This window comes from Variovorax paradoxus, assembly GCF_029919115.1.
GTDB lineage: Bacteria > Pseudomonadota > Gammaproteobacteria > Burkholderiales > Burkholderiaceae_C > Variovorax > Variovorax paradoxus_O.
Genome location: NZ_CP123990.1, coordinates 5643547 through 5810675, shown reverse-complemented (window position 1 = coordinate 5810675; position 167129 = coordinate 5643547). Strand labels below are relative to the sequence as shown.

Here is a 167129-nt window from a genome sequence, read left to right as displayed (position 1 = left end):
CGAACTCGCATGGTGCCGGCACTTTGGCTGCGTGGTCTGCAGACATGCCAGGGTGGGTAATAGACGGTTCGGACCGGAATGAACAGGATGGGTGGGTAAAAGACGGCGTCCATAGACCTGAAAAGACCCACGCCTTAACTTCGAAAAGGGCTAAGGGACTGAAAAGACGTCAATTCGGCCCTCCCCTGCCAGTCCAACCCGTCTATTACCCACCCTTGACCGGCTCTCACGAGAAAAGGATGGTCAGATTCCGTCGAATACCCACCGCTGTCGTGAACGTGCCTGACTCGGTACCACCATTTCCTTCGATTACCCACCCAACAGCTGCTCCTAATCTTCCGGCATGGGCATGGCGATCCGCGGTTTCAGCTGCACTAGAGATCTTCCGTCTGATCTGCGCAGGGCTGCTGCTGATCCGTCAGGACGGCCCTGCCGGCGAGCTTCTTGTTTTCTCTCGCGGTCACCTGCGAGGTATAGACCGCACTGCGAATTGTCTGATACAGATGTCGATGAATGCGGCGGTCGCCTCCCGCACCTGGTCAAGCCCTTCGATCCGATGGAGCTTTTGAACGTTCTCGAACCACGAACGACGAGCGGCGATCGCCGCGGCCGGTCGCCCCTGACGTCTCACCACCATGCTGCAGCCGCCCCCGCGAGGACGTCAAGGAACGGTGTGACCTCGAGCTACATGGATGATTGACTTACGTGTTCCGTTGTCCAACACCCGTCCGCGTAGCAGATCTCAAGCCGTTCGACATTGAGGATCGGGTACTTGCCGTTGAACGGCCAGAAGTGGGCCATTCGCTGCCGTGAGCTCCATCCCGGGTGCAACAACGAAATACGGACAGCCTGCATGAACTGACCGTGGCTGAAGGCATAGACAAGCGACTGCGGTGGCAGCTTCTGCAGCCACCCCAAGGTCGACTCGACGCGGCCAAGCAATGTGTCGAAACTTTCTGCGGTTGGACCGTCACGGTACGCCGGATCAGCCGTCTGCCAGTAAGCCTCGATGTGCGGTAGCCGCTCCGCGCGCAAGGTGCCGTTCCAGCGGCTCGGCTCCAGGTAAGTGAACTCCGCCATGGGAAGGATCTCGACAGGCACCTGCGGGAAGCGGTCGATGGTGGGCTGCGCCGTCAAGCGCGTGCGCAAGTATGGAGACAATGCGATCAACGTAGGAGTTTGCACCCAAGCGGTGGCCATCCGTGCGGCCTGGTCATGGCCCGTCGGGGTCAATTCGAGTTTAGAAAGGTCGAAACTCGGCTGGCCGGCATTGCCGGTACTTTCGCCATGACGGATGAAGATCACTTGCATGCGCCATTGTCTCTTGGCACGGCGCAGACCCCGTGCGCGCAGCGATCCGGTTAATTCAAAGACATGCGTCCGACGCATTCGCGCGCGAAGACGAACGGCAGTGTTCCAGTCCAAACTACACCCGAGTGATCGTGATGGATGCATACGCATGTAGTGGCGCACGGACTCAGTTCCCGAGGCCTGTGCCATCACAAGGGGGTGCATTCCCTTGTCCCGTGCCAAACGCTGGAGGGCCGCTCCACGGACGAACCGAAGTCAGCCCCTGAGCAAAAAGCGACCTGAAGAGCCAGATGATGCTTAGCGCGCAGCGGTGCCGATCTTGTTGCGCCCGTCAGGCATGCCGGTGGACTCGAGGGGTTCTGCCTCCAGTCTTTGGGCTTGCCTGAGCGCCAGCGTTCGGTTCGAAAATATCGACTGCAGCGTGGCCGGCTCGAACCGGGTTCGCGTCAGCCGGCTGACGAGTTCTGAATTCACTTCCACCCGGAAGTCGAAAAAGTACCCGAGCAGCACTTCGACGGGGATCGACGCCTCCCCTGCCTCACCCTTGCCGTCCAGAATCCTGTAGATCAGCGCGAGCGGTGCGGCGGCACTGATGGCCGCAACCGAGGGGGCGTCTGTGTCAACCGAATCGGCCAGCTCGAGATCCCGGGCGATCAGCCTGAGCCAGCGGTCTGGCAAGTTCGCGGGAAGTGCAGCCTCGGGCGGTTGGCTGAGGATTTCTTGCTCGAGAAGGCCAAGATCCGTCATCGGAAGCGGCGTATCGTTCATTCCTATGCCCCCAGGTCTATGCGGTGAACAGAGGCGGTCGCTTGGCCCGTTGAAAAATGATGGGATTCCAAGCAGCCTAACGGCATATATGCTGTGGTCAGAAAGATAGCATATTCGGCACCCTCACCGGGTGTCTTCGCTCCCCAAGAAAAAGCTTGCCCCGGCGCCGCGCTCAACCTCGTTCGAGCCGGCGGTGGCCACTGCTTTCGGGGACGTGATCCGGGCCGAGCGCCTCAGGCAGGGAATTGCGCAGGACCAGTTCGCCGTCCTGGCCAACGTCGATCGGTCCTATTACGGCAAGCTCGAGCGCGGCGAACGACAGCCTTCCCTCGGCTTGATCCTACGGGTCGCGAAAGGCTTCGGCGTGCCGGCCAGCGATCTTGTCTTGCGCGTGGAAAGGTCGATCACCCGGGAATAACCACGGCTGGCGTCTCGGTGGCGACCAAGCGGCACGTGCTCGCCGGTCATTCGGGATCTGCCCCCTGCAGCACCGCGCGCAGGAAGGCGAAATGACCGCGGTGCAGCGGTCTGGATTTCATTTCGCTGAGACTGCTCACCGGGTAACTCGCTTTCCTGTCACCTCTTGCCCGCCCGAGGGACCGCCCTCTTCTTTCCACTGTGCCAGCGCCACGCGCAGGCCATGGATCGCGCCGGCGGACGAGTTCGCAATGGCTGCCACGGGATGCGACAGGCTTTGCGCGGCGAACCGCGCACCATCCGCGCACGGCAACCGGGCAATCACGAAGAAGCAGCGCGTCTCGCCAAGGAGCCGCCGCTTCCGTGCGTCACCTCCCGCTGTGATATCGATCCCTGGTCCAGCTGTCCAGGTCGTCGCGCCATGGTCGTACAAGTTGCAGTCCGACGCGCACTGCGACGCGAGACGGTCGCGCCGCTCGCCGGCCTGTTCCTGTGCCCGTCGCACCCTCGCTGCCTTGTCCGTGCTTGCACGTGCGCCGCAGCAGCGCACATGCGGGGTATCCATGCAAAGCGCCAGCGTGCCGGTGCGGGTGATCGCTGCACTCCAAGCCGGGACCACCAGTTCGCCGACCACGCCGTGCCCCCAAATGACCGCGGCATCCGCCACCGCAGCCGCCGCGGCCTTGCGCGCTGCGGCCCAGAGCATCAGCAAGCTGCCGGCGGCCGTCCATTGCAGAAGCCATCGGCGGCTGCCCCCGCGGAAGACCATCTCCAACAGATGCAGCGGCCTTTCGGCGGCAAAGGCAGCGTAATGGTCCGCCATCCATGAGGACGGCATCTGGTACGACCGGCGCAGGAACCAGTCGCGCAGGCCAACGCTCCAGACGCACGACTGCCACCACAGCAGGAAGCACCACGCATCTTGCGCTGCCGGAATCGTTGGCAGATAGCGCAGGATCCAGGCCTCATCCGACGACCGGACGAAGGCGTCGATCCATCGCCGTGTATGCCTCTGGAGCACGTGGCGCAGCAAATGGCGCTTGACCGCTTTGAAGATCGCGCTCGCAGCTTCGAAATCCGACGTCTCTGACGGGTCATGCCGGACGCGCACGGCTTCACCACCGAACTCATGGGACGAACAAGCCCAGCGCTTGCAGCAGCGCTCTGATGCGTCCGCACTTGTCCAGCAGGTCGGAGGTTCGGGTGTCCGGAGCACCTGGGCCCAATGCCGGGCGTGCGCCATGTAGCGCTCGATGCCTGGGTAGCTCGCCCAGGAGTCGCGCACATCGAACCAGAACCGGCTGGCCGAGCCGACCAGCCAATTGGCGAGTTCCTCCAGCACGGCGTCGCGGGCCGGGTCGGACTTCGGTGCCCTCGCGGCCGCGGGTTCGAGGAACACGCGGCCACATCGGCAGCAACCCGGCGCATGAAATGGGCTGCCGAGCTTCCCGTGGGGAATGGTCATCCCGCAGCGACACCGATATTCCAGCGGCAGGTTGTGCACGGGGCATTGCTGAAGCCCGCACAGCGAGAACAGTACGCTGTGGAACCCTTCGGCCAGGCACGCAGGACACCAGACCACGAACCGGCCGAACAGTGGCCAGAGGCTTGTCGGGTAGTGCCCCACCTGCGACCCCTTCAAGGATCCGGCGTCTTCGCCGGTCACACGGCAGAACCGCGACAACCGCAGCGATCGCTCCGGGCGCACGGCACAGTCCAGGGACATCGCCATGCCGCTGGCATCGTTGCGAATGAAATCAGCCTCGAACGACTGCGGACTTGGCCGGTTCAGAACGAGGAACCGTTGGACGACGATCCACGTCGAGGTGTACGGCGCGATGCTGCCGCGCGTCCAGGCCACGCGGCGAAACCGCCGGTCACGACTGAGCCGGCCGTCGCCGGCGATGGGCCCGACAGCCCCCACTGTTGCAATCGTGGTCATGGACTAAGCGGCCTTGCGGCGCCGCGGGAGCTCCGCCGAAATCAGGCGCATGTGATCGGTGAATGCGTTGTCGACGAACGCTTCCAGCCAGGCCTCCTCGCCTGTCACGTCTTCCCAGTCTTCACCGTGAGCGAGGTTGAGCAGGATCGTCTCCACCGACAACGCCAGGTGCTGCATGGGGAAGTTGGGATCGCCGCCGTAGTCTTGCGGCAGCAGCGCGTTCATCACGCGCCAGACGGTGGGCGCGCAGCGGGCCAGACGTTCGCCGCGCGCATACGCCTCGGGCGCGAAGTGCGCCAGATAGGAGACCCCCGAGCGTTTGGGCCATTCGCTCGCGAAGTCGTAGCCCTCCAGAACGAACTTGATTTCCTCTTCGCAGGTCAGGCCCGAAAACGGCGCATGAGCGACCATGAACCGGGCGGCGACGTGCGCGTGGTCCGAGTGGGACATCAGCTCGTAGTGGTAGCCCATCTGATGCGATGAGACCGTGTACACGCTAAGACGATGTTGCTGAAAATCCAGCAGGTTCTGCATCCCGAGAATCCAGTTCCACTCCTTGAGCGTCATCGATTGCGCCTCATCGATTAGAAGCGCCACGAAATTGCTGCCGCAGGCCTTCGCAGTCGACATGAGATGCTCCGCGAACATGGTGTGGCGCGCTGCACAGGTATGCCGGTCGTTGGCATACCGGTGGCCGGTCGCCACCAACAAGGCTTTCCAGAACTCGGTCTGGCTGTTTTGGATTTCCGGAATGCGGGACCACATGTGCAGGGGAATGGCTCTGCCGAATCGCTGCTGCAGGAGAGCAAGCAGATGCCACTGCATGCCCTTGCTCTTGCCGAAGCGGGACGGTCCGTGAATGCTGCCGCCCGTCTTTTTGCGGGCGATCCAGTCGCCCAGCGTCTGAGCCATGTCTTCGATCGGCGGGGTATGGACGGCATACTGCTGCTGCAGAAGCGGGTGGTTGCTGTCGACGTGCCGGGGCAACGGGCTGTCGAGGTGTTTGTCAAGCAGACCGGTCATGGCGTGCCTACTTGCTTGCGGCCATGCGGTGCATGGGCAGGCTCTTTGGGACTGAGGGCCGGGTTGCAGGGGGGCGCTGGCGACGCCCTGCAGCCGTTGCAGGCGGTGCAACGCCCGGTCCCCCGTCGTTTGCTTCCGCGCGAGACTCACGCTCTTCGTCAAGCCGATCCCGGGCCAGTGCAGCGTGGATCGCAGGGTTGGCATCTTCACCGCGACGCACCAGCGCGGTCCTGATCCGACGCATGGCCAGGTAGGCCGGATGAGGCGGCAGCTTGCGCCCCGGTGCGGATTCTGCGTAGTTGATGAACGCCGAGATGGGATCCTCGCCGGCCGCGACGCGGAACCTGTGTTCGTAGATCAAAGCCTGCACGGCTTTTCGGATCGCGAGCGAATGCGGCAGGCCGTTCCAAGGCGCTGCCGCGCGCAGCAGACCCAACGAATGGCCATTGGCCGTTGCCGCCTTGACGAACCGTGCGTCATCTTCCAGGTGGTTCGTCACGGCGATCTTCGTGCCCACGAGGTCGTGGCGTCCGATCAGGATTTCCCCGCTGTAGCTCGCGCCACCGAAGTTGACGAAGGGCCGTCGCCCTTGGCGGTGGCCGCCTTTGACCACGCACATCTTGGTCACGCTCAACAGGCCGCTTACCAGGAGCGGGTCAGCGCGGCGGATCTGTGGCGCGTCCTCGCGGGTGGTCGCGAAATCCAGCGCCTGCAGCGGCGAGCGGTAGCCCAGCCCGGCGTGCGCCGTCGCGTTGTAGTTCGCGATCAGCACATCCAGCAGGTCCTCCAGGTACTCGAGCTGGAACTCGCTGGCGATCGCGATCTGCGCAGGATCGCGCCCCTTCTTGTCGGACGGCTTGCTGCCGGTCGAATTCGACATGCGATTGAGCGAGCGCACACCCAAGGTACGGAAGAAGCTTTCGATGAAGGGCCTGTCATCCTTCAGCCGCCGTGATGCAAAGCCGCGCGAAGGATCCACCAGCGTGGAGCCCACGACATTGCGCAGCGCGTCCCGGACTGTTTTGCACGTCTCCGCCAGCGCCCCGTCCACGCTCATCTCGTCCCAGTAAAGGCCGATGTACCGCTCGTCATGCCCCGAAGGCAGCGCTGCGTCCTCTGCATAGCGGACGTTGCCCATCGACAGTTCCCTGGATTCCCAGAAGGTCAAGGCGGATCTGATCGCGCGGAGCACGTCCTGTTTGTCGACTTCCGGGTTCATGCTCAGGTAGTAGCCGAGCACTGCACGGCTGTAGATCTCGAGGATGACGATCACCCAGAGGCGCCGAACGATCTTCGGGGTATGGCCGCCCAGCGGATGCGGAACCAGGATGCAGAAAATCCCGTTCAGCCGATGAGCGTCCATCTCGACGCGCTGGTACGGCCGAAACTTCGGACGGTCCACACCGTCGCCCGCCTTGAGTTTGTCGGCCAGGGATTTGCCGCCGATCAGGTGCGCGGCTTTCGCGGGATTGGCCCGCATCAACTGCTCCAGATACCGCGCCACTGCCGAGTAGCCCATCGACCGCGTCGAAAACGGCCACTCGTTGCGAACCTCATACCCGAGTTTGCGCAATTCATCCAGAAACCATTGCCAAATTACGTTGAGGGGTTTGTTGATTTGCTTGAGCTTGCCCGGCGATGCGGGCTGAAAAATATATTTGCGGAACCGCCGCTCGAAATCCGGCTCGCGAAGTAACAAGGATTGCAGGCTTCCGGCGCAACCCCGGCCAAACGGGTCCGGCTGGACCTTCTTTTTACGTACGTAGGGTTCGATCCGGTGGTACCGAACCAAGGCCCTCCAGCCATAAATTCTTCCGTCCGAGTGGATTTTCATGCACCGATGAATCAACCGTTGGATCCAGCGGATGCCGACACCGGACGCAGCCCGAATTGCTTCGGGGTCGGCACCCTCGACATACGGGCAGATGCCTTTTTTTCTTTTCAGATAGGTGTCGAGCCTTTCCTGGCTCAGCCCGCTCACTTCAAGATCAGGCCAATCGCCCAGATTGAAGTCATGCTGGTCCGTAATTCCGATCAAGTGGGGCCCGGCATGGAACAGGACGGGCCGCGCGTCGTCAACTTCCCCTGCGAGGGAAAGATGATCATCCGCCCCGGTCGGAGATCGCGGATGCAGGTCCTCAGTGGGAGGTGAGTCTCGCGTGACGTCTGAAGCGTCGGGCGGCTCCTGATCCTTGCTGAATTGGTGCGCAGAGTTTGCAGGCGGCATGGTGCATTCCAGCCTCTCACGAACTGCAAAAACTCCGGAAAAGCATCTCCCCCGCCTTGACGACACGCTTTTTGAGGCGTATTGTTCAAAGCAACACTTGTCGAAGTGGATTGCTAACCGGATGCTCCCGCGCTGCGCAAACAGCGCGGGAGTTTCTTTGCGATTTACATGATTGAGCTCGGTCCGTTGTTGAAGATTCGGTCATTCAAGCTCAAAAACCCCCTCAATGCAACTGCCCGTGCGATTTGCACGTGGTCGCCTCACGCGTGATCAACGGCAAGAGTCAGGCGCGCACACCAATCGAGTTGTCGAATAGGTTTAATTCAGGGTTTCCGAATAAATTTATATTAAGGCTGTCGATTAGGTTGAGCGGAAATCGGCAAAACGCGCCGTGCGGCGCTATTTCAAATCAGCAATTTGCCTGCTTAATCAAATCGCCCGAAGTGAGGACGTGCGGTAAAAGCAGCACGGCGTTCGTCAGCCGAGTCGGGCACGCCGATGATCTAGCGCCGCGACGGCTGGCGTGTCGCTTCCTCAGGGCGCCTGCCTGCAAGGCGAGAGATTTCGAACTAGGTGCAGACCGAGATTCAGCGGCGTCTCACGACCAGACCATAGATGACCAACACCACGATTGCGCCAAGAACAGAGGCGACGAACCCTGCTCCCGCGCCTGCGGTGTACCACCCCATTGCCTGTCCGACGTAGGTGGCAAGCAGCGCGCCAATGATGCCGAGCGCTGCCGTCAGGATGAAGCCCATGGCCTGTTTACCGGGTAACAATGCACGAGCAACGAGGCCGGCGATGAAGCCAATCAGCATGGTCCAGATGATTCCCATGTGATTTCTCTGAGTGACGAGTGAGTAGTGAACCGGCTCAGGCAACAGCCAGTTCGCTCATCAGCTCTTCCTCGCGCGCAGTGAGGGCGTCGCGCATGCCAACCAGATTCAGCTTCCGTGCAGGCCCGGGCCTTCACGAAAAACTCGTTGCGTTCTTCCTTGACATGGTGATCGATGTACTCGCCGAGGACGGTGACCTTGGCGTCGAACATGTCGTCCACTTCCGCCGCCTGAATCTGTGCGATCAGATCCTTCGCGCCGGCGTGCGCTTTGGTCAATGCTTCGTAGTCCTTGAACATTGCTTTGAGCTTCCAATGATCGGCGTTAAGCACAGTGCGTTGCATCTGCGGGGTACGGGTCGGGGGCATGTTGGCCCCTATATGTGGTGTGCCCCGACGTCGCTTTACGCTGATCGCAAGCAGGTAGGGCGCAGCCGCCGGTTCCGTGCGGCACCGCTCTTCGTTCTCCTTCGGGTCAAACAAGGAGCGTCCATGGATGAATGGCTTGCGAGCAAGTTCGACTACGACGGCACGGCGATGCGCGAACGAGGGCGCGAACTCTGGTCGCTCGGATGGATAGCCGCGATCTTTGGAGTGGTCCCACTGATCGTCATATGGAGCATCGCGCGAGTGCCGCACGAATCGATGCTTGCCGGCCTGTCGTCATCGATTTCGGGCTGGGCGCTTGCGGCCGCTTTTGCGCTTCTGTACGTCGGCCTGATGCTGGCAGGGTCGGGCTGGTACATCCGCGGCATCGGCGCACGCATCCCGAGCGGGAACTAGCGCCCGGTGGTTCAGCAATCTGCTCACGGGAAAGAACGAGCAGGTCAAAACGACAGCACGCGCAAAGCGTCTGGCTCTCCAGATGCGGGCGGGAGTCGGGCAGTGAGGTGCTACTTAGCGGCGTCGCCGATTAGGATGCGGAGCATAAGGTCGGACAAATCCTCGGCGTTCATTTTCTTGCAGTCACCCGCACTGTCTGGGTCAAAGCGACCGACATAAGTTTTCGTGGTGTCGTCTTTCACCAGGAACACCATGTGTTCATCTCCATTGTTGAAGAAGTGGACGGTATACGCCTCTCCCCTAATGGTCAGTGGCTCGGTGCGATAGTGGTGAAAGGCGATAAGGGGCACCGATGAACCAATCAAAGTTTGTCTTTTTTTGTCGGTGGCGCAGGAGGCATCGGAGGCTTCGAGTAGCTCGCCGGTGGATTCACATTCGCCTGATCCTTTCCCATCCCTGGAACTGTTCGGGGACGGGGTGGCGGAACCGGGGGGCGGGGCGTCGGCGCTTTGACATGGTTTGGCTCCTGTGGTGGTTTAACAAATTCAACTGAAACAACATCCTTGGCGTCGATCAGTACACCTTCAAGCTCAGGAAGAGCCTGAGTGTTGAATTTCGCCGATCTCTGCCCCGAGATTTCCATCGGGTACTGACCCTGTGTGAATCTGCCGCAGATTGCGCCGCTGTTTCCGCGATTTGGTGGCCTCGATCGCGAGCCAAGTCGCGAGCTTGTCGGCATAGGGGTCGAGCTTGCTTGAGCTCGCTCGCTTGGCGTAGCGCGGCGCTTCTTCGCCGGCTCGCAGGTACTTCTTTACGGTGTTGCGAGACAGGGTAAGCGTGGCCTCAAGGCCCTCTGGCGAGACGACGCGGGCATGAGCAGGATCGCCTGATCGTGCTCACACTTGGATGTGTGCATTTAACCGGTACGTGCACACATGAACAAGCGAGTCATTTCGGGCAAGGACACCCGACGCAGGCACAGCGAAGAGCTGAAGCAGGAATTGGTCGAGCGCAGCCTGGAACCTGGCGCGTCAGTCGCTGCCATCGCGCAGGAGCATGGTATCAATGCGAACCTCTTGTTCAACTGGCGTCGGCTTCGCTTGCGCGCGCAAGCTCCAGTAGTCAAGGGCACTGCGCCGGCCACGCTCTTGCCGGTTACGGTGCAGATGGAGCCTGCAGCCCAGACCAACAAGGCCGTTGCGCCGCGCCCTTCGAGCGGCGTGATCGAGATCGACGTGGGTGCCACACGTGTTCGTCTGCGCGGAGCCGTCGACGAGACCAGCGTGCGTTGCGTGCTGCGCCTGCTCGGTGCTATCGCGTGATTGGTCTTCCCTCGAACACACGCGTGTGGATCGTGGCCGGCCACACCGACATGAGGAAGGGCTTCGATGGTCTGGCCGCCATGGTGCAGACGGCGCTCGCGGCCAATCCGTTCTGCGGCCACGTCTTTGTCTTCCGCGGCAAGCGCGGCGACATCCTGAAGGTCCTGTGGTTCGACGGCCAGGGACTGATGCTCCTGGCCAAGCGTCTCGAGCGCGGCCGCTTCGTCTGGCCGCAGGCCACGTCCGGCAGCGTCTCGCTCACGCCGGCGCAACTCTCGATGCTGCTGGAAGGCATCGACTGGCGCATGCCGGTGCGCACGCATGAGCCGTTGCTTGCAGCCTGATCAACTGCGCCACCACTGTATGAAGAATCCTCCGGTGTAGCACCGATGTTCGACGTGCCGAGGGCCGGGCACAGTAGTGGGCGTGACGACGCCGAGCAACGACCCCACCACACCTCACACCGTTGAAGGTTTGCTGCGAGTGGTCGAGGAGAGAGACGCCGAAGTGGTGCTCCTCAAGCTGATGGTCGACAAGCTCAAGCTGCAGTTGCTGCGCAGCCTTCGCGCCCGCTTCGGATCGTCCAGCGAGCAGCTCGATGACCCGCAAATCGCTCTTCTGGAAGACGAACCACTGTATGAACGCCCGGCGCCGATCGAGTCGGCCGCGCCCGATGCAGCCAACGCACCGCAGATCGATCGCAAGCTCCCCGCCCACCTGCCGCGCGAGAGCCAGGTCTATCGACCGGAGGCAACCTCCGCGCACCACGACGCAGGTGGTCAGCCTTGCGGCTGCGCCGCTTGCGGCGGTCGCCTACGTCTGATCGGGCACGACGTCTCCGAGCAGCTGGAGTACGTGCCCTCGCGCTTCAAGGTGATCCGGCACGTGCGGCCCAAGATGGCCTGCGTCGCTTGCGAAGCGATCTTCCAGGCGCTGGCGCCCAGCCGGCCGATCGCCCGCGGCGTGGCCGGCCCAGGGCTGCTGGCCAACGTGCTGGTGTCCAAGTACTGCGACCACATCCCTTTGCATCGCCTGAGCCGCATCTATGGCCGCGACGGCGTCGTCATCGATCCTTCGACCATGTCGGGCTGGGTGGGCCAGAGCGAGAAGCTGTTCGACCCGCTGGTTGCCGCGCTCGGTCGCTACGTGCTGGCCGGCGAGAAGGTGCACGCCGATGACACACCGGTGGCCGTGCTCGATCCTGGTCGCGGCCGCACCAAGACCGGCCGGCTGTGGGTGTACGTGCGCGACGACCGGCCGGCCGCAAACGCAGAACCTCCTGCGGCTTGGTATCGCTACTCGCCCAACCGCAAGGGCGAACACCCGCAGGCACACCTTGCGAACTACAGCGGCATCCTCCAAGCCGATGCCTATGGCGGGTACGGCAAGATTTACGCGGGCGGGCGCGTCGTCGAAGCATCGTGCTGGGCTCATGCGCGTCGACCGTTCTGGGACCTGCATGAGAGCCAGGGCTTCGTGCCGGGCTCGATTGCCGAGCAGGCGCTGCAGCGCATTGCGGCGCTGTACGCAATCGAAGCCCAGATCCGAGGGCAGCCGCCCGATGTGAGACGCCAGGTGCGGCAAGCCTGCGCCGGGCCGTTGCTGGAAGACCTGCGTGCCTGGCTCACGAGCATGCTGGGCAAGGTGTCGACGAAGTCGGAGCTCGCCAAGGCGATCGGCTATTCGCTCTCGCGCTGGACATCGCTGACCCGCTACCGTGACGATGGCCGCATCGAGATCGACAACAACGCGGCGGAGCGTGCCCTGCGTGGCGTGGCCCTGGGAAGATCGAACTATCTCTTCATGGGCTCGGACGCAGGCGGCGAGCGGGCCGCGGCGATCTACAGTCTGGTGGAGTCGGCCAAGCTGAACGGGCTCGATCCGCAGGCGTACCTGCGCGACGTGCTCGACCGAATTGCCGACCATCCCATCAACCGCATCGACGAGTTGCTGCCGTGGAACATTGGCGGGCAACACGTTGAGCAACGACTGGCGGCCTGAGCCACACAAGCAGGCTGAGACGAAGGAAGAGGCAGTGAACTCGCAAGGCACCGACCCGCGGATGATGGAAGCCCTCGAGCGCGCGAGCAGCCTGCAGCTCTACCAACTCAAGGCGTTGATCGAGGGCATGCTGGCCGACCCACGCCGTGGCATTGCCGCTCGTGCGAACCTCCATCTGGGCCAGCCTGTGCAGTTCGTCGACTTCCGCGATGGCCAGATGCGCCGCGGCAAGATCATCGCCATGAGGGACACGCAGGCGACGGTGCTGGAGGAAGGCACCAAGCGAACTTGGAAGATCCCGTGCCTGGCGATGCAGGGCTATCACGGTGCAGAACGTCGCGATGAGCAAGCTCCCTATGAGCCGCCCCCGGAACCGGTCAGCGCGCCAGCCCCAGCTCGCGAGTTCCAACGAGGCGACACCGTCTCCTTCGATGACCGAGACGGTCGAAACATCACCGGCGTGATCGTGCGCATCAACCAGCGCACCGCCACCCTGGGAACCAGCAATGGTGGGACGTGGCGGGTGCCGTTCCACATTCTGCGACGCGTGCTCGACGTCTGAGCATCGTCGGGCGCTTCAAGTAGCCGGCGTCAAGAGGGCCTTGAGGCCGCGCTTACGAGACAGGCTTGTACGCCTGGCTATCTCGCGAATGGACATCTGCTCGCGGAGGGGCCAGCGTCTGATGACACTCAATGTCGCCACGTCTATCACTCCTAGGATCCCCTGCCTCAAAAAATGAGCAGGGTAGAGTTTTACGTGGGTCAGTCTTAGACGGAAATTAGTGCGTTAGCCGGGTCAAATTTCGGTGGCAATCAACACCGACCAGTGATTTATGATTTTTTCCCGAAGCATTGACGGCTTCGCGACCGCCTAGCCCGCAAGGCGCCACATTCAACGTGGCCTAAAAGGCCGGTGGAATTCGACAAAGAGCGTCAATCATCGTCGATCGTGCGTTTTTCAGTGTCGCAGCAGAGTTGCGCTCCGCGACAGCGCGCGCGCTTTGCGCGAGCAAGGCGTCATTCAAGAGCCTGTCGACCAATCCTTCCAGTCTCTGGCCATTGGTCTGCCAAACGACACCTGCGCCCTGACTCTCCACACGGCGGGCGAACATCAACTTCTCCACGTCCATGGGAACCATCAGTTGAGGCTTGCCTGCCAGTAGCACTGAGCACAGCACGGACGATGAACCATAGTTCACCACCGCGTCCGCGCCATGCAGGCTAGCGCTTAAATCGACGGGCTGACGCGTGAGATGGACCTTTGTGCCTTTGTAATTTTGCAGCAGCCCATCGGATGCCTCGGGCCAGACGCAGCATACGGCGGCTCCAGCAGACGAAAGTGCCTTGAGTAGAACATCCACCAGTCGCTCGTCTCCGCGCAGATAAGCAAATACCCTCTTCGGGCTCGCCTCCCCCGATGCAGGCCATTGAGGCAAGTGCACGTTATCGCTTCCTATGAAAGGACCGACGTAAGTTCCCACAGCATCAATCGGCCCATAGGGATTCACTTCGGGAATGATGTCCAGCATTCGCCGTGGCCACGACATGAACCTCCCGAGATCAAGGCCGGGCATTTTGTGGATGTGGCCGATGCGCTGAATAGTTTCAGAAAACTGCTCGATGCTCTTCGCTCGCGCACGTTCGATGTAGGGTCCCCGAATGGACGACTCAAACAATGGAAAATCCGCGGGCGGCGCATCGAATCCGTTCGTGATCTGCATCGCAGGGAGCTCAGCCAAGCATGCGGCGATCTGCGCCGCCGGGGCGTAGTCACACAGCAATGCGTGAGGTCTTACTGCCTCGAACAACTTCAGCCATCTCGATACCCTGTGCTCGACGAGAGAGACGTCTGAAAATCCCAGGGAGAGGAGAACATCCGCGAACGAATGGAGGCGCGCCTGATTCGGCCTGATGTCCAGCGCCCCCCCCTCCCGAGCGAGGGGCATTGCGTAACGCAGCCCACCCACTCGCTTCACGAGTGGGTGATCTAGTTCTGGTGGGGGTAAAGCCCAGACCACCTCCGTATCCCTCGCCTTGATCTGCATCGCGATCTCGGAGAGTCGAACCAGATGGCCCAAATTCCGACCGTGCTCCCACGCCAAGAGAATGCGGCGCGGGTTCATCGGTCGTGCTTTGTTGCAGAGCTACGCTTCCATAGAGCGACGCGCTGCCATCCACGTGAATTCATGGCAGTGAACGCGTCGGGAGTCTTACTGCCAATTGGCAGCGATAACTGTTGCCAGGCTGCTCTGATAGTCCGGCGGCGGCGTCGTCTGGCCTGCTGGTGGTGGCGTGAAGCTCGCCATCGCCTGTACCAGGTTCTGCACTTGACTGTCCAGCAGCACTTTGCCGTCGCTAGTTTTGAACTGCTCGATGTGATTGGCTGAACCATCAACATACCAACCTTGGATGATCAACTTGTCGTCCGTTCCGACGATGCTCACCTCCAAGTCAGTGGCCGTCTGCCGGAACCACAACTGCTCTCGCGTTACATCGCTTCGGAACATCGCCACATCCGCATTGGCACTCTGGACGTCGAAGTCCCATATCGAATCCTGACCTCCACCGCGTGCAAGCAAGTAGGCATCGTTACCCGCTCCGCCATTCAGGTTGTCGTCGTTCGTGCCGTCATCTAACGTGTCGCTGCCATTGGCTCCAAATAAGTCGTCACTTCCTGCACTACCATCCAATGCGTCGTCCCCCTCGCCACCGTGCAGCGTGTCGTCTCCACTCAGCCCCAGAAGCGTCCTGGCAGAGGCAGTTGTAAAGAGTTCATCGTCGCCGATGGTACCGGTGATGGTTTCGCTCACCGATAGCGCAGCAACGCTGAGTTCGAAATCCTGGCTGGCGGTGGCACCCGCGGTATCCGTTGCGGTGATACGCAACCCCAGGTTGCCGACATCACTGGTCGCTGGAATTCCACTGAAAGTACGTGTTTCCGCGTCAAAGCTCAGCCAGGAAGGCAGCGGATCCCCATTCGCCAGAGCTGCAGTCAGCTCCAAAGTGTCGCTTGGGTCTGCATCCTGGAATGCTTCTTCGGGGACTACAAATGTCCACGCATCCCCCTCGGTTGCATCCTGATCGAAAATCTGATCAGCGACGACGGGTGGGCTGTTATCGATCTCAAGCGCTATTGCGCCCAGAAGCCCGTCGACTGTGAAGATCTGGCCACCCGAAAAATGGAACCGCTCGACTCCCGCGAGGGAGACCTCCCGCCCCGGAGGGACAGGCGCAGTGCTGTAGTCGATTGCCAGGAACAACCGCCCTTCGTGGAACAGCTCGAGCGTCTTATAGCCCGTACTGGCTTGCTCCGTGTTCCAGCGATAACTTAGATCTTCAAGTTGGATATCCGTGTCGAACTCGACGATGTCACGGTTCGGGTTGTTGAGATCACCACCGTACATTTGGAACAGGAAGCCTCTCCAGTCGTTGTAGTCACCCCAATCGAACATTGCCACGTCGCGTATGCGATCGACATCGTTGCCGCCGCTTGAAATTAAATATGTATCAGCGCCTGCCTGGCCGTCCATTACGTCACTTCCCGCCCCGCCGATGATCACATCGTTTGCATCCGATCCGACGACTTCATCATCGCCCTCGCCGGCATCGATCCAAGCGCCGAGACCGCGCGGCCGAAAGCTTGCAGCCATGTAATCAATAGCGACACCGGGGAGGACGCTGCCCCAATCCTTGGTGCGATCAAGATCAGCGCTCTCGGCATCTGTGTTCCCTGTCGCAAGCAGGATGCGGTCATTGCCAGCTCCAGTTTCGATCACTCCTCTGAAGAGGGTATCAAGCGTCCAAGCTCCGGGCTCCGGACGGACTTCATCTGCGCCTGCAGTACCCTTAATGAGCAGTTGAGTCGCCGTGCCCGCAGAGACAGTGATCGTCTGTTCCGAATAGGTAGTCTGCCAACCAACAAGCCTTGAACTTGGAGCCGCGACCGGCGCTTCGTTAGCGACGTACCACCCCAGCTGAGTTTGCTGTCCGTTGCCGTCAGTTCCATAGACCGGCACGTAGGAAGCTGGCAATTCGTAATAGCCACCTGTGGGCGAATAGTACTGCGCGAGTGTCGGGAGATTGCCCCAAGTAATGATCTTGCCACTCGTGGGTTGAATTGGATCGGCTTCTGCGTAGACCGGATTGGTTGTTGTGGTGCCGATCGTGTATGTGTACGGCGTCAGGGACAGATAGCTGGAATGACGGTATGTCTCATTAGCCACCAATTGCCGGCTCACCTGCCTCACTGCGGCTGGTACTCCTGCACCGCCGAGGGGCGATCCCCATTCCTGATACTGATAAAACTGCGCTGTGGTTTGCAGCTGGACGAGTTGATCATCGACGAACCTCTGCTTGCGATCTGTCAATGATTGCGAGAGTTCGACGGGCGCGGCGGCGGCTACCAGTGCTTGGAGAGAAAGACTCTGGCCGCCCGCTTCCACGGTCCACGTCGTTCCAATTGCCGCAGTGGCATAGCCTTCAATGCGCACCAGATCACCGGAACCGGCCTGGATCACAAGATCGTTGCCAATCAGAGAGGTGCGAAGGCCCGATACTTGGACGCCATCGAATCGCAGTATCGCTTGTTCGGTCTCGGTCGGACGAAGAAGATCCGAGCCGCTGCCGGGAGCAAACACGTAAGTGTTGTTGCCCTTGCCACCAATCAATACGTCGCGTCCGCCACCACCGGTGAGCTGGTCATCGCCGCTAAAGCCCTGCAACTGGTCGGCGCCATCACCTCCGTCTAACACATCCACATAGCCTGTGCCGTTGACAATATCGTCGCCGCTTGTCCCGGAGGCAACCGTCATGTTCAACAGTGCTTCCATGCTCAATGATGTCCCGTTTGCGAAGGCGAGGCCCTCGAGGCCCGCGGCTGCACCTGACTGAATTTCGATCTGATCACCGTCACCGAAATCCAGCACGAGATATGCATCGCTCAATGTGCTGCCGCTTGGCCGATAGACCTTTAAACTAGTAAGAGTCAGCCCAGGCCCCAGATTAATAGTGCTCGCTGGAGTGCCGACACCATCCGGCCCCGGTTGGATCACGTCATGACCGTCGCCTCTACCAAACAATATGCTGTCGTCACCGACCGCCCCCCCATCCAGCTTGATGGTATCGGCACCCGCTCCACCCGAAATTAGGTCACGCCCTGTTCCACCCTGCAGAACGTCGGCGCCAGAGCCACCATACAGCTGGTCGTTGCCACCGCCTCCGTAGAGATCGTCGTTCCCTTCTTGGCCGTCAAGAAAGTCGTTGCCCTGAAACTCAATTGCAAGTGCGCCCGGTGACTTCGCGTCGCCCCATAGCTTGTCGTTGTCGGCTCCACCGTATAGAACGTCGTCCTTGCCTCCGCCGACAAGCTCGTCGTCCCCAGCTTCGCCGTCGAGCCGGTCATCACCGTGAGCGGCGCCGACCAGCTTGACGTCGGTTTCGTCATCGCCCCACAGTTTGTCGTTTTCGGTGCCACCGAACAGGGTGTCGTCTTCACCTCCACCCCATAACTGGTCGATGCCAGCGCCGCCGTCGAGATAGTCCTTGCCATGAATCGCGATTGGCGTGTCATCGGTGTTGCGATCATCGCCGTACACCTTGTCGTCATCATTGCCGCCGTAGAGCGTGTCGTCACCTCCTTGGCCGATGAGGATATCGTTGCCGCCACCACCAACGATCAGGTCGGCTCCGTGGAGAGTGGCATCGGTTCTGATAAGTTCTTGATCAGAGACTACCGATCCGTCACCGAAGATGCGATCGGCTCCGGCATCGCCGTATAGCTTGTCCCTTCCGGCGAGCCCATAGATGTCGTCGGCATCGTCTCCGCCATGCACCACATCCGACCCCGTGCCCGCCAGAACCCAATCCAGCCCGCCTCCGGCGTCGATAAAGTTACCCTCATCCTCGATTTCGGCATCTCGCTGAACAGTGGAAGTAAGGTAGCGAAGCCAGAATCCATCTTCGTCGACGCCGGGCGACTGCTGCTGCCATGAGAAGCCTTGCCCGAAGCCATAGGTCATAGTCGGGCTGGGCGGGGTATAGTAGGTCGATACGGGGTAGTACAGCGCACCGCTGCTGGATCCGTAAATCATGTCGTGGCCGCTGCCACCGATAAGCGTATCGGCGCCGAGTCCACCCATGAGCACGTCGGCACCTTCACCTCCGTCGATGTAATCGTCGCCTCCACGTCCCAGCAATGCGTCGTTGCCAAGAAGTCCAAAGATGCGGTCTCTTCCAGACGTACCGGTGATTTGATCGGCTGCGCCTACCTCCTCACCGTCTGCAACATAGTTTCCATCGGCACCGATCACATATTGGGCCTTTGAGGTGTCCTCTGCCTTCTTGAAGTCACCGTTGAACAGAGTTGTGTTCGGGGGCGAATCGACCTCACCTTCGAGGCTGATACCAAACTTGCCTTCACTCCAGCTCTGGATGGTGATGCTTCCCTCGTTTTCTCCGTCCTTCACATCTATGACGAGATCCCGCCGGGAGTCATTCACTTGCACGACACTGTAGGTCACCTGGCCGTCTTCGCTCTGCCAGGTTGTGCTGGAGATCCTCTTGGTGCCGCCACCCGTCAGACGGCCCCTGCCGACAACTTCGATCACCCCGTCGGCATCGATGACCGTATCTGAATCCCAGACGCCAGAGAATTTGTATGTGTCGGTGTCCTTGCCTCCGCTCAAGATGTCGTTGCCGGAGCCCCCTTCGAGAATGTCGTCACCTGCATCACCTTGAAGGTAGTCGTCTCCGCCAAGTCCCTTCAATGTGTCGTTTCCGGCATCCCCGTACAAATGGTCCTCGAGACCTTGGCCGCTAAACTCATCCGCGGCTTGCCCACCGAAAAGATAGTGCTTGCGCTGGAAACTCCCTGCGCCCACGAGCACATCGGTGTTGCTTGCAGCGTCGAAGAAGCGCAGGTTCTCGCTTCCGTTGACGATCCCGCCTAGTCCGTTGAGCTTTGTATAGAGATTCGCCGTAAAGGCAGCACGATCATTGATCCAGTTCTGAGTGATGCCCAGGCCTGTTGCCGGATCGTATAAATTGAATTGACTTGCGACGGCACTGCTGACTTGCACGCTGATGATGCTCAGCGCCCCTAGCGCAGCGCGGGCATTGACGTCAGTCCGAGCTTTGCCGGCTAGCGCAGAAGCGCTGGTTGGAAGGAGTTCTGCGCTGATGACCTTCAGCATCTCGGCGCCATACGCGCCAAAGAATGTATTTGCTCTGCCGGAGAAGCTAGCGTCATTGGTGCTCCCAATCAGACTCTTGCCTGCAACAGCACCCATCAGCATGTCGAGGAAGGCGTTGGGCCCTACATCGCCGATGACCTTCAAAACTTTTCCGACAGCGCCTGTCGCGCCGAGAGTGATCATGTCCCACAAGTCACCTGCCGGGCCCCCTCCGCTGATATAAGCGAAGATAGTCCCTGTCATTGTCGCGGTGTCACGTCCCCGCTGATCTGGACCTTGGACCGGCCACAAAATCTTGGCGGCCTGGAGACCAGCTGCGTAGGAGACGGCAGCGTACAGGACATCGCGCAAGTCATTGAGACTATCGACTCCGCTGGTACTGCTTCCCGTGCTCGTCAGCCGGCCCGTCTGATCATTGCCCAAAGGACCAAACAGCAAAGCACCGGCCCACGCAGAATTCTGCTGCCCTTCGGCCGCAGTATCCAGGGGGTCGGCGTTAAACAGCACTCTTCCTACAGCGGTGGCGTCGGCTTGGCCGATCCGATCGATATCGGGAACTTGACCAATTGGCCAAGGTGGATTTCTTCCGAGCAGGTCATCCAGCAAGTTCTGAGCGACTGCGTCAGAGGCCTCTTGCATCTTTCCACTCGGAACAGCGGCGCCATAACGCAGTTGATATTGCGTCTCCGTATAGGTACGAATTAATTCAGCCATCGTACCGCGGCCTGCATTGGCTTCAGTTGCGCCGCGCAGCCAGATCAATGTTGGGTCAGAGCCCGGAATACCTTTGGTCACCAACAAATCTGCCAGCCATTCGTAGATTTGCCAAAACCCGATCTGTCCGGCCTGCGCCTGCACCTCTTTGGATGCCAGTGTTTGGAGTTCGAGTGCACTCAGTACGGTCATTTTTATGCCCTTTTCATTAGCTGAAGAATGCGGAATATTTCTTTGTAGATCTCGGGCCAGTCAGATCCGTGCTTTCCACGAAAACGAATGTCAGCATAGATGTCTTTTTGCCACATAAAACCCATTGTGCAACGATCGAATTTAGGGTTGCTGTCTCGGCAATACACCACTGGTGGCAAGCCATTGTCGTCCTTTACCTGCGTTGCGACGTACCAAAGACCCGGCGCGACTCCATTGATCTGATCTTGAACTCGCCAGACCTCAAGACCAGAACGAAGTGTTGTTTTGCTAAGCACTCGGCTTTCTTTTTCGGCGTCAATCAGCAAGTCGTACATGCCATGGCTGCTGGGTGGTTTTCTATTTGAGCGCAGAAATATCTCAACAGAAAGATCGTATCCTTTTCCATCGAGCGCAAGGAGCTGCGCGTCTGATGGGCGTTTTTCGGAAGGGTCGAGCGCCTTGTGGTCCCACCACTCGAACGAGGCAGCACTGCGGACTGAACTGAAATATTTCCTTGGGCCAATGAACCAATGCCCGTTCAATTTGAGGGCAACCTCTGAAGGACCGGTCTTTGGAGTAATTTCTCTTGGGCACAATTTATCTAGGCAATCAGTGTGCTTTTGCGTTTCCGGTCGGGCGTTGAACTGGCTGCCGGCTGCGCTTGCGTCAAGGAATAAAAAACAAGCAAGCAGCACAATAAATTTTGAGATGAACATATAACTCGACTATCGGTGGTTTTTCATGGGTACGCGCTCGCTGTATGGCGATCAGCACCGTGGTCTCCAGCTTGGCGTGCACCTCGCGCACCGCGGCGATTTCGGCTTGGCGGCGACTGATTTCCGACGGCGCCTTGGCGCGCTTGGCGTGATGTCGCTCCATTCGTCGCTCAGCGGCGAGCCAAGAGAATTTCTGATGGACGACGAGCACTCGCATGGCCCCCTGGTTTCGCGCGATGGCTTCATTGCCAGTTAGCGGCAATGACCGAGCTCAGGCTGCTCTGGTAGTTCGCTGGCAGCGTGGTCTGCCCCGCCGCTGGCGGCGAGAAGCTCGCCATCGCCTGCACCAGGTTCTGCACGTTGCTGTCGCTCAGCAACTGCCCGTCGCTCGTCCTGAACTGTTCCACGTGGTACTGGTTGCCCAAGTACCAGTTGGTCAAGGTGAACTTGTCGCTCGTGCCGATGACGCTCACCTCCAGGTTGTTGCCGGACTGTCTGAACCACAGCTGGTCCGTCGCGATGTCCGAGCCGAACAGCGCCACGTCCGTGTTGCCGGCCGTGGCATCGTTCTCGGCGATGGTGTCGCTGCCTTGTCCCCGGCCCATGCGGTAGGTGTCGTTGCCGGCGCCCCCCGTCAGCGCGTCGTTGCCGGCGCCGCCGTCGAGCACATTGGCCACAGCGCTGCCGGTGAGGGTGTCGTTGAAGCCGCTGCCGGTGAGGTTCTCGATGTTCTGCAGCGTGTCGCTGCCGGAGCCCCCCGTGGCCTGTGCGCTGGTGGAGGCCAGGCTCACGGTCACGGCCGAACCCGCATAGAGGTAGGAGGCGGTGTCCAGGCCGCCCAGGCCGTTGAGGATGTTGTTGCCGGCGCCCGCGTACAGGATGTTGTCCAGCGTGTTGCCGGTGGCGTTGATGGCCCCCGTGGCGTTGAGGCGCAGGTTCTCGACGTTGGCCGCCAGGGTGTGCGTCAGCGTCGACAGGACCGTGTCGCTGCCCTCGCCGGCCACTTCCGTCACCACGTCCGAGGCGTTGTCCACGTAATAGGTGTCGTCGCCAGTCCCGCCCTTCATCGTGTCGGCACCGGCAAGACCATCGAGCACGTCATGGCCGGCATTGCCTGTCAGGGTATTGGCGGCGCTGTTGCCGGTCAGCACGTTGTCTAGTGCATTGCCGGTGCCGTTGATGGCGGCCGTGCCCGTCAGCGTCAGCTTCTCGACGTTCGTTCCCAGGACCCATGTCACGCTCGACTCAACAGCGTCGGTGCCCTCCCCCGCATTCTCGTTCACGAGATCGGTGGCCGAATCCACGACGTAGGTGTCGTCCCCTGCGCCGCCGCTCATCGTGTCGTTGCCGATTCCGCCGATCAGCCGATCGTTGCCTCCGTTGCCGATCAGCACGTCGTTGCCGCTCTTGCCATCGATGACATCGTTCCCGGACCGGCCCGTCAGGGTTTCGGCCGAGGTGGTGCCGTTCAGCGTGAGGTTCTGCACCGTCACCGCAATGCTGAACACGTCCTGGATAGACAAGCCGCCCTGGTCGGTCGCGGTCACTCGCACGCTCAAGGGCTCAAGCGCGCCAATGGGGACCGTGCCCGTGAATCTGCGCGTGCTGGCATTGAAGCTGAGCCAGGACGGCAGCGGCGAGCCATCCGAGAGCGTGGCCGCATAGCTGAGGCTGTCGCCCGCGTCCGGATCAGTGAAGGCGCCCGATGGCACGGTGTAGTTAACCGCCGTGCCTTCGGCCACACTCTGGTCGGCCAGCGGCGCGGCAATGACTGGCCCCTGATTGGGCGGCGTGACGCTCAGATTGACATAGATGCCGGTACCGGCGCCATAGTTGTCGGTACCCCAGAGCACGAATTGCAGGCTTCCGATATCGCCAGCACCCGGCGTGCCCGAGAAGATGCGCGTCTGCGCGTCGAAGGACAACCACGATGGCAGCGGATCGCCGTTGGGAAGCGTCGCACTGTAGATGACCGAGTCCCACACGTCGGGATCGGTGATGGTGCTGACCGGTACCACGTAGCTGAAGGCGTTGCCCTGGCTGGCCTTCAGCGTCGGCAGGAAGCTGTTGACGGAGGGCGCGTGATTGTTGTTGGCCCGATCGACCACGGTCTGGATCATGGCCTGGTCCCAAACCGTGCCATTGGCGAACTCGACGTGATCGATCTTGTGGTCCTGAGTGACTCCGCCGCTCTGCGAATTTGCGCCGTAGTAGTCCAGGAACGCGATCTGGTCGGATGTGCCCTTGATCTTGAAGAAGATGTGGCTGCCCGACTGGAAGGCCAGCAGGTCGTTCTCGCCAATGCCTGCGCCGAAACGCAGCGTATCGAGCGATTCCAGCGCGTCGGTGTTGTCGATGGTGTCCTGTCCGTCGCCCGCGTTGAACACATAGATGTCGTCACCCGCTCCGCCTGACAGGAAGTCGCTGCCCTGTCCGCCCGTGAGAATGTTGCTGCCGTCGTTGCCCCAGAGGCCGTTGGCGAGGCTGTTGCCCGTGGCGTAGAGATCGTCCGCGCCGTCCAGCGCGAGTCTTTCGACGTTCGCGCCCAAGGCCCAGCTGATCGAGGAGCGCACGAAGTCGTCGCCCTCGCCGGCGTTCTCGACGATGGCGTCGCCGGCATCGTCAATCTCGTAGTAGTCGTCGCCAGTGCCGCCGATCAGCATGTCCTGACCTTCCGAACCGAACAGCGCGTCTGCGCCCGCGCCACCGATCAACGTGTCGTTGCCGCCAAGGCCCAGGAGATTGTTGTCGGCATCGTTGCCGGTGATGACGTTGTCGAGGTTGTTGCCGTTGCCCCGGTAGACAGTGCCCGCAAGTGTCAGGTTCTCGACGTTGTTATCGAGGATGTAAGTGGTGTCGTAGTTGCGAACGATCGTGTCGACGCCTTCGTCCTGGTACTCCGTCACCCAGTTGTCGTTTTCATCGACAAAGTAGGTGTCGTCGCCCGCGCCGCCCTCCATGATGTCGTCGCCGAGGCCGCCATCGAGCACATTGTTGCCAGCGTTGCCGATCAGCACGTTGTTGCCATCGTCGCCCGTGGCATCGATGTCGAGCGTGCCGGTCAAGGTCACGTTCTCGATGTTCGCGATCTCCGAGACGGAGAAGCTTCTGCCGATCTCCACCGTATCGAATCCTTCGTCCTCGAGCTCCATCACCACATCGCCTGCACTGTCGACCACGTAGGTGTCGTTGTTCAGGCCACCTTCGAGCCGGTCTTCGCCTCCACCCCCGTCCAGGCGGTTTTCGTTTTCGTTGCCCACGATGACGTTGTCGCCGGCATTGCCGACGCCGTTGCGCGCATCCTGACCGACCAGCGTGAGATTTTCCAGATCGGCACCCAGCACGTAGCTGATCGCGCTCACCACCGTATCGGTTCCGCCACCGGCTCCCTCGAGGATCACGTCCTGCGCGTTGTCGACCATGTACACGTCGTCACCGTCGCCGCCGTCCAGCACGTCTGCGCCGCTGCCGCCATCGAGCGCATCGTTGCCCGCGCCGCCGGTGAGACTGTCGTCTCCACCCTCACCATGGAGTGCATTGTCCAGCGCGTTGCCAGTGATGACGTTGGCCAGCGCATTGCCGGTGCCGTCCAGAGCCTTGGGACCTGTAAGCGTGAGGTTCTCCACATTGCTCGACAACGCGTAGCTCACGGTGGAGATCACGGCATCGATCCCGCTCGAGAAACCCTCGTTGACCTGATCGGCAGCGTTGTCCACACGATACTCGTCGTCGCCGGTGAAGCCTGCGAGCACATCGGTGCCTTCGCCCCCGTCCAGCAGGTCGTTGCCGGCGCCGCCGTCGATGATGTCGTTGCCTGCCATACCGAGCAGCGTGCTGCCAAGGATGTTGTTGCCCACGATTGCGTTGTCCGCCCCATTGCCAGTCGCATGGGTGGCCTGCGAGCCTTGCAGGATGCGCAAGTCTTCGAGGTCTTCGCCCAGCACGTAGTTGATGCCGGTAAAGACGCCATCGCGGCCTTCGTCCTGTGCCTCGCTGACGACGTCGCCAACGTTGTCGACATGGTATTCATCATCGCCGGCGCCGCCGGACAATTCGTCGGCACCGAGGTTGCCGTCAAGACGGTCGTTTCCGGCGCCGCCCACCAGAACGTCGTTGCCTGCACCGCCGTCCAACTGGTCGTTGCCGGCATTACCCGCCAGCTGATCGTCGTCGCCACCTCCAAGAAGGATATCGTTGTCCTCGCCACCTGCGAGCACGTCCGCGCCGAGGCCGCCTTCGAGGGTATCCGCACCCGCATCGCCCGCGATCACGTCGTTTCCGTCGCCGCCCGTCATCGCATCGCCGCCCTCGCCGCCGACCAGCACGTCGGCCCCGGAAGCGCCAGCGATCACGTCGTTGCCCGAGCCGCCGGCGATCCGGTCATCGCCGTTGCCTCCGTCGAGTTCGTCTGCCCCGCCATCGCCGAAGATGAGGTCATCGCCCTCCCCACCCGTGACGGTATCGCTGCCCTCGCCCCCATAGGCGATGTCGTTGCCTGCGCCGAGATCGAGCAGGTCGTTGCCGGCCCGCCCGTCCAACATGTCGTCGCCAGCCAGGGCGTTGATGACTTCGCGGCCTGAAGTTCCCTGCACGAAGTCAGCTTGCTCGGTGACGGGAAGATCGATCGGCACCGCCTCGATCAGCTGTGCGATCGTCATCCGGCTGCCATCGGAAAATTGCACTTCGTCGATTGGCGAGGTACCTGCCAGGTCGTCGTAGTCCACGCCGTCCAAGTGAATCTGCGTGCTGCCGGAGGCGTCGCCGATCACCAGCGACCCCAGCGACAGACGCACCGCGCCGAGATTGAAGCCGCCCTCGAGCACCAGGACATTCGAACTGCCGTCCTCCACGTCCTCGATGTGCTTGGTGCCGCTGCCAAGCGCGACGTAATAGAAGTCGCTGCCAGCGCCGCCGTTCATCATGTCGTTTCCGGAACCGGAGCGGATGAAATCGTTGCCGTCGCCGCCGAGCAGCACATCGTCTCCGCTGCCCCCCCAGAGCGTGTCGTTGCCGTCGTCGCCGGAGAGATAGTTGTCGCCGTCACCGGCCATCAGGGTGTCGTCGCCTTCGCCACCGTAGAGCGTGTCGTTGCCGTTGAACTCGAGCGCCACGTCCACGAGATTGCCGTCGCCGCTCAGATAGTCGTTGCCGTCGCCGCCTAAAAGCACGTCGTCGCCACCCATGCCGAACAGCCGGTCGTCGCCCGCGCCGCCATCGAGCGAGTCGTTGCCATGGAACTGGCCGGCCAAGTAGGCGGCTCCAGCATCGCCTTGCAGCTCATCCGCGCCCTCCCCGCCCGTCAGGGCGTCGTCGCCGCCTCCGCCCACAAGGATGTCGTCCCCGTCTCCGCCATCGAGATAGTCGCTGCCGTGGGAGGCGCCCGCCAGCTTCTGCTCCTCGTTGTCGCCCCAGAGGATGTCGTTGCCGGCACCGCCGTACAACATGTCGTCTCCGCCTCCGCCCAGCAACTGGTCCTTGCCTTCGCCGCCATCAAGCTGGTCGTTGCCGTGGTACTCGCTGGCGAGACTGCTCTCGTCTTGATCATCCCCGACCAGCACGTCGTCGTCCGCCCCGCCGTACAGCGTGTCGTCACCGCCACCGCCGATCAGGCGGTCGTTGCCGGCTTCGCCATCGAGCCAGTCGGCGCCGTGGAAGCTGCCTGCCAGTTGCGATTCGCTATCGTCGCCCAGCAAGAAATCTGCGCCGTCGCCGCCGAAGAGCGTGTCGTCCTTGCCTCCGCCGATGAGCTGGTCATCCCCTTCTTCCCCGTCCAGATAGTCGATGCCGTGGAAGGCGCCAGCGAGGTTGCCCTCGCTGTCGTCGTCGCCCCATATGTTGTCATTGCCCGCGCCGCCGTACAGCGTGTCGTCGCGTCCGCCGCCCACGAGCTGATCGTCGCCGTCTTCGCCATCGAGGTAGTCCTCGCCATGAAAGCCGCCTTCAAGCTTCTGCTCGGAGGCGTCGTCACCCCACAGAAGGTCGGCGCCCATGCCGCCGTAGAGCGTGTCGTCGGCACCGCCGCCCTTGAGCGTGTCGTCGCCTTCTCCGCCATCAAGAAAATCGTTCCCATGCAGCGTGCCGTCGAGCGTCTCGTAGAAGCCGAGATCCTTGATGCCGTCGCCCATCAGGAAGTCGGCTCCGGCGCCACCCACGATGATGTCGTTGCCACCATGTCCCCACAGTTGATCGTCGCCCTCGCCTCCGTCCAGATAGTCGCCCCCCAGTCCGCCGTTCACGCTGTCGTCGCCGGCTTCGCCGAACATGACGTCCCCGTCGGAATCCATCGCGAGGGAGCCGCCACCTACCACGGTGTTGTTGGTCCCGTTGTTGTAGACCCCCCAGTTGCTGCCCTGCGTGACGAGCGTCGTGCCGGGCGGCGGGACCCATTGATCATCGGGGCTGACGCGCTGGAACACATTGAGGCCGGTCGCGCCGAAGATGTGGTCGTTGCCGGCGCCGCCATGAATGACGTCACTGCCGCTGCCGCCACCGATCAGGTCCGAGCCCTCCCCCCCGTTGATCTCGTCGTTGCCTGCCAGCCCGTCAAGCGCGTCGTTGCCGCCAAGCCCGTTGATCTTGTCGACGCCGCTGCTGCCGTCGATTACGTCGTTGAAGTCGGCCTCCGCGGTTCCTCCGTTGAGGGTGCCATCCGTGCCCCAGCTCGCAGCCACCCACTTGTAGGTGTTGTAGCGTGGATCTCCGGGCTGGATTTCGAAGTCGACCTCGACCCCGCGGATGAGCGCGCGCTGATCGCCGTTATACGTCCGTGCCGCCTCGCCGGCGTCGTGAAGGGCGATCTCCCATGCGTTCGAGTTGACGCTACCATCGGCATCCTGGAATGATGCGCTGAGTTGCGCGCTGCCGTCCTCCTCCACATCGCCCACCTGGATCAGCGACACGAGGACGCGGTCCTGGCCGGGGACCAAGGTGATCACCGCACCGTTGGCGGGCACGGTGCTGTCGCCAAGGATGACTTGGAACTTGTCGGCCAGGTCGGACAGCGCCAGCGTCAAGGTTTCGCCAGCCTTGGCAGGGCGGTTGAGATAGAAAACGAAGGTCTTGCCATTTCCTTCGCTGATATTGACCGTGCCGCTGGCCGTGGCGGGGTCGAAGGCGCTGTCCGCGAACGGATTGGGCCCGAGGTCCTGCTGCAGCACCACCTTCGATGTCGTGCTCAGTCGGATGCCGAGGTAGCCGACGGCGCGCGATGGATCGAAATTGTTCACGGTGATCTGACTGCCGGCGCCAAGCAGCGCCCCGGTGATCACCAGTGTCCTGCCGCCGGCATCCAGGGTGTAGATGACCTCCGTCGCGCCGCTGCCGACAGTCCACACCTGCTTGTTGCCGACGAGCTTGTACTCCGCGGCACCGCCGCCGACCAGGGTCGTGCCGCCGACCACGATCTCGCCCAGACCGTCGCTGTCGAGCACAATGTCCTTTCCGTCGCCCGGCTGAAAAACGTAAGTGTCGTTGCCAATCCCTCCGCTCAGGCGGTCGTCGTTAACGCCGCCGGCAAGGTAGTCATTCCTCGAACCTCCCGTCAACTGGTCGTTGCCTGCTCCGCCAAAAAGCGCAATGCCTTTCTCGTTGAGCGCCGTGCGCAATGGTGCGTACAGTCCAGACGGGAATTTGGAAGGGCCCAGGCTGTCGCCACCGGCGGTGCCGTGAAAGATCACCCTGCCTTGTGAGTCGAGCAGCCGCGTGATGCCCTGGGTCCAGAGGTCTTCCACCAAACCCGGCATCTCGGCGGCCGCATGCGCCAAACCCGTGGCTGGGTGGTACGTCTGGATCTCGCGTTGCTTGTCAGCCGCAAAGTCGGCGGCCGTGTAGTTCACGCGCGGCACGGCCGACTTGCTCGCCGGATCGAAACTGATCACGACTTTCCGGCCTAAGCCCGTCGGATCGATGCGGGGTTCGAGGTATCCATTGCCGATCTTGGAGGACGTCGAATCCGATTCGAAGTCAAAATCGTCATTGAACGGAAGGATGGCAAGGTCTTCGATGTGGCGCGTGCCATCCGCTTCAATGACGAACGTGGCACCCTGCGCCAGCGTGAAGCCGGATGACTGATAGACGTATGTACGGAATGCGTGGTCGTTGATCCCGTCTTCATAGCTGGACTGGCGGATATCTACGTTGGCACTCTTGGCTCCGGCCAGTGCAACCGCGCTGGCCAGCGTGAACGTCTGCCTCTGGCCGTTGGCCTGAAAGAGTCCCCCATCCATGAACGCCTTGACGACCTGGATCGAGGATGCATTGGCGAACCGGCCGGGCCCCCCAGCCATGAAGGACACCGCCCGCGCCTCGGTTGAAACACTGCTGGGCCTGTGCGTGAAGGGCCGCATGCTCTCGCTCACGCCGCGCGTGCCCGCACACTGGCCGGGCTTCGAGATCGCGCTGCGACTTGGCGAGCAGCGGCTGGTTTTGCAGTGGGCGCCCGGCGAAGAGGACGCCGCGCCAACGCACCGCCTGTTGGCGGGTGAATGGCTGGATTGGCGCTCGCTGCCGCTCGATGCGGTCGTGCGGGTCGTGGTCGGCCACTGAACGAATCCTCACGGCAGTGCCGGCCGAACGATGAGGACCAAGGCCCTCCTCGCTCGCAATCCACGCGCGCGACATTCTGCCGGACCTGCACAGACCAGCCGGCAGAGGAAAACCGCTCCCAGGGAAATGTCGGCCGAGTCGCTCGTCTCGCCGGTATAGGCGGGGCCCTGGGCATCCGCGTCTGCAACTGCAGAACCCGGTCGGAACTGACCGTTCGGGTGGCAAGCCAAGGATATTCAGGAAGAGGTCACATCAACCGGAACCCGCGGGTGAACTGCATCGAAGTCCTCACGAGCTCTGGGACATCGCCCATTTTGGCGATCTCGGCGAGCCCGTTCTCCGTGATGCGAAGCACCGTCGCTAAACGGGAAGAAACGTAGCGCGCGGTCGGCCTGCGAGATGCGAACTCGGCCTCGATCAGGCCCGTGGCCTTGAGCACCGAAACGTGGTGCAGCTCCTCCGGGCACGCGACGCGGACGGGAAGCTGCACATGCTGCAGCCTCATCAAGAACAAGAGTGACATTCGGGTCTCCGAGTGCCGGCACTTGCTCTGCCAAAAAATACCCGCCGGCTTGGTGGCTCGAATGTAACCAGCAGTGCAGCCAAGATGCAATGACTTGCTTATCAAGCAGAACCAATTCCGTGCACTACATCACACGTCACCGCCGATTTGCAGGCCGCCCAAACCGCTGTTCGGTGTTGGTACGCCAACAACCCTTGGCGCCGCTCGCCACCTGAAGCGTACCCCTCCATGGCGCAAACTTTGGCCCCTGGCGCTGCGGCTCATGTCCCATCTGGAAGAGGTCACTGTCGAGCCGCCCTGGACGTTCGGTGGCGGCACGGTGCTGATGCTCGGCTTCGACCATCGATTCAGCAAGGACATCGATCTGTTTGTGCCGGACCCGCAACATCTAGGTTATGTGACCCCCGCCTCGGCGGTCCCGCTGAGGATCTCACCAGCGAGTACGAAGAGAACGCGCAGTTCATCAAGCTGCAACTCGACGCTTACGAAATCGATATTGTGGTCGGCCCGCCGCTGACAGAGCCGAACTTCGAGGTCGTCGACTGCCAAGGGCGACCAATCCGCGTCGAAACGTCCGCAGAGGTCATTGCTAAGAAGATGTGGCATCGTGGCAGTGAAGCAAAGGCACGTGACCTGTTCGACCTTTGTGCCGTGGCCACCTTCGAGCCGGAGGCGATTGACATTGCGCTTCCGCATAGGGAGCGACACGCAGCGGCGTTCCTGAGGCGACTCGAAGACCGAGCGGAAGCCACGGAACTCGAGTTCGACATGATCCAATCTCGTTCTTTTCAGATGTCATTCTGGGAAGGCTTGACACTCGCTCACACGATATTGGCTCCGATACTCCCGCCCAAAGAAGCCGGGAAGCATAGAGAGGACCGGTCGAAGTAGATTTCGCATCGCGTCTAACTTGCTGCCTCAGCTATTTACATAAGATTTAACATAATCTTAATTGCCTTGCCTGGGAATGTAGCGGCTGATTAGTAATGTCGTGTTTTGACCGAATAGAAATGTCGCATTGTTGCCCCGGTCCAGCTTCTGGATCCGAGGCACAGCAATGGCAACACCGACGGCAACTATCACCATGTCGATGCGCGAAGCCGATCGCCTCAAGACCATTCAGGCCGTTGTCGACCGGATGGCGCGCGCGGGCCAGGCCGCGCAGCGGCTGGGTCTGAGTCGACGGCAACTCGAGCGTCTGGTCCAGCGGTACAAGAACGAAGGTGTTGCCGGGCTGGTCTCGCGCAAGCGAGGTCGGCCCAGCAACCGTCAACTGGCGCCAGGCGTCGCCGAACGTGCCACTGCGCTGATCCGGGATCGGTATGCTGATTTCGGACCAACACTTGCATGCGAGAAGCTCCGTGAGTGCCACGGGCTTGCGTTGGCCAAGGAGACCGTCAGGGTGCTGATGATGGCGGCGGGCCTGTGGACGCCCCGCAAACAACGCGCCCCCAAGATCCACCAGCCGCGCAACCGTCGATCCTGCCGAGGCGAACTGATCCAGATCGACGGCAGCGACCACGCGTGGTTCGAAGACCGCGCGCCATCGTGCACGCTGCTGGTATTTATCGACGACGCCACCAGCCAGCTGATGCAGCTGCACTTCGTGCCGACCGAGTCGGCCTTCGCGTACTTCGAAGCCACGCGGGCCTACCTCGAGCAGCATGGCAAGCCGGTGGCGTTTTACAGCGACAAGGCCAGCATCTTCCGCTCAGTGCGCGATTCGACCGATTTCGGCCGCGGCACGACGCAATTCGGACGCGTTCTCTTCGAACTGAACATCGACATCATGTGTGCCAACACCAGCCAGGCCAAGGGCCGGGTCGAGCGCGCCAACCTGACTCTGCAGGATCGCCTGGTGAAGGAACTTCGCTTGCGGGAGATCAACACGCGCGAGGCGGCCAACGCGTTTGCACCGCACTTCATCGCGGACTTCAACGCCCGCTTCGCCAAGGCGCCGCTGCGCGAGTTCGATGCGCACAGACCGGTGCGCGCCGATGAGGATCTGGATCTGCTGTTCACCTGGCGGCTGCAGCGCAAGGTGTCGCTGTCGCTCACGCTGCAGCACGACCGGGTGATCTACCTGCTCAAGGACACGCCGGCCAACCGCAAGCTGATCCATCGCTACATCGATGTCTTCGAGTACCCGGATGGACGCATCGAGCTGCGGGCCGACGGTGCAAATCTGGTCTACGAGCGCTACGACCGATTGCCACAGGTCGACACCGCCGCCATCGTCGAGAACAAGCGCCTGAGCCACGCCCTGCAGGCTGCGCTGGTGATCCAGGCGCAGCGTGACGACAGAAGGAAGTCCAGTACGCCCTCGCGAACGAATCGGGGGCAAGCGCCCTACTCCACCAAGGCTTTGCCAGGGACCAAACGGTCTAGGCAGTTCACGTCACAGGACCTCGACGAAGCGGTCAGAGCGGTCTGCCGAGCGCCCAAGAAAACAACCGTGTTGGCCTCCGGCTGAAAGGTCTGTGCAGGCTCAAAGGCAAGGCAGTCACGGCGTTCGCCGGGTCCACCCAAAAAGAGGAAATGCGACATTTCTATTTGGCTGGCAGTGCGACATTTGAACTTGGCCTTGACAGGGAATTCGAGTTGAGGAATGACCCGGCGTCAGGTTCTGCGCATCCTCAACGCGTCGGGGCGCCAGCAGGTTAGCAACCGATCACGAGCCAACAGGTCTGGCGTTGGCTTTCCGCGCCTTCATCACCAAGACCCACGGTCGATGACTGTTAAGGTCGTACGCCACTCGCCCTTGTTCATCCAGTTCGACGATGCTCTTGGCTACGCTCTGCTGGACGTTGCCGCCTATGGCTTCCACGTACCTGTCACTAGCCGCAACGACAACGTCACAATGCATCTTGGTCGGTTCGCCACCACCGACGATGAGATTGAGCGTCTTCGGAAAAATGGATTCCGTCGCCTCTTGTCTCGGGGCGCATATCAAATCGCCGACGCTTGCCACAGCAGGGGTTGGGACAACTTCATAGGCGGAAGTAAAGCTGTCTCGCGCAGCTGCGATATAGGACGCGTGGCTTGATGCGCGTCGAAACTCGGTCTTTTCGAACTCCGATTTTGCAAACATTGCGCTCACGAAAGCTGCAGACCAAGCCGGTGTTTTAGGCGGCCTGCCAGCGTCAGGCGGCCAAGTTGTCTTGCATAGGTCGAGCTTGTGGCAGGTGTGTACGGGTGTCCCCCTCGGAAGGGCGAGCCAGTATTCGTCAACAACGGGGCAAAGTTTTGCCGTTTGTTCTTGGCCGCACCCGTCATCGACGGCGGAGCAGCTTCCGTCTTCGAATCTCATGCAAAACTCTGACGACTTGGGGAGATCCGCAGCTTCACTTTTCAAGGACGGGACCAGTACGACTGTACTGCCCCACCTCACCCACTCTGTCGCGAGAGTGGCGCGCAGCTTCTCAATTCTTTCATCCGAAACATAGGTCGGCGCAAGGGGAGTCTTTCGCGGCGCACCGCATGAAGCAAGCAGAAGCGCTACCACGCCTAAAGTGCTCAAGCGCCACGCAATTGTTCCGAGTTTTGCTTTCATGGACTTCTACTTCTTGTCCAAGCGATAAATCGAATCAAGTTAACGCGCCGCGCGGTTGGACTTGCGATCGTTTTCATTGCATTTCTCCAGCTCCCGGCGCGCGTTGCGCGGGCGTCTCAGGGCGCCAGTGTAGGTACGCGTGACCGGAAATCCATCCCATATTCGTGGGGCTGCGATTTGAGAGGCGGCTCGGCTTGGCCGAAGGCGAATCGAAGTCCCACGCTCTGGAGAGCCTGCTCGCCAAAGCGCCGATCATCACCGTTCCCACGATTACTTCCGAAGGCGATGCCAACGGTGCACCGCATCCTGAGGCGCGCGCATATGTTGGAAAGTTCTCGGGCAGGTACGAGCATCGCGTGGTTAAGAGAGGGATCGGGCACAACCTGCCCCAGGAGGCGCCCCATGCTTTCGCCGCGGCTGTGGCGGAACTCACTCACCTCGGAATTGTTTCCGCGGAGAAGGACCAACTTCGCGCGCGCCAAGGTCCCTCACTGGCGCAAGGTCTTCGAGTTGCGAGGTCCGCGGACGTGTCTTGCCCTGTTCCCAGTGACGCGTCCGAGCGCGCAGAGGTTCGACGCTGCATTCCAGCGCCATGCGGGCTGGTAAGGTTGACGTGGGCCCCGTTGGACTGAGATGGCGCGCGGCTTGAGTGAATGCGGCGCAGTCCGAGGCTTGGTGTCTATTTGAGACTACAGGTCGCACGCGTCGCCAACCGTAGGGTCCGGCAGACCTCACTCCGTGCCGCGCGCTCCAATGATGATTTCTTCCCGTCGAATCTTGTTCCGCAATGCCGCCTGTCTTGCTGTCAGCGCCACAGCCGCCACGTCGTGGTTTGCCCACGCGGGAGCGAAAAACGACCCCAAGGATCGATCCGGCGTATCAGGCCCCGCTGCGCTCGACAGGCTCAATGCAGCCGAGGAAGCACCGGCGCTCGCGCAAGGCTCACGCGGCGCCGCGGTCATGCGAGCGCAGATCCTGCTCGATCGCGCCTGGTTCTCGCCGGGTGAAATCGACGGCGGTTTCGGCGCCAACATGCGCCGCGTGGTGAAGGCCTACCAGCAGGCAAACGGTCTTGAGCAGAGCGGCAAGGTCGATGCCGCGACGTGGACCTCGCTGAAGCGCGACAGTGCGCCATTGTTCGCCATCTATGCAATCACCGAGAAGGACGCGGCGGGTCCCTTTGCGGCGACGCCGCGGGCGATGGCCGAGCGAGCCAAGATGAAGACGTCCGGCTATGAGAACCTGAAGGAAGCCCTTTCCGAGAAGCACCACATGTCTCCCAAGGCCTTGCTCGCCCTGAATGCCGGAGCCAAATTCGAGGCGCGCGAGGAAATCGTGGTTGTCAACATCACGAGCACGGCAGATGCCAGCGTCGTCAAGGCCGCTGCGTCAATCGAGATCGACAAGAGTGATCGCATGCTGTTCGTGCTCGACAGGTCGGGCACGCCGCTCGCCGGCTTTCCTATCAGCATTGGCGGCCCGCTGGACCCGCTGCCCTTGGGCAAGATGAAAATCATCAACGAAGTGAAGGACCCCACCTTCACGTACGATCCGGCGATCCTGAAGAAGGCTCCGGCCGGCGCGGCGAAGGTCGATATCGCAGCAGGTCCCAACAACCCTATCGGCAACGTCTGGATGGGGCTGTCAAAGCCGCACTGGGGCATCCACGGCACTCCGGCGCCAGAACGCGTGGGTACTGCGACAACCAATGGCTGCATCCACCTGACCAACTGGGATGCGGCACGCCTGTCGCTGCTGGCAAAAGCGGGCTTCGCGGTCGACGTGAAGGCCTGAAAAGACTGCCGATGCACGTGTCTCGGACGCAAATGGCGGTGGCTGTGGCTTGCCTCGCCGTGCCAGCCTGGGCGATTGCAGAGGCTTGTGACGACAGTGCCTGGCCAGCGACACTCGCCGCCCGCGCGCTGCAGTTTCCTGTCGATGGCATCCGGCCCGAAACCGTCCGCGACACGTTCCTGGACGGACGCCTCGGCCGCCGCCATGAGGCGCTCGACATCATGGCCCCGCGCGGGACCGCTGTGCGCGCCGTCGAAGACGGCAAGCTGGTCAAACTGTTCGAAAGCAAGCCGGGCGGACTCACCGTCTATCAATTCGACCCGGCAGGCCAACTTGCCTACTACTACGCGCACCTGGATCGTTATGCGGAAGGCCTGCATGAAGGCATGCAGCTTCGGCGTGGCGACCTGATCGGATATGTCGGAACGACTGGCAACGCCGCGCCCGACGCACCACACTTGCATTTCGCGGTATTTGTGCTCGGTCCGGAAAGGCAATGGTGGAAGGGCGAAGCGCTGAACCCGTATTGCGCATGGCACGCCGCGCGATGACCAGGCATCGCGTGGACGCGGTCGCCTGTCCGCCACATGGCCGGAGACCGCCTGTGCGCTTCCGACAAGGACCATCAATCGGCCAAGCAGCGCATCAAGATGAAGCTCAGGCTCGAGCCTACTGTGTAGACCTTCGTCCTGACGTGTGACGCTTCCATTGCGTTCGCACCCCCTATGGCGGAACATCAATTGAGGGCAATTCGTACCGGAAGGGCGAAGGCGATGGCTTTGAGCGCGATGTCCATTCGCTACGCGTGCGGTTTTTCAGCAAGCACGATCTTCAATATGGAGGAGGCTTTTCCCGTGGCCACACCGCACATCTGCAGCCACGGCCTCAAAGCAATCTCGAGAGCGGAGAATCCGGGTGGCGAGGGATCGACATCAGGAACGTGGCGCCGTGACCGTCGTTGGGTTCGGCCCACAGCCGGCCGTTGTGTCGCTCGATGATCGAACGGCTGACCGACAGCCCCACGCCCATGCCGGTGCGCTTGGTGGAATAGAAAGCCTCGAAGGGCTTGTGCAAGTTCTGGCTGCCCAGGCCCACGCCCGAATCCGCCACGCGCACACGCACGCGATCGCCCTCCTCGGCCCCGGTCTCGATAACGAGCTGGCGCGGCCGGTCATGAACTTCGGCCATGGCCTCCGAGGCATTGCGAATCAGGTTGAGCATGACCTGCTGAAGCTGGATGCGTACGCCCGCGATGGACGGCAGCGCTTCATCCAGGCGGAGCTCGAGGATCACCTCGTTGCGTTCGAGGTCGCTGGCCAGCAGCCCCAGCACCTCGCGCGTCGTCTCGTTGAGGTCGAGCGGTTCCAGGGCGAGATCGCCCTGACCGAACAGTGCACGCAATCGCGTGATCACCTCGGCAGCCCGGTTGCCGTCTCGAAGCGTGCGCTTGAGGGTCTCGCGGGCGCCATCGAGATGCGGCGGATCCGCCTCCAGCATCCGCAGCCCCGTGCTGGCGTTGGTGACGATCCCAGCGAGCCGCTGATTGATCTCGTGCGCGATCGACGCAGAGAGTTGCCCGATGCTCGCGATGCGGTTGGCGTCCGACAGGCGCAGTTCAAGCTCGTGATAGCGTCGCTCGCCGTCGCGCACCGCATCCTCGGCCTTCTTGCGGTCCGTCAGGTCCAGCACGAAGGACACTCCCTCGCCGGACGCCGCATCGAAGAGCGCGGCACCGATCAGCACGGGAACCGTGCCGCCATCCTTCCTCACGTACTCGCCCTCGAACGGCGCCACTACGCGCGCGGCCAGGAGCCTCTCCATGATCCGGTCGTCACCTTCGTCCCAGGTCGGAGGCATCAGGTCCTTCCACCGGATCTGTCCCGACGCCAAGTCTTCGCTGGTGTAGCCGATGATCTGTGCGAACGCCCGGTTGGCATCGATGATGCGGCCGTCGAGATTCCACGTGAAGATGCCGATGATGTTCGCGTTGAAGAGGCGCCGCACCCGCGCCTCGCGTTCCTGGAGCTCGAGTTAGAGCCGCGCGTTCTCGAGTGAGATTGCGGCTTCGGAAGCCAGCAGTTCGGTCAGTGCCAGGCGGCTCGCCGTGAAGGCCCCGGCCGTCAGGTTGTTCTCCCAGGTAGAGGACACCCAGCAGGCGGGTCTGCTTGAGCAGCGGTAGGCAGAGAATTGACCGGGCCTGCCGGTTCGCGATGTACGCGTCGGCAGCGTACGGCTGCACGTTCGCCGCGTCCTCGAGCAGCAATCTCTCCCTGGTGCGCAGCACGTATTGCAGGACCGAGCCCGGCAGGTTCGTCGCCCTCAGGCGTTCTTTCCTCGTGTCCACGCTCACGCCGTCGGGTCCGGTGTTGGCCCACGCCTCGATACGGAAATCATCGGCATGGGGCGGCACCAGCACGCCCAGTTCCGCGGATAGGACAACTCGTTCTTCAGCCGACCGAAGAAGCTTTCGCAAGCTGCGTTATCAGGTGAGCATGCCTTGCGGGACATTGAGCGGGTGAAGTTCGCGTCGCTCATTCTTGATAGCCAACCTGGCGAGCGGTAGTGGCCGCTCCGATCGGAGTGAACCACAGGCCGGTCAGTCGTTTGGGCCACTGTCTCGATGGCTGCATCCAGCATCGTGTTGACCAACTCAGCGTCCGGACTGGCACGCACTCCCAGGGGCCAGAGATCCTTGTCAGATGGGCTGCCGCGGGCCACCAATCCGTACGCCTATGTGGTCCCGATCTGAGATATACCATCCACATGGATGGTGATAGGATGGCGCATGCCATCCCAGCCTTTATCAAAGCCTCCTGCCGCCAAAGCGCCGGACTCCGAGAAGATCACGATCAACATGGGCTTCGTCGATCTGGGCCATGTCGACCTGCTCGTGGCGGACGGCTTTTATTCGAATCGCACGGACTTCATCCGTACTGCCATCCGATCGCATCTGGCGTCGCATGCTGACGTGCTGCGCCAAGCGGTGAGCCGAAAGATGCTGGTGCTGGGATTGCAGACCTTTTCGGTCGCCGACCTCGAAGCCGCGCGCGTCGCCGGCGAGAAACTCCAGATTCGGGTACTCGGCTTGGCCGTCATTGAGCCGGATGTCAGTCCCGAGCTCGCCAGTGCAGCCATCGACTCGTTGACAGTGCTCGGTGCACTTCATGCTTCCCCCGCTGTCAAGGCGGCGCTGGCAGGACGCATCCGCTAGTTTCATATCCAACTTTTCGGACCAATCAATGAATCCACTTTTCGCGGGCCTGATGGACAAGGCCGCCCTCCTTACGCGCCAAGGGCGCTTGGGCGAAGCCACCGAGGCCATTCAGCGCGCACTGCGAAGCGAGGCCGAGCCACGGCCGGCAGCGTCCGGCGGATCGAACGCACCCACGGTCGACCCAGAGATCATCGAGGTCGAGGCCCGGGTGATCGACCGGGAGCCACGGGCGCCCTCCCCCGGGTCGGCGGAGGGCACCGAACAATGGGTGAAGGGCACGTTTGCACACCAGGGCCGCAGCATCGACTACATGCTTTTCGTCCCGGCGCCCACCCCAGAGCGGCGGGAGGCGCCGCAGCCGCTGGTCGTGATGCTTCACGGGTGCACCCAGAACGCTGCCGACTTCGCTGCCGGCACGCGCATGAACGAGCACGCACGCGCCTGCGGCGCGACGGTGCTCTATCCCGAACAGACGCAAAGGGCCAATGGCCAGAAATGCTGGAACTGGTTCAAGTCGCAGCATCAGCAACGCGGCCGGGGTGAGCCGGCGCTTCTGGCCGCCCTCACCCAACATGTCACCCAGCAGCAGCACGCTGACCCTTGCAGGATCTACGTGGCAGGCCTGTCTGCGGGGGGCGCGATGGCGGATGTCCTGGGTCATTGCTATCCCGACGTCTACGCTGCGGTGGGCGTGCATTCCGGTCTTCCGCACGGCGCCGCGCATGACGTGGCGTCGGCCTTAAGCGCAATGCAAAGAGGCGCGGCGCCGTCTTTCGGTCATGGGACTGCACCGCGGCCGCCGACCATTGTTTTTCATGGCGATGCAGACAAGACGGTGCATGCCAGCAACGGGCTGGCCGTCTTCGCGGGGGCGACGCCGGTGGAGGTCAAGGAAGGCCAATCCCCGTCGGGGCGGCGCTTCACGCGGACACTCTACGCTGCCCCCAGCGGCTATGGCGATTCCGAGCATTGGCGCCTTCATGGAGCGGGCCACGCATGGTCCGGCGGAAGCCCGCAAGGCAGCTACACCCAGCCCGAAGGTGTCGACGCCAGCCGCGAGATCCTTCGATTCTTCCTTGGGCATCGATTGGACGACAGCCGCCAAGGCGGACAACCCTCCTAACCAATCCTTTGGAAGCGGCGAATGTGTGCACTGCGGCGCTAGCAGGCGGTGCGGTGCCTGTCCGCGGCTTGGCAGTAGTCGAAGAACTCATCGAGTTGGGTCGACTTGTCAAACACCGCATCCGCGCCGGATTCGAGGCAACTCTCGCGCGTCGTGGGAGTGGCATAGTTGGAGAGCACCACAACCCGTTGCTTCGGGCGGCGTCGTGGGTGCACCCAGCGCAAGACGCCGAGGCCGGATCCTTTCTTCAGGAAAAGGTCGACGACCGCGATATCCCACGCATGCTCATGCCGAGCCAGCCACTCGGTTGCTTCCGGTTCCGATTCCGCGACGCCGACCACCTGCGCGAGCCCAAGATCGGCCAGGGCGGGAATCAGATTGTCTCGAATCTGCGGACTGTCCTCGACAAGAAAGATGCACAGTTCCATTCGCTTGCTCCTACACAGCCAAGCTAAACGCATGAAATCGCTCGGTCGTACGCACGGCCAGACGGATCATGTAGGAACCTCCCCACGACCGCGCCATGCTCGAGTCGCGGCCGAGGGCGCCGTGGCCCTGTGGTTCGGAAAAGGTCTTCACGTGCGCACTCAAGCTCGGTGGGCCATCCAGGTGACCCGGGAAGCATTGAGGAGAACCGCCGCCAATGCCGATACGCAGAATTGCCTCGGCAGCAGAATTCAGCGCGTCCACACCTTGGCGCACGGCCAGGTGCGCAGGCGATCCTCGTCGGACCTCGATCGAATCGCTGATGCGGTCGACTTCGACAGGCTGCGAGCGCACCCACCACTTCCGAAGCGCGATGCGCAGACCGGCGTGGGCTCTGCGCAAGCCCGAGCTCAAGCAGCGAAACATGAGTCCTATCTAGTTAAGGTCCGTTATGAGGGGTTAGCACTAGAACTTCTCATGTAGGTCTTCGAGGAGCGCCGCAAGCTCGCAGTCCGAGACAGGCATGTCTCGCATGGAATCAGGCAACCGCGCTGCATCCATCAAGCGCCTAATGGCTCCAACGTAAGGATTCGACATGGTGCATATGGATTGCGTACGCAAGGCCCACTCTTGCACGACAGACCCTCGCAAGGCCGCGCAGGAGTTCCATGCCATGGTGTCGCAGCCGGGCATGTCGCTGGTGATCTTCTTCTGCTCCAGCGAATACCACCTGGATGCGCTTGCCGAGGAGATGAAGCATCTGTTCGGCGAAGTCCTGGTGGTGGGCTGCACCACCGCCGGAGAGATCGGACCCGCCGGCTTCCGGGACCACAGTCTCGCGGGGGCGAGCTTTGCCGGCAGCCACTTCAGGGTGGTAGCAGGCCAGGTCGACCATTTGCAGCAATTCGAGGTGGATGCGGGTCAAGCCTTCGCCCAGTCGCTGCTGCACAAGCTGATGGCGGAAGGCGCGCCTGCGGACGTGGACAACAGCTTCGCATTGCTGTTGATCGATGGGCTGTCGCTGCGCGAAGAGCCCGTGACACGAGCATTCCAGACGGCATTGGGCAGGCTTGCGTTGCTCGGTGGATCGGCGGGTGACGGCATGAAGTTCGACAAGACCCAGGTTTATTGGGATGGCCAGTTCTGCTCCGACTGTGCAGTGCTGGTGTTGGTGGTGTCCCGAATGCCGTTTCGGATTTTCAAGACGCAACACATCGTTGCCACTGAAGACAGGCTGGTGGTGACCGAGGCGGACGCCTCTTGCCGCGTCGTCAAGGAAATCAACGGCCTGCCGGCAAGCCAGGAGTACGCGCGGATGCTCGGCATCGACGCGTCCGACCTGAACCCCGCGCGATTCGCGGCCTGGCCGGTGGTGCTGACGATCGGCGGGACCACCTATGTGCGTTCGATCCAGAAAGCGAACGCCGATGGCAGCCTGACTTTTTTCTGCGCCATCGAAAACGGGCTGGTCCTGCGGGTGGCCAAGGGCGTGGATCTGCTGCAGAACCTGGAGCAGGCGTTTGCCGAGATACGGGCCGAGATCGGTCCGCCACAGCTCGTTCTGGGTTACGACTGCATCCTGCGCAAGCTGGAGATCACGCAGAGCGCCGCGAGGGAGCGCATCGGCGAAGTCCTGCAGGAGAACAACACGGTCGGCTTTCACACCTACGGCGAGCAGTTCCGCGGCGTGCACGTCAATCAGACGCTGGTCGGCATTGCGTTCGGCGCGAACGCTGTGGAGACAAGCCATGTCTGATGCGACGACGCTGCAGCGCTCCAGCTCGCCAGCCCCCTCCTCGAAAGACGAGGCTGCCCGGCTCAACAAGATCATCCGGGCACTGATGGACCGTGCCGAACGCAGCGCGAACGCGCAGGGCTCCGACTTCAATCTCTTCCAGACCACGATCATGCTGGAGGAGCAGGTGCACAGCCGAACCGCGGAACTGGAAGCGGCGCTGCGCGAGAACGAGCAGGTCAACCGGGTGCTGCGCAAGACACAGGCCGACCTGGTGGCGGCGGCACGCTCGGCCGGGATGGCCGAGATCGCCACCAACGTTCTGCACAACGTGGGCAATGTGCTCAACAGCGTCAACGTTTCGGCGGGCCTGATCCTTTCCGGGGTTCGCGCATCCAAGATGGAAGGGCTTGCGCGTGCGGCGCGCCTGATGAACGAGCATGCAGACGACCTGGGCACGTACCTGGCGACCGATGCCAAGGGAAAGATGCTTCCGGGATATCTGATGCAGTTGACGCCGCTGCTGGTGGCGGAGCAGCGCACTGCCGTTGACGAACTCGTGATGCTGGCCAAGAGCGTCGACCACATCAAGGAGATCATCGCCGCCCAGCAGGCCCATGCCGGGGCCTCCCAACTGATCGAGCCGATACGGATCCATGAGCTTGTCGAGGATGCACTGCGCATGAATGCCGCAGGCCCGTCGCGCCATCAGGTGGTGATGGAGAACGAGTTGGCACAGATTCCCGAATTGCCGCTGGACAGGGGGCGGGTCCTGCAAGTGCTGACGAACCTGTTGCGCAACGCCGAACAAGCCATGGAGGGAGCGCCCGACGACAGCGCTCGGCTCATGCTGCATGCAGAGCTCCTCGGAGATCAGACACTGCGCATCCGCGTCTCGGACACGGGAGTGGGCATCGCTCCCGAAAACCTGGCGCGGGTCTTCGTGCATGGTTTCACCACCAAGAAGGACGGCCACGGCTTCGGGCTGCACAGCGCGGCCATCGCGGCGCGGGAGATGGGCGGCACGCTGGCGGCCCGTAGCGACGGACCCGGCATGGGTGCGACGTTCACGCTGGAACTGCCGATCGGCAAGCCGAGAGAAATGTCATGAGCAAGCCGCAGAACCGCCGCATCCTTCTCGCGGACGACACGCCTGCCATTCACGAGGACTTCCGGAAAATTCTCCTGACGGAGGCCGCCGCACCGGAGCTGGACGACATGGAGGCCGCGCTGTTTGGCACCGCCGTCAGGAAGAGCGAGGTGGAGTTCGTCCTGCACAGCGCCTACCAGGGGCAAGAAGCGGTTGCCAAGGTGCGCGAGGCACTGGACGCGGACCAGCCCTACGCCATGGCCTTCATCGACATGCGCATGCCCCCGGGCTGGGACGGCGTGGAGACGATCGAGCAGCTGTGGCTGGTGGACCCGCGCCTGCAGATCGTCATTTGCACCGCTTATGCGGACCAGTCGTGGGTGGAAGTGTTCGAGCGCCTGGACGCGCGCGACCGCCTGCTGGTGCTCAAGAAGCCGTTCGACCCGATCGAGGCGCGCCAGCTCGCCAGCGCGCTCACCATGAAGTGGCAGATGACGGAAGACGCCGCGTTCAAGCTCAACCAGCTCGAGCAGGCTGTCGAAGAGCGCACCCGCGAGCTGTCGGATGCCAACATCATCGTGCAGAACAGCCCGACCATCCTGTATCGGCTGCGCGGCGAGCCGACCTTTCCGCTGATCTACATCTCGCACAACATCACCAAGTTCGGCCACGATCCGGCCAGCCTCATGGCCAACCCGGACTGGGCAGATGTTCTGATCGACCCGGCCGACCGCGCGGGGGTTGCCGATGCAATGGCTCGCGTGCTCGAGAAGGACGCGGAAGGCGCCTCCATCGAATACCGGCTGTGCACAGGCGACGGCACGCGGCGGTGGGTGGAGAACCGCTATGTTCCGGTTCGCGACAAGGAAGGCCGGCTCATCGAGGTCGAGGGCATCGTCATCGACATTACCGAACGCAAGGCGGCGGAAGAGCAGCTGGCGCGGCTCGCGCGCACCGACGGGCTCACCGGCCTTGCAAACCGCGCCACGCTGACCGAACGCCTTCACCAGGCCCATGCGGCTGCACGCAGGGGCTCCATGCCTTTTGCGTTGCACTGCCTTGACCTGGACCACTTCAAACCGGTCAATGACACCTTCGGCCATCCGGCCGGCGACTTGCTGCTGCGCGAGGTGGCCCAGCGCCTGAAGAGCTGCACGCGCGAAACCGACCTGGTGGCCCGCCTGGGCGGCGACGAGTTTGCGGTGCTGCAAAGCGAAATGGGTGAGCCGGCCACCGCGGGCGCACTGGCCGCAAAAATACAGGCGGAGCTTGCGCGCCCCTACATGCTCAACGGCAACGAAGTGCACGTGTCCGCCAGCATCGGTATCTGCCCCTTCATTCAAGGCAGCGAGAGCCCTGACGAAATGCTGGCGCAGGCCGACGCAGCCCTCTACCGGTCGAAGGAAGAGGGACGCAATCAATACCGCTTCCACTCGGAAGAACTCGACCTGGAGGTTCGTGCGCGGGTTGCGCTCGGCGAAGACCTGAAGAAGGCGATTGAGCGCGAAGAGCTGGAGCTCTACTACCAGCCGCAGGTCGAGCTGTCTTCGGGAAAGATCGTGGGAGTGGAAGCGCTGCTGCGCTGGCACCATCCGCAGCAGGGGCTGCTCGACGCCGCGGCCTTCGTGCCGATCGCCGAACGCACGGGCGGCATCGTCCTGCTGGGCCGCTGGGTGTTGGATCAGGCGTGCAGGCAGATGAGCCTGTGGCGCGAACAGGGCGTGGCGCCGCCGCTGGTGGCGATCAACCTGTCGCTCGGACAGCTCAGAAAGGGCGCCGAGCTGGTCCGAGACGTGGTGGACTGCCTTGCGAAGTGGCAACTCGACGCATCCGTTCTGGAGTTCGACGTGACGGAGTCGACGCTGGCCCAGATGACATGGACCCACAACGACGTGCTGCCGCAGTTGCGCGCGCTCGGGGCCCGGATCGCCATCGACGACTTCGGCACCGAATACTCGTCGTTCGAATACCTGCGGACCTACCGCGTCAACCACCTGAAGATTGCGCAGTCGATGCTCAAGAGAGCCATCGACGACCCCGACAGCGCAGCCACGGTGCGCGCCATCATGAACCTGGCGCGGGAGGCGCGGATCGGCATCATCGTCGAGGGCCTGGAGACGGAAGCGCAGCGGGCCTTCCTCGGATCGGCCGGCGCCACGACCCTTGCGCAGGGCTACTACTTCAGCGGCGCCGTGGTCGCCAACGAGGCCGGCGACTTTCTGCGCTCGGGCACCATGGCGCAGAGCGAAAGCAGCAAGGCCGAGAACCTGGAACCTCCGCTTGAAGAGGCTCGCGCATGAAAAAGTCATTCCCGGAGCGTCTTGCGACGTGGCGCTTCGCAGCGCGCAGCGGTACTGTTGGACTGTCGCCGGTTGTTGCCGCGCTGCTCACGCAACCGCCCCTTCTGGGGGGACCTTTCGTCGCAATCGGCAAACATCCCTCCAGTGAGCGCCGGCGGGGCTGCTGCGATTGAGAAAATTCTTGGCCGACTCTCCATCGTCGAGAAGATCGCCCAGCCTGCGGGCGGAGATCGCACTCGGCTTCGGCGTCGTCATCGCGCTGATGCTCGCGTTGGGCATCGCTTTCCATCTCGGCGAACAGCGCTCCGCAACTGCCATCGAGAAGCTGCTGGACCGTGACAACCGGATGGTGGAGTTGAGCCTGCGCAGTTCGCTTGCGATGTACAAGGCGCGCGACGCGGAGAGGGACCTCCTGCTGTCGATGGAGCAGCTTGGGATGGCGCAGGCGAGCGCGCAGTTGCTGCCGGCCTTGAGGAATCATCTGCGGGACATGAGGGCAGATCTCGCCAGTCTTCGTGACCTCTCGAGCGACCCGCTGCTAAAAAGTGAGGTCGACCAGATCGAGACCCAGATCCAGCAATACGAGAGCGGATTTCTCGCGTTCCTCGCGCAGGATCGCAAGGAGGGGTCGCCAGGTTCGACACAGGGGTTCCGCCAAGCCCATGCCGCCGCGGCTGCTGGCATCGAGTCCTCGGTCGAGACCTTGCATGCCGCTGCGACCCGGCAGGCCTTTCAAACGCGCCGCGACGTCGAACGCGCAGCCGCATTCTCGCGATGGGCCGCCGTTGCGTTGGTCGCCCTGGCTGCCCTTCTGGGCATGGTGGCCGCGCGGGTCATCTCTCATCGCATCATGGGTTCCATCGAGCAGCTCATCGATTTTTCCCGGCGCGTCGGCGCGGGAGACTTCAATGCGAGAGTGCCGCAAGGCCGCACGGATGAATTCGGCGTCCTCGCGAGCGCGATGAACCAGATGGCCGAGGCGATCGAGAATTCCGAGGTGCTCCTGCAGGGCAGCGCCGACCACCTGAAGCACCAGGCCACGCACGATGAATTGACGGGGCTTCCGAACCGGGTGCTGCTGGAAGACCGTCTCAGGCAGGCCATTTCGTATGCCGACAGATATGGACGGCTGATGACCGTGGTGTTTATCAACCTCGACGGCTTCAAGCTGGTCAACGACAGCTTGAGCCATAGGGCGGGGGACGAATTGCTGAAGATCATGGCAGGGCGGATGAGCGAGTGCCTGCGCAGCGTGGACACGGTCGTGCGGACGAGCGGCGACGAATTCGTGATCATTTTGTACGACCAGCCCGGCAACGGGACGCAAGTCGCGCAGGCCTTGCAGCGGTTGCTCGACGACATTGCCCGCCCGGTCCAGGTCGATGGCCACGAGGTCCAGGTCACCGGCAGCCTCGGGGTGGCCACCTATCCTGCAGACGGGGCCGACGCCGACGCGTTGCTCATGAACGCCGAAGCTGCCATGTACCGCGCCAAGTCGTCAGGCCGGAACAATTTCCAGTTCTATGCGGAGGAGATGAACCGCGCGACGCGCGACAAGCTCTCGATGCGGGAGGGTTTGCGCCATGCCGTTGCGCGCGGCGAGCTCTACCTCGTGTATCAGCCTCAGGTGGAGATGGGATCGGGCCGAGTGACAGGTGTCGAGGCATTGGTCCGATGGCAGCATCCTGAGCAGGGCCTGGTCTCTCCGGTGCAATTCATTCCGCTGGCAGAAGAGACCGGCCTCATCGTTCCCATCGGCGAATGGGTGCTGCGCACCGCCTGCTTCCAGAACAAGGCCTGGCAGGAGGCCGGGTTGCCCGCCTTCAGCGTCTCTGTCAATGTGTCCGCCCGGCAGTTCAAGGAGCGGACCTTGATCGAACAGATCGCGCGGGCGCTCAAGGACAGCGGGCTCGAGGCCCGTTTTCTTGAACTGGAGCTGACCGAAAGCATGGTCATGGAAGACCTGGAGAAGGCCCTGGAGTCGATGCAGGCCCTGCGCGCGACGGGCGTGCAGTTCTCGATCGACGATTTCGGAACCGGCTACTCAAGCCTGAGTGCGCTCAAGCGCTTTCCGATTGCCAGGCTGAAGATCGACCGCGCCTTCGTGCGCGACATTCCCGGCGACGAAGAGGACAAAGCCATCGCCAAGGCCATCATTTCACTGGGGCATGAGCTCAATCTCAAGGTCATCGCCGAAGGCGTCGAAACCGAGGAACAGCTGGAATTCCTGCGCGCCCATGGCTGCGACGAAATGCAGGGCTACCTGTTCAGCCCGCCGGTGCCGCCCACCGAACTGCCCGCGTTGATCGAACATGCCAGTTTCCGAGGAACCCCGATGTCCGTGGAGAGTTGAACAGCGCCCATTCCGAGTGGGTCGACATACATGAGGTACGGCCGCGGATTCTTTGAAAACCCCGGCGAGTGCGGCCTTGCGCTTGCAGTGGCTGCTGCGTGAGATCGACGCCGCGGTGTATCCGCAGATGGAAGGCACTGTAGACGACGTTCGGGCCGCCGGGGATAGCTACCGCGGATGCCGCGATCCCGCAACTGGTCGATCCCGCTGCGACCCACCTCGTCGAACACGTACGCCTCGCCGTCCACCACGCACTGACCGCTTCTGTGCTTGCCCAGGCTGTGCGTGATCTCCGGAAACCAGGTGGTGGCATCGGTGCCAAGGCGCGTGCGCAGCTGCATGGCGCCATCGAACTCGGCCAGGATGCGGTAGCCGTCCATCTTCAACGCATAGACCGCTCCCGGCTCCGCGAGGTCGAGCAGGCGCTCGTCGAGGCGCATGGGCCGACAGCGGTCCCCCATTGGCCATGGCGCCACTCTGGACCCGACAGCAGCGCCCGGGTCAGTCGATCTGGCCATCTGAAGCAGATGCCAGCGATGCACTCGGGACGGTCGCCCTGTTGCATTTCCAGCATCTTTTTTCCCTACGGAAGAGCGCGCCTGGCTACCCCACCGCGCTTGCGCACGCAGGCGCCTTCCACAAAGATCACGTCACCGGTCTCAACAGGACCGGCAGCGTTTCCTCGGCGGCGGCGCATGCGAGTGCGCACCGGACACTCCCTGTCGAGAAGACCCTTCAAGGCCTGCAGTGCCCAAAGCCTGGAGGCTTTGTTGTTTGGCAGAGCTCCTGCGCCTAGGCGGCCGGTTTGCGGGCCGTAGCCACAGGGCGCCGGCGCTGGCGACGGGTGGCCTTGTCCACTGCGGCCTGCAGCAACTTCAGGCGATAAACCACACGGTCGATGTCCGCGGCCAATCCGAACTCTTTCGGGAAACTGCGGTTGCGCCACGAAACAGCGGGCAGCCTCAGCGCCGTCGCTCCGGGGCTCGACGATTCCGCAAATTCGGCAATGCTCAAGGCGATGCCCTGTGCGGCAGCTTCGAGCGATTCCATCGCCAGCGCAATATCGGCATCCCACTTCGTCATCTGTTCCTTGACCGATGTGGGCGAAGTCGCTTTCGCGAAGTCGCTCCTGTGGCGGATGCTGCGCTCATAGGTGCCTTTGCCCATTGCTATTTTTGGTGGAGAGAAGTCGACGCCGCCAGCAACCGCCTCGGGGACGTGGTTCGATGCGGACAACCCTAGATCGTTCGGCGCTCACTTCCTGTCGGCAAAGGTCCTGAATCCGGCAAGGACGACGAGACGCCTCTGTTGACCATTGAGGCGCCCCCGGATGCGGAGCTGCCCTGATGTGCGTAACAATGGGTCCACCGGTGGCGGCATGCGCTCACCGGACAAAACGACATGGAGCGAGGACAGCAATGAATCTCTATCCGCCGGACGAAAAGGTCGGGGGCCCGCTCGCGCCTGCGGACTGGACCATGGCCGTGGGTCTGGAAGGCCAAGGAGACAGCGCCTTCTACTTCGCCGACATCCAATGCGCGCGTAAAAATGTCTGCCGCCTTGTCGTCGCTGGCGTGCAATCGGAGGATGAGGCACGCCGCCTGCTGGCCGTCAAGGCACGGCATTGGATCGACGAGTACCTGTCGCGGCCGCATACGGGCACCACCGTGTTCGCCCCCCTGGATCCTTAGCAGGGAAGCCTCTGCCAGCGCTCGGTGAGGTGCGGCACGGCGCCAAGTCTGGCTTCACCGCGATGACCTTTTGCTGCTGCCGGGCCAGACCGGCAACGGTGCATGGGCCGGCGGCCGCGACTGTCGCGCTGCACACCCATCCGTCGTTGGCAGGCACGGCGCATTGCCCGGCCAGGTGCCTTACAAAGAAGCCGCGCCCTGACATTGAATCCTGCAGCCGGCGCAACCATTCAGACTGTGCCCGGCCCGAACAACCCGAGCGCGGGACCGCCGCATGGTCCGATGCCGCTCTCGTTCCTGATGCGCCTGCAGCACGAGGCCCTCCTCGTTCGCGTCGCGGAGCCCAAAGACATCCCGGGGGGAGAAGTCGAAACCGGTGGGCAGGCGCTTGCTGTGGATCTTTGCGTGCACTTGACGCACACGTCATCGACTGCGAGCACCGCGCGGTGGGATGGCCGCCGCTGCTGCGCGAGGCCGGCGCGTGGAGGGCGACGGGGCGCCCCAAGCGAAAAAGAGCGGCCCGCTGGACTTAGGAATGGACGGGCGCCAGCTGAGGGCGCACATTCTTTGCGGCGGCGCGCGCGTAGGTTCCCGCGAGAAGCAGCGCAGCCAAAGCAACGTGAATGCAAACAACGGTGGTGGTCATGCAGGCAGTGTAGGCCGCGCGCCGCCGTCGCGGTGGCTGCAAAGGCAATGGCCTCACATCTTCAGCCAGATTGGGCCGCCACCGACGCAGACGGCGGCTTTCTCCGCGCGATCGAGAGACCCGTCGCAAAGCGGGTATGCCGCACTTTGGATGGTCGAGACGCTACAGTGGGGCATGGACCATGAGCAGCGCGCCAGGAACCCAGAGTTCTTCGGTGACGACCAGCAGAATTGATCAGAATTACCGCCCCTGATGCAACAACAAGTTCTCTCCGCACATGACATCTTCCCGCACATACGCGTGGTCATGGGCATGGTCATCGGTCTCGGCCTGACCCGTCTGCTGTCGGGGGTCGCACGCATCGTGCAGCACCCGACCCACTTCCGGCTGTACGCCGTCCACCTCGCCTGGGTCGGTTCCGTGCTGTTGGCGCTGGTGCATTTCTGGTGGTGGGAGTTCGGCCTCTTCCAGATCCAGACCTGGACTTTCGGGACCTATGCGTTCATCGTCAGCTATGCCGTTGTGCTGTTCCTGCTGTGCGCCTTGCTCTTTCCCGACAGCATGCGGGACTATGAGAGCTATGAAGACTATTTCTATGCCCGCCGCGCATGGTTCTTCGGTCTGCTCGCCGCGACCTTTATGCTGGATGTGGTCGACACCCTGATCAAGGGAGAGGCGCACTTCGCGCGCTTTGCACCGGAATACCTGATCCGCACCCCGTTCTTGTGGTGCTCTGCGTGGTCGCGGCAGCCACGGTCAACCGGCACTTCCACAGGTTGTTTGTCTGCGCCATGCTGGTCTACCAGCTATCGTGGATTTTCCGTCTCTTCGACACGCTGGACTGATGCGGTCTCGGTCAGGACAGTCGTGGATTCAGTACGGCCTCCGCGTGGCATTGCCTTGATCGACGTTTCAGCGCGTCAGCCGTCGATTTGCTCGCATGGGACGCGGCGTCCGCTCGTCGCGCTCACCCTTCGCCCGCCCTTCCGGATGCCGCGCACCGGAGTGCATCAGCGCTGGCGATGATTGGGTGGCGAACCGGCAACGGAGTGCGTGCTCCAGCGACCTTGGGAAATGCCGGCTTGTGAAGCATCCCGCGCACTAGAGATTCGAGGCGCGATGCCATCAAACGCTGATGTGTCATCGCTGGTCCGAGCCGAAAAGGAAATGCGGAGCGAGCGCTGCTTGCAATGCGCGAAGTGAAGGCGGCTGTTGCGGCGCTCGTTGATCGGCATCCCGTCTCGGACCCGCTGCCCTCCAAGCTCGCGGCGCAGATCTCGCCTCTGGCGTTCAAGCGCCCCTCCTGGTTGAACCGAGGGAACGCGCATCGTCACGCGGCGTTCGCTTGCCCCGAGACACACGCTTACGCGCATGCGGAGCCGGCCGGCGCAAAACCTAGGGGCGGGCTGCGTCGCCTGGATCGGCCGGCGGCTTGGTTTCACCGCCGTCTCTTTTGAAGACGCTGAGCTGCCCGTCGGGCTCCAGCCTCGCGATCCTCACCGCATCGATCGATTCGACGCCTTGTTCCCGCAGCTTGCTGAGCAGTTCGTCTGTGGAGATCATCTCGCGCCGCAGGGCGCGCCTGTTCACTCGGCCATGGCGAATCAAGACCTCGGGCACAGGCTCCAGTAAGCGAGAGACGGGCTCGAACCGGTAGCTCAGCCAGTCGAGCGCGAAGTTCCAGAAGATCAAGGTCGACAGCAGCACCAGGCCATCGTTGATGGACTTGTACTCGCCCTGCATGGCGTTGCTCGAGGCATCCGCGACCAGCACGACGAACAGCAGGTCTGCGACGCCCATGGAGCCGATGTCGCGCCGAAGAATGAAACGAAACACCAACAGCAGGAACCAGTAGACAACGGTCCCGCGCAGGACCATGTGCCACACCGGATACTCGCGCGCGAAAAGATGGAGGATGTCATTCATCGCATGCCTTTCAGATCAGGGCCGATGCAGGGCCCTCATGACAACAAGTCGGAGCGGGCTTCGCGAGATCGCGAACGCCGCCTCGCCGCGCGCAACGCAGTCTCGGAAGGTCATTCGGCGAGCAGGTCCACTGCGACGGCAGGCAGGATGCGCAAGGATATGGAGCCCCGCATCCGGGCCGCACTTCAAGAAGACGACCGCTGCCCTCACGTTGCCACGCGGGAACCATCGGCGAGACCGCGTCGGCCGTCGGGTTGCTCCCCGCGCCGCGGCCCCGAGCCTGTCGCAGGCCCGGGTGGAGGGACTTTGCGAAAGCACGGCGAGCGGAGTGCCCCGTATGCGGCGGACGCGGGGCAAACCGATAGCCGCCACCGCCATGCGTTGGCGACTGACCTTCCCGACGCTGCGCCACGGCTGCAGGAAGAGGCCACGTCGAAGCTGGACTCAGCGCGATGTCGAATGGGGCGCAGCCGGGGCGTCGGCCTCCTCGCCTCGCTCGCCGGGATCGCCCGACGGCTTGTTGGCCTCACGTCCCATTCGGCTTCCCTTGGCTGGCGAGTCGATACCGACCTGGCGGTTCTGTTCGATGTTCACGGGCGAAAGCTGAGGCTTGTCGTGGGTGGAGGTGGCCCGCCCCCCCGAGGTGGGCGTTGAAGATGGGTCAGGTTGCGCAGGTTGTTTCATCAGGGTTCCTCGGTGTTGCCTTGGAAGATGGTCCGCGCAGGCCGCCGATTCTGTAGGTCAGGACGCCGCCCCCGCGTCCTGGGACGCACTCGACTTCCTTCACCGCGTCCTCAAGGCGCCGGTGGCGATCGGACTCGACGGCGCACCGACCGTCGGGATCATCCTGTACGCCGAGACGGACGATACGGAAGTGGCGCTCGCATTGAACAGCAAGTCGAATCCCATCGGCGTGACCGAGCACGGCCTGCAGGGCGCGCTGCCCGCGGACATGAAGGGCAACGGGTCCTCTGCGCGCGAGTCGTGATGGCGGGGCCACGAGCGTGCGATGGACCACGTACCCTGCGCACATGATCGATGCCCTTCAGACGAAGTCTCACGGCAGTTCCAGGCCCGACGACGAGTACCAGGGCTCGTCGTCACTCGCGATCCACGGGAGCGGCACTCTGCCTGGCCTGCTTTCGTAACTCGCGATCCAGATCACTGCCCGCGCGCCAAGCGCGGCATGCGCCTGGACGACGGTCCGGGTCGGACCTGCGTCGACCAGTCGGCACAGAAAAGCTGCTCCCCAATAAATGTCGGCGGAGTAGCTCATGCCGTCGGCGTACGTGGGACCCGAGAGCATTCGCGTCTGCCACTGGTTGCGCACTGGCGCGATGCCAATTTCCGCCACCCCTAGGCCCGTCCGGGTTGTCATCGTTGCCACCTTTTTGACGATCGCGAGCTGCCGGAACTCGCTTCGGAGCCGCTCTCGCTTCACATGGTGGGGCATTCGGGCCGGCGAAGGAACTTTTATTTCATTCCGAAGCACAAGCGGCAAACCGTGCAGCGCCCACCTTCTCCTGCAAAGCGCATAGCCCTGCGACGCGCCCGAGCGGATTCATCAGCAACAACGTCGAGCTGATCCTCGTCGAGTGGGCATTCGCGCGCGCCATGATTCCTCGGCAGAGACGATGTCGGTCCGTCCTTGAGGAAGCGATCCGGTTCAATGCAGGCATTGACGCAAGCCTTGCAGACGCGATGCGCTCGATTCGGAACACAGGGCCAACTCGAGCAACACCTTTCTGGCGATGCGCGGTCTCGAGCGCAGCCCGCTCGGCGCGCTCAGCGCCTGTGTGCATCTTCTGAGCCATGGGATCGGCGGCAAGCCCAACGATCGCGCGTTGCGAAATGCAAGGCAAAGCACCACGTCGATCAGCGGAATCCTCACCGACCTCTCGAGTACACGCGCACTCGGCTCGATCCGCGCTGCCTACCCGTGCAAGCTGGAAGCGGACATCGCCTCGGCCGTGACGATGGATCTCGACGCGCCGCTGCGCCAGGTGCCCTGCACCCGTTGCGCGAGATTGCACGGCGCACAGGCCCGCCTCGATGTTGCATCCGGAAGTACCTGCAGGGCAGCGAAGAAATGCGCGATTGACAAGGGGTGCTGGAGCTTCTAGGATTTGAACACTCGTTTAAACCAGGTGGTGAAACATGAGTGCTGAGCCCGAGGTCCGTCGGCGCCGATCCGCAGCCTCACAGCTGCACGACGGTGATGCGACCCAGACGCGTGAACGCATCCTGGATGCCGCTTTCCGGCGCCTGGTGGCCGAAGGCTACGCCGCGCTGAGCGTGCGAGAAATCGCCCGCGACGCCGGCGTCAACCATGCGCTGATCAACTACCACTTCCGCAGCAAGGACCAGCTGGTGATCGAGGTGCTCGACGCGGTCAACCAGCGGCTGCTGGCGCGCCAGGCGTCGATGTACGCCGGCGCGGGAGGCTTTGCGCAGAAGTGGGCCAGCGCGCGGCGCTTCTACGAGGAAGACCTCAGATCGGGTTTCGTGCGCCTGCAGGCCGAGCTGTGGGCGGCGAGCCTCTCCAACCTGGAGCTGCGAGAGAAGTTCCTGCCGCGCCTGCTGGCCTGGAAGAAGCTGGTGCTGGGCGCGGTGCGCGAAGCCGTGGAGGCGCTGGAGGCCGACGGCGGCTCGCTGCCGGCGCCGTTCACGCCCGAGGTCATCGCATGCTGGATCTCGGAGTTCTGGCTCGGCATGGAGTTCGCCGATCTGCTCGGCGTGAAGGAAGAGCAGGCCCAGCATCGCGCGGCGCTCGATGCCGTGCAGTGGTTGCTGGAGTCGCTCGATGCGCGAGCCGTCGCCAAGGCGCAGCCCCCGTCCCGGGCGCGGAGCCGGCGATGAGCAAGCCGGATCGCCCCCTGCCCGAGCGCCTGGCGCGCAACGCCGGCCCGCTGCCCGCGCCTGGCGCCGTGCCGGCGGGGCACGCATCGCCCTACGAGACCGTCGAGCCGGTGCAGCAGGGCTTCATCGATCGCGATGGTGTGCCGATCTGGTATGCGACCTGGGGCAACAGCGGCCCCTGGATCGCCTTCGCGCCGCCTTTCCAGATCGTGCACAGTCAAATGCTCAAGGGTGTGGTGCCCTACCTGTCGCAGCACTTCCGCATCATCACGACGGACGGACGCGGCAACGGACGCTCGGGCCGCCCTGCGCAGCAGGATGGCTATAGCTTCGACCATTTCTACGGCGACTTCGTCGCGGTGCTGGACGCGGTCGGTGTGCAGCGCGTCGCGCTGGTCGGCATTTCGGCCGCCGCGCTCACGGTGCTGCGGCTGGCGGCCGAGCAACCGCAGCGCATCACGCACCTGGTCACCGCCGGAGGCTTTGCCGAATCGCTGGCGGGCGAACCCGAACTTGCACGCCGCCTGGAGATGGAGGACGCGCTGCTGCGCAGCGACTGGCCCGGCTATGTCGACTGGTTCATGGCCACCATCTTCAGCGAACCCCATTCGACCAAGCCGTACGAAGACGGCGCGCACTACGCCTGGGCCACCCGCGCAGACTGGCTGGGCTGGTGCCGCCGCGCTTGGCTTGGCAACGACGTGCGCGCGCTGGCGCGGCAGGTGGCCTGCCCGACACTGGTGATCCACGGGGACGAGGACCGGCGCGTCGGCTACGCCAGGGGATGCGAGATCCACGCGCTGGTCGAGGGCTCGAAGATGCTGACCGTCGCCGCCGGCGGCCACGTCACGGCGGCGCGCGACCCGGTGCTGTTCAACCGCACGCTGCGCGAATTCATCGGCGCCTTGCCGCGCGAGCGGACGTGGACGCGCGCCATGAGCCGCCCGCGCCGCGCGCTGTTCATCTCGAGCCCCATCGGCCTGGGCCATGTGCAGCGCGACCTGGCCATCGCGCGCGAGCTGCGCAAGCTTCAGCCGGATCTGGCGATCGAATGGTTCACCACCGACCCTGCCGCGGCCTACCTCGAGCGCGAAGGCGAACGGCTGCACCCGATCACCCGGCGACTGGCGAACGAGAGCCGCCACTTCGAGGCGCTGGCAGGCGAGCATGACCTGTCGGCATTCTTCGCGCTGCGCACGATGGACGAGGTCATGAGCCGCAACTTCATGACCTTCGTCGACCTCGTCGAAGCCGAGCACTACGACATCGTGGTCGGCGACGAAGCCTGGGAGGTGGACTACCACTACCACGAGAACCCGGAACTCAAGCGCCAACCCTACGTGTTTCTCACCGACTTCGTCGGCTGTCTGCCGATGGAGGAAGGCAACGCGCGCGAGGCGGCCTTGTGCGCTGATCGCAACGCCGACGAGCTGGAGCACGTGGCGCGCTACCCCTACCTGCGCGACGCGGCGATCTTCGTGGGCAACCGCGAGGACGTGACCGAACAGACCTTCGGTCCCGGCTTGCCGGGCATCCGCGACTGGACGGACCGCAACTTCTGCTACTGCGGCTACTGCCTGCCCTTCGACCCGTCCGCGCTGGCGGATACCGAACGCCTGCGCGCGCGGCTGGGCTACCGCAGCGACGAGAAGATCGCGATCGCCGCGGTCGGCGGTACTGCCACCGGCATTCATCTGCTCAAGCGCATTGCGGCGGCGTTCCCGCGCATGAAGCGCGAGTTGCCGCAGCTGCGGCTGATCCTGGTCACCGGCCCGCGGCTGTCCGCCGACGCATTCGCACCGCAACCCGGGCTTGAACTGCGGCCCTACGTGCACAACCTCTTCGAGCATCTCGCCTGCTGCGACCTCGCCCTGGTGCAGGGCGGCCTGTCGACCACGATGGAACTGGTGGCCACGCGACGGCCTTTCCTGAGCTTCCCGCTGCAGCGGCATTTCGAGCAGTGCGTGCATGTGCGCCAGCGCCTGGCCAACTACGCTGCGGACCGCTCGGTGGACTATGCGGCGACCTTGGACCCGGACGCCCTCGCGTTGCGAGCCCTGGGCGCCATGCATGAACCGGTGCGCTACCGCCCGGTCGAAACCGATGGCGCCGCACGCGCGGCGCGGCGCATTGCGCAGGTGCTGGACAACCGCGGAGGGTCACGATGAAACCGCCTGCGTCCATCGGCGCGCCCGACGGCACCTGCCGCCCGCCGCCCCGGCCCTCCGGCTGCGAAGTGCCGTAGCTCCGGGCTCCCGCACTCGGGCGCCCCCGACCCTGCCGCTACCGCACCCGGGCCCCCGGAGGCTCGGGCGGATGACCTCGGCCTGCCCGCTGCGGGGGTGAAGGCGTGGCCGCTTCTCGAGCTTCCCCGCGCAAGGAGTACGTTCATGGCTTTCGTCGCTGCACTCTATGGGCTGGTGGTCTACCTCTTCTTTCTCGCCACCTTCGTCTACGCCATCGGCTTCGTCGGCAACCTGCCGCTGCTGCCCAAGACCATCGACAGCGGCAGCCCCGTGCCACTGGCCGAGGCGGTCGTCGTCAACCTCTTGCTGCTGGGCCTCTTCGCGGTGCAACACAGCGTGATGGCCCGGCGCGGCTTCAAGCGCTGGTGGACGCGGCTGGTACCCGAGGCGGTCGAGCGCAGCACCTTCGTGCTTGCGGCGAGCGCGGCACTGGCGCTGCTGCTGTGGCAATGGCGCCCCATGGCCGAACCCGTCGTCTGGTCGGTCCATGACCCGGTTGCGCGCTGGGCGCTGCTCGGCGTCTTCTGGCTGGGTTGGGGCGTGCTGCTCGTCAGCACCTTCCTGATCAACCACTTCGAACTGTTCGGCCTGCGCCAGGTGTGGGCCAACCTGCGCGGCCAGGAACTGCCGGCGCCGGCCTTCCACACGCCGCTGTTCTACCGCCACGTGCGCCATCCGATCTACCTGGGATTCGTGCTGGCCTTCTGGGCCACGCCCACCATGACGGCGGGCCACCTGCTCTTCGCGGCGGCCTGCACCGGCTACATCCTGATCGGCATCTGGTTCGAGGAGCGCGACCTGGTCGCGCAGTTCGGCCAGCGCTATCTCGTCTACCGCGACCAGGTCGGGATGCTGTTGCCCAAGCGCAGCCGGCGTGAGCGCAAGACGCCCACGGGACCCTGAGCGAACGCAGGTGGCGAGGCCGCGGCGGCAATCAGGCGCCCAGGCTCACCGCACCGATCGCTGCTGTGACCACGAAGTGGCATGGACATGGCCGCCACCGAAGATGGCCGTCGCGCTGTTCCAGGGCGCCGGCCGCTCAAAGACGCTGCCGGCGCCATGCGACGGCACCACCGCCCGACTGCGGCCTGACAGCGCGCGAGAGTGGGGGGCATTCAAACTCACCGCCAGCGGCGCACGTTCCGGCTTTCCGGCATGAGGCCACGCAGGACGACGTGCGACGCCCTGCGGCTGAGCCGTCACAGGAGCACCCCTGCGAAACCCGGCCGTTCAGCTGCAGGGTTGGCTGCGCTGCTTGCACGGCTTGGCGCGATCATTTCGATCGTTCGATCGAAAGGCAGTCAACGGCCTTCACTGGGTTCAACGGCTCGACGTGGGCACCGGCGACCCGGGCGAACGTCCGTCTATAAATAGACTAACGGGATCCGACTGGTCACAGCCACCGCCAATGAGCGCCGACGCCCTTATGCACTTCGACGCCCATCCAAGGCCTTGCAAAATCAAACGTTTCCCGTTAGTCTATTTTTATGGTTCATCCCCACAGGCCGCTTTCCCTCTTCGACGAGTTCAAGCCCGAGGCGCATGCGCTGGTCTTCGAGCAGGCGTTTGACGCCTGGCTGACATCCCAGCGTGACGGCGGTTTGCTGCGCCAGGAGCGTTCGATGGAGGTCTACCAGCACATGTGGAACGCCTTCTCGGCCTGGTGCCTGGCGCAGTCCCCCGTCGTGAGCCTGTCCTCCCTGAGGCCGGCAGACCTGCAGGCATTCCAGGCGGCGCGATTCGGCAGGAAGGCGTCCGACCTCTCGCTGTCACCGCGTTATGCGCTGCGCCTGATGCGGCTGATCGAACGCGTGCTGCGCCATCACGCAGCGCAAGATGAGTCCCCGGCCAGCAATGCCGCCGCGGATTGGATCAGGGGCAAGCCGCAGGTGCGGTTCGCCGACTCGCCGAACGCCGACCCGCTGCCCGAATACCTGCCAGTCCTCGAGGCCAAGCAGCTCATCGCCTTTGTCTCCGCGGCCCGGCCCCGGCCGGGAAGTTCGCGGGCTGCAGGCGCCTCCATGACCTGGCAAGATGTGCGCAACCGGGCGTCGATCGGTTTGCAGCTCGGCGCCGGACTCACGCCTGGAGACGTGCGTGTCCTGACATTGACCTCCCCTGTTGCGCACGGTGGCCGCATCCTTGATCGGCCCTGGAAAATCCAAGTCCCTGCGTATGGCGACAGCCCGGCGCGGGAGACACCCCTGGCGCCCTGGGCTGCCGAGCTGCTGCGGTACTGGCTGACCGTGCGCGCGGAGGCGGGCATCGCAGGGCCCTATCTTTTTCCCTCCACGCGCAGCGGCAAGCAATGGCAAAGGGCATCCCAGTACGCATGCGCCACCCGCGTGCTCGAGGACGCCGGCGTCGACTCGCGCGAGGGCGGATCATTCCGGCTGCGGCATACGTTTGCACTCAGGCAGCTGCGCCGAGGAACGTCGCCCGAGCAGGTGGCCCGATGGCTGGGTATCGAGCCCAAGAAGATGAAGCGCTATGAGCGGGTGCTGCCGGGCGGGCCGGAGGTCGTCTGACGGGCGAGCACCACCCTGCGACAGGACGCAACCATGCTCCCGGGGCCCATCAAGCCCGATTCGAAAGGAACGAGGCGGCCCTTGCCCTCTCGTTCGACCGGCCCACGAGCTCGCGTCTGCGCGCACGCGGCTCACTGCGACACGAGCGCAATCCCCTTGAACTGCCCCGCCTTCGCATCCTTGCGGGGCTGCGGATAACGCTGCGGCGAGAAGCGGTGCAGGAGCTCCGCCTCGCGCTCGACAGCGAGCGCCAGGTTGGCCAGCTTCACATGCCCGAACCCGCGGATCGAGAGCGGCAGCGCCGCGATCTGTGCGGCGAGAGGCTGGTTGGCGCAGGAGAGCGCCGCAGCCAATTCATCGAGCCGCTGCTCGAAATGGGCGATGAGTGCACGCTCGGTCCGGCGCTCCTGCGTGTAGCCGAACAGGTCGAAGCCCGTGCCTCGCAGCCGCTTGCCGTGCGCCAGCCACTTCATCACCGGCAGCATCCACGCGCCCAGGCGGATCTTGGCGGGCGCCTGACCGTGGGCGGGGCGTGACAGCAGCGGCGGCGCCATGTGGAATTCGAGCTTGAGGTCGCCTTCGAACTGGTCCTTGAGTTTTCGCAGGAACGCGCCGTCGGTGTAGAGGCGCGCGACCTCGTACTCGTCCTTGTAGCTCATGAGCTTGAGCAGACTGCGCGCCGCGTTGCGCGTGAAGGGCAGCCGCGGGTCGCCGCCCGGCAGCGCGGACTCGGCCGCCTGCAGTGCACGAACGCGCCTTTCGAAGCGCTGCGCCCATGCGGCGTTCTGGTAGCCGGTGAGATGGCGGCGCGCATCGGCCACGAGCGCGTCCAGCGGGCGCTCGTCGGCTTGCTGCGCCTGCTCTTGCACGGGCGCGGCACGCAGCTTGTCCAGCGCCGCGGGATCGCCCGCCGCGAGCCGGCCCAGCGAAAACGCCGACTGGTTGGCCGCCACGGCCACGCCGTTGAGCTCGATCGCATGCATCAGCGCCTCCAGGCTCAGCGGCACCAGGCCGCGCTGCCACGCATAACCGGTCGCGACGATGTTCGCGGCCAGCGTGTCGCCGAGGAACTCCTCGGCCAGGCTCTGCGCGTCGAAGGTCTCGACCTGTGCCTCGCCCGCGACGAAGCGCATCTTTTCGAGCAGCAGATCCACATGCAGCTCGGCATCGGGGTTGCGCAGCGACTCGGCGACCGGAATCTCGTGGATGTTCGCGAGCACCCGCGTGCGCCCGTGCCGCACGGTCTGCAGCGCGTCGGCGGAGGCGCCCACCACCACGTCGCAAGCCAGGAGGGCGTCGGCCTGCTGCGTGTCGATGCGCACCTGGTTCAGCCGCTCGGGCGTGTCGGCCAGCCGCACGAAACTCAGCACCGCGCCGCCCTTCTGCGCGAAGCCCATGAAGTCGAGCACGCTGGCCGATTTGCCTTCGAGGTGCGCGGCCATCGCGACGACGGCGCCGACAGTCACCACGCCGGTGCCGCCCACGCCGGTCACCAGCAGGTCGTAGGGACCGCTCCACGCGTGCGGCGCCGGATGCGCCAGCGCGGCCACGCGCTGCAGGAAGGCATCGCGCCCCGATGCGAGCGCTCCGCTTTTGCGGCGCAGCTTGCCGCCGGTGACGCCCACGAAGCTCGGGCAGAAGCCCTTGGCGCAGGAATAATCCTTGTTGCAGCTGGTCTGGTCGATCTTGCGCTTGCGGCCCATCGGCGTCTCGTGCGGGAGCACCGCCACGCAGTTGCTCTGCACGGTGCAGTCGCCGCAGCCTTCGCACACGGCCTCGTTGATGAAGAGCCGACGGGGCGGATCGGCCAGCTCGCCCTTCTTGCGGCGGCGGCGTTTCTCGGCGGCGCAGGTCTGCTCGTAGATGAGCACGGTCACGCCGGGCATCTCGCGCAGGCGCCGCTGCACCTCGTCGAGCGCGGCGCGGTTGTGGAACTCGGTGCCGCGCGGAAAGCGGTTCCTGATGGCGCCGTACTTTTCGATCGCATCGCTCACGACCACCACCTTGGTGACGCCTTCCGATTCCACCTGCCGCGCGATCGCATCCACGCTGATGACCCCGTCGACCGGCTGGCCGCCGGTCATCGCAACCGCGTCGTTGAACAGGATCTTGTAGGTGAGCGTCGCCTGGGCCGCGACGGCCTGGCGGATGGCGAGATAGCCCGAGTGGTAGTAGGTGCCGTCGCCGAGGTTCTGGAACACATGCGGCGTCTTCGTGAACATCGCATGCGAGATCCAGTCGACGCCCTCGCCGCCCATCTGGATGAGGCCCGCCGTGCTGCGGTCCATCCAGTTGGCCATGAAGTGGCAACCGATGCCCGCGCGCGCCGTCGATCCCTCGGGCACCTTGGTGCTGGTGTTGTGCGGGCAGCCGGCGCAGAAGTACGGCAGACGCTTGACGGCATCGCTCGCATTGCCCAGCAGCTCGGGCGGCGTGAAGTCGCGCACATGCTGCAGATGGTCGCCCAGATCGCGGTTGTCGGGAAAATGCGCCGCAAGCCAGTGCGCGACCAGCTCGATCAGCCGCGACGGGCGCAGTTCGCCGAGCGCGGACACGAGGGGCCGGCCTTCGCGGTCGTGCTTGCCCACGAGCACCGGGCGCGCGCCGGCGGGGGCGTTGTAGAAGATGTCGCGCAGCTGCGTCTCGACCACCGCGCCCTTTTCTTCCACCACGAGGATTTCCTCGAGCCCGCGCGCGAAGTCCTGGATGCGCGTCTGCTCGAGCGGAAAGCTCAGTCCCACCTTGTAGAGCCGCACACCGACTCGCGCGAGCTGCTCGGGCGAGAGTTCCAGGCGCCGCAGCACCTCCATCAGGTCATGGTGCGCCTTGCCGCAGGTGACGATGCCCACCCTCGCATGCGGGCTCACGATGACGTGGCGGTCGATGCTGTTGCGCCGCGCGAACGCGGCCACGGCCGCGAGCTTGTCCTCCAGCCGCGACTCGATGCGCAGCGACGGCAGGTCGGGCCAACGGTAGTGCAGCCCGTCCGGCGGCGGGCGGTGGCCGGTGGCGGTGCGCACCGCGTCGGCGTCTTCCCAGGCGGCCACGCGCGCGTTCACCGCGTCGAGGTCCACGGTGCCCGCACTCTCGACGATCTCGGACAGCGCCGCCATGCCGACCCACGCGCCCGAATAGCGCGACAGCTCGTAGCCGTACAGTCCGAACTCCAGGTACTCGGCCACGCTCGCAGGCTGCATCACGGGCATGCGCCATGCCATGAAGGCGTGGTCGCTCTGGTGCGGCATCGACGACGACACGCAGCCGTGGTCGTCGCCCGCCACCACCAGCACGCCGCCGTGCGGCGACGAGCCGTAGGCATTGCCGTGCTTGAGCGCGTCACCCGCGCGGTCCACGCCCGGCCCCTTGCCGTACCACATGGCGTACACGCCGTCGACGGTGCGCTCGGGGTCGGACTCCACGCGCTGGGTGCCGAGCACCTGCGTGGCCGCGAGTTCCTCGTTCACCGCGGGCACGAAGCGGATACCGGTCTCCTTGAAGCGGTCGCCGGCCTTCCAGATCGCCTGGTCGACCATGCCCAGCGGCGAGCCGCGGTAGCCGCTGACGAAGCCCTGCGTGTGCAGGCCGCGCGCCGCGTCGCGCTGCTTCTGCATCGCCAGGATGCGGACCAGCGCCTGCGTGCCGGTGATGTAGACCGCGCCGGCATCGGCCCAGAGGTTGTCGGAAAGCTGGTAGTCGGGCCGCTGGAGCGCGGTTGGCTTGTGGGGGGCGTTCATGCCCGGAATTGTTCTGCCGCACCCCGAGTAAGTGTTTCTTCAATACACTGGCGCAGACCCTTGTTTGAAGAAGAATCCTCTCGGAAATTGCGATGAACGTTGATTCTGTTTCTCTTGACGACCATTGCCTCAAGATCCTTTCTGCACTGCAGCACGACGGGCGGCAAACGGTGCAACAGATTTCGGAGGCGGTGGGACTCTCGCCAACGCCCTGCTGGAAGCGCATCAAGGACATGGAAGCCGCCGGCGTGATCCGCGGCTACACCACACGGGTCGACCCCGAACTCGTGGGCCTGCACGTTTCGGCCGTGGCCGAGGTGAACCTGGACCGCCACAGCGAAGCGATGGTGCAGCGCTTCGAGGACGTGGTGGCCGCGTGCCCGCAGATCATCCGCTGCGTCTCCGCCACGGGACCCGCGGACTACATCCTCCACGTGACGGTGCCCGACATGAAGCACTACGAGCGTTTCCTGCACGAGGTGCTCTTCAGCCTCCCGGGCGTCACGCACGTGCGCTCGAGCATCGTGCTGCGCGAGATCAAGTCGGAGGTCGCGCTGCCGCTCGGCCACCTGCTCGGAGCAAAGGCGAGCGTGGCGCCCACGCGGCGCTAGACGCGTGTCCACCCAGCAAGCCGCCGCTGGTGTGGTGCTGGGGCGGCTGGTGGCCGTCCAGGCGGCGCTCACCGTGGCCGTGGACTGCGTGCATCCTGTGGGGATCACGGTCCCCGTCTGTCAGACCCTGCCGCTCCCCCGCCCCTTTCACAAGGCCGAGGGCAGGAATGGAAGACCGCGGAAGAGCGAACGGCCCGGACATGCGGGCGGCAAGCGCGCTGCGTGCTTTGGCTTTATCGGCCCGCACAACTAGCACATTGCGCAGTAGCGACTTCCACCAGATTCTTCAACGATGCACAGCCCGCCTTCGGCCAAGGAGCCTTTCATGCGCACGCTGCTGATCGACAACCACGACTCGTTCACCTACAACCTCTACCAGTACCTGGCGGCCTGCAACGGCGAGCCTCCGATCGTGCTGCGCAACAACGAGAGGCACTGGGACGAGGTCGAGCGCATGCACTTCGACAACATCGTCATCTCGCCGGGCCCCGGACGTCCGCAGCGGCGCGCCGACCTCGGCATCTCGGCGGACGCGCTGCAGCGCTCTCGCAAGCCCGTGCTCGGCGTCTGCCTGGGCCACCAGGCCATCGCCCACCACTGCGGTGCCCGGGTCGACCTGGCGGTGCGCCCGATGCACGGCCGCCTGGACCGCGTCTCGCACGCGCAGCGCGACCTCTTCGCCGGCATTCCGGATCGCTTCGAGGCGGTGCGCTACCACTCCCTCGCGGTCACGCAGTTGCCCTCATCCTTGGAACCCCTCGCCTGGACATCCGATGGCACATTGATGGGCCTGCGTCACGTCTCCCTGCCCTGGTGGGGGGTGCAGTTCCATCCGGAGTCGATCTGCACCGAATTCGGCGCGCGGCTGCTGCGCAACTTCAGGGACCTGACGCAGGCGTGGCTCGCACAGGCGCCCCAACGAAACGCACACGATCGCTTCGGCCCCGTGCTGCGCTTCGAAGGCCCGCAGGCGCTGTCGCTGCACGCGGAGTGCATCGACACCGCGGCCGATCCGGAGGCCGTGTTCATGGGCACGTTCGCACAGCGCGACTGCGCTTTCTGGCTGGACAGCAGCCTGGCCGAGCCCGGGCGGGCGCGCTTCTCCTTCATGGGCGACGCCACCGGGCCGCGCACCCAGGTGCTGAACTACCGCACCGCACCGCGTGAACTGATGGTGCGCCGGGGCGACGTCGTCCAGGTGCGTGACGAGAGCATCTTCGACTACCTTCGCGATCACCTGCCCGGCGAGCCGCCTGCAGGCCCTGCACTCCCCTTCGACTTCGCGTGCGGCTTCGTGGGCTACTTCGGCTATGAGCTCAAACGGGAGCTGGACGGTGCGCGTGCCCACGACGCGGACACGCCGGACGCGATGTGGATCCTCGCCGACCGCTACCTCGCCTTCGACCACGTCGAGCAGCAGGTCTGGATCGTGTGCCTGGATGAGGCCGCACCGTGCAACGAGAATCGCCGCTGGATGCAGACCATGCGCGCGCGGCTCGAAGGCGCACAGGCGAGCGTGCCGGAGGACAGCGCGGACGCTGCCTGCGACCTGCATTCACTGGCCTGGCAGAAGGACCTGGCGATCTACCGGGAGCTCATCCTGCGCTGCCAGCACGAGATCCTGCAGGGCGAGACCTACGAGGTCTGCCTCACGAACCAGCTGGTCGGCGAAGGGCGCATCCGCCCGCTGGAGATCTACCGGGTCCTGCGCAGGCACAACCCCGCACCCTACGCGGCCTACCTGCGCGTCGGCGGCTATGCCGTGCTGTGCGCCTCGCCCGAACTCTTCCTGCGCATTTCCAGCGAAGGAGATGTGGAATCAAAGCCCATCAAGGGAACGGCCGCACGCGGCGCGACGCCGGCCGAGGACGAGGCGATCGCGGACGCCATGGTCGCCGACGAGAAGACTCGCGCCGAGAACCTGATGATCGTCGACCTGCTGCGCAACGATCTCAACCGCGTCTGCGAGATCGACAGCGTTCACGTGCCGAGCCTGTTCGCGGTCGAGACCTATGCCACTGTGCACCAGCTCGTCAGCACCATCCGGGGCCGGCTGCGTGCGGAGCTGGGTGCGGTCGACTGCATCCGCGCCGCGTTCCCCGGCGGCTCCATGACCGGTGCACCCAAGGTTCGCACGATGAAGATCCTGGACGAGCTCGAGGAAGCGGCCCGAGGGATCTACTCGGGCAGCATCGGCTATCTGTCGCTCAACGGCGCGGCGCAGCTCAACATCGTGATTCGCACCCTGGTGTCGGCCAACGGCCGCGTCTCCATCGGCGCCGGCGGCGCCATCGTCGCCATGTCCGATCCGGACGCCGAGGTCGAGGAGATTGTCCTGAAGGCGCAGGCGCTGTGGGACGTGCTCAGGCGTTGCGGTGCACCGCTCGGCCCGCGGCCAGGGATGGTGGGGGATGCCAGTGCCGCGGGCGATCCCGGGATCCCGCAGACCAACCCCACGCGGCCACCACCTGCGCCCGGTCATGGCTAGCGCACGGGCCAATCGCCACGGGATCCTGCTCATGCTGATGGCCATGGGCTGCTACGTACTCAACGATGTGTTCGTGAAGTTGGCGGCGCAGAGTCTGCCGCCCGGACAGGTCCTCGCCGTGCGCGGCGCCTTCGCCACCCTCTTTGTCCTGGCCCTCGCCCGGGGCGCGCGCGCCGGCTGGCGAACGGCGCTGCGTCCACTCGTCGCGGGCCGCTGTGGACTCGAGATCACGACCGCCCTCACTTCCGTCGTCGCCCTGTCGCTCGCGCCCCTCGCCACGGTCAGCACGCTCATGATGACCGCGCCGCTGATGATTGGCGCGACCGCGATGGCGCTGCGCTGGGAGCCCTGGCGCGTGAGCCGGTTGCTGGCAACGTTGGCAGGATTCGCCGGCGTTCTGCTGGTGATCCAGCCCTCGGCTCGCTCCGAGATCCCTGCCGCCGGCCTCGCCTGCGCACTGTTGTGCGCCGCCTCTCTCGCCGCACGTGACCTGGTGACCCGGCGCATTCCCGCCACGGTGCCGTCGTCGACCATCGCCGTGGCGACCACGCTCGCCGTGTGCCTGGGGGGCCTGCTGCTGGGTCTCGTGGAGCACTGGGCGCCGCTTACGCGCCACGAGCTCGGGATGCTCGCGGCGGCCGCGGGTTGCGCGGCCCTGGGCAACTACGCGCTCATCGTGGCCTGCCGAGGCGTCGATCTCTCCGTCGTCACGCCTTTTCGCTACAGCCTGATTGTCTGGGCCTTGCTGCTGGGGTACGCCATCTGGGGCGACATGCCCCGCCCCGAGGCCGCTGCCGGCGTGGTCCTGATCGTCGCAGCCGGTGCCTTCACCGTCTGGGCGGCACGCCGCCCTTGAGCGAACAATGGCGAAGACCAAAGTCGAGAAGACAGCAGAGGCGGCCGCGGTCGAGCGCCGTGACCATGCGTCTCGTTCGTGGAGGCGATCACACAGAGCACGCGGGCAACTGCATCGCAGCAACGAAGGGTTCGGATGCCGCCAACCCTATCAACTCTGACAGTGTCCCCGGTGTCCGTCATCAGGCTGTAATGCGGCCTCATTCAGCGAGGTGACCTGATGGAGATCATTGCGGGAACGATCGACTCTTTCTCGGCCGATGTGCTGTTCGACATGGCGCGCTACCGGCACGAGGTTTTTGTCGAGAAGCTGGGCTGGAAACTCCATACGCGCGGCCGGCTGGAACTCGACGAATTCGACCGCAAGGACACCATTTATCTGATCGCCCGCAGTCCCGAGGGCGAGATCGTCGGGACGAGCCGCCTGTTGCCCACGCACCGCCCCTATCTGCTGGCCAGCGTCTTCCCGGCGTTGCTCGGCGACACGCCGGCACCGTGCTCCCCAGACATCTGGGAACTGTCGCGATTCGCCGCTGCCGACGGGAAGCGGCTGGGGACAGGCGAGGATCCGCATGGATGGTCGCTCGCGCTGGACATGCTGAGCGTCGCGATGCAGACCGTCGCCAGGAAGGGCGGACGACGGATCATCAGCGCCTCGCCGCTGGGCATCGAGCGCATCCTGCGTCGCGCAGGCCTGTCCGCATACCGCGCGGCGCCGCCGGTGCGGGTCGATGGCCAGCTTCTGTTCGCCTGCCTCATCAACGTGGACAAGCACTGGTGTCCGCGTCGGGACCGCGACACTGACGCGATCGGCTGATTGCGAAGGATGCAGCGGCTTCCGGCATTTGTCAGTTCAGGAGCCCAAGACGCGAAGCGAACGCCGCGGCCGAGCTCTTGGTGGCAGCTCCCAGCTTGGCCATTGCATTCCTCAAATGGAAATCGACCGTCGGTTTCGAGATGCAGAGGATGGCCGCGATTTCGTCGCTCGTCTTCCCGTCGCCCGTCCAGCGCAGCACCTCCACCTGCCGCATTGTCAGAGGTTCGATCCCCGCGAGCGGACTGCCGCCCAGCAGGCGGCAGAACGCGCGATGAGCACGGATCACAAGCCACTGGAGCAGGAGGTCCTTCGCGCGCATCTCCGAAGCCGTCAACGGTTCGCCCGACCGGGCCAGCGACAGCATGCCGACCCGCGCGTCGGGCTCGGTGACCGATTGCGCCCAGCCGACGCGCAAGCCGAACGAGCGCGCCTCGTCCCACATCTGCGGCGCATCGCGGAAGACTTCGTTGCTCCAGACCACCGGGGTCCCGCTGTGCACGCCGTGGACGACCGTCGGATCCACGTGAAGATATCCCGCATGGATGTAGCGGTGGCTCCACCGCTCATCGTAGGTGCTGAACATCAAAGTCTTCTGTCGGGTGAAGGGCACAAGGGTGCGCAGCCCGTAGGCGCAGTGCTCGAAGCCGAGCTGCCTGGCAGCCGCGCTGACCTGCGCGAGCACCTGGGATGGTTCGCTTGCCTCGTTCAACCGAACGAGAACATCTTGGGTCCACTCGTTCATAGGTGCACTTCCTGCATCGTCGGACCCCTGCCTCTGTCGTACGCGCCGGTGGCACTCCCACCGGCGGCGCCCCGCAGGCGCCAGGGCCTGCGGCCTCACTCTCTGAACCAGGGCCCGCACTGCGCCTGCCTGCGGCATGCGCGTCGCGCCGGCCCGGGCGGGTGAAGGAGGCAAGGGTGCGACAGTCTAGAAGCCCCCCGAGGAACCCGGAGGCAAAATTCACCACCAATTCTGCCAATCTCGCGGGCCTGCGCATCGCGCACTGGCGCGGAGCCCAGGCCCGGGGGATTGCGGTCTGAACCCTCCCCACGTTGGCTCCTCACGATGATGCACAAGGTCTGGTTCCTGCTGCTCCCCGGCTTTCTTCTTCTCGACATCGTCCGCATGCTCGCGGTCTTCAAGGCCGCCAATGCTTCCCTGCGCAGGACAGGCCACAGGCTCGCCGCCTACGACGTTCGGCTGGTTTCTCCCGGCAGCGGCCAGGCCCTGAGTTCAAGCGGTGTGGCACTGTCGACGAGCGCATTGCCGCGCCGGCTCGCCGGTCGGGCGAGCTCGCTGTTCATCAGTGGCGAACCCGATCCGGGCTCGGCGGGACCAGCGAGCGTGCAGCGCCTGCGCGAATGGCTTTCCAGCAACCGGCGGCGCGTGGGCCGCCGCGCCGCGCTGGGCGCTCAGCCATTGCTGCCGCCCGTGCCGCATGTCGGCGCCGTGCGACGGCAGGAGCGCGCAGCGCCGCCGGCGCTGCGCTGTCGCGGGCAGGGACCGGACCGGTTCACGGCCTGCAACAAAACGCCCAGCTGGCGCGTCATCGAGCCCGGCCAGGGCGCCGACCTGGCGCTGTCCTGGATCGAGGAAGATCGGGGCGCTGCCTTTGCGGAGACGCTTGCCTCGCGCATGCCGGGACCGCGCAGCCGCCGCTGCGGCTTGCCGCGCCGTCGCCGCATGCCGTTCGAGCCCGCCGCCCCCGACGCGCGGATCAGCGCGCTGCATCGGTGGATCGCAGCACATCTGCAGGAGAAGCTCAGCGTCGCCCGATTGGCGCGTGAGGTCCACATGTCCACGCGCTCCTTCGCACGCTTCTACGAACGCGCGACCGGTCTCTCGCCCGGGCGTGGCGTGCAGCAGATCCGCCTCGACACTGCCCGTCGCCTGCTCGAAACGAGCACGCGTCCCCTAAAGGCCATCGCCGCGCAGTGCGGCTACGGGTCCCAGGAAGTGATGCGAAGGGCCTTCGTACGCGAGCTGCGGATGACGCCGCGCGACTACCGGCGTCGCCACGCGACGATGAAAGCTGCGGGCGCGGCCTAGCAGACCCCGGCGCACCGGTGCAGGCAGCGAGACCCTTGCCGCGCTTCGCCGGCCAGCCCGCAAGGCTAGTCCTCCGTCGCCCAGCATACGAGCCGCAAGTCGGCCAGCGGCACCAAGGCATGCGTGCCGTCGCCGAAGCGGACCTCGCCGACGTTGCCGTCCTTTGCCTTGAATCGCAATGATCCGCGCCGCCCACCATGCTCCACCACCAGCACGGTGCGGCCGCCGCTGTGGGCCCTGGGGATCCCGCCCCCGGGCAACGCCCCGGCCGACCCGGAAACCGGCTCGGGCGCTTCGCGGCGATGGCTTGTCCGGACACGTCCGATGGGCCCGCCCTGCGCGAGCAGTTCCTGGAGCTCTTGCGGGCGGTCTCGCGCGATGGCCATCAACTGGTAGAGCGCCCGCACATCCGCGCCGAGCCGGCCTGCCTCCACCGCTTCCCGCAACTGCACCGGCGCGTCGCTGAGCCGCGCAGCCTCGGTGATGAAAGATCGCGGCTTGGCCAGCCGGCGCGCGATCTCGGCGCGCGAATGGCCCTCCCCTTCCCGCTCGGCGATGAAGGCGGCCAGATCGAATGGCGACATGTCCTCGCGGTGCAGGTTCTCCGCCGCCTGTGCGAAGGGGTCGACCCGAGGGTCCACGAACGCCGGCACGCAGGACAAGCCGGCCAGGCGCGCCGCGCGCACCCTGCGCTCGCCGCGATTGACGATGTACCGTTCCGGATGCTCGGGATGGCATCGCAGGGACACCGGCTCCAGCACGCCATGCTCGCGGATCGATTCGGCCAGTTCCTCGATGCGTTCGACCCGTATGCGGCGGCGCGGCTGGCCGGGGTCGAAGTCGATGCGTTCGAGCGCCACCTGCATCGGTGTACCAGGGCTCGCGGGCGCGGCTTCGCCCGTGAGCAGATCGGCCGCCCTGAACTGCGACAGCGCACTCAGGTCCAGGCCGCCGGGTGCCTTCATGCCTGCGTGCCCGCCGACAGGGAAGCGTTCGATGCGTCGATGCGTTGCTGCAGCAGTTCGAACACCCGCATCACCTCGAGACTCGCCTCGCGTGCCGCGCTCTTGGGCAGCCGCCACACCGGAACGCCCGCGGCCAGCGCCTCGGGAATGGACGAGCGGATCGAGATCCGCGCCGGTATCACGAACTCCCGGAAGTTCAAGGCCAGGTCCTGCATCGCGGCCTTCTGCCGCAGCGAGTGCGGGTTGAACCGGTTCAGCAGAATGGCCGCCAGCCGCAATTGCGGGTTGTAGCGCCGCCTGACGCCGAAGACGGTCCTGAGCATGTCGGCCACGCCATCGATGCTGTACTCCTCCAGCTCGATCGGACAGGCGACCGCATCGCCGGCGATCAGCGCCGCGCTCATGCGCAAGCCCAGCGCCGGCGGCGTGTCGATCACGACGGAATCGAAATCCTGCGCGAGGCGCATCACGTTGCTGCGGAACAAAGGGATCACGAGATCCGCCTTCGCGAGCTCGACATCGGCCAGCTTCCTGCTGCCCGGCACCAGCGCAATGGTCTGAGCGACCGGCGAGGCGATCGCGCCGAGGTCCCGGCCGAACAGTTCCACCGCCTGGGCAATCGCCGAGCACCGGCTCAACGATTTCGAGCTGTTCGCCTGTGCGTCCAGATCGATCACGCACACCGAGTGACGTTGCACATCGGCCAGCCAGCATGCATACAGCACCGCCAGCGTGGACTTGCCGACGCCGCCCTTCTGGTTGCCGAAGATGACCACGTTGCCCATGACTTGCTCCTCAGGCCTCGACGCGAGATGCAGCGCTGTCGCACTGCAGTGGCACGCCTCACCGTGTGCTGCTGAACATGCGGCAGGGACTGGCCCGGCGCCCGGCGCCCGGCGCAGCAGCCTCGCCGCACCGTGATCGGACCGCCCGCTGCCACATCGCGCAAGAAATATCGCCGCGCCGCTCTTTGCGACACCACTGTCAAAAAACATAGTCGACACACGCATGGGCAGAGACGGACATTGCGCCCCATGCAAGCAATCGATGTTCAACGCAGGCATGCAACCGACGAAGGCCGACGCTCGGCCTGGCTTTCCATGCTGGTCCTCACCGGCTTGCTGGCACATGCGGAGCCCGGCGCATCGCAGAGCGTCGGCCCACAGCAGCAGGCGGCGCGCGACCACGACCGCATCGAGATCCTTCGCGAAGAGCTCAAAAAGTCGGAAGCGCAATTGGAAGGTCTCGAGCGCCGCAAGGCCGAGCGCCTCGCCGCGTCCGACCCGAAGGCGGCGGACGAGCTCGAGGAACAGCGCGTGCGCACGCTCGGAGACATCGCGGCCATCCGGCGAGAGATTGCTTCGTCTCATCCCGCCCACCGGGCGGCGGCCGCCAGACCCATGGCCGCACAACCTGCCAGGCGTGCATCCGATGCCGGCAAGCGCGAGGCGACGGGACCCTGGTGGGACGTCTATGGCAGCCGGCGAACCGCGCCGTCTGCTGCGCTTTCCCATGTGCCCGCGCCTGCGCAACTGCCCGCGGGATCTTCCACTCGACCGACCGGAGTCAAGCCATGACCGCATGCCCGATCCACCTGCAACGCCCCGCCGGAGAACGCATCCGCGCCCGATGGACCGGATGGCTGCTCCTCGCCTCGCTCATTGCCGCCGTGCCTGCCGAGGTCGCCTGGGCGGGCAGCCCGTTCGCGACCGGTGCCAACGCCACCCAGCAGCAACTCGTCGCGATCCTGACACCGCTGGCGGCGGTCGCCGTGATGGTCTCCGGCGCCATGGCCTGGTTCGGACGCCTGAGCTGGTGGTGGATGGTCGCCGTCGTGATAGGCACTGTGCTGGTCTTCGGTGGCCCTCAGATCGTGTCCTGGATCCGGGGCCTGTTCGGCGTCTGAAAGGACCGGTCCATGAGTCGCAACCAGGGCATCGTCGCAGATCCATTGTTCATCGGCATGACGCGTCCTTCGATGGTCTGGGGCGTCACCTACTCGGCCATGATGTTCAATATCCTCGTCACGACCGAATCGTTCATCGTGACCAAAAACCTCGCGTGGCTGCTGGCCTTCGTGCCGATCCACGGGATGCTCTACCTGGTCTGTCTGTACGAGCCTCGCTTCTTCGATCTCCTGCAGCTCTGGGGCCGCACGCGCCTGCCGGCCCTGCTTGCCGGCAACCTGCAGCTCTGGCGCGCGAACTCGTACAGTCCCCTCGCGCTGGACATGCCCGACTGGCGCGGGCATCGCCCCACGCGAATACCGCCGGTGAGCATTGCCTGACGCGCATCGAGCCATGAAGCTGCTGTCACGCTCCGAACACACGCTGCGCCGCGAAGCCGCCGCCGCGTCCATGATTCCGCTTTCGGCGCATGTGGACGAACATGTGGCGCTGACACGTGCCGGCGACTACGTGCAGACGCTCCGCCTGGGCGGCACGAGCTTCGAAAGCGCCGACGACGCGGACATCAACAGCTGGCACGAGCGGCTCAATGTCCTTTGGCGCAACATCGCCTCGCCCAACCTGGCCCTCTGGGCCCACGTGATCCGCCGCCGCGAGACAGGCTACCCGGCCGGACGCACAGTGCCGGGATTCGCCGACGAGGTCGAGCAGCGCTATCGCCGCAAGATCGCCGGCGAGCGGCTGATGGTCAACGAACTGTACCTGTCGGTCGTCCTCCGGCCGCAGCCGACCCGCATCGCCAACGCCGCATGGCGGCTGTTCAAGCGCGCAGACCCGCAGGGTACGCAGGCGGAACTGCGCGATGCCCTGGACGCATGCACCAAGCTGCGCCAGGAACTGCTCGCAGCGCTCGAACGCTACGACCCTGAAGCACTGGGCACCTACCGGCTGCAGGGACAGAAGATGCTGTTCTCCTCCCTCGTTGAATTTCACGGCCTGCTGGTCAACGGGGAATGGCAGCGCATGCCGCTGCCGCGCGCGCCACTCAACGAGGTCCTGGCGACCACTCGGCCTTTCTTCGGCAACGAGGCCATGGAATACCGCACTGGCACCCAGACCCGCATCGGGGCCTTCCTCGGCATCAAGGAATACCCGACGCCGACCGCGCCGGGCATGTTCAGCGCCCTGCTGACAGCGCCCTTCCCCTTCGTGCTCACGCAGAGCTTCACCTTCCTGGCCAAGGGCACGGCCACCGACATGATGAGCCGCCAGCATCACCGGATGGCCGCTGCCGGCGACTTGGCGGTCTCGCAGGCCGAGGAGCTCCAGGAGGCGCTGGACGACCTCATGAGCAATCGCTTCGTGGTCGGCGACCACCACCTCAGCCTGCATGTGCTGGACGACACCTGCTACAGCGCCGGCGAGGCCGGTGGACGGGCCCGTCTGAAGCAGCTCAACGACAACGTCGCGCGCGCCCGCTACCTGCTCGCCGACGCGGGAATGGTGGTGGCGCGCGAGGATCTCGCGCTGGAGGCGGCCTTCTGGGCGCAGCTGCCGGGAAACTTCGGCTACCGCAGCCGCAAGGCGCCCGTGACCAGCCGCAACTTCGCCGCGATGTCACCCTTCCACAATTTCCCGACCGGCAGGGCAAGCGGCAACTTCTGGGGCGATGCACTGACCATGTTCACGACGCGCGCGGGCTCGCCCTACTACTTCTCGCTGCATGCGAGCGACCCGCGCAGCCCGGACGGCGGCAGCCGCCGCGACGTCGGACACATCACGGGCGTGGGGCCGGTCGGTACTGGCAAGACCACGCTGCTGGGTTTCTGCATGGTGGCGATCCGCAATCGGCTCGATGCCACCCAGATCATCTTCGACAAGGACGAAGGGCTGCACATCCTGGTGCGGGCCCTGGGCGGCCAGTACCTCCCGCTCAAGAACGGAACACCGACCGGCTGCAATCCGCTGCAGCTCGACGATTCGATCGCGGACAACGTGGAGTTCATGCGGCACTGGCTCCGGCGCCTTGTGATGCGCACGCCGGGCGACACGCTCACGGTCCGTCAGGAAGACGACCTCGATCAGGCGCTGCGCGGCACCCTGGAGCTCGATCCCCCGTTCAGGCGCCTGTCCCGGCTCGCCGCCTTCCTCGACATCACCGATCCGGAGGGAGTGCACGCGCGCCTTCGCAGATGGTGTGCCTCCGAGCGCGGCGACTATGCCTGGGTCTTCGACAACGATCGCGACGACGTGGCCCCGCTGCTTGCCCGCCACGCGCTGGTGGGCTTCGACGTGACCGACTTCCTAGACAACGAGATCGTCCGGGCGCCGCTGACCCTGTACCTCTTTCATCTCGTCAACCGCATGGTCGACGGGCGCCCGCTGGTCTGCTGGATGGACGAATTCGCGAAGCTGCTGAGCGATCCGGCCTTTGCGAAGTTTGCCAAGAACGGCCTCGAGACCTGGCGCAAGAAGAACGCGAACATCGCCACGTTCACCCAGAGCACAAGCCATGTGCTCGATTCCGGCATCGCCCGTGCGATCGTCGAGCAGACGCCAACGAAGATCCTGTTTCCCAATCCGGAAGCGGACTACGACGAGTACACCCGCGGCTTCAACCTGACGGACCGAGAGTTCGCGCTCATCAAGCACGAACTCGAGCCGGGCTCCCGCCAGTTCCTCATCAAGCAGAACCATGTCAGCGTGGTCGCACAGCTCGATCTCCGTGGGTTCGACGACGCCTTGCACGTCATCTCCGGGCGCACAGGCAACGTCCGTCTCATGCGCGAGCTCATCGCCCACTGCGGGCCGGACCCAGGTCAATGGCTGCCGCCCTTCAGGAGGGCGCTTGCCGATGGCCTTTCCCGTTCATCCCTACACCAGGAGATCTCCCATGCGTAGATTCTTTACTTCCCTCTTCCTTGCAGCCACGGCTTTGCTCGCACCGCTGCACGCGAACGCCGGAATCCCGGTCATTGACATGGCGGCCGTCGCCAACCTGATCCAGCAGATCATGTACTGGCAGCAGCAAATCTCCGCGATGCAGAAGCAGTACGACCAGCTGAAGGAGTCGAAGGACCAGCTGACCCGGACCCACAACGCCATGACCGGAAGCCGAGGCATGGAGCAGCTGCTGCCGACCTCGGACCTCGCGCGCAACTACCTGCCTCCGAGCTACGGCGAACTGATGCACACGCTCAACGGCTCATCGGCGAGCTATGCCGGGCTGGCCAGCCAGGTGCAGTCGATCATGAAAGCCAACAGCATCCTCTCCGGAACACAGATGCAGGCGCTCAGTCCCGAGTTGCGCCAGATCGTCGAGCAGGGGAGACAGTCAGCGGCGCTGCTCAACGGAATGACGCAGAACGCATACCAGAGCACCAGCCAGCGCTTCTCGGCCCTGCAGGTGCTGATCGATCGCATCGCCTCCGCGCAGGACCCCAAGGCGATCCAGGACCTGCAGGCGAGGATCCAGGCCGAGCAGAACATGCTCACGAACGAACAGACAAAGCTGCAGAGCCTCTACCAGATTGCAAGAGCCGAGGAAGCCGCGCAGCAGCAGCGCCTCCGAGAGCGCGCGATCACGGACGTAGGCTCTGTGAGAGCCATGTCGGCAGTGAGCTACTAAGTCGGCAGAAGAGGGCGAGATGCTTAAAAGCGCATCGATCTATGTGGCGCTCAGTGTCATCGTTGCCATCGCCGTTGCCGGCGCCGCGACGTACTACTACATCACTCACGCGCTAAACGAGCGATCAGTTCCGCTCAGGGCGGCCGCTCCTCCGGCCGAACCGCCATCGGTGCCTCAGGATGTAGAGCGCGAGATTTTGAATGGCATCGGCAGCATCAAGGATCTGAAGCCGGTTTTGCCGCAGTCTCCCGTGCGGCGGTAGGCGATAGTGGAGGTCATATGGGCTTCTTCGAGCAGTTCTTCACTTGGCTCAACGGGCAGTTAGCCGTCTATGTGAGCGCGAACGCCGCCCGGGTTGCATCTGCAATCGAGCCCGCAGCGGTAACGCTTGCGACCATATACATAATGATGTGGGGCTATCTTTCGCTCACCGGACGGATCCAAGAACCGATCTGGGAAGGTGTGAGGCGGATTCTGGTCATCGGCATCGTTCTCGGCGTCGGACTGCGACTCTGGGCTTACAACGATGTGGCCGTCGATACTTTCACCCTCGGGCCTGACCAGCTAGCTGCTGCGGTTCTGGGATCTTCCTCAACCGTTTCTGTGATTGACCAAATCTGGATCGACGGGAACTTAACGGCAGAGCAGTTGCTTAGCAAGGGAAGCGTCCTCAACGCGAACTTTGCGTACTATGTCGCTGGTTTCCTCGTCTATCTTCTCGTTGGCTTAACTGTCGTCGCGACCGCGTTCCTATTAGCCCTGTCGAAAATCGCCCTCGCGTTGATCCTCGCTTTGGGACCGATTTTTATCGTGCTTCTGTTATTTGATGCTACGAAGCGTTTCTTCGAAGCCTGGGTAGCACAACTCGCCAACTACGCCCTCGTAACTATTCTTGCAACGCTGGCCGCAGCCCTTTTGCTAAGCGTTCTTCGGTCGTACACCAAGAGCACGGTTTCGCTTGGCGGCTCGATCACCATTGCTGAGGGCGCAAGAGTGTGCATTGCCTCAGCATTGGTTTTTTTGATAATGCGGCAGGTGATGTCAATCGCTGCTGGACTCGCGAGCGGTGTGGCGCTGAGCACCTATGGTGCCGTCAGCGGCGCGCTCCGTTGGGGACTTGGAAGCGCCAAGCGCACCAGCTACGAGTTCGGCCGCGGCGCACTGGACGGCCTGCGGCGAGAGCCAGGCAGTCGGTGGGACTCGTTCCGCCGGCTCGCGGGCCATCGCATCGGCGCGGGTGTGGCCTCAATTGCAAGTGTCGGCGCTGCGCGCCGCGGCGGCACTGTGCTTTCCAGAGAGCAGGTCATGCCGAGCTTCTCGCGCAATCGGTAGCGCTGGAGTGTGCAGATGAAGCCTTCGATCATCCTTTCTCTGCTTGCCCTTCTTCTTGTTGCATGCGGCACTCGCCCGCCCATGCCGCCGGACTGCGAAGGGCCCCTCACACCGATCAACATCTCGAGCGATGTTTCCTCACCGGGAGCGGTCGATGCGCCAGAACGCCACCCCTGAAAACTACCTGCTGGAGGCACGGAGCTGGGAACTGGACCGCGCGCGCCGGGCGGAGCGATCAACCAGGATCGCTTGGACCGTGGCCGTGGCCGCGACACTGATCGCAGTGCTTGCCGTCGCTGCCGTCAGTGGGCTCACTCCACTGAAACAGCCGGTACCCGTTCTCATCCGGGTCGACGGCAGCAGCGGAATCGTCGACATCGTTCCCACATACGAAGGCACGACCGACATCGAGCAGGTCGTGACACGCAACCTGCTCCAGAACTACGTGATCGCGCGCGAGCGCTATTTCTACGGCACCGCGGAAGCGGACTACGAGCTGGTTGCCTCGCAGAACTCGCCTCGTCTCAACCAGGAGTGGGCAGCCCTGTGGGCCACGGACAACCCGGCCTCCCCTCTGAATGTCTACAAGGACGGCACTTCCATCCGCGCGCAGGTGCGGTCGGTCACCTTCCTCAAGCTGGAGAGCGGGAAGGACAAGCTGGCCCAAGTCCGCTTCACCCGCGCGACGCGTGCAGGCGGCACCGGGGTGGAGCAGACCAGCCACTGGGTTTCCACAATCGAGTTCGCCTATGTTCCGCCATCCACGGACCACAAAACTCGTTCGCTCAACCCCCTGGGCTTTCGCGTCGTCGAATATCGCCGCGAGCCCGAGGTCGCCCCCGCTGGCGCTGCACCCGGCAGCCAGGATGTGCGATGACCTCCCGCCGCGTGCTCGGTCAATCTCTATTGGCAATCGGCCTGGCAGCGAGTCTCGCGCTCGCTGCACCGTACGGCCGAAGCGCCACCGTGCCTGCTGTCGGCAAGGTCGATGCCCGGGTCCGGGTGGTTGCCTACCACCCGGAGGACGTCATCAGCTTGCAAGGATTCGTGGGCTACCAGATCCATCTGCAATTTGCCGAAGGCGAGGAGTTCGTGAACCTCGGCGCCGGCGACAACGGCGCCTTCGACATCGGGGCCGAGCGCAACCACTTCTTCATCAAGCCCAAGGAAGCGCGCGCCGCGACCAACTTCACGGTCCTCACGAACCGGCGTGCCTACCATTTCGACTACACCGTCTCCTCCGTCGCGCCGGTAGGCGCTGCCACCAGACGCATGGTGTATTCGATACGGTTCAGGTACCCGGAGGATGAGGCACGGGAGGCGGCCGCGACTGAGGAACAACGCCGCGCCCATGCGCGCATGAGCCAAGGGGCGGCCGATCGGCCACGCAATTCCAACTACTGGTTCTGCGGGAGCGATTCGCTCAGGCCCGTGAGTGCCCATGACGACGGTGTGCAAACGCGCCTGCGTTTTCATGCGCGCTCCGAGTTTCCGGCGATGTTCGTCCAGAACGACGACGGGTCTGAATCGCTGTTGAACTTCAACGTCGAAGCGGACGAGGTGGTGATCCACCGCGTGGCGCACCGCTTCGTGCTTCGGCGCGGTGGTCTGGTCGGCTGCGTGGTCAACCGGTCCTTCGTCGGCGGCGGCGCGCGAACCTCCACCAACACCAGCGCAACGGGCGTGCGGCGCATCACTGCGGGGGATGGACCATGAGCTGGATAGGCGAGACCCACCGCCCGTCCCGGACTGGTGCCCAGGAACGCGTCGAAGCGACGGAGATCGATCCGGGCACCGGAGAGATCCTGTCGGCGCGGCGACCCGCAGCTTCGGAGGACAAGGCGTCCATGGCAGCCGACGCGCGCCCGACGATCGAGGGCGAGCGCGGCATCCCATCGGTCAACCGTGAGCGATCCGTCCAGTCGCGCATCAGCGGGTTTCTGGCGCTGGCCGCAATCATCTTGCTGGGCGCGGGATTCCTGTTCTGGTACTACAACACCCAATATGCCAAGACCCGGGAGGCCGAAGAGAACGCGAGAAAGGCGGCGGCTGCACGCGCCGGCGGCGAGATGAAGGTTCCGCCGCTCGGCCGCATCGATCCGCCGAGGGCAGCAGCGCCGGAAGCGGCAGCAGGCGCCGTCCCGCCCTCCCCGCCGCCACCGGCGAATGGCCCCAACGGTGCCCCGGCACAGAAGACACCGGAGCAGATCGCACTGGAACGGCAGCTGGGCACCCCCGTGCTTCGGCGCGCCCAGGCCACTCAGCCCGGCGGCCCCGCCTCGCCGCATGCCTTCGCGGATCCAGCAATCCCTCGCGCCGGGAGCGTGCCAAGCATGGCCCAGCTGATGGATGCGCTGCAATCGCCCCCTGCCATTCCGACGACACTCGGCGGCAGCCCGCTTTCCGCCAGCCTCCGCCCGACGCCAACTCCAGCGGTCGTCGCCCAGATCCTGCCGACACAGCGCATGCTTTTGCCGAAGGGCGCGTTCATCGATTGCACGCTGGAAACCGCTGTTGATTCCACCTACGAAGGCATGACCACCTGCATCGGCGCCAGCGACGTCTATGGGGCAGACGGCAAGGTTGTGCTGCTGGAGCGCGGTACCAAGTACGTCGGCGAGCAGCGTGGAACGCCGCGACAGGGACAGGGCCGTGTCTTCATCGTCTGGAACGAAGCACGCACGCCCACGGGCGTCGTGGTCCAGCTGGCCTCCCCGGGCACCGACGAGTTGGGGCGCAGCGGCCTCCCCGGCTTTGTCGACACCCATTTCTGGGATCGCTTCGGTGCCGCGGTCCTGATTTCCGTGATCGACGGCACGATGCAGACGATCGCCGCCCGTCAGCAAAGCGGCACCGCTGTCGGCAGCGGTGGTGGCGTGGTGCTAGGCCCGCAGGGTAGCCGCGACGTCATCACGGAGGTCCTGCGCAGCACCGTTTCGATTCCGCCGACCGTCATCAAGAACCAGGGTGAGCGGATCCAGATCCTGGTCGCCCGCGACGTGGATTTCAGGAGCGTCTATGCGCTTCGAACCGAACCGGCCAACCCTTGAGTGCGAGGCCGGCGCCAACGCCGGCGGCCAACAGCCGGTGCGAGCGCACGCGCCCGAGGCGCCCCCCGCCGAGCCACCATCGTCGCTTGCTCTCTTTCTGGGCCCGCTGGGCCGCCTGCTGGACGACCCAGCGGTGACCGAGATCTGCATCAACGAACCGGGTGCAGCCTTCGTGGAACGGCAGTCTGGCTGGGCGCACGAGGCATTGCCGTTTGCGAGCTTCGACTGGTGCATGTCCATCGCCAAGCTCGTGGCCAACTTCACGCGGCAGCGAATCTCGGCCAACGAGCCGCTCCTGTCCGCCACTCTTCCGGGCGGTGAAAGAATCCAGATCGTGCTACCGCCCGCGACGCTGGACCGGACCGTCTCGATCACGATCCGGCGTCCCTCGAACATGCTCTGGACGCTCGAAGAGCTGGAGAGTTTGCAGATCTTCGAGACGACGCGCAGTGCGCCGGCGGGGCAAGCTGAACAGGCCACCTTGGCGCCCGAAGACCGTGAACTGGCGGGCCTTCTCGCGCGCCGACGGTTCGTGCCCTTCCTTCGGCGCGCCGTCCAGCTTCGCAAGAACATCCTTCTGTCCGGCGCCACCGGCTCGGGAAAGACCACGGTCGCCAAGGCGTTGATCCTCGAGGTGCCATCCGAGGACCGCCTGATCACGATCGAGGATGTGAAGGAGCTGTCGCTGCGCAACCAGCCCAACCACGTGAGGCTCTTCTATTCGCAAGGCGCCCAGGGGCAGGCCGAGGTCACGCCCGGCCAGCTGCTGGCCGGTGCCAAGCGTCAACGCCCCGACCGGGTGTTCGTGTCCGAGCTTCGCACCGGTGAAGAGGTCTACGACTATCTGGTGTCCGTCAACACCGGCCACCCCGGCTCAATCACCAGTGTGCACGCGGACAGCGCGGAAATGGCCTTCGTGGCCCTGGCGCAGCTGATGAAGCGCAGTCAGGCGGGCCATGGCATGACCACGCGCGATGGCGTGGAGCTAGCCCAGATGAGCGTGGACATCGTTGTGCAGTGCGCGCGAGAGCGCAGGGACGGCGTGCTGCGGCGCATTGTGCGGGAGATCTGGTATGACCCTGGCGCCAGGATCTGACGGCCTGCCTAGCCCCTTCAGGATCGCGGTCGCGCTGCTGGTGGCGGCGCTGGTCGGCATGTACGTCGCCGGCCAGGCGTTCCTGATCGCGATGAACCTGCCGCACCAGCGCGCCACGCTGCTGACCCTTCACGAGTATTGGCAAGCCCATGGTGAGCGCCCGGAGGTGCGTCGTGTCCTCATTGCGTCGCTGGCCGGATCCCAAGGCCTGATGCTCGGCCTGGTCGGCTTCGCCATGCTGCCGCGTCGCCGGCCGCTGCATGGCGAGGCCCGATTCGCGAGGCGCCGCGAGATCGCGCGAGCGGGCCTCCTGAATGAGCACGGCATCATCCTCGGGCGCCTGGGCAATCGCTACCTGGTGCTTCCCGGCCAGCAGGGCGTGGCGCTCGAGGCGCCGCCGCGCAGCGGCAAGGGCATCGGTGTGGTCATCCCCAACCTGCTGAACTGGCCCGGCTCGGCCGTCATCAGCGACATCAAGGGCGAGAACTTCACGCGCACAGCCGGCTTCCGAGCGGCCCACGGGCAGGAGGTGCACCTGTTCGATCCCTTGTCTGAGCGCGAGCGCTCGGCACGCTGGAATCCGCTCGGCTATGTCTCCGAGACGCCGTACCGCTGCATCGACGATCTGCAGCGCATCGGCACGATGCTCTTTCCCGATCCGCAGGCCGGCGACCCCTTCTGGACCTCCTCGGCCCGATCCCTGTTCCTGGGCATCGCCCTCTATCTCTTCGAAACCAAGGGCGCCACGCGCACCCTGGGCGAGGTCCTGCGCCAGGGCATGGCCAGTGATGCCGAGGGCTTCCAGAAGCATTGGAAGCGTGTGATCGACGCCTGCGAGCGCGCAGGCTATCCCCTGTCGCAGGAAGCAGTGCAGAGCCTCTACGACGTGATCGACCTGGCGCCAACCACCGCCTCCAGCATCCGCAAGACCTTCACCAGCCGCCTGGATCTGTGGCTCAACCCGATGATCGATGCGGCCACCTCGGCCAACGATTTCGACCTGAGGGAACTGCGCAAGCGGCCGATGTCGATCTATGTGCAGATCAATCCCGACAACATCGCCCGGCTGCAGCCGCTCCTGAACCTGTTCTTCCAGCAGGCGATCGGCCTGCAGACGCGCGAACTGCCCGAAAGCAATCCGCAGCTTCGCCACCAGGTGCTCCTGATGCTCGACGAATTTCCGGCGCTCGGGCGCATTCCGGTGATCGCCGACTCCACGGCCTTCCTTCCCGGCTACAACGTGCGCACCGTGGTCATCGTCCAGTCCCATTCGCAGCTGGTCGAGACATACGGGGTCGAGGGCGCGAAGTCGCTTCGCAAGATGCTGGCCGCGCGCATCGTGTTCCCGCCCAAGGAGTACGAAGACGCCGAGGCCATCTCGCGCGAGCTCGGCACCTGCACGGTCCGCCAGAAGAACGTCAGCCGTCCGATGTGGGGCGGCGCGGGCAGGGAGCCGACCGTGAGCATCAGCGAACAGCCGCGCCGCCTGCTGCTGCCCCAGGAGGTCAAGGAGCTCGGGCCGGAGCGGATGATCCTGTTCTACGAAGGCCTGCGGCCGGTGCTGGCGCATCGCATCCTCTACTTTCGCGACAGGTTCTTCGCCCGACGCGAGCTACCGCCGCCGCCGGTGCCGAAGCTGCGCGTGGCCAAGTCCGGCCGCCCTGTCGCCACCGCGCCCGCCGCGGCGCCCGATGACAGGGAGGGCGCAACCGAAACGGAGCCCGGATCGGTCGCGAACGCCACGCCGGAGGACGCCGGCTCCGCGCGGACCACCAGGCGGGCCGCGACCAATGCCGCTGATGTACTGAATGGCGACCTGAGGCTGGACGACTTTTCGTTCGACTTCGACGACGTCGAGATTCCGACCGAGAAGCTCAGCGACGAGGACATGAAGCGCCACGTCGACGAGTTCATGGCGCGAATCCTCGACTGATGGCAAACGAGCAACCCGGATAGCCCACGTCAAAGGAGCCGCCAATGTCCGCAGACCATCTTCCCGAAGACCAAGCGCCGAACGCCACCGTGACCGCCGCCGCGCGGAAGGATGTCGGCTCTGTGCGGGGAGATGCGCCCCGTGCGGGACACGACCACGCCCGGGTGCCCAGTGCCATCGAACGCCACTACCTGCGCATCGGCAATCGCTACTTCTTCCCCGACCGCACGCCCGCTTTCATCGACGACGGTGACCGGCTTCGCGTGAAGACCGAAAATCGCGAGGTGCTGCACAGCGTCGTAGCGATCGCCGAATCGCGCCGCTGGCGGGTGGTCGAACTCAGGGGCACCAACTCCTTTCGCAAGGGCATGTGGCGCGAAGCCGCGCTGCGAGGCATCGAGTCACAAGGCTACGAGCCGACTGCGGCTGAAATTCGCGAGGTGCAGCGTGCACTGAGAAAAAGCTGGCTGCCGTCGCACGAAACCGTACAGGGTCCGACACAGACATTGCGGGACCGCGACGCGGCGCCCGTCCACGAAGGCACGGCGCTTGCCGAAGCCAACCCAGATGCTGGCCAACGTCCGCTCGGCGCAGGACCGCAAGCCCGCCAGCGCACAGGGGCGAGACCGCCTGTCCGCGGGATTCTCTTGGCCGCCGCCGCCGCACCGTATCGATTCGACCCGGCCCAGCGCATGTCGTTCTACGTGACGGTTCGCACAGAGATCGGGGATCGCACCATCTGGGGTGCGGACCTCGAGCGGGCGCTCGCAGAGTCGGCATCGCAACCTCGCATCGGCGACCCGGTGGTTCTCGCGCCGCTCGGCACCCGTCCGGTCAACGTCCGCGTGGCGGCACGCAATGCGGATGGTGAACTGGTCGGCGAAAAGAAAATTCTCGCGCAGCGTGCCCGGTGGAGCATTGAGACGTCCGACCACCTTCGCATGATGGAACAGATCGCCATCCACATTCGCGGGGGGAAATCGCTGTCCGATGCACCTCGGCAACAGCACCCGGAACTGACCACGGCCGCGGCGACTCTCAAGCTGGCTGAGCAGTACGCAGAGCGCGTGACCAGCGATCGAGCGTCCCAGCAGCGCCTCATGCAGCTGATTCGCGATCGGATGGCCGAGGCCCTGGCCCAAGGCCGCTCGATCCACCTTCCGGATCGCGGCCCGCACCCCGCGCGGACGCACGCACGCCAACGCACGGCACGGAGCCGCGAGAGCTTGAGCCATGAGCGTGTATAGACATCATCGGAAACCAGGTTCAAGGATTGCAGCACTTGCGCTGTGCGCTCCTCTCTGCGGTTCTGCGCTGTCGCGCGACATCATTCGAGGCGCCCTCCCGAACAATCCGCGCGGCGCGGCGTGACGCGAGCAGTGATTCGACAGCATGAACTCCCCCGGAGCGTGTGATGCGCGAAGGGTTCAACAAGCCGCACCGCCATGTCCCGAAAGCTCAAATGCTCGACCGAGTGAAGGCTCAGACACCAGAGGGCACCTGGCCGATCTCGAATGGCTCGCTCGAAGCCCTCAAATGGGTCGGTCTGTTGCTCATGACGGGAGATCACGTCAACAAGTACCTGCTGGCCGAAGCAAGCCAGACGCTCTACGCACTGGGCCGCATGGTGATGCCGCTGTTCGGCTTCGTGCTCATGGCAAACCTGGCATGCGCCGGTGCGCTTGAGAGCGGCATGCACCTGCGCGTCGTGAAGAGACTGGCAGTCTTTGCACTGCTAGCTACACCGGCTTTCGTTCGTTTGGTCGGCTGGTGGCCTTTGAACATCCTTGCCACCCTCTTGCTGGCAACGCTGATCGTCTGGCTGCTCGAGCGGGACAGTTGGATCGCGCGCTGCAGTGCCTTGGTCGCCTTTATCGTCGGCGGCGCGGTAGTGGAGTTCTGGTGGCCTGCGCTGCTTTACTGCATCGGCTCCTGGGCGTTCATTCGCCGGCCCAGCGGGCTGCGGATGCTGTGGTGGGCTTTGGCGACGGGGTCCCTCGCGGCGGTCAACGGCAACTTCGCGGCGATGGCCGCCCTGCTCTTGATCTGGGGCGCGCGGCAGGTAGAGATTCCGTTGCCACGCAGTCGGTGGGTCTTCTACGCTTTCTATCCACTCCATCTCTCTCTGATCGCCTTGGTGCTGATTGCCGGGAAGAATTGACCAGCGGCCCAATGGGACGACCAGGATAGTCGCGTTGTCTCACGCCGGCCGCGTTCTCCTCGCTCAAGGCGACTCCACGATCTCAAGCCGTCTCCGAACCAATCGGCTGGCCGTTTCAATTCGGGCGCTTTGCGACATCGAGCGTGACGTCTCGGGCCGTGAATTACAGCAGCGCCACGAAGTGCGACGACGACAATCACGACCAGTGGCCAACGCGTTGCGCGAGCGGCTGATCGCGCAACCGTCCTTGACCACGGTGGTGCCCATCAACGGACGAACCAATCGTGGAATTGCGGTCTGTCGGTCACCGAACATCATCGTGGCGCCAAGACGGCAGCTGGCTCGATCGGCCAGCTCTTAACCGGCCCCGGTGGCGGCCTTTCGCACAGGCAAATCATCTCCGTTGAACGCCGATCGACTCTGGCATAACAATGTGGTCTTGGCGGTCGCGCCCGCCACCCCTTCAACTTGCAACGATCTTTCGAGGAATGATGTCGATGATTTACGAACTACGCGTCTATACCGCAATGCCTGGCCGGCTACCCGATGTTCTTGCCAGATTTCGCGATCACACGGTGGGCATCTGGAACCGGCTGGGAATCCGTCAGCTCGGATATTGGACGACCGCCGTCGGGCCCGACAGCAACGCACTTACCTACATGCTTGTATGGGAAAGCCTGGCCGATCGTGAGATCAAGTGGGGCAAGTTTGTCGTCGATCCCGAATGGATCGAGATCCGAAAGGTGAGCGAGGCAGCCGGACCCATTGTTGCGAAGATGGACAACTCGTTCTTGGCGCCAACCTCTTTCTCGCCTGCGAAATAGCCTCTTTTCGCGGCAGACGACGCTGATAGCTGCGATGTGATGCGAGCTATCGCAATCTAACCGTGCTCACTCATGAGCGTGCTCTGGAGCGCGCGTGCCGCGTCGGTGGAAGCATGTCGTGATAGTCCATAGTAAGCGGTGCCGTTCCACCGCACCGGACACGTTGCCGCCAGTCCGAGGGAGGGATCTCGATCGTGTTGGGCCCTCGGAACGTGAAGGGGCGCAGCGACGACGCGCGACAGGTTCATCGAACTTTCGACTCGAAGAACTTGGCATCCGCGCGCTCCAGCATCCGATTTTTTTCTGCGTCTCTCCAGCGTTCCCCCAACCGCTGATTGTCGGTCTGCACTTGCGGCATGCCCGCAGTAAAGCGATCCACCTGCGCAGCCAGCTCAGCGTCGCCTTGTCGCCTCAGCTTCTCGGCCGTTGCATGCCAATCCGCCAACACCTCTTGCCGCGTATCCAGCATCTTTGCCTGACCTGCATCCGAAGCGACCCGGCCGGCCTTGAGGTTCTGCAGCACCTTTCCCAACTTCGTGCGCATCGCCGTCGAAGGCTTCGGCGCCCGACGCTCTTCGCGCTGGACGATGGGCAACTGTGCGAAGGCCCGGAGTGCTCGCAGCCGATGATGGATCGCATCCTTGTATGGCTTGCGGATCTGTCCCCGCACCTGACGCGGCGTGGCGTTGGCCGCCACGCCCTGCTCCCGCATCAGCGAAGCGAATTGCTCGCGCCATTGCCGCAGCGTCTCCTTGCGGATGTACAGGCGCTTGCCGGGCTCGAACTCGTGCTCGCACTTGACCACCAGATGCACATGCGGGTGCGGCTGGTCGGTGTGCAGCACCATGGCGTAGCGATATTGGAACGCGAAGTTCTCGCGCGCAAAGACACGCGCCGCGGCCAGGACCTTGTCCGGCGGCGTGCCGGCGGGCATGGACAGCACGAGGTTGTGAACGAGCTTCGCGCGCGTGTCTTTCTGCCCCTGAGCGGGTTTCGGCTTGTACTGGCTTCTGCAAAGTTCCAGCTGCCAGTCGGCCGTGATCTCCTTCGCTGCACCCCGGCCGTGCGGCGTCAGCCCCTCATCGGTTTCGATCGGCAGCTTGCCGTGGCGGCCGATGTAGCGCAGATGGGCTTCGACGCCGCCGACGTCCCGTCCGCCGCCGGAGACCTTCACCATCACCTCGGGCGTACGCCCCACCGTGCGTTGGATCTGCGCGATCTGATCGGCGCCGAAGCGCAGCTGGCCGCCCGGTCCCCGCCGGCCGTAGCTCACGATGTCCAGCGTCATGTCGCGCGGCGCACCGGTGGCGCCGTGGCTGTTTCGGCCCAAGCGCACCGTCTGTTCAGGCATCGGCACTCCTGCCGCTGGTCTCCCAGCTGATGAGGTTGCGGCGCACGAGGGCGGCCGTGGCCTCGCGTGCCGCCTCGACTTCCTGCCGGACCCGCGCGATCGTTTCGCTGAGGTCCGAGACCGGCTGAGACAGAGTGTTCGGCATGCCGAACATTCGGAGCTGCCGTTGCAACGCGCCCAGCTGGGCGGCGGTCGCTTTGATCTGGTCGAGTTCGTTCGGCGGCAGCACGGCCGCGTCACGGACATGGTTGTGGATCAGGAGGGTCAGGTAGCTGCCTGTCTTCATGCCACGGGCACGCGCTCGCCTTGCTGCCAGCGCGCGATCGCCTTGGCGAAGCCGCAGCGTGATGCGGTCCGTCACGCCAGCGCCGCTTTCCGGTTCGTTGGGGGACCGCTGTCCGGCCGAGCCCGGCGAAATCTGGCCGTTGGTCTTGAGCACTTCGTCGACCATCTTTGCGAGCAGGCCCGCCGCACTGAGGTGATGCCGCGCGGCCAGCGCGGCGAAGCGTGCCTTCTTATCGGGCGACACCCGGGTACCTATCACGCGGCTGGGTCGAGAGGTCTTGGTCATTGCAACGCCGTTGCCGTAAACAATGTCTGACGTCAGTCTATCCTGCCCTCATAGCCGCACAAGGACTTTGCCCTCGGAATTCCGGCGTCGAACTCCCCTCGCCGTTTCACCGCTCCCGCAGCGTTGCGGTCGATCGGCAGTTCGGAGTCCTCCATCGATGTTCGGCATGCCGAACATCGATGGAGCGAACCAGCACGGTCGAGCGGCAGCGAATTCCCGAGCAAACATTCAACTCAGCCAGCCTTCATCGTCGGACAAGGACCTTGCCCTTGCAGCTTCGACATCGTCCACAGGCATGACGCGATCCCCGGGGTCGGCCTTTAGTATCCAGCCATGACGATCGTCGAACGCCTCGCAGCGCTGGCCCTCGCGCTGGCATCAGTGGCCGCACAAGCCGCGGGAGAAGGAACCTCTTTCTCCCGCTGGGAGGTGCCTGCGCGCGACTTTGAGCATGACGCCACGCGGCGTGTGGGCGCGGAAACGCTAAGGGCAGAATACGGCAACACCAGCCCGTCATTCCCCTTTGACATTCGGCTTTCCACGGGATCACTCGCTGTGGATATCCCGTTCGTTCGCCTCTTCTCTGCCGCAGAACAATGAATAGACGTTCCGGATCCCGCTTAAAGACTGCTGTCTGGACTTTCCTGCTAACCGTGGCTGCCACGTTGGTGGCGCTCAATTTCACGGCAGGAGAAAAGAAGCTCAACGAGCAGATCAAGCGCGAGTACAGCCTGGACGATGCGCAGTATCAGCGCGCGCTCGGAGTGCTGCTCGGTCCGGCCATTCTGGAGGGCAACCGCTTTGAGGCGCTCTACAACGGTGACCGCATTTTTCCACCGATGCTCGAGGCCATCAGGGGCGCGAAGCAGAGCATCACATTCGAGACCTATATCTACTGGTCGGGCGACATCGGAAAGGCCTTCGCCGACGCGCTCGCCGAGCGCGCGAAGGCCGGCGTCAGAGTGCATCTGCTGCTCGACTGGGTGGGCAGCGGCAAGATCGACGAGAAGTTCCTTCAAGAAATGGAAGCCTCTGGGGTCCAGATCCGAAAGTTTCACAAGCCGGCCTGGTACGACATTGCGCGCGTAAACAACCGGACCCATCGCAAGCTGCTTGTGATCGACGGCCACACCGGCTTCACAGGGGGAGTGGGTATTGCGCCTAAGTGGACAGGCGACGCGCAAGACGCGGAACACTGGCGCGACTCGCACTTCAAAGTCCAAGGGCCGGTGGTCGCTCAGATGCAGGCGGTCTTCATGGACAACTGGGTCAAGGCGTCGGGCGATGTGCTTCACGGAGAAGCATATTTCCCCGCACTCGCGACCGCCGGCAATGGGCGCGCACAGGTGTTCAGCAGTTCGCCTTCCGGTGGCAGCGAAGGCGTGCATCTGATGTACCTACTGTCGATCACAGCGGCGGCCAAGAACATTGACCTCGCGAGTGCCTATTTTGTGCCCGACGATCTCACCGTTGGAGCGCTGGTCGCTGCTATGAAGCGCGGCGTGCGCGTTCGCATTATCGTGCCGGGGCCGATCATCGATTCGCAGACCGTACGCGGCGCCTCGCGCGCGAGCTGGGAACCGCTTCTCGAAGCCGGTGCTGAAATCCACGAGTACCAGCCGACGATGTTCCATGTCAAGGTGTTCACCGTAGACGGTTTGCTTACCTCTGTCGGCTCGACGAACTTCGACAATCGCTCATTTCGGCTCAACGACGAAGCTAACCTCAATATTTACGATGCGGAGTTCACCGCCGCGCAGACGAGGCAGTTTGAAGCCGACCTGCAGCAGTCGAAACGCGTCACCCTCGAAAGTTGGCGCGTCCGGCCACTTTCTGAAAAGATCATGGAGTTTTTCGCTTCCCTGCTAGCGGCTCAGCTGTAGCGAACGTCGGTCTGGAGGCTCGTTTCAAGAGTCCAACGTCGAGGCTTGAGCCAGTCGGCCGTGCAGCCATCCCGCACGGCTTTCTCCGCATGGGAGGCATACGAGCTCGGGTGGCATCCCCAGAACAACCTGCCCATGATGAAGAGGGAGTCGGCACGTAGCAGGCGCGCGTGGCCGCGCGCCACCGTTGTAGATGCAGGCCCGAAGACAAAAGCCAAAACATGCACTCCTGTCCGCACGCCCCCGTAAACCTCTATGCGTCCGTTTGAGCTTGTCTCATATCGCCCGACTCGCCACCCATTCTCGGAGAGCCAGGGCGTCGCGCCTAACGCAGCTGCGGCGAAGCACGCCTTCTTCGGGCTTCCTTATGCATGTTCACCGGCGTCGCGCCAAGGACGCGCGTGACCATGGCCGCAAGGAAGCGGCCGGGCGCGAGTTCCTCTGGAACCTCCTGCCGGAGGATCGTCACCTTCGGAAGCTTCGCAATGTCTTGGTCGACCACGGCATCGAGGGCGGGCGCGGGCGCACCGTCGTCTGCCAGTTCGCGCCCCGGCTCCGGCAGCGCCGTCACAGGAGGTTCTTCACCCGTCTCGGGGATCGCGCCGTCGTTGGCATACTCCATCAAGACGAGGCAGGTCGCATGGTAGGCATCGTCCTCGCGGCCGAGCTTGGCCAGCAGATCGAACAGCCACTCGGCGGTTGCGGGCTCCTTCTGGAGGATGTCCGAGCGAAGGCCGAACACGAAGCCCAGCGCAGCGAGCGGATGCCTCAGCCGCAGGTTCTTCGCGTCCCCGTAGGATTCCTCGATCCGGTTTGGCGCATTCTTCCCATAGGAAGAGTCCATGCGCTTGGTCGAGATCAGCAGCTCGGGCCCGGTGACCCAGTCCGAGATGACCACGTCGACCTGCTTGAGGTAATTCTTGCCGAGGATGATGCCGCTCGATGAGGTCGCGCCGGTGATCGCGCCGTCCTTCTCGATGCGGTCCGCCACGGCTTTCCGGAGCCCGATGGGCAGCGCCTTCAGCAGGTTGGCGATCGGCGCCGGCAGGATGCGCGGATGGACCGGCCGCGGCCACGCCTGGTCGGCGTTGAAGCCCGCGCGCCGCAGCTCGTAGCTCAGCCAGACATCGAGGGCCAGCGCCGGCACGCCGGACTGCGTTCCGGCCCTCAGGTGAAGCGGCACCCCGAGCAGCCGGGCGAGGGTGTCGAAATCGGGCTCGAACCGCAGCTGTCCGTCCGTCCCCTTGACCCAGGGATTGCTGTGCACCCCTTCCGGAGCGGCACATGCGACGATGCGATCGAAGAGGACCCAGGCTCGCGCCTTCGCGCTTGGCTCAGCGGCCACTGGCGCCTCTCACGGTGCGGCGCTTGAAGAACTCCTCACGCGCTTGCCGGATCTGTGCGATCTGGTCGACCGACAATGCGTCGCCCTCCACGAGAACAACCTCGTCCACCACCTTGACCGCGTCCAGCAGCCGGCCGTCGGCCAGCAGTTCGGCGACCTGCGATTTGACCGCGCGAAGCGCGTCCGCGCGTGCCAGGACCAGTGCGGGCGACGGCATGGCCCAGACATCGGCCTCCTTCGGCTCGATCTTCAGGATGCCTCCTCCATACGCACGTCCCACCATCTCCGCGTGGAACAGCGTGACCGAGTTCAGGCTCGCCAGCGGCAAAAGCTCACGGCCCAATTCGGCGTGTTCGTCATGAAGGTAGACGCCGTGGACCGAGTTGAGATGTCGCGCTCCGGCTTCGTTGGCGGTGAGCCGGGGGGTGTCCGCGTTCATGCAGGTCAACAACAGATCGGCCGGCGGAACGAGCGGTACCTGATACCAGGTTTTTCGCACGCGGCATTTGTAGGCCGTGTCGACACCAGTCCGATGGCCGTCGGCGATGTACGCCGCCGCCTCGGCCGAGGGCGGCGCGCTCGGGTAGAAGAGGTAGGTGGCGCTCCCCTCCTTGCCCAGCCTGGTGAGCATGGTGCTGGTCAGCGCCAGGCCACGCAGGTGGGCGCTTCCGGGCGGCGAGAGGCGCAGCAGCTCCTTGGGACGCAGCCCCAGTTCCTTCGCACGCTCAGGCGAGAGCGTGAAGTACTTGTTGTTCCCGGTAACGATGCCGAGGGTGGTGTCCCCCCACGTCTCGAGGTGGGTGAACAGACCTTGCTGCAGCAGACCGTGCACCGGCTTGACGGCTTCGGGAGCGACCAGGCTGCTGGTCCACTTGCCCGCCGGGTCCGTCGGCGTCCAGGTCAGGCCAGCGCCGAGCGACCCGAGGTCGGCAGCGTTCTTCGCCTGCCGGATGACCGCATGCTGCGCCGGACCTTCCAGATAACCGTCGGCCAGGAGCAGCACGACGTCGGCCTCGGCTTCGGGGAACACCTGTTCGTCGAAGAGCACGAGCTCCACGTCGCGGAAACGGTCGAAGAGGAAACGGCGCACCGGCGCCGCATAGTTCACCGAGAGCAGCTCGGCCGGCAGGACAAGGCCGAGCCGCCCCCCCTGCCTCAGGAAAAGCGCCGAGTGGATCGTGAACGCGGCCCAACTGGAGGCCAGGCCCGTGAGCGAGACGCCGCCGCGCAGGGCAGCCTCCCGGGCGCGGAGGCGGGACTCGCCCGAGAAGTCCTGGTAACGGATGTAGGGCGGGTTGCCGATCACCGTGTCGTAGACCGGCTCAGGCTCGATCAGGAAGAAGTCGCTGTTTCGGATCTGGGCGGTACCACCTGCCTCCACAACGCGCTGGGCCGCCACGCGCGCGCTATGCGCATGGATTTCGACACCGTCGACAATCGGCCGCGCATCCGGCTCGGCAGCGAGTTCGCGCAGGCGGGCCACAGCCGCGACGAGGAAGGCGGCGTCGCCCGCGGAGGGCTCCATCACCAGGTCCTCCGCGCCGCGAATCGCCCATTGGCTGACGAACCGGGTGATTTCGTCAGGCGTGAAGAAAGCGCCGCGCTCCTTGCGAAGCGCGGGCGTGTCGTTCGGATGAATGGAGCGCAGGACAATCACGCCCACATTCTATGTAGCCCGGGCCATCTCCGATGTCGAACCGGACCAGCGGCCCAGCGGCCCAGCGTCCCAATTCAACCTCGTTGGACCAGCGCGTCGCGTCCCCTTACTCGCGCAACGTGAACACCACCGACAGGTAGGAAATCGGCCCGTTCCGAATCTCCTCGATCCCATGGAGCGCGGTTGCCTCGAACAGCAGCGAGTCCCCTGCCCCTACCCCAACCGACTTGGCGCCGTAGCGGTAGCTGACCTCCCCGGACAGGAAGTACAGGAACTTGAGGCCCGGATGCTGGAAGGTCACGTAAGGATCGGCACCGGGTAGCAACGTGACCAGGTAGGGCTCGACGAACAGGTTGCCCGACAAGAGGTGCCCCAGCAGTTCGTAGCGGTAGTCGGAAACCGCGCCGACACGATCGACAACAACGCCCTGCCCCGCACGCACATGGCAGAAGTCCGTGCGCCGCGCTTGATCGCTGAAGAAGCGCGAGACAGGCACATGCAGACCCTGCGCCAACCGTTCCAAAGTCTCCACCGACGGTGAGACCAGCCCGCGCTCGATGCGCGAGAGCATCGAAGCAGAAATCCCCGAGGCCTTCGCCAGCGCTCCACCGGATACATCAGCCGCCACGCGCAGCGCTCTCACCTGCGTGCCGATGCGCGCCGCGGACAGGCTGCGTGCCACTGGCGTTGGCCGGCGTGCTTGTGCCGGCAATGCGGAAGCAGGGACTCGTACTGGTCGCGCGCTCGGTAACGGCGAAGCTTGATAGATGCCCATGACAGGTCTTCTATGCAGTGTATACACCGTCGATTCTAGCACTGCAAAGAAGGATCGTCTGCGGGTATGCCCACTCCCGCCAAGAGATCGAAACAGCAGGCTCTGACGCGCAGAGAGCCCGTGTCGATCGCACTCGGCAAGCGCCTCAAAGAACTCCGGATAAAAGCTGATAGATCTCAGGCCGAGCTCGCCTTTGACTGCGAACTTGATCGCACTTACATATCGCTCATCGAGCGAGGATTGGCCAACCCATCACTGTGGACTCTCGGCACACTTGCGTTCGCGCTAAAAACAACGGTTCCGGATTTATTGCAAGGTAATACATACGTCGTCGAGCCATCCATGGGTGAGCAAAGCAGAAAGCGTCGAGCTAATCAGGCCTCCCACGAGGCGAAACTTGCAGTTGGCAGCAGGCGGTCGCAACTGCGTTAAGGTTTCGGTGTTGAATTCCGCAGATCTCTGACCCGAGGGGGTGCGGACAAAAACTTGGACTACCAGGAGGTAGTTCATGTATTCCTACGAAGATCGGATTCGAGCCGTTGAGCTCTACATCAAGCTTGGGAAACGCGTCAGACCCACTATCCGTCAGCTGGGTTATCCAACAAAGAATTCATTGAAGGGCTGGTACAACGAATACCGGCAGAAGCTCGACTTGCCAGCGGGCTATGCGGGCCGGAGACCCAAGTTCTCGCAGGAGCAAAAAAGCGGCAGCTATCCGACCTTCGTGGAATGCCTCTTGATCGATGCGATGGGTCAGAAGCACCGCTTCGTGGAGAAGGAGCCCGTCGTGAGCGCGACCGAGATCGACATCGAGTCGCTTCCCGCGCCTGGCGTTATCGCTTGCGAGGTTGAGTTGGAATGGCTTGATTCGGAAGGTCGCCTGGTGGTCCGTGCTGCGACGACGCGGCCCTGGGGAATCGAGTCCACCGCAGGTTGCAGCAGTTTTATTGTGTTTGCTGAGCAGCTACAAGAGATTTGAGCGTCGGACAGAATCCGGTCACAACCAGCCGTTCATCGGGCCGGCAAAACTCGTTCAAAAAGCAAACCTTCACATTTCCGAAAATGCCAACCGATCTGAAATGTCCGAGCTGCGACCTAAGGGTCTCCATCGGTGGCTATTTCACCAGTCCAAAAGACGGTTTCAGCGGTAGAAGCCTCGTTCCCTGTGGAGCGTGTGGGACGCAACATGCGATCAAGCATGGGATACGTGGCTCCGGTCCAGAGTACATTGACATCCAGAAGGTCGTTGTTGATTCTTGCCCGCTAGGCGCACTTGATCGAGTCGTGGTGCGAATTCAGAAGTTTCGCAAACCAAAGGCGACGCTACCGGAAGCGCTAGCGATTGCGAGGAATGCGCCGTTCACGCTGGTCGAATCCACCTCTGCTGGGCAAGCCCTCCAGATCGTAGAAGATCTTGAAAAGATCGAAATCCAGTCTCATCAGGAGACCATTGGCCGTGAGCGAAACCCACTCTTCGGTCCGCCACAATCTGACCGTATCGCCTATCACGCTCGACCTCAACATGGTGATGTGGTGCTCCCATGGCTAGAGACGGACGAGCCGGTGCCGGCCGACGTCTCTGCGATGCGCTGTATGGCGTGCGGTAGCCTCGGAACGTTGCTGCGCACTGCCCCTTCGGCCCTATGCTGCCCGGCGTGCAGAAAGGCGAATTTGGCCGAAGCAGGCTTTTGGCTCACCTAGTAGCAACCGGCTAGGTTCGGCCGCAAGCAGACGATCGGTTAAGCAGTAGAGTTCGCGTGCAAAGGGATTTGGATTCATGAAAATTGCTTGCCACTGCGGCTCGACAATCTACGACGGGACCGACGACATTCCGAACAAGGCTCGCTTTACGAGTGATCAAGGTTGGTGTGCGAAGTGGGATGCGCTCGACGACCATGTCATTGGTGCAGCGGCCGCAGGCCAGCTGACAGGTGATGCTGCTTCAATGAAGGCGCGAGACATTTTTTGGGGGGACGGTCTGCGGTCAATGTGGCAGTGCGAAGCTTGCGGAAGGCTGTATCTGGACGGGCGGGACGGAAAGCTGCAGTGCTTCGTACCATCGACGCCGGAGACAGACAGGGCGCTGCTTCGTAAGAACCCCGCCGGCTAACGGCCAAAAGCGGCCGGTCGGCCACTCCGCAGAATTCGCGGCTTAGCAGCCGCTCGAGGCCGCGCACAACGATTCCGTTCGGAGTCGAGGTGGCTTGACCTGAAGCGCGCGCACACAAACCGGCGGCTATGGTCAATCGGGCACAGATGGGCGTTGGGCGCATGACAGAGAATCGACCGTCATGAGCGATGGTTTCCTTGCAACACTGTCCTGGCCTTCGGCGCTTGCCTTCGTGTTCGCGCTGCTGATCGTCGTGCTGGGCCTCGTCATCTGGTCGATCCGCCGCCATCGCGACCCGCGGCTCGTCATCGACTGCGAAGCGCCGATCACCGAGCTGCTGCCCTCGCTCTCGGGCCTGACGCAGGGCACCATCTACGAAGGCAACGCCGTCGAGCTGCTTGAGAACGGCGCCTTCTTCGATGCCATGTTCGAGGAGATCCGTGCGGCCGCCTGCTCGGTGCACTTCGAGACCTTTCTGTGGAAGGACGGCGTGCTCGGCACGCACCTGGTCGATGCGCTCGTGGAACGCCGGCGCGCCGGCGTGCCGGTGCGCGTGCTGGTCGACGCCGACGGCGGCAAGAAGATGGGCGAGGCCGCGTCGCGCCGACTGCGGGAGGCCGGCTGCCTGCTCGAGATGCATCACCCGCGCCACGTGCGCAACATCGGTGTCTTCAACGACCGCGACCACCGCAAACTGGTGGTGGTCGACGGCAAAGTCGCCCTGGTCGGCGGCCACTGCATCGTCGACGGCTGGCTCGGTGAAGGGCGGGAATGCGACAACGTGCGCGACCTCGGCGTGCGCCTGCGGGGGCCGATCGTGCATGCGGTGCAGGCCGCCTTCAGCGAGAACTGGGTGGAAGACACTGGCGAGCTATTTGTCGGCGACGCGGTGTTCCCGCCGCTCAACCGCATGGGCGACGTGGCCGTGCACGTCGCGAGCATCAAGCCGGAAGGTTCGCCGCCGGCGGTGAAGATCTTGCACCACTTGGTGGTGTGCATCGCACGCCAGCGCATCCGCATCCAGAACCCATACTTTCTGCCCGACAGCGAGGCGATTGATGCGCTGTGCAAGGCGGCGAAGCGCGGCGTCGACGTGCGTGTGATGGTGCCGTCGGCCGAAGCTTCCGACATGCCCATGGTGCAGCACGCCGCGCACCGCAACTTCCACCTGCTGCTCGCCGGCGGCGTGCGCATCTTCGAGTACCAGAAGTGCCTGCTGCACCAGAAGGTGATGACGGTGGACGGCGCGTGGTGCGCCATCGGTTCGAGCAATTTCGACGACCGCTCTTTCGAAACCAACGACGAAATCACGCTCGGCCTGCGCGACGACGCGCTGGCCGCGCAACTGGACGCCATCTTCGAGCGCGACACGCGCGACTGCATCGAGCTGCAGGCCGACGCGTGGGCGCACCGCGGCCTATGGCATCGCTGCAAGGACAACGTGTTCTACGCGTTCAACGAGCTGCTATGACAGGAAGCCGCGCGATCACAGATTTCCGGGCCGACAGGCGGTTGACGGCCAGAACCGGTCTGATCTTGCCCCCGTATTTCAGGACACGGGCTATTCGCAATGTAGCGCCCGCTCGATGTGAGCCAGACGCTGTTGGGCAGCGCGATGCTGCCTGAACTCCCTGGGTGATTTCATCTTCAATGCCGAGTGCAGATGCACCTCATTGAAGTGCTCGAAGGCTGCGGCCATCTGCGCCATTACCGTTCTCGCATCGGTAAGGTCCATGCGGCTGACGTAGTCGCGCTTGAACGTGTTCACGAAGCTCTCGGCCATGCCGTTGCTCTGGGGGCTACACACGGGCGTGTTGACCGGGCTCAGGCCCAGTTGTCGAGCGATCTGCCGGGTCTCGGCCGCGATGTAGGCGCCCCCGTTGTCCGAGAGAAACTCCAAGGTGTGGGTACTGGGAACACCCTCGACGCCGCCGAAGCGCTTCTCCACGGCCTCGATGAGCATTTCGCGCACCGGCTCGCCCGGCAGCCCTTTGCCCTCCCATGCCCGATAGGCCAGGATCTCGCGATCACAGCAATCCTTCGTGAAGGTCGCCGTCACGGTCTGCCCCGAATCACACTTGATCTCGAAGCCGTCCGAGCACCAGCGCATGTCGCTGTGCGCGACGGCCACCTTGCCCTCATGGGGCCGGCTGGACTGGCGCCGTCTCGGCGCCTTCGGTAACAGCAATGCATGAGCCGCCTGTTAGTGCCGATGCAATCTTGACCAGCTAAACCGCAAAGTGCCAATCCAATATTGACCAGGGTGTTCCACTGACCTGCTGAGAATTTCAGCAGGGGATTCAAGGTGATCACCATGGACATGATTGGCAAGGTCAGGCGCATGAGGCTGCGCGACCAACTCTCTCTCAGCGAGATCGCAAAGCGCACAGGCCTGTCGCGCAACACGGTCAAGAAGTGGCTCAAGGCGCCCAGCGATGTTGTGCCGAAGTACGAGCGGGTGAAGCTCGACGGCAAGCTCACGGCGTTCGAGCCGGCCCTGCATCAAGCGCTCACAACCGACAGCCATCGCCCCAAGCAGGGACGGCGCAGTGGCCGTGCCCTGTTTGCCCAGATACAGGCCCAGGGCTACCGCGGCGGCTACAGCGCCGTCACCGACTACATCCGGCGCTGGCGGGTGGAGTCCGCAGCCAGTCCGGCCAAGGCGTTCGTTCCGATGAGCTTCGAGTTGGGCGAGGCCTTCCAGTTCGACTGGAGCGTCGAAGCCATGGTCGTGGGCGCCCATTTCTTTTGGGGGCCGGTTATCTTCGTGCCAATTCCTGAAAGCTGCCAATGCCCGCCATTCCCGTCGCCCGCAAATTTTTCAGCACCAAAACACTGACCGTCTTCCTCTCGGTTTCATCGGCCGCAGCCATCGTCTTGGCATTGCTCGGCTACGGTGTCGCGCTCTCGGTCGAGACCAAGTTCAGCATTCCGCACGCGGCCGTCTTTAACTCCACATCGGACCTTCTCACGCTCGGCAGTTGGGCGGTGATTCGGATGCTGCAATACCTGAGCCAATTGTCGGAATGGGGGTTCTACGCGAGGATCTGGGAAATGAGCTGGCCGGCCACGAAGCTCGGCCTCGCCATTGCAGCATTGGCCGTGGTGGTCGGTGGACTGGCCCTCGCTGCGCCGCCTCTTCTGCGCCGTTGGAGAGGGCTGAGCAATGCAGCGGAACAGGTACGAGGGTTTGCATTGGCGCACAAGCGCGTCGCTGTCATCGTCGGCATCCCTTTGTTCATCTTGGGTATGCCATTCGTCGCTGTGCCTTTGACGTTGTTCGCGCTCCTTGTCGGACTCGTGCTGCTTTCCTGTTTTCTAAGCATCATTCCCATCGCCGGCCATGAAGCCGGGACTGCACACATCGATGACTGGGTGGTCGGTCCAGCGATCTGCACGCCCTTGAGATCACGCGACGCGCGCCTGCAAGCGCAACCGGCGACGCAGAAAGTAGAGGGCGTAAAGATCCGAGCCACCACATGCGTCACCGTAAAGAAGACTGGCGGCAGCGAGTACCGCGGGCGAGTGGTTTTTGCCACCTTCAACGCCGTTGTGCTCTATGACCCCGAGTTGGGCTCGGTCCGACGAGTCTCTACCGAGGACGCGAGCATTGAGGTCATTGACAAGCTCTGAACTGCCGACTTGGGCGCGTGACGTCACGCGTGGTGCCCACGGGAACGGCAAATACATCCAAATCACGTCGCATTTCGACGCGGGCTGAGCCCCTAGTGGATCCTGCTCGCGCGTGCTGAGCACGCATGCAGGCCGCCCTCGACAGAGCCGTCGAAATCGAGACATCTAGTGCTGGGGCGGGGCGGGGTCTCGACCGCGCGCCGAGGGATAGCCAGCGGCTGACCGACGCTTCTGCAACAGCCAGCAATTGCGACACCTACGGGGGTCTATGTTCTCTCTGCGGCCTTGAGCCATTCATTCATTCCGTTGACGCCCAAAGCAAGCAGCGCATCCTGGACAACAACCACGCGCTGGAGCATTGCGCCATCGTCAGATTCTTCTTGCTCTTCTGCTTGCGCAAAAAGCCGCGTCATAAGCTGCGTCAGGTCGTTGTTGAGGTCGTACAGACTCGTCTTAGTCCGTCGCACAAAATTCAAATAGCCTTCGGTCGCAGCCAGCGCATTCAGCGGATCGATGATCGAAGTCGCGTTCAGCCAGGCATCAAATCCATAAACACCCCCTCGTGCAACCTCTTCGTCGGTCTCAAGAACGGCGAAGTAGCGCTCTATCAATGCCGCAGGCAAGCAAACCGGGGGCGAGGTATCTCGAAAAAGGTTTGCAAATTTTCGCGCGACGGCTGAAGCACATTCCCTTTTCTGATCCAGTCCAAATTCAAGCCCTGTTAAGCATTGTTCGCGATGCTGCTGCACATTTTCGGGATGCGTCCAGACGCTTGCTGCACCACTCCAGCCGTCGACGTCTTCCCTCGATGTTAGGTGGGCAAGAAATACCGAAAAATCAACCTTCATCGAGAAGGCTGCCAGTGCAGAGATCCGCCCCCAGGTCTTAAGGTCCTTGCCACTGCCATCGCGGTAGATGCACTCCAACCGAGGAGCGACGACGTCAAACCGTTGGTGATAGTTGTAGTACAGACACGGCTCAGCGTGTGTCCAAAGGCCAGTTGGGTCTCCCTGCATAGCCAAGTCAAATAATGTCCAACCCAGCTCGGGCTGCGAGCTCTGCAAAAATGGAAGTCGTCTCAGCAGCAGAGCCCGGATCGCAGGATGATCATCCGCTGCAAATCGGCATAGCGTGGGCGCCAGAAGTTCAGGCCAGGCGATGGCTTCCTTTTCGAGCTCATTGGCCATGATCATCACAGCCTCTACAACATGCCCCTTCGCCATGTTGATGCCGGTTGTGATTAGATCAACTGAATCTCCACTGATGGAGCTTTCTTCTCGCAGAATCGAGAATCCGATTGCCAAACGCACCAACCGCCTAATTTCATGCTGATCCCGCAAAACCGGCGCGCAACCTTGTAGCGCGCTTGACGCAGCGCGATTGCCGCCCCAGTGACTCGGGTGCCTTTCTAGCTCATCCAGAACTTGATGCGCCAAGGCCGCAGCATCTGGCTCCTCAATCGGCGCCCATCCTGCGTTGGTTTGCAGATTACCGTAGCGATGAGCCAAATATGCGGAAACACCTTCCATGATGTCATCGCAAAATCGATCCGCGATCAGAGACCAATATGCAGGCAGAAACCTCAAAAAGCGGGTGGGCTCACGTGACGCGGCTTCGCGCAGTTGCGATCCAACCTCTCGCTCGCCACCTATCAGAAAGTCCCTAAAGGAGTCTCGCGAGTACCCGCTGTAGTGAGCAAGTAAGCGCAATACGCCGATGTCACTGGCGGCAAGAAAAATCTCAAATGGGAACGGTGCGCGCACCATACCGCCGCGCATGCCAATGTGTGCCTGACGGACCAACGGCCATACATCCTTTTCGCATTCGTTCAATATCGCTCGCGCGGAAGGAAACCTCAGATGGCAGGGTATGGTGAGAATGAGTTGGGCTTGGGCGTGCAGCACTGACGCGCGAACCGTTGAGTCATCCAATTTTTCTTGATGAAGAGCAAGAACCGTGGTTTGCACCGTGTCCTGCGCAGCGCAATCAAGCTGCAAAAACGCGCAATGCATCAGAGCGCCGACTTCATGCGACAGATCGGATTCGAGGAATACTCTATCGGTCAACATGCGGGCAATCACGTCGAGATTGGAGGCTACCGCTGCGGAACACGACAGGATCGCGAAATACCGCAGCGATCCTTCCATACTGAAGCACAGGCGCTCACGGTTGCTTTGCCACCACTCAGATCTACTGGTTGCGTGATGCACGACCGCCGCCTCGACCGCGTCGAACAGGATTCGCTCGCTGGTCAGGTAACGATTGCCAGTATCACTGTGTACGTCGTTGTGTGAGGTGTGAAGAAGATATCCTGACGAATAGCTGTTGAGTGAAACCCCAAAGTGCATCTTTCTGACTGCACCCCAATGCTCTATCGATGCGACTGCCAACTCTAGCAAGTCGACCGATTGCTGCATCCGATCGGGGAAAAAGGTGCTCGTGCTAGAGCCAAAATCATGCGGCATACAGCGCAATTTTTTCCCGAACTGATAGGCGTGTATGTCCTCTTCATTGATTGCGCCTACAACATAGCGCCATAGAGCCGCATCGTCTAACCCACCTGCTTGGACGCTTCGCGCTAGTGCGCGGCCGAGCGAACCGTGCTCCTGGCGTGGAAGGTCCAGCAAAGCTAGGAGCACAGGGGCGAGTAATGCTGAATGCTTCTGATCGACACCTGAAAGTGCGGCCTCCAGCTGCCACGCTATTTGTACTTTATCCACCCACGCTAGCCCCAGCACCTCGGTCCAAAATGTGAGCACCCCTGCAGCGTCATCGTTTTTCCATAGCGCCACTCGATGTACGTGCATGGTCAAACCTTCTGCATCGCGCGAATCTTTCAGCACCGGAACTAGATTTCGCAACCAGAAGGAATGCCATTCAGCCTTTACAGCTTGCTGATAGATCACTTGGAACACGTCGCGGTGATGGTTCCGTAAGTCGCGTATCAGGGGCCAGTCCTCATCTTGCGGCAAGTGTTCGGCGTAGGTCTCTGCGACTAAACGTCGAATATGGAAAGCGCTGCTTCCCGAAAGTACGGTCCGCAACTGCCCCCTGAGTTCCTTTCTATCTCCGATCGCCAACTGTGCGATGAAGCTTCGAATGCTCGGGCGTACAAACGGCACAGAGGGCAAGCCGCGAATGAAATCACTAAGAGTCATGCCCGCGCGCATTGCACCGCTGACTACAAGCACATCGAGTAAAGTTTGGTGCCCGAACGCAAGCTTCCCGTCCGTTGTTTCGTGCAGCACGTTATGACTAAGTAGCGCTCGACGAATTCCCTGTGGCGCGGCGAATCGCTCGCTCGGTATCGACAAGCTTCGTAGATCCAGCATTTCTGCAGCGATTGATTCAATCGCTCGCATGGCTATGTCGCCCAACGAGCTGTTGCCTTGAACGATTGAAACCAAGTATCGCTTTGCTAACGCTTGGCTGGTCACGACATTGAAGCTGCCATCTCGCTTCGCCAGTTCTACGAACAACGCCAACTCACGGGGATTGCAGATCAGCTCACGAGTGGACTTATCCGTGATAGATGCATCGATGTCGTGCTTCGCGAGCAGCGGTGCGATCTCGTTGTTCCAATCCAATGGCCGGCACTTGATTTCTGCGTCCCATTCCCGCAGCGCTATCCTGCGATCATAGTGGCGATCAAAGTCTCGGCACGCAGTAACGACCGTGACGTTGCGTACTAGCAGCAGGCGATCTATCTGTGCGAGAAAATATGTCAGGATCGAATGCTCTCGCGCAATCGAAAGTACATCCAACGAGTCAATCACCACCACCACGTGCGCGTCCTCCGCCATTCGCGCGGCCTCTTCAACCCAATGCTCTGATAAGCCCTGAGCTTGACGGTCTTGCGCAGTGGCCATGTCTGCGAATTCACGCGATTGGACGAACAAAGGCATCAGGTCGATCCGAGTCTGGGCCCGCCGCTCCAACTCCTCTTGCAGGTCAAGCATCGCGCATGTTTTTCCAGATCCGGGCAAACCTGTGAGCAGTACGGAACGCGCTCTTTTATCGATAGCTTGGAGTAACTCGCCCACTGCTGGACTCGGTATGCGCTCGTTCCCGATGTCTCTACGCCATGCACGTCCAATAGCGGAAGTGCTCTTGAATGAGGCACGAGCCTTCGCTATATCGAGCGGGGGCGACAGCATCGATCCGGCTTCAGCAAGTACGGCTCGGAGATCCTCCTTGGTGAGCCGGTGTTGCGCGGCCTTGCTATGGACGTCGCCCTCAAGCCGCATTCCGAGGTGATCAAGACGCGACCATAGAGCATCGTAGGCTGCCGAAGGATTGGTGGCCAAATGGCTCAAACGCTCGCGCAGCAATGCCTGCATACGACTTAGATCTTCGCTTGTGACGAAGGTTATGCGGCGTAAAAATTCATATGCAGAAAGACCTCCCGTTTGTTCAGCAAGCAGATCGTTCAACTTCTCATCCGTCGCCCTGTGTGCGGCGCCTAGATTGGCTTGGTAAGCAGATTCATCGAAAAAACTTGCGCTGTACTCCGCTAGCGCAGCAAGTTCGCCGAATGGACTGCGCGAGTAAAAGCGGACCACGGCTTTGGGGTCCGTGACCAACAACTTGCTTGCCTTTTTCAGCTCATCGGCGAGATCGGTGACTGCCCAGGATTTGAAATTCTTTTGATTCTTCTTGCACTGACAGCAAATCTTCGTTCCGTCAGCTTTTCCGACGACGACGTCGTCGACCAAGCACGTTACCGAGTCGATTTCGAGCCATTCATGATCGGGATCTGATAGGACCGTTAGTGCCAGCCCAAACGCCACAAGTGTCTGATAGCCATCGCCGCGGTTGGACTGAATTCCTGACGTGCTCATTTGTTGATCTCTCGGATGCTTCGACGAGCTTATGATCTATTCGGACCAAGGCATGTGTCGCCTTTGCGTGCGTCGCTTCGCGGTCAGGGATGCTGCCAAAGCGGCATCTCTGATCTCGTTACGTCGAATTTAAGGCCGTACGCCCGGAGAACGGCCAGCGCTTGCTCGATATCGTAGAGCTCATGCTCCTGTTCTGCCTCGCTGACCCGCATCGATAGACCATGCAGAGCAAGCCACCTCTCGACCTCTGTCAACACCTTAGAGCCAAACTTGCGCAGCACCACACTGGCAAACTCCTTGGAAATGTTTTCCGGGGTTAGTTGACGAATGGTGTAGCCAGATGGTCCGAGCAATCTGCGCAAGATGGGCTCGGGCAACGAGATTGTGGGCGTGCGCATCCGCTCACGCAGTGCTTTCATCGCTGCCGCAGGATTGGCCCGCAGCAGGCCTACGTCCTTAGAAATGCCCAGCTCGTCGCACGCCTTGTAGAAATTCTGCGCGGTTCGTGCCCCGAGAGCCCAACAATCTTGCCGGCAGACCGGAATGTCTCGCCAGCGAGAACAGCCTCCACGATCCGCATCCTCTGTACTTCCGAAGCCAAATCTTCCCCTCTCTTTTGGCCATCACGTTTTTGGGTTTACGCGGAGCTGGTCGAGATAGTCGGCCCACGCCTGCATCATCAACACCCGCTCAGCCTGAAACTCTGTCCGGTTGTATGCCCGCCCCAAACTGTCTTTGACCGAGTGCGCGAGCTGCGCCTCTATGACCGGCTCTGCAACACCCAAGCGCTCGGCGAGCATCGTGCGCGCGGTCGCCCGAAAGCCGTGCCCGGTGACCTCATCGGCATTGAATCCCATTGCCCGCAGCGCCGCGTTTACGGCAGCATCACTCATCGGCCTATCGTGGTGCCGTTCGCCCCTGAACGTGAACGGGCTCCCGCCGGTCAGCTCCTGAAGGTCACGGAGCACCGCGACGGCCTGATGCGAGAGAGGAACGATGTGCGGCTTGCCGTACAGCTTGCCCGCCTTCTCGCGTTTCATGCGCGCCGCAGGGATCGACCAAACAGCTGCATCGAGATCAAACTCATCCCATCGGGCATGCCGAAGCTCACCAGGGCGCAAGAGCACCATGGGCATCAAGCGAAGGGCTGCACGCACCACGTGCGTTCCCTTGTAGCCATCGCAAGCTCGCAATAGTTCGCCCAATCGTGCGGGGTCGGTGATGGCCGGAAAGTGTTTCACCATGGGCTTGCGAAGAGCATCCTTGAGGTCGCGGGCCGGGTTGCTTTCCACCTTGCCCAAGGCAACTGCATAGCGGAAGACCTGGCTGCAGTTCTCGAGCGCCCTGTGAGCCGTCTCGACCACGCCACGAGACTCAACGCGGCGCAATACAGTCAGGAGCCGCGGCGCGGTGATAGACGCGATGGGCTCGCGCCCAATCCAAGGGAAGACATCCGCCTCAAGGCGTCGAATGATCTTTTCGCCGTAGCTCGGCGCCCATTCTTCTCGGCGTGTGGCAAACCACTCGCGGGCGACCTGTTCGAAGCTGTCGGAGGGAGGCAAACCTGCGTCTACGCGCGCGGCCTCCGCTCCCTCTACTGCCATACGCGCCTTCTCGTTCTTGCGCGCTTCGCTTGGGTCCATGCCGCTGGCCAGCAACTCTCGGGCACTCTCAGCCTTCTCACGTGCTCGCCGCAAGGACGTTTCCGGATAGGTGCCGAGGGAGATGCGTTTTTCCTTGCCGGCGATACGGTACTTGAGCCGCCACCACCTGCCGTCCGCTGGCGAGACTTCGAGGTAGAGGCCCTTGCCATCCGCCAACTTGCGTGGCTTGGGACCGGGCTGAGATCGTCTTATTGCTGTATCGGTGAGGGGCATATCCGGGGGGCAACTTGGGGGCAACTTTTCTTGCCAGTTGCTCCAAATTTATCAGTTGCCCCCAGACTTGCCCCCACGAGTGCCCGGCTTCGCGCGGAAAACTACGGACTGCTCTGGAATGAAAAAAGCCCTAACTCGTTGATTTACTTAGGGATTTTTGACTTTGATGGACGTCTACGGACGACCTCAAAATGATGAATGGTGGCCTGGGGCGGAATCGAACCACTGACACGCGAACTTTCGTTCCGTTTTTCGCTGCCATTAACTCGGTGGGCAGCGAAACGGACCTTTGCGTCGAAGTGTTGCGCGCCGTCGATGTCGGTGATGATCACGAACGATCAACCGCTCTTATTGGGCGTCTAAAGGTAGGGAACTCCGACAAAGCATATGCCCCGCGGAGGCCTCCGTTACCACTTCACCCGCACGCCGATCGACCCGTTGACCGAGCTCTTCACCTTGGCATTCCCACCCGAGGCCCAGAGCTTGCCAATCTCGCTGTAGAGCGTGGTCGACGAGCCCAGCGCCAGCGTGAAGCCGCCTGCAAGCTCGGTGCTGGTGCCGCCCGTCGGTGCCGCGATATCGGTCCGGCTCGCACCATTGACGAAGCGCGCCACATCCGCGCCGCTGGACGCCTTGTAGACGTTGAACCGGCCGTAAGGCTGCAAGGTGCCGAGGCCGGTGCCAATCTCGCCCTTCACCCGCACGCCCGCTCGCGCCAGCCATCCGCTGTCGGCCTGCGGCTGCACCACGGCGCCGATGATGGCCGCGTTGCTCAGGTCCATGTGCTGATGAACGAGCTGCAGTTGCGGCTCGATGTGCCAGCCGCTGCCGCCCAGCGGAAAGGAGCGCCCCACTTCGATCGATCCCACCAGGCTGTTGCCTTTGCCGGCGGCCCCGCCGCCCGGCAGCGGCTCGACCGTGTAGCGGTGCCGGCCCGACTGCACCACCGCATCGGCGTAGAAGCCGCTCTCGTTTGTGTAGGTGCCATAGGCGCCCACGTACTGGCTGCGCAGGTCGTTGCGGCCCACGGCAAGGCCTTGGATGCCGCTTGCAAAGCCGTTCACGCGCGCATCGCCGTCCAGCTGGCCGACGTAGATCCCGGCGCGCCAGTGGCGCATCGACAGCAGGTCCGTGCCGGCCTGAAAGCCGGTGAGGCGCCCCTTGCTGGTGGGCGACACGACGCCGCCCTGCCGGATGTCGATGTCGGTGGAAAGCACGCGGGCCCAGGCGCGGCGGCCCGGAGGATGGTCCGGCGTGGCCGCGGCGACCGCTGCGCCATCGTCGTCGCCCACGCGCTTGCGCAGGTCGCCGAGCATGGCGAGATTGCCTTGGCGCAGCTGACCCGCAAGGGCGGCGTAGAGCGACGCCTCCGTACGGTAGGTGGTCACGGCCGCTGGCACGCCCGGCACGCCGGGCGCCGCCGGGGAAGCGACGCTCGAACGCAGGAACCAGTTTTCGCCGGCGCCATTGGCATCGGCCGCGTACAAGCGGTATTCATAGGCGCCCGCATCGACGTGGCCGCCAGCCAGCGAGAACGCATCCTTGGTGGTCTGGGCCGTCGTGGTGGCGCCATTGCGGGCGCTGATCACCTCGATGCCATTGCCGCTCGTGAGCGCGCCGAGCCCGCCCACGTTGACGACCTGCATCTGCGTACGGCCAGTGGCCGCGCCGCCATCGAGCACCAGCCGGTCGGCGGGGCCGTTGCCACCCAGTGCGGTGCCCACTCGCAGCACGCCGTTGTGGCCCACGTAGCCGCCGGTGACCGTCAGCGTGGCGCCCGGGGCCGCGCCGGCCAGCGATACCGTGCCGCTGTTGGCGAGCGACACCACCGCCTGATCGAAGCCGGCGAGATCCAGCGTGGCGCCGGCCGCGACACTGTGCGCCGACGCCGCGCTCAGCGTGTTCGGTGCGCCTGCCCTCAACGTGCCCTGGGCCACCTGGGTCGCGCCCGTGTAGGTGTTGGCGCCAGACAGCGTCAGCGTGCCGGTGCCCTCCTTGGTGATGAAGCCGCCGCCCGTGATGGCACCCGCCAGGGTGCCGGAGAAAGCGCCGGTGTCGATGACCGGGTCGTTGTGGCCGGTCAGCAGGATCGGGTTGGCAATGGAGAGGCCCTCGGCCGCAAAGCCGAGCGTGGTGTCGTCGTCCATCGCGAGCACGCCGGTGCCCAGCGCCTGGTTGTGGCCCACGTTCAGGCGGCCCTGGCGCAGCGCCGTGCCGCCCGTGTAGGTGTTGGCGCCCGACAGCGTGAGCGTGCCGCGGCCCGTTTTCACGAGCGAACCGCCAAGGCCGGAGACCACGCCCGAGATCTCGGTGTCGGTGTCGAGTGTTCCGGTGGTCAGTGCCTTCGCGCCCAGCAGCACCTGTCCCGAACCCGAGATGGCGCCGATCGACGTTCCGTCCGCCGTGAGCTGGCTCAGCCGGACGGTGCCGCCCGCGTTGTTGACGATGGTGGCGTTCGGCGCCGTCACGCTGTCGGTGAAATCGATCATGCCGCCGGCCCGCGTGGCGAGCGTGACACTGCCCATGTCGGCCGCGCCGCGAAAGCGCAGCGCCGCGCCGCCTGCCACCGACACCGGCCCGCTGCCCAGCGCCCCGGTCACGCTCGCGGAGAGCGTGCCTGCGTCGATCCGCGTGCCGCCGCTGTAGGTGTTGACGGTCGTGAGCTCAAGTTCACCTTCGCCGATCTTGCGCAGGCTGCCGGTACCCGTCATGGTGCCGGCGTAGGTGCCCTTGCTGCCCGCCGCGGCTTGGTCGAAAGTGACTGTCGCGTCGTTGGCGATGTCGCCCTGAAGGCTCGCGGTCGTGCCCTGCAGCACGCCCGACTTCACCACCGTGCCGCCGCTGTAGCTGTTGGTGCCGGTGAGCACCAGGGTGCCGGTGCCCTGCTGCACCACGGCGCCCTTGCCGTCGATCGCGCCCGCAAAGCTCAGGACGTCGGAGCGGTTGAACGCGAGCGTGCCCTCGTTGTGGACATTGCCCGTCAGCACACCCGTGGCAGCGCCATCGCCGACCTGCAGGCGGGTACCGCCCGCGAGGGAGATCGACGCACCCTTGCCCGTCGCGCCCAGCGAACCGGTGACCACCACGCCTTGCGCCACGTCGAGCGCCACGCTTCCGGCCGCGACATTGCCCGTGACCGCCAGGCCCTGCTGGTTGCGCAGGCTCAGCGCCCCGCCGACGCTGAAGTCGCCCACGGCGCCGATCCGGTTGAACCCGCCCAGCGCCACATCGCCGTCCACGCGGCCGGTCAGCGTCCCGGCCGTCACGACGCCCGATGTCTGCAACACGCTGGCCTTGCTCGACACCTTCAGGACATTCGCCGCGCTCACATCGGCCGCCAGGGAGATGCCGTCGCGCCCGGCCAGCGAAACCTCGCCGCCCCGGAGGCTGCCGGAGACATCGAGCGCGCCGCCGTTCGACGCCAGCGCGAGCCCCGCCGAGCCGGTGTCGATCGCCGTTCCGGAAAGACTCAGCACGCCGCCGGCCACGAGGCTGACCGCCCCGTTCACGCCATTGACCAGTGTGGACACGGAGAGATCGCCGCCCGCGGCAGCGGAGATGTTCGCACCGCGCAGCGACAGGGCGCCCCGGAAGTCGTTGTCCGCCCGGTCGAGCACGACATCGCCCGCCCCGGCATCCACCGACAGCGCGCCGAGCACCGAAAGCGCACCCGACTGCGCGACCTGGCCGCCGTTGCTGCGCGCATCGATGGACGATGCGGAACCCTGTCCGAGGTTGAGGTTGCCGTGGCTCGTGACGGTGAGGTCACCGGTGGCCAGCGTGCCCAGCGTGAGCGCGTTGCGGTCGTTGATCTGCGTGGTGCCGCCGGCCAGGCTCACGACACCGCCGAAATCATTGGCCGCGTTGGTGAGCGTGATGGCGGCCGCACCCGCCTGCACGTCGAGCGAACCGCTGCCGGTGAAGATGCCGTTCATGGTCAGGTCACCCGCGCTGGCGATGGTCCCGGCGCCGACGAGCGTCACGTCGCGCGCGCTCGTGAAGGCGCCCGTGCTTTGGAGCCTGCCGCCGCCATCAAGGCTCAGCGTGCCGTTCGCCATGCCCAGCGCGCCGTCGCCGGCCACGCGCAGTGTGCCGCCGCTGATCGCGGTGCCGCCTGCGTAGGTGTTGATGCCCGTGAGTTCGAGTGTGCCGCTGCCGGCCTGGCGCAGGCTGCCGCTACCGCTGATGGCGCCGCCGAAACTTGATGCATCGGAGCGGTTGAACACCAGCGCGCCGTCGTTGACGACGTTGCCCACGATGCGGCCGCTGGTGCCACCCGCGCCGATCTGGAGCGTCCCGGCGCTGATGGTCGTGCCGCCGGTGTAAGTGTTGTCGCCGGTCATCACGGTCGTCCCGCCGCCCGACTGCACGACACGGCCTTCGCCCGAGATCGCGAAGCCGGCCGAAAGCTGCTGGCCCGCCGCCGGCTGGAAATCGACGAGCCCGCTGCCGCGCACCGTGACGCCGCCGGCCACGCTCAGGCCGCCGGCGCTGATCGTCAGCGTGCCTGCGCCGGCCTGTCCGCCCGGCGCGGCCCCGGCCGAGCCGCTGCCGCCGACACTGCCACCCACGACGAGGCTGCCCGCCACCAGGTTGCCGCCGTTCAGGGTCAGGCGGCCCTCGCCGCCTGAGCCGCCTGTGCCACCCGCGGCATTGCCGCTGCCGCCGCCTGCGCCGCCGCCCGATCCGCCCACCAGGACGGCACCGGTCACGGTGGTGGTCCCCGCCGTGATCGTGAGTTCGCCCGCGCCGCCGCTGGTGCCGGCGCCGCCGGCCGCCGTGCCGCTCGCCCCGCCGCCGCCACCGCCACTGCCGCCGATGCCGAGCGCACCGTTCACGGTGGCGTCGGCCGTGAAGCTGGCACGGCTCACGCCGCCGTCCAGGACGCCCGCAGCCACGCCGCTGGCCGCGCTTCCGCCGACCTTCGCGTCGAACGGACCGGTCGGACCCTGCACGCCGTTCGCGCCCGCGCTGCCGCCGTTGTTACCCGCGCCGCCGAGCCCGGCCGAGTCGGACCCGGCATTGGCGCCGGCACCGTCTGCGGCCGCGCCACCGGCCCCGCCGCTGTTGGAGCCGTACACGAAGCCCGCGGCACCGCCGCCGGCGCCGTACCCGCCCCCTCCCCCGCCAGCGCCGCCTCCGCCGCTACCCCCGCCCCCGCCGCCGCCGATGCCACCGGCGCCTCCGCTGCCCCCGATCCCCAGCGCCGCCCCCGCCTCGCCCGCGGTGCCGATCAGCAGGTTTTGTGCCGCGGCGGGGGCGGCGCCCAGCGCGACCACCACGCTCATCACGGCGCTCCAGCGAAACCGCCGGCGTGCCGGGGTTGGAGCAGCGGCAAGGGGCTGGCCCGGCGCCACGCTTCTCGCCTTGCTATGGACACGGGAAATTTCAGGCACGGCCACCCACGCCTGCAGCGCTTCATTCCAGCGGCTGAGAAAAGAACGGTTCATTGCGGCTTTCACTGATCAAAATCGCCGCGAAGGATACAAGAAGCAACACATTCTGTTAACGAATACAGACAATGTCGTTTGTAAAGAAGGCTCGACTGGGTCGTTCCTGTGGAACGCCGCATTCGCCCACCGCGAGCGCCAGCACGAAGCTCGCCCGACGGCAACGAAGCCCCGCGCCGATCGCGCCTGGGAGGCCAGATCGCCCTTCGACCTCGCCGCCACGGCGGCACCCGCTGTTTGCGAACCGCTCTTGGAATGGCGGTCTTTTCGCCAAAAGCGGGGTGGGCCACTATTGATGGAGAGCGGGCCGGAGTTCGACGGGATCCGGCGGCGCAATGGTTCAGCGAGCCGGCTCGCCGAAAAGATTGGGCCGCCTGATTGGGCGCAACCACTCCGCGGCCGCCTGATCCGGTGGCATCGCTCGCAGCCTGTCGTCACGCCATAGATCGCGTGCGACATCCTCCAGCTCGAGCGGATCGACGGTATGCCACTGCTGCTGCAGCCGGTGCGCGCAGGCGGCAATCCAAAGGGTCGCGGGCACGTTTTCCATGCGCCAATACTACTGTATATTCATACAGGTGTACTGCGAAGTGTTTAGATACCGGTTCGAGGGCCAGGCGCTGTCCACCAAGGCGGCGGTGAAGCACACGCGCCGCATCGGAGAGCTGCTCTACGTGCCCCGCATCCATGACCCGCGCCCGGGCCGCAGCCTGATGATCGATGCTGCTGGCCGACGACCAGGAGAGCTACGTGATCCCGCTGCTCAACCGAGCGTCCATGCTCGAGGTGCGGGGCGGTTTCTTCATCGAAGGCACCGAGATCAATCCGCGCGGACGGGCGCTCAAGAACATCAAGGCGGATACCTACCCGCAACGCTGGTTCTGCCGGCCGGTGCCGCGGCCTGCCCCGCCCGATGCGAAGGCGGCCCGCCTGGAGGCGCAGCGCCACGGCGAAATGATCGCCAAGGCGCTGCAACGCTGGCCATCGCGCCGCGGCGTTTCCCGCCTCGGCGGAAGTGCGTAGCGCATTGCAGAACTTGCTCAAGGAGATGACCATGGACCAAGCTGAACTGTTCTTTCCGCAGCCGGTAGCCGCGGCACCGGTCGCCGTCGCGCCGCAGGAGGACCGCGATGACGATGTGCCGTTCCGATTCGAAGAGGTGGAACCGGAACCGCGCGTGGCCTACCTGGTGCGGCTCGCGGACTATCCGCATCCGGTGGCCGATGCGGTGAAGGTGGCGGAGCAGCGCTTCCGGCGCGAGCTCGACCGGCAACTGGGCCATGACGTGGTGCCGGCGCTGCGCGCCTTCCAGAACGCGAGCGAGTCGGGCGAAAGCGAGCTCACCAAAGACGAGGTGATGCTGGCCAAGCGCTGGATCAAGGCCTTCGACGCGGCGCGGACGGCGGGCTTCCGCGATCTGGGGGATACCGACGAAGCATATTTCGCAGTTCGTGTTGTGTGAGATGGCAGCAGCTACGATTTGGTCATGACGAAAGAGATTGCCCGCCTCTCTCCGGCGAGTTGTGTTCAGCTGCTCGACGCTCTGCAAGCATTGGGGTGGAGGTTCGAGCATCCCCGCAGCGCCGAGATCACGGGCTGGAGCAATCTAGGCGAGGAGATCGGCCTCATCTCTCCTGAGGAGGCCTTCGTTTTTCTGACAGCGGCGGTTGGACACGGTGTCCAGCTTTGGGCGGCTCCGGGGAAAGATCTGTTTCTTAGCTGCGGCAAGACGCTGCAGATTTACTTCGATGGATTTTCTCCCGAGGAAAGCGCATCGCTGCAAGCCGCCTTAAGAGCCTGTGGATTGAACTTCGACGTGAGCGATGGCAACGCCTAAATGAGGGGTATGCAGGTGCACAAATACGGGATCGCAACTTTTCCCGGGCTGGGCTAGTCCCCTGCGCCGTTATGCACGAGAACCTCAGCTCCACCCTTGGGTGGCCCGATTTACTCACCGATGACTTCAAGCATCTGTCGAGGTTGCGCGCACCAAACCCATCAGTTGCTCGAGCACCTCCCCATGGTTGCGCTCCAGGTACCGGAACACCGCTTTGTTGTCGACCAGCTTGGCGACGTAGCCTCTGGCCAGCACAAGGTTGAGCATGTCCTCGCCAAAACCCCGCTCGATCATCCTGTACTGGTCCTGCAGACCAGACATCTCCCGCTCCATGCGATCAACCTGTTCCTGACTGACGCCTCGATCCTTGACTGACGCGCACAGTCGAGCCGCTTGTGGCGATGTTGAAGACCTGGACAGACGCCCGCCCTTGACCGGCCCCGGAGTTCATTCGTCACTGGAGCATCGCACGAAGCTCGGCAGCCGCTTCGGTGATTTGCTTCTGGAAATCAACCACTTCCACGATGCGGTCTGGCGTGATACCGACCTTTTCGAGTTTCTCCTGGGAGGGGGGCGTATGGATCTGCCGCAGATTGCGCCGCTGCTTCCGCGATCTGGTGGCCTCGATCGCGAGTCGGGTCGCGAGCTTATCGGCATGGGTATCGAGCTCGCTTGAGCTCGCCCGCTTGGCTTGCGCAGCGCTTGGTCGCCGGCTCGCAGGTACTTCTTCACGGTGCTGCGAGACAGGCCTGTACGCCTTGCAATCTCGCGGATGGACTTGGCAATCAACAACCTGCCCACGCAGCCGAGGAGAAGCGATCACTGCGCGCTGCTACGCCGGGGCAGTTTGGCGTTGGCCAGATCGTGTGCGTTTTTTAGTCGTTTATTGACAAAAGACTAGTAATCGCAACATAATTGGTGATGGGCTCAGATTCCGCGCTCGAACAAGCCGTGCTCGCACTCGCGGAGCGCCGACCACTGCTGCGCGCGCGCGAACTGGCCGAGCAGGGCCTGCCCACGGTAGTGCTCAGCCGACTGGTTTCCGCCGGCAAGCTTGATCGCGTCGCCCGCGGCGTCTACACCTTGCCGGACCGCGCGCTGAGTGAGCACCGGTCTCTGGCCGAAGTAGCCTTGCGCGTGCCGCGGGGCGTGGTATGCCTGCTATCGGCGCTGCGCGTCCATGGCATCGGCACGCAGGCGCCGTTCGAAGTCTGGATCGCGATTCCTCGTCACTCGCCTAGACCCCGGCTCGACCGCCCTGCCCTGCGCGTCGTGCGCATGTCGGGGACGGCTCTGACCGAAGGCATCGAACCGATGGAGATCGATGGCGTGAAGGTCCCGGTTTTCAATGCGGCCAAGACGGTGGCCGACTGCTTCAAGTATCGCAACAAGATCGGTCTGGACGTGGCTCTCGAAGCGCTGCGCGATGGTTGGTCTCAACGCAAGCTGACGATCGATGCGCTCTGGCACTACGCCACCGTGGATCGCGTCGCGAATGTCATGCGGCCCTATCTGGAAAGCGTCACAGCATGAGCGGCAATCTCGCGGCCTCGGTAAGAGCCCGCTTGAAACAGCATGCCGATGCCACAAAGCAGGATTTCAACCTCATCCTGACCTACTATGGATTGGAGCGGTTGCTGTATCGGCTGTCGATCTCACCGCATGCCACCAACTACCTGCTCAAGGGCGCGCTGCTGTTTTCGCTGTGGTATGACCACCCCCATCGGCCGACGCGGGATGCGGACCTGTTGGGCTTCGGCCCGGACGATACCGTCACCGCGGTGGCAGCGTTCCGCGAGGTCTGCCAGATCGAGGTGGAGGATGGCGTCGCTTTCGACCCTGCATCTGTCAAGGGTTCGGTGATCCGCAAAGAGGCAGGCTATGGCGGCGTCCGGGTCGAACTGCAGGCGAAGTTGGATGGCGCACGCATCGCGCTGCAAGTCGACATCGGTTTTGGCGATGCGGTCACCCCAGCGCCCGAATCGGTGAGCTACCCGGTGCTGCTCGCAGACCTGCCCGCCCCGCAACTGCGCTGCTATCCGAAATACACCGTGATCGCCGAGAAGTTGCACGCAGTGTGCCTTCTGGGCATGGCGAATACCCGCCTGAAGGACTACTTCGATCTCTGGGTTCTGCTGGCCGACCATGCCCTGGAAACCGCAGAACTGCGCCGCGCCGTCAAGGCCACATTTGAACGAAGGAAACTCGCGTTCCCCGCCACCATCCCTTCTGGGTTGAGCGATGCATTCGTGCAGGATGCTGCAAAGCAAAGTCAATGGACCGCCTTCCTGAAAAAGAACCGTCTCGATGCGCTGGACCTCGCCGAAGTCGTGGCGCGGTTGCGCGGCGAGTTCGAGAAACTTCTGGTGTCGCACTCCACGGACGCCTGACCCGAAATCGGAATGAACCTCTTCGACGGGGCCAGCGGAGTCGCCAGAACAAAACCGCCGGCTGAGCGAGTCGGAACTCGAATTCGCCGGGCGGACGGTGGCCGCGCGCGGACGCAGCCGTTCGGCGTTGTGGACTCCCTCGATCACGCGGAAGCCGCCTCTCGGCAGTAGCGAATGTCCTGCTGCCTGCCAGGCGCACCGCGACGTTGAGCATCCTCGCGCAGATCGATGCGCCTACGTGCGCTGCCGCAGTCATTTGCCTGGAGGTGAGGCGGCGTATCCAGGCACCATCCAGCCTGCCAAGGCCGGACCGACAAGAGAGCTGCAGACCCAGTGTGCTACAAGTGTGCTACAGTTGTATCCCCCATCAAGGTCATGAGGTCCATCGACATGCCGACAACGACCATCCGTCTTGAAGATGAGCTCAAGGCCCGCATCGCGGCTGCGGCTGCGAGGTCGGGCAGGTCGTCGCACGCGTTCATTCTGGACGCGCTGTCCGACATGGTCGAGCGCAGCGAATTGGACGAGGAGCTGCATCGGATCGCAGACAAGCGGTGGGCGGCGCTGCAGCGCACCGGCGAATCGGTCGCCTGGGAGGACGCTGCGGCTTACTTGAAGGCACGCGCGGCCGGCCAGAAACCTCGTCGGCCTGTGGCGCGCAGGCCGGCGCCCTGACCGGACCATGGTCCGCATCGAGCTAGCGCCGGAAGTCCTGGACGACATCGACCGTGTCATCGACCATCTGAAACAGCACCAGGTCGCCGACGTGGCGAACCGAGTCGGGGAGATCCTCGATGCCATTCAGATCCTTTCGCGCAGCCCGTTGATCGGCCGCCCCGTCGCAGGCGGAAAGCGTGAGCTGATCATCGGCAAGGACAACCGCGGCTATGTGGCGCTGTACCGCTACCTGGCCGGGATCGAAACCGTCTTCATCCTGGCACTGCGAGCCCAGCGCGAGTCCGGATTCAAGCACTGAAGGACCACCCGCCGGCGCCTTCAGCCTCGCGCACCAAACGCCGCCCACCCCCCTCGCTCTGATCTCGACCCAGGCGGCACAGCAGGTGCCGCAGGACCGGCAGCAGCCTGGCGCGGGCCGCGTCGAATCCCTCCGGCCTGTCCGCGCTGAGCATGCCGAGGACGAAGCGCTCGATCTGGACTTTTCGCTCGGAAGGTTCCGCCTGGCAGTAGTCCCGGTACAGGCTGTCGAGGTAGATGACGCCGCCGTCGGCACGCCGGATCAGGCACTGCTCGGCATCGAGAGAAAACGGCTCGCCGGGCGAATGCTTCTGCAGCGCCCGAAGAACGATGGACGCGACCCGCGCACTGTCGGGCCGCCTCTCGAAGACGCGGCGGATGAATGACAGCATGTTCCCTCCTGCGCCTCAGTATAGAAGCGCAGCGGTGGGTCTATCACCGGCATGAAGGCCGGCCAGAGCAGTCCGCTGGCGGCTCTTCCCGACTGACCCAGCTGCGGCGAGCGCGACGGCGCGCTCCGTTTCGGCTCCGGCGATGTTCGAGCGAGCAATCACGGCGCCGCCCCCTTCAGGCCGGCTCGAGCCGCTCGCACCACGACGGGCGACGGCAGTGTCAGCTGCCGCCGGGCGCCAGGCACCGCTCGATCCGTGCATGGAACTGCCGCGCGAGCGGACTGTCCTTCCAGACCACGGCCGCGCCCTGATCGACGGCCTGGCGTCCGTAGACGATCCATGCATCGCAGACGGTGCCGATGGGCTCGATCACTTCGAAGCGTCCCGGGTGCGCCATCGCGAAGGACGAGAAGACGATGCCCGCGCTGTAGCGTCCTTGCACCAGGCCTTCCTGGACCGCAAGCACCGTGGGCTCGTGGACGATGATCGGCCAGGCGGAAAGATCGGCATAGCTCTGCGTGGCCGGCTGCACGCCCACCTTGCCGGCGCCGTCCCCGCTCGCCGTGGATTGCACGAGCGCCATCGGCTGACTCGGCGAAATGAAGGCGTCGACGACCACCATGGCACTGCGATAGGTGCCCGTGATCTCGGCCGCGGTCGGATGCACGGCGCACTGGAGCAGGTAGTCCGCCTCGCCGGCGATCAGCGCACGCGCGCCGCTGTGGAAGTCGCCGAACAGCACGACGCGCGAGGCCTGTGCGATGCCATGGGCGGCAAGGTACTGCTGGAGCACGAAGTGATGGTTGCTGCCCTCATGGCCCAAAGTGGAAAAGATCAGCATGTGTTCGCCCTGGAAATGGAGCATGACCCGTGACAGCGCATCGAGCGCCGCTCTCGCGATGTCCCCGCACGCAAGTGCACCGGCTGGGCTTCGTGCAAGCGCTCGCCCGCGTACGCACCCCTGCGTCGTCACGCGGGCGACGAGGGCACGCCGATGATCTCATCCTCCAGCCGGCAGGTCTCCGTGATGATCAGTTCATACAGTGAACGCAGGAAATCCGGGTTCATGCCGTGCGCGGCAGCAAAGGCCGCCGCGCGCGCCTGCACGACCCCGATGCGATGGGGTTGCATCATCGGAATCGCATGCTCCCGTTTGTGCAGACCGATCCGGCAGCAGCAGTCCAGCCGGCGCCTCAAGGTCTCGAGCAGGGTTCTGTCCAGGTCGTCGAGCTCGCCGCGCAGCAATGCCAGGATTCGCTGGGCCTCCTCGGCGCCGTCGGCGGATGCCGAGCCAGCAGTGCGCTCGGCAGCAGCGGGTGCCTCGCCGCCCTTGGGGCGTTGTTGTCCTGAATTCATGGGAGTCTCCTTACTCAAGCTTGATGCCCTGGCTCGCGATGATTCCGCTGAGCGCGGCCGTGTCCGCCTTCACCCGGCGCAGCAGCGCGTCGCCCGAAATGTCGGCCGCCTCGTAGCCATGCTGGAAGAGTTTCTGCCGCACCTCCGGCAGGCGGATCACTTCCGCAAGAACCTGGCTCAGGCGCTGCGCGACGGGGGGCGGCAGGCTCGCAGGCGCGGCCGCGGCGGTCCAGATCTCGAGTTCGAAATCCTTGAGCCCCGCTTCCAACAGGGTCGGGTAGTCCGGCACCAGCTCGGATCGCCGTGCCGACGTGATGCCGATCGCGCGCAGCTTTCCGGCCCTGACCTGCTCCTGTGCGAGGCCCGGCGGAAGGAGCGCCAACTGCAGTTGCGCGCTGATCAGACCGGTGACGACCTGCGGATTGCCCTGGTACGGCACATGCACGGCGCCGATGCCGGTGCGGGCCTTGAGAAGCTCCATGCCGAGATGGCCGATCGTGCCGATGCCGGGCGTGCCATAGCTCCAGTTGCCCCCAGCGACGCGCGCGGCTTCGAGAAAGCCGCGAGGCGTCGCCTTCGAGACCTGCGGCGTCGTGGCAAGCACCAGGGGTGCCGTGCAGATGATGCTCAGCGGCATCAAGTCCTTCTGCGGATCGTAGGAAGTCGCCGGATTCAGTATCTTGGCGATCGTCATGTTGCCGTTGATCAGGATGCCGACCGTATGGCGGTCGGTGGACTTCGCAACGATGTCCGCGGCGATGTTGCCGCTCGCGCCGGGATGGTTCTCGACGATCACCGGCTGGCCGAGCGCCTTCGCCATGGGAGCAGCCAGCACGCGTGCCACGAAATCCGGCGAGGAGCCGCCGCCGAAGCCGACGACCAGCCGCAGCGGGCGCGTCGGCCAGTTCAGATCCGCCGGCGGCTCGCTCCTGGCGCTGGCGGGGCCGGGATCGGGGCGGCTCGCGCCGGACGATTGCGCGCAGGCAATGCCGGCGCAGGCGAATGCGCCGACAAGACACAGCAGACGAGCGGCGCGTGTTCGGAAAGAGAGGAGGTGGGGCATGGCTGGACCTATCGAAATCGGAAGCCGAGTCTTGCTTCGGCAGCGAGCTGGATCAACTCCTGCCTGCTGCGCAATATCTCCGCACGGGCCTCGAAGCCGCGCGGGTCCGACTTGCCAGCGAGCGAGCGAAGCCCCGAGACGCCGCACTTGCTTGCGACGCAAGATCGAGGACAACCGCGGCGCCGAAGTCCTCTGGCAGTCATCCTCGTCAAGGACGCCGCAGCCTTGCCTTGTAACTCGCCGAGTTGTCATGTCCCCCGAATCGGCCGGTGGAAAAACAGTCCGCGGGGACAGGCGGGTCCCACGCAAGGACGCGGCCTGGCGAGACCGCCGCGATGCCGGTTCAGCGTTTCAGAGGGGAGTCCTCGCTGCGTGCGGCTTCCGAGCAGATCTGCAATGGCCCCCGACGGGAGCTCGGGTCCGGCTGCGATCGTCGAAGGTCGCCGCCGCTGGTCAGGGCCCTGCAGCAAATCCTAGGGAGTGTCCGCTTACATTCCGCTGCAGCGTGCCGTCACATGCCGGCGACGCCTTGCGACAGCGCGAAATCGAGCAGCACCCGGTCAGAGGGTTCCTCGGGCCAGGTGATCTGCGCCAGCCAGCGATGGAACGTGGTGGCGGCGATGCGGCTGGCGGGCCCGTCGCGGCGCCAGGCCCGCGCGATGGGTGCCGCAACGGTCGCGAGTCGCTCCGTCTCGAAGCGCGCGCGCATCTCCGACTGCATGGGCTCGGGCATTTCCTGGTAGAGCGCCTTCGCCTTCTGCATGCGGTCGTTGTCCCAGAGCTCGCGGATCCGGTGCATCCGGTCCTGGCTGTCAAGCACGGGGGCGGTCCGGCTGGCGGCCGAGGATGTCAGTGCGCCGCCGGTGGCCGCCGGCTCGGCCAGCCCTCTGACGCCCGCATAGCCTTTCTTGAGTGCATCCTTGAAGTAAGCGGCGGGCGACTTGAGCGATGGCAGGGCCTGGCTGCGCAGGCGCTGTTCCACATGCTCGAGCGTGGCGCGCAACTGCCCTTCGTCGGTGGATGCATAGAGATCCTGTGCCTCGTCCTGCTTGAGGCCAAGTCCCACCAGCTTGGCGACGAGTTCCAGGTCGAACACATTGCGACTCGGATCGTCTGCTGCGCCGAGGCGCTGCTGCATCTTTGGCACCACACGGAACTGGATCTCCTCGATGCGCCGGCCGCGCTTGTGCTCGATGAGCTCGAGGCTGAAGTCCTCGCACAGCGCTTCGATCTCGGCCAGCGCCTTGCTGATCACGTCCCGCTTGAGGAAGCGGTAGTCGACTTCGGTGATGTCGCTGCGTCCGGTCAGCACGGCCGCCCACCACAGCACATCCTCGCGCATCGACAGCCGGCTCGGAGAGGTGAGATAGCGTGCACCGATTTCGTAGAGCACGGCTGCGGGGTAGCTGCGCATCTGCGCGCTGATTTCCAGCAGAACGCGCGTGTACTGGTGCGGCTTCACGAGGCGCTCGCGGATTTCTTCGGGATAGCGCCAGGTGATCGTGCAGGGCCGCCCCCTGCCCTGCTCCTCGATCGACACGGTGCCCAGCAGCTGGGATGACACCCAGCGCTTCAAGCCGGCGCCGCTGGTCGACCATTCGATGGTCGTGGCCTGCATGTCGCGCAGGTGCGACTTCAGCAGCTCCGTGTTGTTCGAGTTGAAGCGGGCATCCCCGATCAGTTCGCTCAGCGCCAGTTTGTAGACTGGTTCGTCGACGCCCTGCTTCTGGGAATGGTAGAGCAGCGCGTTGTAGATCCGCCGCGACAGCAATGTCAGCCGGCCACGTTTGGGGCGAATGGCAATGGCCTCGTTGGCCTTGGCCACGGTCTGTTCGTCCGTGACGGCGGGCGGCTTGGGCGGCGGTCGCGGAGCTTCGCCCTCTTCCATGGGGTCCTTCGGGAGAATAGTGGGTTCACATGATGCCGGTCTTTTGTGAATCGGTCAATTCACAGATCGGACAGCGGCTCTTGAGTCATTGATAAGAAAACACTTGGGAGATTGAAGAGTTGATGATCCGAATTCCCCAGCACTGACAGCAACTTAGCGCCGGATCTGTGAGAAGGACTGGGAATGAATGTGAGATCGGCTGGGATTTGATGTGAGATCGGGAGGGATTCCGGGCGCCCTGGTGTGTGGATGGATGGGATTTGATGTGAGTGGACAAGGGAAGCGGCGGCGCTGGAGCGCGTCTGGCCAGCCCGAAAGTGGCATAGCGGACCTCGCAGCGGCCCAGCCGGCCGCCTTCCGGCCGGATGAAGGACATCCGCGCACCGCAAATCCCAATCAACCTCACCTTGGTCCCCAAGAAGTCTCACACAAGAACGCGGCAGAAGGCGCAGCTACTTCGCGCTTCTTGTTCATTCGACGGATTCTCATAGAATGGTCGTATTCCGTCTAATAAGGCTCTTCTCTATGGCGTCGCCCCTCCCGGTTGCTGGTGGAAACCAGGTTTCCACAGCCCCCCTCCCCGTCCCGCTGGCCGCACCGAGTTCCGCGCGCACTCGCATCGACATGCCCCGCATCGCCGCGCTCGCGACGCGCGCGGGGTCGATGGTCGAGCAGATCCGGGGCCGGCTACTCGCGCCCGAGGCGAGAAAGCTCTCGCCGGTCTACTCTACCGCGCAACTCGCGGCGCTGTGCGGCGTCGACAAGGCCCATGTGGCGTATCGCATCACCAAGGACGACCTTCCGAGCGGCCGTCTGACGCCGGCCGGTGGAAAGCGCAATTTCGAACTGGCTGAACTGCGCGCCTGGACCCGCACCTACCGTGCCGACAAGATGCGGCCGGCCGGGAAGAAGGCGTTCACGATCGCCGTGGGCAATTTCAAGGGCGGAGTCGCCAAGACCACGACCGCCATGGTGCTGGCGCAGGGACTGAGCCTGCGCGGCCACCGCGTACTGGCGATCGACACGGACCCGCAGGGCTCGCTGACCACCTTGCACGGCCTGTTGCCGGAGGCGGAAATCAGCGAGGACATGACCATCGCGCCCTTGTGCGACGGCAGCCAGAGCGACATCCGCTACGCGATCCGCTCCACCTACTGGGACGGACTGGACCTCGTGGCGGCCGCGCCCTTCCTGTTTTCGGCCGAGTTCGCGCTGCCTGCGCGCCAGATGCAGGAGCCGGGCGCCCGTTTCTGGGATGTGCTCAACGCCGGACTCGAGAGCGTGCGCGACCTCTACGACGTGATCGTCATCGACACTCCGCCTTCCCTGTCCTACGTGACCATCAACGGGCTGTGGGCCGCGAATGGCATCGTCGTTCCGGTGCCGCCTTCCGGACTGGACTTTGCCTCGTCCGCGCAATTCTGGTCGCTGCTGGCCGACCTTGGCGCCAACCTCGATGCGCAGAGCGGCGAACGCGCGGGCAAGGCCTTCGACTTCCTGCATGTGCTGCTCAGCCGGGTCGATCCGAGCGATCCGGCGACGCCTGCGGTCCGTCAGTGGATCCAAGCCACCTACGGCGAATACACGCTGCCGGTGGAAATTCCCAAGACCAGCGTGACCAGCAACAAGGCGGCCGAGTTCGCCACGGTCTACGATGTGCAGAAGTACGAGGGCGCAGCCAAGACGTACAAGCGCGCTGCCGATGCGTACGATGCGTTCGTTGACCTCGTCGAGCAGTCGGTGGTGAGCAGCTGGTCGGACGCAGGGGAGGCGCCATGAGCCGCTTTGCACACCCTTCTGCCAGCGACGCGACCCCTGGCAGTGCCAGGGTTCCTACCGGCGGACCGCAGTCCCGGCCGGCGCGCGCGACACACGGATCGAGCGCGGCCGGAGAAGGGCGCTGCGACTCCCGGGATCTCGGCCGAGGTACGTGGAAACCAGGTTTCCGCCCATCGGGCCCAGCTCTCGTGGAAACCAGGTTTCCACATTGCCGACGGCGCTCATCCGACCCGCGTTGGTCACAGACCCGCACCAAGCCAACCGCGTGGAAACCAGGTTTCCACGCGCCGGGCATAGCGCTTGTGGAAACCAGGTTTCCACACCGCCAACGGCGCCCATTCGACCCGCCCCGGTCACAGATCCGCACCACGCCAGCCGCGTGGAAACCAGGTTTCCACCGCCATGGAGGTTTCAATGGCTAGTACCCGTAAACGTCTCGAAGCCTTGACGGCCGGCCTGTCGTTGCCCGAGCCCGCCGCGCCCCCGGCACAGGCTTCAACACCTGCCGCCCCCGCATCGCCTGCGCTGCCCGGCGCCGCGCCCGCCGTGGAAACCAGGTTTCCACCGGCGCAGACCGGGCAGTTCGCCCCGCGCACCGGCCCCGGGCAGATGCTGGCCTTCCGCGGCCAGATGCAGGCAGTGGAGGGCGAACTCGCGACGCTGCGCGAGCGGCTTCGCCATTACGACGGCTCGACGCCAACGCGCAAGCTGGACCCCTCGGCCATCCGCGCTTCCCGCTGGGCGAACCGCCACCCGGCGTCGTTCGAGAATGCGGAGTTCGCCGGGCTCAAGGCGGACATCGAACAGGCGGGCGGCAACGTTCAGCCGATCCTCGTGCGGGCGCTGCCGGATCAGCCGGACCGCTACGAACTGGTGTTCGGCCACCGGCGCCACCGCGCGTGCCTGGAACTGGGCATCCCGGTGCTCGCGGCCATCTGGGTCGACGAGCTGGGGGACGCTGAGTTGTTCGCGGCCATGGACCGCGAGAACCGCGAGCGCGCCGATCTCTCGCCCTATGAGCAAGGCGTGATGTACCAGCGCGCGCTCGAGGAGCAGCTGTTCCCGACCCAGCGCCAGATGGCCGAGAAGCTCGGCGTCAGCCACACCTGGGTCCGCAAGGCCCTGATCGTGGCCCAGCTGCCGTCGGCGGTGGTCGAGTGCTTCCGCAGTCCGCTCGAGATCCAGTACCGGCACGCGGAGCAACTCAACACGGCGCTCGACAAGGACCGGCGCGCGGTCCTCAAACGCGCCGAAAAGGTGCGCGGCCAGAAGCTGCTGCCGGCAATGGTGGTCGCGCGCCTGCTGGGCAGCGAAGCCATGGCCAAACCCCAGAAGATCGCGATCCAGAACGAGGGCAAGGCCGTGGGTTCGTGCGTGCGGGCGGTGGACGGCACCGTCACGCTCACGCTGCAGCCCAGCGCGATGGAGGGGCCGCCGTCGGACTCGCTGGTGAAGGCCATCGCCGACGTTCTGCACAAGGTGCAGCTGCTCAATTGACTGGAACCGGCCCTTATGTGAGCGTGTTTGGGATTTGCTCCGCGCATCGCAGACGCCGGCTGCTCTGCCTATGGATCGTTGCGCCAGATCGGCACAGATTCAAGCGGAGCTGAAGGCGGTGGCGCGATCCATCGGGCGCAAGCACATCGGGTAGGAGCAAGTGCTCACTCCATCTTTGTCAATGGTCGCGTGCCGTGATGTCAGCTACCGGTCTGGACGATCGGCAGGCACGCCGCATTGATCCGCCCGGGTGTTTCCGGAAAGGGCGCGGATGGGGATTCTCATCAGCCGACGAGGGCTGCCGCCACCTCGAAGGCGGGTCCGAACCGCATGTCGATGCATCCGCAAGCTGTCCATCCGTTTCGCGCATCGAGATGCCGTCGGAGGAAAACCCCCTTGCATATCAACAACTTGCTGCGTTCCTTGCACATGACTTCGTGGAATGTCGCCTCAAATCATCTAGAATCGACATTGATGATTATGCATTGCAACGCGGATCTGACCCGGTGCTGTGACGGGCGCGCCGGACGTTCTTCCCTGCGCGATCCGGCTGCGTGGCGAGCGGCCGCGTTGCGCGTGCAACGAGCGCGTCGATGAGCCGCACGGCCGGGCCAAGTCGTGGGGAGCTGGAGAGCCTCGAGGAAGCGGAACTCGAACAACTGGCTGTCGAATGGCGCGCGCGGGCGTCGCGCGGCGCTCGCGAGGCCTTCGGCGTGGCGCATGCGCTCGAGGCCGAACGGCGACGTCGTCAGAGCGCCAGCAGGTTTGCCCCGTTGCCGCCGGTGCCGTCGGCGCTGCCGCGCCCAGCGCATTGCTGGTGGAAATTCTGGCAGGGCTTGGGCGGCGGCTCCAGGTCCTCCACGCCGAGTGAGCCAAAGCCATGAAAAAGCCCAAGCCGCCGCCGCGCAAGCTGCATCGTGGCCATTTCGCGTTCATGCGGGCGCTGGCCCAGGGGGTCGATGAACGGGCAAGCTGGGAACGCTACCTGCGGCTGGAGGGGGAGCATGTCGACTTGCGGACCGTGCGGCGAACCATCGCATGGATCCGCGATGCTTTCGCCGCCGCGGCGCGGCGTGAGCGTAAGCCCGGCACCGCCCGGCTCATCCTGCTCGATCCGAGGCGTGTCGCCGCGTCCCCAGCGCTCCCGAACCTGGCGGAATTCGCCGCGTCGCGGGGAATGGAGGAGTTCTCTGAAGCCGAGCAGATCGAAGCCTACGAAGCCGCCCACCCGCGGGCGCGCGGCAGGGCAGGGCAGGGCGGCGGCGCGGGCAGTGCCCCGGCGTCGCGGCGCGCACGGGTCATCGCACGGCAGCTCGAGGCGCTGCGATGGCTCGAAAGCCTGGTGGCGCAGGACCCGCGGCCCGGCGACGGGGTGGCCGCCTGGCTTCATCCGGCGTTGGCCGAGCGGCTCGAGCGCGCAGGCCTGCCGACGCTTGAAGCACTGGTCGGACGCATCAACGCCGCGGGCGCGCGGTGGTGGGTCCAGGTACCCGGCGTCGGCGAGCGCAAGGCCGCGCGGATTCTCGAGTGGCTGCATGCGAACGAAGGGGTGCCCGGCCTTCGCGTCGCCGTGCATGCCACGCAGCCGCGCGCCCGGTTGAGCCCGGTCACGCTGGCGGCGATCGTGCCGCCGGCCACGGGTTTGGTGCCCTACGAGAAGTTCGTGGTGCCGGCCGCACTCGACGGACGTGCTGGGTGCTTCCGCGCGCCGCCCGGGTCCTGCCGGCTGGAGGCCGCCGATGACCACGCGGCCATCGGCGTCTGGCTGGCGGCCAAGGGAGAGCAGGGCGCCGCGGAGGGCAAGTTGTCCGCCACGCAGCGCTCGTACCGCAAGGAAGCCGAGCGGCTCCTGCTCTGGGCGGTGCTCGAGCGCGGCAAGGCGCTGTCGTCGCTGTCCGGCGAGGACGCGCACGCCTACCGTGCCTTCCTCGCCGCGCCTCCGCCGGATTGGTGCGGGCCCCGCCATCACCAGCGCTGGTCTCCGCAATGGCGGCCGCTGGAGGGCGCGCTCACGCCGGCGGCGCTGCGCCAGGCGTTGATCATCCTGCGCAGTCTGTTCGCCTTCCTCGTGGGACAGGGCTACGCGCTGGCCAATCCGTTCGCGGACGTGGCGCTGCCGCCCGATCGGCATTTGCCGCTCGGCACGCACCGCATGCTGAGTTTTGCGCAATGGGACCATGTCGACGTGCTGCTGCGCCGGCATGCCGACACGCCGCCGGGGCGCCGCCTGCGCCGCGCGATGCGCTGGCTTTATGCCACCGGGCTTCGGCTCGCCGAGGTCACGGCCCTGCGATGCGAGGACCTGGCGCCGGTGAGCACCACATCCGCTGAGGGTGCGGTTGTCGTCCAGTGGGTTCTGTCGGTGACCGGTCGCGGCGCGCGTCGCCGTCAGGTGCCGCTGCCCGCCGAGCTGGTCGACGAGCTCGGCGAGGAGCTCGCGCGGCACGGCCTCGAGCGAAAGGTGGATGCCCCTTGCAACCGCGGGATTCCGGTGCTCGCGCGCTTCGACGCCCAGCTGCGGCCCGTGCCCTGGTCGGCGTCTGGGCTCTACCAGGCGATCAAGGCCTTCCTCGCACGCGCCGCCGAACGTCTCGACGGTGCCGAGGCGCAGCAGTTGAGGAAAGCCAGCACGCACTGGCTGCGCCATTCCCATGGTGCGCATGCCCTCCGAGGGCGCGAAGGACAGCCGCCGCTCGCGCTGGAGGTGGTGCAAAACAACCTCGGCCATGCGCTCGCGGGAACGACGTCGATGTACCTGCGGACCGCCGAGGCCCGCGAGCGCGCGGCCGCTGCGACGACCTGAAGCGCTGCCGGGTTGCGCCCCGAGCCGCTGCGACCGTTGCGGACGGAGGTCTGGTTCCGCGGCCCGGTGCCCATCGTCTGCCGGTCATGCCGGCTTGCCGTCGTCCGTCCCCCCTTGCTGCTGTGCGGGGCAGGGCGTGAAGCAACGGGGCCGTGCGCGGCCGTCAAAGCGCCTTGGGCAGGTCTGGGTGTCCAAAGTAGTCGGAGGCAATGAAGCACGCCGGGAACATCCGACTTTGCAGTCGACACGAAGGCTCGCAGGCGGTGACCAAAAACCCGGGGCCTCGATCGCGAGCTTGTCGACATCGACATCGAGCTTGCTTGCGCTCGCCCGCTTTGCGTGGTGCGGCTCTTCGCCGCTGGCCCGCAGGTATTTCTACGGCCTGGCGAGACATGCTGTGCGCCTTGCCATCTCGCGGATGAAACACTCATCCGGACAGATGGCCGCCCGACGCGGCCGCGCGAAAATCGGCTCCGCCTTCATCCGCCCGACCGCACTCACGCACCCGCTGCAGCTCTCGTGACATCCACCGTACTCAAGGGTTTCATCCTCACGCGCCACTGGCGCGATGCGCCCGCCGGCACGGAGATCGAGTATTGGCTCGCAACCGATGCCGGGCCGAGGAAAGTATTGCTGACCTCGCGCCGCAGCGTGGCATTCGTCGCCGCCCGGCATCGGACCGCGGTCGAGGCCCACCTCGCAGATCTCTCGGGCATTCAGCTGCGCGAGCTCGAACTCAGGACCTTCCAGCAGGACCCCGTCGTCGGTGTCTATGCGACGCACTTTCGCCAGCTCGGCCGGCTGGCACGCGCGCTCCAGGCGCAGGGCATTCCCTTGCTTGAAGCCGACGTGCGCCCGCACGACCGCTACCTGATGGAACGCTTCATCACCGCCGGCGTGAGCGTGGAAGGAGGACGGGAAGAGCGCGCTGCCATCGTCGACTGCAAACTCAAGCCCGCACCCGACTATCGCCCCGTGCTGAAGGTCGTGTCGCTGGACATCGAAACGAGCCAGGACGAAGCGCTCTATTCCGTCGCGCTGGACGGCACGCCGGAGCGTGTCGTCTTCATGCTGGGCGAACCGCCTCCAGGGCACCCACAAGCGCCGCCGCCAGACGCGGCGTCCGGGGCGGATCGGCCCATGGCGTTTTCGCTGATCTATTGCGCCTCCCGCAAGGCCATGATCGAGGAGCTCAACAATTGGTTCGAGCGGAACGACCCCGACGTCGTCATCGGCTGGAACGTCATCCAGTTCGACCTGCGCGTGCTGCAGAAGACGGCCGATGACTGCGGCGTGCAGCTCCTCCTCGGACGGGAGCGCCGCCCTATCGAATGGCGCACCCATCCGGGCAAGCAGGGCTACCTGTTCGCGCCCACGCCAGGCCGGGTGGTCATTGACGGCATCGACGCACTCAAGGCCGCGGTGTGGAGCTTCCCGTCCTTCAGCCTCGAGAACATCTCGCAGGCGCTGCTCGGCGAAGGCAAGGCCATCGGCGACGAATACGACAAGATGGCGGAGATCGAGCGGCGCTACCAGGAAGACAAGCCCGCGCTCGCGATTTACAACATCCGGGACTGCGAGCTGGTCCTGCGCATCTTCGAGAGGACGAAGCTGCCGCAGTTCGTGATGGAGCGAGCCCAGACCACCGGCCTACAGGCCGACCACTTCGGCGGCTCCATCGCCGCGTTCAGCCACCACTACATGCCGCGCATGCACCGCCTGGGCTACGTGGCGCCGAACGTGGGCGAGATTGCGAGCAAGGCCTATCCGGGCGGATACGTGATGGACTCGAAACCGGGGTTCTACGACTCGGTCGTGGTGCTGGACTACAAGAGCCTCTATCCCTCGATCATCCGGACCTTCCTGGTCGATCCGGTGGGCCTCGTCGAGGGCTCGAATGTCGGCGACCCGGCCCAGGCGGTCAAGGGACCACAAGGGACGGTCTTTTCGCGCGAGAAGCACTGCCTGCCCGAGATCGTGGCCACGCTCTGGCGCGCCCGGGACGAGGCCAAGCGCGCGAAGAACGAGCCGCTGTCGCAAGCGCTGAAGCTGCTCATGAATTCTTTCGCCGGCGTGCTCGGCGCGGCCGAGTGCCGGTTCTTCAACCCTGAGCTGGTGTCTGCCGTCACGCTCCGCGGGCACGAGATGATGAAGCGCACGCGCGAGTTCGTGGAGAGGCGCGGCTACGAGGCCATCTATGGCGACACCGACTCCATCTTCATCTGGCTCAAGCGTACTCACACCAACGCGCAGGCGCACGCCGTCGCAGCCAGCCTGGCGGCCGACATCAACGACTGGTGGACACGCACCCTGCGCGAGGAGCAGGGCCTGGCCAGCTTTCTCGAGATCGAGGTCGATACGCACTACAGGAAGTTCTTCATGCCCACCATTCGCGGTTCGGAGGTGGGCAGCAAGAAGCGCTACGCGGGCCTGAGCGTCGATGCCGCAGGCAAGGAAGAGATGGTGTATCGCGGCCTGGAGATGGCACGCAGCGACTGGACCCCGCTCGCGCGCCAGTTCCAGGAGGGCCTGCTTTCACGGATCTTCCAGGGCAAGCCCTACAAGGCGTTCGTGACCGACTACGCGAGGTCGACATTGGCGGGCGGCAAGGACGACCTGCTCATCTACCGCAAGCGCCTTCGCCACCGGCTCGATGCCTACCTGGTCAACGTACCGCCGCAGGTGCGGGCCGCTCGCATCGCCGACCAGCACAATGATCGGGTCGGTCGGCCCAGGCAGTATCAGAAGGGCGGCTGGATCCAGTACGTCATGACCCAGAGCGGCCCGGAGCCGCTGGAGGCCCGCCGTTCGCGCATCGACTACGAACACTACCTGACCCGGCAGCTCCAGCCGATTGCCGATGCCATTCTTCAGCCCATCGGAGAGAGCTTCGCGGCCTTGACGACGCCGCAGCGCGGGCTCTTCTAGGCGGGATCGAACGGGCACGCCGAGGGCGCTCGCTCGAGCGACTGGAAGCGATGCAGTGAGGCTGCGTGTGATGCGACGGTGAGGCCGCGCACGGCGTGCAGCGCAGCCTCACCAGCCGATACTCATACCTCAAGGCGCAGGGCAGCGTCCACCCGTAACGGGCGTTGAGCGACTGCTGCGAATGGATGCCGTCCAGGCCATGGCGCCTTCACCTTCAATGCTTGCTTCTTGCTGCACACGCATTGCGCCTGCGCGGGTCCCAAGGCTTCCGAATCGTCCCATGGAAGCGCCAGCAATGCAGGCGCGCGCGCCGCCTAATGAAGAGAGTGCAGTGGAAGGCTGATGGTGAACACGCAACCCGAGCCCGGCACGTCCCGCACCGTCAGCGTGCCAAAGTCCGCCTCGATGGTTTGTCGGGCAATGGACAGCCCCAATCCCAAGCCCGCCCTGCGGTCGTCGTTCGGCCTGAAAGGGATGAACATCTTGGCGGCGCCGCCTGCGGGCAATCCCCCGCAGTGGTCCTCGACATCGATGAACACCTGCTCGCCCGAGGCGTAGGCGCTCAGGGTCACCATCGAGTTCTGCTGCGTGTACTTGAAGGCGTTCTGCAGCAGGTTGGCCAGCGCCGCATGAAGCAGGTCCCGGTTGGCCAGGATCGCCAGCGAAGGATCCACGTTCCGCACTTCGAAGACGGCGTTCTTGCGCGCCACGTCGAGCCGCGCCACCAGGTCGACATCGGCGATGAAGGAGGGCGAATGTCCCCCGCCTTCGGCTCCTCCTTTATTTCGCTGCGGGGAGCACCCGATGCCCTGTGCACCGGGGCACGCTGCTGGTGTTCCGGGCATCGGGTACTCCCCGCAGCGAAATAAAGGAGGAGGGGCGCAGCCCCGGGGGACATTCGCGGAGCAAGGTACCCCGTCGGCGGGTGCGCGCCCCGAACGCACGACGCGACGAACAGAAATCAGCCCCATCTTCAATCGCGCGCAATCTCAAGCCGCACTTGCGCCGCATGCAGCAAGTCAGCAAAAGGCGGCGGCGGTTCCGCGTCGGTAAACAACCGGTCGATCTGCGAAAGCGTACCCAACTGGATCATCGCCGGCCGGTTGAACTTGCTCGCGTCCGCCGCAAGCCACACCTCGCGCGCCTGCGCGATGATGGTTTGCGCCACCTTCACTTCACGCAAGTCGAAGTCGCGCAGCGAACCGTCGGCCTCGATGCTCGACACGCCGATCAGCGCGATGTCGACCTTGAACTGGCGTATGAAATCGATGGTGGCCTCGCCCACGATGGCGCGGTCGCGCGGCCGCACCGAACCGCCGGCGACGATCACCTCGCACGAGGTATTGCCGCTCAATATGGTCGCCACGTTCAGGTTGTTGGTGATCACGCGCAGGCCCGTGTGCCGCAGCAGGGCCTTGGCAATGGCTTCGGTGGTGGTGCCGATGTTGAGGATCAGCGAACAGTCGTTGGGCACCAGCTCGGCCACGCGTCGCGCGATGCGCGCCTTGCCTTCGGCATGCAGCGTTTCGCGCTGCTGGTAGCCGATGTTCTCGGTGGTGGAACTTGGCACCCGCACGCCGCCATGAAAACGCGTGAGCAGGCCTTCGTCGGCCAGCCGCTGCACGTCGCGCCGCACCGTTTGCAGGGTAACGCCGAGCATGTCGGCCAACTGTTCCACGGTGACGGAGCCGCGCGTGCGCACGGTATCGAGGAGGTTGATCTGGCGCGGATTGGAGTTCACAAAAGCGTCGTGGAGAACGGGAAGACTCTCAGGAGAGTACAGGCCGCGTCACTTTAAAACGAAAGAAAACGAACCGTACTAAGGGAAAACTCGGGGGAAAATCGCGTCAAAAGGAATCCAAATGAAAAGACGCGAAAATACAATGACTCCCTTTAGTGACCTAAGTCACGAAACAACGGGCCCATCTTCTGTGAGCGATTTCTCCTCCAATTCGCCCCTGCCGGCAACCGATTGCGATGTGCTGATCGTCGGCGGCGGCATCAACGGCTGCGGCATTGCGCGCGACTTGGCGGGCCGGGGCTGGCGGGTGGTGCTGTGCGAGAAGGACGATCTCGCCTCGCACACGTCTTCCTCGTCGACCAAGCTCATCCACGGTGGGCTGCGCTACCTGGAGTATTACGAGTTTTCGCTGGTGCGCAAGGCGCTGCAGGAGCGCGAAGTGCTGCTCAAGAGCGCACCGCACATCATGTGGCCGCTGCGCTTCGTCATGCCGCATGACCCGTCGATGCGACCGGGCTGGATGATCCGCATCGGCCTCTTCATGTATGACCATCTTGCCAAGCGCGAAGTGCTGCCCGGCTCCCGCAGCATCGACCTGCGCAGCCACGCGGCCGGTGCGCCGCTCAAGCCGCAGTTCAAGCGCGGCTTCGTCTATTCGGACGGCTGGGTCGACGACGCGCGGCTGGTGGTGCTCAACGCCATCGATGCCAGGGCGCGCGGCGCCGAAGTGCTGACGCGCACGCGTTGCGTCCATGCGCAGCGCGACGCAGAAGGCTGGACGGCCACGCTCGAAGCCGCGGACGGCGGCATTCGCGTGGTGCGCGCCCGTGCCGTGGTCAATGCCGCGGGCCCATGGGCGGAATCGTTCTTGCGCGGCGTGGCGCAGTCGGCCAAGGGCGAGGCGCTGGCCACCCGGCACCTGCGGCTGGTCAAGGGCAGCCATATCGTGGTGCGGCGCCTCTTCGAGCACGACCATGCCTACATCTTCCAGAACCCCGACAAGCGGATCATCTTTGCGATCCCGTACCAGGACGAGTTCACGCTGATCGGCACCACCGACATCGAGCTGAACGCCGACGATCCCGGCGCGGCGCGCATTGCCGACGAAGAAATCTCCTATCTCTGCACCCAGGCCAGCCGCTATTTCGAAAAGCCGATCGTGCCGGCCGACGTGGTCTGGACCTACTCGGGAGTGCGTCCGCTGCTGGACGATGCCTCCGGCGACCCCTCGGCCGTGACGCGCGACTACATGCTCGAGTCCAACACCACCGCAGCGCCGCTGCTGTCAGTGTGGGGCGGCAAGATCACCACCTTTCGCAAGCTGGCCGAAGACGCGGCCGACGAGGTCGGCAAGATGCTCGGCCAGCCGAACGCGCAACGCCCGGCCTGGACCGACGGCGCTTTTCTTGCGGGCGGCGATCTTTCCGGATGGATCGGTGCGCCCAAGCGACCGGACGACGACTTCGAACGCTTCGTGGCCGCCGTGCAGGCCCGCTACCCCTGGCTCGACGCCAAGCTTGCGCGGCGCCTCGCACGCGCCTATGGTGCGCGCGTGGCCGAGCTGCTTGGCGAAGCGCAGTCCATGGCCGACATGGGCGACGCCGTTGCACCGGGGCTTCATGAGCGCGAGCTGCGGTTTCTGCAGGAAAGCGAATGGGCCATGAGCGCGGACGACGTTCTCTGGCGCAGGTCGAAGCTCGGCCTGCGCTACACGGCCGAAGAACGCGCGCAGGTGGCCGCCTGGCTGCAGGCGCATGCAAAGAACAACAGCAACACGATCAACCGGGAGCGCTGATGCAATTGACTCTGGAGCGCGTCACCAAGAAGGTCGGCGCGCAAACATGGCTCTACGAGCAGAGCATCGCCCCGAGAAGCGGCGCGGTCACCGTGCTGCTCGGCGCCACGCAGGCCGGCAAGACCAGCCTGATGCGCCTCATGGCGGGGCTCGACACGCCGACCACCGGCAAGGTGCTGGTCGACGGCAAGGACGTGACCGGCATGCCGGTGCGCGAGCGCAACGTGGCCATGGTGTACCAGCAGTTCATCAACTACCCGTCGCTCAAGGTGGCCGACAACATCGCCTCGCCGCTCAAGCTGCGCGGCGAGAAGAACGTCGATGCCCGGGTGCGCGAGCTGGCCGACAAGCTGCACATCGGCATGTTCCTCGACCGCTATCCGGCCGAGCTTTCGGGCGGGCAGCAGCAGCGCGTGGCACTGGCGCGCGCGCTGGCCAAGAACGCGCCGCTCATGCTGCTCGACGAGCCGCTGGTCAACCTCGACTACAAGCTGCGCGAAGGCCTGCGTGAGGAGCTGACGCAGCTGTTCGCAAGCGGCGATTCCACCGTGATCTATGCCACCACCGAGCCCGGCGAGGCGCTGCTGCTCGGCGGCTACACGGCCGTGATGGACGCGGGCGAGCTGTTGCAATACGGGCCGACGGCCGAGGTGTTTCACGCGCCGCAGTCGCTGCGCGTGGCGCGCGCCTTCAGCGATCCGCCTATGAACCTGCTGTCCGGCACCGCAACGACCGGCCGTGTGCAGCTCGCGGGCGGCCCGGCGCTGGCGCTGGCCGTGCCTGAGAACGTCTCGGGCGCGGTCACCGTCGGCCTGCGCGCAAGCGCATTGAATGTCGGCGCGGGGGAGGGCGACATCGCCTTGCCCGGGAAGGTGGAGCTGGCCGAAATCTCCGGCTCCGACACCTTCGTTCACGTCGATACCGCGGTCGGGGAACTGGTGGCGCAGCTCACCGGCGTGCACCGCTTCGAATTGGGCGCGTCGATCACGCTGTACTTCAGTCCCTCGCAAGCCTATGTGTTCGATGCCGGCGAAAAGCTGGCGCTCGCGCCGGCATGGCGCAAAGGAAACTAGTCATGGCACGCATCGACCTGGACCTGGCCCACGCCTACCGCCCCAACCCCACGCAGGACAGCGACTACGCGTTGCTGCCGCTGCAGATGAGCTTTCGCGACGGCGGCGCCTATGCCTTGCTCGGCCCCTCGGGCTGCGGCAAGACGACCATGCTGAACATCATCTCGGGACTGCTGGTGCCTTCGCAGGGCACAGTGAAGTTCGACGGCCGCGACATGACACGCGCCACGCCGCAGGAACGCAACATCGCGCAGGTGTTCCAGTTTCCGGTGATCTACGACACCATGACGGTGGCCGAGAACCTCGCGTTTCCGCTGCGCAACCGCAAGGTGCCTGAAGACCAGATCAAGAAGCGCGTGGGCGAGATTGCCGAAATGCTCGACATGAGCGGCCAGCTCAACCAGCGCGCGGCGGGCCTCGCCGCCGATGCCAAGCAGAAGATCTCGCTCGGCCGCGGGCTGGTGCGCAGCGACGTGTCGGCCGTGCTGTTCGACGAGCCGCTCACGGTGATCGACCCGCACCTGAAGTGGCAGCTGCGCCGCAAGCTCAAGCAGATTCACCGCGAGCTCAAGCTCACGCTGATCTACGTGACGCACGACCAGGTCGAGGCGCTCACCTTTGCCGAAGAGGTGGTGGTCATGACGCGCGGCAAGGCGGTGCAGGTGGGCAGCGCCGAGGCGCTGTTCGAGCGGCCGGCCCACACCTTCGTCGGCCATTTCATCGGTTCGCCCGGCATGAATTTCCTGGCGGCAAACAACACGAACGGCGCGCTCGAAGTGGCAGGCACGCCGCTCGTGCCGACACGCCAGCTGCCCGAAGGCTCGATCAAGCTGGGCATTCGGCCCGAATACCTGCGGGTGGTCGAAGCGCGCGCGCAGGGCGCCGTGCCTGCCACCGTCACGCAGGTGCAGGACGTGGGCACCCACGCGATGCTGAGCGCCGACGCTGGCGGCACTGCGCTCAAGGCGCGCCTGCATGCCGATGCGCCGCTGCCCGCCGTAGGCGAGACCGTGTGGCTGCGCGTGCTGGACACCCACACCTGCTATTACCGCGACGAGGAGCTGGTTGCATGAAGAACAACGTATCGCAACAAGGCCGCGCCAATCCCGTACAGAAGATGGAAGCCCCATGGACGCCGTGAACAAACCCATCAACCAGAAGGCCTGGTGGCTGGTGCTGCCGGTGCTGATCTGTGTGGCCTTCTCGGCCATCGTGCCGCTGATGACCGTCGTCAACTACTCGGTGCAAGACATCATCTCGCCCGAGCGCCGCGTTTTCGTCGGCACCGAGTGGTTTGCTGCCGTCATGCGCGACGGCGAGCTGCACGCCGCCCTGTGGCGACAGCTCGGCTTCTCGCTGTCGGTGCTGGCGGTCGAGATTCCGCTGGGCATTGCGCTCGCGCTCTCGATGCCGGCCACCGGATGGAAGTCGTCGGCGGTGCTGGTGGTGGTGGCGCTTTCGCTGCTCATTCCATGGAACGTGGTCGGAACCATCTGGCAGATCTACGGCCGCGCCGACATCGGCCTCCTGGGCCATGCGCTGCAGAAGATGGGCGTCAACTACAGCTACACCGGCGACGCCACCGACGCATGGCTCACCGTGCTGATGATGGACGTGTGGCACTGGACGCCGCTGGTGGCGCTGCTGTGCTTTGCGGGCCTGCGCTCGATTCCCGATGCCTACTACCAGGCCGCTCGCATCGACGGCGCCAGCAAGTTCGCGGTGTTCCGCTATATCCAGCTGCCCAAGATGCGCGGCGTGCTGATGATCGCGGTGCTGCTGCGCTTCATGGACAGCTTCATGATCTACACCGAGCCCTTCGTGCTGACCGGCGGCGGGCCGGGCAATGCGACGACGTTCCTGAGCCAATATCTCACGCAGAAGGCGGTCGGCCAGTTCGACCTGGGCCCGGCAGCGGCGTTTTCGCTGATCTATTTCCTGATCATCCTCTTGCTCTGCTTCATCCTCTACAACTGGATGCAGCGCGTCGGTACCCAGAAGGCGGAGGTGGAGCAATGAACGAGCGCAGGTTCCGCAAGCGCAGCATCTTCCTGCTGCTCTACATTCTTTTTGCGCTGTTGCCCATCTACTGGATGGTCAACATGAGCTTCAAGACGAACGGCGAAATCCTTTCGAGCTTCTCGTTCTTTCCGCAGCAGTTCACCTGGGCCAACTACACGCGCATCTTCACCGACGCCTCGTGGTACTCGGGCTACATCAACAGCCTGATCTACGTGGGCATCAACACGGTGATTTCGCTCACGGTGGCGCTGCCGGCGGCTTACGCGTTTTCGCGCTATTCGTTCCTGGGCGACAAGCACGTTTTCTTCTGGCTGTTGACCAACCGCATGACGCCGCCCGCGGTGTTCTTGCTGCCGTTCTTCCAGCTGTACAGCACCGTGGGCCTAATGGACACGCACCTGGGCGTGGCGCTCGCTCACTTGCTGTTCAACGTGCCGCTGGCCGTGTGGATTCTCGAAGGCTTCATGAGCGGCATTCCGCGCGAGATCGATGAAACCGCCTACATCGACGGCTACAGCTTTCCGAAGTTCTTCATCCGGATCTTCCTGCCGCTGATCAAGGCCGGCGTGGGCGTGGCGGCTTTCTTCTGCTTCATGTTCAGCTGGGTCGAGCTGCTGCTGGCGCGCACGCTCACCAGCGTCAACGCCAAGCCGATCGTCGCGACCATGACGCGCACGGTGAGCGCATCGGGCATGGACTGGGCTACGCTTGCGGCCGCCGGCGTGCTCACCATCGTGCCGGGGGCCATCGTGATCTGGTTCGTGCGGCACTACATCGCCAAGGGTTTTGCGATGGGGAGAGTCTGAAATGTTTGCCTGGATGTCCTGGACCACTCCGGTGGCCGTGTTCTTCGTCTGCATCGCGCTCATGCTGGTCGGCATGACGGTGTGGGAGATCAAGTCGCCCACCACGCTGCGGCGCGGCTGGCTGCCGATCGAAACCACGCGCGGCGACCGGCTGTTCATCGGCTTGCTCTCGGCGGCCTATATCAACCTGATCTACATCGGCCTTGCGGAATGGGCCAAGTCCGCAATGACGCTGCAGGCCGAGCCTTCGATCTGGATCGGCTTTGTGTTTTCGATGCTGGTGCTCGCGCTGATCATGCGCAAGGGCTAGCTCGCGTACTCCGGCAATTCGGCCCGGTGCTTCCCCGGGGCCGAGGTGAAATCAGCCGCACACGGGGAAGCGAAGGAACGAGGAGATAAACCATGAAGTTGCGCTACACCGCGCTGGCGGCCGCTATGGTGCTGGCACTGTCGGCCTGCGGAAAGAAGGACGAGCCTGCGGCCCAGGCTCCGGCAAGTACCCCTGCACCGGCTCCGGCAGCGGCGCCCGCCGCGGCCACTCCGGTAGCGGCACCGGCTGCGCCCGATGCGGCGGCCAAGTGGATCGACAGCGAATTCCAGCCGTCGACGCTCAGCAAGACGCAGCAGGCCGAAGAATTGAAATGGTTCGTCGATGCCGCGGCAAAGCTCAAGGCCAAGGGGGTGAGCGAGATCTCCGTGGTCTCCGAAACCATCACCACGCATGAATACGAGTCGAAAACGCTGGCCCGCGCCTTCGAGGAAATCACCGGCATCAAGGTGAAGCACGACCTGATCCAGGAAGGCGACGTGGTCGAGAAGCTGCAGACCTCCATGCAGTCGGGCAAGTCGATCTACGACGGCTGGATTTCGGACTCGGACCTGATCGGTACCCACTACCGCTACGGCAAGATGATGAACCTGACCGACTACATGGCCGGTCCGGGCAAGGAGTTCACCAACCCCGGCCTCGATGTGGCCGACTTCATCGGCACCAAGTTCACCACCGCTCCGGACGGCAAGCTGTATCAGCTGCCCGACCAGCAGTTTGCCAACCTTTACTGGTTCCGCGCCGACCTGTTCGACCGCCCCGACCTGAAGGAAAAGTTCAAGGCCAAGTACGGCTACGACCTGGGCGTGCCGCTCAACTGGAGCGCCTACGAGGACATCGCCGAGTTCTTCAGCGTCGATGTGAAGAACATCGACGGCAAGCCGATCTACGGCCACATGGACTACGGCAAGAAGGACCCGTCGCTCGGCTGGCGCTTCACCGATGCATGGCTCTCGATGGCCGGTACCGCGGACATCGGCATTCCCAACGGCCTGCCGATCGACGAGTGGGGCATTCGCGTGGCCGACGACAAGTGCACGCCGGTGGGCGCGGCCGTGTCGCGCGGCGGCGCCACCAACTCGCCGGCGGCCGTGTATGCGCTGACCAAATACGTGGACTGGATGAAGAAGTACGCGCCGCGCGAAGCCACCGGCATGACCTTCGGCGAAGCCGGCCCGGTGCCCGCCCAGGGCCAGATCGCGCAGCAGATCTTCTGGTACACGGCCTTCACGGCGGACATGGTCAAGCCGGGCCTGCCGGTGGTCAACGCCGACGGCACGCCCAAGTGGCGCATGGCCCCGGGACCGAACGGCCCCTACTGGAAGCAGGGCATGCAGAACGGCTACCAGGACGTGGGTTCGTGGTCGTTCTTCAAGGGCCATGACGAGAACAAGACCGCGGCAGCCTGGCTGTATGCGCAGTTCGTCACTTCCAAGACGGTGTCGCTCAAGAAGACCGTGGTGGGCCTGACGCCCATCCGCGAATCGGACATCAAGTCGCAGGCGATGACCGACATGGCGCCCAAGCTGGGCGGCCTGGTCGAGTTCTACCGCAGCCCGGCGCGCGTGGCATGGTCGCCGACCGGCACCAACGTGCCCGACTATCCGAAGCTGGCCCAGCTCTGGTGGAAGAACGTGGCCGAGGCCGTCACCGGCGAGAAGACGCCGCAGAAGGCAATGGACACGCTGGCCGACGAGATGGACGACGTGATGGGCCGCCTGGAGCGCGCCGGCATGGACAAGTGCGCGCCCAAGCTCAACCCGAAGGGCGATCCCGCCAAGTGGCTGAGCGACCAGCACGCTCCCTGGAAGAAGCTGGCCAACGAAAAGCCGAAGGGTGAAACCATCGAGTACAACAAGCTGCTCACCGCCTGGAAGGAAGGCAAGGTGCGCTGACCCGTCGGCGTTCCCTTTGGTCTCTCTAGAGCCGCGCCCCAAAGGCGCGGCTTTTTTTCGTCCATTCGTGGGGCCGGCGCGACGGCATGACCAATGGCAGATGCGCCAGGCGTACGGTTGGCTTACATTCGACGGCCCTCGTTCCGCCCCAGCAAGTGACTTCAAGCATTTCCAGCCCCGCCGCGCGCCCCAAACGTGTCCTGGTGATTCACTATTCGCAGACCGGCCAGCTCGGCAGCGTCGCCGAGCAGATCGTCGCGCCGCTCAAGGCCGATCCGGCAATCTCCGTGCATGTCGAAACGCTGCGCCCGCTGGCGGACTTTCCGTTTCCCTGGCCGTTCCTGACCTTCTTCGACGCCTTTCCCGAATCGGCGCACCTGAAGCCGCCGCCGCTGGCGCCGCTTTCGCTCACTGGGGACGAGCAGTTCGACTTGGTCATCCTGCCGTACCAGGTGTGGTTCCTGGCGCCGTCGCAGCCGATCGTCGCCTTCCTGAAGCACCCGCTGGCAGCGCAACTGCTGCAGGGCAAGCCCGTCGTCACAGTGATCGCCTGCCGCAACATGTGGCTGCTGGCGCACGAAAAGCTCAAGGGCCTGCTCGACGCCGTGGGCGCCCGCCTGATCGACAACGTGGTGCTGACCGATCCCGGGCCGACGCTGGCCACCTTCTTCACCACGCCGGCCTGGCTGATCTGGGGCCGCAAACGCGGCTTCTGGGGCATGCCCGACGCCGGCCTCAGCGAAGGGCAGATCCGAGGTACCGGCCGTTTTGGCCGTGCGCTGCGCGAGGCGCTGCACAGCGATCTCGAACGCGGAACACAGCCGCTGCTCTCCGGCATGGGGGCCGTTCAGGCCAATGCAAAGCTCCTGATCAGCGAAAAGGCCGGCACCCGCAGCTTTTTTCTCTGGGGCAAGCTGATCATGGCCGCGGGGCGGCCGGGCGCGTGGCAGCGCAAGCCCTTGCTGCTGCTGTACGTGGCCTTCCTCCTCGTGCTCATTGTCACGGTCGTGCCTGTGAGCTTGACGCTCCAGGCGCTGCTGCGGCCGCTGTTCAAGGGGTGGCTGACTAAAATGACGGCTCTTTTCGAGCGCCCGTCGGGCTCGGCCACGGACCGTTTTCCCCGCTATGACGACTGATGTCTTCCTGACCCGCACCGCCGCCTTTCTGCCCTTTTCCCCGGTCAGCAATGAAGACATCGAAGACGTTCTCGGTCGCGTCGGCGGCAAGGCTTCGCGCGCGCGGCGGCTGATTCTTCGCAGCAACGGCATCCAGTCGCGCCACTACGCCATCGACCGGGCCACCGGCCAACTCGCCATGAGCAACGCGCAGCTCACGGCCTCGGCCATCCGGGCGCTGGGCGATGACATCGGTCCGGTCGATTGCCTGGTTACCGGCACGTCGCTTCCCGACCAGCTGATGCCCAACCATGCGGTGATGGTGCACGGCGAGCTTGGCTGGCCACGGCTCGAAGTGGTGGCCTGCGCGGGCATCTGCCTGGCGGGCACCACGGCGCTCAAGCACGCATGGCTCTCTGTGCGCTCAGGCGATGCGCGGCGTGCGGTGGCCACGGGGTCCGAACTCGCCTCGGCCGTGATGCGCGGCTCCCGCTTCGAAGCTGAGCTGGAGCACAAGCTGCAGGCGCTCGAGGAGCGGCCCGAAATCGCATTCGAAAAAGACTTTCTGCGCTGGATGCTCTCCGACGGTGCAGGCGCCGTGCTGCTCGAGCGAGAGCCGCGCGGCCCGCTGTCGCTGCGCGTGGAGTGGATCGACCTGTCTTCCGCCGCCCACGAACTGCCGGTGTGCATGTATGCAGGCGCCGACAAGAACAACGAAGGCGGCCTGGAGGGATGGGCGCGCACCGCGCCCGAAGACTGGCAGCGCGAGTCGACCTTTGCCGTGAAGCAGGACGTGCGCCTGCTCAACGAGAACATCGTTCGTGCCACGCTGGGCGAGCCGCTGGCGGCCATCATCGAGAAGCGCGGCCTGAAGGCTTCAGATGTCGACTGGTTCCTGCCGCATCTCTCGTCCGGCTACTTCATCGAGCCTGTGAGCCAGTGCCTGGAGGCCATGGGTTTTGCCATTCCGCGCGAGCGCTGGTTCAGCAATCTCGCGACCAAGGGCAACACCGGCTCGGCATCGCCCTACATCATGCTCGACGAGCTGTTCCGTTCGGGCCGCATCAAGCCCGGCCACAAGCTGCTGATGTTCGTGCCCGAAAGCGGCCGCTTCTCCAGCGGTTTCATCTACCTGGAAGCCATCTAGCCATGGACCTCGACGCCGTTCCGCAAGAAGGCAATGCCACCCTCGACGGCCACGCCAAGCTCATGTACGCGCGCGATGCGCAGGGCCGCGTCGTCACCACGCGCTCGCGCGGCTGGGAGGCGGAAGAAATCGTCACCAGCCACGCGGTCGACGTGCTCGTCGAGCAGGCGCAGGCCGCAAAGGAGCGCGTGGCCCAAGGGCTCGCGTCGCCGCTCGAATACTGGATGTACGAGCGCCGCATGGACGTGGCACTGCTCTCGCAGACCAGCGGCTTCTGGCAATGGCGCGTGCGGCGTCACCTGAAGCCCAAGCATTTCGCGGCGCTGCCCGCGAAGCACCTGGCGCGCTACTCCGAGGCGCTGGGCCTGCCCGTTTCCACCTTGCAAGGCCTGCCGTGAAATTCGAACACCAACAAGCGGCACACTGCGAAAGCGGCGTCATCTCGAACCTGATGCGCCACCACGGCGTGCCGATGACCGAAAGCATGGCCCTCGGCCTTTCGTCGGCCCTGTCGTTCGCCTACCTGCCGTTCATCAAGCTGTCGGGCTTGCCGCTCATCTCGTACCGCATGCCGCCCAAGGCCATCATCAAGGGCCTGCTGGCACCGATGGCCGCACGATTCCGCTTCGAGACCTTTCGCAGCCCGGAAGCCGGCGCACAGCGCCTGGACGCACTCCTGGCCGACGGGCAGCTCGTGGGCTTGCAGACCTCGGTCTATTGGCTGCCGTACTTTCCGCCCAACATGCGCTTTCACTTCAACGCGCACAACCTGCTGGTGTACGGGAAAGACGGCGACGACTACCTGATCAGCGACCCGGTGTTCGAAGAGCCGGTGCGCTGCGCCAGTGCAGACCTCTCACGGGCTCGCTTCGCCAAGGGTGTGCTCGCGCCCAAGGGCCTCATGTACTACCCGCAAGCCATCGAGCGCAAGACTGTCGATGCAGCCTCGGTCACAAAGGCCATCCGCAAGACCGTGCGCAACATGCTCGCCCCCATTCCCATCGTCGGCGTGCGCGGCATGCGCACGCTGGCCAACCGCATGCAGAAGCTTTCGCCGGCCGATCCGCGCAGCGTCGACTTCATCGGCCACGTGGTGCGCATGCAGGAAGAGATCGGCACCGGTGGGGCAGGCTTCCGCTTTATCTACGCCGGCTTTCTGCAAGAGGCCGCGGTACTGCTCGACAAGCCGCAACTGCAACAGATGTCCGAACGGCTCATCGCCATCGGCGACGGCTGGCGCGCTTTCGCACTCAAGGCGGCGCGCATGGTGAAGGGGCGCGAGCCGGTCGATCCTGCCGCGCTGGCCGGCAAGCTGCGGGAGCAGGCGCAGCAGGAGGAGACCTTCTTTCGCGACCTGAAGGCTGTTGTTGCTTGAGATGACGCATTGGCTTTCTGATTGCCGTGATGAGTTTCATCTGGGGCGTTCGGGGCGCGCCCCCGCCGACGGGGTACCTTTCTCCGCGAATGTCCCGGCCTGCGGCCTCCTCCTTTATTTCGCTGCGCAAGGCACCCCGCCAGCGGGTGCGTTGCACAGAGCACTGGTTGATCGAAATAAAGGAGGAGGGCGAAGCCCGGGGGACATTCGCGGAGGGGAGTACCCGGTGGCCTTTGCACAAGCCGTGGAACAGCAGCGCCCCAAACAACAGCGCCCCCAACGAGCAACAACCACATGCTCGAACTGAAGAACCTCAGCTACCGCTACCCGCATGCAGACGCATCCGCGTTGGCCGAAGTCTCGCTCGCGGTTCCCAGGGGTTCGGTGATGGGCTTGCTCGGCCCCAACGGCGCAGGCAAGACCACGTTGATCTCGCACTTGTCGGGTGCGCTGGCAGTGCAGTCGGGCGAAATCCACATCGACGGCCAGCCGCTTCAACAGGTCAGGGCAAAGACGCCAACCCGCATCGCCGTCGCCCCGCAGGACCAGGCCTTCTACCCCATGCTCACCGTGGCCGAGAACCTCGCATGCTTTGCCGCGGCAGGTGGACTTTCTGGCGAGCGCAAGAAGACGCGCATCGAAGCCTGCACGCGCTTTTCGCAGCTTGAGCAGTTCGCGGGTGTGCGGGCCGAGCGGCTCTCGGGTGGCCTGAAACGCCGATTGAACCTTGCGATTGCGCTGTTGCCGGAGCCTGAGTTGATGCTGTTCGACGAGCCCACCGTGGGCGTCGATCCGCAATCGCGCGCCTTCATTCTCGATGCCATCAAGAGCCTGGCGCAGCAGGGCGCCGCAGTGATCTATGCCTCGCACTACATGGAAGAGATCGAGGCCATCGCCGACCGGGTTGCCATTCTTGACCATGGCCGAGTGCTGCGTGAAGGCTCGCTTGAAGAGTTGTTGTCGAAGAGCGCAATGCTTCTGACGCTCGCGGCCGACGGGCTCGACGAGGCCATGCTCTCGCGCTTTGGAACGGTGGAGCTTGGGGGCGTGCATTGGCGCGTGCACCTGCACGAAGGAACCGGTCCCGGCCCTGTGCTCGCGGCGCTGGAAGCCGAAGGCATCGAGGTGCGCCACGCGGAATTCGGCCGCCACGACCTGGAGCAGCTCTTCATGGCGCTCACCCACCGCTCCCTGCGCGACTGAACACACATGCTCTTCGCGCTCATCAAGAAGGAACTGCTGGCACTCGTGCGGGATATGCATGGGCTGGCGGCGCTGTTCCTCATGCCGATGGTCTTCATCGTGCTGATGTCGCTCACGCTCAAGGACATCTATCGCCCACCGTTGGCCGAACTGAGTTATGCCGTGGACATGCGCGACACCGAAACGCCAGCGCAGTGGCTGCAGCAGATCTGGCAGCGCAGCCACGGTACGCCTCAGGCGCTCGGTGCCGACTGGGAGGCGCGGTTGCGCAGTGGCGCGCTCAAGTACGTCATCGTGCTGGAGCCGGGCCTCTCGGCGGAGCTCGAATCGGCCGCGCTCTCGACCAAGGCTCACGTCCGTTTGCTGACCGAGCCGGGCATCGACGCCAACCTGTTTAATGCCTTGCGCGCCGAACTCGTCGGCGCGTCCGGCGAGCTGAAGGCGCGCCTGGCACTCGCGGTGCCCGGCACCTCCGGTCCGCCGCCCGGCGCCTCGATCCAGGCGCTGGTGAATGCCGAGCGCTATTCCGCCGCCGGACCGCGGCCCACATCGGTGCAGCAGAACGTGCCCGCATGGCTGGTGTTCGGCATGTTCTTCGTGGTGGCGTCGCTCTCCAGCCTTTTCGTTCAAGAGCGCGGCTCGGGCGCGCTGGGCCGGCTGCGCAGCCTGGGCGTGTCGCGCTCCATGCTGCTGATGTCCAAAGCCTTGCCTTACCTTGGTGTGAACGCGCTGCAGGCCGTGTTGATGCTCGCTGCCGGCATCTGGCTGATGCCCTTGATCGGCGGCGATGCGCTTTCGCTCGCCGGGATCGATTGGAGCGCGCTGGTGGTTGCGCTCGCGGCCGTGAGCCTGGCCGCGGTGAGCCTGTCGCTCGCGCTGGCCTGCGCCGTGCGCAGCCATGCACAGGCCACGACCATCGGGCCGATGGTCAACGTGCTGATGGCGGCTGCCGGCGGCATCATGGTGCCTAAGTTCGTCATGCCGGGCTTCATGCAGCGGCTGGTCGAAATTTCTCCGATGAACTGGGGGTTGGAGGCTCTGCTTACCGTGCTGCTGCGCGGCGGCGGCGTGGCCGACACCCTGCCGCAGGTCGGCCGGCTCGTGCTGTTTGCGGCCGCCATGTTCTTGCTCGCCGTTTTCTTGTTTCGCAGGCCCGCATCGTGACCGACTCCGTTTCCGCCGAATTCATTGCCAGCCTGAAGGCCATGGTGCTCGAGGCCGTTGAAAAGGACGCGCCTCCAGGTGGCCTTGGCGATGACGAACCGCTGTTCGGGCCCGAGTCCCGGCTCGACCTCGACTCGCTCGACGCGCTGCAGGTTTCCATGACGATCCAGCAGCGCTTCGGCGTGCGCATGCCCGACAGCAAGGAAACGCGCCGCGCTCTCACTTCCATCGCACACCTGGCGAATCACCTGGCGCAAGCGGGCAAGGCATGAGCGCCGCGCCGGGCCGCCCCAAGCAAGCTCGCGCCGCAGTGCGAAGCACGAAGGCTGTCTGATGACCGCCGAGAGCGTGTATCTCGCCGGCACGGGCCTGGCCTGCGCGCTCGGCAGCGATCTCTCGTCCTCCGTGGCCGCAGTTGCGCGCGGCGGTGTGCAGCCCACAAGCGTGGCCGTCTCTGAAAGCGTGCAATGGCCCGTCTACACGCTGCCGCCGCAGCGGGGCAGCTGGATAGAACGGCTGCAGCGCACCGTGCGCAGCGTGGCCACACAGGCTGGCGAAGGAGCGGGGCCCGCGTGCCCGCTCTTCGTTGCATCGTCGTCGCTGGACATCGGCTACATGGAAGAAGAGGTGCAAGACCTGCGCCTGGGCGGCGATCTCCAGGACTTTGCCGGGCTCGTGGCCGGCGCACTCGACTGGCAGGGGCCGGTGTTCACCATTTCGACGGCCTGCACCTCGGCGCTCAATGCCGTGTTCGCAGGCTGCGACCTGATTCGAAGCGGAGAGGCCGATGAGGTGCTGGTGATCGGCGCCGAACTCGGCAACCGCTTCACCGTGGCTGGCTTCGGCGCGATGCAACTGCTCTCACCCGCTAGGGCGCAGCCCTTCGGTGCCGGGCGCAACGGGCTGGTGCTCGGTGAGGCAGTGGCCGCATTGCGCCTCAGCGCGCGTGCTGGGCGCTGGCGGATCGCTGGTGGTTCCAATGTGGTCGATGGGCGCAATCCTTCGGGCACCGAGGCCAGCGCGGTAGTTGCGATGTGCCACGAAGCATTGGCCCAGAGCGGCCTTGGCGCGCAGGACATCGACCTGATCAAGGTGCAGGCCGCGGGGAGCCCGGTCAACGATGCGATCGAGGCCGGGGCACTGAAGCAGGTCTTCGACGCGCTGCCGCCGCTGGTGTCGCTCAAGTCGCTGATCGGGCACACGCTGGGCGCCTCGGGCGCGGCCGAGCTCGCCTTGCTGGTTGGCTGCATCGAAGCCGGCGCCTGGCCTGCCGTCGGCTATGCCGTCGACGATGAGCTCGGCATCGCATTGAGCACACAAGCGCCGCCCAGGCTGCGCAACATGCTGCTCAACGTGGTGGGATTCGGCGGCGGGCATGCGTCGCTGGTGCTGCAGGATTGCACGGCATGAGCGCCCATCCCGCGGAGGCATGGCGCGTCGCCGCGCACTTCACCGCCGATCCGCTGCCGGCGGATTGGCGGGACCAGCTGGCGCACCGGCTCGGCCGCCGGCCGCGGCGCGTCGGGTTGTGGACCGAGCTTGCAATGTACGGTGCGCGCCGCTGCCTCGACGAGGCGGGCGAGGCGGCTTTGCCGGCCGGTGCGCGGCTGCGCGTGTCGAGCATGCGCGGCGCCTGGGGAGCGACGCATGCGGCGCTGGCCCAGCTCGATGCGGGCATGCTGATGCCGTTCACCTTCATGCAGAGCCAGCCCGCGCTGATGCTGGCGGAGGTGGGGCGTTGCCTTGAATGGCAGGGCGACGCGCGCTTTGCACTGTGCCGCGATCCGGAGGAGCTGCTGCGGCTTTCGCGAGCAGGCGCGGGAAGTGCCGGCTTCCTGGTCGGTATCGTGGAAGAAGAGCGCAACGGAGAAAAGCCGCGCTCCGAATGGTGGCGGCTGGTGCCGGCCTGAAGCACCGCGGTCCGGCCGCAGCCGGGCAGGTCAATCCACTGCTGCGATCGACCGTGCGAGGTTGGCACGCGCCCGTGCTTCGAGCAGCGCATGCATCGGCGGCGTGGTGTAGATCGCCTCTCGCTCGAGGAAGCGCTGCAGGATCGCGCGGCGGCGCGGCCGGCGAATTTCGTCGGGCACGAAGGCGTATTCGGCATGTACCTGCCGTTCGTATTCGTCGAACCGCGCGCGCTCGGCTCCGAGAATCGACAGGTCGATGTCGATCAGCAGTTCGGCGTCGCGGCCCTCCGGCACGGCGTCGTGCCGCGTGGCCATGACCAGTGCGTGCACGCGCTCAGCCGCTTCCTGGGGCGCTCCACGCTCGAGCATCGCACTGCGTGCCCAATCGGCGCTGCGAGCCTCGTTGTCGTGCGCATGCACGTCGTAGATGGCGTCGTGGAACCACAGCGCGAGCGCCACTTCGCCGGGGCGCTCGGCCAGTTCTTTCTGTTGCTCGAACCATGCGAGGCATTCGCCCAGGTGCTGCATGGTGTGATAGTGGCGCTGCGGCTCGCTGTAGCGGCGCTGCAATTCAATGCACAGCGCTTCGTCGTCGATTGCCACGCCAAGTGCCCGCCACGCGGCGCTCCAGTTGTTCAGCAGCGCCTCGGGCGTCATGGAGTCATTGCTCCATGGCGGCCTTGACCTCCTGGCCAAGGTCGAGCACCGACATTGCGTAGTAGCTGCTCCAGTTATAGCGGGTGATCACGTAGAAGTTGCGCGTGCCGGCGACATAGCTGGGCGGCGCGTCTGCCCCGTTTTGCAGTTCAATCAGTGCGAGAAGGCCTTTGTGGCGAAGGCCTTCGCCTTCAGGCACCGCGCCGGCGGCCACGAAGCTGTCGATGCTGAAGGTGGGCAGGATGTCCGGTGCGAGGAGCAGCGGCTTCTTGAGGCGCTCTTCTTCAAAATGCACCGGGTAGACGGCCGGCATGCCGGGCTGCCAGCCAAAGGCCTTGAAGTAGCTGGCGACGGAGCCGATCACGTCGGCGGTGTTGTCGACCAGGTCGATGCGGTTGTCGCCGTCGAAATCGACCGCGTACTTGGCGATGCTGCTCGGCATGAACTGCGGCATGCCCATGGCGCCCGCGTAGCTGCCCACGGGCACCAGCGGGTTTTCGGAGGTGCGGCTTTCGGTGCTCAAGAAGCTCTCGAGCTCGCCGCGGAAGAAGGCTTCGCGTTCGGCCGCGCGCGGGTGCGCCTGCGGAAAGTCGAACGACAGCGTGGCCAGCGCATCGATCACTCGGAAGTTGCCCATATTGCGGCCGTAGATGGTTTCCACGCCCACGATGCCCACGATGATTTCGGGCGGCACGCCGTACACCTGCTCGGCCCGTGCGAGCGTGTCGGCGTTGTTGCGCCAGAAGCGCACGCCCGCCGCGATCCGCGTTGCATCGATGAAGCGGCTGCGATAGGCCTGCCAATTTTTTACAGAGCCCACGGGGCCGGGCAGCATCAGGCGCGGCACGTTCGGCAGGAAACGGGCTTTGCCGATGGTGGCGCGCACCCATTCACGGTCAAGGCCCCTGCGCTCGGCCACCTCGTCGGCAAAGCGCATGGCATCCTCGCGCGTGGCATAGGGCGTGCTGCCGGTCACCGTCTTCACGCTGCGGGCGCCCGACGCTTTCTGGGCTTGCGCCCCCGTGGACCACGCGCAGCAGGCGGCCAGCAGGGCAATGGAGGCGGCGCGCAAGGGCGCAGGAAAAAAAGATCGCATGGGGCGATTGTGCCGCCCCGTCCGGGAGGCCTCCGGCACCGGTGCTCCGCGGGGATTCAGCGCCGGGGATTCAACGCGGGCCAGTTCAGCCGGCGGAACTCGCTGCGAAGTGCCGCCAGCGAAGCAGGGGAGGCCTTGGCATAGCGCTGGGCTTCCAGCTTCAGCAGCCAGTCGCGCACCGCGCCGGCTGCCGGGCCGAAGCGCGCCTCGGCCTGTGCAGCGATCTGGCGCGGTGGCGCCGTTTCCGGTACCTTGAGCCCGGCTTTCGCAAGGCGCGTGCGCGCCTGGCCCAACAGCCGCAGCCAGGGGTCGTGCTGGCTGCGCTCCCACAGCGTCCAGGCGGCACCGGCAAGGCTCGCGCCCACCAGCAGGTACAGCAGCACATAGGCCAAGTCTTCGAGGCTGGGGGCTTCGAAGCCGATGCTTTTCAGCAAGTTGAGCTGGCGGCTCTGGGTGTAGTTGAGCACCCACTGGTTCCAGCTGTTGTTCACGGCCTCCCAGGCGGCACGCACGTTCTGCGCGAGCGTGGGGCTCATCGCGCCGATGGCGCCGGCAAACAGGCCCGGCTGCGGCGCGAGCCGCTGGAACTGGCCGACCCGGCCCGGTGACACTGCAGAGGTCGGGTCTACGCGCACCCAGCCCATGCCTTCCTGCCAGACCTCGGTCCATGCGTGCGCATCGCTCTGGCGCAGCACCCAGTAGTTGTCGACGCTGTTGAGTTCGCCGCCCTGGTAGCCGGTCACGATGCGCGCCGGAATGCCCAGCCCGCGCATCAGCACCACGAAGGCCGAGGCGATGTGCTCGCAGAAACCTTCCTTGCGGTCGAACCAGAACTCGTCGGCCGTGTTGGCGCCGTAGACGCCAGGCTCCAGCGTGTAGGTGTAGCCGCCGGTGCGCAGGCGTTGCATCGCGGCGCGCACAAAGGCGGCCGTGTCGGCGTTGGCGAGCTCGGGCTGGGCGCGCATTTCTGCTGCGAGCGCGGCGGTGCGCGGGTTCAGGCCGGGCGGCAGGGCCAGGTAGGCCCGCAGCGCGCCGGTTTGCCGAGTCGGGCCGCTCAGGAACTGGGTGTAGCTTTCGGCGCGATAGCGCACAAGGTCGGAAACCGGCCGGTTCGCGATCCATTGCAGGTCTGGCGTGCCCGTCACTTCAAAACCTGGCGCCTCGGGGGCGCTTTGCGCGGCATCGAGCGTGAGCAGCCAGGGACGGTGGTTGGGCTCGAGCGTGATCTCGTAGCGCACCGGCGCGCCGCTGGTGCGCAGGTTGGCCGATGACTGCGCACCACGCGCCCACGGCGGCAGCGCGGTCCACTCGCGCCCGTCGAACTGCGTCAGCACCGGTCCGCGAAAGTACATTTGGCTTTGCGGCGGCGCGCGGTCATTTTCAAACTTGATGCGTGCCGCGATGCCGTCGTCCATGGCCAATTCGGCGATGGTGCCCACGCGCATGGTGTTCGACAGGCCCGTGCGGCCCGCCATGGCGTCGCTGGGCGTGCCCCACAACGGCGCAAAGCGCGGAAACAGCAGGAACAGCGCGAGCATGATCGGCGCGCCCAGCAGCGCCATCCAGCTGGCGGTGCGCGCGGCCTGCATGAGCGGCGGCTTGCCAACCGGCATGTGCGCGTTGACCAGTGCGGTCAACAGGCCCAGCAGCGCGAGCAGCATGGTGAACGCGGTCATCAGCGACTGCGAGTAGAAGAAGTTCGTCAGCATCGCGAAGAAGCCGAGGAAGAACAGCACGAAGGCGTCTCTTCGCGCGCGCAGCTCCAGCGTCTTGAGCGCCAGCAAGACCACGACCAAGGTCACGCCCGGGTCGCGCCCGAGCAGCGTGCGATGGGTGGCAAACGTCGCAGCTATCGCAAGTGCCAGCAAGCCGGCGCGCCACCATTTGCTTGGAAGGGGACGGGCCTCGATTGCCAGCGTGCCGCGCCACACCAGCACCATCGCTGTAATGGCGGTGCACCACCACGGCAGGTTCTCGGCCTGCGGCAGCACGATCAGCGCAATGACCGCGAGCAGGAACAGGGTGTCCCTGGCGTCCCTTGGCAGCGCCGCGATCTCGCGCCTGAACTTGTTCATGCGCGGCGCTCCTTGCGGGAGGAAAGGGCGGCGTTCAACATAGTGCCAACGCTTCCAGGCAGGCCCTGCGGTGGGCTTCGCCCTGCGAGGGCTGCACCACCCGACCGGCGATGCGGATGCCGTAGTCCACGCCCAGGCGGTCCGCCATCAGCACCCATGCGCAAAGCCGCGAAGCGCGGGCCTCGGTGTCGGCGAGATTTGTGGCTTGCGCATCGAGCCACAGCTCCTCGCGCTGGGTCTGCTGCATGTCGCGGCTCACGAGTTCTTCGGAGCCTGTGGCTTGCGCCCGGGCCGCTTTTTTCCAGACCACCAGCTTGAGCGGATCGCCGCGCCGGTAGGCCCGCAGCCCGTCGTACTCGCCAGCCGATTGGGAGCGCAGGGCGGCCGATGTGGCGGCAGGTCCGGAGAGGGGCTCGCCAGGCGGCAGGGGCGGCGGATGCGCTTCGGGCGTGGGGTACACCAGCATCTGCGCGGCCGGCCGCCACACCGTCCAGACGCGGAATGTTCCGAGCGGAAAACGGGTTTCGGCGGTGAGCGGCGGCACCGGGTGGAGCCCGCGCCTTTCGGGCTTGAACGCGATCTCGACGGTGGAGGTGCCTTCGGCCGGCACGTCCGTCCAGGCCCACTGGCCGCTGCCGCGTACGGCCATGCCGATGCCGTAGCGCACGCTGCGCCGCGTGTTGTGCAGCACCACCCGGAAAACCGCGGCGGCGCCTGCGTAGTGCGCATCGGGCGGCGTCAGGTGCATGGCCAGGCCGCGCAGCGTGGCGTGGCAGACGTGCATGCCCACGGCCACGCTCCCCGCGAGCAAAAAGGTCAGCAGGTAGCCCAGGTTGAGCTGGTAGTTGATCGACGCAATCAGCAGCACCAGCAGCGTGGCGCCCAGCGTCCAGCCCGCCCGCGTGGGCACGATGTAGACGTTGCGCTGCGTGAGCTCCAGCGTGTCCGAAGGCGGCCGGCGCGACAGGAACCAGCCGTCGATGCGCGAGCGTAGCGATGCCATCATCGGTGGCAGACGAGACGGTTCATTCTTACGGGAGCGGCACGTCCGCGATCATCGCGCGCACCTGTTCCACGGCCCCGCGGCCGGCGTCGCCCACGGGGGTGAGGCGGTGCGCAATCGTCTGCGGCAGTATCGATTGCACGTCGTCCGGTGCAACGTAGCTGCGGTTGGCCAGCAGCGCCTGCGCCTTGGCGGCGCGCAGCACCGCAATGCCGGCGCGCGGCGAAAGGCCCTGCAAAAACCACCGGCCGGAGCGCGTGGCGGCAATCAGGTCTTGCACGTAGTTCAAAAGCGGCTCGGCCGCATGCACCTGCTGCACGCGCTGCTGCAGGGCCGTCAGCTCGCCGGCGGTGAGCAGCGCGGGCAGGGTGGCGAGCATTTCGCGGCGGTCGGCCCCCGCGAGCAATTCGCGTTCGGCTGCGCGGTCCGGGTAGCCGAGTGAAATCCGCATGAGAAACCGGTCGAGCTGCGATTCGGGCAAGGCGAAGGTGCCGAGCTGGTCCTGCGGGTTCTGGGTGGCAATCACGAAGAAGGGCGTGGGCAGCGGCCGGGTCTCGCCTTCGATGGTGACCTGCTTTTCTTCCATGGCCTCGAGCAGGGCGCTCTGGGTCTTGGGACTGGCACGGTTGATTTCGTCCGCCAGAAGCACCTGCGCGAAGATCGGGCCGGGATGGAACACGAAGGCCTGCTGGCCCCGGTCGTAGATGGCCACGCCCGACAGGTCGCCCGGCATCAGGTCGGCCGTGAACTGCACGCGCGAGAACTGCAGGCCGAAGGTGTGCGAGAGCGCATGGGCGAGGGTGGTCTTGCCGACCCCTGGTACATCCTCGATGAGCAGGTGTCCGCCCGCCAGCAGGCAGGCCACGCAGTCGCGCACTTGCGCCTCTTTGCCGACGATCACCGTGTTAAGCTGATTCAGCAAAGTGGCAAGCTTCGCAGCAACGTCCATATTTGTATCCATATGCAAACGATACCGTAAGACCGCGCGGCCCCATGCTGTGTGAGGTCTAGATACGACAGAGACACGGCAAAGAGATGGGCAAGACCGGCTACTTCACACATCGCGATTGCTGGAAGCACGACATGGGACGGGGCCACCCCGAATGTCCCGAGCGGCTGGATGCCATCGAAGACAGGCTGCTGCTGACCGGCGTGGGCGATGCCCTCGAACACCGGGACGTGCCTTTGGCGACCCTTGCGCAGATCACGCGGGCGCACAGCGAAGCACACCTGGAATACCTCGAAGAGCTCCATCAGCGCCTGGTGGCCGACGAGCCGGCCGGCGGGCCCGCCCATGCGATGCTCGACCCAGACACCATCCTGAACCGCTACACGCTGCTGGCCGCGCGCCGGGCCGCCGGAGCCGCCATTGCTGCCACCGACGCGGTGATTGCGGGCGAAGTCGACAACGCCTTCTGCTCGGTGCGCCCGCCCGGACACCACGCCTGCCGCGAGCAGGCCATGGGCTTTTGCTTTCTCAACAACGTGGCCATTGCGGCGCGGCATGCGCTCGAGGTACATGGCATGGAGCGCGTGGCGGTGGTCGACTTCGACGTGCACCACGGCAACGGCACCGAGAACATCCTTTCGAACGATCCGCGCGTGCTGATGGTGGGCTTCTTCCAGCATCCGTTCTACCCGTACAGCGGCACCGACCACCCGGCCTCGAACATGCTGAACCTGCCGATTCCGGCCTATACCAAGGGCATGGACGTGCGCGAGCTGATCGAGGCGGCCTGGATGCCCCGGCTCGAAGAGTTCGGGCCGGAAATGATCTTTGTCAGCGCGGGCTTCGACGCCCACCGCGAGGACGACCTGGGCCAGCTCGGGCTCACCGAAAACGACTTTGCCTGGATCACGGGCCGCATCCAGGACGTGGCCAAGCGCCATTCGCGCGGACGCATCGTCTCGATGCTCGAGGGCGGCTACAACCTCGATGCGCTGGCGCGCAGCGTGGAAGCGCACATCCGCGTCCTGGCCGATCTGTAACGCCGCGGGCGCGAGCACGGCGCCATGTTTTCCCAAGAGATGAATTTCAACGATTTCACACAACGATTGGCGCAGGTCGACGCGCGCGGCCTGGGCATTGAACTGGCAGCACTGGTGGCTTGCGTGGCCCTGGCCTGGATGGCAAGCCGCTGGTTCGGGCGCGACCAGCCCAAGGATTCGATCTGGTTCGGCGAGCGCACCTTCGACGGCGTTCTGTTCCCTCTGCTGGCGCTGGTTTTCACCGAACTCGCCCGCCGCCTGGTGACCGGCTTCCAGCCGGTGCTGGTGCTGCGCATCGCGGTTTCGGTATTCCTTTCGCTCTTGGTCATTCGCCTGTTCGCCCGGGTGATGAGGGCGGTTTTTCCCGCCTCCAACCTGGTGCGGCTGCTGGAGCGCACGATCTCCTGGCTGGCCTGGATTGCCGCTATTCTCTGGATCGTCGGGCTCTTGCCGCCCGTGCTGGCCGAGCTCGACAACATCACCCTGTCGTTCGGCAAGACCCGCGTCAGCCTGCAGACCATCGTGCAGGGCGCGCTCTCGGCCGGGTTGGTGCTGGTGATTGCGCTGTGGATTGCCGCCACCATCGAGAAGCGCATCCTGCTCGAGGCGGTGACCGACCTCTCGATGCGCAAGGTGGCGTCGAATGCGATCCGCGCCATCCTGCTGCTGGTGGGCCTGCTGTTTGCGCTTTCGGCGGTGGGGGTCGACCTCACGGCGCTCTCGGTGCTGGGCGGTGCGCTGGGCGTGGGCCTGGGTTTCGGCCTGCAGAAGCTGGCGGCCAACTACGTGAGCGGCTTCGTCATCCTGCTGGAGCGCTCCATCCGCATCGGCGACAACGTCAAGGTCGACACCTTCGAAGGCCGTATCACCGACATCAAGACCCGCTACACGCTCATCCGTGCCGGCAACGGGCGCGAAGCCATCGTGCCGAACGAGTCGCTCATCACCAGCCGGGTCGAGAACCTTTCGATGGCGGACCGCAAGTTCAACATCACGACGAGCATCGTGGTGGGCTACGACAGCAACGTGGCCCAGGTCCAGTCCATTCTGTGCGGGGCCGCAAAGGCGCAGCCGCGCGTCATGACCGACCCCGAGCCGGTGACCTTTCTTTCCAGCTTTGCGCCCGACGGGCTCGAGTTTGTCCTGAACTTCTGGGTGGCGGATCCGGACAAGGGCAAGGACAACGTTCGCTCGGCCATCAACATCGCCATTCTGGAAGGCCTGCGCGGCGCGGGCATCGACATTCCCTACCCACAGCGCGTGGTGCGGGTCGAATCGTTGCCGCCGGGCGTTTCGGGTACCCCGGACGCTGCCGTATAATCACGAAAAAGCACGACCGTTCTTTTTTGTAACCCGCAGTGCCAATCGCCATGAAAGCAGAGGCGGCAAAGGTCGGACTCTAGAATGACCGGTTGCCCTCGAAGCCCCCTTTTTGCAATCCAATGGAGTCAAGTCAATGAAGGTTCTAGTGCCTGTCAAACGGGTCGTCGATTACAACGTCAAGGTGCGCGTGAAGAGCGACGGCACCGGGGTGGACATTGCCAACGTCAAGATGAGCATGAACCCCTTCGACGAGATCGCCGTTGAAGAAGCCGTTCGCCTGAAAGAGAAGGGCGTTGTGACCGAAGTCATCGCTGTCTCTTGCGGCGATGCCAAGTGCCAGGAAACCCTGCGCACCGCCATGGCCATCGGCGCCGACCGCGGCATCCTGGTCGAGACCACCGAAGAGCTCCAGCCCCTGGCCGTTGCCAAGCTGCTCAAGGCGCTGGTCGAGAAGGAACAGCCCCAACTCATCATTCTGGGCAAGCAGGCCATCGACGACGACGCCAACCAGACGGGCCAGATGCTCGCCGCCCTGACCGACCTGCCGCAAGCCACCTTCGCCTCCAAGGTCGAAGTGGCCGATGGCAAGGCCACCGTGACGCGCGAAGTCGACGGCGGCCTGGAAACCATCCAGCTCAGCCTGCCGGCCGTGATCACGACCGACCTGCGCCTGAACGAGCCGCGCTACGTGACCTTGCCCAACATCATGAAGGCCAAGAAGAAGCAGCTTGACACCTTCAAGCCCGAAGACCTGGGCGTGGACGTGAAGCCCCGCCTGAAGACCCTCAAGGTCAGCGAGCCGCCCAAGCGCGGCGCCGGCATCAAGGTGCCCGATGTTGCAACGCTGGTGGACAAACTGAAGAACGAAGCGAAGGTGATCTGAACATGACCGCACTTGTTATTGCCGAACACGACCACGCGACCGTCAAGCCCGCGACTCTCAACACCGTGACCGCGGCGCTCGCCTGCGGCGGCGACGTGCACGTGCTCGTGGCCGGAGCCAATGCCGCCGAAGCCGGCAAGGCCGCCGCGCAGATCGCCGGCGTGGCCAAGGTCATCGTGGCCGACAGCCCCTCGCTGGCCGAGAACCTGGCCGAGAACGTCGCTGCCCAGGTGCTGGCCATTGCCGGCAACTACAGCCACATCCTGTTCCCCTCGACCGCCAACGGCAAGAACGTCGCCCCGCGCGTGGCTGCCAAGCTCGACGTGGCGCAGATCTCCGACATCACTTTGGTCGTGAGCCCCGACACCTTCGAGCGCCCGATCTACGCCGGCAACGCCATTGCCACCGTGCAGAGCAGCGACGCCACCAAGGTGATCACGGTTCGTACCACCGGCTTCGACGCCGCAGCCGCCACGGGTGGCAGCGCAGCCGTCGAAACCGCTGAAGGCGTGGCCGACAGCGGCAAGTCGAGCTTTGTGGGCCGCGAAGTCACCAAGAGCGACCGCCCCGAACTCACCGCCGCCAAGATCATCGTCTCGGGCGGCCGGGCCCTCGGCAGCGCCGAGAAGTTCACCGAAGTGATGACGCCCCTGGCGGACAAGCTCAACGCCGGCCTCGGCGCCAGCCGCGCCGCGGTGGACGCAGGCTACGCACCGAACGACTGGCAAGTGGGCCAGACCGGCAAGATCGTCGCGCCGCAGTTGTACATCGCGGCCGGCATCTCGGGCGCCATCCAGCACTTGGCCGGCATGAAGGACTCCAAGGTGATCGTCGCGATCAACAAGGACGAGGAAGCACCGATCTTCTCGGTGGCCGACTACGGCCTTGTGGCCGACCTGTTCACGGCCGTGCCGGAACTGGTCAAGGCGCTCTGACGCGATTGCCGCACTGAGCCGGAGGGCATCGTTCGCGATGCCCTTTTCGTATCCGCCGTATCTGGAGACAAGAGATGAGCTACACCGCCCCCCTCAAGGACATGCTGTTCGACATCGAGCACCTGGCCAACATCGGCGAGATCGCCAAGCTGCCCGGCTTTGAAGACGCGGGCCTCGAAACCGCGCAAGCGGTGCTAGAGGAATGCGCGCGTTTCAACCAGGACGTGGTCGCGCCGCTGAACGTGGAGGGCGACCGCAATCCTTCGTCCTTCAAGGGCGGTGAAGTCACGACCACCGCGGGCTTCAAGGAAGCCTTTGCGCAGTACGTGTCGGGCGGCTGGCAGGGCCTGCAGCATCCGGCGGACTTCGGCGGCCAGGGCCTGCCCAAGACCATTGGCGCAGCCTGCGGCGAAATGCTCAACTCGGCCAACATGAGCTTTGCGCTGTGCCCGTTGCTGAGCGACGGCGCCATCGAGGCGCTGCTCACGGCCGGCTCCGACGAGCTCAAGGCGGTGTACCTCGAAAAGCTGGTGAGCGGCCAATGGACCGGCACCATGAACCTTACCGAGCCGCAGGCCGGCAGCGATCTTGCGCTGGTGCGCAGCCGCGCCGAGCCGCAGCCCGACGGTACCTACAAGATCTTCGGCACCAAGATCTTCATTACCTACGGCGAGCACGACATGGCCGAGAACATCGTCCACCTCGTGCTTGCACGCGTCACCGGCGCGCCCGAGGGCGTGAAGGGCATCAGCCTGTTCGTGGTGCCCAAGTTCATCGTCGGCAAGGATGGTTCGCTGGGCGAGCGCAACGACGTGCACTGCGTGAGCATCGAGCACAAGATGGGCATCAAGGCCAGCCCTACCGCCGTGCTGCAGTACGGCGACCATGGCGGTGCCGTGGGCTACATCGTCGGCCAGGAAAACCGCGGCCTCGAGTACATGTTCATCATGATGAACTCGGCCCGCTACGCCGTGGGCATGCAGGGCATTGCCATTGCCGAGCGCGCCTACCAGCACGCCGTGGCCTACGCGAAGGACCGCGTGCAGAGCCGCCCGGTCGATGGCTCGATGAACGCCAGCGCGCCGATCATTCACCACCCCGACGTCAAGCGCATGCTGATGACGATGCGCGCCTACACCGAAGGTTGCCGCGCCATGGCCAGCGTGGCCGCAGCCGCCTACGACGCGGCGCACCACCACCCCGACGCGGAAGCCCGCAAGCAGAACCAGGCGTTCTACGAATTCATGGTGCCGCTGGTCAAGGGCTACAGCACCGAGATGAGCCTGGAAGTGACCTCGCTCGGCGTGCAGGTGCACGGCGGCATGGGTTTCATCGAGGAGACAGGGGCGGCGCAGTATTACCGCGACGCCAAGATCCTCACGATCTACGAAGGCACCACGGCCATCCAGGCCAACGACCTCGTGGGCCGCAAGACGGCGCGCGACGGCGGGCAGACGGCCAAGGCCATTGCGGCGCAGATCGAGAAGACCGAAGCCGAGCTCGCGAAGAGCGAGAGCGCGGCCGCCGCGGCGGTTCTCAAGCGCCTGAAGGCCGCACGCGAAGCTTTTGTCGAAGTGGTCGATTTTGTCGCAGGCCAGACCAAGGCATCGCCCAACGCGGTGTTCGCGGGCAGCGTGCCTTACCTGATGCTTGCGGGCAATCTGGTGGCCGGCTGGCAATTGGCGCGCTCGCTCATCATTGCGCAAGACCTTGCCTCGCGCAGCGTCGACACCGATTTCATGCAAGCCAAGATCGTCACTGCGCGCTTCTACGCAGAGCACATTCTCAACAAGGTGCCGGGCATCCGAGACAGCATCGTCGATGGCGCGGAAAGCGTGACGGCACTCGCACTCGACGCGTTCTGAAGCCCGGGCTCCGTGTCGCCCACCTGACGGGCGGCGCGGACTTCCTCTTATATAAAACCGAAACCTTATCCCGGAGACGACATGTCCAAGCTGCCCCCCGTGCTCGCCAATCTGCCGCTGCCGATCATCGGCTCGCCGCTGTTCATCATCAGCAACCCGAAGCTCGTGATCGCGCAATGCAAGGCCGGCGTGGTCGGCGCGATGCCGGCGCTGAATGCCCGCCCCGCGGCACAGCTCGAAGAGTGGCTGATCGAAATCACCGAAGAGCTCGCGGCCTACAACAAGGCCAACCCGGACAAGCCCGCCGCGCCGTTCGCCATCAACCAGATCGTGCACAAGAGCAACGACCGGCTCGAGCACGACATGGAAATGGTCGTGAAGTACAAGGTGCCGATCGTCATTACCTCGCTGGGCGCGCGCACCGATGTGAACGATGCGGTGCACAGCTACGGCGGCGTCACGCTGCACGACATCATCAACAACAAGTTTGCGCAGAAGGCCATCGAGAAGGGCGCCGACGGCATCATTGCCGTGGCGGCCGGCGCCGGCGGCCATGCGGGCGTGAAGAGCCCATTTGCGCTGGTGCAGGAAATCCGCCGGTGGTTCGACGGCCCCATTGCGCTGTCGGGCTCCATTGCCACGGGCGGGGCGGTGCTCGCGGCGCAGGCCATGGGCGCCGACTTTGCGTACATCGGCACTGCATTCATCGCCACCGAAGAAGCGCGGGCCAGCGATGAATACAAGCAGGCCATTGTCGAAGGCACCTCCGACGACATCGTGTATTCAAACCTCTTTACCGGCGTGCACGGCAACTACCTGGCACCCAGCATCGTCAAGGCCGGCATGGACCCGGCCAACCTGCCCGAAGGCGACGTGAAGACCATGAACTTCGCCGCCGGAGAAGGCAGCAAGGCCAAGGCCTGGAAGGACATCTGGGGCTCGGGCCAGGGCATCGGCGCCGTCACCGAAGTGGCCAGTGCCGCGGCCTTCATCGAAAAGCTCAAGCGCGAATACCAAGAGGCAAGGCAGCGACTCGCACTTTGAACGGCGCGGACAAACCGGCACTTGCCGCAGCGCCTGCGCAGCGCGGGCGAATGCCGTTGCTCGACATTGCCAAGGGCATGGCTTGCGCGGTGATCGTGGGGCACCACCTCTCGCGCTATGGCGCGATGCCGGTGGGGGCCTTTGCGCTTGCGCCCGCCTTCCTGGGCTGGCTGGCCGATGATGGACGTCTTGCGGTGCAGGTGTTCCTGGTGATTGCGGGGTTCCTGGCAGCCGCCAGCCTGGCGCCCGATGGCGTGCTGCGGGTCGACAGGCCCGTTGCACGCATCTTGCAGCGCTATGGCCGGCTGGTCATGCCCTACCTGGCCGCGCTCACCGTGTGCGTGCTGGTGGCCGCAATCGTCCGCCCGTGGATGAGCGGTGACGACGTGCCGGCTTCGCCGAGCATCGGCCAGTTGCTGGCGCACGGGTTGCTGATGCAAGACCTGCTGGGCTACGACTCGCTTTCTACCGGCGTCTGGTATGTGGCCATCGATTTTCAGCTCTTCGTGCTCGCGCTCACGCTCGTGGGAATGCCGGCCATGCTGCGGCGGGGCGGAGCGGCCCCGGCGGCTGCGGCCTCGCGCGAACGCTGGATTCCCGTGGCGCTTGTGCTGGGGCTGGCGGCAGCCTCGCTGGTGCTCTTCAACCGCAACGCCGAGCTCGACGACACGGCTTTCTATTTTTTCGGCGCCTACGGCCTCGGCATGCTGGCTTTCTGGATCGGACGCGCCACCCGCGCCAGCACCTGGCAAAGCGCCATCGCGCTGCTGGCGCTGACCGGCGCGGGCGCGCTTGCCATCGATTGGCGCAGCCGTATTGCCATTGCGCTGGTGAGCGCATTGCTGATTGCTGTTGCGCAGCGCAAGGGCTGGCTCTCGCTGGCTGGCCGGCCAGATGTCGCCATGCCGCTGCAGCGCCTCGGCCGCATCTCGTATTCGTTGTTTCTCATTCACTTTCCGGTGCTGCTGGCCACCAACGCAGCGGTTGAGCAGCTTGGGCCGCATGCCGCATGGATCGATGCGCTCGGCATGGCGGTCACCTTCGGTCTTTCGATCGCGGCCGCGCTTGTGCTTTACCGCTGGGTGGAAGTGCGGCCGGCTTCATGGCGCGCGGTAACCGGCTTGTTTGCCGCGCTGGTGGTCAGTGGAATGCTCGTTTCGCACTGATCGCAGGCACTGTGCGCGCTCTTCATGGCCAGGGTGTAGGTGGCGGAATCTCGCAGACCGGCTCGACGTCGACACTCTTGAAGTCAGCCGGCGAGACGATTTCCAGGTATTCCATGTCGGGCGAGTAATCGAACAAGAAGTGCCGGATACCGGGGCGCTGGTGCACCACGTCGCCGGCTTCGACCAGGGTTTCCTTGTCTTCGTACATGAAGCGGGCCCAGCCCTTCATCATGATCACGATCTGGAAGTCCGCCTCGTGGCGGTGCCAGCCGGTGCCCGCTTCCGGTGCCATGTTGGCCTTGACGAGGTGCGCAACGACCTTGCCGTTGGTGGCCTCCGCAATGCCGAGGTCTCGATAGAGAAAGAAATCGCGCAGGCCGCCCGAGACGAACTCCGTGTCGCCGGGCTTGACGTGGGAGAACTGGGTGGCGGTTCGGTCCAGCATGGGGCGCTCCTTTGCAGGTGATGCCGGTGGTGGTCGTGCCGCGTTGCCCCACGCATAAAGCGTTCCCAAAGACATCTGCGGCAAAGGGCTGATTCCGGCGATGGCTTGACGCGCCCGGAACGCGACGGGATACTAAACCACATGGTTCACTCAGATTCCGGTTCGCTGGACGCCGTCTTTGCCGCTCTTTCAGATCCGACGCGCCGCGCCGTGCTCGAAACCCTGGGCGAGCGCAGCCTCAGCGTGACCGAGCTTGCCGAGCCGCATGGCATGTCTCTTACCGGCTTCATGAAGCACCTGCGGGTGCTCGAAGACGCCGGCCTTATCTCGCGCACGAAAGAGGGCCGGGTCGTGCAGTGCGAACTCTCGCCGCGGCCCATGCAGGAGGCTGCCGTGTGGCTATCCCGTTACGAGAAATTCTGGACCGGGCGCCTCGATGCACTGGCGCGCTATCTCTATCATCAAGAGGAGACCGAATGGCAAAACCTGCCGCCCCCGCCAAAGAGCGACCCTCGCTCACCCTCCGCAGGCACTACCCCGTCGCCGCCGAAAAAATCTGGCGCGCGTGGACCGACCCGCAAGCGCTGAAAGCCTGGTTCGGCCCGGAAGAAATCGTTTCCGTTCCGCTGGCCGAGGTCGACCTGCGCGTGGGCGGCCGCTTTCGCGTGACCATGCTCGCCGCCGAGGGCGAGACGCACGACGTGAGCGGTGTCTACCAGGAACTCGTGCCTAACCGAAAACTGGTTTTCAGCTGGGCCTGGCGCAGCACGCCGGAGCGCGAGTCGCGCGTTACGGTGCGCATAGAGCCCGATGGCAACGGCTGCGAGCTGGTCTTGATGCATGAGCAGTTCTTCGACGAGGCGGCGCGCGACGGACATGAGCACGGCTGGACCGGCGCCATGGTCAAGCTCGAGCAATGGCTGGTGCAGCCGGCCACATGACCGCTTTCACGCATTGCCTGGCCGCTGGCGAAGACCCATACTGGTGGCTCCACGACCGGACGATGAACGGAGCCTTCCATGAGCAACGAACTTCGCAAGAAGCTGCATGACCTGGCGGAACTGGCCGACAACACCACCGACCCGCAGACCAGGGCCATCGTCGAGGCCATACGGCTGCAGACGGCTGTGCTGAACGAGCGGCTCTTTTCCATCGAGCTGCAGCTGGGCACGCTCACCAAGCGCATGGAAAGCACGACTGACTGAGTGGCCGCCGCTTTGTGGGGATAATCCCGTCATGAGCGGCAACACATTCGGAACTCTCTTCGCGGTCACCAATTTCGGCGAGTCGCACGGCCCGGCCATCGGCTGCGTGATCGACGGCTGCCCGCCCGGCATGGAACTGAGCGAAGCCGACATCCAGGGCGATCTCGACCGCCGGCGCCCCGGCACCAGCCGCCACGTTACCCAGCGCAATGAGCCCGATGCGGTGCAGATTCTTTCGGGCGTGTACGAAGGCAAGACCACCGGCACCCCCATTGCATTGCTGATCCAGAACACCGACCAGCGCAGCAAGGACTACGGCCAGATTGCCCAGCAGTTCCGCCCGGGCCATGCCGACTTCACGTACTGGAAGAAATACGGCATCCGCGATCCGCGAGGCGGTGGGCGTTCTTCGGCACGGCTCACGGCACCCATGGTGGCTGCCGGCGCGGTTGCCAAGAAATGGCTGGCCGAAAAGCACGGCATGGTGTTTCGCGGCTGCATGACGCAGATCGGCGAAATTGCCATTCCGTTCGAGAACTGGGACCATGTACCCAACAACCCCTTCTTCGCGCCCATTGCCGACGTGAGCGAGCTCGAGTCGTACATGGACCGCCTGCGCAAGGCCGGCGATTCGTGCGGTGCACGCATCCGCGTGACGGCCACCAACGTGCCCGTCGGCCTTGGCGAGCCGCTGTTCGACAAGCTCGATGCCGAGATTGCCTACGCAATGATGGGCATCAACGCAGTGAAGGCGGTCGAGATTGGCGCCGGGTTCGACAGCATCACGCAGCGCGGCACCACGCATGGCGACTCGATCACGCCGACCGGCTTCGTCACCAACAACGCGGGCGGCATCCTGGGCGGCATCAGCTCGGGGCAAGACCTGGAAGTGAGCATCGCAATCAAGCCCACGAGCTCGATCATCAGCCCGCGCCAGTCCATCGACATCCACAACAATCCGGTCGAGGTGGTTACCAAGGGCCGCCATGATCCGTGCGTCGGCATCCGTGCCACGCCCATTGCCGAAGCCATGCTCGCGCTGGTAGTCATGGAGCACGTGCTGCGCAACCGTGCGCAGTGCGGCGATGTGCAGCATGACGCAAAGGTGCAGGCCGACAAGACCGAAGCTGCCTCGCCGCAGTCGTCTTTCCTCTAGTGTCCGCCCCGCCACCAGTGGCCGCCGGACGCGGCCACCTGTTGGCGTTTGCTGGTCTGTCGGCCAGCTATTTTGCGCACATCGGTTTCTTCAACCCCTACCTGCCGCTGTGGCTCAAGGACCTGGGGCTGCCGATCTTCACGATCAGCCTGCTGGCTTCGGTGCAGTCGATCACCCGGGTGTTCGCACCCTATGCCTGGGGCGCGCTCAGCGACCACACGGGCCACCGCGTACTGCTGCTGCGCTTCAGCGCCGCGGTGGCGCTGGCCAGCTCGTTCGGGCTGTGGTGGCATGGCGGTGCGTGGTGGCTGGCGCTGGTGCTGCTGGTGATGTTTACCCACACCAGCTCGATGATGTCGCTCACCGAGGCGGCCATGGCGCAGCTCGTGGCCGGCGACTGGGGACGCTACGGGCGCATTCGCCTTTGCGGCTCTGCCGGCTTTCTTGTGACGGTGTTCTTCGCCGGCGAATGGTTCGAGCGCTTCGGCATGAAGCACTTTCCGGCCTGGGCGGCCGGTACGCTGGCCGTGGTGCTCATTGCGACCATGAAGCTCCCCGACATTCGCGAGCCCGTGGCCGCCCATGACGCGGCAAAGGAGCCCATTGGTCCGGTGCTGCGCATTCCGGCCGTGCGGTGGTTCTTTGCGGCGCTGTTCTTCCAGGTGATGTCGCACTTCTCGGTGTACGCATTCTTCTCGCTGTACCTCGATTCGCTGGGCTACGGCAAGAGCGTCATCGGCCTGCTGTGGGCGCTGTCGGTGGTGGCCGAGATCGTCTGGTTCTTTCTGCAGGGGCGGCTCATCGGCCTCTTGCCCATGCCGCGTTGGATGCTGGTGTGCGGCATTGCCGCCGTGGCGAGGTTGGGCCTG

The 167129-nt window shown here is 64.5% G+C and carries 143 protein-coding genes and 10 pseudogenes (1 of these 153 running past the window's edge); 96 read left to right on the top strand and 57 right to left on the bottom strand.

Annotation, left to right across the window (positions count from 1 at the left end; all coding sequences use genetic code 11):
• Nucleotides 1-684: 684 nt before the first annotated feature.
• Nucleotides 685-1311: a histidine phosphatase family protein gene (locus QHG62_RS27675; RefSeq protein WP_281148775.1), complete on the bottom strand. Its 627-nt coding sequence runs from the start codon at nt 1309-1311 to the stop codon at nt 685-687.
• A 297-nt stretch (nt 1312-1608) separates the two neighbouring features.
• Nucleotides 1609-2079, bottom strand: coding sequence for a hypothetical protein (locus QHG62_RS27670; protein ID WP_258506219.1), 471 nt, complete (start codon nt 2077-2079; stop codon nt 1609-1611).
• A 130-nt stretch (nt 2080-2209) separates the two neighbouring features.
• Here QHG62_RS27670 and QHG62_RS27665 point away from each other — a divergent pair, with 130 nt between their 5' ends.
• On the top strand, nt 2210-2497 hold the full coding sequence (locus QHG62_RS27665; RefSeq protein ID WP_281148774.1) for a helix-turn-helix domain-containing protein: 288 nt from the start codon (nt 2210-2212) through the stop codon (nt 2495-2497).
• A gap of 135 nt (nt 2498-2632) precedes the next feature.
• Here the strand turns inward: QHG62_RS27665 and QHG62_RS27660 are convergent, their stop codons facing one another.
• The 5 genes from QHG62_RS27660 to QHG62_RS27640 form a co-directional block, all read right to left on the bottom strand.
• Entirely contained in the window at nt 2633-4438 is a 1806-nt protein-coding gene (locus tag QHG62_RS27660; RefSeq protein ID WP_281148773.1) for a hypothetical protein, read from the bottom strand.
• A 3-nt stretch (nt 4439-4441) separates the two neighbouring features.
• A complete protein-coding gene (locus QHG62_RS27655; protein WP_281148772.1) occupies nt 4442-5461 on the bottom strand; it encodes an ATP-binding protein in 1020 nt (339 codons plus the stop codon).
• A gap of 7 nt (nt 5462-5468) precedes the next feature.
• Complete coding sequence (locus QHG62_RS27650; protein ID WP_281148771.1) at nt 5469-7688, bottom strand: hypothetical protein; 2220 nt, start codon at nt 7686-7688, stop codon at nt 5469-5471.
• A gap of 587 nt (nt 7689-8275) precedes the next feature.
• Nucleotides 8276-8524 carry a GlsB/YeaQ/YmgE family stress response membrane protein gene (locus QHG62_RS27645; protein WP_281148770.1) on the bottom strand — a complete coding sequence of 83 codons (249 nt, stop codon included), beginning with the start codon at nt 8522-8524 and terminating at the stop codon, nt 8276-8278.
• A complete protein-coding gene (locus QHG62_RS27640; RefSeq protein ID WP_348638677.1) occupies nt 8500-8823 on the bottom strand; it encodes a hypothetical protein in 324 nt (107 codons plus the stop codon). The genes QHG62_RS27645 and QHG62_RS27640 overlap by 25 nt, the downstream gene beginning before the upstream one ends.
• Before the next feature lie 192 nt (nt 8824-9015).
• On the opposite strand from QHG62_RS27640, the gene QHG62_RS27635 reads away from it, so the two are divergent.
• On the top strand, nt 9016-9306 hold the full coding sequence (locus tag QHG62_RS27635; RefSeq protein ID WP_281148769.1) for a hypothetical protein: 291 nt from the start codon (nt 9016-9018) through the stop codon (nt 9304-9306).
• Between the two features lie 110 nt (nt 9307-9416).
• Here the strand turns inward: QHG62_RS27635 and QHG62_RS27630 are convergent, their stop codons facing one another.
• Together QHG62_RS27630 and QHG62_RS27625 are read right to left on the bottom strand one after the other, a co-directional pair.
• Nucleotides 9417-9656: a hypothetical protein gene (locus QHG62_RS27630; RefSeq protein WP_281148768.1), complete on the bottom strand. Its 240-nt coding sequence runs from the start codon at nt 9654-9656 to the stop codon at nt 9417-9419.
• Between the two features lie 309 nt (nt 9657-9965).
• A pseudogene (locus QHG62_RS27625) lies at nt 9966-10136 on the bottom strand (IS21 family transposase); the annotation flags it as partial.
• 105 nt (nt 10137-10241) lie between these two features.
• Between QHG62_RS27625 and tnpA the strand changes: the two are divergent.
• From tnpA to QHG62_RS27605, 4 genes are all read left to right on the top strand, one after another.
• Nucleotides 10242-10628 (top strand): IS66-like element accessory protein TnpA, encoded by a 387-nt coding sequence (gene tnpA / locus QHG62_RS27620; RefSeq protein WP_281148767.1) that lies wholly within the window; start codon nt 10242-10244, stop codon nt 10626-10628.
• The gene (gene tnpB / locus QHG62_RS27615) at nt 10625-10972 is read left to right on the top strand and encodes an IS66 family insertion sequence element accessory protein TnpB (protein ID WP_012745822.1); all 348 of its coding nucleotides are present in this window, start codon (nt 10625-10627) and stop codon (nt 10970-10972) included. Before tnpA ends, tnpB begins: the two co-directional genes overlap by 4 nt.
• Before the next feature lie 82 nt (nt 10973-11054).
• Nucleotides 11055-12629, top strand: coding sequence for an IS66 family transposase (gene tnpC / locus QHG62_RS27610; protein ID WP_281148765.1), 1575 nt, complete (start codon nt 11055-11057; stop codon nt 12627-12629).
• Complete coding sequence (locus tag QHG62_RS27605; protein ID WP_281148764.1) at nt 12607-13191, top strand: hypothetical protein; 585 nt, start codon at nt 12607-12609, stop codon at nt 13189-13191. Before tnpC ends, QHG62_RS27605 begins: the two co-directional genes overlap by 23 nt.
• 54 nt (nt 13192-13245) lie before the next feature.
• Here the strand turns inward: QHG62_RS27605 and QHG62_RS27600 are convergent.
• From QHG62_RS27600 to QHG62_RS27575, 6 genes and pseudogenes are all read right to left on the bottom strand, one after another.
• Nucleotides 13246-13341: pseudogene (locus QHG62_RS27600) on the bottom strand (XRE family transcriptional regulator); the annotation flags it as partial.
• A gap of 190 nt (nt 13342-13531) precedes the next feature.
• Complete coding sequence (locus tag QHG62_RS27595) at nt 13532-14752, bottom strand: glycosyltransferase (RefSeq protein ID WP_281148763.1); 1221 nt, start codon at nt 14750-14752, stop codon at nt 13532-13534.
• 87 nt (nt 14753-14839) lie between these two features.
• Nucleotides 14840-20725, bottom strand: coding sequence for a putative Ig domain-containing protein (locus tag QHG62_RS27590; RefSeq protein WP_281148762.1), 5886 nt, complete (start codon nt 20723-20725; stop codon nt 14840-14842).
• A gap of 2 nt (nt 20726-20727) precedes the next feature.
• Nucleotides 20728-21441: a hypothetical protein gene (locus QHG62_RS27585; RefSeq protein WP_281148761.1), complete on the bottom strand. Its 714-nt coding sequence runs from the start codon at nt 21439-21441 to the stop codon at nt 20728-20730.
• Nucleotides 21392-21658, bottom strand: coding sequence for a hypothetical protein (locus tag QHG62_RS27580; protein WP_281148760.1), 267 nt, complete (start codon nt 21656-21658; stop codon nt 21392-21394). Before QHG62_RS27580 ends, QHG62_RS27585 begins: the two co-directional genes overlap by 50 nt.
• Before the next feature lie 25 nt (nt 21659-21683).
• The gene (locus tag QHG62_RS27575) at nt 21684-29726 is read right to left on the bottom strand and encodes a putative Ig domain-containing protein (protein WP_281151836.1); all 8043 of its coding nucleotides are present in this window, start codon (nt 29724-29726) and stop codon (nt 21684-21686) included.
• Between QHG62_RS27575 and QHG62_RS27570 the strand changes: the two genes are divergently transcribed.
• Nucleotides 29725-29985: a hypothetical protein gene (locus QHG62_RS27570; RefSeq protein WP_281148759.1), complete on the top strand. Its 261-nt coding sequence runs from the start codon at nt 29725-29727 to the stop codon at nt 29983-29985. The two genes, QHG62_RS27575 and QHG62_RS27570, sit on opposite strands and share 2 nt — an antisense overlap.
• A gap of 247 nt (nt 29986-30232) precedes the next feature.
• Here QHG62_RS27570 and QHG62_RS27565 read toward each other — a convergent pair whose 3' ends face one another.
• Complete coding sequence (locus QHG62_RS27565; protein ID WP_281148758.1) at nt 30233-30508, bottom strand: hypothetical protein; 276 nt, start codon at nt 30506-30508, stop codon at nt 30233-30235.
• Nucleotides 30509-30770: 262 nt separating this feature from the next.
• Here QHG62_RS27565 and QHG62_RS27860 point away from each other — a divergent pair, with 262 nt between their 5' ends.
• The 3 genes from QHG62_RS27860 to QHG62_RS27550 all read left to right on the top strand — a co-directional run bounded on the left by QHG62_RS27860 (nt 30771) and on the right by QHG62_RS27550 (nt 32981).
• A complete protein-coding gene (locus QHG62_RS27860) occupies nt 30771-31025 on the top strand; it encodes a nucleotidyl transferase AbiEii/AbiGii toxin family protein (protein WP_281148757.1) in 255 nt (84 codons plus the stop codon).
• Entirely contained in the window at nt 31007-31399 is a 393-nt protein-coding gene (locus tag QHG62_RS27855; RefSeq protein ID WP_281148756.1) for a nucleotidyl transferase AbiEii/AbiGii toxin family protein, read from the top strand. Before QHG62_RS27860 ends, QHG62_RS27855 begins: the two co-directional genes overlap by 19 nt.
• A gap of 166 nt (nt 31400-31565) precedes the next feature.
• Nucleotides 31566-32981, top strand: coding sequence for an ISNCY family transposase (locus QHG62_RS27550; protein ID WP_281148755.1), 1416 nt, complete (start codon nt 31566-31568; stop codon nt 32979-32981).
• Nucleotides 32982-33179: 198 nt separating this feature from the next.
• Here QHG62_RS27550 and QHG62_RS27545 read toward each other — a convergent pair whose 3' ends face one another.
• Nucleotides 33180-33818, bottom strand: coding sequence for a DUF2272 domain-containing protein (locus QHG62_RS27545; protein WP_281151835.1), 639 nt, complete (start codon nt 33816-33818; stop codon nt 33180-33182).
• Nucleotides 33819-34243: 425 nt separating this feature from the next.
• On the opposite strand from QHG62_RS27545, the pseudogene QHG62_RS27540 reads away from it, so the two are divergent.
• The 3 genes and pseudogenes from QHG62_RS27540 to QHG62_RS27530 all read left to right on the top strand — a co-directional run.
• Nucleotides 34244-34492, top strand: a pseudogene (locus QHG62_RS27540) (alpha/beta hydrolase); the annotation flags it as partial.
• A 322-nt stretch (nt 34493-34814) separates the two neighbouring features.
• The gene (locus tag QHG62_RS27535; RefSeq protein ID WP_281148754.1) at nt 34815-35855 is read left to right on the top strand and encodes a L,D-transpeptidase family protein; all 1041 of its coding nucleotides are present in this window, start codon (nt 34815-34817) and stop codon (nt 35853-35855) included.
• A 32-nt stretch (nt 35856-35887) separates the two neighbouring features.
• The gene (locus QHG62_RS27530) at nt 35888-36406 is read left to right on the top strand and encodes a M23 family metallopeptidase (protein ID WP_281148753.1); all 519 of its coding nucleotides are present in this window, start codon (nt 35888-35890) and stop codon (nt 36404-36406) included.
• Between the two features lie 334 nt (nt 36407-36740).
• Here the strand turns inward: QHG62_RS27530 and QHG62_RS27525 are convergent, their stop codons facing one another.
• The 4 genes and pseudogenes from QHG62_RS27525 to QHG62_RS27515 all read right to left on the bottom strand — a co-directional run.
• A complete protein-coding gene (locus QHG62_RS27525; RefSeq protein WP_281151833.1) occupies nt 36741-37352 on the bottom strand; it encodes a sensor histidine kinase in 612 nt (203 codons plus the stop codon).
• Between the two features lie 165 nt (nt 37353-37517).
• Nucleotides 37518-37865 (bottom strand): annotated as a pseudogene (locus tag QHG62_RS27520) (PAS domain-containing protein); the annotation flags it as partial.
• Nucleotides 37866-38037: 172 nt separating this feature from the next.
• A pseudogene (locus QHG62_RS27850) lies at nt 38038-38271 on the bottom strand (hypothetical protein); the annotation flags it as partial.
• Between the two features lie 2 nt (nt 38272-38273).
• Nucleotides 38274-38522: pseudogene (locus tag QHG62_RS27515) on the bottom strand (IS3 family transposase); the annotation flags it as partial.
• A 118-nt stretch (nt 38523-38640) separates the two neighbouring features.
• Here QHG62_RS27515 and QHG62_RS27510 point away from each other — a divergent pair.
• Nucleotides 38641-39066, top strand: a complete 426-nt coding sequence (locus QHG62_RS27510) for a CopG family transcriptional regulator (protein ID WP_281148751.1) — start codon at nt 38641-38643, stop codon at nt 39064-39066.
• Nucleotides 39067-39094: 28 nt separating this feature from the next.
• A complete protein-coding gene (locus tag QHG62_RS27505; RefSeq protein WP_281148750.1) occupies nt 39095-40192 on the top strand; it encodes an extracellular catalytic domain type 1 short-chain-length polyhydroxyalkanoate depolymerase in 1098 nt (365 codons plus the stop codon).
• Between the two features lie 38 nt (nt 40193-40230).
• On the opposite strand, the gene QHG62_RS27500 is transcribed toward QHG62_RS27505, so the two are convergent.
• The gene (locus QHG62_RS27500; RefSeq protein ID WP_281148749.1) at nt 40231-40620 is read right to left on the bottom strand and encodes a response regulator; all 390 of its coding nucleotides are present in this window, start codon (nt 40618-40620) and stop codon (nt 40231-40233) included.
• A gap of 593 nt (nt 40621-41213) precedes the next feature.
• On the opposite strand from QHG62_RS27500, the gene nosP reads away from it, so the two are divergent.
• From nosP to QHG62_RS27480, 4 genes are all read left to right on the top strand, one after another.
• Nucleotides 41214-42374 (top strand): nitric oxide-sensing protein NosP, encoded by a 1161-nt coding sequence (nosP, locus tag QHG62_RS27495; protein ID WP_432445564.1) that lies wholly within the window; start codon nt 41214-41216, stop codon nt 42372-42374.
• Nucleotides 42367-43464, top strand: a complete 1098-nt coding sequence (locus tag QHG62_RS27490; RefSeq protein WP_281148747.1) for a sensor histidine kinase — start codon at nt 42367-42369, stop codon at nt 43462-43464. Before nosP ends, QHG62_RS27490 begins: the two co-directional genes overlap by 8 nt.
• Nucleotides 43461-45743: a putative bifunctional diguanylate cyclase/phosphodiesterase gene (locus tag QHG62_RS27485; protein WP_281148746.1), complete on the top strand. Its 2283-nt coding sequence runs from the start codon at nt 43461-43463 to the stop codon at nt 45741-45743. Before QHG62_RS27490 ends, QHG62_RS27485 begins: the two co-directional genes overlap by 4 nt.
• A 181-nt stretch (nt 45744-45924) precedes the next feature.
• On the top strand, nt 45925-48096 hold the full coding sequence (locus QHG62_RS27480; protein WP_281148745.1) for a putative bifunctional diguanylate cyclase/phosphodiesterase: 2172 nt from the start codon (nt 45925-45927) through the stop codon (nt 48094-48096).
• Here QHG62_RS27480 and QHG62_RS27475 read toward each other — a convergent pair.
• Together QHG62_RS27475 and QHG62_RS27470 are read right to left on the bottom strand one after the other, a co-directional pair.
• On the bottom strand, nt 48003-48536 hold the full coding sequence (locus QHG62_RS27475) for a hypothetical protein (RefSeq protein WP_281148744.1): 534 nt from the start codon (nt 48534-48536) through the stop codon (nt 48003-48005). The two genes, QHG62_RS27480 and QHG62_RS27475, sit on opposite strands and share 94 nt — an antisense overlap.
• Nucleotides 48537-48888: 352 nt before the next feature.
• The gene (locus tag QHG62_RS27470; protein WP_281148743.1) at nt 48889-49332 is read right to left on the bottom strand and encodes a hypothetical protein; all 444 of its coding nucleotides are present in this window, start codon (nt 49330-49332) and stop codon (nt 48889-48891) included.
• Between the two features lie 182 nt (nt 49333-49514).
• Here QHG62_RS27470 and QHG62_RS27465 point away from each other — a divergent pair, with 182 nt between their 5' ends.
• The gene (locus QHG62_RS27465) at nt 49515-49787 is read left to right on the top strand and encodes a hypothetical protein (RefSeq protein ID WP_281148742.1); all 273 of its coding nucleotides are present in this window, start codon (nt 49515-49517) and stop codon (nt 49785-49787) included.
• Between the two features lie 898 nt (nt 49788-50685).
• On the top strand, nt 50686-51459 hold the full coding sequence (locus QHG62_RS27460) for a hypothetical protein (protein ID WP_281148741.1): 774 nt from the start codon (nt 50686-50688) through the stop codon (nt 51457-51459).
• Nucleotides 51460-51828: 369 nt separating this feature from the next.
• Here QHG62_RS27460 and QHG62_RS27455 read toward each other — a convergent pair whose 3' ends face one another.
• Together QHG62_RS27455 and QHG62_RS27450 are read right to left on the bottom strand one after the other, a co-directional pair.
• Entirely contained in the window at nt 51829-52359 is a 531-nt protein-coding gene (locus QHG62_RS27455; protein WP_281148740.1) for a DUF421 domain-containing protein, read from the bottom strand.
• A gap of 444 nt (nt 52360-52803) precedes the next feature.
• Nucleotides 52804-53043, bottom strand: a complete 240-nt coding sequence (locus QHG62_RS27450; RefSeq protein ID WP_281148738.1) for a hypothetical protein — start codon at nt 53041-53043, stop codon at nt 52804-52806.
• Between the two features lie 121 nt (nt 53044-53164).
• On the opposite strand from QHG62_RS27450, the gene QHG62_RS27445 reads away from it, so the two are divergent.
• Nucleotides 53165-53347, top strand: a complete 183-nt coding sequence (locus tag QHG62_RS27445) for a hypothetical protein (protein ID WP_281148737.1) — start codon at nt 53165-53167, stop codon at nt 53345-53347.
• 69 nt (nt 53348-53416) lie between these two features.
• Here QHG62_RS27445 and QHG62_RS27440 read toward each other — a convergent pair whose 3' ends face one another.
• Nucleotides 53417-53737: a hypothetical protein gene (locus QHG62_RS27440; protein WP_281148736.1), complete on the bottom strand. Its 321-nt coding sequence runs from the start codon at nt 53735-53737 to the stop codon at nt 53417-53419.
• 373 nt (nt 53738-54110) lie between these two features.
• Here QHG62_RS27440 and QHG62_RS27435 point away from each other — a divergent pair, with 373 nt between their 5' ends.
• The 5 genes from QHG62_RS27435 to QHG62_RS27415 all read left to right on the top strand — a co-directional run bounded on the left by QHG62_RS27435 (nt 54111) and on the right by QHG62_RS27415 (nt 59992).
• Entirely contained in the window at nt 54111-54482 is a 372-nt protein-coding gene (locus QHG62_RS27435; protein WP_281148735.1) for a hypothetical protein, read from the top strand.
• 34 nt (nt 54483-54516) lie between these two features.
• Nucleotides 54517-55218 (top strand): TetR/AcrR family transcriptional regulator, encoded by a 702-nt coding sequence (locus QHG62_RS27430; protein ID WP_281148734.1) that lies wholly within the window; start codon nt 54517-54519, stop codon nt 55216-55218.
• Entirely contained in the window at nt 55215-57386 is a 2172-nt protein-coding gene (locus QHG62_RS27425) for an alpha/beta hydrolase (RefSeq protein WP_281148732.1), read from the top strand. Before QHG62_RS27430 ends, QHG62_RS27425 begins: the two co-directional genes overlap by 4 nt.
• 222 nt (nt 57387-57608) lie before the next feature.
• A complete protein-coding gene (gene mddA, locus QHG62_RS27420; protein WP_281148731.1) occupies nt 57609-58367 on the top strand; it encodes a methanethiol S-methyltransferase in 759 nt (252 codons plus the stop codon).
• Between the two features lie 584 nt (nt 58368-58951).
• The gene (locus QHG62_RS27415; protein ID WP_281148730.1) at nt 58952-59992 is read left to right on the top strand and encodes a tyrosine-type recombinase/integrase; all 1041 of its coding nucleotides are present in this window, start codon (nt 58952-58954) and stop codon (nt 59990-59992) included.
• A gap of 131 nt (nt 59993-60123) precedes the next feature.
• Here the strand turns inward: QHG62_RS27415 and QHG62_RS27410 are convergent, their stop codons facing one another.
• Complete coding sequence (locus tag QHG62_RS27410; RefSeq protein WP_281148729.1) at nt 60124-63726, bottom strand: indolepyruvate ferredoxin oxidoreductase family protein; 3603 nt, start codon at nt 63724-63726, stop codon at nt 60124-60126.
• Between the two features lie 92 nt (nt 63727-63818).
• Between QHG62_RS27410 and QHG62_RS27405 the strand changes: the two genes are divergently transcribed.
• The 4 genes from QHG62_RS27405 (at nt 63819) to QHG62_RS27390 (ending at nt 68497) form a co-directional block, all read left to right on the top strand.
• Nucleotides 63819-64337: an Lrp/AsnC family transcriptional regulator gene (locus QHG62_RS27405; RefSeq protein ID WP_281148728.1), complete on the top strand. Its 519-nt coding sequence runs from the start codon at nt 63819-63821 to the stop codon at nt 64335-64337.
• A 325-nt stretch (nt 64338-64662) separates the two neighbouring features.
• Entirely contained in the window at nt 64663-66825 is a 2163-nt protein-coding gene (gene pabB, locus QHG62_RS27400; protein ID WP_281148727.1) for an aminodeoxychorismate synthase component I, read from the top strand.
• A gap of 31 nt (nt 66826-66856) precedes the next feature.
• Complete coding sequence (locus tag QHG62_RS27395; RefSeq protein WP_281148725.1) at nt 66857-67681, top strand: DMT family transporter; 825 nt, start codon at nt 66857-66859, stop codon at nt 67679-67681.
• Between the two features lie 219 nt (nt 67682-67900).
• Nucleotides 67901-68497 carry an acyl-homoserine-lactone synthase gene (locus QHG62_RS27390; protein ID WP_281148724.1) on the top strand — a complete coding sequence of 199 codons (597 nt, stop codon included), beginning with the start codon at nt 67901-67903 and terminating at the stop codon, nt 68495-68497.
• Between the two features lie 31 nt (nt 68498-68528).
• Here the strand turns inward: QHG62_RS27390 and QHG62_RS27385 are convergent, their stop codons facing one another.
• A complete protein-coding gene (locus QHG62_RS27385) occupies nt 68529-69239 on the bottom strand; it encodes an autoinducer binding domain-containing protein (protein WP_281148723.1) in 711 nt (236 codons plus the stop codon).
• 324 nt (nt 69240-69563) lie between these two features.
• On the opposite strand from QHG62_RS27385, the gene QHG62_RS27380 reads away from it, so the two are divergent.
• Entirely contained in the window at nt 69564-70547 is a 984-nt protein-coding gene (locus QHG62_RS27380; protein WP_281148722.1) for a GlxA family transcriptional regulator, read from the top strand.
• Between the two features lie 65 nt (nt 70548-70612).
• On the opposite strand, the gene QHG62_RS27375 is transcribed toward QHG62_RS27380, so the two are convergent.
• Together QHG62_RS27375 and QHG62_RS27370 are read right to left on the bottom strand one after the other, a co-directional pair.
• Nucleotides 70613-71512 carry a ParB/RepB/Spo0J family partition protein gene (locus tag QHG62_RS27375; protein ID WP_281148721.1) on the bottom strand — a complete coding sequence of 300 codons (900 nt, stop codon included), beginning with the start codon at nt 71510-71512 and terminating at the stop codon, nt 70613-70615.
• Nucleotides 71509-72297 (bottom strand): ParA family protein, encoded by a 789-nt coding sequence (locus QHG62_RS27370; RefSeq protein WP_281148720.1) that lies wholly within the window; start codon nt 72295-72297, stop codon nt 71509-71511. Before QHG62_RS27370 ends, QHG62_RS27375 begins: the two co-directional genes overlap by 4 nt.
• Before the next feature lie 249 nt (nt 72298-72546).
• Between QHG62_RS27370 and QHG62_RS27365 the strand changes: the two genes are divergently transcribed.
• The 15 genes from QHG62_RS27365 (at nt 72547) to QHG62_RS27295 (ending at nt 87443) form a co-directional block, all read left to right on the top strand.
• A complete protein-coding gene (locus QHG62_RS27365; protein WP_281148719.1) occupies nt 72547-73089 on the top strand; it encodes a hypothetical protein in 543 nt (180 codons plus the stop codon).
• Entirely contained in the window at nt 73086-73418 is a 333-nt protein-coding gene (locus QHG62_RS27360; RefSeq protein WP_281148718.1) for a TrbC/VirB2 family protein, read from the top strand. The genes QHG62_RS27365 and QHG62_RS27360 overlap by 4 nt, the downstream gene beginning before the upstream one ends.
• 12 nt (nt 73419-73430) lie before the next feature.
• The gene (locus QHG62_RS27355; protein ID WP_281148717.1) at nt 73431-73799 is read left to right on the top strand and encodes a type IV secretion system protein VirB3; all 369 of its coding nucleotides are present in this window, start codon (nt 73431-73433) and stop codon (nt 73797-73799) included.
• A gap of 13 nt (nt 73800-73812) precedes the next feature.
• Entirely contained in the window at nt 73813-76320 is a 2508-nt protein-coding gene (locus QHG62_RS27350; RefSeq protein WP_281148716.1) for a VirB4 family type IV secretion/conjugal transfer ATPase, read from the top strand.
• Nucleotides 76313-77047, top strand: coding sequence for a type IV secretion system protein (locus QHG62_RS27345; protein ID WP_281148715.1), 735 nt, complete (start codon nt 76313-76315; stop codon nt 77045-77047). Before QHG62_RS27350 ends, QHG62_RS27345 begins: the two co-directional genes overlap by 8 nt.
• Before the next feature lie 19 nt (nt 77048-77066).
• Complete coding sequence (locus tag QHG62_RS27340) at nt 77067-77309, top strand: hypothetical protein (protein WP_281148714.1); 243 nt, start codon at nt 77067-77069, stop codon at nt 77307-77309.
• Nucleotides 77310-77326: 17 nt separating this feature from the next.
• Nucleotides 77327-78379 (top strand): type IV secretion system protein, encoded by a 1053-nt coding sequence (locus tag QHG62_RS27335; protein ID WP_281148713.1) that lies wholly within the window; start codon nt 77327-77329, stop codon nt 78377-78379.
• A gap of 154 nt (nt 78380-78533) precedes the next feature.
• The gene (locus QHG62_RS27330; RefSeq protein ID WP_281148712.1) at nt 78534-79256 is read left to right on the top strand and encodes a virB8 family protein; all 723 of its coding nucleotides are present in this window, start codon (nt 78534-78536) and stop codon (nt 79254-79256) included.
• Entirely contained in the window at nt 79253-80095 is an 843-nt protein-coding gene (locus QHG62_RS27325; RefSeq protein ID WP_281148711.1) for a TrbG/VirB9 family P-type conjugative transfer protein, read from the top strand. The genes QHG62_RS27330 and QHG62_RS27325 overlap by 4 nt, the downstream gene beginning before the upstream one ends.
• The gene (gene virB10, locus QHG62_RS27320; protein ID WP_281148710.1) at nt 80092-81429 is read left to right on the top strand and encodes a type IV secretion system protein VirB10; all 1338 of its coding nucleotides are present in this window, start codon (nt 80092-80094) and stop codon (nt 81427-81429) included. Before QHG62_RS27325 ends, virB10 begins: the two co-directional genes overlap by 4 nt.
• Complete coding sequence (gene virB11 / locus QHG62_RS27315) at nt 81398-82525, top strand: P-type DNA transfer ATPase VirB11 (protein ID WP_281148709.1); 1128 nt, start codon at nt 81398-81400, stop codon at nt 82523-82525. The genes virB10 and virB11 overlap by 32 nt, the downstream gene beginning before the upstream one ends.
• Nucleotides 82503-84458: a type IV secretory system conjugative DNA transfer family protein gene (locus tag QHG62_RS27310; protein ID WP_281148708.1), complete on the top strand. Its 1956-nt coding sequence runs from the start codon at nt 82503-82505 to the stop codon at nt 84456-84458. Before virB11 ends, QHG62_RS27310 begins: the two co-directional genes overlap by 23 nt.
• Before the next feature lie 44 nt (nt 84459-84502).
• Nucleotides 84503-85705 (top strand): LPD7 domain-containing protein, encoded by a 1203-nt coding sequence (locus QHG62_RS27305; RefSeq protein WP_281148707.1) that lies wholly within the window; start codon nt 84503-84505, stop codon nt 85703-85705.
• Nucleotides 85706-85872: 167 nt separating this feature from the next.
• Nucleotides 85873-86619, top strand: a complete 747-nt coding sequence (locus tag QHG62_RS27300) for a TraX family protein (RefSeq protein WP_281148706.1) — start codon at nt 85873-85875, stop codon at nt 86617-86619.
• Nucleotides 86620-87116: 497 nt separating this feature from the next.
• Entirely contained in the window at nt 87117-87443 is a 327-nt protein-coding gene (locus QHG62_RS27295; protein ID WP_281148705.1) for an NIPSNAP family protein, read from the top strand.
• A 244-nt stretch (nt 87444-87687) separates the two neighbouring features.
• Here the strand turns inward: QHG62_RS27295 and QHG62_RS27290 are convergent, their stop codons facing one another.
• Together QHG62_RS27290 and QHG62_RS27285 are read right to left on the bottom strand one after the other, a co-directional pair.
• Complete coding sequence (locus QHG62_RS27290; RefSeq protein WP_281148704.1) at nt 87688-88794, bottom strand: relaxase/mobilization nuclease domain-containing protein; 1107 nt, start codon at nt 88792-88794, stop codon at nt 87688-87690.
• Nucleotides 88787-89365 (bottom strand): hypothetical protein, encoded by a 579-nt coding sequence (locus tag QHG62_RS27285; protein ID WP_281148703.1) that lies wholly within the window; start codon nt 89363-89365, stop codon nt 88787-88789. Before QHG62_RS27285 ends, QHG62_RS27290 begins: the two co-directional genes overlap by 8 nt.
• 333 nt (nt 89366-89698) lie before the next feature.
• Here QHG62_RS27285 and QHG62_RS27280 point away from each other — a divergent pair, with 333 nt between their 5' ends.
• Together QHG62_RS27280 and QHG62_RS27275 are read left to right on the top strand one after the other, a co-directional pair.
• Complete coding sequence (locus tag QHG62_RS27280; RefSeq protein WP_281148702.1) at nt 89699-89965, top strand: hypothetical protein; 267 nt, start codon at nt 89699-89701, stop codon at nt 89963-89965.
• Nucleotides 89962-91248, top strand: coding sequence for a phospholipase D-like domain-containing protein (locus QHG62_RS27275; protein ID WP_281148701.1), 1287 nt, complete (start codon nt 89962-89964; stop codon nt 91246-91248). Before QHG62_RS27280 ends, QHG62_RS27275 begins: the two co-directional genes overlap by 4 nt.
• Before the next feature lie 325 nt (nt 91249-91573).
• On the opposite strand, the gene QHG62_RS27270 is transcribed toward QHG62_RS27275, so the two are convergent.
• The 3 genes from QHG62_RS27270 to QHG62_RS27260 all read right to left on the bottom strand — a co-directional run bounded on the left by QHG62_RS27270 (nt 91574) and on the right by QHG62_RS27260 (nt 94932).
• Entirely contained in the window at nt 91574-92593 is a 1020-nt protein-coding gene (locus QHG62_RS27270; protein ID WP_281148700.1) for a hypothetical protein, read from the bottom strand.
• The gene (locus QHG62_RS27265; protein ID WP_281148699.1) at nt 92583-94250 is read right to left on the bottom strand and encodes an N-6 DNA methylase; all 1668 of its coding nucleotides are present in this window, start codon (nt 94248-94250) and stop codon (nt 92583-92585) included. The genes QHG62_RS27270 and QHG62_RS27265 overlap by 11 nt, the downstream gene beginning before the upstream one ends.
• A 106-nt stretch (nt 94251-94356) precedes the next feature.
• Nucleotides 94357-94932, bottom strand: a complete 576-nt coding sequence (locus QHG62_RS27260; RefSeq protein WP_281148697.1) for a helix-turn-helix domain-containing protein — start codon at nt 94930-94932, stop codon at nt 94357-94359.
• A 213-nt stretch (nt 94933-95145) separates the two neighbouring features.
• Here QHG62_RS27260 and QHG62_RS27255 point away from each other — a divergent pair, with 213 nt between their 5' ends.
• The 4 genes and pseudogenes from QHG62_RS27255 to QHG62_RS27240 all read left to right on the top strand — a co-directional run bounded on the left by QHG62_RS27255 (nt 95146) and on the right by QHG62_RS27240 (nt 98606).
• Nucleotides 95146-95457: a helix-turn-helix transcriptional regulator gene (locus tag QHG62_RS27255; protein WP_281148696.1), complete on the top strand. Its 312-nt coding sequence runs from the start codon at nt 95146-95148 to the stop codon at nt 95455-95457.
• A 76-nt stretch (nt 95458-95533) separates the two neighbouring features.
• Nucleotides 95534-95749, top strand: a pseudogene (locus tag QHG62_RS27250) (IS3 family transposase); the annotation flags it as partial.
• Between the two features lie 338 nt (nt 95750-96087).
• Nucleotides 96088-96726, top strand: coding sequence for a hypothetical protein (locus QHG62_RS27245; protein WP_281148695.1), 639 nt, complete (start codon nt 96088-96090; stop codon nt 96724-96726).
• Between the two features lie 590 nt (nt 96727-97316).
• On the top strand, nt 97317-98606 hold the full coding sequence (locus QHG62_RS27240) for a phospholipase D-like domain-containing protein (protein WP_281148694.1): 1290 nt from the start codon (nt 97317-97319) through the stop codon (nt 98604-98606).
• Nucleotides 98607-98696: 90 nt separating this feature from the next.
• On the opposite strand, the pseudogene QHG62_RS27235 reads toward QHG62_RS27240, so the two are convergent.
• A pseudogene (locus QHG62_RS27235) lies at nt 98697-99335 on the bottom strand (integrase core domain-containing protein); the annotation flags it as partial.
• 114 nt (nt 99336-99449) lie between these two features.
• Between QHG62_RS27235 and QHG62_RS27230 the strand changes: the two are divergent.
• A pseudogene (locus QHG62_RS27230) lies at nt 99450-99872 on the top strand (helix-turn-helix domain-containing protein); the annotation flags it as partial.
• 53 nt (nt 99873-99925) lie between these two features.
• Complete coding sequence (locus tag QHG62_RS27225; protein ID WP_281148692.1) at nt 99926-100768, top strand: hypothetical protein; 843 nt, start codon at nt 99926-99928, stop codon at nt 100766-100768.
• A gap of 266 nt (nt 100769-101034) precedes the next feature.
• Here the strand turns inward: QHG62_RS27225 and QHG62_RS27220 are convergent, their stop codons facing one another.
• From QHG62_RS27220 to QHG62_RS27200, 5 genes are all read right to left on the bottom strand, one after another.
• A complete protein-coding gene (locus QHG62_RS27220; protein ID WP_281148691.1) occupies nt 101035-105609 on the bottom strand; it encodes an AAA family ATPase in 4575 nt (1524 codons plus the stop codon).
• Nucleotides 105610-105692: 83 nt separating this feature from the next.
• Nucleotides 105693-106028: a hypothetical protein gene (locus QHG62_RS27215; RefSeq protein WP_281148690.1), complete on the bottom strand. Its 336-nt coding sequence runs from the start codon at nt 106026-106028 to the stop codon at nt 105693-105695.
• Nucleotides 106029-106232: 204 nt separating this feature from the next.
• Nucleotides 106233-107486 (bottom strand): tyrosine-type recombinase/integrase, encoded by a 1254-nt coding sequence (locus QHG62_RS27210; RefSeq protein ID WP_281148689.1) that lies wholly within the window; start codon nt 107484-107486, stop codon nt 106233-106235.
• Between the two features lie 407 nt (nt 107487-107893).
• A complete protein-coding gene (locus tag QHG62_RS27205; RefSeq protein ID WP_281148688.1) occupies nt 107894-112936 on the bottom strand; it encodes an autotransporter outer membrane beta-barrel domain-containing protein in 5043 nt (1680 codons plus the stop codon).
• A 340-nt stretch (nt 112937-113276) separates the two neighbouring features.
• Nucleotides 113277-113486: a hypothetical protein gene (locus QHG62_RS27200; RefSeq protein WP_281148687.1), complete on the bottom strand. Its 210-nt coding sequence runs from the start codon at nt 113484-113486 to the stop codon at nt 113277-113279.
• Between the two features lie 170 nt (nt 113487-113656).
• Here QHG62_RS27200 and QHG62_RS27195 point away from each other — a divergent pair, with 170 nt between their 5' ends.
• The 3 genes from QHG62_RS27195 to QHG62_RS27185 are packed head-to-tail and all read left to right on the top strand — an operon-like array spanning nt 113657 to nt 114773.
• Nucleotides 113657-113959 carry a hypothetical protein gene (locus QHG62_RS27195; protein WP_281148686.1) on the top strand — a complete coding sequence of 101 codons (303 nt, stop codon included), beginning with the start codon at nt 113657-113659 and terminating at the stop codon, nt 113957-113959.
• A 31-nt stretch (nt 113960-113990) separates the two neighbouring features.
• On the top strand, nt 113991-114398 hold the full coding sequence (locus tag QHG62_RS27190; RefSeq protein WP_281148685.1) for a hypothetical protein: 408 nt from the start codon (nt 113991-113993) through the stop codon (nt 114396-114398).
• 24 nt (nt 114399-114422) lie between these two features.
• Complete coding sequence (locus QHG62_RS27185; RefSeq protein WP_281148684.1) at nt 114423-114773, top strand: hypothetical protein; 351 nt, start codon at nt 114423-114425, stop codon at nt 114771-114773.
• A gap of 126 nt (nt 114774-114899) precedes the next feature.
• On the opposite strand, the gene QHG62_RS27180 is transcribed toward QHG62_RS27185, so the two are convergent.
• Nucleotides 114900-115157 (bottom strand): plasmid partitioning protein RepB C-terminal domain-containing protein, encoded by a 258-nt coding sequence (locus QHG62_RS27180; protein WP_281151831.1) that lies wholly within the window; start codon nt 115155-115157, stop codon nt 114900-114902.
• On the opposite strand from QHG62_RS27180, the gene QHG62_RS27175 reads away from it, so the two are divergent.
• The gene (locus QHG62_RS27175; RefSeq protein WP_281151845.1) at nt 115141-115449 is read left to right on the top strand and encodes a hypothetical protein; all 309 of its coding nucleotides are present in this window, start codon (nt 115141-115143) and stop codon (nt 115447-115449) included. The two genes, QHG62_RS27180 and QHG62_RS27175, sit on opposite strands and share 17 nt — an antisense overlap.
• Here QHG62_RS27175 and QHG62_RS27170 read toward each other — a convergent pair.
• Nucleotides 115351-115574 (bottom strand): annotated as a pseudogene (locus QHG62_RS27170) (helix-turn-helix domain-containing protein); the annotation flags it as partial. The gene QHG62_RS27175 and the pseudogene QHG62_RS27170 sit on opposite strands and share 99 nt — an antisense overlap.
• 120 nt (nt 115575-115694) lie before the next feature.
• Between QHG62_RS27170 and QHG62_RS27165 the strand changes: the two are divergent.
• From QHG62_RS27165 to QHG62_RS27150, 4 genes are all read left to right on the top strand, one after another.
• Nucleotides 115695-116306: a type IV toxin-antitoxin system AbiEi family antitoxin domain-containing protein gene (locus QHG62_RS27165; protein ID WP_281148683.1), complete on the top strand. Its 612-nt coding sequence runs from the start codon at nt 115695-115697 to the stop codon at nt 116304-116306.
• Complete coding sequence (locus QHG62_RS27160) at nt 116303-117163, top strand: nucleotidyl transferase AbiEii/AbiGii toxin family protein (RefSeq protein WP_281148682.1); 861 nt, start codon at nt 116303-116305, stop codon at nt 117161-117163. The genes QHG62_RS27165 and QHG62_RS27160 overlap by 4 nt, the downstream gene beginning before the upstream one ends.
• A 375-nt stretch (nt 117164-117538) precedes the next feature.
• A complete protein-coding gene (locus tag QHG62_RS27155) occupies nt 117539-117838 on the top strand; it encodes a ribbon-helix-helix protein, CopG family (RefSeq protein ID WP_281148681.1) in 300 nt (99 codons plus the stop codon).
• Nucleotides 117839-117845: 7 nt separating this feature from the next.
• Nucleotides 117846-118139 (top strand): type II toxin-antitoxin system RelE/ParE family toxin, encoded by a 294-nt coding sequence (locus QHG62_RS27150; RefSeq protein WP_281148679.1) that lies wholly within the window; start codon nt 117846-117848, stop codon nt 118137-118139.
• Here the strand turns inward: QHG62_RS27150 and QHG62_RS27145 are convergent.
• From QHG62_RS27145 to QHG62_RS27125, 5 genes are all read right to left on the bottom strand, one after another.
• Complete coding sequence (locus tag QHG62_RS27145) at nt 118129-118530, bottom strand: hypothetical protein (protein ID WP_281148678.1); 402 nt, start codon at nt 118528-118530, stop codon at nt 118129-118131. The two genes, QHG62_RS27150 and QHG62_RS27145, sit on opposite strands and share 11 nt — an antisense overlap.
• 220 nt (nt 118531-118750) lie before the next feature.
• The gene (locus QHG62_RS27140) at nt 118751-119371 is read right to left on the bottom strand and encodes a hypothetical protein (protein WP_281148677.1); all 621 of its coding nucleotides are present in this window, start codon (nt 119369-119371) and stop codon (nt 118751-118753) included.
• Nucleotides 119372-119499: 128 nt separating this feature from the next.
• A complete protein-coding gene (locus QHG62_RS27135; protein WP_281148676.1) occupies nt 119500-119886 on the bottom strand; it encodes a chorismate mutase family protein in 387 nt (128 codons plus the stop codon).
• Between the two features lie 10 nt (nt 119887-119896).
• Nucleotides 119897-120949, bottom strand: coding sequence for a Bug family tripartite tricarboxylate transporter substrate binding protein (locus tag QHG62_RS27130; protein ID WP_281148674.1), 1053 nt, complete (start codon nt 120947-120949; stop codon nt 119897-119899).
• 511 nt (nt 120950-121460) lie between these two features.
• Entirely contained in the window at nt 121461-122837 is a 1377-nt protein-coding gene (locus QHG62_RS27125; protein WP_281148673.1) for a replication initiation protein, read from the bottom strand.
• A gap of 624 nt (nt 122838-123461) precedes the next feature.
• Between QHG62_RS27125 and QHG62_RS27120 the strand changes: the two genes are divergently transcribed.
• The 5 genes from QHG62_RS27120 (at nt 123462) to QHG62_RS27100 (ending at nt 131844) form a co-directional block, all read left to right on the top strand.
• Nucleotides 123462-124616, top strand: a complete 1155-nt coding sequence (locus QHG62_RS27120; RefSeq protein ID WP_281148672.1) for an AAA family ATPase — start codon at nt 123462-123464, stop codon at nt 124614-124616.
• Between the two features lie 414 nt (nt 124617-125030).
• Nucleotides 125031-126113 carry a ParB/RepB/Spo0J family partition protein gene (locus QHG62_RS27115; protein WP_281148671.1) on the top strand — a complete coding sequence of 361 codons (1083 nt, stop codon included), beginning with the start codon at nt 125031-125033 and terminating at the stop codon, nt 126111-126113.
• 593 nt (nt 126114-126706) lie between these two features.
• Nucleotides 126707-126997: a hypothetical protein gene (locus QHG62_RS27110; protein WP_281148670.1), complete on the top strand. Its 291-nt coding sequence runs from the start codon at nt 126707-126709 to the stop codon at nt 126995-126997.
• Entirely contained in the window at nt 126994-128916 is a 1923-nt protein-coding gene (locus QHG62_RS27105; protein ID WP_281148669.1) for a phage integrase family protein, read from the top strand. The genes QHG62_RS27110 and QHG62_RS27105 overlap by 4 nt, the downstream gene beginning before the upstream one ends.
• Before the next feature lie 519 nt (nt 128917-129435).
• Nucleotides 129436-131844, top strand: a complete 2409-nt coding sequence (locus tag QHG62_RS27100) for a DNA polymerase II (protein ID WP_281148668.1) — start codon at nt 129436-129438, stop codon at nt 131842-131844.
• Between the two features lie 314 nt (nt 131845-132158).
• Here the strand turns inward: QHG62_RS27100 and QHG62_RS27095 are convergent, their stop codons facing one another.
• On the bottom strand, nt 132159-132689 hold the full coding sequence (locus QHG62_RS27095) for a sensor histidine kinase (protein WP_281148667.1): 531 nt from the start codon (nt 132687-132689) through the stop codon (nt 132159-132161).
• Nucleotides 132690-132817: 128 nt separating this feature from the next.
• On the bottom strand, nt 132818-133585 hold the full coding sequence (locus QHG62_RS27090; protein WP_281148666.1) for a DeoR/GlpR family DNA-binding transcription regulator: 768 nt from the start codon (nt 133583-133585) through the stop codon (nt 132818-132820).
• A gap of 121 nt (nt 133586-133706) precedes the next feature.
• Between QHG62_RS27090 and glpD the strand changes: the two genes are divergently transcribed.
• The 16 genes from glpD to QHG62_RS27010 all read left to right on the top strand — a co-directional run bounded on the left by glpD (nt 133707) and on the right by QHG62_RS27010 (nt 149418).
• Nucleotides 133707-135380: a glycerol-3-phosphate dehydrogenase gene (glpD, locus tag QHG62_RS27085; RefSeq protein ID WP_281148665.1), complete on the top strand. Its 1674-nt coding sequence runs from the start codon at nt 133707-133709 to the stop codon at nt 135378-135380.
• The gene (locus QHG62_RS27080; RefSeq protein WP_281148664.1) at nt 135380-136453 is read left to right on the top strand and encodes an ABC transporter ATP-binding protein; all 1074 of its coding nucleotides are present in this window, start codon (nt 135380-135382) and stop codon (nt 136451-136453) included. The genes glpD and QHG62_RS27080 overlap by 1 nt, the downstream gene beginning before the upstream one ends.
• A 2-nt stretch (nt 136454-136455) precedes the next feature.
• Entirely contained in the window at nt 136456-137526 is a 1071-nt protein-coding gene (locus tag QHG62_RS27075) for an ABC transporter ATP-binding protein (RefSeq protein WP_281148660.1), read from the top strand.
• A 55-nt stretch (nt 137527-137581) separates the two neighbouring features.
• Nucleotides 137582-138472, top strand: coding sequence for a carbohydrate ABC transporter permease (locus QHG62_RS27070; protein ID WP_281148659.1), 891 nt, complete (start codon nt 137582-137584; stop codon nt 138470-138472).
• Nucleotides 138469-139281, top strand: coding sequence for a carbohydrate ABC transporter permease (locus tag QHG62_RS27065; RefSeq protein ID WP_126749023.1), 813 nt, complete (start codon nt 138469-138471; stop codon nt 139279-139281). The genes QHG62_RS27070 and QHG62_RS27065 overlap by 4 nt, the downstream gene beginning before the upstream one ends.
• A gap of 1 nt (nt 139282) precedes the next feature.
• Nucleotides 139283-139591: a DUF2160 domain-containing protein gene (locus QHG62_RS27060; RefSeq protein WP_258507745.1), complete on the top strand. Its 309-nt coding sequence runs from the start codon at nt 139283-139285 to the stop codon at nt 139589-139591.
• 92 nt (nt 139592-139683) lie between these two features.
• Nucleotides 139684-141504: an ABC transporter substrate-binding protein gene (locus tag QHG62_RS27055; protein WP_348638675.1), complete on the top strand. Its 1821-nt coding sequence runs from the start codon at nt 139684-139686 to the stop codon at nt 141502-141504.
• 155 nt (nt 141505-141659) lie between these two features.
• Complete coding sequence (locus QHG62_RS27050; RefSeq protein ID WP_281148657.1) at nt 141660-142640, top strand: dialkylrecorsinol condensing enzyme; 981 nt, start codon at nt 141660-141662, stop codon at nt 142638-142640.
• Nucleotides 142630-143766 (top strand): beta-ketoacyl-ACP synthase III, encoded by a 1137-nt coding sequence (locus QHG62_RS27045; RefSeq protein ID WP_281148656.1) that lies wholly within the window; start codon nt 142630-142632, stop codon nt 143764-143766. Before QHG62_RS27050 ends, QHG62_RS27045 begins: the two co-directional genes overlap by 11 nt.
• Before the next feature lie 2 nt (nt 143767-143768).
• A complete protein-coding gene (locus QHG62_RS27040; RefSeq protein ID WP_281148655.1) occupies nt 143769-144164 on the top strand; it encodes a hypothetical protein in 396 nt (131 codons plus the stop codon).
• Complete coding sequence (locus tag QHG62_RS27035) at nt 144161-145141, top strand: BtrH N-terminal domain-containing protein (RefSeq protein WP_281148654.1); 981 nt, start codon at nt 144161-144163, stop codon at nt 145139-145141. The genes QHG62_RS27040 and QHG62_RS27035 overlap by 4 nt, the downstream gene beginning before the upstream one ends.
• Before the next feature lie 294 nt (nt 145142-145435).
• Entirely contained in the window at nt 145436-146344 is a 909-nt protein-coding gene (locus QHG62_RS27030; protein WP_281148653.1) for an ABC transporter ATP-binding protein, read from the top strand.
• Between the two features lie 6 nt (nt 146345-146350).
• Entirely contained in the window at nt 146351-147508 is a 1158-nt protein-coding gene (locus QHG62_RS27025) for an ABC transporter permease (RefSeq protein WP_281148652.1), read from the top strand.
• Nucleotides 147509-147549: 41 nt separating this feature from the next.
• Nucleotides 147550-147780 (top strand): acyl carrier protein, encoded by a 231-nt coding sequence (locus QHG62_RS27020; protein WP_432445636.1) that lies wholly within the window; start codon nt 147550-147552, stop codon nt 147778-147780.
• Nucleotides 147781-147841: 61 nt separating this feature from the next.
• Nucleotides 147842-148918, top strand: a complete 1077-nt coding sequence (locus QHG62_RS27015) for a beta-ketoacyl synthase N-terminal-like domain-containing protein (RefSeq protein ID WP_281148650.1) — start codon at nt 147842-147844, stop codon at nt 148916-148918.
• Nucleotides 148915-149418, top strand: coding sequence for a hypothetical protein (locus tag QHG62_RS27010; protein ID WP_281148649.1), 504 nt, complete (start codon nt 148915-148917; stop codon nt 149416-149418). Before QHG62_RS27015 ends, QHG62_RS27010 begins: the two co-directional genes overlap by 4 nt.
• A 30-nt stretch (nt 149419-149448) precedes the next feature.
• Here the strand turns inward: QHG62_RS27010 and QHG62_RS27005 are convergent, their stop codons facing one another.
• From QHG62_RS27005 to QHG62_RS26985, 5 genes are read right to left on the bottom strand one after another with little or no spacing between them, the layout of a single operon-like run.
• Nucleotides 149449-150075, bottom strand: coding sequence for an HD domain-containing protein (locus tag QHG62_RS27005; RefSeq protein WP_281148648.1), 627 nt, complete (start codon nt 150073-150075; stop codon nt 149449-149451).
• Between the two features lie 4 nt (nt 150076-150079).
• Nucleotides 150080-151171, bottom strand: a complete 1092-nt coding sequence (gene mltB, locus QHG62_RS27000) for a lytic murein transglycosylase B (RefSeq protein WP_281148647.1) — start codon at nt 151169-151171, stop codon at nt 150080-150082.
• 56 nt (nt 151172-151227) lie between these two features.
• The gene (locus QHG62_RS26995) at nt 151228-153246 is read right to left on the bottom strand and encodes a transglutaminaseTgpA domain-containing protein (protein WP_281148646.1); all 2019 of its coding nucleotides are present in this window, start codon (nt 153244-153246) and stop codon (nt 151228-151230) included.
• Nucleotides 153247-153280: 34 nt separating this feature from the next.
• Nucleotides 153281-154252, bottom strand: coding sequence for a DUF58 domain-containing protein (locus QHG62_RS26990; protein ID WP_281148645.1), 972 nt, complete (start codon nt 154250-154252; stop codon nt 153281-153283).
• 25 nt (nt 154253-154277) lie between these two features.
• Nucleotides 154278-155198, bottom strand: coding sequence for an AAA family ATPase (locus tag QHG62_RS26985; RefSeq protein ID WP_157614631.1), 921 nt, complete (start codon nt 155196-155198; stop codon nt 154278-154280).
• Between the two features lie 86 nt (nt 155199-155284).
• On the opposite strand from QHG62_RS26985, the gene QHG62_RS26980 reads away from it, so the two are divergent.
• From QHG62_RS26980 to QHG62_RS26950, 7 genes are all read left to right on the top strand, one after another.
• The gene (locus QHG62_RS26980; protein WP_281148644.1) at nt 155285-156238 is read left to right on the top strand and encodes a histone deacetylase family protein; all 954 of its coding nucleotides are present in this window, start codon (nt 155285-155287) and stop codon (nt 156236-156238) included.
• A gap of 39 nt (nt 156239-156277) precedes the next feature.
• On the top strand, nt 156278-157558 hold the full coding sequence (locus tag QHG62_RS26975; RefSeq protein WP_281148643.1) for a mechanosensitive ion channel family protein: 1281 nt from the start codon (nt 156278-156280) through the stop codon (nt 157556-157558).
• 136 nt (nt 157559-157694) lie between these two features.
• A complete protein-coding gene (locus QHG62_RS26970) occupies nt 157695-158444 on the top strand; it encodes an electron transfer flavoprotein subunit beta/FixA family protein (RefSeq protein WP_126749040.1) in 750 nt (249 codons plus the stop codon).
• A gap of 2 nt (nt 158445-158446) precedes the next feature.
• Entirely contained in the window at nt 158447-159379 is a 933-nt protein-coding gene (locus QHG62_RS26965; protein ID WP_258507710.1) for an electron transfer flavoprotein subunit alpha/FixB family protein, read from the top strand.
• Nucleotides 159380-159453: 74 nt separating this feature from the next.
• Entirely contained in the window at nt 159454-161244 is a 1791-nt protein-coding gene (locus tag QHG62_RS26960; RefSeq protein ID WP_281148642.1) for an acyl-CoA dehydrogenase, read from the top strand.
• A gap of 81 nt (nt 161245-161325) precedes the next feature.
• Nucleotides 161326-162288 carry an NAD(P)H-dependent flavin oxidoreductase gene (locus QHG62_RS26955; RefSeq protein WP_281148641.1) on the top strand — a complete coding sequence of 321 codons (963 nt, stop codon included), beginning with the start codon at nt 161326-161328 and terminating at the stop codon, nt 162286-162288.
• Nucleotides 162289-162338: 50 nt separating this feature from the next.
• Nucleotides 162339-163454 (top strand): acyltransferase family protein, encoded by a 1116-nt coding sequence (locus QHG62_RS26950; RefSeq protein ID WP_281148640.1) that lies wholly within the window; start codon nt 162339-162341, stop codon nt 163452-163454.
• Between the two features lie 22 nt (nt 163455-163476).
• Here QHG62_RS26950 and QHG62_RS26945 read toward each other — a convergent pair whose 3' ends face one another.
• Nucleotides 163477-163899: a cupin domain-containing protein gene (locus tag QHG62_RS26945; protein ID WP_281148639.1), complete on the bottom strand. Its 423-nt coding sequence runs from the start codon at nt 163897-163899 to the stop codon at nt 163477-163479.
• Between the two features lie 141 nt (nt 163900-164040).
• On the opposite strand from QHG62_RS26945, the gene QHG62_RS26940 reads away from it, so the two are divergent.
• From QHG62_RS26940 to QHG62_RS26920, 5 genes are all read left to right on the top strand, one after another.
• Nucleotides 164041-164487: an ArsR/SmtB family transcription factor gene (locus tag QHG62_RS26940; protein ID WP_281148638.1), complete on the top strand. Its 447-nt coding sequence runs from the start codon at nt 164041-164043 to the stop codon at nt 164485-164487.
• Nucleotides 164376-164840: an SRPBCC family protein gene (locus QHG62_RS26935; protein ID WP_281148637.1), complete on the top strand. Its 465-nt coding sequence runs from the start codon at nt 164376-164378 to the stop codon at nt 164838-164840. The genes QHG62_RS26940 and QHG62_RS26935 overlap by 112 nt, the downstream gene beginning before the upstream one ends.
• Nucleotides 164841-164918: 78 nt before the next feature.
• Complete coding sequence (locus tag QHG62_RS26930; RefSeq protein ID WP_281148636.1) at nt 164919-165104, top strand: hypothetical protein; 186 nt, start codon at nt 164919-164921, stop codon at nt 165102-165104.
• A gap of 31 nt (nt 165105-165135) precedes the next feature.
• The gene (gene aroC / locus QHG62_RS26925; protein WP_281148635.1) at nt 165136-166260 is read left to right on the top strand and encodes a chorismate synthase; all 1125 of its coding nucleotides are present in this window, start codon (nt 165136-165138) and stop codon (nt 166258-166260) included.
• Nucleotides 166260-167129 carry the 5' portion of an MFS transporter gene (locus QHG62_RS26920; protein WP_281148634.1) on the top strand. Its footprint extends 324 nt past the window's final position, so only the first 870 of its 1194 coding nucleotides appear in the window; the start codon lies at nt 166260-166262; the stop codon falls past the right edge of the window. Before aroC ends, QHG62_RS26920 begins: the two co-directional genes overlap by 1 nt.

Bases quoted from the DNA above. Each gene is read 5' to 3' on its own strand.
- QHG62_RS27675 (WP_281148775.1), bottom strand. From the start codon at position 1,311: ATGCAAGTGATCTTCATCCGTCATGGCGAAAGTACCGGCAATGCCGGC.
- QHG62_RS27670 (WP_258506219.1), bottom strand. From the start codon at position 2,079: ATGAACGATACGCCGCTTCCGATGACGGATCTTGGCCTTCTCGAGCAA.
- QHG62_RS27660 (WP_281148773.1), bottom strand. From the start codon at position 4,438: ATGACCACGATTGCAACAGTGGGGGCTGTCGGGCCCATCGCCGGCGAC.
- QHG62_RS27655 (WP_281148772.1), bottom strand. From the start codon at position 5,461: ATGACCGGTCTGCTTGACAAACACCTCGACAGCCCGTTGCCCCGGCAC.
- QHG62_RS27650 (WP_281148771.1), bottom strand. From the start codon at position 7,688: ATGCCGCCTGCAAACTCTGCGCACCAATTCAGCAAGGATCAGGAGCCG.
- QHG62_RS27645 (WP_281148770.1), bottom strand. From the start codon at position 8,524: ATGGGAATCATCTGGACCATGCTGATTGGCTTCATCGCCGGCCTCGTT.
- QHG62_RS27640 (WP_348638677.1), bottom strand. From the start codon at position 8,823: ATGTTCAAGGACTACGAAGCATTGACCAAAGCGCACGCCGGCGCGAAG.
- QHG62_RS27635 (WP_281148769.1), top strand. From the start codon at position 9,016: ATGGATGAATGGCTTGCGAGCAAGTTCGACTACGACGGCACGGCGATG.
- tnpA (WP_281148767.1), top strand. From the start codon at position 10,242: ATGAACAAGCGAGTCATTTCGGGCAAGGACACCCGACGCAGGCACAGC.
- QHG62_RS27595 (WP_281148763.1), bottom strand. From the start codon at position 14,752: ATGAACCCGCGCCGCATTCTCTTGGCGTGGGAGCACGGTCGGAATTTG.
- QHG62_RS27590 (WP_281148762.1), bottom strand. From the start codon at position 20,725: ATGACCGTACTGAGTGCACTCGAACTCCAAACACTGGCATCCAAAGAG.
- QHG62_RS27585 (WP_281148761.1), bottom strand. From the start codon at position 21,441: ATGTTCATCTCAAAATTTATTGTGCTGCTTGCTTGTTTTTTATTCCTT.
- QHG62_RS27580 (WP_281148760.1), bottom strand. From the start codon at position 21,658: ATGCGAGTGCTCGTCGTCCATCAGAAATTCTCTTGGCTCGCCGCTGAG.
- QHG62_RS27570 (WP_281148759.1), top strand. From the start codon at position 29,725: ATGAAGGACACCGCCCGCGCCTCGGTTGAAACACTGCTGGGCCTGTGC.
- QHG62_RS27575 (WP_281151836.1), bottom strand. From the start codon at position 29,726: ATGGCTGGGGGGCCCGGCCGGTTCGCCAATGCATCCTCGATCCAGGTC.
- QHG62_RS27565 (WP_281148758.1), bottom strand. From the start codon at position 30,508: ATGTCACTCTTGTTCTTGATGAGGCTGCAGCATGTGCAGCTTCCCGTC.
- QHG62_RS27860 (WP_281148757.1), top strand. From the start codon at position 30,771: ATGTCCCATCTGGAAGAGGTCACTGTCGAGCCGCCCTGGACGTTCGGT.
- QHG62_RS27550 (WP_281148755.1), top strand. From the start codon at position 31,566: ATGGCAACACCGACGGCAACTATCACCATGTCGATGCGCGAAGCCGAT.
- QHG62_RS27545 (WP_281151835.1), bottom strand. From the start codon at position 33,818: ATGAGATTCGAAGACGGAAGCTGCTCCGCCGTCGATGACGGGTGCGGC.
- QHG62_RS27535 (WP_281148754.1), top strand. From the start codon at position 34,815: ATGATGATTTCTTCCCGTCGAATCTTGTTCCGCAATGCCGCCTGTCTT.
- QHG62_RS27530 (WP_281148753.1), top strand. From the start codon at position 35,888: ATGGCGGTGGCTGTGGCTTGCCTCGCCGTGCCAGCCTGGGCGATTGCA.
- QHG62_RS27525 (WP_281151833.1), bottom strand. From the start codon at position 37,352: ATGCTGGAGGCGGATCCGCCGCATCTCGATGGCGCCCGCGAGACCCTC.
- QHG62_RS27510 (WP_281148751.1), top strand. From the start codon at position 38,641: ATGCCATCCCAGCCTTTATCAAAGCCTCCTGCCGCCAAAGCGCCGGAC.
- QHG62_RS27505 (WP_281148750.1), top strand. From the start codon at position 39,095: ATGAATCCACTTTTCGCGGGCCTGATGGACAAGGCCGCCCTCCTTACG.
- QHG62_RS27500 (WP_281148749.1), bottom strand. From the start codon at position 40,620: ATGGAACTGTGCATCTTTCTTGTCGAGGACAGTCCGCAGATTCGAGAC.
- nosP (WP_432445564.1), top strand. From the start codon at position 41,214: ATGGTGCATATGGATTGCGTACGCAAGGCCCACTCTTGCACGACAGAC.
- QHG62_RS27490 (WP_281148747.1), top strand. From the start codon at position 42,367: ATGTCTGATGCGACGACGCTGCAGCGCTCCAGCTCGCCAGCCCCCTCC.
- QHG62_RS27485 (WP_281148746.1), top strand. From the start codon at position 43,461: ATGAGCAAGCCGCAGAACCGCCGCATCCTTCTCGCGGACGACACGCCT.
- QHG62_RS27475 (WP_281148744.1), bottom strand. From the start codon at position 48,536: ATGCGCCTCGACGAGCGCCTGCTCGACCTCGCGGAGCCGGGAGCGGTC.
- QHG62_RS27465 (WP_281148742.1), top strand. From the start codon at position 49,515: ATGAATCTCTATCCGCCGGACGAAAAGGTCGGGGGCCCGCTCGCGCCT.
- QHG62_RS27460 (WP_281148741.1), top strand. From the start codon at position 50,686: ATGCAACAACAAGTTCTCTCCGCACATGACATCTTCCCGCACATACGC.
- QHG62_RS27455 (WP_281148740.1), bottom strand. From the start codon at position 52,359: ATGAATGACATCCTCCATCTTTTCGCGCGCGAGTATCCGGTGTGGCAC.
- QHG62_RS27450 (WP_281148738.1), bottom strand. From the start codon at position 53,043: ATGAAACAACCTGCGCAACCTGACCCATCTTCAACGCCCACCTCGGGG.
- QHG62_RS27440 (WP_281148736.1), bottom strand. From the start codon at position 53,737: ATGACAACCCGGACGGGCCTAGGGGTGGCGGAAATTGGCATCGCGCCA.
- QHG62_RS27435 (WP_281148735.1), top strand. From the start codon at position 54,111: ATGCGCGGTCTCGAGCGCAGCCCGCTCGGCGCGCTCAGCGCCTGTGTG.
- QHG62_RS27430 (WP_281148734.1), top strand. From the start codon at position 54,517: ATGAGTGCTGAGCCCGAGGTCCGTCGGCGCCGATCCGCAGCCTCACAG.
- QHG62_RS27425 (WP_281148732.1), top strand. From the start codon at position 55,215: ATGAGCAAGCCGGATCGCCCCCTGCCCGAGCGCCTGGCGCGCAACGCC.
- mddA (WP_281148731.1), top strand. From the start codon at position 57,609: ATGGCTTTCGTCGCTGCACTCTATGGGCTGGTGGTCTACCTCTTCTTT.
- QHG62_RS27415 (WP_281148730.1), top strand. From the start codon at position 58,952: ATGGTTCATCCCCACAGGCCGCTTTCCCTCTTCGACGAGTTCAAGCCC.
- QHG62_RS27410 (WP_281148729.1), bottom strand. From the start codon at position 63,726: ATGAACGCCCCCCACAAGCCAACCGCGCTCCAGCGGCCCGACTACCAG.
- QHG62_RS27405 (WP_281148728.1), top strand. From the start codon at position 63,819: ATGAACGTTGATTCTGTTTCTCTTGACGACCATTGCCTCAAGATCCTT.
- pabB (WP_281148727.1), top strand. From the start codon at position 64,663: ATGCGCACGCTGCTGATCGACAACCACGACTCGTTCACCTACAACCTC.
- QHG62_RS27395 (WP_281148725.1), top strand. From the start codon at position 66,857: ATGCTGATGGCCATGGGCTGCTACGTACTCAACGATGTGTTCGTGAAG.
- QHG62_RS27390 (WP_281148724.1), top strand. From the start codon at position 67,901: ATGGAGATCATTGCGGGAACGATCGACTCTTTCTCGGCCGATGTGCTG.
- QHG62_RS27385 (WP_281148723.1), bottom strand. From the start codon at position 69,239: ATGAACGAGTGGACCCAAGATGTTCTCGTTCGGTTGAACGAGGCAAGC.
- QHG62_RS27380 (WP_281148722.1), top strand. From the start codon at position 69,564: ATGATGCACAAGGTCTGGTTCCTGCTGCTCCCCGGCTTTCTTCTTCTC.
- QHG62_RS27375 (WP_281148721.1), bottom strand. From the start codon at position 71,512: ATGAAGGCACCCGGCGGCCTGGACCTGAGTGCGCTGTCGCAGTTCAGG.
- QHG62_RS27370 (WP_281148720.1), bottom strand. From the start codon at position 72,297: ATGGGCAACGTGGTCATCTTCGGCAACCAGAAGGGCGGCGTCGGCAAG.
- QHG62_RS27365 (WP_281148719.1), top strand. From the start codon at position 72,547: ATGCAAGCAATCGATGTTCAACGCAGGCATGCAACCGACGAAGGCCGA.
- QHG62_RS27360 (WP_281148718.1), top strand. From the start codon at position 73,086: ATGACCGCATGCCCGATCCACCTGCAACGCCCCGCCGGAGAACGCATC.
- QHG62_RS27355 (WP_281148717.1), top strand. From the start codon at position 73,431: ATGAGTCGCAACCAGGGCATCGTCGCAGATCCATTGTTCATCGGCATG.
- QHG62_RS27350 (WP_281148716.1), top strand. From the start codon at position 73,813: ATGAAGCTGCTGTCACGCTCCGAACACACGCTGCGCCGCGAAGCCGCC.
- QHG62_RS27345 (WP_281148715.1), top strand. From the start codon at position 76,313: ATGCGTAGATTCTTTACTTCCCTCTTCCTTGCAGCCACGGCTTTGCTC.
- QHG62_RS27340 (WP_281148714.1), top strand. From the start codon at position 77,067: ATGCTTAAAAGCGCATCGATCTATGTGGCGCTCAGTGTCATCGTTGCC.
- QHG62_RS27335 (WP_281148713.1), top strand. From the start codon at position 77,327: ATGGGCTTCTTCGAGCAGTTCTTCACTTGGCTCAACGGGCAGTTAGCC.
- QHG62_RS27330 (WP_281148712.1), top strand. From the start codon at position 78,534: ATGCGCCAGAACGCCACCCCTGAAAACTACCTGCTGGAGGCACGGAGC.
- QHG62_RS27325 (WP_281148711.1), top strand. From the start codon at position 79,253: ATGACCTCCCGCCGCGTGCTCGGTCAATCTCTATTGGCAATCGGCCTG.
- virB10 (WP_281148710.1), top strand. From the start codon at position 80,092: ATGAGCTGGATAGGCGAGACCCACCGCCCGTCCCGGACTGGTGCCCAG.
- virB11 (WP_281148709.1), top strand. From the start codon at position 81,398: ATGCGCTTCGAACCGAACCGGCCAACCCTTGAGTGCGAGGCCGGCGCC.
- QHG62_RS27310 (WP_281148708.1), top strand. From the start codon at position 82,503: ATGACCCTGGCGCCAGGATCTGACGGCCTGCCTAGCCCCTTCAGGATC.
- QHG62_RS27305 (WP_281148707.1), top strand. From the start codon at position 84,503: ATGTCCGCAGACCATCTTCCCGAAGACCAAGCGCCGAACGCCACCGTG.
- QHG62_RS27300 (WP_281148706.1), top strand. From the start codon at position 85,873: ATGCGCGAAGGGTTCAACAAGCCGCACCGCCATGTCCCGAAAGCTCAA.
- QHG62_RS27295 (WP_281148705.1), top strand. From the start codon at position 87,117: ATGATTTACGAACTACGCGTCTATACCGCAATGCCTGGCCGGCTACCC.
- QHG62_RS27290 (WP_281148704.1), bottom strand. From the start codon at position 88,794: ATGCCTGAACAGACGGTGCGCTTGGGCCGAAACAGCCACGGCGCCACC.
- QHG62_RS27285 (WP_281148703.1), bottom strand. From the start codon at position 89,365: ATGACCAAGACCTCTCGACCCAGCCGCGTGATAGGTACCCGGGTGTCG.
- QHG62_RS27280 (WP_281148702.1), top strand. From the start codon at position 89,699: ATGACGATCGTCGAACGCCTCGCAGCGCTGGCCCTCGCGCTGGCATCA.
- QHG62_RS27275 (WP_281148701.1), top strand. From the start codon at position 89,962: ATGAATAGACGTTCCGGATCCCGCTTAAAGACTGCTGTCTGGACTTTC.
- QHG62_RS27245 (WP_281148695.1), top strand. From the start codon at position 96,088: ATGCCAACCGATCTGAAATGTCCGAGCTGCGACCTAAGGGTCTCCATC.
- QHG62_RS27240 (WP_281148694.1), top strand. From the start codon at position 97,317: ATGAGCGATGGTTTCCTTGCAACACTGTCCTGGCCTTCGGCGCTTGCC.
- QHG62_RS27225 (WP_281148692.1), top strand. From the start codon at position 99,926: ATGCCCGCCATTCCCGTCGCCCGCAAATTTTTCAGCACCAAAACACTG.
- QHG62_RS27220 (WP_281148691.1), bottom strand. From the start codon at position 105,609: ATGAGCACGTCAGGAATTCAGTCCAACCGCGGCGATGGCTATCAGACA.
- QHG62_RS27215 (WP_281148690.1), bottom strand. From the start codon at position 106,028: ATGAAAGCACTGCGTGAGCGGATGCGCACGCCCACAATCTCGTTGCCC.
- QHG62_RS27210 (WP_281148689.1), bottom strand. From the start codon at position 107,486: ATGCCCCTCACCGATACAGCAATAAGACGATCTCAGCCCGGTCCCAAG.
- QHG62_RS27205 (WP_281148688.1), bottom strand. From the start codon at position 112,936: ATGAACCGTTCTTTTCTCAGCCGCTGGAATGAAGCGCTGCAGGCGTGG.
- QHG62_RS27200 (WP_281148687.1), bottom strand. From the start codon at position 113,486: ATGGAAAACGTGCCCGCGACCCTTTGGATTGCCGCCTGCGCGCACCGG.
- QHG62_RS27195 (WP_281148686.1), top strand. From the start codon at position 113,657: ATGCTGCTGGCCGACGACCAGGAGAGCTACGTGATCCCGCTGCTCAAC.
- QHG62_RS27190 (WP_281148685.1), top strand. From the start codon at position 113,991: ATGGACCAAGCTGAACTGTTCTTTCCGCAGCCGGTAGCCGCGGCACCG.
- QHG62_RS27185 (WP_281148684.1), top strand. From the start codon at position 114,423: ATGACGAAAGAGATTGCCCGCCTCTCTCCGGCGAGTTGTGTTCAGCTG.
- QHG62_RS27165 (WP_281148683.1), top strand. From the start codon at position 115,695: ATGGGCTCAGATTCCGCGCTCGAACAAGCCGTGCTCGCACTCGCGGAG.
- QHG62_RS27160 (WP_281148682.1), top strand. From the start codon at position 116,303: ATGAGCGGCAATCTCGCGGCCTCGGTAAGAGCCCGCTTGAAACAGCAT.
- QHG62_RS27155 (WP_281148681.1), top strand. From the start codon at position 117,539: ATGAGGTCCATCGACATGCCGACAACGACCATCCGTCTTGAAGATGAG.
- QHG62_RS27150 (WP_281148679.1), top strand. From the start codon at position 117,846: ATGGTCCGCATCGAGCTAGCGCCGGAAGTCCTGGACGACATCGACCGT.
- QHG62_RS27145 (WP_281148678.1), bottom strand. From the start codon at position 118,530: ATGCTGTCATTCATCCGCCGCGTCTTCGAGAGGCGGCCCGACAGTGCG.
- QHG62_RS27140 (WP_281148677.1), bottom strand. From the start codon at position 119,371: ATGCTGATCTTTTCCACTTTGGGCCATGAGGGCAGCAACCATCACTTC.
- QHG62_RS27135 (WP_281148676.1), bottom strand. From the start codon at position 119,886: ATGAATTCAGGACAACAACGCCCCAAGGGCGGCGAGGCACCCGCTGCT.
- QHG62_RS27130 (WP_281148674.1), bottom strand. From the start codon at position 120,949: ATGCCCCACCTCCTCTCTTTCCGAACACGCGCCGCTCGTCTGCTGTGT.
- QHG62_RS27125 (WP_281148673.1), bottom strand. From the start codon at position 122,837: ATGGAAGAGGGCGAAGCTCCGCGACCGCCGCCCAAGCCGCCCGCCGTC.
- QHG62_RS27120 (WP_281148672.1), top strand. From the start codon at position 123,462: ATGCCCCGCATCGCCGCGCTCGCGACGCGCGCGGGGTCGATGGTCGAG.
- QHG62_RS27115 (WP_281148671.1), top strand. From the start codon at position 125,031: ATGGCTAGTACCCGTAAACGTCTCGAAGCCTTGACGGCCGGCCTGTCG.
- QHG62_RS27110 (WP_281148670.1), top strand. From the start codon at position 126,707: ATGAGCCGCACGGCCGGGCCAAGTCGTGGGGAGCTGGAGAGCCTCGAG.
- QHG62_RS27105 (WP_281148669.1), top strand. From the start codon at position 126,994: ATGAAAAAGCCCAAGCCGCCGCCGCGCAAGCTGCATCGTGGCCATTTC.
- QHG62_RS27095 (WP_281148667.1), bottom strand. From the start codon at position 132,689: ATGCCCGGAACACCAGCAGCGTGCCCCGGTGCACAGGGCATCGGGTGC.
- glpD (WP_281148665.1), top strand. From the start codon at position 133,707: ATGAAAAGACGCGAAAATACAATGACTCCCTTTAGTGACCTAAGTCAC.
- QHG62_RS27080 (WP_281148664.1), top strand. From the start codon at position 135,380: ATGCAATTGACTCTGGAGCGCGTCACCAAGAAGGTCGGCGCGCAAACA.
- QHG62_RS27075 (WP_281148660.1), top strand. From the start codon at position 136,456: ATGGCACGCATCGACCTGGACCTGGCCCACGCCTACCGCCCCAACCCC.
- QHG62_RS27070 (WP_281148659.1), top strand. From the start codon at position 137,582: ATGGACGCCGTGAACAAACCCATCAACCAGAAGGCCTGGTGGCTGGTG.
- QHG62_RS27065 (WP_126749023.1), top strand. From the start codon at position 138,469: ATGAACGAGCGCAGGTTCCGCAAGCGCAGCATCTTCCTGCTGCTCTAC.
- QHG62_RS27060 (WP_258507745.1), top strand. From the start codon at position 139,283: ATGTTTGCCTGGATGTCCTGGACCACTCCGGTGGCCGTGTTCTTCGTC.
- QHG62_RS27055 (WP_348638675.1), top strand. From the start codon at position 139,684: ATGAAGTTGCGCTACACCGCGCTGGCGGCCGCTATGGTGCTGGCACTG.
- QHG62_RS27045 (WP_281148656.1), top strand. From the start codon at position 142,630: ATGACGACTGATGTCTTCCTGACCCGCACCGCCGCCTTTCTGCCCTTT.
- QHG62_RS27040 (WP_281148655.1), top strand. From the start codon at position 143,769: ATGGACCTCGACGCCGTTCCGCAAGAAGGCAATGCCACCCTCGACGGC.
- QHG62_RS27030 (WP_281148653.1), top strand. From the start codon at position 145,436: ATGCTCGAACTGAAGAACCTCAGCTACCGCTACCCGCATGCAGACGCA.
- QHG62_RS27025 (WP_281148652.1), top strand. From the start codon at position 146,351: ATGCTCTTCGCGCTCATCAAGAAGGAACTGCTGGCACTCGTGCGGGAT.
- QHG62_RS27020 (WP_432445636.1), top strand. From the start codon at position 147,550: ATGGTGCTCGAGGCCGTTGAAAAGGACGCGCCTCCAGGTGGCCTTGGC.
- QHG62_RS27015 (WP_281148650.1), top strand. From the start codon at position 147,842: ATGACCGCCGAGAGCGTGTATCTCGCCGGCACGGGCCTGGCCTGCGCG.
- QHG62_RS27010 (WP_281148649.1), top strand. From the start codon at position 148,915: ATGAGCGCCCATCCCGCGGAGGCATGGCGCGTCGCCGCGCACTTCACC.
- QHG62_RS27005 (WP_281148648.1), bottom strand. From the start codon at position 150,075: ATGACGCCCGAGGCGCTGCTGAACAACTGGAGCGCCGCGTGGCGGGCA.
- mltB (WP_281148647.1), bottom strand. From the start codon at position 151,171: ATGCGATCTTTTTTTCCTGCGCCCTTGCGCGCCGCCTCCATTGCCCTG.
- QHG62_RS26995 (WP_281148646.1), bottom strand. From the start codon at position 153,246: ATGAACAAGTTCAGGCGCGAGATCGCGGCGCTGCCAAGGGACGCCAGG.
- QHG62_RS26990 (WP_281148645.1), bottom strand. From the start codon at position 154,252: ATGATGGCATCGCTACGCTCGCGCATCGACGGCTGGTTCCTGTCGCGC.
- QHG62_RS26985 (WP_157614631.1), bottom strand. From the start codon at position 155,198: ATGGACGTTGCTGCGAAGCTTGCCACTTTGCTGAATCAGCTTAACACG.
- QHG62_RS26980 (WP_281148644.1), top strand. From the start codon at position 155,285: ATGGGCAAGACCGGCTACTTCACACATCGCGATTGCTGGAAGCACGAC.
- QHG62_RS26975 (WP_281148643.1), top strand. From the start codon at position 156,278: ATGAATTTCAACGATTTCACACAACGATTGGCGCAGGTCGACGCGCGC.
- QHG62_RS26970 (WP_126749040.1), top strand. From the start codon at position 157,695: ATGAAGGTTCTAGTGCCTGTCAAACGGGTCGTCGATTACAACGTCAAG.
- QHG62_RS26965 (WP_258507710.1), top strand. From the start codon at position 158,447: ATGACCGCACTTGTTATTGCCGAACACGACCACGCGACCGTCAAGCCC.
- QHG62_RS26960 (WP_281148642.1), top strand. From the start codon at position 159,454: ATGAGCTACACCGCCCCCCTCAAGGACATGCTGTTCGACATCGAGCAC.
- QHG62_RS26955 (WP_281148641.1), top strand. From the start codon at position 161,326: ATGTCCAAGCTGCCCCCCGTGCTCGCCAATCTGCCGCTGCCGATCATC.
- QHG62_RS26950 (WP_281148640.1), top strand. From the start codon at position 162,339: ATGCCGTTGCTCGACATTGCCAAGGGCATGGCTTGCGCGGTGATCGTG.
- QHG62_RS26945 (WP_281148639.1), bottom strand. From the start codon at position 163,899: ATGCTGGACCGAACCGCCACCCAGTTCTCCCACGTCAAGCCCGGCGAC.
- QHG62_RS26940 (WP_281148638.1), top strand. From the start codon at position 164,041: ATGGTTCACTCAGATTCCGGTTCGCTGGACGCCGTCTTTGCCGCTCTT.
- QHG62_RS26935 (WP_281148637.1), top strand. From the start codon at position 164,376: ATGGCAAAACCTGCCGCCCCCGCCAAAGAGCGACCCTCGCTCACCCTC.
- QHG62_RS26930 (WP_281148636.1), top strand. From the start codon at position 164,919: ATGAGCAACGAACTTCGCAAGAAGCTGCATGACCTGGCGGAACTGGCC.
- aroC (WP_281148635.1), top strand. From the start codon at position 165,136: ATGAGCGGCAACACATTCGGAACTCTCTTCGCGGTCACCAATTTCGGC.